Below are 218525 nucleotides of genomic sequence, written 5' to 3' on the forward strand. Positions count from 1 at the left end.
TCTTCGTGACCCTGCACGAAGATGTTGCCGACGGAATCGGAAGTGAAGGCACCAGCGGTGATATTGCCCTGGGTTTTACCTTCGATGCTGATATAACATGGAGTTGGCATGGGTATGCTCCTGATTGGTTGAACGGTAATGACACTCGACCGAACCAGTTAGCAGCGACCATGCCACTCTTTTTTACATTTATTTTTCAACAACTTAAGCAACAAGCAAGTAATCCCACCGGATACATGGCGCAAAAAGTTGCAACAAGCAGACTATTACACCATTAGTTATTGCACTTGCAGTTAAACATCCCGCCAACTACGCAACGAGTTGCTTGAAAAAAACATAATCACTGCTTTTCATCCACATTGGCGACCAGCGCCATCTCCACATTCAACCTGACCATCCCCTGCTTCAATACCCATGAAATGGCCTGGCTCTTGCTGCTGGCCCCCAGCTTGCTGACCACATTGTTCAGATGAAACGTCACGGTACGGGGGGTGATCCCCAGGATCTGGGCAATATCGCTCACCTGCTTGCCCTCCGCCGCCCAGCGACACACCTCCAGCTCCCGCAAACTCAACGCATCGTGCGGTGACAGACCAGCCAGACAGACCCGGGCCACCGCCTCGAAAATATGCATGGAGAGCCAGCTGATAAAAGGCACTGCAGAGAGCCATTGCTGGCGGCTACGAGGCGTACTGGTAATAAAAGAGAGCAGGCCGACATGACCGTTGGCACCGTGCCAGGGCAGGGTGATGCCGTCGCGAATACCGTACTCGCTGGCCAGCTGCATCACCTCCCGGCCCAGCTCATCACAACGCTCCTGATCGTTCACCACATCGGCCCATAGAATAGGAGTGCTCCTGGTCATGGCGCATTTGACGATGGGATCGATGGCAAAGAAGCCGCTGCTGGTATAGGTATCCACCCAGGCCTGCGGACAGCCGTTGAAGATGATGACGTCCGGACGCTGGATGGTACTGGGAAAGATCAGGGCCAGGCGAAAATAGTCGAATCCCATGCGACCGCTCAGCTCGCGCAGCAGAGTCACTATGGTGCGCTCGTCAGCGGCCGTCTCGAACTGGCCGATGAGATCCAGCGCGTGCAGGGTATTCATCTCTGGGGTATGAGGATTGTGCACAAGGTAGGCTAACCAAACATGGAAACATGCTAAATGTTAACAAGCGTCAACAGATGACACACCCCGGCAGGTCTAAAAATCAGAACTCTCCCACACTTTATGCTATCGAACCGTAATTTTTGTAATGAAATGCTACAGAAAACCTTAAGCGTTCCGCCAGCGACCAGTTGTGCCTCCTACGGATGTTAAGCATTGCAACATTTGCCATGGCTCTCCCCCTCATGGGCGGCCAACAACCCTCCGCTCCTTCCTGCATCACGCAACAGAAGGTCTCTAAGTCGTGGCTGAGGAGCCAGCGAGACGAGATCCCCACCGACCAGTGCGAAGATCGGGGCCGACGGAGATGATCGATACACTTGGTTGTCCGGTGATGGTCTGACAATGAACACTGAGCAAAACAGGCGGGAAGACAGCAAGCCTTAGCCAACCGCCGGAAAATACGTGGATAAAGATGGCTTGCCCGACCACAGGCAGAATGAACGCGAGGATTTGAATAGCAAAAAGGCCACCCTTTCGGATGGCCTTTTTGGCTGAATAAATGGCGGAGGAGGTGGGATTTGAACCCACGGATGGTCGCCCATCGCCGGTTTTCAAGACCGGTGCATTCAGCCGCTCTGCCACCCCTCCGCGACAGTGCGGCGAATATTACCCATGGCGATCGCCCTTGTAAATCCCCTCGCCGCTCGTTTGCCGATTTATTGGGCTAAATGACGCACAAAGCCGCCAATTTGAGCATAACCAGCGCTTTTTCAACCAGATAACTTGACTTGAAAACAGACTCACCCACTATAGTCAGCATCACGAAATCCCCAGCAAGATGGACTTATGAAAATCAAACATGCCCTGCTTTGCGCCCTGACGGGTGCCACCCTGCTTGCGGCGCCGGTTCAGGCGAGCGAACTGACCAAGAGCGACGTGGAACAGATAGTGCGCGACTATCTGGTCAAGAACCCGGAGATCCTGGTCGAGATGTCCAACGCCCTGCGCGCCAAGCAGGAGAGCCAGCAGGCCGAGAGCGACAAGACCTTGATCAAGGCACACGCCAAGCAGCTCTATAGCAACCAGGATCCGGAGAGCGGCAATCCCAAGGGCAGCCTGACCGTGGTCGAATTCTTCGACTACAACTGCGGCTACTGCAAACGCGCCCACCCGCTGATCAAGCAGCTGCTGGCAGAAGACAAGGACATTCGCTACATCTACAAGCAGTTCCCGATCCTGAGCGAGACCTCCTACTTCGCCGCCCGTGCCGCTCTGGCGGTACAGCTGGGTCAGCCCGACAAGTACCAGGCCTTCCACGAGAAGCTGTACGCCCATCAGGGCCCGCTGGCCGACGAGGCACAGGTGAAGCAGCTGGCGGAAGCAGCCGGCGTCAACTGGAGCAAGGTTGAAGCCAAGATCAAGGATGGCAGCATCGATCAGAATCTCGGCACCAACCGGGCGCTGGCCGAAGCCATGAGCATCTCTGGCACACCGGCCTTCATCATCGGCGATCAGATCCTGCGCGGCGCCCCCCGTGATCTGGCCAGCCTGAAAGGCTTCATCAAGGATGTGCGCGCCGGCAAGAGCATTCAGTAATCCCGTTCTGGCACATAAAAAACGCCCCGGCATGCCGGGGCGTTTTGCTATTCATGCTGCAAACCATCAGGCCTGATGGGCCGTCGCGAGAAGCTGTCAGCAAGGCGAAGAGCTGCGCAGGGACCCGAGTTTATATGAATAAATGAGGTTCCCGAGCAGCGCATGACCCTTGATCACGGCTTCGCAGCAGGGCCATAACCGTTCGGGTTCTGGCTTTGCCAGCGCCAGGTATCCACCATCATCCGCTCCAGACCACGCTCGGCCTGCCAGCCCAGCTCGGCACGGGCCTTGTGCGGTTCGGCCCAGCACTCGGCGATGTCGCCAGGGCGACGGGGCTTGATCTGGTAGGGAATGGTGCGACCGCTGGCCGCTTCAAATGCCTTGATCATCTCCAGCACCGAATAGCCCTGACCGGTGCCCAGGTTGTAGGTAAAGACCCCGGTATCCGACGCGATGCGCGCCAGCGCTTTGAGGTGACCGATGGCGAGATCCACCACATGGATGTAGTCACGCACCCCGGTACCGTCCGGCGTCGGGTAGTCGTTGCCAAACACCCCCAGCTCCTTGAGCTTGCCCACGCCGACCTGACTGATATAGGGCAGCAGGTTGTTGGGAATGCCGTTGGGATCTTCCCCGATGAGGCCGCTCTCGTGGGCACCGACCGGGTTGAAGTAGCGCAGCAGCACGATGGCCCAGCGCGGATCGGATTTGGCGAGATCGCGCAGGATCTCTTCGACCATCAGCTTGGAGCGGCCATAAGGGTTGGTGGCGCTGGTGGGGAAATCTTCCCGCAGCGGTACCGAGGCCGGATCGCCGTAAACGGTGGCCGAGGAGCTGAATACCAGCCGGAACACGCCGGCCCTGGCCATCTCTTCACACAGCACAAGGGTGCCGGTGATGTTGTTCTGGTAGTAGGTGAGCGGGATCTGGCTCGACTCGCCGACGGCCTTGAGCCCGGCGAAATGGATCACCGACTCGATCTGGTGGGCGGCAAACAGCTGTTGCAGGCAGGCCCGGTCCAGCACATCCCCTTCGACGAAGATGACCGGCTTGCCGGTGATCCGCTCGACCCGTTTGAGCGATTCGGGGGAGGAGTTGGAGAGGTTGTCCAGCACCACGACCTGCTGCCCGGCGTTCAAGAGTTCAACCAGGGTATGGGAGCCGATATAGCCGGCGCCCCCTGTGACCAGAATTGTCATTTTGTATCCCGTGTTCGACTGAAACTGGAGCTGAGTCTACCCGCCCGGCCCCGCTGCGAAAAGAGCGGGATGCTCATGGCCCCCTCAATAGTCGACGCTGACATCCCCGCTGGCGGTGCAGGAACAGGCCAGTGCCACCCCGCTCTCGAGCTCCTGTGCACTCAGGGTCATCACGCTCTGGCGCTCGATTTCACCTTCCGTGGTACAGCGACAGGCCCCGCACACCCCGGCACGGCAGGCTGCCATCATGGTTTCCCCCGCCCCCTCCAGCGCCGCCAGCAGGGTTTGACCCGGCAGGATCTTCACCTTCTTGCCGCTCTTTTTCAGGGTCAGCCAGAAGTGGTCGCTACCGGCCGCAACTGGCACCGCACTCGATGTAGCAGCAGGCAGACCGAATGACTCCTGGTGCAACTGCGCTGCCGGCAGTCCCAGCTCCGCCAGCATGGTGCAGACGGCGGTCATGTAGGGGGCAGGCCCGCACAGATAGACGTGGCGTGCGAGCAAATCTGGCGCAAATTCCCTCAGCATGTCCGGTGTGAGCCGGCCAACCCAGGGATAAGCCGTCGGCGCCTCTTCCCGTACTTGCTCCAGCACTAAAGCGTGGCGGACGCCGGAATGAGCAGCGGCCAGCGCAGCCAGGTCGTCTGCGAAGATCACATCCTCCGGCGAGCGGGCGCTGTGAATGAAACGGATGTCGGCATCCGGCCGTTTGGCCAGCTCGTCGCGCAGCATGGCCCACATGGGGGTGATGCCGGAGCCGGCGCTCAAGAGCAGCGGCCGCTCGCAGGGCAAGGCAGTCAGGTTGAAGTCGCCAAAAGGGCCGTCCACCCGGATCTCGTCCCCCACTTGCAGTGTCTGGTGCAGATGGTGGGAGACCAGTCCGACATCCTTGATGGTGACCTGCCAGCAGGTATCCTGCGGGCTGGAGGAGAGGGTATAGGCACGGCAGTGGGGCTTGCCGTCAATCTCGGTGTGCAGCGTCACACACTGACCGGCCAGCACGGCGGGCAGGCTGCCCGTCTGCGGCACTAACTGCCAGCTCGCCACGTCGTGGGTATCCGCCCGGCGGCCGATGCACCTGAGGGTGAGAGAGGTGGAGGTCATCGCAAGGCTCCTCTTGCTGAAAAATGTTGGAAAGGGGTCGTTAAAAAAAGGCGAGCCATCAGGCTCGCCAAAGGCTTACAACATGCTGAGCGTGTAAGGCGGATGTGGCGCCGCTCAGGCCGCCAGGATCTCGGCCAGATCGGCTTCGGCCGTGGTGGTTCCTTTCAGACCGAACTGCTCCTCCAGCACCTTGAGCAGAGCCGGGGTGAGGAAGGCCGGAGCAGTCGGGCCGGTACGGATGTCCTTCACACCCAGCGCCAGCAGGGTGAGCAGGATGACAATGGCTTTTTGCTCGAACCAGGAGAGCACCAGAGTCAGCGGCAGATCGTTGACGCCGCACTCGAACGCCTCGGAGAGCGCCAGCGCCAGCTGGATGGCGGAGTAGGCATCGTTGCACTGACCCACGTCCAGCAGACGGGGAATGCCGCCGATGTCGCCGAAGTCGAGCTTGTTGAACTTGTACTTGCCGCAGCCCAGGGTCAGCAGCAGGCTGTCCTGCGGGATCGCCTTGGCAAACTCGGTGTAGTAGGCGCGCTCGGCACGGTCGCCATCACAGCCACCGACCAGGAAGAAGTGGCTTATTTCGCCGGCCTTGACCTTGTCGATCACCGCCGGGGCAGCCTGCATCAAGGCGTTGCGGGCAAAGCCGATGGTGATGAAGTGTTCCAGCTCAACGTGCTTGAAGCCTTCCAGCGCTTGCGCCTTGGCAATCACGGTGGAGAAATCTTCCCCTTCCAGGTGGGTCACGCCCGGCCAGCCGACGATGGAGCGGGTGAAGATGCGATCCGAGTAGTTGCCCACGTTCGGGTCGATGATGCAGTTGGAAGTCATCACCACCGCGCCCGGGAAATTGGCAAACTCTTTCTGCTGGTTCTGCCAGGCGGAGCCGTAGTTGCCCATCAGGTGTGGGTACTGCTTGAAGAAGGGGTAGGCCAGCGCCGGCAGCATCTCGCCATGGGTGTAGACCTTGATGCCGGTGCCCTTGGTCTGCTCCAGGATGAGCTTGAGATCCACCATGTCGTGACCGGAGACCAGGATGCACTTGCCCGGTACCGGCGTGACGCGAACCTGGGTCGGCTCGGGGTGGCCGAAGGCGGTGGTTTCACCGAGGTCCAGCATCTCCATGATCTTGAAGTTGAGCAGGCCAATGTCCATGGCGCACTTGAACAGCGGATCCAGATCGCTCGGATCCGTGCCGAGCCAGCTCATGATGCGATGGAATTCGGCGGCTACTCCGGCATCCTGCTGATCCAGCACCCGGGCGTGTTCCATGTAGGCGGCGGCGCCCTTGAGGCCGTAGAGGCAGAGCAGGCGCAGCCCCATGATGTCTTCGTTGACTTCGTTCTTGCCACGGTTGACTGCGGTCTGCGGCGCCTGGGCCAGTTGGGCCAGCAGATCGGCACCCGGCTCGAAACGGGCGGCAGCGGGCAGTGCATCGGCCTGCACCGCCAGCGGAGCCAGCTTGGCAGCCAGTTGCTGACGATAGCTCAGCGCCTGATTGACATAGGCCACGATGCGGGCGGAGTCGAAGTTGACGTTGGTGAGGGTGGCGAAGAAGGCCTTGGGCACGAAGGCGTCGATCTCGCTGTCGACGATGCCGTGCTCGCGGGCGGCCAGCGCCCAGGCGCTGAGCCCCTGCAGGGTATAGATCAGCACATCCTGCAGATCCGAGGTTTCAGCCGTCTTGCCGCACATACCTTGTGCATAGGCGCAGCCGTTGCCTGCCGGGGTACGAATTGTCTGTTCACATTGCACACAAAACATCATGCCTCTCCTAATTGGACATTTCAGTTGTTTGTTTTGTGGCGATTCTATTCCTACGGCTCAGAACTTAATAGGCATTCAATTTGCCAATTCAATTTTCATTGATGCAGATCAAAAACAAAAAAGCCGCCCAAACAGGGCGGCAAGCGGGTGGATAAAAGGAGAGACAACTCAGGTTTGCAACAGAACACGATAATGGAACGGGTCGGGCTGGCCTCTGGTCTGGCAGATCCAGCCCTTCACTTCATCAAGCCGGCATACCTAGCAGCATCCGGCTTGGTTGGCTATCAGGCTAAATAAGCGCGCAACATCCAGACCAGTTTCTCCTGCTGCTGCACATAGTCGGAGAGAATGGACGCAGTCCCTTCATCACCGGCATCGGCTGCCTGCCCCAGGATGCGGCGCTGGGCCACCAGCAGTTCGCGGAAACTCTCCAACAGGGATTCGACGCAGGCACGACCGTCATGCAACCCCTTCTGCTCGGGAATGGCGGAAACTTTCAGGTAGTCGCTGAAGCTGTGCAGCGGCACGCCATCCAGGGTCAGGATGCGCTCGGCCAGCGCATCGACCTTCAGCAGCAGGTCGTTGTAAATCTCTTCGAACTTCAGGTGCAGCTCGAAAAACTGGTTGCCGCGGATGTTCCAGTGGAAGCCGCGAACGTTCATGTAAAGGATCTGGTAGCTGGCCAGCAATTTGTTCAGCTCGGCGGCCAGCGCTTGTGATTGAACGGTATCAAGACCAATCGGACTCTTCATGTTTCACCTCCAGATTTAACGACCTGGTCATCTTAGAACCCATCAGACTCAAAAGGTAATAGTTAAGATCTAACTGATTGATAGAGTGCGGCTATCATCCCTGCAGTCGCCGGGCTAGGCGGCTCATTCAGGCTGCCGCTCGATGTAGAGAAGCACCTCCCCCAGCTGGATGCCGAACTTGCTGATGGCAGCCCGGTTGAGCAGGCGATTTTCATCCAGCAGATACATCCAGTCATCGAAACTCACCCGCACCACGCTGCCGTCAGGCAGCGCCAGATCGAGCTGATAGCGCCAGTTGAGGGCAAAGCCTGCCGTCTTGCCTACCGCCTCCCCCACCACGTCGGCCGCCGTGCCGCGCCATTGACCATCCGCCCCCTTGCTCAAAAACCAGGTGCGGGTCTGCTGGCGCCCGTCATCAAAGTAGAACTGCTCGAACAGCTCCCCCTTGTCCCCCTGCCAGTGCCCGCGCATCTCCACCCTAAAACGGCTGGTCACCTCACCGCTGCGATCGGTCACCAGACCGTGCGCCGTCAGCTTGCCATTGAAGAAGTGAGCGAGATCCCACTCGGGGCCCTGACCGCGATAATCCTCCAGACTGCTGCCGCAACCAGCCAGCAGCATCAGTGGCAACAACAGCAGGTAGCACCAGACGTGGATGTATTGCATGAATCCCTTTTGCATCAACGCACTCCCCGCAGGCGGCGGGTAAGCGCCGGATCGCGGCTCCCTTCTGCCAGCCAGATGGCAAGAAAGGCCGCCGAAAATTGCGGATCGGCGAGGGTGCCGAGCGGCTTGTCCCGCCACCAGAAATGGCCCGCGCCGCCCCTGTCGACATAGAAGGTAAGCCGGTCACCCGCCTGGACATCGGGCCAGAGCGCGGCGAGCTGGCCAAGCCAGCCCTGGCGTTGCTGCTCGCTGCCCAGCCCCAGTCGCTGCCACTCGGCGGCGGTGGCGCTCAACAGATCGTCCCGCTCGATGGCTCTGGCGTAGGTGAGGCTGAGTGCCTGAGGATAGTGACCCGGCCGATAGTGGCCGTTCTCGCTGTAAAGGGTGGCGTCATAGAGCTTGAACCAGAGCCAGCTCATCTCGCCGCGCCCGACCGGCTGCAGCTGCTGCCAGGGAGTGACCAGAGCTTGCCCGGTCTGGGCGAAAGGGGTCAGCGGTAGGCTCAAGCCTACCAGCAGCAGGCTAATTCCACCCCATGTGCCAATGGGCGGGATCTTCGAGTTCATGCCAGTCCATCTCCTGTTCCAGCAGCGTGTTGATATCCTGCATCACCACCTGCTGCAGCTGCCCCTGCGCATCGCGCTGACAGGCCACCACCAGATAGAAACGCTCGGTCAGCTCGTGCCGGCTCTCTTTGGTCCATTTGGAAAACAACAAGGTGTCGGTCGAAAAGGTGTTCATCTCGCTTCACCCTCCAGCTTGACCGTTACCCACAGGAGTACGGGTAACCACCACATCCAGATCACCGCCAGCAGTGCCGCACTGATCCCGATGCCCCAAGGTAAGTGTACTGCCCCCATGGCGGCTCCCGCCACATAGGATGAGGCCCCCCCAACCATGCCGAACAGCCCCTGCTGCCAACGCGGCAAGGGCCGCAGCCAGCGCAGACCGTGGGAGAGGGTCAGGGCAAAACCGCACCAGAGCAGCACCAACCAGAGTGGAAAACCGGTGTTGAAATAAAACAGCCCAAGTTGCCAGAGCAAGGCATCGAGCAGGCTGCCGGCAAGGGCGACCGGGATGAGCCGCCAGTCGTGCCAGCGGCGCGGAGAGAAAAGAAAATGAAGCAGCAGCAGTGCCAGCAGTGGGCCCGGCAGCTGCCACTTCACCGCCAGCAACCAGTAGAGGTTGAACCCCAGCAGATGGGCCCACTGCCACATGATCAGTGCCCGCCGACGGACAGATCTCCACTCCAGCCGAGTGGGCCCGGTTTGGCCGCTTCCAGCTGCACCAAGCTGATGGTGCGCTCCCAGAAGCCCCCTTCACAGTAGGCGAAATAGAAGTGCCACAAGCGGATGAAGTCCTGGCTGTAGCCGAAGGCTGGCAGCTCGGGCGCCAGCGCCAGGAAGCGCTCGCACCAATCAGCCAGCGTGCGGGCATAGTGGTGACCGTGATCGTGCAGCCGCACCAGCTGCATGTCGGTCTCGCGCGCCAGCAGCCCCGCCATCTGGGAGACGCTCGGCAGGCAGCCGCCGGGGAAGATGTAACGCTGGATGAAATCAACCCCGCGCAGATACTGGGCATGGCGCTGGTCGGCAATGGTGATGGCCTGAATGAGCAGGCGACCACCGGGTTTGAGCAGCCGCGACAGCTGGCGGAAATAATCGGGCAGAAAGGCGTGGCCCACCGCTTCGATCATCTCGATGGAGACCAGCTTGTCGTAACTGCCCTCCAGCTTGCGATAATCCTCCAGCAGCAAGGTGATGCGATCTCCCAGCCCCTCCCGCGCAATCCACTCCTTGGCGTAATCGTGCTGGGCCCGGGAGATGGTGGTGGTGGTCACCCGGCAGCCGTAGTGACGGGCCGCATAGACGGCGAGGCCGCCCCAGCCGGTACCGATCTCCAGCAGATGATCGTCAGGCCCGAGTGCCAGCCGCTCGCAGATGGTGCGCAGCTTGGCCTGCTGCCCCTCTTCCAGGCTGGCCTCGGCATGGGGATAGATGGCGCTCGAGTACTGCATATGGCTGTCGAGAAAGCCCTGATAGAGGGTGTTGCCGAGATCGTAGTGGGCGGCGATGTTGGATCGCGACCCGGTCAGGGTATTGCGGTTAAGCCAGTGACGCACCTTGTTGAACGGGAAGCTGAGCCAGCCGAGGCGCCGCTCAAGTGAATCGAGCAGCGGCAGGTTGCGGGCCAGCAGCCGCACCAGCGCCACCGGATCCGGGCTGGTCCAGAGCCCCTCCACCCAGGTTTCCCCGGCGGCGATGCTGCCCCCCAGCAGCAGGCGGCGATAGAAGGCCGGATCCTGCACCACCAGCTCGGCATGCAGATCGGTGCCCGCCACGCCAAAGCAGTGGCGCTCAGCGCCATCCCGCAGCAGCAGCTGGCCATGTTCGAGGCGCCCCAGCAGATTGAGCAGCAGTTGCCTGGCCCCCTTGTCGATGAAAGAGGCAGAGAGGGTTGATTGAGCAAGTTCCATTAGCGGCTCTCCGGATGGCTAAAAATGGGTGTTCGTTTGATAAAAAGACGCAGGGCCTGCCAGTAGATCCCGAGCAGCACCTTCATGGTCATCCAGGGCCAGCGGGCCAGCAGGGCCACCAGCCCCTTGCGCGACAGCGGCGCCCGGCGCAGCGCCAGGGTGGCGTCAAACAGCTTGGCCTCCCCGGATACGGGATGACTCTCGATGTGGATCAGTGTCTCCTGCGCGGGCGGACGAATGCGCCAGTGGTAGCGCATCGCCAGCCCCATAAAGGGGGAGACGTGAAAATCCTTGTCGTGGGGGGCCAGTGCCGCCAGATCCAGCAGGTAGTAGTGGCGCTCGTTCCAGGGGGTGTTCGACACCTCCACCAGCAGATAGCGCGCCTCTCCCTGCCGGTAACAGAAGTAGAAGTTGACCGGGCTGAAGTAGAAGCCCAGACAGCGCACGTTGCCAAGCAGCAGCACCCGCCCCTCGGGCTCGGCATCGCCACCCAGTTCGCTCACCTTCTGCCACACCGCCTGCTTGAGCGGCCCCTCGCTGCCGCGCAGGTAGTCGTCACGGTGAAACGAGAGCAGCCCTGCTCGCTCCACCCCGAACCAGCGCCCGCGATCGAGTTGTGACAACTCGTCGAGATCCAGCCCCAGCATAAAGAGGTTGTAGGAGAAGGCGTGGGCACGCGGTGCGAAGCGGCGATGGCGCACCGACCCCTGCCAGATGGCGCTGAGGGTGCCGGTCATGGCCTCGGCACTCGCCTCCTGGCCTACCAGGACTGTACCCTTCATAGCTCGGCCCCGAAGCGCCTGGCGACGTCCAGCGCACTGCGCACCCCGTCTTCGTGAAAGCCGTTGTACCAGTAAGCACCGCAGAAGTGGGTGCGCTGCTGGCCGCAGATCTCGGCCCGCCGCTGCTGGGCGGCGATGGAGGCCTGATTGAACACCGGATGGTGATAGACGAAGCGGCGCAGTACCTTGCTCTCGTCTACTTTGCCCTCGGGATTGAGGCTGACGCAGAAGGGCTGCGGCGAGCTCACCCCCTGCAGTATGTTCATGTTGTAGCTCACCAGCGGCCGCGCCCCGTCATCCTCGCCCAGCTGATAGTTCCAGCTGGCCCACGCCTTGCGGCGCACCGGCAGGCAACGCACATCGGTGTGCAGCCAGACGTCGTTGGCTTGATAGGGCATGGCACCGAGAATGGCCTGCTCCCGCTCGCCCGGATCCGCCAGCAACGCCAGCGCCTGATCGCTGTGACAGGCGAGGATCACCTCGTCAAACCGCTCCTCGCCGTAACTGCTCTGGATCAGCACCCCGTCCGCCTGGCGCCGGATCCCCTGCACCGGACAGGCCAGACGAATGTGAGCCTGCCAGCCGGCCGTCAGCGGGCCGATATATTCCCGCGAGCCGCCAGGGATCACATACCACTGGGGGCGGTTGGCCACCTCGAGCAGGCCGTGGTTGGCAAAAAAGCGCAGGAAGAAGCCAAGGGGGAAGGCACGCATATCGGCCAGCGTCGATGACCAGATGGCGGCCCCCATCGGCAAGATGTAGTGGCGGGCAAAGTAGTCGCTAAACTCCCCCACCTGCAGAAAATCCCCCAGAGTCAGCTCGGGGCCGCCCCCCTGATGCTGCCCATCGGCCAGCCAGGCCCACGCCTCCCGGTTGAAGCGCAGGATCTCGGCGACGAAGCCGTAGAAACGGGGACTCAGCAGGTTGCTGCGCTGGGCAAACAGGGTATCCAGGTTGTGGCCGTTGTACTCCAGCCCCTGCGGGCTTTTCACCGAGAAGCTCATCTCGGCCGGTTGTCGCGCCACCCCGATCCGCTCGAGCAGCCTCAGGAAGTTGGGGTAGGTGCGGTCATTGAAAACGATGAAGCCGGTGTCGATGGCATAGCTGCGCCCCGCCTGGTGGACGTCGACGGTGGCGGTGTGGCCGCCCAGGGTCGGCATCGCCTCGAACAGGGTGATGTCGTGCAGCTTGTGGAGCAGAAAACCGGCGGTCAGACCTGAAATACCGGAGCCGACGATGGCGATCCTTTTCTTCATGAAGGGCGTCCTTTCGAAACGAGTGTGCGGCCAAGACGCAGCCAGAGCCCCGTCGGCAGCGCGCCAAGCAGGCGCAGCAGCCAGATGAAACGGCGGGGAAAGTGGATCTGGTGACGACCGGCGGTGAGCCCCGCCATGATGGCGCGGGAAGCCTCTTCCACCGTCACCAGACAGGGCATGGGAAAATCATTTTTGGCGGTGAGCGGGGTCGCCACGAAACCAGGGCGGATCAGGGTCACCCCGATCCCTTTGCTGGCCAAATCCAGACGCAGGGTATCCGCCAGATAGTCGAGGGCAGCCTTGGAGGCGCCATAGGCTTCGGCTCTGGGCAGCGGCAGCCAGCTTACCGACGAGCTGACGATGGCAAGGCGTCCGCCTGCCCCGAGCAGCGGCAAAAAGGCGGCCAGGGCATGACCGGTGGCGATGAGGTTGGTCTCGATGACCCGGGCAAACAGGGCGCCATCAAACCCCTCGGCTACATCCATGTACTCACAGTGGCCGGCATTGAGGATCACCAGATCGACTCGCGGCAAGCCGGCGGCCGCTTCGCTCACGGCGCTTGCATCGCGCCCGTCAAACTGCAGCGGCGTGATGTCGTGACGACCCAGTGCCAGCAGCCGCTCGCCATCGCGCCCGCAACCCCACACCTGCCAGCCTGCACGCCGATAATCGAGCGCCAGCTGAAAGCCGATACCCGAGGTGGCTCCGGTGATCAGCACCCGGCCGCCGCTCATACGCCCAGCCTCCCCTTGATGGTGCGCACCAGGGGGCCTATCAGCGGCAACTGCTCGTAGAGCATGGCGCCCAGATCGAAGTAGTCGCGATGCAGGCACACCTTGCCCGCCTCGTCGAACTCGAGGCGGGTGGCCCCCTCCACCGTCACCGGCGCACCACCACGCAATCTGGGATGGGAGAAGGTCATGGTCCAGCCGAGCCAGGCCTGGCGCCCCTGTAGCAGCTGGCTGGTGATGACGAAACGGCAGTAGGCCAGGCGCTGATAGAGGACGGCAAAATAGTCGGTGAGCGCCGCCAGCCCCTCGATGCGGTGAGCAGGATCGATAAAGACCACCTCGTTTGCGTAGACCTCGGGCAAACGGTGCAGCTCGTCTCTGCTTAGCTGCTGATAGAAGGCCACAAAGCGGGCCAGCGACTCATCCATGCTATTTCTCCAGGGTGCGAAACATCTCGATGGCTCTCACCCGGGCAACGGCGTGATCCACCATGGGGGCCGGATAATCCTGTCGCCCCTTGAGCCGCAACCAGTCGTGGGGCTGGTGCAGATAGGCGGCGGGCAGATCAGCCAGCTCAGAGACCCAGGTACGAATGAACTCTCCTTGCGGATCAAATCGTTGCCCCTGGGTGGTGGGGTTGAACACCCGGAAATAGGGCGCCGCATCGGCGCCGGTCCCCGCCGCCCACTGCCAGCCGCCGTTGTTGGCCGCCAGGTCGCCGTCGATCAGCCGACTCATGAAGTAATCCTCCCCGAGCCGCCAGTGGATGTGCAGATCCTTGGTGAGGAAGCTCGCCACTATCATCCGCAGCCGATTGTGCATCCAGCCGGTGGCGTTGAGGCAGCGCATCGCCGCATCGACGATGGGGTAGCCGGTGCGTCCCTCGCACCAGGCAGCGAAGGCATCCGGATCCCAGCTCCACGGCAGTGCCACCGTCTCCGGCTTGAAGGGCCGATTCATGGAGAGAGTCGGGATCAACAGCAGCAGGTGGCGATAGAACTCGCGCCAGATCAGCTCATTGAGCCAGACAAAGCCGGGCTGAGCCTTCGACTGTGGGCGGTAGCCAAGGCGCTGCTGGAGCGCCGCCACGCACTGGCGCGGGCTGAGGATGCCGGCCGCCAGATAGGGGGAGAGCACGGAGGTACCTGCGATGGCAGGGAAATCCCGGGTCTCGCCATAATCGAGCACCGCCTGATCCAGAAAATCATTCAGACGACGGCTGGCCTCGGCCTCCCCCACCGGCCAACGGGGGTCTGCTGTCAGCTCGCCAAGGGCGGCATCGACGAGATCCCGCTCTGCCAGCGGCTGCCACGGCAGCGGCTCACCCCGGGCAGTGGGCGCGCGATGAATGACGAAACCATCCTCATCGAGCGCTTTGAGCCAGGCGCGGCTGAAGGGCGTGAAAACCTTGAACATCTCGCCAGAGCCGGTCAGCACCCGCCCTGGCGGCAGCACGCAGCAGCCGTTGAGCCAATGACAACCCACTGCCTGCTCCGCCAGCGCGGCGCTGACGGCCCGGTCTCGACGCAGCTCATCGATCTCGATGGCCTGATTGGCGTAGAGCTGGGTTACGCCCAGCTCGCGGCAAAGCTCTGCCAGCGCCGCCGGCACCTCGGCAAAGGCCTCCACTCGCAGCAGATGCAGCGGAATGCCAAGCGCCGCCAGCTCGCGGCCCAGCACATCCACCTGGGCCAGCAGAAAGCGCTGACGAATCGGGGCCAGCTTGTGCTGTTGCCACTGGGTGGGGGAGAGGATAAAGAGCGCGGCCACCGGCTCATCACCGGCGCAGGCATGCCGCAGCGCCGGGTTGTCGGCCAGGCGCAGATCATTGCGAAACCAGACCAGCTTCATGATTTTTTCCTCCCGCGCCCGCCGGCACCACCCGCTGCGGGCCTGCCCGCCATCGCCTCGGCAAGGCTCACCTGCCAGCCGTGGGCTTGCAGCCACTCGCCATCGTAGAGGCGCCCCAGTTCGCCAAAAAAGCGGGTACCGGCGGGCCAGTCGGCAGCCAGATCCGGCTTGCCAAGGCCGGCCCCCAGCAGTACCAGCCAGGGAGTAACCGCACGCCCCTCCAGCAGGCTTGCATGGCGCGGCTCCACCGCCCCCAGCAGCTGCACCTCATGGCCCTGACCGATCAGCTCGTAAGCCGCCCAGACCAGATCGAGCGGGCCCACCTGTCCCCAGCTCGCCAAGGTGACCGGTACCCCCTTCTCCTGCTCAATCAGGTGACGGGCAAAGCGGGTATGGAACCAGCCCAGCCACACCTGTTGCAGCAGCTCGCCATCGGGCCGCTCGCGCCACAGCCCCAGCAGCCGCTCCACCAGCGGTTGCAACACCCGGCTGCGTACCAGCTCGAACGGGTAGCTTGCCAGCAGGTCGTTGAGCTCGGCTTCCGCCTTGCGCTGGTTGAAGGCGAGCAGCGCCTGACTGAACTGCTCCAGAGTTTGCTGCCAGTGATCGCTCACCGGCTGGGCCTGGGGTTCGCTCAGGAGCCCCTTCACCTGTCCGATGCTCACTCCCCGCTCCAGCCAGCTCAGGATCTCGCCGATCTGGCGGATATCCTGCTCGCTGTAGAGGCGGTGGCCCTTCTCGGTGCGGGCCGGCTGCACCAGCCCGTAGCGGCGCTGCCAGGCGCGCAGGGTCACGGCGTTGACGCCGGTGAGGCGGGAGACCTCGCGAATGGGGTAGATCCCCTCCTCCGGCGAAAGAGAAGCGGCGTGCGGTAAATCAGACATAACGGCATCCAACAAAGGTTGAGGGAGAGGCCCCGGCCATCCGCCGGGGCCTGCACAAGATATTCAGAGCCCGTAGCGCAGTTTCAGCGTGTCGGGATGGGGATTGAGGTACACCTGCTCGGCGAGATAGGGATTGGGGTACTCGCGCAGGTAGTGGCGGATCAGGGTGAGCGGCACCAGCAGCGGAAAGACGCCGGTACGGTACTTGTCGATGGTGTCGCACAGTTCCTGCTTCTGGGCCGGGGTCAGCACCCGCTTGAAGTAGCCCTGCAGGTGCATCAGCACATTGGTGTGGCTGCGCCGGTTGGCCCGCAAAGTCAGCGCCGCCATCAACCCCTTGATGTAGCTGTCGGCCACCTGCGGCAGGTCGGCCTTGGCCAGGTTGCCGAGCAGCTTGCCGAGCGCCTGGTAGTGGGTGGTGGCGTGGGAGAGCACCAGATACTTGTAGCGGGAGTGGAAACGGATCAGCGCAGAGGCGGTGATGCCGCGCGCACAGAGCTGCTGCCAGTCGTGGTAGGCAAAGACCCGCAGTACGAAGTTTTCCCGCAGGATGGGATCGCACAGGCGACCATCTTCCTCCACCGGCAGCAGGGGATTGGCCTCCATCAGCGCCTTGGCAAACAGGCCGACCCCCTCCTTGGCACTCCCCTCGTTGTTGGCGCCATAGATCCGCACCCGCTCCATGCCGCAGCTGGGGGATTTGGCGCAGAGGATGTAGCCGGAGATGAAGTCGAGCTGGCGTGCCTTCTGCTCGCTGAAGGCAATCAGCTTCTCGGTGACGTCGAAGCTGCCGTTGCTCGCCTCGGCGCGGATCTCGCCGTGGCGCTTCACCAGACGGATGGCGGCGCGGGGCGCCCCCAGGCCAATGGCCATCTCGGGACAGACGGGGTGATAGTCAAAGTGGGCACCGAGATCCCGCTCGCAGAAGCTGGAACGCTTGTGGCCCCCGTCGAACCGTACCTCCTGCCCCAGCAGGCAGGCGCTGATACCAACCTTTATCTTGTACATACTATCACTCCTTGTATAAGTCTGAATCAGTTATAGCAGTTATACAAAAAAATGGAAGTTGTATAACTATTGCGGACTGATACGACACAAGGGTGAAGGATGGATCAACCGGAAATGAAAAAACCCATGACCGAAGTCATGGGTAAAAATGAAGACACTACAGGAAGGATGATTAGAAGCTGTACTTCACACCCAGGCTGGTGATGGAGCCCTGTTGCAGGTCCCACTTGCGATAGGTGTAGTCGGCGGTGAGGGCCAGGTTCTGGCTCACCTTGTAGGCGGCGCCCACTTTGAAATCGTGCATGTCGTCGGTCATGTTGGCGTAGCGGTAAGCAGTGGAGAGCTCGACCGCGCCGATGTCGTAGCGCAGGCCGGCCTCACCGTACATGCTGCCGCTGCTCTTGCGGGTGATCTCATCCCAGCCATTATTCTTGGCGCTGGACTTGAGCTCACGCTCCATGGTGTAACCCATCAGACCCGCTTCCCCATACAGGTTCAGACCTGTGCTGAGCGGGGTGTAGACACCCAGACCCAGGCTGGAGATGCCCATGCTGTCGTTGCCATCGTTGCGGGAGGTGTACTCGCTGCCCAGACGACCGTAAAAGTTGGAACCGAAGCTCTTGGAGAGGTCCAGGTTCAGACCGCCGAAGTCGCGGTTGTTGCTATCCTTGCCGCCGATGTAATCGGACTTGGTGTGCGCCCAGGTCAGGCCGCCTTTGGCGTAGCTGAAGGCATCCTCAGCCAGAGCGGAAGTTGAAGCGAAACCGGCCAGAACCAGAACTGAAAGTGCAACTTTTTTCATTTTGATGACTCCACAGGTTGAGCTAGTTGGGACCTAGCTGGAATGGGGTCATTGTGCAGAGGGCAGGGAGAAATGCCGAGCGGCAAGCTGTTGCCAAACCATGTCAGATGTAAGCAACTGTTGCAGGTGGTTACCGGGTTAACAATCAAGACAGGCTCCACGAAGGAGCCTGTTGCATGAGGGATCAGCGGAACTCCACTTCCTCAATCTCGACCCGCACCAGGGGCTTGCCAGTGAGGCCGGCCGGGCGCGGCACCTCCAGCACCATGGAGGGACGCTGCTGTCCCTTGCGCAGATAGGACTCCGGCAGGCGGTTCTCGCCGACCCAGAAGCGGGCCTCCTGCTTGACCAGCTGGGCCCCCTGCTCGCTGAACAGGGTGACGCTGCCACGCACCCGTACCACGTTGCGGGTGCCGGTGTTGCTCACCATGAATTGCAGTTGCAGAGGATCCGAGCCCTCCACCTTGGCCAGCTTGACGCCGATCCCGTCCTTGACGGCCTGAGCCAGCAGCTCGGGGTTGCTCATCGCCTGCTCGGTCAGCACCGGCACGGCCACCGTACCCTGCACCGCGCTGCCGTCGGCGGCGGGCTTGAGCAGCAGGTATTCCCAGGTGAAGTCATCGTTGAGCTGCACCTGACGGCCATCCGGCAGGGTCACCTGGGTGAGCGGAGCGGCCTGCACCAGCAGGGGTGAGAGGCAGAGGGCAACCAGCAGACGGGACAAGGGTTTCATAGGGTGATGACTCGGCGTCGATGGAAAAGGGCGTCAGTATAAAGAGTCCGTCCCGGCTTGCCTATGACCGCACTCACGTTCCTGCCCTCGGTTGCCTAGACCACCAGCTCCTGCCGCTCTTCTTCCGCCGCCATGTCCAGCGTCACCAGATCGAAGGCCGTGCTCTTGAGGGCGGTGAGGATATCCGGCTGCAGATCGAAGGCCTGCGCCCGCAGCCGGGCTGGCACCCGCACCCGGGCCAGGGTGGTGGCCCGATCGGCGAGGGTATGAAAGAACACCTGGGCCTCCTCCAGCCCCATGTCGGCCAGCATCTGTTCCGCCATGTCCACCATCCGCAGATGACGGCGCTCCACCAGCTCGGGGTCGGAGAAACGGTAACTCAGGCAGCCGTGGGCACTCTTGCCCCAGCGCCCAAGCTGGCGCTTGTTGAAGCCGTAGCGAAAGTCCCTGTGGGTCATGCCCTGCTTGGCAAACAGCCAGAGGGTATTGGTCGGCAGGCTGCCGAAACGGCGCAGATACTCCTGCAGCTCCTCCACCGGCGCCGGCAGCAGCATGGGCAGGTGGCTCCAGTCGGTTTCCAGCGCGGTGAGGTGGCAGATGTAGCGCACCGGGTCGATCACCTCGTTGAGGTGGCGCAGGTGATCGCAGAAGATCATCTCATCGGTCTTGATCACCCGCTGCTCGATGCCGTAACGCTGGCAGTAGCGCTTGGCGCGCGCCACCTCCTTGCGACTGCGGGTCGGGCTGTCCAAGGTGATGGCCCGGATCCGGATACCGCTGGCGCGGCACAGATCCATGCTGTAGCAGGATTCCAGTCGACCGGAGAAAGAGACCGCCAGTTCGCCGTAGCCAGCCAGGGTCTCGATAAGTGACTGTTCCCTGGTCTGAAAGGTCTGATCGTATCCCCGATTCAGCACAACGATATTGGCATCCATAACGACGGCACCGGATGATGAATTGGGCGCCATTGTGCTGCAACAATCCTGAATAAACCCTTAAAGGGCAGGGATAAATCAGAATTTAATGATAATTTCATGCCAATTAGTTTCATTTTCATCCAGCTGAGCATCGTAAATCCGAAGTTTCGCCTGATGAACCTGATGCATGCGCAGAAATCCCTCCGCCTGTTCGAGAGAGGCAAAGGTCAGCCGACCCCCTCCGCTGTCGGTGAGACACTGCATCTCGCCGTCGGCCTCGACACAGAGCTGATAACCGCTGCCATCCAGACAGGCGATCAGCAGCCCCGCATCCGGATAGTGACTGAGCCAATTACGAAACCGGCCATGCTCCATACCCTCTCCCTCTACATCCTGCCATTCAGGCGGGCAGGTAACCCTGCGCCACCAGCTGCTGGCGACAACTGTATGCATCGGTAAACACCAGGCCGCCGATCCCCAATGCCTGTGCGGCAGTCACGTTGGCCGGGCTGTCATCGATGAACAGGCACTGCTCGGCCTGCAAGTCGAACGATACCAGCAGATAGCGGTAGATATCCGGCTCCGGCTTCATCATCCGTACCCTTGCCGACACTACCTTGCCACTGAAGAAACGCCAGAATGGCTGATGCTGCTCCAGCCAGTCGATGCTGGCATGACCCATGTTGGAGAGTGCGTAGAGGGTATGACCCGCCCCATGCAGGCTCTCTATCAGGCTCAGCATAGCGGGATCCGGCACCAGCGAGGCGGGCACCGCCTGCAAAATCGCCAGGTTTTCGGCGGCGCTCAGCCCGGTGCGATGCTCGGCCTGGCGGGCCATGGTGTGCAGTGACAGGGTGCCGCGGTCCACTTCCAGCCAGTCAGGGTGGTTGAACAGCCGCTCCGCCAGCTGCTCAGCTCCGTGCTCCCCGCGCACCGAGCGCACGATACCGACCGGATCCCAGCTCACCACCACCCGTCCCAGGTCGAAAATAATCGCCATCTTCACCTCCAGCTATCTGCATCATTACGACAGCAAGCGGGTCCGTTTTACCCGGTTTTTCCCCCGCAGGCTCACGCCCCTACCCTGCCCCGTTCTCCTCCCCCGGGCAAGTTTTACTTGCATCGCACGGTCAAATCCCTTAATGGTTATGGCGTTACCTCAAGGACACACTCATGCACGCACCATTCTTTTTTGCTTTCTCGTTTATCCGGCCCTCATGAGGGAAGGCCCGTCGTCACGTGAAGCACTCGCGTAAACAGAAAGCAAAGACGAATCGAGCCTCCCCTAGCGGAGGTTTTTTTTTGCAGCCACCACAATCGATTACTTGGATAGGGAACCATCATGGCAACGCTCGACGAGATCAGACAAGACATCACCCAGTTGGATCAGGAGCTGCTCGCCCTGCTGGCCAAACGCAAGACCCTCAGCATCGAGGTCGCCCGCGCCAAGCAGGCCAACCCGCGCCCGATCCGCGATCCCCAGCGCGAGCAGGATCTGCTGGTCGCCCTGATCCAGAAAGGGCGTGTGCTGGGGCTGGACGCCCAGTACATCACCCGCATCTACCACACCATCATCGAAGATTCCGTGCTCTCCCAGCAGGCCTATCTGCAGAGCCTGCTCAACCCGGAGCAGCAGGAGCCGATGACCAGCGTCGCCTACCTGGGACCACGCGGTTCCTACTCCAGTCTCGCCGCCCGCAAGTACCTGGCCCGCTACAAGGATCAGGTGATCGAGGTGAACTGCCAGAATTTCCGCGAGGTGCTGGATGCGGTAGAGTCGGGCCGTGCCGCCTTCGGCGTGCTGCCCATCGAGAACACCAGCTCGGGCTCCATCAACGAGGTGTACGACGTGATGCAGCACACCAGCCTTTCCATCGTCGGTGAGCTGACCTACCCCATCGAGCACTGCATCCTCACCGCCGTGCCGACCGAGCTGGGCCGCATCAAGACCTTCTATGCCCACCCGCAGGTATTCCAGCAGTGCTCCCATTACCTCAGCAAGCTGGAAGGAGCGCGCCACGAGATCTGCGACTCCTCCTCCAGCGCCATGATGAAGGTGAAGGAACTGGCGAGCCCGGAGGCGGCAGCCATCGGCAGCGCCGCCGGCGGCGAGCTGTACGGACTGGACGTGCTGGCCGAGCAGCTGGCCAACCAGAAGGAGAACTACAGCCGCTTCATCGTGGTGGCGCGCAAGCCCATCGACGTGGCACCGCAGATCCCGGCCAAGACCACCCTCATCATGTCCACCTCCCAGAAACCGGGCTCCCTGGTGGAGGCGCTGCTGGTGCTGCGCAGCAACGAGATCAACATGACCAAGCTCGAGTCCCGCCCGGTGCAGGGCAACCCCTGGGAGGAGATGTTCTACCTGGATGTCTCCGCCAACCTGCAGACCCCGGCCATGCAGGCCGCGCTGATGGAGCTGACCAAGATCACCCGCTACATCAAGGTGCTGGGCTGCTATCCGAGCGAAGACGTCAAGCCGACCGCCGTGCCGCCGGTGCTGCTGGGCAACTAGCCAGCGCTGCAATCAGCCAGGCTGGGCGGCCGACACCGCCAATGAAAAAGGCGACCCACCGGGGTCGCCTTTTTGTCGTCCATTCGCCACGGGCACGCCGTCAGAACTGGCCCGCCATCAACTGGTTGATGTTGTAGAGGGCGCGGGTATCGAGCTCCATCTCGGTGGCATAGGTGTTGCCGCGGGGATAAGAGGCCACCACCCTGGCGCCACGCACCATGCCGGCTACCGACACGTCCAGCGAGTTGGAGGTCTGGGTCAAGTCCTTGTAGCTGCTCTGGCCACGCACCTGCTGGCCGTTGAACTGTTCCGCCAGCTCCCGATAGGCATCCATCTTGGAAGCGCGGATGGCCTGCAGCATCTTCTCGGACTGGGACGGACCAGGCTGGATGTCGATCACCGCGTAACCGACCGCCTTGAGCACCGGGAAGTCATCCGGCTTGTTGTTGCCGCCGCCATAGTTGACCACCCGATTGCCGCCGCTGCACGCCGTCAGCAGCAGGGCCAGCAGGCATCCGAACAGGATTTTCATTACGTCTACTCCTTGTCAGGGCGTCAGATTGACCAGATGGCCGCCGGGACGCGCCTGGCTGTCACGCATCAGGTAACCGCGGTTGATCGAGGCCCGGCCAAACGAATTGTTGGCACCGAACAGGTATTTTTGCGGGATCAGGCTCTGGGCCGTGGTCTCCACCATCTTGGTACGCAGGTCGATGATGCGGGCATTGACCAGGATCCCCTGCTTGTTGCGGCTGAAGGTGCCGGTCAGGATGCGGGAGATGGGCAACCGGGGGGAGAGATCCCGATAGTTGCGGCTCATCACGAAGTCCCCCTGCGGGGTGACCTTGATGCTGCCGGTCAGCTTGAAATCCACCACCACTTCCCCGCGCCGGTTCAGCTCGTAAATAAAGCTCTCCTCGATCTGCTGCCCCATCCAGTTGGTGTCCTGCAGGGTATCGAGATCGACGAAAGAGGAGACCGCGATGGGTTCGGTCAGGGTGGAGAGCGACTTGCGCTCCATCAGCTGATCGGTCATGCGCGCCACCAACCAGTTGAGTTCCATCCCCTGCGCCGCCTGACGAGGATCACCCTGCTCCCGGTTGATGGGGTCGGAGCCGCAGCCGGCCAATGCCAGGGCGAGCGCCAACGCCGTGATGAGTTTGTTCATGGATACCTTTCCTGTATCTGCACCTGATTTGTTATCGGTTCGACCAGCCAAAGCTTGAGCCGGGAATGAGGCATGGATCTTGCTAAATATTCGCGTGTACTGTGCAACCGGCACGGTTCTGTAATCTGTATCGGCCGGCGACCTCGCTTCGACAGGGGTGAATCGCGCCGACCCGCATATTCAAGGTGCTTGTCATGAAATTACCGCTGCTGTTAACCCTGCTGCTGGCCAGTCTGTCGGCCCGGGCCGAGATCATCGAGGCGCAGGGCAGTGCCGCCATCCTGGGCGGAGACGAGGTCTACGCCCGCGAGCAGGCGACCCGCGATGCCCTGCGGCAGGCTCTGCTGGCCAGCGGCGCCGCCGTCTCCAGCATCCAGCGCCTGGAAAACGGCAGCCTGCGCTCCGAGCAGATCCAGATCCGCTCCGGCGGTGACATTCGCCAGTATCGGCTCAAGCGGGAAGAGGTACGCAACGGCCGCATGTATATAACGGTACAGGCCGACATCCAGGCCGAGCGCCAGATCTGCCAGACCCAGCACTACGCCAAGGATTTGACGCTGGTGCGGCTGCGGCTGCGCTACCCCGAGCAGGCGAGCTACGGCGCCCTCGACGACATGCCCGCCAACCTGTCACGCCGCATGTTCGAGGCCCTGGCCAACGCGCCGCAAGGGGTGGCCGTGCGCCAGTGGCTGGACGAGAACCTGCGTATCGACCCGCTCCACCTGCAACAGGGGGATCGCAGCGCCCTCGAGGAGATCAAGGCGCTCAGCCTGCGCACCGACAGCCAGTATCTGGTGCTCGGCAGCATCGACGATCTCTCCCTCGAGCCACAGGGCAACCAGCTGACCAGCTGGTATGAAGATCCCATCCGCAACTTTCGCATGCAGCTCTATCTGTTCGACGGCATCAACGGCAGCCTGCTCGGCCGCAAGGAGTACCAGGGCCGGGCCAACTGGGCCTTCGCCAAGCGGGATCAGGTGGGCAGCAGCAGCGGCCAGTTCTGGCAGTCGAGCTATGGCCAGGAGGTCAACTACCAGTTGCAGGAAGCGGTGCAGGATCTGGTGGCCCAGCTTAGCTGCGCCCCGGTCACCGCCCGGGTGGTCGGCCAGAACGAGCGCGGCCCCCACATCAATCTGGGCCGCCGCAACGGCGTCCGGCTCGGGGATCAGTTCCGTATCCAGCACGATGCCGACTTCATCGACCCCTACGGCAAGTCGCGCATGATGCGCAACCCCGCCGACGGCCTGTTCGAAGTGGTGCAGGTATTCGAGGATGGCGCCATCATCAGCAGCCAGAACAAATATTCACCGTTTAACATCCAGATCGGGGATCTGGCAGTATTGGAATAAGAATCAAGGGTTTAAAAGGGAGCGGCTTCTTGTATAATGCCCGCCACAAAGCTCCCGTAGCTCAGTAGGATAGAGCGGTCCCCTCCTAAGGGACAGGCCACTGGTTCGACTCCAGTCGGGAGCGCCATACAAAACAAGGGGTTGGCATCATCACGATGCCAACCCCTTGCTCGTTTCAGGCCAAGGCCGCCGTTCAGCCGATTGCGGACGTGTCAGCCGCCCCGCATCCAGCCACAACCATGCCTGCCCAAACTAACCTGCCCGCCCCGTGGCGTGGCACTGCTCAACCTGCCGTTTGGTTCTGGCGGCACCTGGTTTGATCCCTTGCTGCTGGTGCTGGTGCTGGTGCTCATCATCTGGGGCGTGCGTCGCCAACAGCTGCCTGCCATCAGCAACGCGGTGGCCGACAGCAAATAATCCCGTAGCCACACCACCGAGGTATGGCCATCAGGGAGGGCCGGTCTGCTAGACTGGCCCTCTTTTTGTTCATTCATCTGCAAAGGAGTGTCGGATGTCTGCTGCTTCGTGGTGGGACAAGTCCACCGGGCTGGCGCTGCTGACCATAGTGCTGTGGGCCTCGCTGGCGGCGCTCACCTCCCGGGTTACCAGCGTGTCGCCGCTGGTGCTGGTGGGGCTGGTGCTGTTTTTCTGCGGGATGGGAGCCCTGCCGTTCTGGCGTCAGTGGCGGGCTCGCCCGGTCAACTGGCTGGTGACCATCAGCGCCCTGCTGCTCTACCACCTGCTGCTGTTCATGAGCTTTCGCCACGCCCCCGTGCTGGAGGCGAACCTCATCAACTACCTGTGGCCACTGTGCATCATCCTGTTCACCCCACTGCTGCTGCCGGGCCACCCGCTGCACAGCCGTCACCTGCTGGCCGGCGCCCTGGGCCTGGCCGGCTCGGTACTGGTGATGGTGAACGGCGAGCTGCAGCTGCAACAGGCCTATCTGCCGGGCTATCTGCTGGCGCTGGGGGCCGCCATCATCTGGGGCGCCTACTCGGTGCTGTCGCGCCGGCTGCCACCGGCCCCGGCGGTGATGACGGCGGCGGCCTGTTTGCCCGCCGGGCTGCTGGCGCTGCTGCTGGCCTGGCTGCTGGAGGGACCGCTGCCGGTGGCCAGCATCCCGGCCGGTGACTGGGGCCTCATCATCGGGCTGGCGCTCGGCCCCATGGGGGCGGCTTTCGTCACCTGGTATCTGGCGCTGCGGGACGGGGATCCGCGCCGGATCGGGGCACTGGCCTATCTGACGCCGCTGCTGAGCACGCTGCTGCTGGTGCTGCTCAATGGCGAGCAGCTCACCCCCCGTCACCTGCTGGCTGGTGCTCTCATCATGGGGGGCGCACTGCTCGGCATGCTGGGCAAGCCCCCTGCCCGCCAGCAGCAGGAAGCCCCGCCCCGCAGCCGTAAGACAGTCCCCCCTCGACAGTCAGTCCGGGCCGCCGGGCTGACTGTCATAAAAGCGCCATCTCTGCTGCTTAAGCTCACGCCGACGCCCATCGCCGTGGTTCAACAAGCAGGAATGCTGCCGTGAAAATTGCCCATTACGCCTCCCTCTCTTCTCTCGCTCTGCTGCTGGTCGCCGCCGTGCAGGTCGGTGCCCTCTGGCACGGCTGGCAACAGCTGAACCAGGCCGAACAGGCCCAGTACCAGCACGAACGGCTGCAGCAGCGGCTCACCGGTACCCTGCAGGGCACCCTGCGCGACTACCTCACCAGCGGCGATCCGCTGCGGCTGACCGAGGCCGAAGCAGTGCGCAAGCAGGCGCTTGCCCAGCTCGCCCAGCAGGATGTGGCGCTCACGGCGCCGCTGCGCACCCTGCTCGAACAGATGGGAGCGCGCATCGACAGCGGCTATCTGGCGGCCGGCAAGCTCTCCGGCAACAGCCAGTGGCTGCTGCAAAATGCCGAGAACGAGCTGACCGATCAGGCCAGGGCACTGCTGCGTTACGGCCAGCAAGGGGCAACGGGGAGCGACCCGGCCAGCGCCGAGCGTTATCGCCAGCTGGCCGGCGACCTGCTGGCGGCCCTGCCGGGGCTCGCTCACCTGCGCCAGAACTACATGGAGCAGGCCAGCCCCAAGCTGCTGGAAGGGTTGCAGTTCGAGCTGGCGGCCCTGCAAAAACAGGCCGAACAGCTGGCGGCCCTGCCGCCGCTCGGTCTGTTCGAGGCGCCCCCCGCCGACGAATTCACCCTGGGGGAACCGGAACGCAAGGAGCTCGGGGAGCTGCCCAAAGCCGAACTGCTCTCGCTGCTCAAGCGCTACCCACAGGAGCTGGAGAACAGCCGCAAGGCGCTGCAACAGCAGCAGGCGGGCCGTCTCGCGGTGCAACAAGACATAGGCCAGATGCTGCAGGCCACCGGCCATATCGGCAGCGAACTGGCCGCCGTCCGCCAGGCGGTCAACCAGCGGCTGGCCGCCATTCTCGGCAGCTTGGCGCTCTGTCTGGTGCTGGTCGCCCTGCTGTTTGCGCTGGTGCAGCGCCGCTGGCTGGTCAGGCCGCTGCTGCGCCTGCGCGCGGCCTTCCTGCAGCTCGACGAGACCGGGCAGGCCGAAACCCTGCCAGAGGGGCGCGAGCGCAACGAGCTGGCCGACATCGTCGCCAGCTACAACCGCCTCATCCTGCGGCTGCAGCAGGATCAGCAGCAGAAAGAGGGCCAGCTGTCGGCGGTGTCGCAAAGCCTGCAGGGGATGGTCAACCAGGTGCAGGAGATCCATCACAGCACCCGCACCACGGAGCAGGCGGTGGACGAGAGCGATCTGATGATGAGCGAGCTGAACCAGCTGGCCGGCGAGGTGCATCAGGTGGCCGCCGAGATAGCGCAGCACGCCCAGCACAACGAGCACTCCATGAGCCAGAGCGAGCAGCTGGTGGGCGGCATGTTGCAGGCCACCGCCCAGACCGGACTCGCCATCGACGAGAGCGGCGGCGCCCTGGCCCAGCTCAAGCGCTCGGTGGAAGATGTGACCGCCATCGTCGACGTGATTGGCCATATCTCCCAGCAGACCAACCTGCTGGCGCTCAATGCGGCCATCGAGGCGGCGCGGGCGGGCGAGCAGGGGCGTGGCTTTGCGGTGGTGGCCGACGAGGTGCGCCACCTCTCCGCCGATACCCAGCGCTCCCTCGGCCAGATCACCGAGATTCTGAGCAGGCTGACCCTGGCGGGGGAGCAGCTCGGCACCGTGCTGGCGCGGATCACCGCAGAAGCCGCCGCCCAGCGCCAGCAGGCGGAGCAGCTGCGCCAGACCACCCAGGCGGTGCGGGAGATGGCGCGCAGCACGGCGGTCATCGCCCTGCAGGGGGCCGACAACGCCAAGAGCCAGGAGTACAAGCTGGCCAGTTTTGCCGATCTCATCGGCCGCATCAGCCAGCACGCCCGCCAGGGCAGCCGCCTCTCGGTGCAGGTGTCGGAGCACATCCACCACCAGGCCAGCCAGATCCCGCGCATCCTCGGTCACCAGGCCTGAGCCGCGCCGGTTTAGCCGGCGCCCCCTACCCGGCCCCTGCCATCGCGCAGGGGTTTATCTTTTTTTGTGGCACAAAATTATCTGTTATCCGCTGGTTAACGAAGAAAGATCCCTCTGCAGCGTGCGATCCGTCCGGATCGGCCGGCAATTTCATCCGAAAACGTTGTCATCACCGATATCAGCGGGCTGGGAGTGTCCACAGCAAGCGTCATGATTATTTGCACTCGGTCATATTTTTGAAACTTGGTGGGAACTTTCCATTGATATTTCGCACCGCGAACGTACTCTTGGATTGTCCGATAGCCAAGGATCGGAACACAAAAAAACAAAATATGTGATGAACAGAACTGCACCACCGCAGATGTGCCAAGACGTCGCGGCCGCAGCCGACATACTCGAACTTTTTGCCCTTCGGGGTCTTGATTGCAATGCCAATACCGAGCGGCGGGCGCTTGCCTGACTGCCGGACAAAAAAAGCTAAGTCCATAAAATCAGGAGCAATACAAAATGGAAAAAGTGATATTCAAACGTGCCGCATTGAGCGCAGCCATCGTTGCTGCCATGCTCGCCCCCGGTATGGTGTTGGCTGCCGACGAAGCCGGCCCCACCTATGCAGCCGCCGCCAGCAAATTCTATGAAGAAGGCAAACTCAACGGTGGCCTCTTCTACTTCCAGCGTGACCGTCAGCGTATCGATGGCGACCCCACTGCCAAGAACAAAGAAGGCAAGTACCAGTCCAACCTGAGCCACGCCACCACCCAGGCCTCCCTGAACTTCAACTCCGGCTACGCCTGGGACGTGGTGGGTATCGATGTGGGCGGTTTCGGTGCCTATGACCTGGCCGTGACCGAGAACCACCCGGTCAACCAGGAGAACGAATTCTCCTTCGCCGGCAACAAATGGGGCGAAAACTACAAGGACGGCTCCCCGGAAGGCGGCTTCAGCCTGGCCAACGCCTCGCTGAAATTCAAGGCGCTGGACGGTGCCCTCACCGCCAAGGGTGGTCTGACCCAGCTCTACGTACCGGGCGTGATCGGTGTGAACTGGTCCTATCAACCGGGTACCTACCGTGGTGGCCAGATCGAGGGTAACTTCGGTGGCCTCTACCTGACCTACGCCATCGCGGACGAGTACAAATCTCCCTGGTACAAGGAGACCCAAAAGTTCTCCCGTGCCAAGGCATGGATGGATCCGTTCGCCGATGAAAACGTCATCGACTACATCCAGGGTGTCGCCGCCCGTTACACCTTCGAGAACGGCACCGCCATCACCGGTTCCTACGGTAACTCCGAAAACTACATGGACAGCTACCACTTCAAGCTGGCCCATAAATTCGACGTGCTGAACGGCCTCTCCACCAGCTACCAGTTCTACGGTTCCGACACCAAGACCTATCAGAAGGGTGGTGCCGACATCGAGACTTACGATGGTCTGGCATGGCAGCAAGCGCTGACCGCCGCTTGGGGCATGGGCCCGTACGGCTTCCGTCTGGAAGGTCTGTGGACCAAGGCCGAGGGTAACGAAGGCAACTACCTGCCCCGTCTGACCCGTGGCTACGGCAACTCCCAGGGCGCGAACGAAATCTGGTGGGACTCCCGCTCCGACTGGAACGCCAACAACGAGAAAGCGCTGTACTTCGGCGTGACCCGTTCCCTGGATGACCTGGTGGGTGCACCTGGCTGGTCCGTCGGTGTCTCCGGTGCCTACGGCTGGGATATCCAGAAAGGCGACGGCACCAAGGCCACCAACGGTGAAGATACCGAATGGGCAGCCAACTTCGACGTCATGTACACAGTGCAGGATGGCAAGCTGAAGGGCACCCTGTTCAAGCTGCACTACACCGATTACAACAACGACATCAGCCAGGGCGGCGGTTGGACCGAATACCCCAACATCTTCGCCTCCGAGAAAGACGTCAAGTTCCACATCATCATGCCGTTCACCATCCTGTAAGCAGGTGGTTGAAGTTAGCAAACCGGGCCGATTGGCCCGGTTTTCTTTTTTCTGATCAGCGGGTTAACATGCAAAACCGCAGGCGCTTCTGCCTGCCTCGTCACACAAGGATGCGCCCATGTCCCGCTTCGTTCTGATCACCGGCTGCTCCAGCGGCATCGGCCTGGCCGCCGCCAAGGCGCTCGGCCAGCACGGCTACACCGTCATCGCCTCCGCCCGCAAGGCCGAGGACGTGGCGCAGCTGCGCCAGCTGGGTTTGCTGGCGGTCGAGCTGGATCTGGCCAACGAGGCCAGCATAGAGCGGGGCGCGGCCGAGGCGCAGGCACTGGCCGGCGGCCGCCTCTATGGCCTGTTCAACAACGGCGCCTACGGCCAGCCCGGCGCGCTGGAGGATTTGCCCACCCAGGCGCTGCGCGAGCAGTTCGACACCAACCTGTTTGGCTGGCACCACCTGATTCGCCAGCTGCTGCCGGCCATGCTGGCGGCCGGCGAGGGGCGCATCGTGCAGAACAGCTCGGTGCTGGGGCTGGTGGCCATGAAATATCGCGGCGCCTACAACGCCAGCAAGTTCGCGCTGGAAGGATATACCGATACCCTGCGCCTGGAGCTGGCCGGCAGCGGCGTGCAGATCAGCCTGATCGAGCCGGGTCCCATCGACACCCGCTTTCGGGCCAATGCCCGCGCCGCCTTCCTGCGCCACATAGAGCCCGCCGCCAGCCGCCATCAGGCCGCCTACCAGCAGACCCTGAGCCGGCTGGAGCGTGAAGGGGGTGCCCGCGGTTTTACCCTGCCAAGCGAGGCCTGCATCGCGCCGCTGCTGCACGCACTCGGCAGCCCGCGCCCCAAGCACCGCTACCCGGTCACCTTCCCGACCCGGCTGTTCGGGGTGCTGCGCCGCCTGTTGCCCAGTCGCCTGCTCGACCGGATCCTGGCCAAGTCGGCCTGACGGCGACCGCTTCGCTGCCCGGCACGCCCGCAAGCAGCCTGCAGCCAGGGGTGACGACGAGCGTCGTCGCCTTTCGTCTCATCCCCACCAACCGGCACCAGAATGCGGCACCAGAGTGGCTTGAATCAGCCAAGCCGCCATCCCTGGCAGCCCCCGCTCAGTAGTGCTGGCCGTTGCTGTAATAGCAGCTCTTGACGATGGGCAGTACCTGCACCACCACATAGGTTTGCTCCCCCAGCACCGCTTTCAGATGGCGGGTGATCAGCGCCGCGGCCGCGTCCTGCAGCTCCTGCGGGCGTTCGAACCAGACCAGCTCGACGAACGGAAAGCCGGCCTCGACCTCCCCCTCGCGCACCCAGTGGCTGTCGATGCTCTCCAGGGTGACGAACTCCGGTTTGCCCCCGGTGAGGGCACAGAGATCCGCCAGCAGGGGAGCGCTTATCTGCTTGAGGGTGTCGACGGAGACGGCCCGAAAACGAAGGTGGGGCATGGGAAAACCTCTTGGCTGTGACAAATGAGGACTTATCATAGGGGTTATTGTGACGAAGAGAAGCCATCCGCTGACATAAGGTGCCCCATGAGACTCCATCGCCTGCTGCTCCCCTTCCTGCTCTGCCTGCTGCTGCCGCTGAGCGTCTTTGCCGACCCCGCCTTCTATAAGGTCAGCAAGGGCGATCAGCAGCACTGGCTGCTGGGCTCCATCCACGCGGGCAAGCCCTCGCTCTATCCGCTGCCCGACCCCATCGAGCGGGCCTGGCTGCAGAGTCGCGCCCTGGTGCTGGAGGTCGACCTGACCCACATCAGCCAGCAGCAGTGGCAGGAGATGGGGGCCATCACCCGGCTGGTGGACGGCAAGACCCTCAAGGAGCACGTGCCGCTCGATCTCTACCGGCGCACCATCATCGCCGCCGGCCAGAACGGCCTGACCGAGAACATGCTGGCCCCGCTGCGCCCCTGGTTCGCCGCCATCACCCTCACCCAGGCGGCGCTGGAGCGCACCGATTTTCGCAGCGCGCTCGGGGTGGATCAGCACTTCGCCAAGCAGGCCGGCGACAGCGGCAAGCCCATCATCGGCTTCGAGACCCTGCTCGAGCAGCTCGGCTACCTCGCCAGCGTCGGTGACAACCAGACCCTGATGCTGGAGAGCACCCTGGACGAGCTGCCCGAACTCGAGCGCGGCTTTCGCGAGGTGATGAAGGCGTGGGAAGAGGGGGACGAGACGACCCTCATCAACCTGCTCAAATCGGAGATGGCGCCGCCCAAGCTGCAGGCCTGGCTGGAGCAGACCCTGCTGGCGGAGCGCAACCACAACTGGCTGAAGAAATGGTCCACCCTGCCGAACGAGAGCTTCATCGTGGTAGGGGCGCTGCATCTTTACGGCGACCAGGGCTTGCTCGCGTTGCTGGAGCAGCAGGGCTGGCGCATCACCCCGCTCACCGAGCCGGGTCCACGCAAGCCGGCCCGCCAATAAGGCGCAGGCGGGGCCACATCGGCCCCGTCAGGGTCTTTATATGGGAGGGCGCTCACAGATCCGGCTGCCGATTTAATAACCACAGAAGGACTTGATCGAGATCATCTCTTTGCTCCCAAAGAGGTATCTATCATGCCTGTCATCAATGGGATGACTGGAGTGCATGAGATGGAATTTTGGATGAACCTGATGTTCGGCAACAGCGTGGGACTGATGTCCATGTTGGTGATTATCGGTACCTTCCTGCTGATCAGTTCCTACGCGGCCTATTTCATCTACAAGGTGATGAACGCCAAGCCGCCGAAAGAGGGCCAATAAGCCTGCGTCAGGCGATCCCCGATCGCCTGATCCCACCCTCGCCTCCCCTTTGCTCACGGGCTGAGCAACCCGGCGCCACCAGCGCGCCCGCCACTTTCAGATCCGCCCCCGCCCGCTATAATGGCCGCTCATTCCACCTGCGGGGAGCCTGCCGTGTCTCATAACGACGAACTCTCACTGTTTCGCAATGAAGTGGCCGATGTGCGCCCCATTCGCAACGACCATATCCGCCTCCAGACGGCGGGTAGCAGCCCGACCGACGCCCAGTTGGCGCGGCGCCAGGCCGCCACCGCCGAGCAACTCGCCCTGGATCACCTCAGCATGGAGGCGGTCGAGATGCTCGACCCTCACGCCATTGTCGGCTTCAAGCGCGACGGGGTGCAGGAGGGGGTCTACAAGAAGCTGCGACTCGGCAAATACGAGCTGCAGGCGAGCCTGGACCTGCACCAGAAGACCCTGAACGAAGCGCGCCAGAGCCTGGTGCAGTTCATTGCGGATTGCGAACTGCGCGACATCCGCTGCATGCTGATCCTGCACGGCAAGGGGGAGCGCAGCACGCCGCGCGCCCTGCTCAAAAGCTATGTAAGCGCCTGGCTGCCGCAACTGACGGCGGTGATGGCCATCCACAGCGCCGAGCGTCGCCACGGCGGCGGCGGGGCCCTCTACGTGCTGCTGCGCAAGAGCGAGCGCAAGAAGTCAGAGAACCGCGAACGCCATCAGAAACGGCTCGGCTAGCCAGCGCCCGTCATCTGGTCAGTCATCCTAAGCCAGGGTGGTAAAACGCACGAGGGCAGTGCTAGCATCGATCGGCCCCGAGCATGCCAGGTACGGGGTGTACGCCATCAGGGACGATAACAAGGACAATCCCATGTCATATCAGAAACTTGAACAACATCAGCAACAGCTGCACCGGCTCTCCCACCTCTCTGCCATCTGTGGCTGGGATCAGGCCGCCATGATGCCGGAGGGGGGCAACGAAGCCCGCGCCGAGGCCATGGCCGAACTGGGGCTGCTGATCCACCACAAGCGCACCGCCCCCGAGCTGGGCGACTGGATTGCCAAGGCCGAGAGCGAGCCGCTGGACGAGATCCAGCGCGCCAACCTGCGCGAGATCAAGCGCCACTGGCAGGATGCGAGCCTGCTGCCCGGGGATCTCGTGGAGGCGTTGTCGCTCGCCGGCAGCAAGTGCGAGCACGCCTGGCGCCGCCAGCGCAAGGAGAACGACTGGGCGGGCTTTGCCCCCAACCTCACCGAGGTGGTGACGCTGTCGCGCGAGGTGGCTCGCCTGCGTGCCGACGCGCTGGGGGTACGCCCCTACGACGCCATGCTGGCGCTCTATGAGCCGGGCATGACCAGCGCCCGGCTCGACGAGATCTTCGGCGATCTGACCGGCTGGCTGCCAAACCTGATCCAGACCGTGAGCGAGCAGCAAAAGCGCGAGTCGGTGCTGATCCCGCAAGGCCCCTTTCCCATCGCCGCCCAGCAGGCGCTCGGCCAGCAGGTGATGGGGCTGCTCGGCTTCGATTTTGCCCACGGCCGGCTCGATGTGAGCAGCCACCCGTTCTGCGGCGGGGTGCCGACCGACGTGCGCATCACCACCCGCTACAACGAGCAGGAGTTCGTCTCCAGCCTGATGGGCATAGTCCACGAAACCGGTCACGCCCGTTACGAGCAGGGCCTGCCACGCCAGTTGCTGGGCCAGCCGGTGGCCGAGGCGCGCTCCATGGGCATTCACGAGAGCCAGAGCCTGTTCTGCGAGATGCAGCTCGGCCATGATCCCGCCTTCCTCACGCTGCTGGCGCCGCACATTCGCGCCCACTTCGGCGAGCAGGCGGCGTTGGCGCCGGCGAACCTGGTCAAGCTTTACAATCGGGTCGAGCCCGGCTTTATCCGGGTCGATGCGGACGAGGTGACCTACCCGGCCCACGTCATCCTGCGCTACGAGCTGGAGCGCGACCTTATCGAGGGGCGCATCGAGGTGGCGGACATCCCTGCGCTGTGGGACGCCAAGATGCAGCAGTGGCTGGGGCTCTCCACCCAGGGCAACTACCAGAATGGCTGCATGCAGGACATTCACTGGACCGACGGCTCGTTCGGCTACTTCCCGAGCTACACCCTCGGCGCCATGTACGCGGCGCAGCTGCGCTTCGCGCTCGAGCGGGAGCTCGGCAACATGGGCGAGCTGATCGCGGCGGGCCGCCTGCCGGAGATCTTCGCCTGGCTGGGCCGTCACATCTGGTCCCAGGGCAGCCGCTACGGCACCGACGAGCTGGTCAGCCGCGCCACCGGCGAGGCGCTGAACCCGCACTGGCTGCGCCGCCATCTGGAGCAGCGCTATCTGAAATAAGGTGCCAGCGCACCCGCCAGCAGATAACAAACGGGGCCTCACGGCCCCGTTTTTCATGGTAACGCAGCGTGTCAGCGCCCGTCCGGCACGCCGACAAACTCGCGCAGCTGCAGGATGTTGCCCTCGGGGTCGAACGCATTGCGCACCACGAAACCGGGGCCAGACCACTGCTGCGGCAGCAAGCCGCCACCGAGATCGGCCGCCTTCGCTTCCGCCCAGGCGAGGCTCGGCACGGTAAAGAACAGCTTGATGGCGCCCTGCTCGCGCAGCTGCGGCGGCGTGGTGATGACCAGCTGCTCGACATAGGGAGCGGGGATTGCGTGCAGCAACAGCTGGATGTCGGCGTTTTCCTGCACGATCAGCTCGTCACTCTGGCTGCGGATCTCCATCTGCAGCAGGGTGCGATAAAAGTGGCTCAGCAGGCCGGGATCCCTGGCATAGATCAGGGCGCCGGCACGTGCGGGTCCTGGCATGGCTCTCTCCTCCTTGGATGTTGTTATCCCAGATTCGCACACTTGCCCCGCCAAACCGATCTGTTTTTCATACCCTGCAGTCGCGGGCGCGGCCTCGGTTTTATTTCAATTGCTGTCCGTTTCTGGCTAGTCATCGTCTTCGTTCCTGCTTAGTCTCTCACTCATCCGGGCCGCCGCGCCCACCCCGTTTTCGGCGCAAGGAGCCACCGATGCCAACAGATCACGCCATGACGATGTCGCCGACCACAGGGGATGAGGCAGGCCTGCCGCTCAGCGCCGAGCAGTGCCATGCCGCCCGCCTGACCCGCGATGCGCGCTTCGACGGCCGCTTCTTTACCGGCGTGCTCTCCACCGGCATCTACTGCCGGCCTGTTTGTCCGGCGCGGCCGCCACACGAGCACAACGTGCGCTACTTCCAAAGCGCCGCCGCAGCGGAGCAGCACGGCCTACGTCCCTGCCTGCGCTGCCGGCCGGAGCTCGCGCCCGCCGCCCCCGGCGATCTGCCGCCGACGCTGGCGCGCCTGCTGGCCCGGATCGATCGCGGCGAGCTGGCGGAAGGCTCGCTCACCACGCTGGCGGAACAGGCCGGCATCAGTGAACGCACGCTGCGTCGCCAGTTCGAGCAGCACCTCGGCGCCTCGCCGAAACAGGTGGAGCAGACGCGCCGGCTGCTGCTCGCCAAGCGACTGTTGACCGAAACCCGGCTGCCCATCACCGACATCGCGTTTGCGGCGGGCTTTGCCAGCATTCGCCGCTTCAACGATGCCTGGCAGCAGGCATACGGGCTGGCGCCGCGGGCCCTGCGCCGTCAGAGCGAGCCAACCGGCGCCGACGCTGCCCTGACGCAGGCTGCACCGCAGCCCGAGGAGGGGGCGATGCTCACGCTGCAACTGCCCTACCGCCCCCCGTACGACGTGGCGGCCATGCTGGCGTTCTACCGGCTGCGCGCCATTCCGGGGCTGGAGCGGGTAGATGGCGAGGGGTATGAACGCTGGCACCGGGTCGGCGATCAGCTCGCGCGGGTGCGCATCAGCCAGGGCAAGGGGCACAGCCTGCAGCTCAGCGTCCATGATCTGCCGCCCACCGCGCTGCCGGATCTGCTGTATCGGGTGCGCCGGATGTGGGATCTCGATGCCGACATGCAGCGCATCGGTACGCGGGTCGGGCAGGATCCGCTGCTGGCACGCCTGCAGGCGCGCTGGCCGGGGGTTCGGCTGCCCGCCGGCTGGGATGAGTACGAGGTGATGCTGCGCGCCATCGTCGGCCAGCAGGTGTCGGTCAAGGGGGCCATCACCATACTGGGGCGGCTGGTGGCCCGCACCGAGGCGCAATTCGGGGTGGCGCAGTTGCCCACCCCTGCCCAGCTGTGCGAGCTCAATCTGGACGGTATCGGCATGCCCGGCAGCCGGATCAGAACGCTGCAGAGACTGGCGCAGGCGCTGGCCAGCGGCGAGTTGAACTTGATCAGCGCCAGCGATGAACAGCTGCTGGCGCTGCCCGGTATCGGCCCCTGGACGGTCGCCTACTGGCGGCTGCGCTGCGGGCTGGATCCGGATGCCTTTCCCGCCTCGGATCTGGTGCTACTGAAGGCGCTGGGGGGCGGCACCAAGTTGCCGGTGAAGGCGGTATTGGCCCACAGCGAAAGGTGGCGGCCCTGGCGCGGCTACGCGGCGAGCTGGCTGTGGCATGCCATGAGCGAGGAGCCGGCCCTGCTGACCGAGCCAGTACCAGGCCACGCAGCAAGCGACAACCAAGCAGAGGAGACAACCCCATGATCCGCTACGATATCTTGCCCAGTCGCTGCGGCGATCTGCTGGTGGCCATCGACGAGCGCGGCCTGCTGCACGTGGACTTCGTGGCGGGGCTGCGCGCGCTGCCCGACATGAGTGGCTGGCGACAGGACAAGGTGGTGCTGGCCCCTTTTCTCGCGCAATTTGAGGCCTATTTTGCCGGCCGCCTGCAACGCTTCACCCTGCCGCTCGCACCAAGAGGCACGGCGTTTCAGCAAGCGGTCTGGCAGGCGCTGTGCGACATTCCCTACGGCGAGACCCGCAGCTACAGCGACATCGCCCGCGCCATCGGCAAGCCCAATGCGGTGCGGGCGGTGGGTGCCGCCAACGGCCGCAACCCGCTCTCGATCATCATCCCCTGCCACCGGGTGATCGGCCAGAACGGCAGCCTGACCGGCTATGCGGGGGGCTTGCCCATCAAGCAGGCGCTGCTCACTCTGGAGGGTATCTCTGGTTGACGACACGGCGCCCACTCACAGGCGCTCGGCCAGCCAGCCATGGAACCCGAGCGCCTGAAAATAGCGCCGACCAACGCCAAAGCCCGCCGCCTGCAACAGGTGTCGGGTCTGTTTCTCATCGAGGGGAAAGAAGTCCTGAGCCAGGCGCAGCACCATCTGTTCACTGGCGCTCCGAGGCAGACCGGCACGGTGTGCGTGCAGCCCCATCACGGCGCGCTCGTCATCGTCTTGCGCAGCCATCAGGTCGGCCAGCAACAGAGGGCCACCGCGCCTGAGCTGGCGGGCGATGTCGGCGAGCAGTGCCGCCTTGTGTTCCTGCGGCAGAAAGTGCAGCACCAGCAGACAGAGTGCACCGTCACACGCCATGCTGTCGGCCGGCAACGGCCCCTCCCACCATGTGATCCGCGCCGCCATCCCCGCCTGCTCGGCTTGCCTTCTGGCCTGCGCCAGCATGTCGGCGGATATGTCCTGGGCAATGAACTGCCAGCAGGGACACTGGCTCCCCAGCAACAGCAGTTCGCTGCCCGTGCCGACCCCCACCAGCAGAACGCGTGCCTCCGGCCCAAGCCGTCCCATCAATTGGGACGCGCTGAGCTGGTGCAGCAGCTCATAACCGGGCACCAGCCGGGTAATGCGCTGGTCATAATCCAGCGCCCCCTCTCCATTGAATCGCGTCATCCTCGCCTCTCCTCCCCGAGAAAACTCCTTGATAGGGCCTGCCGCCGGGAGAAGGTAAAGCATCAGATGTCGGGAGAGGTGAGCTTCATCAACGCTTCAAACTCCCCATCACATGCATTTCGCAGCGGGGGCAGTCAAACCGCAGGCGGAAGATGTCCTTGCCCATCTTGAGTTCCAGCGGCTCGGCCTTGAGGCCCGGTACCTCGTTCGGGCAGAGGTTCTGGCTGTAGCGGATGCAGTGTTTGGTGATCATCAGCACCACTTCCCGCTCCTCCTTGTTCGCCTCATAAGCGGGCGCTATGCGCTCCACCCCGTGCTCGCGGAAGAACTGTTCGGCCGCGCTGTTCAGCACGTTGCCAAGATAGGAGAGACGGTGCTGGGTATAGTGGATATCCCGCAGCGCGATGCGCCGTTCGGGGCGCTGGTAGCTGGCCAGACGGGCAGCCTCCAGTGCGGCGATACCCTCCCGGCGCAAACCGTTGAGCATGGATGCGGCAATGAATAGCGGGTGAGTAAACGCCAACTCAACCTTGCGCGCTACAAACAGGGTATTGCCGAGTTTGCCGAGTTGGTCGCGCGCCTGTTGCAGCGCCCGCTCCGGATTGTCGGCCGGCTGCTTGTCGCAGGGGAGCGCGACGGCGGCGCTGATGCCCTGCTCGTCGGTAAGCGTGAGGCGCAAGCCCTCATCGCACTCTGCAAGCACCATATCGACCCGGATGCGGCGATCCGCACTGGCCTTCTCCAGCACCTTGCTGAATGCCTGATCGTGGTTGCGGTAGATTTCTGTGCCTACCTTCAAGCCCGGCATGCGCTCTGACAGGAGTAACTGCTTACCTTCCACCTTGTTCAGACGCATCCCCACCAGCTCGTTGTTCGGCTTGAAGAAGCCAAGGCCATCGCCGTTGTTGAGGCTCACGGGCTTGCCATCGATCTCGATGCCATCCTTGGTGACTCTGGTGACCCGACCCAACGGCTCACCCACGTATTTCGGGCTCTTGGTGGAGTCGATCCCGGGCTGGCGGCCATGAAGGAAATAATCGGTGCTGCCGCGGTTGAAGCTCTTTTTGGGATCAGGCGTGAAGCTGTAGCTGCAACGGCCGGCCGAGGAGGCCACCAGATCGCTGCGGCTATCCAGAATGGCATCGAGCTTCTGCCGATACCAGGCAGTGACGTTCTTGACGTAATCGAGCCCCTTGAGACGCCCCTCAATCTTGAAGGAGCGGATCCCCGCCTCGATCAGCGCCTCCAGGTTGTCGGTCTGATCCATATCCTTGAGGGACAACAGGTGGCTGTCAGCCACCAATACCTCGCCATCCGGTTTTTGCAGCGAGCAGGGCAGGCGACAGAGCTGGGCACATTCGCCACGGTTGGCACTGCGGCCGGTCCGGGCATGGCTGATGTTGCACTGACCGCTGTAGGAGACGCAGAGCGCGCCGTGGATAAAGAACTCCAGCTGCACGTTGGTCGATAAACTTATCTCGCGGATCTGCGCAAGGGACAGCTCACGCGCCAGCACCACCTGGGAGAAGCCCACATCCTGCAGAAATTTCACCTTCTCCGGGGTACGGTTGTCGGTTTGGGTACTGGCATGCAGCGCAATGGGGGGCAAGTCGAGCGCCAGCAACCCCATGTCCTGCACGATCAGCGCATCGGCACCGGCTTCGTAGATCTGGTGAGTCAGCCGCCGGGCCAGCTCCAGTTCGTGATCGTGCAGCAGGGTGTTGAAGGCGACGAAGACCTGGGCACCGAAGCGATGGGCATGGCGCGCCAGCGCTTCGATATCCTCGAGGGAGTTGCCCGCCGCGCTGCGGGCGCCAAAGGCAGGGCCGCCCATGTAGACGGCATCGGCGCCGTGGTTGATGGCTTCGATGCCGTAGGCGAGGTTCTTGGCCGGAGCCAGCAGCTCCAACCGGTTGGTGTGGCTTAACGGGTGCTTGTTCTGGTGCATGGTCTCGGGATCAGGGCGGACAGCAAATGGGCGCCACTCTAGGGCATTGCCACCCTCCCCGCCTTGATCCCGCTTAAGATCACCGCAAAATACAGGATTGGATCAGAGCACCACCTTCAGGGCCAGCCCTAGCAGCACCAGACCGCTCACCTTGTCGATGACGAAGGACTTGGCCTTGAGCCAGGCAAGCACGGGGCCACGAGAGAGCACCAGCGCCACCAGCACGTACCAGACAGCGTCGATCCCGCCGGCGGTCAGCATCATGATGCCACCTTCGCGCCAGCCGGTGTCGGCATGCACAAACTGGCTGAACAGAGCGATGAAGAAGACCGCGAGCTGGGGGTTGAGAAAGGCCACCATAAAGCCTTCGAAGGCGCCTTGCCGACCGCGCAGCTGGTGCACCTCTTCGCTCGCCTCCCCCTTGGCAGGCTTGGCCAGCAACGCCTTGACCCCGAGCCAGGCGAGAAATGCGGCGCCGCCGTAGCGGATAACGTCAAACAGCAGCGGGGTCTGGGTGATCAGGATGGCGAGGCCAAGCGCCGTGATCAGCGCATAGATGCCAACCCCGAAGCCGTGGCCAAGCGCGGTGGCCACACCGTGCCCCTGCCCTCCCTGTACCGTGTTGCGGATGATCAGCGCCAGACTCGGCCCCGGGCTGATGGCGCCCATCACGCAGATTGCGGCCAGTGCCAGCCAACTCGTCAGTTCCATGGTGTTCCTTGTCTCAAGCGGAAGATGAATGTCTGCGCTCAGGGTAAAGGGCCCCTGGTTATGCCAGAAGTGAAAGTTGGGAATAGAACCCATAGCCAACGGCTATAGGCCAACACAAGCGTCTGTTGCTAGCGGGGCGAATTCAACACCTTGCGGCTCGCCGCCACCGTGCGCTGCAGGTGTTCGCGCAGGAAGGGATAGGCCAGTTCGCGAAACCACTTGTGGGCCGGATCCTGATGGTGGCGCTGGTGCCACAGCAGATGATACTGCTGGGTACGGCTGACAAACGGCAGATCACAAAAGTGCAGGGCGTGCTCGCAAGAGAGCTGCCAGGCAATGTGAGCCGGGGTGGTCAGCAGGCAGTCGGTGCGCAACAACACCTCCACCGCCGCCTGAAAGAAGGGCACTCGGGCAAACCAGCGCCGGGACAGCCCCTGCGGTGCCAGTACCTGTTCCACCGGGCTGTCCTTGTCGCCACCACCGCTCACCTGCAGGTGAGGCCAGGCAAGGTAGTCACCAAGACTGAGCGCCCGCCCCGTCAACGGGTGGTGGCTACCCATCAACACCACCAGCCGATCTTCCCCCTGATGCAGGCCGCGGATCTGATCCGGCACCAGTTCGGTGATGGTGGAGACCATGTCCAGCTCGGATTGCCACAGCTGCGGCAGCAGGCGCTTGTCCCACAGGCTGTACTCCAGCGCCGCCAGCGGCGCCTCCCTGGCCAGCGCCGCGCAGATATCCGGCAGGATGTGCTGGGCCACGTAATCGGAGGAGGCGAGCCGGAACACCCGCTCGCAGCGGCTCGGGTCAAAACCGGGGGCCTCGTAGAGCCGCTCCAGCGCACCGAGGGAATCCGCCAGCTGGGCAGCCAGCGCCTCGGCCCGTGGCGTCAGCAGCCAGCGCTGCCCCTCCCGCACCAGCAACTCGTCGCCAAACTCGCTGCGCAGCTGGCCGAGCTGCTTGCTGATCGAGGGCTGGCTCAGGTGCAGCAGCTCCGCCGCCCGGCTGATGTTGCGAGTCTCCAGCAGCACCTTGAGGGTGGGCAGCAGATTGAGATTGGCTTTGTGCAAGGGGGGAGTTCCATCCAGTGGCGAAAGCCCTATCTTAGGGCAGCCAAGCCCTGTGGTTTAAGCGAAATTTCCCGTCAGCCCCCGCAACCTGGCGTGACCCTATTGCCAGATAACCATGACCACAAGATGACAGTGGTTGCCCCGTGCGGCATAATTGCGCGATTTTCCGCCCGCGGGCGATCCACTTGAGAAGCGGTAACAAGATGAAATACGCCAATATCACAGGCTGGGGCAAATGCCTGCCTCCCTCCGTACTGACCAACGACGACCTCAGCACCATCATGGATACGTCGGATGAGTGGATCTACCCGCGCACCGGTATCAAGGCTCGCCGCATCTCCCACGTCAGCACCTCCGATCTGGCCACCCTGGCCGGACGTCGTGCGCTGGCCTGCGCCGGGCTGGAAGCCAGTGACCTCGACGGCATCATCCTGGCCACCGCCACGCCGGACAACCTGCTGCCAAGCGCCGCCTCCGCGGTGCAGAAGAAGCTGGGTGCCGTCAATGCCGCCGTGTTCGACCTCAACGCCGCCTGCACCGGTTTCGTCTACTCCCTCTCGGTCGCCACCTCGCTGGTACAGACCGGCATGATGAAGAAGGTGCTGGTGATCGGCGCCGAGCGACTCACCTATCTGCTGGACTGGGCCCGTCGCGATACCGCCGTGCTGTTTGGCGACGGCGCCGGCGCCGTGGTGATCGAGGCGAGCGAGCAGGAGAGCGGTCTCATCGCCAACAAGCTGGGCTGTGACAGCGAGGCGCGCGAGATCCTGCACGTACCGAACTTCGGCACCGATCGGGTGCGCTTTGCCGACATCGACGGCCTGTTTACCTTCAACTTTGAAGGCCAGGAGATCTTCAAGCGGGCCGTACGCGGCATGGGCGAAGCCACCAACACGGTACTGGCACAGGCTGGCATCGCTCCGGAGCAGATCGATCTTATCGTGCCGCACCAGGCCAACATCCGCATCATCGAGACCCTCGCCAAGCGCATGAACGCGCCGATGGAGAAGGTGATGGTCAACATCGAGCATTACGGCAACACCTCCGCCGCCACCGTGCCCATCGCCCTGTGCGAGGCACTGGAGCAGGGCCGCGTCCAGCCGAACAGCTATCTGCTGACCGCCGCCTTCGGTGCTGGCCTGACCTGGGGCGCCGCCATCATCAAGTGGGGCGATCGCGTGACGCCCATCAAGGCGTGCGAGGCTGAACTGCCGCCGTGCGACAAGAGCGCGCTCGAGCTTATCGCCCATGCCGTGGAAGGGTGCCAGAAGGCCCACGCCGACGAAGCGTAAATCCACACATACAGCACCAAGAGCCTGCCAATGCAGGCTCTTTTTATTGCCGCACCCAGCACTTCTCCCCTCCTCCCAGGCTCCGGCCCTCTCACCGCTGTCACTCCCGCCAATGGCCCTGTGACAGTCGCCATATTCCAATTTTCTCAGTAGCGCCCCCCGAATAGGACCAATTTGTAACCAGCCCATTTTTTTGCGCTAACCTTACTGAGCTATTGATAACTAGCAAGTTGGCGCTTGGGTCCCTACCTGAAGGGACGGCGGTTCACCTTCTTCCATCCATATGCAGGGGCAAGTTCGCGTATGACAGACAACACAAGGGCACACTCCTCCCCTTTCTGGGAGCCTGTCAGCTGGGCCTGCGGCCTTGGCCTGGGCCTGTTCAGCACCCTGCTGCTGGTACTTGCAGGCAGCCCCTTGCCGTATCTGCTGGCCAACCTGGTGCTGGCCGTGGCTGCCACCCTCTGGAGTGCCCGCCACTACCACGCCAAACCTGCCGGCCAGCCCGATGAACAAGAACAGACTCCGTCATGGTCCGCTGCCGGGCTCAACCACTCCATCATCGGGCTCGAGCAGGTGTGCGAAAAGGCCGTGCCCATCTGGTCGCAACAGATTGAAAACTCTCGCCAGCAAACCGAAGGGGCCATGATTGACCTCACCCAGCGTTTTGCCGGGCTGACCACCAAGCTGGAAGAGGCGGTCGCCGCCTCCCACAACGCCGCCGGTGATCTGGGCGGCGAGAAATCGGCCGGGATGGCCGCCGTGCTGGCCGAGAGCCAGGCCCAGCTCAATCAGGTCGTCGCCATCATGCACTCCACCCAGGCCAACCGTGACGCCATGCTGGCAGAGATAAAAACCCTCACCGCCTACACCATCGAACTCAACACCATGGCGCTCGACGTGGCCAAGATAGCCTCCCAGACCAACCTGCTGGCCCTCAATGCCGCCATCGAAGCGGCCAGAGCCGGTGAAGCGGGTCGTGGCTTCGCCGTGGTAGCGGACGAGGTGCGCACCCTGTCGCGCCTCTCCAGCGAGACCGCCCAGAAGATGACCGACAAGGTCGATACCATCAATACCGGCATCGGCCGGGCCTTCCAGATTGCCGAGAGTGCGGCGGGGCGGGATCAGGCCGCCGTCAGCGACGCCGAACACGCCATCGAACAGGTACTGGAGCGCTTTCGGATGGCCACCACCAGCCTGGCCGAGTCGGCAGCCCTGCTGCAGAGCGAGAGTACCGGGATCCACCGTGAGATTTCCGATGTCATCGTGTCGTTACAGTTCCAGGATAGGGTCAGTCAAATCCTTGGCCATGTTCGTCAGAACATGGACAGCCTCAACGATCACCTGATCTCGTCGCGCACCAGAACGCACCAGTCCGGCCCCATACAGATCGATGCGGAAAGCTGGCTGGCAGACATGGAACTCTCATATGCCACCGATGAGCAGCGCAATATCCATCACGGTCGCAAAACCCCGACGGCAACCCCATCCAGCAACGCTGATGTCACTTTTTTCTAGGAGAGAGATATGGCCAAAACAGTCCTGATCGTGGATGACTCGGCAACCATACGCCAGGTCGTCGGCATGACGCTCAAGGGCGCCGGTTATGAGGTGATGGAGGCTTGTGACGGCAAGGACGCCCTCAAGAAACTCGACGGCAAGAAGATCAACCTCATCATCAGCGACGTCAACATGCCGAACATGGACGGCATCAGCTTCGTCAAGGAGGCCAAGAAACTGGCCAGCTACAAATTCACCCCGGTGATCATGCTGACCACCGAATCCCAGGACAGCAAGAAGCAGGAAGGACAGGCTGCGGGAGCCAAGGCCTGGGTGGTCAAGCCGTTCCAGCCGGACCAGATGCTGGCTGCCGTCGCCAAGCTCATCATGCCCTGAGTCGGGAGGCATTCATGCCGCTGCATATCGAAACGGGCGAAGAGAAGACGGTTGTGGCCATTGCGGGTGAGATGACCATCTATACCGCAGCCGAACTCAAACAGGCGCTCACACCCCTGCTCTATCGCCAGCAAGAGCTAGAGCTGGATCTCTCCCAGGTCAGCGAAATGGACAGTGCCGGCCTGCAACTGCTGCTGGCCGCCAAGAAGACGGCGCTGCAGGGCGGCTATCCGCTGCATCTGGTCATGCACAGCCATGCGGTACTCGATGCCCTTGAGCTGTGCCAGCTGGCAACCTTCTTCGGCGATCCCACACTCATCCCCCACCCCGATCACGCCTAGCCGGTTCTGCGGACAAGGAGTCATTCGTGAGCATCAATCTTGATCAAGCACTGCAAACCTACATCGCCGAGGCGCGTGAGCTGCTCGAGGAGATGGAGTCCGCACTGCTGACGCTGGAAAACGAGCCGGACAATAGCGAGCTCATCGGCGCCATCTTCCGGGCGGCCCACACCATCAAGGGCTCCGCCGGCCTGTTTGGCCTGCAACCCATCGTCAGCTTTACCCACATCGTCGAAGATCTGCTCGATCAGGTGCGCAACCAGCAGCTGGCGATCAGTGAAGCACTCATCAAGGATCTGCTGGAGAGCCGGGATCACATCGAACGCCTGGTCAGCCTGGTGGCCGAGCAAGGGGAAGCACTCGGTGCGGATGAGCAGGCTCAGGATGAGCAGCTGAGAAGCAACCTGGCACGCCATCAAAACACCAGCCAAGCCGGCCTGCCGGAACATAACCCACCGGCCGAGACCAGCCCGGTCAGCAAGGAGGAAGGTCATGTCAGCGCCACGTCTCTGTGGCACATCTCCCTGCGCTTTGGCCCGGATGTGCTGCGCAACGGCATGGATCCCACCTCTTTTCTGCGTTACCTCGGCACCATGGGTACCCTCTGCGCCATCGAGACCATTCACCATGCTCTGCCCGACTGGGAACATTTCGATCCGGAGAGCTGCTACTTGGGCTATGAACTCGATCTGGATACCCAGGCCGACAAGAATGCCCTGAGCGATGTGTTCGAATTCGTGCGCGATGACTGTCGCATCACCATTATCCCTCCCCACAGCAAGCTGGCCGAGTACATCGACCTCATCAATGCCCTGCCGGAAGACAACGAGATGCTGGGGCAGCTGCTGGTCAAGACCGGCGCCCTGACGGCCAGCGAGCTGGTACTCGGGCTGCAAGCCCAGCATGAACAGCCGCAGACCGACGCCGGTAGACTGGGAGAGATCCTGATTGCCCAGGGTGCCGTCAGCGAGGTGGTGGTGGATGCCGCGCTCAAGAAGCAAAGCCAGAGCAAGGAGAGCAAAAACAAGGAGGGGCGCTATGTCCGGGTCCATGCCGACAAGCTGGATGACCTGATCAATCTGGTGGGCGAACTGGTGGTCGCCAGCTCGGGAGCCAACCTGCTGGCTCAGCGTTCACGGGACAGCCAGCTGCAGGAGGCCAACTCCACCATTGCCATGCTGGTCGAAGAGATCCGGGATGGGGCGCTGCGCCTGCGCATGGTGCCCATTGGCGATACCTTCAACCGCTTCCAGCGGGTAGTGCGGGATGTCAGCCATGAACTGGACAAAGACATCGCCTTGGTCATCACCGGCGGCGATACCGAACTGGACAAATCGGTGGTGGAGAAGATCGGCGACCCCTTGATGCACCTGGTACGCAACGCCATGGACCACGGCATCGAATCGGCTGACAGAAGAGTGGCCGCCGGCAAGCCGGCACGGGGCACCCTGACTCTCAACGCCTATCACGACTCAGGCAGCATCGTCATCGAAATCCAGGACGATGGCGCCGGCCTCAACAAGGCCAAGATCCTGCAAAAGGCGCAAGAACGCGGCCTGGTGACCACCAATGCCACTCTGACGGACCAGGAGATCTACCAGCTCATCTTCGAACCCGGCTTCTCCACGGCGGAGGCCATTACCAATCTCTCCGGCCGCGGGGTGGGCATGGATGTGGTCAAACGCAACATCCAGGCCCTGCGCGGCAGTGTCGAACTCGACAGTAGACCCGGCCTCGGCACCCGGGTCCAGATCCGGCTGCCGCTCACTCTGGCCATCATCGATGGTTTTCTGGTACGCGTCAGCACGACCCACTACGTCATCCCCCTCGACATGGTGATCGAATGTGTGGAGCTGACCCAGAGCGCGCTGGCTGATACCCAGGGGCGCAACTACATCAATCTGCGCGGCGAAGTGCTGCCTTTTGTCCGGCTGCAACACTATTTCGATGTCGAGGGTACCAGAGGACGCCGGGAAAACATCGTGGTCGTCAGCCACGGCGGCAAGAAATCCGGCCTGGTGGTCGACGAGCTGCTGGGTGAATTCCAGACCGTCATCAAGCCGCTCGGCAAGCTGTTCCAGCGCCTGCAGGGGATCAGCGGCTCCACCATTCTGGGAGGCGGTGAAGTTGCCCTCATTCTGGATATCCCCTCTCTCATTCAGCACGCCATCGAACAGGAGCTGGGCCAGCTGAGCCAGTACGCCATTCCACGTCTGCAAACCCAACCTAGAGTCAATTAACGCCAGGAGCCTGTCATGTTCAAAAACTCCACCATCAAGCTGCGACTCACCATTCTACTCTGCCTGCTCTGCGCACTGCTGCTGGGAGTGGGTGCATTAGGGCTCTACAACATGCAGAGCAGCAACAAGGGTCTGCAGCGGGTCTACAACGATCGGGTGGTGCCGCTCAAACAGCTCAAGACCATCTCAGACAATTATGCCGTCGCCATCATCGACAACGTCAACAAGGCCAATGCGGGCCTCATCAGTGCCGAAGAGGCGCGGCAGCAGATCCAGCATGCCCAGCAGCAGATCAAGCTGGAGTGGCAGCATTACCAGGCCACCAAGCTGACCGAAGCCGAGCAGAAGCTGTCAGCCGAGGCCAACAGCCTGTTCAGCGCAGCGGATCGGGATATTACCCGGCTGGAAGCATTTCTCTCGACCCAGCGCGGTGTCGTCACCGGCATGCTCAACGAATTTGACGGCAAGCTTTACAGCTCCATCGATCCCATCGGCGGCAAGATAACCGAGCTGGTCAGCCTGCAGCTCGACGTCGCCAAATCCGAGTACGAGCAGGCGCAGGCCTGGTACGACGTCATGCTGCTCACCATGCTGGCGGTCGTTGCCGCGGGCATGGTGGCTGCCGCCTGGTTTGGCATCGTCCTTATCCGCAGCATCATCTCCCCCATCAACCAGGCACTGCAGGTAGCCAACCACCTGGCCGAAGGCAACCTCGATGTGACCATCGACATCGGAGCCCACGACGAAGCCGGACAACTGCTGCTGGCCATGCAGAACATGGTCAACAAGCTGACCGCACTCATCAACGACATCGAGACCCTGGTGACTGCCGCCGTCGAGCAGGGAAACTTCAGTTACAAGATCGAACTGGATGGACGCCAGGGCTACATCAAACGGCTGTCCGAACTACTCAACCGTCTATCCAACGTCACCGATACCAGCCTCAACGATGTGATGCGCATCGCCACCGCCCTGTCGCGGGGTGATCTGACCCAGAAGATAGAACAACCCTATCCGGGTATTTTTGGCCAGACCAAGGATGGCCTCAACAGCACCATAGAGGCGCTGACCGCCATCATCGAAGAAGTGCGCAACGCCGCCGACAACCTGACCAATGCCTCCAATCAGGTCAGTACCACGGCCCAGTCCCTGAGCCAGGCCACCAGCGAACAGGCTGCCAGCGTGGAAGAGACCAGCGCTTCCATCGAGCAGATGAGCGCCAGCATCAACCAGAACACCGACAACGCCAAGGTCACCGACAACATGGCCAGCAGTGCCGTGCTTGAAGCCACCGAAGGTGGCCGCTCGGTCCAGCAGACGGTGGCCGCGATGCAGCAGATCGCCCGCAAGGTCAGCATCATCGACGACATTGCCTACCAGACCAATCTGCTGGCACTCAACGCCGCTATCGAGGCAGCAAGGGCCGGTGAACACGGCAAGGGGTTCGCGGTGGTGGCCGCCGAGGTCCGCAAGCTGGCCGAACGCAGCCAGATAGCGGCGCAGGAGATAGGCGAGCTCTCATCGAGCAGCGTCGATACTGCCGAGAAGGCCGGCAGCCTGCTCGACAAGATAGTGCCCTCCATTCGCAAGACTTCCGATCTGGTGCAGGAGATCAATGCCGCCTCCGGTGAGCAGGCCAGCGCCGCCAACCAGATAAGCCTCGCCATGAGCCAGCTCAACCAGGTAACCCAGCAAAACGCCGCCAGCAGCGAGGAGCTGGCAGCCACGGCCGAAGAGATGAGCTCTCAGGCCAACGAGCTGCAGCAAACCATGGATTTTTTCTCGCTGGAGAACCTGAGCAAACCGGCAAGGACTCACGAAAGCGGACATAAAGGATTGCCCCCCAGAGGCAAATTTGTCATGCCGACCCAGCACCCACTGCACGGCAATACGGCAGCGCAACCTCAGGTTGACGAGGCCGATTTTGTCCGTTTTTAACCGGAGAGCCCCATGAGCATGTCTACCGAAGTGGCCGTCCAACCCGGCACGCTGGCCCCTGATAACCAGGGCGATGCCCAGTACCTGACCTTTCTCATCAACGGCGAGATGTTTGCCATCAATATTCTCGGGGTCAAGGAGATCATCGAATACGGCAACATCACCCCCATTCCCATGATGCCGAGCTTCATCCGCGGCGTGATCAACCTCAGGGGAGCCGTGGTCTCGGTGGTGGATCTCAATGCCCGCTTTGGCAATGCCCCTTCCAGCATCACCCGCCGCAGTTGCATCGTCATTATCGAGGGAGTGCATCCGGACGACCCTGAACACGGCAATCAGGACATCGGCGTGGTGGTCGACTCCGTCTCCGAGGTGCTGACCATTCCCTGCAATGAGATAGAGCCGCCACCGAGCTTCGGGGCTCGCATCCGGGCGGACTTTATCAGCGGCATGGGCAAGGTAAATGGCAAATTCGTCATCCTCATCAATACCGAGAAGGTGCTCTCCATCGACGAAATGGCACAGCTCAGCGAACTGACCCAGCAGCAGGAACGGTTGCTGGAACAGAAGCCACAAACACCGTGATTCAGGCGTAGCAAGCAACAAGAGTGTCGCTCACCACACCACACAGCAATGACATGTCGCACAAGGATAAGGCTCATGACTCAATCATTTTTTGGCAATCTGTTCGGCAACGGCAGCGCTCATGCCTTGCTGCAGGAACAACTGCTCCAGCTCATTGGTGCAACCCGATCGCTCCAGCAGAGGATCAGACAAGGCGACCAATCAGCCCAGCTTGAGCTGGGTTCGCTCAGCGGCCCGCTGCGGGAACTCTGTCAGGAGTTCAATACCGTGCTGGCGCTGCTGGGGGAGCGCCTTAGCAACACCCTCGCCACCATCAGTGCCAACCAGACCCTGTATGATGAAAACCTGCGAGTGCGCAAGGCGCTGGATGGGGCCTCGACCAATGTGATGATCGCCGATACCAATCTCGACATCGTCTATATGAATGAAGCCGTACTCGCCATGCTGGGCCAGGCCGAATCGGACATTCGCAAGGATCTGCCCAATTTTGATGTCAGACAGCTGATGGGCAAGAACATTGATACCTTCCACAAAGACCCCTCCCATCAGCGCAGCATGCTGGCCAAACTGAACAGCACCTATCGCGCCCAGATAACCGTCGGGGGGCGTATCTTCTCGCTGATCGCCAATCCGGTCTTCAACGATGGCGGCGAACGGCTTGGCTCCGTTGTCGAGTGGGCCGATCGGACCAAGGAGATCGCTATCGAGAATGAGATGAAGGCAGCCAGCGCTGCGGCCAAGATCGCCGCAGCAGAGAGTTTGCGCGTCAAGAAGGCGCTCGATGGTGCCAGCACCAACGTGATGATCGCCGACACCGATCTCAACATCATCTACATGAATGAATCCGTCAAAGAGATGCTGAGCCTGGCTGAATCCGATATTCGCAAAGAACTCTACAACTTCAATTCAGCCACCCTGATGGGGGCCAACATCGACAGCTTCCACAAAAATCCGGGCCATCAGCGCAGCATGCTGGCCAAGCTGAACAACACCTATCGCACCCAGATCCTGCTCGGCGGGCGCACCTTCTCGCTCATCGCCAACCCAGTATTTAGCGACGATGGCGAACGGCTCGGCTCCGTGGTCGAGTGGTCGGATCGCACCAAGGAAGTCGCCATCGAACGGGAGATGTCGGAGATCGTACAGGCGGTGATCAACGGCGAACTGCACCGCCGCATGGATCTGACCGGCAAGAATGGCTTTTTCCAGACCCTGGGAGAGGGCATCAATCGCATCGCTGAGGTGATCGACACCAGCCTCAACGACGTGATCCGGGTGGTGCAATCCCTGGCCAGAGGCGACTTGACCCAACAGGTCGAGGCCGACTACCCCGGTGTGTTTGGTACCACCAAGGACTCCCTCAACCAGACCATCGTCTCGCTGACCAATATCGTCACCGAAGTACGGGGCGCATCCGACAATCTCTCCAGCGCGGCCGAGCAGGTCAGCGCCACCGCCCAGTCCATCAGCCAGTCAAGCAGCGAACAGGCTTCCAGCATGGAAGAGACCAGCGCCTCCATCGAGCAGATGAGCGCCAGCATCAACCAGAACACCGACAATGCCCAGGTCACCGATGGTATGGCCAGCAAGGCCGCCAAGGAGGCCGTGGAAGGCGGTGAGGCCGTCAAGCTCACGGTCGATGCCATGAAACAGATCGCCAAGCGGATCGGCATCATCGACGACATCGCCTACCAGACCAATCTGCTGGCCCTCAATGCCGCCATTGAGGCCGCCCGGGCCGGGGATCACGGCAAGGGCTTCGCCGTGGTGGCCGCCGAAGTGCGCAAACTGGCGGAGCGCAGCCAGGTAGCGGCCCAGGAGATTGGCGAGCTGGCCTCTAGCAGTGTCGACATGGCGGAGAAGGCGGGCCGTCTGCTCGATCAGATGGTGCCCTCCATCAACAAGACCTCGGATCTGGTGCAGGAGATCAGCGCTGCCTCCGCCGAGCAGTCCACCGGCGTCAGCCAGATCAACATCGCCATGAATCAGCTGAGCCAGGTCACTCAACAAAATGCCTCCTGCAGTGAGGAGCTGGCCGCCACCGCCGAGGAGATGAGCAGCCAGGCAGAGCAGCTGCAACTGGCAATGGAGTTCTTCACGCTGGAACAGCACAAGCACGGCGCCAGCCAGAAGGCTCCGGCCCGTGGTGGCCCACGGGGGCGCTTCATGCACGAGGGCAACGGCCAGGAAGGTGTAGGCACCACACCCCGCCCTCACAATGACGCCGACTTTATCCGCTTCTAGCCTGATGCGGGTGGGCCAAGCTCACCCGCATCCCGCTCACCGCAGGGAGTTTGCGCGTGTATCAGACCCAGTTGCATGATGATGAATTTGCGCAGTTTCAACGCTGGATCCACCAGACGGCGGGTATCGACTTGTCACCGGCCAAGAAGGCCCTGGTAGCCAGCCGCCTGTCAAAACGGCTCTGCCACTACGAGCTGGAGAGCTACGGCGACTATTTCAGCCTGATCATGAATAACCGGGGGGCAGAGCTGCAGGTCGCACTCGATCTGCTCACTACCAACGAGACCTATTTTTTCCGCGAACCCAAGCACTTTGAATTTCTCGGCAACAAGGTATTGGCACAACTGCCAAAGGAGAGGGCCGTGCGGATCTGGAGCGCGGCCAGCTCTTCCGGTGAAGAGCCCTACAGCCTGGCCATGACCCTGGCCGACAATCTGAACCATGGCGGTTGGGAGGTGATCGCCTCGGATATCTCGACCCGGGTGCTGGAGCAGGCCAGAGCGGGACAATATCCCATCGAGCGGGCCCACAACATCCCGCTGCCATTTTTGATGAAGTACTGCCTGAAAGGGGTCGGTTTTCAGGAAGGCACCTTCATCATCGATCGCAAGCTGCGTGAGAAGGTGCAGTTTCATCACATCAATCTGAATCAGGAGCTGCCCGACATCGGGCTGTTCGACGTCATCCTGATCCGCAACGTGATGATCTATTTCAACCGGGAGACCAAAGCGCAGGTACTGCAACGGTTGGTACCGCGCCTGCGCAAAGGGGGCTATCTCATCGTCAGCCATGCCGAGAGCCTGAACGGTCTGCCCCACGGCCTGCAACTAGTATCGCCTTCCATTTATCTGAAACCATAAGGGTTTCAATATGAGAGAGGTCTCGCTGCAACCCGGTGAATTCTATTTTGGGCAGGATGACACCATCATCCGCACCCATCTTGGTTCCTGTGTGGCCATTACCATGTGGCACCCGGAACAGAAGCGAGGCGGCATGTGCCACTACATGCTGCCCAGCCGCGGCCACAGCACCATGAGTCTGGACGGCCGCTATGCCGATGAGGCAATCCAATTATTTATCAATGAGATAAGCAAGTACCCCGCCCCCATCCACGAATACGAGGTCAAGTTGTTTGGCGGCGGCAACATGTTTATCGAACAACAAACGCTCAACACCATGAATGTGGCCATCAGAAACATCAAGGCCGCCTGGCAACTGACCCAGCACCTGGGCCTCACCATCAAGGCCCACCATCTTGGCCATGCGGGACACAGAAGCCTGATTTTTGAGCTGGCCAACGGCAATGTCTGGGTGCGTCATCACCGCTTGCCACATCGCTAAGGGGACGGGAATGAAACAGATCAAGGTCATGCTGGTGGATGATTCCGCCGTGGTCAGGCAGGTATTGCAGGCCATTCTCGAGCAGGAGCCGGATATCAAGGTCATCGCCACCGCGTCTGATCCGCTGTTTGCACTGGAGAAGCTGAAGAAGGAATGGCCGGACGTGATCGTGTTGGACGTGGAGATGCCGCGCATGGACGGCATTACCTTCCTCACCAAGATCATGGCCGAACACCCCACCCCTGTGGTCATCTGCTCCTCCCTGACCGAGAAGGGGGCGGAGACCACGCTGCAGGCCATGGCCGCCGGCGCCGTGGACATCATCACCAAGCCCACCGTCGGCCTGAAAAGCTTTCTGCAGGAGTCGGCGCAAGAGCTGGCCATGGCGGTACGCGCCGCCGCCCAGGCCAATGTCAGACGACTGGCCAAAGTGCCCGCCCCCAGCGTCGCCCCCAAGCTCAACGCCGACGCCATCATGCCCGCCGCCAGCCAGCATGCCATGGCCCAGACCACCGAGCGGATCGTGGCGATCGGTACCTCCACCGGCGGCACCCAGGCGCTGGAGGCCGTGTTGACCACCCTGCCCCGGGTCTGCCCCGGCATTGTCATCGTGCAGCACATGCCGGAGAAGTTCACCGCTTCGTTTGCCGAGCGGCTCAACAGCCTGTGCCAGATAGAAGTGCGGGAGGCCAAGAGCAATGACAGGGTGATCCCCGGGCTGGCGCTGATCGCCCCCGGCGGCAAGCACATGCTGCTCAAACGCAGCGGCGCCTACTATCATGTCGACGTAATGGACGGCCCCCTCATCAACCGCCACCGCCCCTCGGTGGACGTGCTGTTTCGCTCGGTGGCCAAGTTTGCCGGCGGCAATGCCACCGGCATCATCATGACCGGGATGGGGGATGACGGCGCCCGCGGCTTGCGGGAAATGCTGGAGGCGGGCGCCAACACCTTCGCCCAGGATGAGGCCTCCTGCGTGGTCTTCGGCATGCCCAAGGAGGCCATCAAGCTTGGCGCCGCCCGCCATGTCTTGCCGCTGCAGGATATCCATCACGCCATCGTGGGCCGCTAGCAGGCAGCAGAGAGCAGCAGAGAGCAGCAGAGAGATGAGACGACACAGCCCGGCATGACCGGGCTGTTTTATATCAATGCGGCATATCGTCAAGCAGGGCAAACAGGCGGTCAATCTCGGCCGAGGTGTTGTAGTGCATGCAGCCTATGCGCAGCACCCCATCGCTCACACCCAGTTGCTCAACCAGTGCCAAGGCATAGAAATGGCCCGCCCAGCTGCATACCTGATGCTGCCCCAAAAACTCGGCCATTTCGGCCGGGGTATGGCGATTTGACGTCAGAGCGAAGGTCGGGGTGCGCCCCTGGCTGCCGTGAATGCCGTGCAGGGTGAACCAGGGCCTCTCAGCCAGCTTGGCCAGCAGGTGCTCGCTGAGCTGGCGTTCATGGGCCTGGCTGCGGGCAAACGCCAGATCGAGGCGAGCTTCCAGCTCATGCTCTGCGCCATCCAACCCGGACAGGGAGGCCAGATATGCGACGGTGGCCTCCACCCCGGCCAGCGCTTCCCAGCTCTGAGTACCGGTCTCCCACTTGTAGGGCGCCACGTTCTTGGCCGGTGCAACCTTGTAGGGAGTGAAATGCGCCAGGTGGCGATGCTTGCCATAGAGGATACCGAGGTGCGGGCCGAAGAATTTGTAGGCGGAACACCCCAGAAAATCGCAATCCCAGGCCTGCACATCGATACGCTCGTGGGGAGCAAAGTGAACCGCATCCACATAGAGCAGCGCCCCTACCCCGTGCACCACATCGGCGATGCGAGGGATATCGACCAGAGTGCCGGTAGTATTGGAGGCCGCCGTCACCGCCACCAGCCGGGTCTTGGGCCCCAGCAGGCTGAACAGATGCTCATAGTCCAGCCCGCCGCTGGCCACGTCCACTCTTGCCTGATGCACCACCACGCCGCGATCCACCGCCGCTTGCTGCCAGCTGGAGACATTGGAGTAGTGATCGAGCGCGCTGACGATGATCTCGTCACCGGCCTGCCACTCCCGCGCCAGCGCTCGGCTGAGCGCAAAGGTCAGGGTGGTGAAGTTGGCGCCAAACACTATCTCCTCTGCCCGCTCAGCCCCCAGCAACGTGGCCACCGCCAGCCTGGCCCGCAGTGCCTGCTGCTCGGTCACCCTGGCCGAGAAAAAGGGGCCGCCCAGATTGGCATTGAAGTGACCGAGGTAGTCGGTCATGGCGGTGAGTACGGCATGTGGCACCTGAGCGCCACCGGGGCCGTCGAAGAAGATGGGGGCTTTACCCTCAACCAGCTGATTGAGAGCGGGAAACTGGCCGCGCAACACGGCGATATCGAGAGCCTGCATAGGGAGAGTCCACAATCCATGTTAACAGCTGAATAACATAGCGAGAGTAAAATGCGGCAGCAGCAATGTCCATCAAGGAAGCGGTCGGCCATCACACTTAGAAGAGAAGGTGATTTTTTCAGTACAAAACGCTACTCGACGCATGTTGTCTGATGGTGCTTCACACCCGCGATGAGTCCTGGATCCGCTCTGACAGCGACAGGGAAGTCGTTGATAAGCGTGAAAAATGAGCGACAAATATCAAAAAATGACCGAATGGCACTTTTTTATCGCCAGATAGGCCCACCAGGGGTTCACAAAGAGCGAAGATCTGATAGTATGCGCCTCGCACTTGGGGAGGGGTTCCCGAGCGGCCAAAGGGATCAGACTGTAAATCTGACGGCTCTGCCTTCGAAGGTTCGAATCCTTCTCCCTCCACCATTCAAGTGCAACAATCAGGAAAATACCCCGTGGAGGGGTTCCCGAGCGGCCAAAGGGATCAGACTGTAAATCTGACGGCTCTGCCTTCGAAGGTTCGAATCCTTCTCCCTCCACCATCTTCCTGAACACAATATGCAAGGCCCCTGTGGAGGGGTTCCCGAGCGGCCAAAGGGATCAGACTGTAAATCTGACGGCTCTGCCTTCGAAGGTTCGAATCCTTCTCCCTCCACCATCATTCAAGAAAACCCGGCCCAGTGCCGGGTTTTCGCTTTTCATGCCTTTCTCCATTTGACACTGTCAGATCTGACAATTGCCTGCCGGTCCGCTTTTGGAAACAGTATTGCCATCGCATCAAGAGACATGACCATGTTCGAGATCTGGGATGAAAAGGGACAGGCAAACGGGCTGAGTCTGCCGCAGCTGCAGCAACGACTGAGCTCCTATCGCGGCGAGGTGATGGTGCGCTACACCAACCGCATCGGCCTGCCCACCACCCTGTTTCTGACCGTCGACCAGGGCCTTGCCTATCAGCGCTTCAAAGCCGATACCCCCCTGCTCGACTGGGCCTGGCTGGCACAGGCCGTACAGCCGGAGCAACACAAACAGTCATTGCTTCCACTTGAAGCAGTTGCTCCCTGAATAGTTGTATGTATCAATAGATAAGTAAATGGGAAAAACTATTTAAGAGAACAGATTAAATATTTAAAATTTTACTTTATATACTCCATCCAATAAGAACATGCATTAATAATAGCTTACTATTTAAAATCATCTAGGTAGCAATGAAATTTATAACATCATACATGATGTGATCTGTTATCTATCCCAGATTATTAATATTTATAAATAATCAGAGCGCTTACGCCCTATTCTCCGAAACAATTAGTCTGAACGAACTCGCCACCTGACCCCCGTTCTATAAAAAGCTCGAATGTCCCATGGCTGGCGTCATCATAAGTCACGTCATGAATGGCAATCTTTACAAACACCGTCGACCCCCTGATGGCGAAGCAATTTCAAATGTGTTCTTTGCTGGCTAAGCATGTGATCATATAAAGTCTCGATACTGATTTCTGCTGAACAGCAAAAAAAAGATCAAATATACTTTCCTCATTACCATTCCAAGCGTCTATCTATACAAGAGGGATGAGTGGAATCATCAACACGGCGAGGCGTTGCGGCTCTTTAATAATCATCCCACCGTATATTTACCGGGCCAGTCTATGACGCAAACGAGTCAGCGTTAATCGGAATAGTCCTATATTGCAGGCATTAATTAACGTTAACTATCAGACGATTCCTACAGGCTTTTCCGATCTCTTCTGCTGTATTATCCGCAGCCCTATCGGTCAACAGGTGAGTGCCGTGTTTGCATTTCAAGAAGAGTACCCAATAAGTGACATGGCAAGCATCGCGGTGGCCGATCTTGCCGTGCCCTTCTATCAGCCGATCATCGGTCGGGATCATCAGGTCAAGGGTTATGAGGTGCTGGCCAGACGCTGGGAGCCGGCCCAGCAGAGCTATCAGGGCATCGACTTTGCCTCCCTCAGTGAGGAGCAATCCCTCCATCTGGACATCGTCATGCTCAGGGCCATCATGCGGGATCTGCCGACCCTGGCGCAGGCCGGACCCTATTTTCTTTCCATCAATCTCAACCCTACCCTGAACAGCCCCACCTATCAAAACCTGTTGCTGCTGGTGCTGATGCAGGCGCGCAAGCTGGGGATCGAGGTCTGGTTCGAGGTGCTGGAACAGGCCCCGCTACAGCGGCAGCACAGGGCGCTGATCGAGGTACTGCGCAGCCACGGTGCCCATATCGCCTGCGATGACTTCGGCACCCTGGAGTGCAATTTCCAGCGCATGCTGGCGCTGCCCTACGAGGTCATCAAGCTGGATCGCTCCCTGCTGCTGCAAGCCAGCAAGACACCCCATGCCCTGCGCATGCTGACCGGTCTGGTGGAATACCTGCAGCGGCTCGGCATGAAGGTGGTGTGCGAAGGGGTCGAGACCCTGCAACACATCGAAATCGCCAACCGGCTCGGTTGTGACTATCAGCAAGGCTACGCCTACGCCATGCCCTCCCCCCTCTCTCGCTGGGCCTGAACCGCCCCTTTTTTGGCCGCCGACTCGCGCCGGGGACGTTCCCCTGCCAAATTGCATGATGCGGTGAGGGCGAGTACAATCTCGCACCCCGTTTATCCGGTGCCTGCTGCTGCAGCCCGGATATGCCGTTATCGGGTCGCGCCGAGCGAGTACCCACTCCCGGCGCAGCTCAACCCATACGGCGCCATCAGGTGGCGCCGTCCTGATTTGCAATCAGATACGAAGAGTCCGCCATGTTTAAACCAGAATTGCTATCCCCCGCAGGTTCCCTCAAGAACATGCGTTACGCCTACGCCTATGGCGCCGATGCCGTCTATGCCGGCCAACCCCGTTACAGCCTGCGGGTGCGCAATAACGAATTCGATCACGAGAACCTGCAGCTCGGCATCAACGAAGCTCATGCCCTCGGCAAACAGTTTTACGTGGTGGCCAACATCCAGCCCCATAACTCCAAGCTCAAGACCTTCATCCGCGACATGCGTCCGGTGGTGGAGATGAAGCCGGATGCGCTGATCATGTCCGACCCTGGTCTCATCATGATGATGCGCGAAGCCTTCCCCGACATGCCTATTCACCTGTCGGTGCAGGCCAACGCGGTCAACTGGGCCACGGTGAAGTTCTGGCATCAGATGGGCCTGACCCGGGTCATCCTCTCCCGCGAACTGTCGCTGGACGAGATCGAGGAGATCCGCATGCAGGTGCCGGAGATGGAGCTGGAGGTGTTCGTTCACGGGGCGCTGTGCATGGCCTACTCCGGCCGCTGCCTGCTCTCCGGCTACATCAACAAGCGTGACCCCAACCAGGGCACCTGCACCAACTCCTGCCGCTGGGAGTACAAGGTGCACGAAGGCAAGGAAGATGACGTGGGCCAGATCGTCCACCGTCAGGAGCCCATTGCCATCCGCCCGGACAACACCCTGGGCCTGGGCAAACCGACCGATGCGCTGGTGCTGCTGGAAGAGTCCAACCGTCCGGGCGAGTACATGAGCGCATTCGAAGACGAGCACGGCACCTACATCATGAACTCCAAGGATCTGCGCGCGGTCGAGCACGTCGAACGACTGACCAAGATGGGCGTGCACTCGCTGAAAATCGAAGGCCGCACCAAGTCCTTCTACTACTGCGCCCGCACCGCCCAGGTCTATCGCAAGGCCATCGACGATGCGGTCGCCGGCCGGCCGTTTGACCGCAGCCTAATGGGCACCCTCGAAAATCTGGCCCACCGCGGCTATACCGAGGGCTTCCTGCGCCGTCACAACCACAGCGAATACCAGAACTACGACTACGGCTACTCGGTCTCCGACACCCAGCAGTTCGTTGGCGAGATCACCGGTCGCAACGGTGACATGGTGGAAGTCGAGGTGAAGAACAAGTTCCTGGTGGGCAACAGCCTGGAACTGATGACCCCGCAGGGCAACCTCAGCTTCAATCTGGAGCAGATGCAAAACCGCAAGGGCGAGCTCATCGACACCGCGCCGGGCAACGGCCACGTGGTCTATGTGCCGGTGCCGAAGGAAGTGGACGTTGACTACGGCATCCTGCTGCGCAACCTCGGTGAGCGCCAGGATACCCGTCAGCCGCACTCGGCCGCCTGAGATGGCACTGCTCATCACCGACAAGTGCATCAACTGTGACATGTGCGATCCCGAGTGTCCGAACCAGGCCATTAGCCTGGGCGAGGAGATCTACGAGATCGACCCCAGTCGCTGCACCGAGTGCGTCGGTCACTACGAGAAGCCGACCTGCATCAGTGTCTGCCCCATCGACTGCATCATCTGGGATCCCGCCCACGTGGAGACCGAAGATCAGCTGATGGAAAAGTTCGTGCGGATGCATCGGCAGTAACTTCGGCATCTACTCTACATGGACTGCATCCTCCGGGATCCCCTCCATACGGTGGAAACCGAAGATCAACTGATGGAGAAGTTCGTACGGATGCACCGGCAGTAACATCGGCATCAGCGTCTGCTCTACATGGACGGCATCCTCCGGGATCCCGCCCACGTGGAGACCGACGATCAGCTGATGGAAAAGTTCGTGCGGATGCACAGGCAGTAACTTCGGTAACCCGCAGGTCGCTGACGACACATAAAAAAGCCCCGCATGCGGGGCTTTTTGACGTTTGGCGCTCACGGTACCTAGATGTATTCCATAAAGACCCGGGAGGTAAGCTTGGTAATGAGCTCGTAGGGGATGGTGCCGATCTGGTCCGCCACCCGCTCTACCGGCAGCCCTTCACCCCACAGCACCGCCTCGTCACCGGCCTTGTCGGTGGCGCCGGGGCCGAGATCCACCGTAGTCATGTCCATGGAGACCCGACCCACCAGCGGCACGATGCGGCCGTTGACCAGCACCGGCGTGCCGTTGGGGGCCATGCGCGGATAACCGTCGCCATAGCCGATGGCAATCACCCCGAGCCGGGTATCGCGATCCGACACCCAGTTGGCACCATAGCCCACCGGCTCGCCCGCCTTGTGATCCCGCACTGCAATCAGTTGTGTCTTGAGGGTCATCACCGGCTGCAGGTCGTAATCGGCCGCCACCGTATTGGGGAAAGGGGAGACGCCGTAGAGAATGACGCCGGGGCGGATCCAGTCGCAGTGGGAATCCGGCCAGGCCAGGATGCCCGCCGAGTTGGCCATGGCCCGCTCGCCCAGAAGCGGCGCGGTCAACTTGCTGAACAAGTCGATTTGCTCGCGGGTAGTGGGCTGCTCCAGCTCATCGGAGCGGCTGAAGTGAGTCATGATGTTGAACGGTTGAACCACGTTCTTGCACTTGGCGAGCCGCTCGATAAAGGCAGGCATCTCGTCGGCCCGCACGCCGAGGCGGTGCATGCCGGTGTCGAGTTTGAGCCAGGCCACCACGGGGGCAGGCAGATCCGCCTGCTCCAGCGCTTCGAGCTGCTCCCAGGTGTGCACCGCGGTCTGCAGGTTGTTGGCCGCCAGCACCGGCAGGTCGGCCGCGCTGAAGAAGCCTTCCAGCAGTACGATGGGCTTGACCACGGCGCAGGAGCGCAGCATCAGCGCCTCTTCGATGCGGGCCACTGCGTAGGCATCCGCATCCACCAGGGTGCGGGCGACCGGCAGCAGCCCATGGCCATAGGCGTTGGCCTTGACCACGGCAATGATCTTGCATTGGGGGGCGTGGCGTTTCACCACGGCGAGGTTGTGGCGCAGGGCCGCGGTATTGATTTGGGCGATAGCCGCTTTCATCTGTTTTCCCTTACGAGGGCATGATAACGCGCGAACGCGCCAGGCACCGGAGGGTGTCAGCCCTTAATTGTCATCGTCTAAGGCCGGACCGGCAGAATTGTCGAACCGGGAAAACTGTTTCTGAATACCGGGAGCAGGCTCCCGGCTTACTTAGTAGTCATCATCAAACGCCGGGCCCGCGTAGTTGTCAAAACGCGAGAACTGACCATGGAAGGTGAGACGTACCCGGCCGCATATTGGCACCGTTACGCAGCTTTGCAGCGATGACTCTCACCACTTTCTTTCTCTTCAGGATCGCGCTGACGATGATCAGTAGTCATCATCAAACGCCGGGCCCGCGTAGTTGTCAAAACGCGAGAACTGACCCTGGAAGGTGAGCCGCACTCGCCCTATGGGACCGTTACGCTGCTTGCCGATGATGATCTCGGCGATCCCTTTGTCGGGGCTGTCGTCGTGGTAGACCTCGTCGCGGTAGATGAACATGATCAAGTCCGCATCCTGCTCGATGGAGCCCGATTCCCGCAGATCCGAGTTGACCGGGCGCTTGTCGGCACGCTGTTCCAGGCTTCGGTTGAGCTGGGAGAGCGCCACCACCGGGCACTGCAGCTCTTTCGCCAGCGCCTTGAGGGAGCGGGAGATTTCACCGATTTCCAGAGTACGGTTGTCAGACAGCGCCGGCACCCGCATCAGCTGCAGGTAATCCACCATGATCATGCTGATGCCGCCGTTGTCCCGCGCCACCCGACGGGCACGGGAGCGCACTTCGGTCGGGGTGAGGCCGGAGGAGTCATCGATATACATCTTGCCCTTCTCGAGCAGCAATCCCATGGTGGAGGAGAGACGGGCCCAATCCTCGTCGTCGAGCTGACCGGTCCGCACCTTGGTCTGGTCGATGCGCCCCACCGAGGCGAGCATACGCATGATGATCTGCTCGGAGGGCATCTCGAGGGAGAAGATCAGCACCGGCTTGTCGGCGGTGAGGGCCGCGTGCTCGCACAGGTTCATGGCAAACGTCGTCTTACCCATGGAGGGACGGGCCGCGACGATCACCAGATCCGAGCGCTGCAGGCCGGCGGTCATCTTGTCGAGATCACCGTAACCACTCGCCACCCCGGTCACCCCGTTGTGGGGCGTCTTGAACAGCTCTTCAATCTTGTCGACGGTCTGCTCGAGGATCAGCTTGAGCGGCTGAGGGCCCTCGTTGGCACTGGTGCGCTGCTCGGCGATCTGGAACACCTTGCTCTCGGCCAGGTCCAGCAGATCATTGGAAGTGCGCCCCTGCGGCTCGTAGCCCGCTTCGACTATCTCGTTGGCGACCGAGATCATCTCTCGCACGACCGCCCGCTCACGCACGATCTCGGCGTAGGCACTGATGTTGGCGGCACTCGGGGTGTTCTTGGCGATCTCCACCAGATAGGCGAAGCCACCGGCCTCTTCCAGCTGTTCGGAGCGCTCCAGCTCCTCCTGCAAGGTGATGAGATCGATGGGGTTGCCCGCATTGGAGAGGCGGGTCATGGCCTGGAAGATCAGGCGGTGCGGGCGGCTGTAGAAATCCTTGTCGATCACCCGCTCGGCGACCCGATCCCAGGCCTCGTTGTCCAGCATCAGGCCGCCCAGTACGGACTGTTCGGCCTCAAAAGAGTGGGGAGGTACTTTCAGCTGTTGTGTCTTGGCGTCTTTTTTCGCCGTCACTTGCTCTGCCATACACATAAAAACCGCAGCGGGAAGGGGACGGGAATTTTACAAAAGAAACCCCGTCATCGCGAGTGCAAATGCACGCTATTCACTTCTGTCAGCCACAACCGCCCTCCTGATGGTTGCTGGCGCCGCCTGTCGATGAAATCCGTCTCGCATTCATACAATCATGAAGGGCCAGACCAGGGTCTGATCCTGCGGTTTGGCTCTCGCCTTGTTGCGCAGCTTGCGCTCCTTGCGGCTCGGTCGTCGACTTTTCATGGCCTGTCTCCTCGCAACGCCCCCGATCGGGGCAATCTGTTCATGAATAATTCATGCCAACCATGTTAATCATAGTCGCAAGCTGCAATACAACGAGGGACAGGCAGCCTGCCATGCGCCTCGCTGAGCTTGCCAAAGCAGAGCATGCCCCACCCACTGATGAGAGTGAAAAGAGTCAAAATGAAAAAGATGCTGACCCTGTTTGCCGTGATCCTGGCCATTGGCCTGGGGGCACCCATTGCCGAGGCCAAGAAATTTGGCGGCGGCAAATCCTTTGGCAAGAGCTATAAAACCGCTCCGGCCCAACCGGCCGCCAAACCCGTCGACACCAAGAATCCCACCGTGGGCGCCCAGGCACCCAAGAAGGGCGGCATGATGGGCGGCCTGCTCGGCGGCCTGCTGGCCGGTGGTCTGTTCGCCTACCTGCTGGGCAGCGGCGCCTTCGAAGGTCTGCAAGGGATGGACTTCCTGCTGATCGCCCTGCTGGCACTGGGGGCCGTGTTCCTGATCCGCACCCTGCGCAAGGGCAAGATGGCGGCGCCACAGCAGCAGACAGCCTATGCCGGCTATCAGCCGCCCCAGAGCGCGGCGCCCCAGCAGTTCGAGCAGAACCACAGCGCCCCGCAGGCCACCGGTTTTGCCGACAGCGACGTGCCGTTCCGCCTGCCGCCAGGTTTTGACATGAACGGTTTCCTGGCCGGGGCTCGCGATCACTACCGCACCCTGCAGGAAGCCTGGAACAAAAACGATCTGGAAAAGGTACGCGAGTACGTGAGCCCGGAGCTGTTTGAACAGCTCAAGGCCGAGCGGGCCGAACTCAGCGGTGAACAGCATACCGAAGTGATGTATGTGGACACCCAGCTGGTGCGCGCCGACTACGGCAGCGACTGGGCCCAGGTCAGCGTGCGCTTCAGCGGCCGCTACATGGATCGCCAGGAGCAGGTCGAGGAGGACATCAAGGAGGTGTGGCACCTCGAGCGCAACCTCGCCAAGGACAATGCCCCCTGGCATATCGTCGGCATCGAGCAGCTGTAAACGCGCTTTTCCTGCGATGACAAACAAAGGCGGCCTGCGGGCCGTCTTTGCTTTTTGGCATTTCCAACCCCCTGCGCCCGCCCATGCCGCCCCTTGTACCGGCTATGAGATTGAGGTGTGATTGTGTAGTATGACCGACCTTTTTTTGTTCAATTGACTCTTCATCGAGGCGTGGCCCATGGCTCTTCCTTTTCTGCGTCGCAGCAACATGCCTCGTCTCCTGGCCAGCCTGCTGTGCTGCGCCACCCTGATCCTCATCTCCCTCGTCACCCTCTACTGGCAGACCTGGTCGATGACGCGCCAGCAGGCCCAGACCGCCGCCGAACGCGCCATGACCCAGATCGACAGCGCACTGCACCACTCGACCCTGGCGGCCAAGGCGGCGCTGCCGCTGGCCAGCCGTCCCTGCCGCGAGGTGGCCCGCGAGCTGCGGGTGCTGGTCGCCACCTCCCCCTATGTGCGCTCGGTCAACCTCTCCCGCAACGGTCGCCTCTACTGCTCCTCCATCTTCGACGAGATCGATCTCAAAGACCGGCTGCAGAACAGCCAGCACGAGCTGCTCAGACTGGAGGCGGTCACCCGGCTCGGACGTAAACCGTCGCTGCTGTTCTACCACCTGAGCGAAGGGGATCATGCGGTGGTGGTCGCCATCAACCCCTATCATCTGAGCAAGCCGTTGCAGTGGCACCTCGCCGGGCCCCACAGCTGGGTGCAGATAGGCCAGCAGTGGCTCGACCTGCAGGGCAAGGTGCACGATGGCCAACCGCCCAGGCTGCGAGGCTTCAACTACCGGCTCGACTCGACTACGTTCGGCTACAGCCTGAACCAGGGGTTCCCGCTGAGTGCCGTGCTGGCCATGACCCTGCAAAAGCAGGGCAGCATGGTGCTGCTGATCCTGGCCCTCGGGGGGCTGGCCGGCCTCGCCACCTACCGCTGGTGGAGCCATATCTCGACCCCGACCCAGGAGCTCAGGCGCGCCATCATCAAGCAGGAGTTCGTGCCCTATCTGCAGCCCATCGTCGTCAGCCAGAACGGCCAACTGCATGGCTGCGAGGTATTGATGCGCTGGCAGCATCACCGCCAGGGGCTGATCCGGCCGGATCTCTTCATTCCGCTGGCGGAGGAGAGCGGACTCATCATCCTGATGACCCAGACCCTGATGCAGCAGGTGCGGCTGCAGTTTGCCCCCCATGCGGCGGCGCTGCCGCCCCGCTTCCACTTCAGCTTCAACATCTGTGCCCGCCACTGCCAGCAGCTGAGCCTGCTGGATGACTGCCGCAGCTTTCTCGCCGCCTTCACCGCCAACCCGATCACCCTGGTGCTGGAGCTGACCGAGCGCGAGCTCATCACTCCCAACCACCTCACCGAGCGGCTGTTTGAGGAGTTGCGGCAGATGGGGGTCAGGATCGGGCTGGACGACTTTGGCACCGGCCATTCCAGCCTCACCTATCTGCAGCAGTTTCACGTGGACTATCTCAAGATCGATCAGAGCTTCGTCGCCATGATCGGCACCAACGCCCTCTCCCGTCATATTCTTGACAGCACCATCAGCCTGGCGACCCGGCTTGGGCTGCAAACCATCGCCGAAGGGGTCGAGACCCAGGAGCAGGCCGACTTTCTGGTCGAGCGGCAGGTCGATTACCTGCAGGGCTACCTGTATGGCCGCCCGCTCACCCCACAGCAATTTCTGCAGCAGCTGAGCCCCACTCCCGCACCTTGAAGCGTCCCTGACACCAATGGGGTTGCATTGACACCCATGCTGGCGGAAAATCCCCGCCGCGCCTTCCCCTGCTCTGCCAAATAGAGCAAACGTTTACTTGCTTTATTAATGTGCAGTAGCTCAAAGGAATCAGCTCTGTTTATTTCCAATTATTACTTTTTGCCTAGAATCGCCACACTCCTGTCATGCAGGAACGATATACAGGACTATAACAACAAGAGGAATATTACCGATGAAGAAGACGCTACTGGCCGTCACCGTCTCTATTACCCTGTTCGGGCTGACCGCCTGCAATTCAGAAAACAGCAGCAAGGAACATATTCCGCTGGATCTGACCATTGCCCACATCAATGATACCCACGCCCACCTCGACCCGACCGAAAATGCGCTGGCGATCCAGCCCACCGGCCAGGAGCTGTTCAAGTTCAACGCCAAGCTGGGCGGCTATCCGCGCCTGAAGTTCAAGCTGGACGAGCTGCGCAGCCAGGCCGCCAACGAGGGCCGCAACTTCATGGTGCTCAACGGTGGCGACGCCTTCCAGGGCACCCTCTATTTCACCCAGTTCAAGGGTGAAGAGGAGTCCCGGCTGCTCTCCGACATGGGTATCGATGCCATGGTGCTCGGCAACCACGAATTCGATCTGGGCAACCAGGCTATTAAAGACTTTGTCTCACGGGTGAATTTCCCGGTATTGGCTTCCAATATGGTGAAATCCAGTAGCGCCACCCTGAAGGACAGTGAAAATATTCACGAATATGTCATTAAGGAAGTCAATGGCGAGAGCGTGGGTATTTTCGGGCTGGTGCTGGAAAATATGCATGACATCTCCTCGCCGGATACCGACACCAAATTCCTGCCGATGATTGAGACCGCCCAGAAAATGGTCGATACCCTCAAATCCAAGGGTGCCAACAAGATCATCATGGTCACCCATATCGGCCTGCAAAATGACCAGGCGGTCGCCAAGGCCGTCAACGGCATCGACCTGATCGTCGGCGGTCACTCCCAGACCTTCCTCGGCGACATCACCGAGCTCAACAGCATCGGCTACACCGCCCACAACCAGAACCCGGCCGACGACAATACCTATGCACAGATCGTCAGCAACCCGGACGGCGGCAAGACCTGTATCGTGCAGGCCGGTGAATGGGCCAAGGGCTACGGCCTGGTCAACGTCTCCCTCAGCAAGGAAGGCCAGCTCACCAAGTGTGAGGGCCGCAACACCCTGATGACCGGCGATGACTTCACCAAGGAAGTCGCCAAGAAGAAAGTGCCGCTCAGCGGCACCGAGCAGACCAACGTGGTCGACTTCATCAACAAGTCCCCGGTCATCGAGATCGTGCCGGAAGACACCGCCATGCGCGATGTGATCGACACCGAGTACAAGCCGGCCGTGGCCGAGCTCGAAGCCAAGATCATCGCCGACGTGCCGACCAAGCTGACCCACGTGCGCGTGCCGACCACCCCGGACGGCGCCGGCCTCATCGATCCCCTGGTGGCCGAGTCGCTCTACTGGAAGCTCAACAAGCTCAACACCAAGGTCGACTTCACCATCCAGAACGCCGGTGGCGTGCGCGCCGACGTGAACGCAGGCCCGCTCTCGGTCGGTTACGTGATGGGTACCCTGCTGCCGTTTGGCAACAAGATCGCCGCCTTCAACCTCAAGGGCAAGGACGTTCGGGCCACCCTGGAGTACGCCGTTGACTACTCCATCGGTCTGGAGACCGGGATCGCCGCCTCCAGCGGTGCCTTCCCCTACGTCGGCCACCTGAGCTACACCTACGACGGCAAGCTGGCCAAGGGCTCCCGCATCACCAAGCTGGAACTGCTGGACGCCAACGGCCAGTGGCAGCCGCTGGATGACGAGAAGGTGTACCGCGTCGGTGCCAACACCTACATCGCTTCCGGCAAGGATGGCTACAACGGCCTGCTCAAGCGTGAAGAGCTGCCCAACAAGGGTGACTACGTCGACTCCGGCGTCGGTGAGAACGAGATGTTCATGGAGTATGCCGAGTCCCAGGGCACCCTCAACCCGCTGCCCTACGCGACCGTGACCTACTACAAGCCCTGATCCGGCTCATAAGCTGTTGCAACGGCGCCTGAGGGCGCCGTTTTTATGGCATACTCCCCGCCAATCGATGCCGAGGAGACCCTTTGATGGCGAAGTACGACAAGATTTCCCCCGAGACCCAGCAGGAGGCAATGAAAATTGCCCGTGCCAACCAGAAGCCGGGGCAGACCAAGGAGCAGACCCAGCTGATCGCGCAGGGGATCCAGAAAGGCATAGACGAATACAAGAAACAGATGAAGGTGCGGGCCCGCGAGGCCAGCCGTCAGAAAAAACTGCAGGCCAAGGCCAAACAGTCCCACACAGCGCCACAGGATGAGGAACCAGACGACATCGTCGAGCTGGTCGAAGTTTCCCGCCAGCATCCCCTTCCCTGGCTGTTGCTGGCAATCAGCTGGCTGGGCTTTGCCGCCTGGTTCTGGCTGCGCTGAAGCCCAGGCCAACAAACCTTTGCCCGGGATCTGCTTCACAGCCCGGGCCCTTGTGGCTGGTCATCCCCGCCTCGGGCTGATTAAATCCCGCCACTGCTGCTCACGCCTTTTTTCAGGATACCCGTTATGAACCCGGCTCCACTCTACCTGCTGGCACCCCTGGTGCTGTTTATCGTGACCCTGCTGCTCTATCGCATCTCGCCGCTGCGCGCCGTTGCGGCCGGCAGCGCCCGCTGGTTTATTCTGCCGGCCTTCACCCTCTTCATCCTGCTCATCATCATCAATGGTGCGGCAGACCCCAGCCTGCGCAACCCGGCCTTTCACTGGCTGATGCCGGGGCTGGGCTTCGCCCTCAGCCTGTTCCCGGCCCTGCCCAAGGCGCTGGTGCCGCGCCTCGCCATCAAGGAGGGAGCCTTCGCCGCCCTCGGCCTGATGCTGATGAGCCTGGCCATGGTCTACTGACCGGCTCACCACTGATGCAAACATGACTCAAGGGGCACTCTGTGACGGGGGCCCCTTGTACAAACAATGGCCTGCAGGCATCTTGGGGGGAGGATAGCCAGCAAGGAGGCCAAATGGACAATCCGCCCGATTTCATGACGCAGTGGGATTATCGGGATCCCGCCGCCAGCGCCCTGCGTTTTCATGCCCTGTTGCCCAAGGCGCGCGCCGCCGCCGATCTGCAGTACGAACTGGAACTGCTCACCCAGATAGCCCGCACCCATTCGCTGCAACGCCAGTTTGCACAGGCGCACCAGCTGCTCGACGAGATAGAACCCCGCCTCACCGACGCCACCCCGCGAGCCCGCCTGCGCGCCCTGCTGGAGCGTGGCCGCACCTTCAACTCCGCCGGCGACAAGGCCAGCGCCAAGACGCTGTTTGAGCAGGCCTGGCAGCTGGGGCTCAAGCACAAGGAGCTCTCTCTCGCCATCGACGCCGCCCACATGATCGCCATCGCCGCCCCGCTGGAAGAGCAGAGCCGCTGGCATCAGCTGGCGATGGAGCTGGCCGAGCGCAGTACCGATCAAAAGGTGCGCGGCTGGCTCGCCACCCTCTACAACAACCAGGGCTGGACCCTGTTCGAGCTGGGTCGTTTCGATGAGGCCAGAGGCTTCCAGCAAAAATGTCTGGCCTGGCACGAGCAGCACAACAACCAGGCCAAGGCGTTTATCGCCCGCTGGAGTCTGGCCCGTCTGCTGCGGGCCCAGGGGCAGCACGAACAGGCGCTGGCCGACCTGATGCAGCTGAAGGGTGATATGGCGGCCGCCGGAGTGGCGGAAGATGGCTATCTGTTCGAGGAGCTGGGGGAGAATGCGCTGGTACTGGATGATCCGACTGCGGCCGAATACTTCTCCCGCGCCTGGTTCCTGCTCTCGCAGGATCGCTGGCTCAAGGCCAACGAGGCAGAGCGGCTGGCCCGCCTCAAGCTCTTGGCCAAGCTCTAGCAAGCGACCGCCACAAACGCAGCGGGGCGACCAATCGGCCGCCCCGCACATTTTATTCCCCGGGAGGGGTTCACCCTCCCGACGCCGACCTCACGCCAGACTCGCCTCTTCCCAGCCCTGTTTCTTGCGATAGATGGTGGAAGGGCTTATCTCCAGCAGCGCCGCCGCCTTGGGGATGTTGCCGTCACAGCTGGCGATGGCCTGCTCTATGGTCTCTTTTTCCACCAGCCAGAGCGGGCGGATCGGGGCGTTGGTCGCCACCACGGCACCGCTGCCGGTCGCGGCCGCCGCGGGGATCGCCGCCAGCAGGCTGGCACGGCTGCCGTTGAGCGGGGGCGGCAAGATGTCGGGGCTCACCAGCTCGCGATCGTTGAGCACCACTATGTTGCGCACCACGTTCTGCAGCTCGCGCACGTTGCCGGGCCAGGGGTAATCGAGCAGCACCCGCGCCGCCTCGGCATCGAAATCCTTGAAGCGCTTGTTCTCTTCCTTGGCATAGCTCTGCAGCAGGGTTCGCGCCAGCAGCAGTATGTCCTCGCCCCGCTCGCGCAGCGGCGGCAGGCTGAGGGGGATGACGTGCAACCGGTAGTAGAGATCCTCGCGAAAACGCCCCGCCTTCACCTCCAGCAGGGGATCGCGGTTGGTGGCGCAGACGAAGCGCACATCGACCGTCTCCAGCTTGCCGCTGCCGACCCGCTGCAGGGTACCGGTCTGGATGAAGCGCAGCAGCTTGCTCTGCAGGTCGAGATCCATCTCGCAGATCTCGTCCAGAAACAGGGTGCCGCCATCCGCCAGGCTGGCCGCCCCCTTGCGATCCCCCTGCGCACCGGTGAACGACCCCTTCACGTGACCGAAGATCTCGCTCTCCATCAGATCGTGGGGAATGGCGGCGCAGTTGAGGGCGATGAAGGGCTGCTCGCGACGGGGGCTGCACTGGTGGATGGCCTCGGCGCACACCTCCTTGCCGGTGCCGCTCTCGCCGGTGATAAACACGGTCGCCTTGCTCGGCGCCGCGCTCTCGATGATGCGATAGACCGCCTGCATCGGCATGGAGGCGCCGATGAAGCCGGCAAACGAGCTGCGCTCGAAGTTCTCCCGATACTGGGCCACCAGCGAGCTGAGCTGCTGGTGCTTGAGGGCATTGCGCGCGGTGGCGCACAGCCGCTTGCCGTCGAACGGCTTGGTCAGGAAGTCGAAAGCGCCGAGCCGCATCGCCTCCACCGCCACGTCCACCGAGCCGTGGGCGGTGATCACCACCACCGAGCAGGGCAGCTGCTGTTCGGTGATCTGCTGCAGGATGTCCATGCCGGACATGTCGGGCAGCTCGAGATCCAGCAGCACCACCGGTGGCGGGCTGCTCAGCAGCTGCGCCAATGCCTGCTGGCCGCAATCGGCCCGCAGCACCTCGTAGCCATCCTGGGCCAGATACTGTTCATAGACCACCGCCAGACTGCGGGTATCTTCCACCAACAGGACTCGAGGTTTGCTTTCAGCCACGGGAGCCATCCTTGCAATTGATTTTGTTGTCTATTTCGGGTGTCGTTCGCCATGTTAGCACAGTTGGCGATACTCTCTTTTATCCCGCCATTCGGGCGGAGTTACAAGTAAAAACGGCTCCCTAAGGAGCCGTTTTTTCAACGTTTTCCGCTTACTTCTTGGCGTTGTCGCCATCGGCAGCCGGCTTCTCGATAGCCAGCAGCTCAACGTCGAATACCAGCACAGCATTGGCCGGGATGGAGCCCGCACCGTGCTCGCCGTAGGCCAGCTTGGACGGCAGGAAGAACTTGAACTTGGAACCGACCGGCATCAGCTGCACGCCTTCGGTCCAGCCCGGGATCACCTGGTTGAGCGGGAAGGTGGCCGGCTCGCCGCGATCGACGGAGCTGTCGAACTTGGTGCCATCGGTCAGGGTACCGGTGTAGTGGACCTTGACGATGTCGGTGGCCTTCGGCTTGGCGCCGGTACCCATCTTCTCGACCTGGTATTGCAGGCCGGATTCGGTGCTCTTCACGCCCTCTTTCTTGGCGTTGGCAGCCAGGTACTCTTCACCCTTCTTCTGGTTTTCCACGGCATCCTTGTCAGCCTTGGCCTTGGTCAACTCGTTGATCTTGGCGTCGTACTGCTGCAGAACCTTCTGGATCTCCTCGTCGGTCATCTTGGCTTCTTTGCCCAGACCGTCGGTCACACCCTTGAGGATGACGCTGTTGTCCAGCTTGATGCCGAGTTCCTGCTGACGTTCCAGGGTATTGGCGATATAACGACCCATGGAGAGGCCAATTGCATAGCCGGATTGCTCTTCAAAGCTCTTGGCTTCAGCCTTGGGGGCCTCTGCCGGCTTGCTGGCTTCTGCCTTGACCTCTGCGGTATTCGCAGCAGTCTTCTCGTCTTTTTGGCAAGCAGTCAGACTCACGGCAACTGCCGCGGCCAACAGGGACACCTTCAGAAAATTGTTCATCAGTTTCTCCAAAACTCTAAATACCGCTCTCGGTTCCTTCGTGAAATGAGAGGTTTATCGTGATAAGCGCCTTATACTAACGCCGTGATCGCAGGTAACGAAAGCATGAGACAGGAAAAATGATAAAAAGTGCCATTTATCTCGTCGCGATTTGCCTGATACTGACAGGCTGCGAACAGAGCTCATCGCCGGACCGACAACTGACCCTCGCCAACCAGGGGCTGCTGAGCGCCGATCTGGCCAGCGACGGCAAGCAGGCCATCGTCTCCAGCCTGAGCCAGGGCACTGTGGTGTGGGATCTGGAACAGGGCAAGGAGCGCTGGCGCTGGCGCCAGTCCGACAATCCGGACAACTTCATCATCATCACCCGTTTCTCGGCGGACGACAGCCACGCCGTGACGGCCACCCCCGACAGCTTCGGGATCTGGCGCCTGCAGGATGGCCAGTCGCAAGGCTACTATTCGCTTCCTGAATCCAGGCTGAGAGACATCGCCCTGTCGGCCGACGGTCGCCAGGTGCTGATCGGCCGGGAAGACGGCAAGGCGGAAGTGGTGGATACCCGCACCGGCCGCCGGCTGCAGTTTCTCGGCCACACCGAGCAGGTCAACACGGTGGATCTCTCCCCCAATGGCCGTTACGCCCTCACCGGCGGCAACGACTACAGCGCCTACCTGTGGGATACCCGCTCAGGCCAGGTAGTGTGGCGCTTCAACCACGCCGGTCGGGTGGTGCTGGCCCGGCTCGACCCGAGCGGACGGCTCGCCTTCACCGCCGACAGCCGCCAGGCCAGCATCTGGGATCTGACAACCGGCAAGGAGCTGAGCCGGTTGCAGTTCGATCACCGCTTCGAGGTCTACACCGCGGCGCGTTTTGCCAACGACGGCAAGTGGCTCATCACCGGCGCCCCCTCCCGCCAGCTCTCCCTGTGGCAGGTGAGCGACGGCAGCCTGCTGCAGAGCTGGCGCGTCTCGCCCCATCCCAGGGTGAAACCGCCGAGCGCAGTGGTCTACGGCGTGGCTTTGCGCGACAATAGCCACCTTGTCAGCGCCAGCTCCAGCGGCCTGGCCGAAATCTGGACTATCAAGTAAGGACCAAAAGGCCCATGAGTCAGCAATTAAACGATCGCCTCGAAACCCTGGAAAGCCGCCTCGCCTTCGCCGAATACACGGTGGAGCAGCTCAACGACGAGGTCACCACCCAGGGCCGCGAGCTGGATCGACTCAAGCATCAGATCCAGCTGCTGGTGGACAAGCTGCAGAGCGTGCAGCCGAGCCAGATCGCCAGCATGGCCGAAGAGACCCCGCCACCGCACTACTGATGAGTGCCAGCCATAAAAAAACCCGCGCCAGGCGCGGGTTTTTTTATCATCGGCAATGCCGTGATCAGTGCTGATGGCCCTTGCCACCGCAACCGCCGCCACCGCAGCAGCCGCCGTGACCGTGGTCGTCGCCGTGGTCATGACCGTGATCGTGGCCGTGATGACCACCACCGCAGCAACCGCCGTGCTCGTGACCGTGGTCGTGATCATGGTCGTGGCCATGATCGTGACCGCAACCACCGGCACCATGAACGTGGCCGTGGGCCAGCTCTTCGGCAGTGGCGGCGCGCACGTCCTTGATCTCGACCTTGAAGCCCAGGGTCACGCCAGCCAGCGGATGGTTGCCATCCACCTTGACGAACTCTTCGGACACTTCGATCACGGTCACCGGGCGGTGGCCGTCGTCAGTCTCGGCCACAAAAGTATCCCCTTCAGACACTTCCATGCCGTCGAACAGCTCGCCGGGCACTTCCTGCACCAGGTTCTCGTCGTACTGGCCATAGGCCTGCTCCGGCGTCAGGGTGACGTCGAACGCCTCGCCCACGCTGCGACCTTCCAGCTCGGCTTCGAGGCCGGAGACCAGATAACGGGTACCGTGCAGATACACCAGAGGCTCTTTACCGACAGTGGTGTCGATGACTTCACCGTGTTCGTCGGTGACCGTGTATTCCAGCGTAACCACGCTCAGGGGAGCTACTTTCATGTCAGGGATCCTGCGGATAGAAAAAAACGGGCCCAGAATACCTCAAAAAGGCAGACAAGCATATGGTCGGCCCGGTTTCAGCATGATGAAAAAGTCATCAACAGCCACCAGCCTGACCGGCGCGCCATCACCTTGAGGCCGGCACTCACTCGGGACGAAACACGCCGATTACCTGTTCCGTCTCCCGGGTCACCTTGTCCACCTCGACCTGGGTCTGTACCTGGGTATCCCCGCACTCGACACAGGTCACCTTCTCGACTCCATGCTCCATATACAGCATCATGGTGTCCATTTTGCCGCACGCCGGGCAGACAGCACCGGCAATGAAGCGTTTTTTACGTCTGGTTTCCATTTTCGTTACCTCCAGGCAGCATCATATCAGGGTTTTTACATGCATCACGCCATCGAATATCAGCATTTTTCCACTTCGCATCTGCAAGTCGGTGCCCGCAAGCGCGTGCCGGTGGGCCAGCTGCTGCGGATCACCCGGGGCGCGGCGCTGCTGCGACTCGGCGCCCATGAGTGGCTGATGCCGACGGGAAGCCACTTCTGGCTCTGTGCCGATGCCCTGGCCGCATTCACTCCGCTGGCGGGCTGCCAGCATGATCTGCTGACCTGCTCGGTACGCGTGGAGCAGCCAGAGCGGGCGGGTTGGCTGCAGCCCACCCCGCTGCTGGCGGCGCTGCTCGACGGCCTGGCCCAGTGGCAGCGCCCCCGCGACTGGCAAGGTGCCTACGGTCACCGCTTGCAGGTAATTCTCGACGAGCTGCCGGCCTGTCCCATTGCCTCCCAGCCAGACCATGCCCTGCAGGCCGCCTGGCAGGCGCTGGCAAACGGTCAGGAGGGCAGCGATGCGGCATGGCAGCAATGTCTGGCGCAGCATGGCCTCAGCGACCCGGCACTGGCGGGCGACGCACTGCGCGCTCAGTGGCAGCTGCTGCAGGCGGTACGGCTGCTCAAGAGCGGCAGCCAACGCGCCCAGGTGGTGAACAAGCTGGGTTATGGGGATGAAGCCGCGCTCACCCACGCCTGCCAGCAGTGGCTCGGCACCCCGCTGGAGGCGTTGCAGGCGCGCTGAATGCCCCGCCCATGAGGGCCCCAGGCAGTGCGCACAGATGCGGATTGCGGCAATAAATGGATGAAATGAGTCCAGTTTTGCGGCCAATGGTCGTTAATAACCACAAGGCCATTTCTTCTATAATCCTTTATGCTAGGGGCCTGAATTGACTGATACCGTTTTGACTCACAGGACATCTGCCATGAAAAGCAAGGCCAACCAATCCCAGGGCATGTTGCTGTTTCATCTCTCGGCCAAGCAATCCTTCGCCATCGGCACCCTCAAGGTGAAAGAGATAGTGCCTTACACCCAGCTGACGGCCATGCCGCACTCGCACCCGACCGTGCTCGGCGCCGCCAGCATGCGTGGCACCACCATCCCGGTGATCGACATGGCCATGGCGGTGGGTTATCGCCCGATCAGCAAGGAAGAGATGCCGCACTGCTTCATCATCATCACCGACTGCCGCCGCACCCTGGTGGGCTTTCTAGTGCGCGGCATCGACAAGATCACCGAGTGCAACTGGCGCGACATCGAGCCGCCGCCCGCCACCCTCGGCCACAACGTGTTCGTCACCGGCGTGACCCGGGTCAATGACCAGCTGATCCAGCTGCTGGACGTGGAGCTGATCCTCTCTCGCGTCTATCCGGACGATCCCAGCCATCTCTACCCGGTGCTGACCGACGTGCAGCGGGAGCGGATCAAGCCGATGCGGATCCTGCTGGTGGATGACTCCTCGGTCGCCCGTCGTCAGCTGATGGCGGCGCTGGACTACATCAACATTCCCTACGAGGTGTGCACCAACGGCAAGGATGCGCTGACCCTGATGCAGACCCGCGCCGGCCAGAAGACCCCCATCGACATCCTGGTGAGCGACATCGAGATGCCGGGGCTCGACGGCTATGAGCTGGCCTTCGAGGTGCAGAGCGACGCCAAACTAGCGGGCGCCTACATCATCCTGCACACCTCGCTCTCCAGCGAGATCAGCGTGGAGCGGGCCCATCAGGTGGGCGCTCACGAGGCGCTGACCAAGTTTGAAGCCAACGAACTGATCCAGGCCATGCTGCGCGGTGCCGAGCACCACGACAGCCTGCCGGCCTGATCCCGACAGCGAGAAGCCCGGCTTCTCGCCGTTGCCTTTTCTGTCCCTGTCACCCCGCGGACCCAGCATGCTGATCGAAAGCCACTTCCACGCCCCCTGGTGGGCGCGCAATCCCCATCTGCAAACCATTTTGCCCAAGTGGCTGCGCCGGCAACCGGCCCGCTTCGTGGCGGAGCGCTTCGAGCTGGCGGACGGCGACTTCGTCGATCTCGCCTGGAGCGGCGAGATCAGCCGGGATGAGCGGCCGCTCATCGTGCTGTTTCACGGGCTGGAGGGGAGCATTCACTCCCACTACGCCAAGGGACTGTTCGCTCACCTGCAACGCCAAGGCAACGAGGCGGTACTGATGCACTTTCGCGGCTGCAGCGGCGAACCGAACCGGCTGCTGCAGGCCTATCACTCCGGCGCCATCGAGGATGCCCAGGCGTTGATCGCCGAGCTGGGCCGCCGCTTTCCCGGCAAACCGCTCATCGCCATCGGCTATTCGCTGGGGGGCAACATGCTGGTCAATCTGCTGGCACGCGCCTGCCCGAGCGAGCTGACGGCGGCGGTGGTGATCTCGGCACCGCTGCGGCTGGACAGCTGCGCCGATCGGGTTAATCAGGGCTTCTCGCGGGTTTATCAGAGCTATCTGCTGCGCACCATGCGCCACAACCTGCAGCAGAAGATCCAGCGGCAGGCGGCGGCCGGCACCCGCTGGCAGCCACAGCAGGTGCGCGCCATCGCCACCCTGCGCGACTTCGATGAGCAGGTCACGGCGCCGCTGCACGGTTTTGACAGTGCCGATCACTACTATCAGCGCTGCTCGGGCCTGGGCATGCTGGCACGGATCCCCATCCCCACTCTGGTGATCCACGCCGCCGACGATCCCTTCATGACTGAGGCGGTGATCCCGCAGGCGGAGCAGCTCTCACCCATGGTGCGCTACGAGCTGAGCCGCCAGGGCGGCCACGTGGGCTTCCTGCACGGTACGCCCTGGCGACCGCGGTTCTGGCTGGAAGAGCGGATCAGCCAGTGGCTGCGGGAGCAGACTCAGGGGGCGAGCCGGTAGCCGTTGCGGCCAGCCTCCTTGACCTGATAGAGCGCCTCGTCGGCGCGCACCAGCATGTCGGCGATGCCATCCTGCCCCCCGTGCCACAGGGCGATGCCCTGGCTCACGGTGACCCGATCCGACACCTCCGACTGCGCATGAAGGATGCCTCGCCCGGCCAGCGCGGCGGCAATGCGTTTGGCGATGGCGCTGGCGGCCAGCGCATCGGCACCGGGCAGCAACAGCACGAACTCCTCCCCACCATAGCGGGCCACCACGTCGGCCGGCTGGCGAATGGCCTCGCGCAGGCAGTCGGCCACCGCGATCAGGCAGTTGTCCCCCTGCAGATGGCCGTAGTGATCGTTGAAGCGTTTGAAGAAGTCCACGTCCAGCAGCAGGATGGCAAACTCGCCGTGCTGCTCTCTCGCCTCCTGCAGGATCTGCTCGCCGACGTTGTCGAAGTGGCGCCGGTTGGCCAGCCCGGTCAGCGGATCCCGCTTGGCCATGGCATCGAGCTGGCGGGCTAGGGTCAGGTTCTCGTGCTCACGGGACACCGCCAGTTCGAACCAGCCGTTGAGCATGCGCCTGCCCGTCTCCAGCATGATGATGAGGCAGCCCACCGCCATCCAGTGCACCGCCGGAAACGGCACCTTGACCAGCAGCGCCTCCAGCAGCAGAAACAGCAGCGGCGGTGTGCTGAAGCAGTAGAACAGCCGCACCTCGCAATAGAGCGCCACCAGCGCCGTCATCAGCAACATGCTGATGAGATCGAACGCCAGGCTGAAACCGCCTCTCAGCTCCACCAGGGCGATGGCGTAGCCGAGCAGCGCCCAGCCAATCCCCCACAGCAGGGCGCCGGCACGCAGGCAGGGCTGCCAGATGGCGGGGGGCTGGCGGGAGAGCCAGTGCCAGAACAGCGGAAACGACAGGCAGGCCAGCGTCATCAGCACCAGCTGCCCCTCATAGCTCCAGGGCAATACCCGGGCCACCACCAGATGGGCGTCCTGATAGACATAGAAGCGCGCCAGCAGGAACAGGATCGCCAGCTGGTTGACGGCCCAGAACCAGCGCAACCCCTTGCTCAGGGCGTGGCGGCGAGACTCGTACAGATGATGATCGAGGTGGCTGGAGAGACGACGTTGTTCATCAGAGAGCATGTTCATACCTGCTTGCTGCCATATAAATCCCTTGCGCTTGCTGCCGACAGATAGACAATACCCGCTCTCTGGTAACGGAAGATGAAACCATGATTATCCCCTGGCAAGAGCTGGATGCAGACACCCTCAACAACCTGCTCGAGCACTTCGTGCTGCAAGAGGGCACCGAGTACGGCGAACATGATGTCAGTCTGGCCGACAAGGTCGCCGATGTCAGGACACAGCTGCAGCAGGGGCTGGCCGTGATCGTTTACAGCGAGCTGCACGAAAGCGTGAACATAGTGCCCAAGGCGACCCTCGACCGGGCTCAGGTGGACGATATACCGGAATAGCCGGCCCATTGCCATCCCGATCTGGGTCTTGCCAGCCGGGCCGACACGATGGCGGCACGAACCCGACAGTTCCCGCCGGGCTGGCGCGTCCCTTTCAGAAAATAAAAATGGCCCTCCGCACTGGCGGAGGGCCATTTTTATTGTGAGCAGAGTGAGCTCTGCCGGATGTTGTGCATTGATTGGTGCCCCGCGGCAATATGCTGCGGGGAAATAGGCCATATCAATACCGGTTTAATTAATAGTGGCGAGCCATGCAGAGAACCTGGCCATAGCGGCAATATAAAATTAATAAAGTGAATCAGCTCACAATATTAAATAAATATGACAACGACGCTCACCGACAATAGTGACGAAAATAGTCTTGTTCAGCGTGAAGAGATGCCGCACTGCCATGGCACTGAAACATGGCGGCAGCGTGGCATGGTCTTTTTATTTCATTACCGATTCGCCCCGCCCAATGGCGTAGTAATGAAAACCATGATCTTTCATCCGGCCCGGATCAAACAGGTTGCGGCCATCGACGATCAGCGGATGACGCAACGCCTGCTTGATGGCGGCAAAATTGGGGGCCTTGAAGTGGTTCCACTCAGTGCAGATCACCAGGGCATCCGCACCAAACAGCGCCGCCTCCTTGGTGCCCATCAACCGCAGCTTGTCGCAGTTGCCATAGATTTGCTGGGCCTCCTGCATCGCCTCGGGATCGTAGGCCTGCACAGTCGCCCCGGCCTGCCACAACGCCTCCATCAAGGCCCGGCTCGGCGCCTCGCGCATGTCGTCGGTGTTGGGCTTGAACGCCAGCCCCCACAGGGCGATGGTCTTGCCGGCCAGGCTCTCCCCTTCGGCGCAGAAGAACGCTGACAACAGCTGAAACAGCCGCGATTTTTGCAATTCATTGACTCGCTCCACCGCCCGGATCAGCGGCGTGTCGTACTCCAGCTCCTGGGCCGTGGCCAGCAAGGCTTTGACATCCTTGGGAAAACAGGAGCCGCCATAGCCGCAACCCGGGTAGATGAACTGATAGCCGATGCGCTGATCCGAGCCTATCCCCTGGCGCACCATCTCGATATCGGCGCCGACCCGCTCGGCCAGCCCGGCCATCTCGTTGATGAAGCTTATCTTGGTGGCCAGCATGCAGTTGGCGGCGTACTTGGTCAGCTCGGCGCTGCGCACATCCATGAACAGGATGCGATCGTGGTTGCGGTTGAACGGCTCGTAGAGCTCGCGCATCAGCTGGCGTGAGGCCTCGTTGGCGGTGCCCACCACGATGCGATCCGGCCGCAGGCAATCCTGGATGGCGGAGCCCTCTTTCAGAAATTCGGGATTGGAGACCACGTCGAAGGAAAACGACTGATCCCGCTGCTGCAGGATGGCGTTGACCCTGGCGGTCACCTTGTCGGCGGTGCCCACCGGCACGGTCGACTTGTTGACGATGATGACGGGCCGATCGCGATACTGGGCGATGGTCTCGGCCACCGTCAGCACGTGGCTCAGATCGGCGGAACCATCTTCCCCCGGTGGCGTGCCTACTGCCAGAAACTGCACATCGCCGTGCTTGACGGCCAGTACGGCGTCCGTGGTGAACACCAGGGAGCCGCTCTTGATGTTGCGCTGCAGCAGGGATTCGAGACCGGGTTCATAGATGGGCACCTGGCCATCCATCAGGGCTGCCACCTTCTGTTCATCGACATCGACACAGATCACCTGATGACCGACGTCGGCCAGTACGGTGGCCTGAACCAGGCCCACGTAGCCACTTCCAAATACAGTAATGTTCATATTGATACAACCAAAATGTCAGAGAAAATGTAATTTGGAAAAACAAGAGTTGGGGGGGTTATAAATATTTATCACATTACCTAAGATGACCGCACCAGTTAATTGTTACCAGCTGTTTCTGGACCATTGCAGGCCCGCTTTTATATCCGTATGTTGAGTAAAACAGTTTAGGGGAGCCCAATTTAATGGGCGCTGATTAATATTCTTCGTTGGATCTCTTATGCAAGATTTTCTGCCATTTTCGAGGCCCGCCATCGGTGATGCCGAGATAAGTGCTGTCTGTGACGTATTGAAATCGGGCTGGATCACCACGGGCCCGAAGAATCATGAACTGGAACAGCAATTCTGCGACACATTCGGCTGCCAGCACGCGGTCGCACTCTGCTCCGCCACCGCCGGCATGCACGTCACTCTGCTGGCGCTGGGCATAGGCCCGGGAGATGAGGTGATCACCCCCTCCCAGACCTGGGTCTCCACCATCAACATCATCACCCTGCTGGGGGCCGAGCCGGTCTTCGTCGACGTGGACCCGGATACCCTGATGACCAGCGCCGAGCTGATCGCGCCGCTCATCACCGCCAGGACCAAAGCCATCATCCCGGTCCACTACGCCGGCGCCCCGGTCGACCTGGATCCGATCCTGGCGCTGGCCGGCCAGCACGGCATACCGGTCATCGAGGATGCCGCCCACGCGGTCGGCACCCGCTACCGGGAGCGCTGGATCGGCGCCAGCGGCACTGCCATCTTCTCCTTCCACGCCATCAAGAACCTGACCTGCGCCGAAGGGGGCATGCTGGTGACCGACGACAAGGCGCTGGCGGACAAGGTACGGATGCTCAAATTCCACGGCCTGGGGGTGGATGCGTTTGATCGCATGAGCCTGGGCCGCAAGCCGCAGGCGGAGGTGATCACCCCAGGCTTCAAATACAACCTGGCCGACATCAACGCCGCCATCGCCCTGGTGCAGCTGGCGCGCCTGCCCGAGCTCAACGCCAAGCGGGCCGAACTGGTGGCCCGCTACCAGGAGCGACTGGCCGGCCTGCCGCTGGCGCCGCTCGCCGTCCCCGACTACCCCCATCTGCACGCCTGGCACCTGTTCATGGTCCGAGTCGACCCGGATCGCTGCGGGCTCGACCGGGATCAGCTGATGCAGGCACTGCAGGAGCGCGGCATCGGGACCGGTCTGCACTTTCGGGCAGCCCATACCCAGAAGTACTACCGCGAACGCTACCCGACCCTCAGCCTGCCTCATACCGAGTGGAACTCGTCACGCCTGTGCACCCTGCCACTCTTCCCGGACATGACGCTGGCCGACGTCGACCGCGTGGTCGCGGCCCTTATCGACATATTGGAGTAATGCAACGTGAACAACACTGACATCAAGCTGGTTTCGGTGGTCATCCCCGTCTACAACGAGGAGGCCAGCCTGCCCGCGCTGCTGAGCCGGGTCACCGCCGCCTGCGATCAGCTGTCACAGGATTACGAGGTGATCCTGATCGATGACGGCAGCCACGACGGCTCCACCGAGCTCATCAGAGACGCAGCCGCCGGTGAGGGCAGCAAGCTGGTCGGGGTGCTGCTCAACCGCAACTACGGTCAGCATGCCGCCATCATGGCCGGCTTCGAGACCGCCAAGGGGGATCTGGTGATCACCCTGGATGCGGATCTGCAGAACCCGCCGGAGGAGATCCCTCGCCTGGTGGAAGCCGCCATGCAGGGCTACGACGTGGTGGGCACCATGCGCCGCAACCGCCAGGACTCCTGGTTTCGCAAAACCGCCTCCAAGCTCATCAACAAGTCGGTGCAAAAGGCCACTGGCGTGCACATGAGCGACTACGGCTGCATGCTGCGCGCCTATCGCCGTCACATCATCGACGCCATGCTCTGCTGCCAGGAGCGCAGCACCTTCATCCCCATCCTGGCCAACAGCTTCGCCCGCCGCACCATCGAGCTGGAAGTGGGCCACGCCGAGCGGGCCCACGGCGAGTCCAAATACGGGCTGATGCACCTCATCAACCTGATGTATGACCTGGTCACCTGCATGACCACCACCCCGCTGCGTCTGCTCAGCATCGTCGGCAGCGTGGTGGCGGGCATCGGCTTTACCTTCTCCATCCTGCTGATCCTGATGCGCCTCATTCTGGGCGCCGACTGGGCCGCCGATGGCGTCTTCACCCTCTTTGCCATTCTCTTCACCTTTGTCGGCGTGCAGCTGCTGGGCATGGGGCTGCTGGGAGAATACATAGGCCGCATGTACACCGACGTGCGCGCCCGTCCCCGCTACTTCATCCACCAGATCGTGCGCAGCGCCACCACCCCTTCGCAACAGGAAGCTGAACAATGAAAGTCGTCGTCTTTGCTTATCACGATATCGGTTGCACCGGTATCGAGGCCCTGCTCGAAGCAGGCTACGAGATCCAGGCCGTCTTCACCCACGCCGACGATCCGGGCGAGAACCGCTTCTTCGGCTCGGTCGCCCAGCTCTGCGCCGAGCACAACCTGCCGGTCTACTCCCCCGAGGACGTGAACCACCCGCTCTGGATTGAGCGCATTCGCGAGCTGGCGCCCCAGGCCCTCTTCTCCTTCTACTACCGCAACATGCTCAAGCAGGCGATCCTCGACATCCCGACCGTCGGCGCCTTCAACCTGCACGGCTCCCTGCTGCCCGCCTACCGCGGCCGCGCGCCCATCAACTGGTGTCTGGTCAACGGCGAGACCGAGACCGGCATCACCCTGCATCAGATGACCGCCAAGCCCGACGCCGGCGCCATTGTCGCCCAGCAGGCGGTGACCATTGCCGATGACGACACCGCGCTGACCCTGCACGGCAAGGTGCGCCTCGCCGCCCGGACACTGCTGGAGCAGGAGCTGCCCAAACTGCGCGCCGGCGACATCCGCCTCACCCCGCAGGATGAGAGCAAGGCCAGCTACTATGGCCGCCGCACCCCGGCCGATGGCGAACTGCACTGGCACCGCCCGGCCCGCGAACTGCACAACCTGGTGCGCGCCGTCACCCAGCCCTACCCGGGCGCCTTCAGCTTCGCCGGTGACCGCAAGCTGACGGTGTGGAAGAGCCACTGGCTGACCCAGCAGAGCGACAAGCAGCCGGGTACCATCCTCAGCCAGGAGCCGCTGCGCATCGCCTGCGGTGAAGGGGTGCTGGAGATCGTGGCCGGTCAGGCCGAAGGCGGGCTCTATGTACGCGGCGCCCAGCTGGCCCGCGAACTGGGGCTGGTCGAAGGGATGAAGATCGGCGCCAAGGCGAGCAATGCCCTGCGCAAGGCGCGGCTGACCCGGGTGCTGATCCTCGGCGTCAACGGCTTCATCGGCAACCACCTGACCGAGCGCCTGCTCCAGGATGGCGGCTACGAGGTGTATGGCCTCGACATCGGCTCCAGCGCGGTGGACCGCTTCATCGGTCACCCCAACTTCCACTTCGTGGAGGGAGACATCAGCATCCACACCGAGTGGATCGAGTATCACATCAAGAAGTGCGACGTGATCCTGCCGCTGGTGGCCATCGCCACCCCCATCGAGTACACCCGCAACCCGCTGCGCGTGTTCGAGCTCGACTTCGAGGAGAACCTCAAGATCGTCCGCTACTGCGTGAAGTACCACAAGCGCATCATCTTCCCCTCCACCTCCGAGGTGTACGGGATGTGCGACGATCACAGCTTCGATGAAGACAGCTCCCGCCTCATCGTTGGCCCCATCAACAAGCAGCGCTGGATCTACTCGGTCTCCAAGCAGTTGCTGGATCGGGTCATCTGGGCCTACGGCAAGAAAGAGGGGCTCAACTTCACACTGTTCCGTCCCTTCAACTGGATGGGGCCGCGTCTGGACAGCCTGGACTCCGCCCGCATCGGCAGCTCCCGCGCCATCACCCAGCTGATCCTCAACCTGGTGGACGGTACCCCGATCCAGCTGGTGGACGGCGGCGCCCAGAAGCGCTGCTTCACCGACATCGAGGACGGCATCGAGGCCCTGTTCCGCATCATCGAGAACAAGGAGAACCGCTGCGACGGCCAGATCATCAACATCGGCAACCCGGACAACGAGGCCAGCATCCAGCAGATGGCCGAGATCCTGCTCGCCAAGTTCGAGGCTCACCCGCTGCGCGACCAGTTCCCGCCGTTTGCCGGCTTCAAACTGGTGGAGAGCAAGTCCTTCTACGGTGACGGCTATCAGGACGTCTCCCACCGCCGGCCGAGCATTGCCAATGCCCGCCGCCTGCTGGACTGGGAACCGACCATCGAGATGGAAGAGACCATCGGCAACACCCTGGACTTCTTCCTGCAAGGGGCGGTCACCACGGGAGTCGAGCATGACTGAGGTAGGTCTGCGGATCGACGTCGATACCTTCAGGGGGACCCGTGACGGGGTGCCCCGCCTGCTGCAACTGCTCGACAAGCATCAGGTCAAGGGGAGCTTCTTCTTCTCGGTCGGACCGGACAACATGGGGCGCCACTTGTGGCGCCTGCTAAAACCCCGCTTTCTGCTCAAGATGCTGCGCTCCAACGCAGCATCCCTCTATGGGCTGGACATATTGCTGGCCGGCACCGCCTGGCCCGGCAAGTCCATCGGCAAGCAGCTCGGCTCCCTGATGCGCGACACCGACAGCGCCCGTCACGAGGTGGGGCTGCACGCCTGGGATCACCACGGCTGGCAAGCCAACACCGGCCGCTGGGACGAAGCCGAGCTGACTCGTCAGACCCGGCTCGGGGTGGATGCGCTCAACCAGATCCTGGGGCGCGAAGTGGATTGCTCCGCCGCCGCCGGCTGGCGAGCCGACCCCCTCACCACCCAGGCCAAGGAGCCGTTCGGCTTTCGCTACAACAGCGACTGTCGCGGCAGCGGCCTGTTCCGGCCCCTGTTGCTAGATGGCCGCCCCGGCACCCCGCAGATCCCGGTCAATCTGCCCACCTTCGACGAGGTGGTGGGTCATCAGGTGACGGTCGACGGTTTCAACCGTTTCCTGCTGGATCAGCTGGCGACCCCGCCGGCGCAGGGCCCTCACGTCTACACCATCCACGCCGAAGTGGAAGGGATCGTGATGGCGGATCAGTTCGATGCCCTGCTCGGCGAAGCCAGGGCGCGCGGCATCCGCTTCGTGCCGCTCGGGGATCTGTTACCATCCGACCCGACCACGCTGCCGACCGGCCGGCTGGTCCGCGGCACCCTGCCCGGACGGGAGGGCTGGCTCGGCTGCAAGGCCGACGCCTGAGATGAATGACGCCACCTCGGGTGGCAGGACTAACCATCGCGCTAATCACACCATGCAACAGAGGATGTCATGACGTTGACCAAGTGGGCCCTGCCCCTGTTCTTTCTCTTCTTTTACCTGCTGCCGCTCGACCAGCGGCCGCTCTGGAGCCCGGACGAAAACCGCTACGCCGAGATCAGCCGGGAGATGGTGAGCACCGGAGACTGGGTGGTCCCCCACTTCCTGGGCTTGCGCTACTTCGAGAAACCCATCGCCGGCTACTGGTTCAACAGCATCAGCCAGCAGCTGTTCGGTGACACCAACTTCGCCGTGCGCTTCGCCTCGGCAGCCGCCACCGGTCTGAGCGCCCTGCTGATCTGCTGGTTTGCCCTGCAGCTGTGGCAGTGCCGGCGCAAGGCCTTCCTGACCGGACTCATCTATCTGTCGCTGTTGATCGTCTACGGCATCGGCACCTACAGCGTGCTGGACGCCATGGTGACCCTCTGGCTCAACGCCGCCATGGTGAGCTTCTACATCATCCGCAAGGAGGGCTCCCTTGGCAGCCGGGTCGGTGGTTATCTGCTGTTCGGCCTCGCCTGCGGCATGGGCTTTCTCACCAAGGGCTTCATCGCCCTGGCGGTGCCCGTGGTGGTCATCGTGCCCTACGTCATCTATCAGCGCCGCCTGCTCGAGCTGGTGCGCTTCGGGCCGCTGGCCATCCTGAGCGCGGTCCTGCTGGCCGCCCCCTGGGCCATCGCCGTGCACCTGCGCGAACCGGACTACTGGCACTACTTCTTCTGGGTTGAACACATCCAGCGCTTCGCCGCTGACAACGCCCAGCACAAGGCACCGTTCTGGTACTACCTGCCCATGGGGCTGCTCGGCACCCTGCCCTGGCTCGGCCTGTTGCCAGGCGCCCTGCGCAAGGGCTGGCAGGAGCGCAAGATAAACCCGGAAACCCTCTACCTGCTGGCCTGGGTGATCCTGCCCCTGCTGTTCTTCAGCATTGCCAAGGGCAAGCTGCTCACCTACATCCTGCCCTGCTTCGCCCCGCTGGCCATGCTGATGGCCGCCAGCGCCGTCGACCTGCTCAAGGAGGGGAAAGAGCGGGCCTTGCGGGTCAATGCCTGGCTGAACGGCCTGTTCGGCCTCATCTGCCTGGTGGTGCTGGCCGTGCTGGCGTTCGCCCCCAGCCACGCCGTCTATGGCGAGGAGGATCACGGTGCGCTGGCGGTGGCCATGGTCATCTTCGCCGGCTGGAGTCTGCTCGGCTTCATCCAGTTGAAGGAGGTCAGCCGCCGCTGGACCCTGAGCGCGCTCTGCCCCATGGTGCTGGCCATCGGCCTGCCCTGGGCGCTGCCGCAATCGCTGATCGACTCCAAGCTGCCGGAGCGCTTCATCGAGGCCAATCAGGCCGTGCTGATGAAGTCAGGCACCCTGCTGGCCAACGACGTCGGACTGGCCTCCTCCCTCGCCTGGGGCACCCAGCGCAGCGAGATCAACCTGTTCGACAGCAAGGGCGAGGTGCATTACGGCCTCGGCTACCCGGATGCGGCGGGGCGCTACGTAGCCCGCGCCGACTTCCCGGCCTGGCTGGCACAAGCGCGCAAGAATGGGCAGGTGGCCCTGCTGATGAAGACCGATCGCGACGGCAACACCGGGCCCGTGCCCCCCGCCGACGAGACCATCGTCAGCCACCGGCTGACCCTGCTCATCTACCACGGGGCCCAGTGATGGACATCCTGCTGCTGTTGCTGGTGTGCCTGCTGACCTGCAGCGGCCAGATGCTGCAAAAGCAGGCGGTCGTCAGCTGGCAGCGCCGGCCCTGCAACCACTGGCAGAAGCTGTGCTCACCCTGGCTCATCGCCAGCGTGGCGGCACTCGGCTGCGGCATGCTGCTCTGGATCTACCTGCTGCAGCGGCTGCCGCTCAGCATGGCCTACCCCATGCTCAGCATCAATCTGGTGCTGGTGCTGGTGGGTTCCAGGCTGTTCTTTCACGAGCAGATCAGCTACCACAACTGGCTGGGAGTGGGGGCCATCATAGTGGGCGCCCTGCTGCTGGGAGGCTTGCTATGAGCGATGACCATCCGCAGGCGGGCCAACTACCGGCCAGCCCTGCAAGATCGGCGCTGAAGGGGTATCTCTACGTGCTCGGCAGCATCTTGCTGGTAACAGCCGCCCAGCTCGGCATGAAGTGGGGGGTGATCCAGCTGCCGACCTGGCAGATGGATCTCGCCGTGATGCTGGCCCATCCGCTGCCGCTGCTGGTGATCCTGGCCGGGGTGGGCTGCTACGCCCTGTCGCTGCTCTGCTGGCTGGCGGCGCTGCACTCCACCCCGCTCAACATCGCCTACCCCCTGCTCAGCACCAGCTATGCGCTGGTCTACCTGCTGGCGGTCAACATCCCGCTCTTCGCCGAGCCACTGGAACCCGGCAAGGCGCTCGGGGTGCTGTTCATCCTGCTGGGAGCCGTGCTGGTGGGGATCAAACCTGCGGCCGGCACCAAGCAGGCCGGCTAGTTTTTCTCTCTTGTTTGTCACAAGGGCTGCCACGGCAGCCCTTTTTTGCGTCTGCCGCTGATGGAGGCACGCTGGCACGCCCGCGAAGCAGTTGCGCGGTGGTACTGTCAGGTCGCACACTTGACCGCACTCGGAACATGCCTTTATAACGGAACTCCCAAGGAAGAGAGAATTCTATGTCGGCAAAGCATCCCATCATTGCGGTTACCGGTTCGTCCGGAGCCGGCACCTCCACCTCCACCAACGCCTTTCGCTCCATGTTTCATCAGCTCGGTTATCAAGCGGCCGTGGTGGAAGGGGACAGTTTTCATCGCTACACCCGCCCGGAAATGGACGTGGCGATCCGCAAGGCGCGCGAACAGGGGCGCCACATCAGCTATTTCGGCCCCGAGGCCAACGACTTCGGCCTGCTGGAGAGCTTCTTTCAGGAGTACGGCCAGAACGGCAGCGGTCAGTATCGTCGCTACCTGCACAGCTTCGACGAGGCGGTCCCCTTCAACCAGATGCCGGGCACCTTCACCCCCTGGCAGAACCTGCCGAGCGACACCGACCTGCTGTTCTACGAAGGGCTGCACGGCGGCGTGGTCACCGATGATCACAACGTGGCCCGCCACGTGGACTTCCTCATCGGGGTGGTGCCCATCGTCAACCTGGAGTGGATCCAGAAGCTCATTCGCGATACCTCGGAGCGCGGCCATTCCCGCGAGGCGGTCACCGACTCCATCGTCCGCTCCATGGACGACTACATCAACTTCATCACCCCCCAGTTCTCCCGCACCCACATCAACTTCCAGCGGGTGCCGACGGTGGATACCTCCAACCCCTTCAGCGCCAAGGTGATCCCGAGTCTGGACGAGAGTATGCTGGTGATACGGTTTCGCGGCATCAAGCAGGTGGATTTCCCCTACCTGCTGTCGATGATCGACGGATCCTTCATGTCACGGATGAACACCATCGTAGTGCCGGGCGGCAAGATGGGCTTCGCGATGGAGCTGATCCTGCGCCCGTTGATCCAGCAACTGATTGAAACCGGCAAGATCACCTGAGCCAAGGAGCTGATGATGCGGTTAGCGTTTATCTCTGTGGGATTGGCCGCCCTGCTGGGTGGCTGCAGCAGCGGCCCGGCCGCGCCGACCCTGGAAGCGGGCACCATGGTGGTGCGCCCGGCGGCCAGCTGGCCATTCGGAGCGACGCCGCGCTATGCGCTGGCCGAGCAGTTCCAGTATGCCGGTGACAGCGCCGAGGGCTGGCTGGAGCCGGTGCAACAGGCGGTCAATCAGGAGCTGGGGCGCAAGGGGTGGCAGAGCGTGCCCCTCGACGAGGCCGATGTGTGGGTCGCCATCGGGGTGGCCGGCAGCAAGGATCTGAGCGATGGCGAGATCTTCGCCCGCCTCGGCATGACGCCGGGACTGCAAGCCAAGGCCGATGCCCGCAAGGGCACCCTGGCCATCGTGCTGCTCGACCGGCGCACCCAGCAGGCGGTGTGGAGCAGCGCCATCTCCCTGGCCAGCGACGTGGCCATCGCCGAAGGGGAGCGTCAGCAACTGAGCCAGCAACTGGCCGCCAAGATGCTCAACGCCCTGCCGCACTGACCCCAATATGCAAAACGGCCTGCATTGAGCAGGCCGTTGTCATCACACCATGACGATCACTTGCGCTGGCAAGTCAGCAGGGTTACCCCTTTCTGGCTGAGGATGGCCTGCTTCTCCTGATTCCAGAAGGTGGTCACCCCGTCGGAATACTTGGCACCGGACTCCGCCTCGACCCGGCCCAGCTTGTGATAGACCCCGGCATAGGGGAACTGCACCATGTCGGCCTGGGCATCATAGGTCACGGCCAGCAACTCCTCACCGCACTGATACTGGCTGTACTGGTACTGGGTCGGTTGCGGCATGCTGCAGGCCGCCAGCCCCAGCAGGGGGAGTAACACTATCATCTTTTTCATTGCACTTTCCTTATGTCATGGTGTTATTCGATCGGAAGAGCCACTGCTATCAGGCTTCAAGAATTTGATAACTATGGGTAATTTCTACCGCTTTTTCCAACATCAGGGAAACTGAACAATATTTTTCCATCGACAGATCCACCGCTCGGGCCACCTGCTTTTCGGCCAGCCCCTTGCCGGTCACCACGAAGTGGAGGTGGATCTTCTCGAATACCCGCGGCACCGAGTCAGCCCGCTCTCCGGCCAGCTCCACATGGCAGGCGGTCACGGATTGACGCGCCTTCTCCAGGATGGAGACCACGTCGATCGAGCTGCAACCGCCCACCGCCAGCAGGATCATCTCCATCGGGCTGGCACCTTCGCCGGGGTTGGCACCGTCCAGGATCACCTTGTGACCGGACTCACTCTCGCCCACAAACTGCATGCCTTCCACCCAGCTGACCTTGGCTTTCATTTCACATTTCCTCTTGATGACGACAGATCTGACTGACATAGCATACCGCAGACGACGCGACAGCGGCACATATCCGCCATTTTCACGAACTTCCTGACTAACTAGATCAAAATCAACATCTGATGCCCCCATCTTCCCTACAATGGCGAACGGAACGCAGCAGGGGTTGCAAGGGGAGCTGGCAAAAGCCCTCAAAGCCTTGTCAGCACAGACAAAGGCTCTTATCCTACTGCGACTAATACAAGGAATGGCAAGGTTGGCAGCTTGCCCGGACGCACGAGTCCATAAAAAGACACTACAGAGGAATTCTCATGGTCATTGGCAAACCGCAAAGCGATCCCACCCTGGAATGGTTCTTGTCGCACTGCCACATTCATAAGTATCCCGCCAAGAGCACCCTGATCCACGCGGGTGAGAAAGCGGAAACCCTCTACTACATCGTCAAGGGCACTGTGGCCGTCTTGATCAAGGACGATGAAGGCAAGGAGATGATCCTCTCCTATCTGAACCAGGGCGACTTCCTGGGCGAGATGGGGATGTTCGAGGAGAGCGAAAACCCGGAGCGTTCCGCCTGGGTGCGTGCCAAAGGTTCCTGTGAAGTGGCCGAGATCTCCTACAAGAAGTTCCGCCAGCTGATCCAGGTCAACCCGGAAATCCTGATGCGCCTCTCCGGCCAGATGGCGGCCCGCCTGCAGCACACCAGCCAGAAAGTCGGCAACCTCGCCTTCTTGGACGTGACCGGCCGGATCGCCCAGACCCTGCTGAACCTGGCCAAGCAGCCGGATGCCATGACCCACCCGGATGGCATGCAGATCAAGATCACCCGTCAGGAGATAGGCCAGATCGTCGGCTGCTCCCGTGAAACCGTCGGCCGGATCCTCAAGATGCTCGAAGAGCAGGAGCTGATCTCCGCCCACGGCAAGACCATAGTGGTGTTCGGCACTCGCTGATCCCCGCGACTGGCGGCCCCGCACTGGGTCGCCGGATAAAAAAGGCTGCCACGGCAGCCTTTTCTGATCGTCTCCCCTATAATCCCGAACGCCCCTGCCGTCATGGCCTTCGCCAAGAGAAATTCTATGCACCTGCAATGCCCTATCTGTCGCAGCCCGCTGCAACTTCATGAAGCCTCCCGCGGGGTCTACTGCGCCAACAAGCACCACTTCGATCCCGCGCCGGAAGGCTACCTGGATCTCATCCCCGGCAAGAAGAATCCCAAGGACAGCGACAGCCGCGCCCTGATGCGCGCCAAACGCCACTTCCTCGAGCAGGGCCACCAGTTGCCGCTGGTCGAGGCGATGGCCAGCCTGCTTGCCCCCCTCGAGCCGCGCGAGCTGATCCACCTGGGCTGTGGCGAGGGTTACTACTGCCGGACCCTGGCCGAGCGCCTGCCGGGCTGGCAATTTGCCGGCGTCGACATCGCCAAGAACACCATCTTTGCCGCCAACAAGGCGCAGCCGGACGCTCAGTTCGTCATCGCCGATCCGGCCCGCGCGCCGATCCTGCCGGGCACGGCCCAGCTGCTGCTGGTCAACGATCTCAAGGTCAAGACCGAGCAGCTGGTCAGCTGGCTGGCACCGGGCGGCTACCTGCTCTACCTGCAGCCGGGCCCCCGCCACCAGTGGCAGCTGAGGGTCAGCCTCAACCCGGTCAGCATGGAACACCCGCTGAGCTGGCCGAGCCTGGCTGACCTCAACCCCATGGGTCAGCTGCGCTGCCAGTTCAGCATGCAGATGGACCAGGGGCTGCGCAGCTTCATCCTGGAGACCAGCCGCCTCGGCTGGCGCGCCAGCGGCGAGCAGCGCCACGCCTTCAGCCACCAGGGACCGGACGAGCTGGAGCAGGATCTGCTGCTGAGCCTGTGGCAAAAGCCGCTGTGAGCGCATTCACCCCATGAAAAAAGGCCCTGACGGGCCTTTTTTATTGCGCGGATATGCCGTTACAGCTTGATCCAGGCATCGCTCCAGGCCGTGCCCTTGCCGGGCTCATAGGCCCAGGCCGCGCCGGCACACCAGCCGGTGTAGGGATGGGGCTTGCACTGGTAGTTGCCGCCCAGGTTGCTCACCTTGTCACCGGCCTTGTAGGTGGTGCCCTCCTTGTAGGGCGGGTTGCCATCCGGAGGCGTGGTACCGCCACTGCCCTTGATCAGGATCTCGTGGGTGGCGCTGCGGCTCAGCCCCTTGTCGTCGGTCACCTTGAGCACGAAGCCGTAGCGGGTGTCGCTGGTCGGGGTCGGCGGCAGGATGGCGCTCAGGGTGGACTGCGTCAGATCCGAGGCGCTGGCCCCGGCAGGCAGGGTCCAGGCGTAGCTGAGGGGCTTGCCTTCCGGATCGCTCGAGCCCTGGCCGGAGAGCAGCACGGTGGCGCCGCCCAGCGCCTCGCTCGGGCCGCTGATGCTGGCCACCGGCGGCAGGTTGGTGCCACCGCCGTTGTCCTCGATCACCACCTCGGGGAAGAAGTGCTGCACGCAGCGGCTGTAGTCACGCTCCTTGAAGGCGCTGAAGCGGGTCTGGTAGCCCACCAGCTTGCAGGCGTAGCTCTTGCCACCGTTGGGGTTGCCCGGCACATAGCTCCAGTCGTTCTCCCAATAGATGGGCAGGGCGCCGGCGCCCGCCTCGTCAAAGACCTTCATGTTCTTGCAACCGAGCACCTCGTCTGCCGGCACGGGTACCCCCAGATACTGGGCCTGGGCCTGGTAGTAATTGATGCGGTTCTGGGACTGGGCATGCTCGGCCGCGCCGCCGCACTCCACCCCGCCGTTGATGATCTGGGTGGTGACCCCGAAGCCCGGCACCAGGCCGTTCTGCCGGTCGTGGTCATTGGGCTGCCAGGTGCCGTCGATCACGTGCAGCATGGAGGGCTTGGGCGGCTGCGGATAGACGAAGAAGAACACGGCGCTGGCCAGGTTGAGCCAGGTGTCTGCCACTTTCTCCGGGTTGTCCAGCAGGGTACGCACAGTGCCGAACATGGCCTCGGAGAAGGGGCCGTAGTTGTAGTTGTACGACAGCTGCTTGGCGCCACGACCGAAGTAGCTCTTGAACTCGCCGTTGCCGAACTTGCCGCACGGCCACTGCTGACCCTGCCACACATCCGGTCGGCACTCGGCGTTGTAACCGCCGCGCATCTGCTCGGTCCAGCCCATCTCCCGCACCCACACCAGGCCCTGGCGCCACTCGGGCTCGGGGCGCCAGCTCTCGTGACCGCCGGTCTCCTGGGCGAAGTGGGCAAACATGGTAGCCAGCGACTTGCGGCAGATGGCCTCGGCGTTGCGCCCGTCGCTGTAGTCGCCGCAGAAGGCCGGGAACTTGGCCACCGCCTGCAGGAACCCGCGATAGGTGTACTCCGGCGCCCGCAGCGGGAACAGGAAGTTGAACTGCGATTCGCTGAGCAGCCCTTCTACCCGTTTGACGTTGGCGGGGTTGAGCGGCAAACCGGGGGCCACCGCCTCGACCACGGCATTGTCGCGGGTGGCGATGGAGTCCTTGACCGCCGTCATGGCCGGGAAGTCGGTGAGCGCATGCTCCTTGGCATCCAGCTCGCTCTGGCTCAGGTAGACGATGCTGCCGTCAGCGGCGCCGCTGCCTCCCTGCGCGGGCGGGGCTATGCCCTCCCCGTCACCCGGTGGCGTCGCTTCACCCGCCCCCAGCAGGGCCCACGGAGAATCCCACTCGTTGGCGACCTGCACGCCCGGGCTCTGGCCCGGATTGGCATACCATTTGGCCTCGTAGATCTGGCCGTTGAAACTGACCTGGCTGCCGCCGCCATAGCCCTGATTGATGTCATAGGCGCTGGCGGCCCACAGCTGACCGCTCAGACAGAACCCGGCCAGCAGGGTGGCCACAGAGGACTTTCTTGTCATCATATTTACCTCTTACTTGATGAAAGGCGGGGCTTGGCCCCCGCCAGTGGCACCTCGCATTGCGCGAGGAGAAAGGAGAAAAACACTCAGCGTGCCGCCAGCGGCATGCCGTTCACCGTGTAACCGAGCCCGGCCGGGGCCGGAGCAAGCTGGGCCTCTGCCTGTGACTGGTTGCGGCACAGCACGCTGGCGCTGCGCGGTTCACTCGCACTCGGCACGTTGACGTGGAACTTGTTCATCACGCTGGCGCTCAGCCGGTGATTGGCCAGCTTGAAGCGCAGCAGGCCGTCGCGGGTCTCCACCTGCAGCTGGCAGTCACTGTTGCCGAGCCGCTCGCCGTCATCGCCATAGGCAAAGCCGTAGGCGCCGTGCAGGGCCGGATAGAGGTAGCTCGGCAGCTGCCCCTGCGGGTCGTAGTAGCCGACCAGGGTGGTCACCGGCACGCCGAAGGCGGCGGGCTTGCGATCAGCCGCCAGATCCGTCGGCGCCCCCTCGTTCCAGCGGCTGCCGTCGGAGCGGTAGCTCTTCTTGAAGCCGCGCGAGACGGTGATCTGCTGGCCGTTGATGAAGAGGGTGCTGTTGTAGCCGGCGTTGTGGTCGATGCTGACGATGCGGCCGCGATTGGCCGCCGAGGCGGCCGGCAGCTGGATGTTGCGGGTCCAGTTGCCATCCCACATGGCCACCTTGACCAGATCGTACTCGGCCAGCAAGGCGGCCAGTTTCACCTCTCCCAGATCGCTCACCGGCGCGGTGATCTGCTCGGCGAGATCGATCCGGTGGCGGTAGGGCTCCATTCTGGCCTGGCTTTCGTTCCACTTGCTGAAACCGGTGGGGGACGCTGCGTCGAACACCGCCTTGCTCTCGAGGAAACGCTGGATGATGGCGGCCGAGTTGGGGGTGTAGAGGGTGAAGCGGTTGAAGCCGGAGAGCGGCTCGCCGCCGGCCATGGCGTCGAAACCGAACTTGCGGCCATCAAACGGCGCCTGGCACTGGCCGTCGAGGCAGGCGCTCTGGCCGCTGCGGCTCGCAAAGAAGTTGGGGATGAAGCGGTTCTTGTCGCCATCCCAGCCCCAGGTGGCATTGATCTGATCGGCGCTGCGGTGCACCGAGCCGGCAAAGCCGCCCACGTAGTGGCCGAGACCGTAGTTGTGGCCCACCTCGTGGCTGAACTCGTTGCCAAGGGAAGCGTCGAGCGTGACGATGCCGCCCCCGCCGGAGCCGCCGTGCACCTGCACCCCGTTGGCGTACTTACCACGGCTGTTGTGGGCCGCCAGCTGGGCCACCACGTAGGGATGGCTGTTCTCCCCCTCCCCGGCGGTGCTGTTGATGCCGTAGTTGGCATTGTCGATGCCAAGGGAGATGAGCTCCTTGCCGATGCGCTGGCGCATGGTGCCGCTGTGCCAGCCCCCCTCGCTCGGATCAAAGTCGGTGAGCAGGGTGCCATCCGGCAGCATCACCTCCGGCAACGACAGCGGCGCATACTGGCTGACGATGAGGCGGCTGGCGGGAATGGTCTGGAAGTACTCCCGCTGGGCTTCTTTATCTTTGGCAAAGGCGAACTGGTCGCGCGGGCTGGTCAGCATGCCGATGTCGATAGTGTGAATGAGCAGCTCCCCCGGCGCCCCCACCTTGAGGTCGTTCAGCTCGCCGCTCAGATCCCCCTGGCTCAGGCGCAGGGTGAGACCGGGCATGATCCACTCGGCCGGCAGCACGGCGCTCCAGGCATCGCTGGCATAGGTGATGCCGTTGTTTTCCAGCTCGCCATCGCGGATCCACTGACCGCGCACGAATTTGAACTGCTGGCTCTGGCCGCGGGAGAGAGTCACCTGACGGCCACTGAAATAGACGGTGGAGTTGTAGCCGGCATTGGAGGCGAGGCGCACCATCTTGCCCTCCAGGCTCGCGTCGCGCGGCAGGTGGATGTCGCGCACCCAGCGGCCGTCGGCGGTCTGGATGGTGACCAGGGCATGGGGCTGCAGCTTGCCGAGCAGGAAGGCGCCGCTCGGATCGCTCAGCCTGGCCAGCTCGCTGCTGCTGTTGATGACGGTGCTGGTGCCGGGGCCCGGGGTGAAGTCGACCCCCTCCTCCGGCGTTCCTTCCAGGTAGTAGGCGGTCTTGGGCAGGCGGGAGGGGGGATCCAGCGTGAGGCTGCCGAGCAGCTTGCCGGCGCCGTCGCGGGCCTCGAGTGCCAGCGGCGCCTGGTTGCCGGCCTGCAGCGGGCGCACCAGCAGCAGACTCTTGCGCAGGGCGGTGAGGTGGGGCTGGTTGTCCCCCTCCCGCGGGTGGGCGGGCAGGATCTGGCTCTGGGCAAACTGGACGCCGGCCAGCAGCGACCCCTGCAGATCGTTCTGCGGACGGGTGGCGTCAAAGACCAGCGGGGTGGGTGGCTGAACGGCGGCCAGCAGCGGGCCGCTTGCCAGGGCTGCGCCGATCAGGCAGGCAAGACGTGTGGTGCATGTGGTCATGGTGGTGCTCTTTGTTGTTATGGGGAAAAAAGGGGGCATGCCTGGCATGCCCCGATGGGTTTAACGGTGAGGTTATTTGCAGCTGGCGGCGCCGATGTCCTGCCAGACGTCGTGCTTGCCCGGCTCATTGCCGCGGGTCCAGTACTGGGCCTTCCACTGGCGACCGTTGTGGGTGGTCACGTCACCGGCGTTGTAGGCAACACTGGCATCCCAGCCCAGCTGCACCTGGCTTATCAGCTTCCACTGATCGGCGGTGCGGCTCGGTTCATTGCCCTGGGTCCAGTACTTGGCCTGCCACACCAGCTGGTTGTGGCTCACCTTCTCGCCACCGTTGTAGGTGGTCGAGGCCTTCCAGGCCGGCCAGTTGGCGGCATCCGGATCGGTGGCGTTGCAGTCGCCGCCACCGCTGGCCGGGGTCACGGTGAGGCGGGTCTTGCCCTGGGCATCCAGGGCGCCGTCGGTCACGGTGACGGTGAGGTCATAACCGGTCTCCACGGTGACGCTGGGGCCCGTCACCACCAGGGTCTTGCTGTTCTGACCGCTGGCGGTGAGCCCGGCCGGCACGCTCCACTGATAGCTCAGGGTGTCGCCGTTGGGGTCGGTGGCGCTGGCGGTGATGCTCACCTGCTTGCCGGCCTGCACCGAGACCTTGTCCTGCACCGTGACGACCGGCGGTAGGTTGGGTTGCGGCGCCTTGTTGGTCACCACCACCTGATCCTTGGCGCTGAGGTTGTGGTCATCGGTCACGGTCAGCTCGAACACCAGATTGACGTCCTGGCTCACCGCATCGACGCTCACCTTGGCCTTGGCCTGGGTGGCATCGCTCAGGGTCGCCTTGGGACCGGAGATCTGGGCCCAGCTGTAGCTCAGCACCGCCCCTTCCGGATCGCGGGAGGAAGAACCGTCCAGCACCAGCTGGGCCGGCCCGGTCACCGCGAGATCGGTGCCGGCGTTGGCCACCGGCGGCTTGTTGACCGGCGGTGTGCTATCGCCGTGGCCCAGCCCCTCGTGCATGGCGTTGAGAATGTCGCCGTTGTCGGCGTCGATTTCCCAGGCGAACATGCCGCCGAGCTGGTTGGCCAGCACGTACTGCCCCTTGGCCTTGACCGAGCGCTCGTCATCGAAGGTGATGAGCTCGCCGGTGGCAGCCTTGAACACGGACGGTGCCTCGGCCACTTCGTCATAGCTGTACTGCCAGTCGCCGGCCATCTTGCCCTTGGCGATGCCACGGTAGTCGATGACCCCCTTCTCCCAGATCCCTTCCGCTTCGGTCCCCGCAATCGGGCCGGTGGCGGTGCCGGTGAAGGGGTTGTTGCCCTGGTACCCGCTGACGCCGGTCCAGCCGCGACCATACATGGCGGCCCCCACCACCACCTTGCCCGGCTCGACGCCCTGACCCAGCAGCGCCTTGACCCCCTTGTCGGTGGTGTACTTGGTGTTGGGATCCCAGCTCGACTCGTAGAGCGCGGTCTGGTGGCCCAACCCGGTGTTGGTCCAGGCGCCGTTGAAGTCGTAGCTCATCAGGAAGATGTGATTCATGTATTGCTGGGCGGCGCGATAGTCCACCTTGGCAATCTTGTCACCGCCGGCACTGATGGCGGAGGTGAGCTCATAGGTACGGCCGGTCTCTGCGCTCAGCTCGTCGAGCATGGCGCGCAGCTCCTTCATGAGCAGCACGTAGGTCTCGCCGTCGGAGGGGCTGCCGAGGTTGGGGTTGGCCCCCAGGCCCCCCGGGAATTCCCAGTCGATGTCCACCCCATCGAAGAATTTCCAGGTCTGCAGATACTCCTTCACCGAAGCGACGAAGGTGTCGCGCTTGGTTTTGTCACCGAAGAAGAAAAAGGGGTCGGAGAGGGTCCAGCCACCGATGGAGGGGAGGATCTTCAGGTCCGGATAGGCCTTCTTGAGCGCCATCAGATTGCCGAAGTTGCCCTTGTAGGGTTCGTCATAGGCGGTGAGATTGCCCTGCCCCATCTGGATGGCAGCCCAGGGATCGTGGATGGAGACCTTGAAGTCCTCGCGGCCGGCACAGGAGCGCTGCAGCGCCTCGAAGCTGCCGGAGATCTCTTTCAGGCTGTCGTTGATGCCGTTGCCACCGCAGATCGGGGTGAAGCCGTAGAGGATGTGGGTCAGGTTCTGGGCCGGGATCTTGTCCACGGTGAACTTGCGACCATAGACCCCCCACTCCACGTAGTAGGCCCCCATCACCTTGCCGGTCTTGTTGACGTAGGGCTTGTTGTTCTCCTTGAGCGGCGCCTTGAGCGGCAGCAGATGGCTGCCGTCGGTGTCGGCCACCAGGATCTCTTTCTTGTCGGAGAGGGTGCAGCCGTCGGCGTTGCACAGCGCCACCTGCATCTGGTAGCGGCCCCCCTTGGTGACCTTGAAGTTGGCGGTGCCGGAGGCGGACGCGGCACCGGACCACACCTCCTTGCCGTCGAGCAGTACCTTGGCGGTCTGGCCGACATCACCGGACCAGAGGTTCCAGCTCACGCTGACCGGCGCGCCATCGGCGTGCACCTTGACCAGCTTGTTGTAGGAGGTGGCGGCTTGATCCACTTCGACGATGGCGAACTTGGTTTCGCCCCAGCCGATGGTGGGCTTGCCGGGGGCGGCAGCGAAGGCGGAGGAGGCACACAGACCCCCGACCAACAACGCCAGTACGGAGGGTTTTGGACTTAACATAGTTGAATATCCTTATTTCGTTCTTGGAATAGATAACGAAAAAGGCAACGCAACCTGACAGGTAACGCAGACAACATCGCACCATGGCTTGGCCCATGGACGAAACAACCTGTGGTGGCCCCGCTATCTTAGGTACTGCTGACCCTTAGACCGGAAGCTTTGCGTCCCGGACTTTCATCCGGTTTGCCTTTTGCACAACTTGATTTGCGACAAAAATAATCGCGACCTGACTATAAGGGAGTCAAAGGAGGGAGGGCAAACCCCCGAGCGGTTATTAATAAACCACTTTTTATCGAAAGTGAGCCTCAAACGAGAAGAAAAGGCGCTTTTTTGTGTCAGAAAGTGCCGATCTTGCCGGCTGGGAGCCGTCGATTAAAATTCGGACGAATTCCCGGTTTCGTGATCATCATCAAGTTTGGCCGGCCGCAAGATGCTGTTCATCAGCGCCCGCAGCTTGAGCGGCTTGACCGGTTTGCTGATGTAGCCGTAGCCGTGTTCGCGGATCTGCGCCTGCAGCTCGCTCTTGCGATCCGCACTGATGATGATGCCGCCGATGTCGTTGCCGTGGGCGAGACGCAGCATGTGCAGCGCCTGCAGCCCGGTCTTGCCGTCGTCCAGATGGTAATCGGAGAGCACCAGCTGCGGCAGGAAGCCCCCGGCGATGAGATCCTCCGCCTGGGCCAGGCTCTGGGCACACACCACCTCGCAGCCCCAGCGTCCCAGCAGGGAGTGCATGGCGATCAGGATGTCGCTCTCGTTGTCGATGCAGAGCACCCGGATCCCCTCCAGCTGGCTGTCGCGCTGGGTGGGGGCCGCCACCTGCGTCGTTGCGACAGGACGGGTCGCCAGATTGAGGGTGATGGCAAACACCGAGCCCGCCCCCGGCCAGCTGCGCAGGGTCAGGTTGTGGCCGAGCACCAGGGCAATGCCGCGGGCGATGGCAAGGCCGAGCCCCAGCCCCTGCTCCCGCGCGGTGCGGGAGTGATCGAGGCGGGAGAACTCGTCGAAGATCGCCTCCTGCTTGTCGGCCGGAATGCCGGGGCCGTTGTCCCACACCTCGATGCGCACCTTGTCGCCGAGCCGGCGGCAGCCGAGCAGCACCCGCCCGCCCGGGTTGTAGCGAAAGGCGTTGGTGAGGAAGTTTTGCAGCACCCGCCGCAGCAGGCGCACGTCGCTGTAGACCGCCACACCGCTCTCCACCACCGAGAACTGGATCCCCCCCGCCTGCGCCAGCACGCCAAACTCCGCCTTGAGGTTGTCGAACACGTCGCGCAGGGCAAAATCCAGTTTCTTGGCTTTGAACTTGCCCGCTTCGAGCCGCGAGATGTCGAGCAGATCGGTGATGAGATCCTCGGTCGCCCCCAGCGCATCGTCGATGTGGCGGGCGATGCGGGCCGGCTCGTCCGCCGGCGGCAGCATCTCCAGCAGGGAGGAGGTAAACAGCTTGGCCGCGTTGAGCGGCTGGGTCAGATCGTGGCTCACCGCCGCCAGGAAGCGGCTCTTGGAGTGGTTGGCCCGCTCCACCTGCTGGTTCACCAGCAGCAGCTGGCGGTTGAGCTCGGAGAGCTCGTGGGTGCGCTCGGCCACCCGCGCCTCCAGGTGTTCGTTGGCCTCCCGCAGTACCCGCTCGGCGTCGCGAAACGGGGTGATGTCGGTAAAGGTCATCACGAAGCCGCCCGCCGGCATGGGGTTGCCCTGCATCTCGATTACCCGGCCATCGGGGCGCTCACGCGCCGAGATATGCTGGCTGCCGCGCTGCATGAAGGCGACCCGCCGCGCTACGTGGGCCTCGACATCGCCGGGGCCGCACAGCCCCTGTTCGGCGTTGTAGCGGATGATCTCCTCGATGGGGCGGCCCACCTGAATGAGGCCGGGCGGATAGTGGAACAGCTCGATGTAGCGCCGGTTCCAGGCCACCAGTTTCAGCTCCCTATCCACCACCGAGATCCCCTGCCCCATGTGTTCGATGGCTCCCTGCAGCAGGCCGCGGTTGAAGCGAAACACGTCAGAGGCCTCGTCCACTATGGTGGCGATCTCCTCGAGCTGCATGTTGCGCCCCTGCAGGGCCGAGGCCAGCACCAGGCGGGCGGACGAGGTGCCGAACACCCCGGCCAGCAGCCGCTCGGTGTGGGCAATCAGCTCGGCGGAGGCCTGCATCTGGGGTGCCAGGGTGCCGCCCCGCTCGCCGGCGAAGCGACCGAAGGCCCGCTTGACCCGGCTCGAGCCGACGAAGCGGGCCGCCAGCATCTCCAGCTCCTTGACCGAGACCCGCGCCTGATAGAGCGCCGTGGTGTCGCGGCTCGGCTTGCCGACGAAGTTGGCCGCCTGCAGCCGCTCGCTCACCGCCGCCTGCGACAGCAGGGAGCCAGCCACATAGCCGATGAGATTGAGCAACAGGCTCAGGAAGATGCACCAGGCCCCCAGGCTGAGATCGCGAAACGCGGGCCAGTCCGGCGGCGCCAGCAGGGCCGCCAGCGGCGAGCCGGCCAGCAGGCCGCTCTCCGCCAGCAGGGTGGCGAACCAGAGGCTGACCCCGAGGGCGAGACCGAGGTAGACCCCCTTGCGGTTGCCGTGCCGCCAGTAGAGACCGAGCAGCAGCGCCGGCGCAAACTGGGCCACCGCGCCGAACGACAGGTAGCCGATGCGCGACAGGCTGGTGAGATCCCCGAGCCAAAGGTAGAGCCCCCAGGCCGCCAGCAGGATCAGCAGGATGGCGCCGCGGCGCACCTGCAGCAGCAGGCGCACCAGCCGCTCGTCCCGCCCCTGCTGCCAGAAGCGGCGCAGCAGCACCGGCAGCACCAGATCGTTGCTGACCATGATGGCCAGCGCGATGGTGCAGACGATCACCATGCCGGTGGCCGCCGAGGTGCCGCCAAGAAACGCCAGCAGCGCCATGCCGTCGAAACCGAGCGACATGGGCAGGCTGATCACATAGGTATCCGAGGCCATGCCGGCCCCCACCCACTGCTTGCCCGCCAGCGCCAGCGGCCAAATGAACAGCCCCATCACGAACAGGTAGAGCGGAAACAGCCAGCGCGCCCAGTGCAGATCCTGGCCCTGGTTGTTCTCCACCACGGTCACGTGAAACTGGCGCGGCAGGCAGATGACGGCGCACATGGCGACCAGGGTGTAGATGGCGAGCTCCAGCAGGCTGCCCGGCGTCACCGCCACCACCGCATCGAGAAAGTCGCTGGCCACCAGGGTGCGGGCCTGGCTCGGCTTGCTGAGGATAAGCCAGAGCGCAAAGCATCCCACCGCCATGAAGGCGAGCAGCTTGACCACGGATTCGAAGGCGATGGCCACCACCATGCCGCGGTGGTGCTCGGTGGCGTCCAGATGGCGGGTGCCGAACAGAATGCTGAACAGGGCCAGCAGCAGGGCCACGCCGAGGGCCAGCCCGGCGGTATTGCCGGTGGGGCCGGTAGGCACAGAGTTGGCCATCAGCAGATCCAGCCCGGTGACGATGGCTTTCAGTTGCAACACCAGGTACGGCAGTATGCCCATGATGGCGATCAGCGCGATCACCATGGCGAGGCGCTGGGACTTGCCGTAACGGGCGGCGATGAAGTCGGCGATGGAGGTGATGTGCTCGCGCTTGGCCACCAGGATGAGGCGGGCCAGCAAGCGCCAGCCGAACAGGAACACCAGCATGGGCCCCAGATAGATGGGTACCGGTGACCAGGGCGACTCGCTGGCCTGGCCCACCGTGCCAAAGAAGGTCCAGGAGGTGCAGTAGACCGCCAGCGACAAGCTGTAGAGCAGGGGCTGCCCCTTTAAACGGCGACGTTTGTTCTTGTCCGCCACGTAGGCGATCAGAAACAGCAGCCCCAGATAGGAGAGCGACAATCCGATCAGCAACCATCCCTGGTGCATCTGTAACCTCTTGTCCGTGTTGAAGATTCAAGCGCAGCAGCAGCCAGTCTAGAGAGCCGCCCGAAAAATGTCATCCTCTTATTGCAGCAAGAATTTATCGTTTTTCAATAAAAAACGGCTGAATAAATATCGAAAAACGATAAACATCTAGCTGTGTTTATTGATAAACAATAATTCGGTGCTGCGCGTGGCCCACCCTTTCACTCCAAGAGGTAAGCGATGAAACACAACAAGCTCGAACGCATGAGCAACCTGATCGAATGGATCCTGCTGTTCGCCCTGCTGGCCACCCCGCTCATGACGGTCATGGGGGTCTGGTCCCAGCTGCTCGGCGGCAGCGACTACCTGCAGCAGGAGCTGATCGACGCACTGGCGGTGCAAGACAGTTCGGTGCTCAACCATGTCCCCCTGACCATGGCACAGCCGGCGCTGGCCAGCACGGCTCCCTCGATTGCCGACTACCCCCTCAACCTGGGCACTCGTCTGCTGGGCACCCTGGTGATGCTGCTGCCGGATCTGGTGTTCATGCTGATGCTGTGGCAACTGCTCCAGCTGTTTCGCGGCTATCGGCAGGCCATGCTGTTCACCTTCAGCCAGATCCGCCGCTACCAGTTGATCGGCCTGCTGCTCTGTGTCAGTTTCGTCACCAAAATCATCACGACCCCGCTGCTGGACATGGTGCTCACCCTGCCGGGGCCCGAGCTGCACGGCCAGATCAACATAGGTTCATCGGACTTCCAGTTGCTGCTGGCCGGGCTGATCGTATCGGCGCTGGCGCTGGTGATGCGCGAGGCCAAGCGGCTGGCCGATGAACAACAACTGACGGTGTGAGGAACCCATGCCCATCATCATCCGACTCGATGCCCTGCTGGCCGAACGCAAAATGACTGCTCGCGAGCTGGCCCTGCGGGTCAACATCACCGAGGCCAACCTCTCCATCCTGAAAAACGGCCATGCCAAGGCGGTGCGCTTCTCTACCCTGGAGGCGATCTGCCGCGAACTGGGCTGCCAACCCGGGGATCTGCTGGCCTTTGAGCAGGAGTCCTGAGCCAGCCGTCACCATGCAACAAGGGGAGCCGAGGCTCCCCTTTTTCGTTGCTGATCAATGTGGTTGTTGACCGGATAGGGCGACTCAGGCGGCCTTCACTTCGCCCTCCCGCAGGCGCAGCACGAACACCGGCAGCACCACCAGCACCATCAGGAAGAAGATGCCGCCCCCCAGCGGTTCGAACAGCAGGCCGCACAGGGTCATCAGGGCGGCCACCGTCATGCCGAGCCCCAGCGCCGCATAGAGCGCCTGGGTCGGGATCAGCTGCTCGGCCGGCAGCTGGCGGGTCATGAAGCGCACGGCGCCGAGGTGGCTGACGCAGAAGGTGACCGCATGCAGCAGCTGACCCGCCACCAGCACCAACAGCTCGGTGGAGGCACCGAGCAGGATCCAGCGCACCACGCAGCCCAGCGCCCCCACCAGAAACAGGGTCTGGGCGCCGAAGCGGTTGAGAAAGCGCTTGTCGGCGGCAAACATGCCGATCTCCGCCACCACCCCCAGCGCCCACAGATAACCGATGGTGGTGCCGCTGTAGCCCGCAGCCTTCCAGTGCATGGCACTGAAGCCGTAGTAGGCGGCGTGGCTGCCCTGCAGCAGAGCCGAGATCAGCAGAAAACGGCGCACCGAGGGGGACTTGAGGGTATCGAGCAGGGAAGCCTTGGCCCGTTCGCCCTGAATGTCCTGCGGCGCCGGATGCAGCGGCAGCCAGCTCAGCAGCAGCATCAGCAGCAGCCCGGCCACCATGGTGTGCAGTATCCAGTCGCTGCCAAAATTCCCCACCAGCGCCCCCACCAGGGTCGAGGCGACGATGAAGGCGAACGAGCCGCACAGGCGCACCTTGCCGTAGTCGAGGTGTGCCTGCACCACCATGCGGGTGGCCAGCGCCTCCCCCACCGGCATCAGGGTCGGGTAGATGAAGTTCGCCACCAGGGTCAGCCCCACCAGCCACCAGAGGTTGTGGCTGAGGTAAAAGCCGAGGAAGGTCAGCAGGCTGAGCAGGCTGAGCAGACGGGTAACCGGCAGCAGGTGCCCCGCCCCCTTGATCTGCCCCATCACCATCAGATTGCCGGCAAAGCGGATCGCCATGCCCGCGCCGAGCAGCAGGCCGATCATCTCGGCGCTGACCCCGATCCCCTCCAGCCAGAGCGACCAGAACGGCAGATAGGCACCGTAGACGAAGTAGAAAGCACCAAAAAACAGGGCTAACCAGGAGAAGGCGGGCATAGATCCTCGACACTGAGAAACGGGGGCACAAATGATAACCGATTTGTCGGTGGGGATCCTGCGATCCCGGGTGGGACGCCACGCAGATAATAATGAAAAACATCAATAAAATTGAACTATTGACGCAAGGCTGGTGTCTATTGAGTAACACCTCCTCCTGGTTAGTGTTGCAATCCTTCCACCCGCCTTCGGCGGGTTTCTTTTTGGCCGCCTTTTTGTCCGCCATCGGGGGCCCGGTTCCCGCCATGAAAAAGGGGCCCGCAGGCCCCTTGTCGTGGTGTGTATTCATCAGAACACGTACTTGACCCGTGCACTCAGGTTGCGCCCCGGCTCGGTCTGGCGGCTGGTGCTGGCACTGGCGCTCTGACCGGTGATGCTCTCGTAGTTGACGTACTCCTTGTCGAACAAGTTGAAGACGCCCACGTTGAACTGCAGATCCTGCACCGGCTTGAACTGGGCATAGATGTCCACCACGCCCCAGCCCGCGCTCTTGATGTTGTCGTTGCCCTTGGCATCCTTGCCCACCTTGCTCATGTCGTCGGCAAAGCGCAGGGCGGTGTTGATGTTCCAGTTGGGCTGCTCCAGTCGAACACCCAGGGTCCCCTTGAGCGGGCTCAGGCTGTTGATGTAGTTGCCGTCGCCATCCTTGCCCTCGATGTAGGAGAGGTTGCCCCAGACGTTGACCAGATCGTTCAGCCAGTAGTCCGCCTTGGCCTCGGCCCCCTTGGTGGTCGCCTTGTCCAGGTTCTGATACTGATACAGCGCGGTGCGGCCCTCGGTGCCGACTCCGGCCAACTCGATGAAGTCTTCAAACTTGTTGTAGAAGGTGGCCACTTCATAGCTGAAGCCGCCGGCGCTGCCGCGCACACCCAGATCGATGCCATCACTGCTCTCGGGCTTGAGGTTCGGGTTGGGCTCGATGCGATAGCCGTATGCCTGGTGGTTCAGGGTGGAGAACGCGTTGTCATACATGGGGGTCTTGTAGCCGTGGCTGTACTGGGCGAACAGGTTGGCCGCCTCGTGCGCCTTGAACACCAACCCCAGCTTGGGCGAGAACTCCCCTTCGGAGAAGCGCTTGAGGTTCTCGCCGGTGTAGGCGGGATCCTGATCCGGGTTCATCCGGTAGTAGTCGTAGCGGGCACCCGGCGTCAGTACCCAGCGCTCGCCGAACTTCAGCTCGTCGAACGCCCACAGGGCGCCGTGCTCGGTGGTGGTGGAGGGGAAGCTCAGCTCGTTGTAGCCGACGAAATCCCCCGGCACGGTCGGTGCCTTGAAGCGGGTCCGCTCGTTGTCGGTGTGCTCATACTCCAGGCCCCAGGCCAGCCGCTGGCTCGCCAGCGCCTTGCTGAACTTCAGCTGGGCGCCCAGGCTCTTCTGTTCGAAACCGTTGTTGTCCAGCGAGTTCTTGGTCACGTAGGGGTTGGTCGGCCGCACCGGGTATTTGGAAGAGGCGTACTGATCCATGGTCTGCTTGGTGCGGGCGTAGTAGAGCTTGCTGTCGATGCGATCGACCCAGGGCGCGTTCAGGGCGATGCCATGATCCAGCACCAGCGACAGGTTGTCGGTCTCCTTGTCGGTGATCGGCTGGTTGAAGACCGAGTCCGCCTTGGTGAGGTCGACGGCATCGGGGTCCTGCCCCTCGTTGAAGTAGTCGACGGTCAGCTTGAGGAACTGGGCATCGCTCAGGTTCCACTGGCTCTTGAACAGCACGGCCTGGCTGACGATGTCGAACTCGTTCTTGTCGCCGTCGTAGTTCTGGGTCACCCCGCCGTCACGCCAGGTGTAACGCAGCAGGTTCTCGAACGCGCCGGCGCGCAGGGCCCCGGTAACGCCGGCCATCTTCTGGTGGCTGCTGGAGGCATAACCGGTGGTGGCATCCAGGTAGCTGTCGCGCCCCTTGAGGAAATCGGCCGCATCCTTGGTGGTGATGGCGATGACGCCGCCCAGTGCATCGGAGCCGTAGGCTGCCGAGGCCGGTCCCTTGACCACCTCGACCTGCTTGATCATGTCGGTGTCAAAATAGCTCTGACCCACGCCGCCGTTCTTGTAGGCATCGTTCTGGCGCACGCCGTCGCGCACTATCTTGACCCGGTTCTCGCCCATGCCGCGAATGATGAAGGTCTGGGCATCGCCGGCGCCGCCGAGGGCGGTGACGCCCGGTTCGTAACGGAACAGGTCGGCGACGTTGCTCACCACCTGCTCTTCAATCTGTTCGGCGGTGATGACCGAGATGGGGCCGGAGACATCCTCCAGTTTCTGCTCCATCCGAGAGCCACTGACCACCATGACTTCATCTGCTTTCTTGTCCGCCGCAAAAACCGGGGAAGCGAGGCCGGCCGCCACGGCAAGGGCGACCAGCGATAGGGTGTTGTTATGGGCCACTGCAAATCCTTATTGAGAACTGTTATCAAACAGCTGGCATCTTACCCACCTCTCGACAAAGATCAACAATAAACGGAATCATTCTCATTTTCTTTTGTCATAATTCGGTTCTACACTACGCCCCTCTGTTTTCCCGCCCGCCATGCTGCCATTGTATGGTGCAGGCACCTCATCGCTGCGAGACATCCATGACCCGACTACTGCCCCTGTTCACCCTGCCCCTGCTGCTGGCCGCCTGTGCCACGACGGCCCCCGTCAACGATGCCGGCACCCTCTATCACTATCAGCTCAAGGCTACCCAGGGGGAGGCGCTGACCCTCGAGCAGGCCCTGGCCCGGGTGGCAGATGCCGACATTGTGCTGGTGGGCGAGCTGCACACCCACCCGGCGGTGCACCTGCTGCAGGCCAGAATGCTGGCGGGCCTGGCCGCAGACGGTCACCCTCTGGTGCTCTCCATGGAGCAGTTCAGCCGCGCCGATCAGCCGGTGCTGGATGCCTACCTGGCCGGTCGCATCGGCGAGGCGGCCCTCATTCGTGACGGCAACGCCTGGCCCAACTACCAGAGCGACTATCGCCCGCTAGTGGAGTTCGCCAAGGCGCACCACCTGCCGGTCATCGCCGCCAATGCGCCCAAACCGCTGGTGAGCTGTGTCGGCCAGGAGGGGCCGGCCTGGCTGGATCAGCTACCCGCCAACCGTCGCAGCCAGCTGGCCCGCACCCTCACCCTCGGCGATGATCCCTATCGCCAGAAGTTCATGGCCTCGCTCCATCATGGGGATGCCGACAGCAACGCCCGCCGCTTTGCCGCCCAGACCAGCTGGGACGACACCATGGCAGAGAGCATGGTGGATTACCTGCGCAGCCACCCCGGCCGGCGCATCATGCACATCGCCGGCAACTTCCACGTAGAGGGCGGGCTGGGGCTGGCCAGCCGTATCGCCAGCCGCAACCCGGATCTCAAGGTGGCGCTGGTCGTGCCGGAGCTGACGACGCCGCAAGCGGGTGAGGGTCAAGCTGCGACCGGCCGGGTTGCCGACGTGCGGGTCGGCATCGCCCCCCTGCCGGAACGCTGGCTAAATGCCGATGAAATGAAGCAAGATATGGGCGCACTGCATCAATCCCGCAGTCGTGACTGCAGCCAGTGGCTGCAACCCTGACCTTGCGTCTGAGGAGCCCAGTGGCTGCCCCCCTGACAAACATTTGCCCAAGGATTTCATATGGATGTGTTACTGGTCATCGACATGCAACAGGGGCTGTTCACCCAGCCTCGCCATCAGGACAGCCAGGTCATCGCCAATATCAATCGATTGGCCGAACGCGTGCGGGCAGAACAGGGTCGTGTCATCTATGTGCAGCACGACGAACCCGGCACCGAGCTGGATCCCGCCAGTCCGGGCTGGCAGCTGCACGCCGATCTCGCCCCGCAGGGGCATGACAGCCGGGTACGCAAGACCGCCTGCGACAGCTTCCTCGACACCGAGCTCGGTTTCCTGCTGGCGGAGCAGCCGGTGGACAGGCTGCTCGTCTGCGGCTGTGCCACCGATTTTTGCGTCGACACCACGCTGCGCAGTGCCGCCGCCCGCGGCTTCGAGGTGGTGGCGGTGACCGACGCCCATACCACAGCGGACAGGCCCCACCTGAGCGCGGAGCAGATCATCGAGCACCATCACTGGATGTGGCGTCACCTCAGCCTGCCAAAAGGCAGAAGCGTGACCCTGCTCACGACGGATGAGCTGCTCGGCGCCACCCAACCCGAGCGGACATGTTAATCTGCCCGCTCTGAAGCGATCACCCGATTGGAGTCTTGTGTGCGTCTACTCTCTGCCGTTGCCTTCACGCTGCTGTTACCGGCAATCACCGCCTGCTCAGGCCTGCCGGGGCGCCAGCCGGATGGCCCGGCCCCCCTGTTCAGGACCCACATCAACGAGGAGGGGAGCAAGCGCTTCACCTTCGAAGCCGCCCCGCTCGATACCCTGCCCACCCGCCTGCAGGACGATGACGGCAGCCGCCTGAGTCGCAGCAAGAGCCTGCTGGAGCGGCGTGAAGCGCTGCAGGATGCCCAGCTCACCCAGGCGCTGGCCGAGCGCAAATACTGCCGCGAAGGCTACATAGTGCTCAGCCAGACCTCCTGGAAGATCCGGGGCGAGTGCAACGAGACCGCCACCCGGGCCGACCGCGACGCCTTCCCCAACAAGGCCTCCTGGCAGGATTAAGGGAAAACCGTCCATAAAAAACGGGCAGCCCCAGGTCTGCCCGTTTTGTCATGTTCGTGATCGCGTGGATCAGACCGGCGCATCGGCCGGGCTGGTCAGCTCGGCGCCGTTGTCGACGCGCTTGTGCCCTTCCACCAGGTGGACGAAGTCCACCAGCTCGTCGCCGGAGACCCGGAACGCCTGGCCGAAGCCCTTGACGAACAGCCCCTGCTCGGGCTTGAGGCGAAACAGCACGAAATCCTTGAGGTTGGAGAGCCCTTTGACTATCTCGCCGAAGCGCCCTTCCAGCGCCGCAATGGCCTGCTCCCAGCGCACGTCGTCGCGGGCCACCACTTCGGCCACCGCATCGAAGGTCAGGCGCTTGCGGGCAAACAGTTCGCGGGCCCCGTTCTCGTCCTCGATCAGCATCAGCGACACCTTGGGCACCTGTTGCAGGTTGCGGGCGTGGCGGGCGATCTCGGAAATCAGCACATAGTAGCCATCCTCTTGCAGCACGAAGGGGGCATAGCTGGCATTGGGGTTGCCTTCACTGTCCACCGTCGCCAGCTGCAGGGTGCGGCAACCGTCGCGAAACTCGCGGATCTCCGGTTGCAGGCGGTTCTGCAGACGCTCCTGACGTTCACTCATGCTTTGACTTCCTCTTGATACTGGTGGCGCAGGGCCATGAAGCGTTCCACCTGGGCTGGCAGCAGCTGACGCTGCTCGTCACGCCCCAGATAGACCTTGAAAATGCAGCGACCGCTGTGGCCGAAGAACTGGAAGGAGTGCCCCTCCTTGCCCATGAACAGCTTGCTGACCAGGGCGATGCCGGCCACGTTGTCGAGCTTGAGGTGGCCGTGCATCTCGCCGTCGCGCCCCATCAGGTTGTAGTAGCCACGGGCGCTCTTGCCACGGGGGAAGGGGGCCTTCACCTCGAAGATGGAGCCGTCGGACTCGACGATGGTGGTCACCTGGCCCCAGTCGGCCAGATCCGCCAGCAGGGCTTCGGCCTGCTCGGCGGGCACCAGGGTGACCAGCTCGGCCGGCAGGTGGCGTACCACCTCCCATTCGCTGACGGCCAGCTCGGCGGCGATGGTGGATGGGTGAGCGCTGGGATCTTGTTCCAGCAGCCCATGAATGCGTTGTGCAATGCTCATCGGTTCTCCCTTGGGGTGCCTGCGGCATCCCTGTTCTGTCATGGCGGATACTGTAATGAAGGCCCCAAACCAATGCAATTGATAATCGCTTTCATTCTCAGTGCATTTTTTTCGACGGCTTGATATTCTCGGCGGCAACCCAACTTCATTCACCCTTCGGAGGTTAGCATGGGCCGTCGTTTTGCCCTCGCACTCAGCCTGCTCGGCTGCTCAGCTCTGTCCCTGCCCGTTCTGGCGCAGGAACGTATCGTCAGCATAGGCCCGGCCACCACGGAACTCATTCTGGCGCTGGGCGGTGAGCAGAGCCTCATCGCCACCGACATCAGCAGCCCAGAGCCGAAAAACCTGCCACGGGTCGGCTATCACCGCGCCCTCGCCGCCGAAGGGATCCTGAGCCTGGCGCCGACCCGGCTGGTCGGCAGCGACGAGATGGGGCCACCGCCGGCCCTGGAGCAGTTACGCCGGGCCGGGGTCGAGGTGGACGTGCTGCCCACCGCCCCTACCCTCGCCAACCTCAACCAGCGCATCGATACCCTGGCCGCCCTGCTCAAGGATCCGGCCGCCGGCACCCGCCTGAAAGCCGAGATCCAGGCCCAGAGCGAGCAGCTGGCCGCCCAGGCGAAGCAGAACAAGCCGCTCAAGGTGGTCTTCCTGCTGCTGCACAAGGGCCAGCCCACCAGCATCGCCGGCGGCAACACCACCGCCAGTGCCCTGCTCACCCTGGCCGGCGGCATCAACCCGGTGGCCCAGTTGCAAGACTACAAGCCAGTCTCCACCGAATCCCTGATCGAGCTGCAGCCCGATCTGGTGCTGGTGAGCGGCCGCGACTGGCAGCAGTATCAGGATCCTGAAACCGTGCTGAGCCAGGTGCCCGCCCTTTCCGCCACCCCGGCCGGCAAGAACAGGGCCATCCACGCCATCGACGGTCACGCCCTGCAAGGGGGGCTCAGCCTCACCTCGCTGCAGCAGGCCAGCCAGATCGCCAAGTGGCTCAAGCTGGGTTCATGATGCGTCTGCCACTGCCCTGGCTGCTGTGCCTCACCGGCGGCGCACTGGCGCTGCTACTGGTCGGATCCTTGGCCACCGGCCCCATGGCCCTCTCTTTTGGCGAGAGCCTGCGCGCCCTGTTCGCCGGCCAAGGGAGCGGGATTGAGGCCCACAAGCTGCTGATCGTGCAGGAGATCCGCCTGCCACGTACCCTGCTCTGCATCGCGGTGGGGGGGATTCTCGGCCTCTGCGGCGCCGTAATGCAGGGGCTGTTTCGCAACCCCCTGGCCGACCCCGGCATCATCGGGGTCTCCGGCGGCGCAGCGCTCGGCGCGGCGCTGGCTATCGTGCTATTGGCCCCCCTCGGCCAGCAGTGGCAGAGCCTGCTCGGCATCGGCCTGCTGCCCCTGCTCGCCTTTCTCGGCGGGGCGCTGACCACCACCCTCGTCTATCTGCTCGGCACCCGGGAAGGCGGCACCTCGGTCACCGTCATGCTGCTGGCCGGGGTGGCCGTCACCGCGCTGTCCGGCGCCGTGATCGGCCTGCTCACCTATCTCGCCGACGATCAGATGCTGCGCAACCTGAGCCTGTGGCAGATGGGGTCGCTGGCCGCGGGCAAGCCGGTGGACGTGGCGCTCGCGCTGCTGACCCTGGTTGCCCTGCTCATTCTGTTCTTGCGCGATGCCAACCCCCTCAACGCTCTGCTGCTGGGTGAAGGGGAGGCGCGCCACCTCGGCATCCAGGTGCAGTCCCTCAAGCGGCGGCTGATCCTGCTCACTGCTGCCGGGGTCGGCGTAGCGGTGGCGGTGGCCGGCATGATAGGTTTCGTCGGCCTGGTGGTACCCCACCTGGTGCGGCTGCTGGCCGGCCCCAACCACGTCCGGCTGCTGCCGCTCTCCGCCCTGCTCGGGGCCGCCCTGCTGCTGGGCGCCGACATGCTGGCCCGCACCCTGCTGGCGCCGGCCGAGATGCCGGTCGGCATCATCACCGCCCTGCTGGGCGCCCCCTTCTTCATCTGGCTGCTGGTCAAGGGCCGCCGGACGCTTTAACCGGAGGACTCCTCTTGTCTGCTTCATCGACCCTGCTGCACTGTCGCCAGCTCAGCCTCAGCCGGGGCGGCCGCCTCATCCTGGACCGGCTCGACCTCAGTCTGCAGGCGGGTAGCCTCACCGCCCTGCTCGGCCCCAACGGCGCCGGCAAGAGCTCGCTGCTCAAATGCCTCACCGGCGAGCTGGAACATCAGGGAGAGATCCGCCTGTTTGGCCGGGAACGGCAAGAGTGGGCCGGCACCGAGCTGGCCCATCGGGTCGGGGTGCTGCCGCAGAGCTCGTCCCTGAACTTCCCCTTCCTGTGCGAGGAGGTGGTGGCCATGGGCCGGCTGCCCCACAGCGAACCGGCCAGCCGGCGCGACCAGATAGTCCGGGCCGCCATGACCCATGCCGGGGTCGATCACCTGGCCGGCCGCCTCTATCCCGGCCTCTCCGGCGGGGAGCGCCAGCGGGTGCAGTTCGCCCGGGTGCTGGCCCAGATCTGGCAGGCACCTGACGAACCGCAGCAAGCGCGCCTGCTGCTGCTCGACGAACCCACCTCGGCGCTTGATCTCAAGTACCAGCACCAGCTGCTCACCATGGCGCGCGCCCTCGCCGCTCGCCATACCGCCGTGCTGGTGGTGCTGCACGACCTCAATCTGGCGGCCCGTTACGCCGACCGGCTGGTGATGCTGGAACAGGGCAGAGTGATGGCCGACGGCACCCCGCGCAAGGTTCTAACGCCTGATCTCATCCACCGGCTCTACGACTACCCGGCCCAGGTGATCCTCCATCCCGAAAGCGGGCTGCCCATGGTGGTGTGATGCGGTGATGGCCGTGCGGCAGATAGCAACAGAGCGCCATCAGGCGCTCTGTTTGCTTGCAAGGCGGGCGGGCTAATCGCCTGCCAAACAGCCTCATATGATTCTTTACTCGTCAAGCGATCTGATAGCGGCCCGGCTTGTGGTTGAGTGTCAACACCAGGTTACAGATGATGGCCGCCACCACCGAGAGCGCCAGGATCCAGGGCTGCACCACGAAGAAGGAGGCGATGACGATGGTGCAATCCAGCCCCATTTGCAGCTTGCCGGCGCGGATGCCGAACCGATCCTGGATAAACAGCGCCAGGATATTGAAGCCGCCCAGGCTCGATTTGTGGCGGAACATGATGAGCAGCCCCATGCCAATCAGGGTGCCGCCGATCAGCGCCGCGTAGACCGGCTCAATCTTGCCGATTTGCAGCACGGCGTTGAGGTGATCCGTCATGAAGGAGACCGCCGCCACCGAGACGAAAGTATTGAGGGTGAAGCGCGGCCCCATCCTGAGCCACGCCAGGGCATAGAAGGGCAGGTTCATGCCGAAGAACAGCAGGCCGAAGCTCAGCCCCGTCACCTGCTGCAGCAACAGCGCCAGCCCGGCGGTGCCGCCGGTGAGCAGACCGACCTGATGAAACAGAAAGATGCCGAGGGAGACGAAGCCGGCCGCGGTCAGCAGGGCGATGACGTCTTCATAGAGGGGGTGCGCAGTCCGAACGGAGTGCGCCGAGCCAGGGGTGCTGTCCATAACCGGTATCCAATAGCGAAGTGAAAGAGTGTCTGTTGCCCGTCTGGCGGGCGCGAGCCCTGTCCGCAGGGCTTCGTTATGGGGTTCAGTCTATTTTTTGCGACCATGATCACAATAGTTGCCGCCCACGCCCCGTTTTGGTGCCTGTCATTCTCCATTGACAGCCGCTGCACCAAGATGCAGCATGCCGCGCCTGAGCCGCCGCCCGTCGCGCCGACACCGGCGGTTTGCCATGGCACAGACGCGCCGGCTCTGCTACAAAGCGCGCAGCCCCTTTTCCCATCACCGTCAGGAGCCCCATGATCTGCACAGGACCCCAACCATGAAGTATCTGGTCACCGGCGTCGCCGGCTTTATCGGTTTTCACGTGGCCAGACGGCTGTGCGAGGCGGGTCATCAGGTGGTGGGGCTGGACAACCTCAACGACTACTACGAGGTGAGCCTCAAGGAGGCTCGTCTGGCGATGCTGACCCCCTTCCCCCATTTTCGCTTCGTGCAGGGCGAGCTGGCGGACCAGGCCGGCATGGCCGCCCTGTTTGCCGAGGGGCAGTTCGAGCGGGTGATCCACCTGGGCGCCCAGGCGGGGGTGCGCCACTCGCTGGAAAACCCGTTTGCCTACAGCGAGAGCAACCTCACCGGCATGCTGACGGTGCTGGAGGGGTGCCGCCAGCACGACATTCGGCATCTGATCTACGCCTCCTCCAGCTCGGTCTACGGCATGGGCGAGCAGTTACCGTTCAGTGCCGATCAGCAGGTGGACCACCCGGTCTCCCTCTATGCCGCCACCAAGAAGAGCGGCGAGCTGATGGCCCACGCCTACTCGGCGCTCTACGGTCTGCCCACCACGGGGCTGCGCTTTTTCACCGTCTACGGCCCCTGGGGCCGGCCCGACATGGCCATCGCCAAGTTCACCCGCGCCATCCTGGCGGGCGAGCCCATCGACGTCTACAACCAGGGCGATCTCAGCCGCGACTTCACCTTCATCGACGACATCGTCGAGGGGATCCTCGCCGTCGCCGAGCTGCCGCCCCGCCCCAACCCTCACTGGCACGCCGGCGAGCAGAGTCCGGCCGAGAGCGCCGCGCCTTACCGCATCCTCAACATCGGCCATGGCCAGCCGGTGCGGCTGCTCGACTTCATCGAGGCGCTGGAACAGGTGCTGGACAAGCCCGCCATCAAGCGGATGCTGCCGATGCAGGCGGGCGACATGCACGCCACCTGGGCCGACAGCCAGCCCCTCCACACCCTCACTGGCCTGCGCCCCGCCACCTCCATCAAGGAAGGGGTCGCCGCGTTCGTGCGCTGGTATCTCGACTACTACCAGCCCGCCCGCTGACCCATTCAGGCACGGCGTGCCTGCCGAGCGGGCACCAGCACCATGACCGCCATGGTCAGCAGCACGCCGAGCACGCCCCAGCCCACCTGCCGCCAGATCACCTCCTCCCCGCTCAGCATGCCAATCAACAGCACCAGCACCGGGATCAGGTAGGTGTAGGCCGAGACCTGCTCCGGCTGCAGCACCACGCTCCCCTGCTGGAACAGAAAGAAGCTGAGCGCCGTGGCAAACAGCGCCAGATAGGCAAGGCCGAGCCAGAGTGGCAGCGACACCTGCTGCCAGTCGGTTGTCAGCAGCCGCGGCGCAGCCACCAGGGTGAGCAGCAGCGTGGCGCAGATCAGGGTCCAGCAGGTGAGGTGGGCAAACGACTCGCCCCGGTAGTAGCGCTTCACCAGTATGGGGTTGAGCGCCATCCCCACGCAGCCGAGCAGATAGATGCGGTTGCTGGGGGTGAGGCTCAGGCTCGCCAGCTGACTCAGCTCACCGCGAAAGATGATGAGAGCGGCCGCCACCATGCCCCCCAGCAAGGCGAACGCCATCGACCAGCCGATGCGACGCTGCAGCACAAGCATGCTGGCCAGCGCGCTGATGAGGGGTACCGTGGTGTAGAGCGCGCTGGCATCGAGGGCGCTGGTCTCCTGCAGTGCCACGAACATGGCGACGAAGTAGCAGAGGGCCGGCAGCGAGATGAGGGTATAACGCCCCAGATCCCGCAGCGCAGGCAGCACCAGACGGCGCTGACACGCCAGCAGTATCACGAAGGTGAGCGCCGCCAGCAGGTAGCGCGCCCAGGTGACCACCAGCGGGTCCAGCACCGCGGTGAGGGCACTGCCGATGGGGAAAGAGAGGCTGATGAGCAGGGTGAACAGCAGCACCTTGCCGTGGGCCTGCACGAAATGAAAACGGGGATGGGACATGGCATGCACCTGTGCAAAGGGGCGCCCCGCCGGGCGCCGGACTGGATGGGAATGATTCAATAACTGCCGTCGGCAGCAACCGGCTTCTTGCCCTCGATAGTGGCCAGCAACTGGCCGAGCAGGCTGGAGGCACCGAAGCGAAAGCGATCGGCAACCAGCCACTCATCGCCAAAGAGTGCGGCCGCCATGGCCAGATACTCTCCCGCCTCCTGCGCACCTTTCACCCCGCCAGCCGCCTTGAAGCCCACCCGGTTCTGCGCACCACACTCGGCGATGGCCGCCAGCATGGTGCGGCACGCCTCGGGGGTGGCATTGACCGGCACCTTGCCGGTGGAGGTCTTGATGAAATCGGCCCCCTCCTCGATGGCAAGCAGGGAGGCGGCGCGGATAAGCGCGGGCTCCTGCAGCTCACCGGATTCGATGATCACCTTGAGCAGCCGCGTCCCGCACAACGCCTTGCAGCCGCGCACCAGCGCCCGGGCGGGTGCCCTGCGCCGCCAGGGTGAGCCTGGCCAGCCCCACGAAGCGCGGATAGATACAGACCGCAGCGGTGTTGCCGACCGGGGTCTGCGCCTGATGGCAGAGGGCGATGATGCGCGCGTCGTGGTCATCGTCGTTGAGGCTGGTGAGATCCATCAAGTGGATGGCTCGGCTGGCGGCCTCGGTAGCAGCGCAGGCAGGTGCAAAAGCAGTAGCAGGAATCATGGAAGGCTCCTTTCGGGATAAGAAAGGGGCGCCGCAGCGCCCCGAGATAAAGGATGGGACGCTCAGGCCAGGGAGAAGAAGATCCCGGCGATGGCGGCGCTCATCAGGTTGGAACAGGTGGCAGCCAGCACGGTACGCAGGCCGTAGCGGGCGATGAAGTCGGTGCGGGAGGGGCAGAGGGTGCCGAGGCCACCGATCAGGATCCCCATGGAGGCCAGGTTGGCAAAGCCGCACAGGGCGAAGCTGATGATCACCTTGGACTTCTCCTCCAGCACCTGCAGGCCGGCGGCGGTCACAGTGCTGGCGTCTTTCAGGTAGGGGGAGAGGTCGCTGTAGGCGACAAACTCGTTCACTACCAGCTTTTTGCCGATCATGGCGCCGGCGATGCCGATGTCCGCCAGCGGCACGCCGAGCAGGAAGGCGAGCGGCGAGAAGATCCAGCCCAGGATGAGTTCGAGGGAGAGCGGCATGCCCACCATCTCCCCCACCCCGCCCAGCAGGGTGTTGACCAGGGTCACCAGCCCGATCATGGCGATCAGCATGGCGCCGATGGCCGCCGCCAGCTTGAGGCCGCTGCTGGCCCCCTCGCCTGCCGCCGCCAGCACGTTCTCCGGCTTCTTGCCATCAAACTGGATGCTGTTGTCGAACACATAGTCCGGCTGGCTGGTTTCGGGGATGATCAGCTTGGCAAACAGGATCCCGCCCGGCGCCGCCATGAAGGAGGCGGCCAGCAGGTACTGCATGTCCACACCCATCATGGCGTAGCCCGCCAGCACGGTGCCGGAAACCGAGGCCATGCCGCCGCACATGACGGCGAAGAACTCCGAATCGCTCATCTTGGGCATGTAGGGTTTGACCACCAGCGGTGCCTCGCTCTGGCCGACGAAGACGTTGGCCACCGCCGACATGGATTCGGTCTGGGAGGTGCCGAGCAGCCGCGCCATGGCGCCGCCGATGAAGCGGATCACCAGCTGCATGATGCCGAGGTAGTAGAGCACGGCGATCAGCGCCGAGAAGAACACCACCAGCGGCAGCACGTTGAGGGCAAACACGAAGCCGATGCCGTCCACCGAGAAGTTGACCAGGTTGCCAAACAGGAAGTGGATACCCGCCTTGCCGCTTGCCAGCACGGCGTCGACCCCGTGAGCCATCCCCTCCAGCGCCCGGCGCCCCAACGGTACATAGAGCACCAGGGCACCGATGGCGACCTGCAAGGCCAGCGCCAGCCCCACGGTGCGCAGGCGAATGGCCCTGCGGTTGGTCGATGCCAGAATGGCGATGAGGATCAGCGCCGCCATACCGAGAAATCCTGCTGCAAACATAACTGACCTCCTGGTCGTTCCCTGCTTACTGGAAGTGGTGCTTGATAAAAGCGTTGATGAGGCGGATGAAGTCCGTTTCCGCCAGCTTGGCGCACTTGAGGGTCTGCTCGTGGGAGAGCTGTACGTCGCCAAGCCCCTCCGCCATGTTGGTGATGGCGCAGATGGCCAGCACCGGCAGGCCGCAGTGGGCGGCGCTGACTACCTCGGGCACCACCGACATCCCCACCACGTCGCCACCGATGATCTGCATCATGCGGATCTCGGCCGCGGTCTCGAAGCAGGGGCCGCTGTAGGAGACAAACACCCCCTGATTGACGGCGATCCCCTCCCGCTCGGCCAGCGCCAGCGCCTCGCCGCGCAACCCCTTGTCATAGGCATTGGCCAGGCTGAAGAAGCGCGGGCCGTAGGCCTCGTCATTGGCGCCCGTCATGGGGGTGCCCGGCATGGTGTTGATGTGATCGTTGAAGATGACCAGGGAGCCGACCCCGATCCGCTCCGGGCGCAGCGAGCCGGCCGCATTGGTCACCAGCAGCAGCTCGCAGCCCAACCGCTTGAAGGTGCGCACCGGGGTGGTCATCACCTTCATGGTTTCGTGTTCGTAGTAGTGGCCGCGCCCCTTCATGCAGACCACATCCACCCCGTGCAGCTTGCCGAGCACCAGCTCGCCGCTGTGGCCGGCCACCGTGCTGACCGGGAAGCCGTCCAGCTCCTCGTAGGGAATGGTGACCTTCTCCTCCAGCGCATCGGCCAGCACACCGAGGCCGGAGCCCAGGATCATGGCGGCGCGGGGGGCGAAACCCGGCTTGCGGGCGAGAATGGTGGCGACGGCGTTGAGTACCGGATCTTGTTGCATGAGCTGCACCTCTTGAGGCTGTAAATGGGACATGGCGCTCACTCTAGGGGAGGTATTGGGCGATAAAAATCGCTAAAATCGGCCTGACTATCCTGATTTTCAGCACAATTTCCTGCCGGGAGATGGCTGAAAACCAAAGGAAGCGGCATGAATGGCGCTGATTGGCCCCGTTTTGCCGCCAACCAGCCCCGGTACGGTCAAAACGGACCGGCAAAGGTGTGAGCCGGATCGACCATCCGCCGCGCAGCGGCCCTGCTGCCGCCCGCACCGGTCGCGCAAACTTTGACGGGGATCGCACCCGGTCCTCAATCAGCCACCGAAGGAGGTCGCTTGGCCCTCGACAGTCACTGGCGCGATCGCGTCACCCTCAAGATGCTGCGCTACTTCCATGCGGTGGCCAGCCAGGGACACTTCAGCCGGGCCGCCCTGCAGCTCAATGTCTCCAAGTCGCCGCTCAGCGCCCAGATCAAGGAACTCGAGTCCCTGCTGGGGCTGGCGCTGTTCGAGCGCCACACCCGCCAGGTGAGCCTCACCGCCACCGGCCGGCTGCTGCAGGCCGAGTGCGCCCTGCTGTTCGACGTGCTGGAAAGCGGCCTCAACCGGGTGGTGCAGGCGGGGCGCATGGAGCGCAACCAGATCCGCATCGGGCTGGTCAGCTCCATCTTCTGGGCCGGCTTTGGCGAAGTGATCCGCCAGTGTCACCAACGCCACCCCGAGTTCGAGATCACCTTCACCGAGCTCTCCCCCGAGCGGCAGAAACAGGCGCTCACGCGCAAGGAGATAGACCTCGGCCTCGCCCGCTTCGCCGACACCGTCAACATCCATCCGCTGCTGGCCGAGACCATCTATCGCGAGTCCATGGTGCTGGTGGTGTCGGACGAGCATCCGCTGCGGGATCGCAAGCTGGTCTCCCTGCCCGAGCTGGCGGGGGAGCCGTTCGTGCTGATGAGCCGCGCCAACTCCTCCTCTACCGATCTCATCATCAACGCCTGTCTGGTGGAGGGCTTCTACCCCCATCTCAACCAGGAGGTGGTTGAACCCAACACCCTGATGGCGGTGGTGGCCACCAGCCTGCAGGTGGCGCTGGTGCCGGCCAGCTACGCCCGCCAGAAGTGGCCCCACGTGCGCTTCATCCGGCTCGAGCAGGCGATCCCCGCCGATCTCTGCGTGCTTTATGCCCCGCCCGGCGACGGCCAGCCGGCCGCGGTGGCGATCCGCCACTTCATCGACACCATGAGCGCGCAGATGAACCGGCCGACCGCAGATTGATGAGTTAATCGGATGGCGCTTAACTACCTCCGCCCTTAGGATGGGGATGTGAAGCGGATGGCGCTTCACTGCCTCCACCTCCGCCCTTAGGATGAAAATCTGAAGTGGATGGCGCTTCACTACCTCCACCTCAGCCCTTAGGATGTGAAGCGGATGGCGGTTTGCCGGGCACCGGCTGGGGTATACTGGCCACACTTGGTGCCACACGGGCACGCATCCGCGCCCTCACCATGATGAGAAGGAGTCACCTCATGATCCGTATTCTGCTGTTGCTGGGCGCCGCCCTGTCTGCCTACGGACTGCAACAGAGCCACACCCTGGCGCCGCTGCTGAGCCTGCTCGGCCTGCTCTCGCTCTGGGTAGTGAGCGAAATTCGCCTGATGTATCGCCAGCTGCCCGCCACCGAACCGGACGAGCAGCCCTATCACCTCGACGTCTGAGGAGCCAGCAAGGCCCTCTCTTCCTCTCTCTTTGTTCATACCTGGTCAATTCCATGAAACCGACTCGTACCCTCTACTCTCTGCTGTTGCTGCTTGGCTGCCTGCACGGCGCCCCGCTGCAGGCCCGCACGCCCTGCCCGGCCGGTGATGACTGTCCGCCGGCGAACAATGGCCAGTGGCTCCCTGAACCGGGCAGTGATGGCAGTGCCGGTACCGACGGCATGGAGGGTGCTGATGGTATTGATGGCGCTGACGGTATCGATGGTGCCGATGGTGCCGATGGTGCCGATGGTGCCGATGGTGCCGATGGTGCCGATGGTGCCGATGGTGCCGATGGTGCCGATGGTGCCGATGGTGCCGATGGTGCCGATGGTGGCGAGCCTGGCCAGGGGCAGCTTATCTAGCAACCCCTTTGTTGGCGGCGACCCTTATGAGCCGTCGCCAACCCCTGCCGTATCAGCCTCGGTCATTGGTTCCATACCGTTTTGATCTCTGGATGCTCTGAACCATAACAACAGGATCCACTGGATTAATGGCGGAACAGGCCATGTTCCCCTATATCTTCTGTACCCCAACAGGAGAGAATCCATGTCGAGTTCCAGCGAAAACAGGCTGTTTTTGCTGCTTTTTTTATCGCTGTTGCTGGCCGGCACCGGGCAGGCAGCGGCGCAAAGCAGGGATTTCAGACAGGCGCCCAAGGCGCTCAGCGCACTGAAGAAAGGTCAACAGGCACAGAGTCAGGGCAACCTGACCCAGGCCATCCACTTCTACTGTGCCGCTGCCACCACGGGTAACCCGGAAGGGTATTTTCGCATCGGCCGCCTGCTCGCCACCGGCCCAGGCTCGGTTCGCAACCCCCGCATGGCCAACGCCTACCTGGCCATGGCGATCCGCCTTGGCAACCAGCAGGCAGCCCGTTACTACAACAGCCGGGTCGGCAATGCCGTGATGGGGGATCAGTGCGGCAGCGGCGTCGGCGGATCCGGCGGTTACTTCGCCGCCATCCCCACCACCCCCTTCAATCTGGAGGCCTATCTGGCCCGCCAGTCGCCCGCCAAGCAGAAGCTGGCCACCATGCTGCGCCACGCCGCCAAGCGCCACCGCATCGACGAGCGGCTGGTGCTGGCCATCGCCATCGCCGAATCCAACCTCGACAGCCGCGCCGTCTCCCCCAAGAATGCCCAGGGGCTGATGCAGCTCATTCCCGAGACCCAGCAGCGCTTCGGGGTGACCCGTCCCTTCGATCCGGAGCAGAACATCAAGGGAGGCGTGGCCTACCTCAAGTGGCTGCACACCCACTTCGACGGCAACTGGACCCTGATGTCGGCAGCCTACAACGCCGGCGAAAAATCGGTGGAGCAGTATGGCGGCATCCCCCCCTATCAGGAGACCCAGCAATATGTGCGGCGGGTGCTCTACTTCGCCGGCCACAAGCAGCCCTGAACCCGGATCCCTGCAGGCCCGCTATTGACAAAAATCACACCCGCATTTGCGCAACCGTTTTCCTTTCGGTAGGATCCGGCGCTTTCTCGCACGTTCTACAGGTAATCCATGAATTTCATTAAACGCTGCTCGCGCCTGCTCACCCTGTTTGCCCTCTTCTCCTCCGCCGTCGTGGCGGCCAATCCGGCCCCCGCCCCCATCCTGATCCAGGGGGCGATGGATGTCGAAGTCGAGACCCTGGTGGCCGTCCTCAAGGACAAGCAGGAGCTGACCGTGGGGGCGTGGACCTACTGGCAGGGCACCCTCTCGGGTTATCCGGTGGTCGTCTCCCGCACCGAGGTGGGACTGGCCAATGCCGCCGCGGCCACCACCCTCGCCATGGAGCGCTTCCAGCCGCGCCTCGTCATCAATCAGGGCACGGCGGGCGGCCACGATCCGGCGCTGCACCGGGGTGACATCGTCATCGGCACCAAGAGCTTCAACATGGGGGCCTACCGCAGTGACCTGACGCCAGCCGAGCAGGGCGTTGACCCGAGCAAATGGCACAACTTCGAGGTCACCATGCGCCTGCGTGACAACGGCAAGCTGGTGGAACACAACGCCTTTGCCGGCGACCCAGAGCTGGTAGGCCGCGCCCTCGGCATGGCCGACCGTTATCGTCACGGTCGGGTGGTCCCCGGCATCATTGGCACCGCCGACGAGTGGAACCGCCAGGTCGCCCGCATCAACTGGCTGCACCAGACCTACCAGACCGCCGCAGAAGAGATGGAAACCTCCTCCGCCGCCCTGGTGGCAGAGGCCTACAAGGTGCCCTTCGTCGGGATCCGGGTGCTCTCCAACACCGATCTGCACGGCGAGGAGTTCGATCCGCAGACCGCCATCCACTGCCAGCAGTTCGTCATCGATTACGCAAAAGCGCTCATCAACGGCTTCAACAAAGCCTGATGAGCCAGAGAGGCCGCCACTATGGCGGCTTCTTTTCTTGGTCATCCCTATCAGGCGGGACTTGGCCCACGGTTTCTCCCGCCTCCGATATCAACTCCCCGGACATGCCCTGCGCCCATAGTGGCGGTAGTAGCCCACCAGATTGCTGACCAGAAACAGCCCCTCCATCAGCGCCGCCACCGGCGACCCCACCAGCAGGTTGTTGGCCAGCCAACAGAGGGTACCCAGCAGCATCCAGCGCCGCAGCAGGCGATCATCCGGGCAAAACGCAGCCCGGGTCTGCAGCAGACTGGCCAGCAATCCCAGCAGGGCGAGCGGTCCCTGGTAGGTGGCAAGCACGGCGAGGCAGGACAACCCCATAAAGAGCCACATCAAGAGGCGGTGCGTGGCCAGCATGCTGACCACGAAGCGCAGGCTCGCCAGCCAGAGCAGCAGGGCGGCCGACGCTTGCTCCAGCAGCGCGAAATGGGCGCCATTGAGGGCGCAGGAGAGCGCCAGGCAGGCCAGAATGGCCCGGCGCGTCCGCAGCTGAAACGACAGCAGATCCAGCAGCAGCGCCAGGCTCACCACCAGTTGTGACCACAAAAACAGCGACATCATCCCCACTCCAGGCTTGTTCGAGGGGCCCAGCATGGCGGGAATGGGCAAGGCGCGGCATTAACCCGTGTTAATGCGCCGGCGGATCCGCGACAGGGTGACCGGGCTGATGCCGATGTAGTTGGCAAGCTGCACCTGAGTGAGCCGCGCCGGCCAGTGGGGGAAGGTGCGGCAGAGCTCCCGGTAGCGCTCTTCGGGGGAGTGGAGCAGCAAGAAGGCCTCCTTGCGCTCCTTGTAGCACAACTGCTGGCGCAGCAGGGCCATGCAGACCGGTTGCCAGGCGGGCTCATCCAGCAGGGCGAGCGGTACCCGCACCAACTGCAGCGCCGTGACGGCCTCCAGCTGATAGCGGGCAGGCGACCCGGTGAGCCAGCTGTCGTAGAGCAGACAGAGCTCCCCTTCGAAGTAGAACTCCTTGCAGCGCTCCTGCCCGTCCCGATTGTAGTGGCAGGCACGGGCGATGCCCCGCTCGATATAGAAAGCCGACTCCTGCATTGCCCCCTGGGCCAGCAGCGGCTGACCCGGCACCAAGGTCAAACGGGGCAGGCGGGCGGCAAGCGGCTCACCGATGGCGGGTGCCAACCCCATGGCGGCGAGGGTGGCCGACAGAGGCGGGGCTGAGGGCAGGCTGGTCATGCAAACTCCGGGGCAAACTGGGCCTTCATCATGCCAAGTTTGGCGGCCCGTTGCAGCAGGCTGTGATGGCCCCGGCAAAGGGGATGGCCGGCCGGGTGCCACCTTTGCCCCCCCTCGCCCATTGGTTTACAATCGACGGGTTTTTTGGAACCCGGTTGACCCGCGTCGACCTGGCCCCACCACGACATCAGTCTGTTAGTGCTAAGACATTAACCTGCTGAAAAGGAAGAGAATTAGCCAATGGCTCAATTTATTTACACCATGAACAGGGTCGGCAAGGTAGTGCCGCCCAAGCGTCATATTCTCAAGAACATCTCCCTCTCCTTCTTCCCGGGCGCCAAGATCGGCGTGTTGGGTCTGAACGGCGCCGGTAAATCGACCCTGCTGCGCATCATGGCAGGCATCGATACCGAGATCGAAGGGGAAGCCCGTCCGCAGCCCGGCATCAAGATCGGCTACCTGCCGCAGGAGCCGAAGCTGGATCCGGAGCAGACCGTGCGTGAAGCAGTCGAAGAGGCGGTCGGCGAGGTGAAACGCGCCATGGCCCGGCTGGACGAGGTCTATGCGGCCTACGCCGACCCGGATGCGGATTTCGACAAGCTGGCCCGCGAACAGGGCGAGCTGGAAGCCATCATCCAGGCCCAGGGCGGCCACAACATGGAAAACCAGCTGGAGCGCGCGGCCGACGCCCTGCGCCTGCCGGCCTGGGATGCCCAGATCAAGCACCTCTCCGGTGGTGAGCGCCGCCGGGTGGCGCTGTGCCGCCTGCTGCTGGAAAAACCGGACATGCTGCTGCTGGACGAACCGACCAACCACCTGGATGCGGAATCCGTGGCCTGGCTGGAGCGCTTCCTGCACGACTACGAGGGCACCGTCGTGGCCATCACCCACGACCGTTACTTCCTCGACAACGTGGCCGGCTGGATCCTGGAGCTGGACCGCGGCGAAGGCATCCCGTGGGAGGGTAACTACTCCTCCTGGCTGGAGCAAAAAGATGCCCGTCTGGCACAGGAAGCCAGCACGGAAGCGGCTCGTCGCAAGTCCATCGAGAAAGAGCTGGAGTGGGTTCGCCAGAACCCGAAAGGCCGTCAGGCCAAGTCCAAGGCCCGTATGGCTCGCTTCGAAGAGCTCAACACCAACGACTACCAGAAGCGCAACGAGACCAACGAGCTGTTCATTCCGCCCGGACCGCGCCTCGGCGACAAGGTGGTGGAGGTGGCCAACCTCTGCAAGTCCTACGGCGACCGCCAGCTGATAGACGACCTCTCCTTCTCCATTCCGAAGGGGGCCATCGTCGGCATCATCGGTCCGAACGGGGCCGGTAAATCGACCCTGTTCCGCATGATGTCGGGTCAGGAGCAGCCGGACTCCGGTTCCATCACCCTGGGTGAGACCGTGGTGCTGGCCTCGGTGGATCAGTTCCGCGACAGCATGAACGACAAGAAGACGGTCTTCGAGGAAGTGGCCGACGGCCAGGACATCCTGCGCATCGGCAACTACGAGTTCCCGAGCCGCGCCTACATCGGCCGCTTCAACTTCAAGGGCGCCGATCAGCAGAAGCGGGTCGGCGAGCTGTCCGGTGGTGAACGCGGCCGTCTGCACCTGGCCAAGCTGCTGCAGACCGGCGGCAACGTGCTGCTGCTGGATGAACCGACCAACGATCTGGACATCGAAACCCTGCGCGCCCTCGAGAACGCCCTGCTGGAGTTCCCGGGTTGCGCCATGGTCATCTCCCACGACCGCTGGTTCCTCGACCGCATCGCCACCCACATCCTGGACTACCAGGACGAGGGCAAGATCGCCTTCTTCGAGGGCAACTTCACCGAATACGAAGAGTGGAAGAAGAAGACCTACGGCGCCGAGGCCATCCAGCCGCATCGCGCCAAATACAAGCGCATCGCCAAGTAACAGGGTAAACAAGTGCGGCTGCTGCATCAGCCCCACCGTTCCCACCACGACAAGCACATCGCCAAGTACACCGGCACATGCCACAAGGGGAGCCCAGGCTCCCCTTTCTTGTGCCCGATCGCTTACAATCCAAGACGGATACCTTATGCATGGATGTAGCAAGATGACGACCCAGCCCACAGAGAAGAAACTGACCATCCAGATCCGGGTCGAGCCCGGCTGCCTCGGGCCGGACGGCAAGGCGCACATCGAGACCTTCTGCACCGCCGCCGCCAAGATCTTCGCCGCCGTGGAGCCCGAGCTGGTGAACTGGACCCTGCTGCCCCGCTATGACAAACAGCTGCCGGAGCAGGAATTTTTCATCGACGGCCGCAAGCTGACCGAGGAGCAGGCCAGCCTGTTTCTGCGCCGCCTGGGGCGGGAGCTGGGGGAAGTGCAGGAGACCCTCGACTCCGTGCTGGCCCAACTGGTGGAGCGCTACTTCAAGACCCTCTGATGGGTCGCTGCCCACGCAAAAGGTTCTCCAGCGAGAACCTTTTTTATTTTCGGCAAGGCAAACGTTTGAATTTTTGCTCTATTCATTGATCCGCCTCGCAGATCCGGGGTTTGTAAACGGCGCCGCCTGTGTAAAAATGTGCGCGCTGTCACGGTATCAGGACGAGTCTGGTTGTTTAACCACCAGAAACAGGGCGTCACGCCCGCATGGATGGGACCGGCTCCTCGCCTGCTGCTTATTTCACGTCACCTATTGGAATCCAACATGAATCAACCACACCAGGCCCCCGCACAGGCCGCCGGGCAAGGATTGCTTGAGCGTCTGTTTGCCCTCAAGGGCCATGGCACCAACGCCCGCACCGAAGTGATCGCCGGCATCACCACCTTCCTGACCATGGTCTACATCGTCTTCGTCAACCCGCAGATCCTCTCTGCGGCCGGCATGGACACCCAGGCCGTGTTCGTCACCACCTGCCTCATCGCCGGCATCGGCAGCATCCTGATGGGTCTGCTCGCCAACCTGCCCATCGCGTTGGCCCCGGCCATGGGCCTCAACGCCTTCTTCGCCTTCGTAGTAGTTGCGGGCATGGGCTACTCCTGGCAAGTGGGCATGGGCACCATCTTCTGGGGGGCCATGGGCCTGCTGATCCTCACCCTGCTGCGGGTGCGCTACTGGCTCATCGCCAACATTCCGCTCACCCTGCGGGTCGGCATCACCGCCGGCATCGGTCTGCTGATCGCCCTGCTCGGCCTGCACAACGCCGGCATCGTGGTCGCCAGCCCCGCGACCATGGTGACGGTGGGCAACCTCACCTCCCTGCCCTGCCTGCTGGGGCTGCTCGGTTTCTTCCTGATCTGCATCTTCTCCGCCCGCGGCGTCCACTCCGCCGTGCTGATCGCCATCGTGGTGACCACCACCCTGGGCTGGCTGTTTGGCGACGTCACCTTCAAGGGCTTCGTCTCCATGCCCCCCAGCATTGAGCCGGTGTTCGGTCAGCTGGACCTGATGGGTTCGCTCGACATCAGCCTGGCCGGGATCATCTTCTCCTTCATGCTGGTCAACCTGTTCGACTCCTCCGGCACCCTGATCGGCGTTACCAACCGCGCCAAGCTGGCCGATGACAAGGGTCACTTCCCACGCATGAAGCAGGCCCTGCTGGTGGATAGCGCCAGCTCGGTCGGCGGCGCCTTCATGGGCACCTCCTCGGTCACCGCCTTCATCGAGAGCAGCTCCGGCGTCGCCGTCGGCGGCCGTACCGGCCTCACCGCCATCGTGGTCGGCCTGCTGTTCCTGCTGGCGATCTTCTTCTCTCCGGTGGCTGCCATGGTGCCGGCCTACGCCGCAGCCGGCGCCCTCATCTACGTGGGCGTGCTGATGTGCTCCGAACTGACCCGGGTGAAGTGGGAAGACCTGACCGAAGCGGTGCCGGCCTTCATGACCGCCGTCATGATGCCGTTCAGCTTCTCCATCACCGAGGGGATCGCCGTCGGCTTCATCTCCTACTGCGTGATGAAGGCGGGCACCGGCCGCTGGCGCGAGATCAGCCCCTGCGTGCTGGTGGTGGCCCTGCTGTTCGTGCTCAAGTTCGTCTGGGTCGACAGCCACTAAGCCGCGACGCACAAATACTGTGCAAACAAAAATGCCCGTCAGCGACGGGCATTTTTTTATGGCTGATGAAGGGGCGCTCAGCGAATGCCACGCGCCTCGCGGATCCACTCCCAGGCCTGCTGGATCTCCTGGGTCTTCTCCTTGGCCATCTCCATCATCTCCGGCGGCAAGCCCTTGGCGGCCAGCTTGTCCGGGTGATGCTTGCTCATCTCCTTGCGGTAGGCGCGCTTGATCTCCTGATCGCTGTCGCTCTCGCTCACCCCCAGCAGCTGGTAGGCATCCTTGAGCCGATCACGGGAGGGGGCCTCCTGCCGATACTGCTGCCCGCCGTGCCCGCCATCCTGATACTGGCCACCGTGCGCCCGGTTGAAGAAGTTCATCTGCGCCTCGGCCATCGCCAGAATACGGGCCAGCTCGATGCGGCTGAAACCCAGCTCGTCGGCGATGGTGTGCAGGATGGCGCGCTCGTTGGCCTCGACCTTGCCATCGGCGAAGGCGGCCTGCAGCTGCACCTCGAGGAAGAAGCGCAGAATATCGCGCTGGCCCTGGCTGGCACGGCGAAACTCGGCCAGGGTCTCCCGCAGTGGGAAGTCCGCCTCCTTGCCCTGGCGGAACGACTCCTGGGCGCGAGCACGCTGTTCACCTGCCAGCCGCATCCGATCCATCAGGTTGGAGGCAACCCGGATCTCCTGCTCGGTGACCTGGCCGCTCGCCTTGGCGATGTGACCCATGACGGCGAAGGTGGCGTGGAAGAAGACCGCCTGTTGCTGCTGGGTGGGCGCACGGCGAAAATTCAAGCCCATGCCACGGTCGAAACGGTGGCCGATCCAGAGGCCCAGCAAGGCACCGAAGATATTGCCGAGCAGAAAACCGAAGAAGGCGCCAAGCACCTTACCCCAAATACGCATGGTTCAAGACCTCGTGAAATTAATGAGTGCGTCCTTGCAACTGTTCGTCCAGCGCCTGCAGCCGTGCCACCGTGCCGATGTCGCGCCACTCGCCGGCCAGCAGGCTGCCGCCCACCCGGCCTTGTGCCATCCACTCCCGCAGCAGGGGCGCCAGCTTGCGCGCCCCCGGCGTGAGTCCGGCAAAGGCGGCGGGATCATAGAGTCCGACTCCGCTGAAGGTCAGCGCCGGGCTATCGACCACCTTGCCCGCCTGCAGCGCAAAGTCCCCCGCCGGATGTTGCGGCGGGTTGGGCACCAGCCAGAGGTGGGCCAGATCCGTGCCCAGCGGCTGGGTCACCAGAGTGCGATAGTCCAGATCGAGCCAGGTATCGCCGTTGATCACCAGAAACGGCTCATCCCCCAGCAGCGGCAGCGCCTGCACGATGCCGCCGGCGGTCTCCAGCGCGCTCTCCTCCGCCGACCATTGAATGTCGACTCCGAACTGACGGCCATCGCCGAGGGCCTCTACCAGCTTGTGGCCGAGCCAGGCGTGGTTGATGACCAGGTCGGTCACACCGGCATCCCTGAGCTTGTCGATATGGTGCACGATGAGCGGCTTGCCCCCCACCGCCAGCAGCGGCTTGGGCAGGCTATCGGTCAGCGGGCGCATCCGCTCGCCGCGACCGGCGGCCAGGATCATCGCCTTCATGACGCAACTCCGCTGCGGGCCAGCCCGGGCAGCACCACCTGCGCCAGCCATTGGCCGAAGCGGGCCAGCACCGGGTAGCTCGCGCCATGGCTGTGGCAGACATCCACCACGTAGCCGAGGGTGCGGGGAATGTCCTTGAGGTAGCCGGACTTGCCATCGCGGTGGTAGAGACGGGTGAAGATACCCGCCGCCTTGAGGTGGCGCTGCATGCCGGTGAGATCAGCTGCGCGACGAAACGCGGCGTAATCGAGCTCGCCCAACAGCTTGGCCTGCTGCAGGGTGTCAAACCCGAGCCGCATACCCTGCTCGATCACCGCGTCCGGCCAGCGCACGTAACAGTCTTTCAGCAGCGAGACCAGGTCATAACTGAGCGGGCCTATGACCATGTCCTGGAAGTCGATGACCGCCAGCCGGCTGTCGGCCGGGGTCTCGCCACCGCAGACCATCAGGTTGCGGCTGTGAAAATCCCGGTGCATCACCCCCTGCGGCTGGGCCAGGTTGTTCTCGGTGAGGCAGGCGAAGGTCTCGGCCAGCAACTGCTGCTCTTCATCGCTCAGGGCCAGTTGCAGATGGTGACCCAACAGCCACTCGGGGAAAATGCTGTTCTCCCGCGCCATAAAGGCGGAATCAAAAGGCTCAAGGTCCAGTTCAACTGCGCCGAGACGGGGCAACAGCGCGATGGCCTTGCCGTACCAGGCCAGCACGTTGTCTGCGTTCAGGCAGCCGATAAGCTGGGTGTCCCCCAGATCGGCCACCGCCAGCAGCCCTTGCTCGTAGTCCACCGCCCGCACCTCGGGGGCCAGCAGACCACCGGCATGCAGTGCCGAGGCATTGCGGACAAACTCATGATTTTTTTCGGTTTTAGGATTGGCATCCACCCAGATCAGGCCACCGCCACGGTGGTAGCGGCGAAAACTGGCGTCACCGGAAATGAGGGTCAACTGCAGGCTGGCATCACCGGAAATCCGGCGCGCCCAGTGCAACAAGAGGGAATCGCGATCGTGCATAAGTCGGGGACCAAATTGGAAAGCAGCACTTGGCTGTTAGCCCTGGCCGCAATAATGCTTTATCATTGCCGGCTAACATAAAGCAATGACATGCAATGTCAACTCGATGAATCCTGTCGTAAAATGCATGTCTTGAATCAGCCGTAGCTACCACGGATTGCGCGAGTCTTTCACATGACAAAACGGACACTGGGATACTCCTATCCCATCGCCCTGACCATCAGCCTTGTTCCAGCCCTGACCCCGGCCATCGTGCAGGCGGCACCGCTGACGCCGCCGCCCGCCACCGGGATCCTGGACGGGCTCTGCTATGACTATGTCCCCAAGATTGAGAAGCTGGCGCCCGGCAAGGACGCCAACGCCCAACCCGTGGAAGTGGATGCCGATCGGCTCGAAGCCAAGCAGGGCGGCACCGCCGTCTACCAGGGTGACGTCAAGGTGCGCCAGGGCGTACGCAAGTTCGATTCCGACTACGCCGAGCTCGATCAGAAGAGCCGGGACGTCATCGCCATCGGCAACATCTACTACAACGATGGCCAGATCACGGTCACCAGCGACAAGACCCTGAAATCCAACCTGGATACCAAGAACTCCGAGCTGGAAGAGGGCAAGTATCAGGTGCATGGCTCGCCAGTGCGCGGCTCAGCCGACCGGGTCACCATGACCAACAACAACCAGAACATCACCCTGGAAGGGGCCCAGTACACCACCTGCCCACCGGGTCAGGAAGTGTGGACCCTGAAGGCGGGCAGCATCGACATCGATCAGACCGAGGTGTTCGGGGAGGCCTGGAACGCCAGTCTCTGGCTCTACGACTACCCGGTGTTCTACTTCCCGTACATCAACTTCCCCATCAAGGATGAACGCAAGACGGGCCTGCTCTACCCGGGTTATACCCAGAGCTCCAAGAACGGCATGGACATCACCCAGCCGTTCTACTGGAACATAGCCCCCAACTACGATGCCACCATCACCTCCCGCTTCATGGACAGACGGGGCCTGATGGAGCAGGTCGAGTTCCGCTACATGCCGGATCCGGCCCATGTCGGCAGCCTCTATTTCGAGAACCTGGCCAACGACAAGCAGTACGACGAGACGCCGAGTCTCAACGATTACCTCTCCGATGGTCATCGCTACCTGTTGAACGCCCGTCATACCTCCATGTTCATGGACAATGCGATGCGGGTCTCGGTGGACTACACCAAGGTGCGGGATCGGGATTACAACTACTTCAACGACTTCTCCCCCAAGGTGGGCACCCAGGTCGACAACCAGTTGCAGCAGTCCCTGATGGCCGGTTACTTCCAGCCCAACTGGAACATCAACACCGAGGTGCGCACATACCAGATCCTGCTGGCCAGCGCCCAGCAGCCCCACGAGCTGATGCCGCGCATCGACCACAACTATTACCAGCAAGGCAGCTGGTACGATCTCGCCTGGAACACCGAGATCACCAAGTTCGGTTACAACAATGCCCAGGCAATCGAGCAGAACAAGGGCGGCGCCTACACCGGCACCCGGGTCTACACGGCCCCGACCCTGACCATGCCGCTCATTGACGAGGCCGGTTACTACCTCGACAGCCAGTACAAGCTGATGTACACCCGTTACGATCAGGAAGTGCCGGACAACATGAGCCAAGCCTTCCGTGACAAATTTGATCCCAGCTCCAAAGGTGTTAACACAGGAACAGGCAAACAAGAAAACGTCACTCTGGACGAAGGGATCATCACCCGCACCCTGCCCTCCTTCCGTCTCAAGGGCGGCATGACCTTCGAGCGCAACCAGAACTGGTTCGGCGGCGATGCCAACCAGACCCTAGAGCCGGAGTTCCAGTACCTCTATGTGCCCTACAAGGATCAGGACAACATAGGTGTCTATGACTCCACCAACATGCGCCAGGACTACTACAGCCTGTTCAGCGATCGCCGCTACGCCGGTCTGGATCGCATCAGCGACTCCAACCGCCTGTCAGTCGGTGTCACCAGCCGGGTATATGATGACGCTGGTGATGAACGAATTCGGCTGGCCGTTGCCCAAGCTTTCGATTTTGTTGCGCCCAGGGTCAAGCTCTACCCCAGCGATGCTCTGACAACCAATACCCGTTCTCCGCTCTCCTTCGAGGGGGATGCCAAGATCAACGAGCAGTGGTTTGCCCATGCCGGCGCGCAATATGATGTGGACCAGAGCCGCTTCAGCTCTGCCAACAGCGCCGTCGAATATCGCCGTGAGAAGCTGATCAGCCAGCTGAACCATCGTTTCGTGCGCGATGCCAACCTTGTGCCGAACACCAATAACGAGGTCACCGACCTCAACCAGATCGGCCTGCTGTTGACTACCCCGCTCAACGATCAGTGGCACCTGTACGGGGGTTACTATCAGGAGCTGAATCAGAGCGTGAAGTCTGACCGCAAGGTAGGTCTGAAGTACGACTCCTGCTGCTGGAGCATCAACTTCAACCTGGAGTGGGTCAATACGCCCAACAACGTGAACAATACGTCCACAGCCGAGCGCAGTTTCGGTATTCAGTTTGAAATGAAAGGATTGGGTAGCGTGGGTACCGGCACCAAGGGCACCTCCCTGGACACCGAAGCACTGCCTTACATTCGTCCGTTTAACCTGCGAGACCAATAAGCGGTCTGGCAAACGCCTTGAGAGATGGATATGAAGAAGACGTTGATTTCCCTGCTGACTGCAGGCCTGTTCGGAGCCATGAGCCAGGGTGCCTTCGCCGCCCCCGAACTGATGGACAAGGTGCTTGCCGTGGTCAACAAGGACGTGGTGCTGGCCAGCCAGCAGGAAGCCCTGGTGCAGAAGGTGAAGGCCTCTGCCCAGGAGAGCGGCCAGTCCCTGCCCGATGACGCCACCCTGCGCAAACAGGCACTGGATCGGCTGATCCAGGAGAGCCTGCAACTGCAACTGGCGGATCGTCAGGGCCTCAAGATCAGCGATACCCAGCTGGAGCAGGCTATCCAGAGCATCGCCGCCGACAACAAGATGACCCTGGATCAGCTGCGAGCTCAGCTGGCCCGTGAAGGGCTGACCTATGCCCAGTATCGGGAAGAGGTGCGCCGCGAGATCCTGATGAACGAGGTGCGCCGCAATCAGGTGCGCCGCCGCATCAACATCTCCGAGCAGGAGGTGAAGCAGGTGGTCGACATCCTCGCCAAGCAGGGTCAGCAACAGCAGCAATACCATGTCGGCCACATCCAGGTTGCCCTGCCGGACAACCCGAGCGCCGAGCAGCTCAACGCCGCCAAGAGCAAGATTGAACGTATCCTGGCCGCCCTCAAGCAAGGTGCCGACTTCCGCAAGATGGCCATTGCCGAGAGCAGCGGACCCAAGGCGCTGGAAGGGGGTGACTGGGGCTGGATGAGCCCGCAAGAGATGCCGACCCTGATGGCCGAGGCCGTGCAAGGTACCAAGAAGGGCGACATCGTCGGCCCGCTGCGTTCCGGTGCCGGCCTGCACATCATCAAGGTGTTCGACACCAAGGGCCAGCAGCAGGTCGTGCAGACCGAAGTGCGCGCCCGCCACATCCTGATCAAGCCCTCCATCATCCTGAGCGAAGAAAAAGCCAAGGGCATGCTGGATGGCATCCTGCACGACATCAAGAGCGGCAAGGCCAGCTTCGCCAGCCTGGCGGAGAAGTACTCCGAAGATCCGGGCTCTGCGGTGCAAGGTGGCGAACTGGGCTGGTCCGATCCCAACGTCTATGTGCCGGAGTTCCGCGACATGGTCAACCGCCTGCAACCGGGCCAGATCAGCGAACCCTTCCGCACCACCCACGGCTGGCACATCGTCCAGCTGGAAGAGCGCCGCAGCCAGGATGCCACCAACAAGGCCCAGGAGCAGCGCGCTTATCAGCTGATTTACAACCGTCGCTTCACCGAAGAGTCCCAGGCCTGGCTGGACGAGCTGCGTGACGAGGCCTACATCCAGATCGAAGGCGCCGGCAGCTGATGAGTTGTCGTCGTCTCGCCATCACCCCGGGTGAACCGGCCGGGATCGGCCCGGATCTGGTGCTGCAGATTGCCCAGCAGGATTGGCCGCACCAGCTGGTGGTGATCGCCGATCCGGCGCTGCTGCGCGAGCGGGCCGCCCTGCTGGGGCTGCCCGTCGAGTTGCAGCCCTATGATGCCGACCAGCCTGCCCACCCGCAGCGGGCGGGTACCCTCACCGTCTGTCCGGTTCCCCTCGGCGCCGCCGTGGTGCCGGGCATGCTCGACGAGGGCAACGGCGCCTACGTGCTGGCTACCCTGCAGCGCGCCTGCGACGGCAACATGAGCGGCGAGTTTGCCGCCGTGGTGACCGGGCCGGTGCACAAGGGGATCATCAACCAGGCTGGCGTCTCGTTCAGCGGCCATACCGAGTTCTTCGCCCAGCAGTCGGGCACCGCCGACGTGGTGATGCTGCTGGCGACCGAGGGACTGCGGGTCGCGCTGGCGACCACCCACATTCCGCTGGCCTATGTGGCGATGGCCATCACCGAGGATCGCCTCGGCAAGGTGATCCGCATCCTGGATGCGGATCTCAAGAGCAAATTCGGCATCGCCACACCCCGCATTTACGTCTGCGGCCTCAATCCCCACGCCGGGGAAGGCGGTCATCTCGGCCGTGAAGAGATTGACGTGATCGAACCCGCCCTGGCAGGCCTTCGCCAGGAGGGGATCGATCTGGTCGGCCCGTTGCCGGCCGATACCCTGTTCCAGGACAAATACCTCAAGGATGCGGATGCGGTACTCGCCATGTACCACGACCAGGGGCTGCCCGTGCTCAAATACAAGGGCTTCGGCAGTTCGGTCAATATCACCCTTGGACTTCCTTTCATCCGCACTTCGGTGGATCACGGCACCGCACTGGATCTGGCAGGCAAGGGCCTCGCCGACTCGGGCAGCCTGATCACCGCGATCAACCACGCCATCAAGATGGTAGAGAAAAAAAGATATGAGCAGTAAGGTGCAGAGCAACAAGGTGCACATGGGCCACACCGCCCGTAAGCGTTTCGGTCAGAACTTCTTGCACGATCGCTACGTGATCGATCAGATCGTGGCCGCCATCAATCCGCAGCCGGGTCAGAACCTGGTGGAGATCGGCCCGGGTCTGGCCGCGCTGACCGAGCCGGTCGCCTCCCAGATGGACAAGATGACCGTGGTCGAGCTGGACCGGGATCTGGCGGCGCGCCTGCGCGAACACCCGACCCTCAAGGAGAAGCTGACCGTCATCGAAGCCGATGCCATGCGCTTCGACTTCGGCACCCTGATGGGGGAAGGCAAGGGGCCGCTGCGCATCTTCGGCAACCTGCCCTACAACATCTCCACCCCGCTCATCTTCCACCTGTGCGAGTTCGCCGACCGGGTAGAGGACATGCACTTCATGCTGCAAAAGGAAGTGGTCCTGCGTCTGGCCGCCGGTCCCGGCAGCAAGGCCTATGGCCGGCTGAGCGTGATGACCCAGTACTACTGCCAGGTAGTGCCTGTGCTGGAAGTGGGCCCTGGCGCCTTCAAGCCGGCACCGAAGGTGGATTCCGCCGTGGTGCGCCTGATCCCGCACAAGAACCCGACCATCGTCGCGAAAGACATTCGTTGCCTGAACCGGGTCTGCACCGAGGGCTTCGGCCAGCGCCGCAAGACCATTCGCAACAGCTTCTCCAACTTCATCACGGACGCCCAGCTGACCGAACTTGGTATCGATGGCAACCTGCGCCCGGAGAATCTCTCCCTCGAGCAGTTCGTCATGATCGCCAACTGGCTGGCGGATCAGCAACAGGCCTGATCCCGTGGCCACTCCGCACATCGTGATCCGCCCATATCCCCGTTATGTGGCGGATTCCAAAGACCCTTACCAGTTCCACTATCTCATCGAGATCGAGAACCTGGGGCCGGGCCCGGCGCAGCTGCTGCATCGGCGCTGGCTCATCACCGATGCCAATGGCAAGATGCTGGAAGTCGAAGGCCCCGGCGTGGTCGGCGAGCAGCCGGTGATCGCAGAGGGAGAGACCTTCCGCTATCAAAGCGGCGTACCGCTGGCCACTCCGCTTGGGGTGATGGAAGGGAGTTATACCCTGCAAGACGAGTCGGGGCAGCAATTCGAGGCGCCCATCGCGCCCTTTACGCTGGCCGTCCCCCACATTATCAACTGAGGTTTCATGGCGAACTGTTTTGTTGGCGATATCCAGGGCTGTTACGACGACTTGCGCCGTCTGCTGGATCTGGCCGAGTTCGATCCCGCTAACGACGTGCTCTGGCTGTGCGGCGATCTGGTCGCCCGCGGCCCGGACTCTCTCAATACCCTGCGCTTCGTCAAGGGGCTGGGCAACCGGGCCGTCACCGTGCTCGGCAACCACGATCTGCACCTGCTGGCGGTCGCCGATGGCGTCGCCCCGCTCAAGAAGAAAGACAAGCTGCAGGCGCTGATGGAGGCACCGGACCGGGACGAACTGCTGGAGTGGCTGCGCCACCGTCCGCTGCTGGCGGAGCACCCGGATCTGCCCATCATGATGGTGCATGCCGGCATCTCCCCGGCGTGGGACGCCCGCACCGCCCGCAACTGCGCCCGCGAGGTGGAGAGCCTGCTGCGCGGCGATCTGTACCAGTGGCTGCTGCACAACATGTATGGCGATCAGCCGGATGGCTGGCAGGACGATCTGGTCGGGATCGAGCGCTACCGCTACATCATCAACACCTTTACCCGGATGCGCTTCTGCTATTTCGACGGCCGGCTCGACTTCAAATGCAAGAAGGGCCCCAAGGAATCGACCCCTGGCCTGCGCCCCTGGTTCGAGCAGCGCGAGCACCATGTGGATGACCCCATCCTGGTGTTCGGCCACTGGGCAGCCCTGATGGGCAACACCGGCAAGCAGGACATCAAGGCGCTGGACACCGGCTGTGTCTGGGGCAACAGCCTCACCCTGTGGCGCTATGAAGATGACGCCCTGATCGCCACCCCCTGTCCCACTTACGCCAAGTGACGATAAGGGGACTGCGTCTGAGCAATCAGGGACTCACCCAGTGGTGCCATGAAGACGAGGCGCTGCTCGCCACTCACAGTCCCGCCTACGCCAGATAGGCTGCAAAACAAAACGGGCCCGGCATTGCCGGGCCCGTTTTTTATGGTGCATCGCTCACCCTAGAGCTTGCGCCCCAACCGCTTCTCGATCTGCTGCCGCTCCCACTCGGGGCCGAACAGCTTGAACGGCTGGAACAGGTTGATGGCATGGGAGATCAGTCCCAACCCCCAGCCCAGCGCCGGCCACCAGGCCCAGATATAGCCCGGGTTGCTCAGGTAGTTGATGACAAACAGCCCGCAAATCACCAGCAGGTAGCTGGCGATGTGGTAATAGAAGCCCTTGAGCCCCTCCACATAACGCATAGCGGCCCGCTCCTCTACCGATACCCGTATCTCATCCCGTTCCATCGTGTCACTCCCTCTCATCTCGTGCTCCTGTTGGCTTGTACCGTCAAGTTGCGCCACCTCGAGCTCAAAGACGGCGGCCAGGGCCTTGAGGGATTCCAGTCCGGGCTGCTGGCCCTGCTCGATCCGCTGAATGGTGCGAACGCTCAGGCCGGTAAAGGCGGCCAACTGCTCCTGTGACCAGCCCCGCTGCAATCTCAACTTCCTGACGATCATCTCGAACTCCTTGTGGTTGATTGACGGGGCCAGCATAGGAGCCGGCGGGTGCCATGGGCCACGACAGCGCCCTGACACCAACCTGACTTTCCTTTGGACTCAGTGCATTAGATAAAAGAGCGTGCTCAAAAAAAACTGCCTTCCCTCCCCACGACGCCCCCTTTCGATCACCTGACAGCAGGGCGACAGAGGTGGCGCTTTGTGCAAGATAGCGCCTTGGTATCGGGCAGGCGAGCTTATAGCGCCTGCATCAACTCGGCGGCAATCTCGAAAGAGCGCAGACGAGCCTGATGATCGACGATGGGACCGTTGAACATCAGCTCGTCGGCCCGGGTTTCCGCCAGCAGCGCCTTGAGGCCGTGACGTATCTGGTCCGGGTTGCCCACCAGCGAACGGGCCAGGGTCTGCTCCATGGCCACCAGCTCGCGCTCCGACCACTCCTCCCCCAGCTCGATGACGGGGGCCGGCAGCTTGCCTGCGTTGCCGCGATGCAGGCGCAGGAACTGCTGCTGCAGGGTGGTGAACTGGAAGCGTGCCTCCCGCTCGCTGTCGGCGGCGATCATGTTGATGCAGACCACCGCATGGGGCTTGGGCCAGCGGGCGGAGGGGCGATACTGGGCGCGGTAGATCTCCAGCGCCTGCAGCAGCATGGCGGGGGCGAAGTGGGAGGCAAAGCCGAACGGCAGCCCCATGGCCGCCGCCAGCTGGGCACTGTAGAGGCTGGAACCCAGTAGCCAGATGGGCAGATGCAGCCCCTGCCCCGGTACCGCCTGCACCGCCCCTACTTCATCGCCAAAGTAATCCATCAGCTCGCGCACATCGGCCGGGAAGTCATCCACCTCGCCGCTGCGCTGGCGTCTGAGCGCCCGCATGGTGCGCTGATCGGTGCCCGGTGCACGGCCAAGCCCGAGATCAATGCGATCCGGATAGAGCGACGCCAGGGTACCGAACTGCTCGGCGATGACCAGCGGCGAGTGGTTCGGCAGCATGATGCCACCGGCCCCGATCCGCAGGGTATTGGTGCCACCGGCCAGATGGCCGATCAGCACCGAGGTGGCGGCGCTGGCGATGCCCGGCATGTTGTGGTGCTCGGCCAGCCAGTAGCGGCAATAGCCCAGGCGTTCAGCATGACGGGCCAGGTCCAGCGAGCGGCGAAACGACTCGGCCGGCTGGGAGCCTTCGGCCACGGGCACCAGATCGAGTACGGAATAGGGGATGGCAGACATGGGTCACTCCATTGATTCACAGACCAGTAACAAGTGGGGCAATGTAGCACGGGATACCTGAATGAATCACGTGATCAGCCGGCAAAATTGGCCAGAGCGAGCGCCGAGAGCCCCGGCAGGGGCCGTTTCCGTCAGCCACATCCCGATATCCATGAATGGGTTATTGTGTTTTCTGTCATCCTGTTGGCACACTGCAAGCTGATCGTCTCTGCAATCGCCCGTGTGACAAGGATGTGTCCATGACAACTGCCAGGCCAGGTCGTAAACCCTTCTACGTGCATATCGCCACCCTCTTCATCCTGCTGTTCACCCTGCTCGGCTGCGCCCTCATCGCCTTGCAGTTCCAGCAAGGGGCGCGCCAGGGACTGGAACACGAGCGACAGAACTTCCTGCAGTACCGCCAGCAGCTGGCCCTCGCCCTGCAGCTGAACGAGCGACCGGCCCGCATGTCCCTCAGCCTGTTGCGCAGCGGCCAGCTGGCCGCCATGACCACGCTGACCGAACGCCTGGCCTATCTGCCGCAACTGGCGGAGGTGCTGGCCAACAGCCCCAGCTATGGGGCCGTCTATGCCGGCTACGAAGATGGCGACTTCTTTCTGGTGCGCAAGCTGACCGAGCGGGCCAGAGCCCAGCTCGGGGGCGTACCGACCGCCAGTACCCTGCTGGTGCAGAGCCTCAGCCAGGGCAAGGGGGAATTTCTCTATTTCGATCAACGGCTGACCCTGCTCGAGCGCCGTGCCATGCCGAACTACCGCTACGATCCCCGCAGCCGCGACTGGTACAAGCAGGCCCGCTGGCGCGCGGGGATCGCCACCACCAGTCCCTATCTGTTCTTCACCACCAAGGAGCCGGGCATGACGCTGGCGGTAGAGAGCGACGACCGGCGCGCCGTGATCGGGCTCGACACCAGCGTCGAGGGGCTGTCGGCCCTGATCGGCAAGCTGCTGCTGCCCGCCCAGAGCCAGGTGATCCTGTTCGATGAGTACGCCACCCTGCTGGCCGCCGATCCCAGACACCTGCCCAGCTTCGAGCAGCTGAGCCAGCTGCCCATGCTGGCGACCCTGCCCCACCCGGCCCTGCCGGATCTGCAGCAGCGGATCATCAGCCAGCCCACCCTGCTGAGCGAGCCGGCAGAGCTCAACCTGACCGCCGCCGATGGCAGCGACTGGCTGGTCAACCTCGCTCCCCTCGGGACCGACTCCCCCTTCCACATCGCCCTGCTGGTCTCGGCCGACCTGCTCTATCAGCAGGCCCGGGACGAAGCCCTGGTCAACCTGGGTTGGGCTCTGGCGGGCCTGCTGCTGCTGCTGCTGCCGGTGATCTGGCTGGTCTCGCGGCGCACCGCCACCCCGCTGCTGGCGCTCACCCAGGAGGCTGAACGGATCCAGCACTTCGATTTTGGCGAGAGCCGGGTCCCCGAGTCGGCCATCCGCGAGATCGATGATCTGGCCCGCACCATGTCCGGCATGCGGCTGACCCTCGGCAACTTCATGAACATGGGGCGGGCGCTGGCGGCCGAACACCGCTTCGACTCCCTGCTCAGCCGCATCCTGCACGAGACCATCGCCGCGGTGCAGGCCGAAGGGGGATGCCTCTATCTCTCCCAGGAGCGGGGCATGGTGGCGGTACAGGCGCTGTGGCGCCAAGCGCCGCTGCCGGCCGGACAGATCCGCTGGCAGCAGGCCCTGTTTGGCGAGCTGGCCCGGGGCGAGCGGCTCAGCCTCGCCATCGACCAGAGTGGCTGGCAGCAGTATCTGGCCGACTGGGGCCCCTTCCCCGGCCCCTGCCAGCTGGTGGCCGAGCCGCTGCGCAACCATCGCCAGGAGCTGAGCGGCTGCCTGCTGCTGATCCTGCCTGACTGCCCGGCCCGCGAGCTGGCCTCGCGCATCAGCCTGATCGAGGCGCTGGCAGGCACCTCGGCCTCCGCCATCGAGAACCAGCGCCTGCTGGAGGAGCAGAAACAGCTGCTGGAATCCTTCATCGAGCTGATGGCTGGCGCCATCGACGCCAAGAGCCCCTACACCGGCGGCCACTGCCAGCGGGTGCCGGAGCTGACCCGGATGTTGACCGAAGCCGCCTGCGCCCAGCAGCAGGGGCCGTTCGCCGAGTTTCGGCTCAACGAGGAGGAGTGGGAGGCCATCCATATCGCCAGCTGGCTGCACGACTGTGGCAAGGTGACCACCCCCGAGTTCGTGGTGGACAAGGCCACCAAGCTGGAGACCCTCTACGACCGGATCCACGAGATCCGCACCCGCTTCGAGGTGCTCAAACGCGACGGCTATATCGAAGCGCTGGCGGCCCGCCTGCCGGCATCTGAGCGGGAAGCGGCCAGGAGCGAGGTGGCCCCGCTCTGGAGCACCCTGGATCAGGAGTTCGCCTTCGTCGCCGAGTGCAACCTGGGCGGTGAGTGGATGGCGCCGGAGAAGCTGGCCAGGCTGGATGCCATCGCCAGCCGCACCTGGCTGCGCACCCTGGACGATCGACTCGGCATCAGTCGGGAGGAGCTCAAGCTGCGCCAGAACGAGCCGGCCGCGCCGCTGCCCTGCGTCGAACCCCTGCTGGCGGACAAGGCCGCCCACCTCATCCCCCGCCCCGTTCACGATCAGCTGGACGAGCGCAACCCCTGGGGCTTCAAGGTGCGAGTGCCCACTCACCTCTACAACCGCGGCGAGCGCTACAACCTCGCCATCGGCCGCGGCACCCTCACCGAGGAGGAGCGCTACAAGATCAACGAGCACATCATCCAGACCATCCGCATGCTCGAGCGCCTCCCCTTCCCCCGCCATCTGCGCAGCGTGCCCGAGATTGCCGGCGGCCACCACGAGCGGATGGACGGCAAGGGCTATCCGCGCCAGCTGCTGGGCAGCCAGATGAGCATCCCCGCCCGCATCATGGCCATCGCCGACATCTTCGAGGCACTGACCGCCAGCGATCGCCCCTACAAATCGGGCAAAACGGTCTCCCAGTCGCTGGCCATCATGCAGAGCATGGTGCGCGAGCAGCACATCGATCCCGCCCTGTTTGCCCTGTTTGTCAGCAGCGGCATCTGGCGCGACTATGCCGAGCGCTTCCTCTCCCCCGAGCAGCTGGATCAGGTGGATGAAACCGCCCTGCTGGCCTAGGGCGGGTCATATTTTCTTACATTTGCGGACTGGCCTGAGCGTCCCCGGCTGGTTATAACGGTGCCCCTATAGCGAAGGGGGAGCAATAGACTCCCCCTCACTCTTTGTCACACCACACTGTTCAGGTTATCTATGTCAAAACATCTCATTGTGCTGGGCGCGTTGACGCTGTCCGGCTGCTCCCTGCTGTCTCCCCCCGCCCCCACCGTCACCCCGGTGCTCCTGGCCGATGCCAGCCAGCGCGGCTTCTACATCGAGTGCAGCAGCATGACCGCCTGCTTCCAGCAGGCCAACCAGACCTGCCCGCAGGGCTACCAGGAGACCGATCGTCGCCAGCAGACGCTCTACAGCACCCAGTATCTGGGAGGCAGCTACGACGAAGACAAGAAGGTCTACAAGGCGGCCAAGCCCTATCGCGTCGCCAACACGGTCCACTCCCTGACCATCCAGTGTCCGATCGATATGGGCATCACACCGCGCTGATCCGCGCCTCGCGGCCGGCGCGGGAGTCCCAGCCGGCCCTTCTCTTGTCTCACCGAGAACGAGCCTCTTATGTCACCCAGAATATGCCTGCTGGGCAGCATCTTGCTGTCCGGCTGCACCCTGCTGCCGGCGCCCACCACCGTCAGCGAACTCCCCTCCGCCAATCCCGCCCAGCAACGCTTCCAGATCGAGTGCGGCGCGCCAGAGGAGTGCCAGCAACAGGCGATCTTGAGCTGCCCCCACGGCTATCAGCAAGTCGATCGAAGCAAGCGCACCATCACCACTCACCAGATGAGCATGGGGGTCGCCGATCCGGTGACGGGGTTTAGCCCAAGCTTCCCCCAGACCAGCACCTTCACCACCCACATGCTGCTGGTGCAGTGCTCCCGCACACCGGCACAACCACATCCGCTTGGACGCTGACGAAAAAGGGCCCGCAGGCCCTTTTTCCGTTGTCACCGTTACTCAGCCCGTCGCCTCAGCGTGCTGGCGGGCCAACTCGTCACTCATCAGCTCCCGCATCCTGAATTTTTGCAGCTTGCCAGTCACCGTCATGGGGTACTCCTCCACGAACCGGATATATCTGGGCACCTTGAAATAGGCGATGCGGGCCGCCAGGAACTGTTTCAGCTCCTCCTCGCTGGCCTCCTGGCGGGGTCTGAGCTTGATCCAGGCGCACACCTCTTCACCATAGCGCTCGCTGTCGACCCCGAACACCGCCGCATCCTGCACCGCCGGATGATCGTAAAGACGCTCTTCGATCTCGCGCGGATAGATGTTCTCGCCACCGCGGATGATCAGCTCCTTGCTGCGCCCGACAATCCGCACATAGCCCTCTTCATCCATGATGCCGATGTCCCCCGAGTGCAGCCACCCCTCCTGGTCGATGGTCTCCGCCGTCTTGACCGGATCCTGCCAGTACCCCTGCATCACCCCGTTGCTGCGACAGCAGATCTCGCCCCGCTCACCGATGGCGACTATCTCTCCGCTGGGGTCGACCAGCTTGATCTCGGTGTGGCCGATGGCGCGGCCCACCGTGGTGACCCGCTTGTCCAGCGGCGCATCGATGGCGGTCATGTGATTGATGGGGCTGCACTCGGTCTGGCCGTAGGCGATGGTCACCTCGGTCATGTGCATCAGGGTCTGCACCTTGCGCATCAAGGGCTCGGGGCAGATGGCGCCGGCCATGATGCCGGTGCGCAGGGAGGAGAGATCGAACTGGTCAAACTCCGCCAGCTCCAGCTCGGCGATGAACATGGTCGGCACCCCGTGCAGGGCGGTACAGCGCTCCTCGCTCACCATCCGCAAGGTGGCCGCCGGATCGAAGGCTTCGGCCGGAAACAGGGCGCAGGCCCCCACGCTGATGCTGGCCAGGTTGCCGAGCACCATGCCGAAACAGTGGTAGAGCGGCACCGGGATGCAGAGCCGGTCCTGCTCGCTGAACGCCATGCCTTGCGCCACCTGGCGACCGTTGTTGAGGATGTTGCTGTGGCTGAGGGTAGCCCCCTTGGGGTTGCCAGTAGTGCCCGAGGTGAACTGGATGTTGATGGCGTCATCGGGTTTGAGGGTGGCCGCCACCCGGGCCAGCCAGGCCGGGTCCTGCCGGTCGCCCAGTGCCAGTACCTCGGGGAAGTTGAGCATACCGGCGCTTTGTTCCTCCCCGAGCCGGATCACCATCTCCAGACTCGGCAGCCGGGATGATGCAAGGTGGCCAGGTGGGCAGTGCGCCAGCTCGGGGGCCAGCTCCCCCAGCATGGCGAGATAGTCGCAGCCCTTGAACGCACTGGCACAGATGAGGGCCCGACAGCCCACGTTGTTGATGGCAAAGGCCAGCTCGTAACTGCGGTAGGCGGGATTGATGCAGACCATGATGGCCCCGATGCGGGCCGTGGCAAATTGCACCAGGCACCACTCGATGTTGTTCGGCGACCAGATGCCGACCCGATCCCCCGGCCGGATCCCGAGCGCCAGCAGACCCAGCGCCAACCTGTCTATCTGGGTCAGGTATTCACGGTAGTTCCAGCGGATCTGCTGGTGGCGCACCACCACTGCGGGCCGGTCGGGGAAACGCTCCGCCACCTGTTGCAGGTAGGCGCCTATGGTCTGGTGAAGCAACGGCTGATCGCAGGGACCGGCCCGGTAGCTGAGCAGTGAGGTCATGGGGTGACTCCTGGCCACATAGGTTGGAAGTGCCTACTGCTCGGCTGGCGTGTTTTTGCAGTCTGTTACATTAATGTAAAAACAAGGCCTATAAAAGACTCACTTTGGTCTAATGCCGGCCATAAAAAACGGCCAACCGAAGTTGACCGTGTGACAAGGCGCGAACCGGATCAGAACAGCAGATGGGCCACCCCGGCGATGACCGGCAGGGTGATCAGAGTACGCAGCAGGAAGATCACGAACAGCTCCCACAACTTGACCGGGATCTTGCTGCCCAGCAGCAGGGCGCCCACTTCCGACATGTAGATAAGCTGGGTGACCGACATGGCGGCGATCACGAAGCGGGTGATGTCGCTCTCGATGGTGGACGCCAGCACCGCCGGGATGAACATGTCGGCGAAGCCCACCATGATGGTTTTGGAGGCCGCTTCTGCCTCCGGCAGTTGCAGCAGCTCCAGCAAGGGCACGAAGGGGGCCCCCAGCCAGTTGAAGATGGAGGTGTGCTCGGCCAGCATCAGGGCGCAGGTGCCGATGGCCATCACCACCGGCAGCACGCCGAAGATCATGTCCAGCGCGTTCTTCACCCCTTCCCGTGCCACTGCCCCCATGTCGGTCATGCCCTCGGCCTTGGTCAGGGCCCGCTCATAACCGTAGCTCAGCACGCTGTGCTGGTGCGGCACCGACTCCTGCTTGCGACACAGGGGAGTACCGTCGCTGTAGACATCCTTCTTCCAGCAGAGCGGCGGCAGGCGCGGCACCACGATGGCGGCCACCACCCCGGCCAGACAGACGGTCAGGTAGAAGGGCACGAACATGTGCTCCAGTCGAACCTGGGAGATCACCACCAGGCAGAAGGTAATGGAGACGGCAGAGAAGGTGGTGCCGATGACGGCCGCTTCCCGCTGGGTGTAGAACTTGCCTTCGTACTGTTTGCTGGTCAGCAGGATGCCGACACTGCCATCCCCCAGCCAGGAGGCGAAACAGTCCACCGCGGAGCGACCGGGCAGACGGAACACCGGGCGCATGATGCGGGTCATCATGGTGCCGACAAACTCCAGCAGACCGAAATCGAGCAGCAAGGGCAGCAGCAGGCCGGCGAAGATGAAGACGGAGAACAGCACCGGCAGCAGATCATGCAGCACCAGGCCGCCGGTCGCATCGGAGCGCAGGGCCGCCGGGCCCGCCTCGAAGAAGGTCAGCAACACGAAGATGCCGCCCAGTACCCGAACGCAGGCCCAGAAGGGAGAGACGTTGAACAGGCTGTTGAGGAAGGGGCGCCTGACCAGGATCGCCGGCTTGAACAGCCAGGCTACCAGCGTCATCAGCATGGTGGTGGTGATGATGGCGCTGACCATGGCCACCAGATAATCGGCAAACACCGTTTGTACCAGCTTCGCCAGCACAGCCACGGGGATGGTGACGTTTCCGTCATAGATGACGGGGGTCATGAACAGCAGGATCCCGATGAGTGACGGGACCAGGAACATCAGCACGTTGCGGCGGGTATTGAGAGCAGGTGCTTGCAGAGTCTTTTCCAGCATGGTCTACAGCCTTAATGTTACTTTTCCTTAGCCAGGCAAACCTGCATATCCATGCTCTCGCCCGGCAAAACGGGCGCAAGAATACCCCAATAAAATGCACAAACAAGCTTTTAATGGATCATTTCAAGCATAAATATTTATACAGGCAAACCTTCCATAAGAATGCACGCAAGCAGATACGCATATCAATTCATTGCAATTGGTTAGCATATTGTTTCAGCAAGGTTACATTCAGGTGCGCAGTATAATCAGTTGCGGTTGGCAGGCAATAAGTGACATAAGAAATATATCTATATGGTGATCCGGTCGATCCCCATAAAAAAAACCGGAGCCTGGGAAGGCTCCGGTTTCTCAGCACCGGGTGGCGGTATCACGACCGCTCACGGGATACGGGTCAGTCACGCACGTAGATGACTTCCACGCCATCATCGTCTTCGTCGTCCCACTCGTCGTCGTCCAGCGATTCATCAAACGCCTTGGAGGCGGCCAGCGCATCGGCTTCAGCCTTGGCCAGCTGGTTCTTGTGGTAGTCGTCCCACTTGAACTCCACCTTCTCGATGGCGTCTTTGGCATCTTCCGCCAGCTGACGGGGCATGGTATCCAGCAGGTCCAGGATGTCGTAGCAGACCTTCTTGGTCCCTTCCTTGCTGATGGCGGTGATGGCGTAGACAGGGCCTTCATGATTGAGGGCGGTCTTGACGCGATCCATCACTTCCTGCGCCTCTTCTTCCAGGATCAGGTCCATCTTGTTGAACACCAGCCAGCGCGGCTTGCTCGCCAGTTCCGGGCTGTATTTTTCCAACTCCCGGACGATGGTCACCGCATTCTCGGCCGGATCGGAACCATCGACCGGGCAGATGTCCACCAGATGGATCAGCACGCGGCAGCGCTCGAGGTGCTTGAGGAAGCGGATACCGAGGCCAGCGCCTTCGGCAGCCCCTTCGATCAGACCGGGAATGTCGGCGATGACGAAGGAGCGGGAGTTCTCACCACGCACCACGCCCAGGTTAGGTACCAGGGTGGTGAAGGGGTAGTCGGCCACTTTCGGACGGGCTGCGGAGACGGCGCGGATGAAGGTGGACTTGCCGGCGTTGGGCAGACCCAGCATGCCGACGTCGGCCAGCAGCAACAGCTCCAGCTTCAGGGTGCGCACTTCACCCGGGGTACCGTTGCTCTTCTGGCGCGGTGCCCGGTTGACGGAGCTCTTGAAACGGGTGTTGCCCAGACCGTGGAAGCCGCCCTTGGCGACCAGCAGCTTCTGCTCGTGGTGGGTCAGGTCACCCAGCAGTTCGCCGGTGTCTTCATCGCTGGCGCGGGTGCCGACCGGTACACGCAGGATCCTGTCCTTGCCGCGACGGCCGGTACAGTTGGCGCTCTGGCCATTCTCGCCACGTTCGGCTGCGTGAAAACGCTCGAAACGGTAGTCGATCAGGGTGTTCAGGTTTTCATCGGCAACCAGATATACATCGCCACCGTCACCGCCGTCACCGCCGTCCGGGCCGCCGTTCGGAATGTACTTCTCACGGCGAAAGCTCACACAACCGTTACCACCGTCACCGGCATCGACTCGAATCTGGACTTCATCAACAAACTTCATAGGTAACCGTCACCTTAATTCGAAAAACCGATACGCAATTATAGTGGTACAGACCCCTGCGGGCGATACGCATCTTGCCAAGCATGCCCTTTCAGAGCCAGGGTCAGCTGCGTGCCGTTTTTTCGTAAACTGCTGCAGAAAAACAAAAGCCCCGCCTGTTGGCGGGGCTTCGGATCCTTGCGGTCCGTAATTACTCAGCAACGATGCTAACGTACTTACGGTTCAGCGGACCTTTAACTTCGAACAGGATTTTACCAGTCGCAGTAGCGAACAGGGTGTGATCCTTGCCCAGACCAACGTTGGTACCGGCGTGGAACTTAGTACCACGCTGACGAACGATGATGCTGCCAGCCAGAACTGTTTCGCCGCCGAAACGCTTCACGCCCAGGCGTTTAGCTTCTGAATCGCGGCCGTTGCGGGATGAACCGCCAGCTTTTTTGTGTGCCATCTATCGTACTCCTCTAATTAAGCGCTGATGCCAGTGATTTTGACTTCAGTGAACCACTGACGGTGGCCCGCTTGCTTACGGTGGTGCTTACGACGACGGAACTTGACGATAGTCACTTTCTCGCCACGGCCGTGAGCCACAACTTCAGCTACAACCTTGCCACCTTCAACGAAAGGAGCACCTACTTTAAAAGTGTCGCCTGCAGCAACCATCAGCACTTCGTTGAAGTCGATGGTAGCGCCAGTCTCAACGTTCAGCTTTTCCAGACGAACGATTTGACCTTCGGCCACACGGTGTTGTTTTCCGCCGCTTTGGAATACCGCGTACATTTGATTAACTCCGTAAAGGCGTGTCTTTTGCTCAAGGCCAGACACGCGCAAAAACCTATAACAATGGGCCGGCATTCTACGCAAATCGATTTGCTCAGGCAAGGCCAATTTAGCAAAAAGTTTATTTTGTGCGCATATCTGCCGCCGTGAACAAACGCTTAACTGTAACCCATTGTGAAATCGTGTAGAATCCCCGCCATTGCTAAAATCGCAGTCATCACTGCCGTCACGTTACGAGACTTATGGACCAACAGACTATCCGTGCGCTCTGTGCCGCCGACATGACGGCGGTCAATGAATTGATCCTGGCGAGACTCCAGTCCGATGTCAGCCTGATCAACCAGCTGGGTTTCTATATTGTCAGTGCAGGCGGGAAACGGATGCGCCCCATGCTGACCGTCATGGCCGCCCGCGCACTGGGATACGAAGGTGAAGATCACCTGAAACTGGCTGCCATCATCGAATTCATTCATACTTCCACCCTGCTGCACGACGACGTGGTCGACGAATCCGACCTGCGCCGCGGCCGGGAAACCGCCAACGCCCTGTTTGGCAATGCCGCCAGCGTGCTGGTGGGCGACTACCTCTACAGCCGCTCCTTCCAGATGATGAGCGAGCTCTCCAACCTGCGGGTGATGGAGATCCTCTCCGATGCCACCAATACCATCGCCGAAGGGGAAGTGTTGCAGCTGATGAACTGCAACGATCCGGATACCACCGAAGAGAGCTACATGACGGTCATCTACTGCAAGACCGCCAAGCTGTTCGAGGCGGCCACCCGCCTCGCCGCCGTGCTGACCCATCAGCCCGCGCCCGTCGAGCAGGCAATGACTGACTATGGCAAGTATCTGGGCACCGCCTTCCAGATCATCGACGATGTGATGGACTACTGCTCCCAGAGCGACGAGATGGGCAAGAACGTCGGCGATGACCTGGCCGAAGGCAAACCCACCCTGCCGCTGCTGCGGGCCATGGAAGTGGGTAGCCCGGAAGAGCGCCAGCTGGTGCGCGATGCCATCGAGCACCGTAACGGCATGGAGCACCTCGACCGGATCCTGGCCATCCTCGACCGTACCGGCGCCCTGGAATACTCCCGCATGCGGGCTCGGGAAGAGGCCGACAAGGCCATCGCGGCCCTCGCCATCCTGCCGGATTCCCAGCACAAACAGGCGTTGGCAACACTGGCCCACATGGCGGTGCAGCGCAGCGCCTGATGCCAGTCGGTGCACAATAAAAAAGAGGCCCTTTGGCCTCTTTTTTATTGTCCGGCAAACACAGTCTGGCTCACTCAGCACCATCTCTAGCGTGCCAGCGCCCACAGAATCACGGTCCCAGCCACCACCAAACAGCCGCCGATGCGGTGCAGCTGCTCGGTGGGCTGCTCGCTCAGCAGCCGCAGCATCTGTTGCCAGGCGCGCGGCATCAGCAGCGGTCCCAGCCCCTCGAACAGCAACAGCAAGCACAGCCCCATCAAGATGGATGTCAGCATCAACTCTCCTCTCAACCACAATGTCCACAAGCTGCCAGAGCACCGGCAAACCCCTGACCGCCAAACAAAAGGGCCTGAATCATCAGGCCCTTGGGTATCATTGCGACTCGCTTACTGCTTGCTGCCATGCGGCGACTTGAGGTAGCGGAAGAACTCGCTGTCCGGCTTGAGGACCATCAGGTCATTGCCACCGGCGAAGCTCTTGCGATAGGCCTCCATGCTGCGCACGAAGCTGAAAAACTCGGGGTCTTTCTTGTAGCTGTCGGCATAGATCTTGGCGGCCTCGGCATCCCCTTCACCACGCAGCTGACGGGCGTTACTCTCGGCGTCGGCGATCATCACGGTCACCTTGCGGTCGATGTCGGCGCGCAGGATCTCGGCCTGCTCGCGGCCCTGGGAGCGATGCTCACGGGCTACCGCAGTCCGCTCGGCACGCATCCGCTGATATATGGAACTGGAAACTTCCACCGGCAGGTTGATCTGCTTGATGCGCACATCCACCACCTTGATGCCAAGCTCGGAGGAGCGCGCCATCTTCATCAAGGCATCTTCCATCACGGTACTGCGCTCACCGGAGACGATGTCCTTGATGGTGCGGTTACCGATCTCGGAACGCAGACCGTTATTGATCTTGCGCTTGAGCAGGTCTTCGGCCTGGATCTTGTTGCCACCACCGGTCGCCAGGTAGTACTTGGAGAAGTCCTCGATCTTCCACTTCACGTAGGAGTCGATGATGAGGTCTTTCTTCTCGGACGTAACGAAGCGATCCGCCTGGCCTTCCAGGGTCTGGATGCGGGCATCCATCTTGCGTACCTGGTCGATGAGCGGCACCTTGAAGTGCAGGCCCGGCTCGTACAGGCGCGGCTCACCGGAGTCGACCCGCTTCACCTTGCCGAACTGCACGACGATGCCCTTCTGGCCTTCATCGACGATGAAAACCGACGAGAAGCAGACCATGGCGGCCACAGCGATGACACCAATAGCTATCTTTTTCATCTATTAGTTTCTCCCTGAGCTGAAACGGTCGCCGCTACGCAGCGGAGTCGGAGTGGAGTTGGCCCCTTCGTTGGACGGCGGGGTCTGTTCCACCACCGGCGCACCTGCCGGACGCGCCGGTTGCACTGCGGTCGCCTTGCCGGAAAGCTTGTCGAGCGGCAGATAGATCATGCTGTTGTTGCCAGCCGGCATGTCGACCACCACCTTGTTGGCCTGCTGATACAACTCTTCCATGGTCTCCAGGTAGATACGATCACGGGTCAGCTCGGGCGCAGCCTGATACTGGGGCAGCAACTCGTTGAAGCGAGCGACTTCACCCTTGGCCTTCAGCACGATCTGGGACTTGTAGGCTTCGGCCTCCTGCTCCAGACGCTTGACCTGGCCACGGGCCTTCGGCTCCACTTCACGGGCATAGGCTTCGGCTTCACGAATGAAGCGCTGTTCATCTTCCTGGGCGGAGATGGCGTCATCGAAGGCATCTTTCACCTCTTCCGGCGGACGTGCCGGCAGGAAGTTGACGTCGACGATCTGCAGACCCATGTGATACGGCTCGATGATGCTGTCGATCACCTGCCAGGTCTCCTGGCGCACCTTCTCACGACCGGTGGTCAGCACGTCGTCCATCCGGGTGTGGCCCACCACGTAACGCAGGGCGCTGTCGGTGGCCTGGCTCAGACTCTCGTCGGCATTGGTCACGCTGAACAGATACTGCTCCGGGTCGACCACGCGATACTGCACGTCCATCTCGACCCGCACCACGTTCTCGTCCTGGGTCAGCATGAAGCCGGAGGCGGGCAGGGAACGCACGGACTCCACGTCCACCGGGATCACCCGGTCGATGAAGGTCGGCTTCCAGCGCAGGCCAGGATCCACGTTGTGGGAGTATTCGCCAAAGCGCAGCACCACGCCCCGCTCGGCTTCACGAATGGTATAGAAGCCGCTGACGACCCACACCACTACCGCCACCACCAGAGCGATGGAGAGGCCAAACTTGCCTACATCGCCACCACCAGACTTGCCGCCACCGAGCAGACCACCAAACCGGCGGCTCACCTTGCGCAGCATCTCGTCCAAATCAGGGGGTCCCTGATTCTTGCCGTTGTTCCCCCAGGGGTCACGGTCTTTGCCGTTGTTACCAGGCTCATTCCAAGCCATCAGCGTCTCCATTAATACATGCGGATGGATATCATCTCTATCGGGCCATCAACCGTTGATGAAGCCAGCAAACATTCATCTCATCGACGAATCAATGCCTGATAAAGCGTTGTAAACTCTCACCTTCTTGTTTCATGAGGCGGTTCCAGTCAGCCAGTTGCAGGCGGACTTCCAACACAAAATCCCCCTCCTCGCTGAAACCTTCCTGCTCGATGCCCTTGAGGCGATAGAGCGCACTGCGCAATCTGGCGGCCGAAGGCGGCAACTGCAGGGTATGGTGCACCATGGATCCGGCCAGCAATTCAGTCAGGGCCGTAAACAGGTCTGCACACCCTTCCCCGGTCTGGGCTGACAGCCAGACCCGCACCGGGCGCCCCTCTTCGTCACGCTCCAGCCCGACCGGATGTTCACCCAGCTTGTCGATCTTGTTGCAGATCATCAGCTGGGGTCGGTCATCGGCTTCGATCTCGGCCAGCACCTGCTGCACCGACTCGATATTTTCCTGCATCTGATCATCGGCACAGTCCACCACGTGCAGCAGCAGGTCCGCTTCGCGGGTCTCCTGCAGCGTCGCCTTGAAGGCCGCGACCAGATCATGGGGCAAGTGTCGAATAAATCCAACTGTATCCGCCAGAATCACATCACCCACATCCTGGATCACCAATTTGCGCAGGGTCGGATCCAGGGTTGCGAACAATTGGTCGGCAGCATACACGCTGGCAGCTGTAAGTTGGTTGAACAAAGTGGACTTTCCGGCGTTGGTGTAACCCACCAGGGAAACGGTCGGCACCTCGTTGCGGTTGCGGGCACGACGCCCCTGCTCCCGCTGCTTGGCCACCTTGTCGAGCCGACGCAAAATCGCCTTGATGCGCTCACGCAACAGGCGACGGTCGGTTTCCAGCTGAGTTTCACCCGGGCCGCGCAGGCCTATCCCGCCCTTCTGACGTTCAAGGTGGGTCCAGCCTCGCACCAGGCGAGTAGAAAGATGGCGTAACTGGGCCAGTTCGACCTGCAACTTGCCTTCGTGGGTACGGGCGCGCTGGGCAAAGATATCGAGGATCAGGCCGGTCCTGTCCACTACCCGGCACTGGAACAGACGCTCCAGGTTGCGCTCCTGGGCAGGGGTCAGGGCATGGTTGAAGATGACGACGTCGGCATCCAGCATCTGGACCTGGGACGCTATCTCTTCAGCCTTGCCGCTGCCGACAAAAAATTTGGCGCTGGGCGCACTGCGGCTGGTGGTGATCACCCCCAGCGCATTGACCCCGGCCGAGCTCACCAGCATCTTGAGCTCTTCCAGATCCTCCCGCTCACCCTCATCACTGAAGTTGACATGTACCAGAACGGCCTGTTCGCCGGCTTCATAACGGTCAAACAAGCGCTTGCTCCTTGACAGGAATCATGATGAATCTGGGTTGACGAGTCGCCTCGTCCCGGGATATCACGCCTCGGCTTCACCCTGCTCTTCGCCAGCCGCGCCCGGCGCATGCTGGTGGTGGTTGACGGCACGGGCCGGCACCACGGTAGAGATGGCGTGCTTGTAGACCATCTGGCTCACGGTGTTCTTCAGCAAAATGACAAACTGGTCAAACGATTCGATCTGACCCTGCAGTTTGATGCCGTTCACCAAATAGATAGAAACAGGAATCCGCTCACGGCGCAGCGCATTCAAAAACGGGTCTTGGAGAGATTGCCCCTTAGCCATCTTCTTTTCCTTATAGTTTGTTGTTTTTAAACACCGGATATCAATATAACAACCTGATTATACAGGAGTGTCAAGCCACTCCGGCACGGGCGACGACCCTTGCCAGATTGCCAGACTCACCAGATTCCAACCAGGTCACATCAGACCAACCGCGCAACCAGGTCATTTGACGCTTGGCCAACTGGCGGGTGGCAACAATTCCGCGATAGCGCATCTCATCATACTCCACTTCCCCCGCCAGGTAGTCCCACATTTGGCGGTATCCCACGCAGCGGATGGAGGGAAGATCCGGGGTGAGATCGCCCCGTTGGTAGAGCGCCCTGACTTCCTGTTCAAAGCCGCCCTGCAGCATCTTGTCAAAGCGCAGCTCGATGCGCTGGTGCAGCACGGCGCGATCGCTCGGTGCGATGGCAAACTGCAACACGCGATAGGGCAACCCCTCCCCCTGCACCTGGGTCAGCTCGGTGAGCGTCTTGCCGCTGATGCGGTAGACTTCGAGCGCCCGGCTGAGCCGCTGCGGGTCATTGGGATGGATGCGGGCACCGGCCACCGGGTCGATGCGCACCAGTTCATCGTGCAGTGCCTGCCAGCCAAGGCGAGCGGCCTCCTCCTCGATGCCGGCCCGAATGACGGGGTCGGCGGAGGGCAGCGGAGAGAGCCCCTCCAGCAGCGCCTTGAAATAGAGCATGGTGCCGCCCACCAGCAGCGGAATCCGGTCGCGGTCGGCAATCTCTTTCATCTCCCGCAGCGCATCCTTGCAAAAATCGGCCGCCGAATAGCTCACGGCGGGATCCAGGATGTCGATCAGCCGGTGCGGCGCCAGCGCCAGCTCGGCGGCACTCGGTTTGGCGGTGCCGATATCCATGCCGCGATAGATGAGCGCGGAATCCACGCTGATGATGTCGCAGGGCAACGCCTGGCACAGTTCGATGGCGAGATCCGTCTTGCCGGAGGCCGTCGGCCCCATCAGAAAAATTGCAGTCGGCAAGTCAGCCACGTAAAAAACTCCCCTTGCATGGTCGCCGCCTGTGCGGCGCACCTGCAAAAAACTGGTTTATGGGTTCAAGAGGGGCATTCCCCCTCAATGGCCATCGGCGAACTCGGTCAGCACACTCGCCAGCGCCAGCGGGCGCACCATGCGAACGTCTGCCAGTTGGTCACTGAAATCGGCAACAAGTTCCGTCAGCAGGCGGTTGGCCGTGGCAAAATCGTATACTTTTTCGCGACTTATCCCCTGCTCCACCAGCCATTGGCATAGTACTTCAGCCTGCTGGCCGGCATCACTGTCAGATCCGCTCTCGATCAGTTGCAACAATTCGGGTAATAAGCGCACCAGATCTGTCTGGCGCAGCAACGCCGGCACCCGAGTCAGGATCATGGTGTCGCGCCCGCCGCTTTTCAACTCCAGCCCCATCCGTTTGAGCAAACGATCCTGCTGCTCGACCAGCGCGACCAGATTTTTCGGCAGCTTGAAGGAGACCGGCAACAGCAGCGGCTGGGCAGCCAGCCCCTGACCCCAGGTTTCCAGCAGCCAGTGGCGCAGCAGCAGGCGCTCGGCCCGCACCAGCGACAGCAGGGCCAGCCGGTTGTCTCGCTCCAGCAGCAGATAAGCCTGTTCCACCAGGGTCAAAGCCCGCCACGTCCCCGCTTTGGCGGGCACGGCAGCGGCAACAGGCGCGGTTTCAGCCACTGCCAGCGGCGTGCCCTGCACCGCCGGCAGGGTGGTGAGCAGCGATCCCATGCCGCGCATCGCCTCCCGGCTGAGGGGCTCGGGCGGCTGGTAGTTGCCCGCTCTCCCTGCACCACTCCCTTCCCGCACTTCCCGGGCCGGCGCCCGGTAGTTGTGCTCGGCGCCATACCACTCGGCTCTGGGGGCCTGACCCGGATACTCGATGGGGGCACTGACCGGCAGCTCGACCAGGGTCTCGGCCAGGGGCTCATCGCTGGCTGCTCCTTGCTGGCGCAGGGCAGTAAACAGCGCCTGGAAGATGAAGTCGTGAATGAGGCGGGCCTGATGAAAGCGCACCTCATGCTTGGCCGGATGGACGTTGACATCCACCTGACGGGGATCCAGCTCGATGTAGAGCACGTAGGCCGCGAACCGGTCGGCCGGCAGCAGCTCGTCATAAGCCTGGCGGATGGCGTGGTTGATGAGCTTGTCGCGCATCATGCGGCCATTGACATAGGTGTATTGCAGATCGTTCTGCGGCCTGGCGCCCTCCGGGGTCGCCAGCCAGCCCCACAGCCGCACGTCGCTGTGCTCGCTCTCCACCGCCAGCGCGTGATGCATAAAGGGAGAGCCGCACACAGCGGCGAGCCGGCGCTCCTGCTCCGCCACCGTATTGGCGGCCTTGTACTGGCGCACCACCTTGCCGTTGTGGCGCAGGATCAGGGTAACGTCGAAGCGGGAGAGCGCGATGCGGCGCACCAGCTCGTCGATGTGGGCGAACTCGGTCTTTTCGCTGCGCATGAACTTGCGCCGCGCCGGGGTGTTGAAGAATAGGTCTACCACCTCTACCGTGGTACCCACCGGGTGGGCCGCCGGCTTGACGGTGACGCTCATCTCCCGCCCTTCGGCCTGCGCCTGCCAGGCCTCGCTCTGCTCCGCCGTGCGGGAGGTGAAGGTGAGCCGGGAGACCGAACTGATGGAGGCGAGCGCCTCGCCGCGAAAGCCCAGGCTGTTGATCCCTTCCAGATCGTCGAGGGTCGCGACCTTGGAGGTGGCGTGGCGCGACAGTGCCAGCACCAGCTCATCCTTGGCGACACCACCGCCATTGTCACGAATGCGAATGAGCTTGGCTCCGCCCTTGTCGATGTCGATTTCGACCCGGTCGGCACCCGCATCCAGGCTGTTTTCCACCAGCTCCTTGACCACGGAGGAGGGCCGCTCCACCACCTCACCGGCAGCAATCTGGTTGGCCAGAATCGGCGGCAATATACGAATTGGCATCGCTTACTCCTGCTGGTTGAACGGGGTGGCTGTGGCAATCGCCCCGGATGAGAGCCACGCTGCCGTACCACAGCCCACGCTCGTCTGGCTGGCCAGAACAGGGGACAAGGTACGGATCGGCATCACTGACTCCTGATGGTTGAAGGCGCGGGTAATCGGCGGGATTCAATAACGGCTCACCGGACCCGTCCCTGCCAGTGGCAGGGACGGGTCCTGCGGCTCATCCAGCGCTATTTTTGCGGAATATAGAGCACCTGCCCTATCTGGATGTCCCGCGACTTGAGCTTGTTGATCTCCACCAGCCGCGCCTGGCTGACCCCGTATTTCTCGGCAAGCCGGGAAAGGCTCTGCCCGCGGGTGACCACATGACGGAGCATGTTGGCCTTGTCGTTGGTCTGCACGCTGGCGACCGGGGCACTCGGCTCCTTGGCCGCCACCACGTAGGGCTTGATCACCCCGGCGCCGGACGAGGATCCGCCAACGCTGCTGACCGGTGCCCCGCCATCGCTGCTGCGATTCGGCTCGGTGGCCGGCATCCGGTTGGTCACTACCTGCTGCACCGGTTGCGCCGCCGGCTTGCTGACGGCGACCGGCTTGCTGGTGGGGACGGGTCGGCTGACCGCCGCCTGCTTGTTGTTGCCCTGCCCCTTGCCGGTGAGCATGGCTCCCTTGGTCGGATGGGCCCGGTAATAGTTGCGGATCCCCTCGAAGATGGCGCGGGCCAGCTGATCCTGATAGCTGGCGGTGGCCAGCAACTGCTCTTCGGCATGGTTGGAGATAAAGCCCGTCTCCACCAGCACGGAGGGGATATCCGGCGCCTTCAGCACCGCCAGACTGGCGTGCTCCGGTGCCTTCTTGTGCAACCTGGCCACCCGGCCCAGCGAGCGCAGGATCTGGCGGCTGACGTCATAACCCTCGGCGCGGGACTTGTCCATGGAGAGGTCGAGGAAGGTCTGCGCCAGATAGGGGTTCGGGTCCGATTCGGCCAACACCTTGCCGACGCCCCCCAGCAGCTCGCCCTGCTTCTCCTGTTTCTCCAGCCAGCTGCCCATCTCGCGGTTGGCGCGATTGGTCGACAGTACCCAGACAGAGGCGCCGCGCGGGGTCGAATTGTGGAAGCTGTCGGCGTGCACCGACACCAGCAGGTCGGCCTTGGCCTTGCGGGCAATCTCGGAGCGCTTGTTCAGATCGACGAAATAGTCGCCGCGCCGGGTCAGCACGGCACGCATGCCGGGCTCGCGGTCGATGAGGGCGGCCAGCTTCTGGGAGACCGCCAGGGTCACCCGCTTCTCGTAGGTGCGACGCGGGCCGATGGAGCCCGGGTCTTCGCCGCCGTGGCCCGGGTCAATGGCAATCACCACTCCCTTGCCCTTGCCACCCACCGGCGTGGCTTGCACCGCGGCGGAGGCCTTCTCTTCGTACGGCAGGTCGATCACCAGACGGTGGCCGTAGGGCCCCGCCGGTGCCAGCGGGAACACCACCGGCTTGATGGTGGAGCTGAGATCCAGCACCAGCCGCAGACCGCCCTTCTCCAGCGGTGAGCTCTCGCGGATCTTGCGCACCAGCTCGCTCTTGTTCTCGATGCGGGCCAGATTGGTGACGTTGCTCGCCCCTTTCAGGTCGATCACCAGCCGGTCGGGGCCGGTCAGGGTAAAGTAGTTGTAATTGGGGGCGCTGCTCATGTCGAGCACCACCCGGGTGTTGTCCGGCGACGGCCACACCCGCACGCTCTTGAGCTGATTCGCCCAGGAGGGTAAGGCCAGCAGGGAGAGGGCAATAACAAGGATCAAGCGCACGTAGATGACAACCGTTCCAGAATGGCTTCGCCAATAGCGGTGCGAGCCTCTATCAGGACCTCGCGCTGCTCGTTTGCATAACTCAGGGTAATGTCGAGATCGGGGGCGGGCAGCCAGCCTTCCCCTTTCTCCGGCCACTCCACCAGACAGAGGGTGTTGGCGCCGAAGTAGTCACGGATCCCCATGAACTCCAGCTCCTCCGGGTCGGCCAATCGATAGAGATCGAAGTGGTAGAGCTGCCAGTCGGCCAGCTCATAGGGCTCGACCAGGGTATAGGTCGGGCTCTTGACCTTGCCCTCATGCCCCAGCCCCTGTACCCAGCCCCGGGTCAGGGTGGTTTTGCCGGCCCCGAGAGAGCCGTGCAAGAACACCGTGGTTGCCTGCTGGCAGGCGTGGGCCAGTCGGCCACCCAGTGCCACTGTTGCTGCCTCGTCCGGCAGTGTCATCATCAACTGTTTTGCCATGTTCTTCTTTAGCTTGTTATGGTGTCGGGATTTACCAGTCGACGGATAAAAGGCAGCAGGTCTGATGCCAGCATGCCCCGCTCTCCGTCTGCAGCGGCCAGATCGGCCGCTTCCCCGTGGATCACGGCGCCCAGTCGGGTTGCCTCGGCGGCAGACCAGCCCTGGGCCAAAAGGGCGGCGATTATACCAGATAACAGGTCGCCCATGCCGCCACTGGCCATGCCGGGATTGCCCTCGTCGCAGAGCGCCATCCCCTTGCCATCGTGGATCAGCGTCCCCGCCCCCTTGAGCAGCACCACACCGCCGAAACGCTGCTGCAGACGCTGCACCGCGGCAAAACGATCCGCGGCAATCTCGGCAATGGTGCAGCCCAGCAGGCGGGCAGCCTCGCCCGGATGGGGCGTGAGCACCCAATTATCCTGATGACGGGGACATTGCGCCAGCCAATTCAATCCATCGGCATCCAATACCAGCAGCACCTGCTCGTTAACAAATGACTCAAAATGGCGCCGACCCCACTCATCCTGACCCAGGCCGGGTCCCACCACCCGCACCGAGGCCCAGCGCTCCTCGTCCCCGCCCTGACTGCCCATCAATTCGGCCTGGTAGAGGCTGGCGGGCAGCTGGTCAGGATGCTGGCACACCCGCACCAGACCGGCACCGGCCCGCAGGCAGGCACGAGCGGCCAGCACGATGGCCCCCTGCATCCCCGCATTGCCCCCCACCAGCAGCACCTTGCCGTGGGAGCCCTTGTGGGACGAGCGCTGGCGCGGTGTCAGCCGGGCGTGCAGGGAGGGATAATCGATGCGCTCGGCCGCCGCCTGCCACCCGGGCGGGACGCTGACGCCGAGGGGGTCGCAGTCGAGCCGACCGACGCAATCCACCCCGTCGGCGGTGAGCAGGCCCTGCTTGATACCGATGAAAGTGAGGGTGCGGCTGGCGCGCACCACGGCCCCCATGGCGCAGCCGGTGTCGGCATTGAGGCCGGAGGGGAGATCCACCGATAGCACGGGCACCTGCAAGCCATTGATTGTTGCGACGATCTTTGTCATAAGCGGTGACAGCCGGGTATGGACACCGGTGCCGAGCAGTGCGTCGATTACCAAGTCCGGGGCCGGCAGCCGGTCGAGTTCGCCCGCCTCGGCCGACACCACTGTGCCCCCCGTCGCCAGCCACTCGTCGGCGGCCCGCCTGGCGTCTCCCGTCAGCTCGGCGGGATCCCTCAGCGCAATCACCTGGGGCTCCAGCCCCAACTGCCTCGCAAGGCGGGCCAATACATAGCCGTCGCCACCGTTGTTGCCGGGGCCGGTGAAGATCCACCAGCATCGGCTGTGCGGCCAGTGGTGGGTGGCGTAGGTGCGCAGTGCCGCCCCGGCCCGCTCCATCAGGGTATAGAGTACCAGCCCTTCGCGCTCGGCCCACTCCCGCTCCAGGGCACGGATCTGTTCAGCCCGCCACAGTGATTGTGGTAAACTGCGCACCTCTTTCCCGCTGATAGCATCCCCGATGATCTGTACCATGACGGCTCCTGACTCTCATCCATTCATCCGGGCCAGCTGGCACCGGGCACATGATGCAGTATGACGGCAACCGCCATGCCCGTCGGTCAACCTTGGCAACAAGACCCCAGAGATGCGATACAGCATGACAGTACACCTCCATCCCGGTCAGCACCCGGGCAGGCAGACGGCCCCATGACTACCACCGAACTCCATCAACTGGCCCAAGATATCAAGCTCTGGGCGAGCGAGCTAGGATTCGACCAGGCCGGTATCACCGACACGGATCTCACCCTCGAGGAGCCCAGACTGCAGGCCTGGCTCGATGCAGGCCATCACGGCAGCATGGACTACATGGCGCGCCACGGCATGATGCGGGCCCGCCCCCACGAGCTGCTGCCGGGCACCTTGCGGGTGCTGTCGGTGCGGATGAACTATCTGCCGTTCGAGGCGGGCTTTGCCGCCACCCTGCGCGACCCCACCCTCGGCTACATCAGCCGCTATGCCCTCGGTCGCGACTACCACAAGCTGCTGCGCAACCGGCTCAAGCAGCTGGGAGAGCGCATCGAGCAGCGCTGCGAGGCGCTGGGCTGGCGCCCCTTCGTCGACTCGGCCCCCATTCTGGAGCGGCCGCTGGCGGCCAAGGCAGGCCTCGGCTGGGTGGGCAAGCACTCGCTGCTGCTCAACGAGTCGGCGGGCTCCTTCTTCTTTCTGGGGGAGCTGCTGCTCAGCCTGCCGCTGCCGCTGGATGCCCCGGTGGAGAAAGAGCAGTGCGGCAAGTGCGTGGCCTGCATCAATATCTGCCCCACCGGCGCCATCATCGCCCCCTACGTAGTGGACGGCCGTCGCTGCATCTCCTATCTCACCATCGAGAACGACGGCCCCATCCCTGAAGAGTTCCGGCCGCTGATGGGCAACCGCATCTATGGCTGTGACGACTGCCAGCTCATCTGCCCCTGGAACCGCTATGCCAACGCCAGCCCGGAGCCCGACTTCAGCCCGCGCCCCAATCTGCATCGCCCGCCGCTGTTGACCTTGTGGGGCTGGAGCGAGAGCGAGTTCCTCAAGCACACCGAAGGCAGCCCCATCCGCCGCATCGGCTATCAGCGCTGGCGCCGCAACCTGGCGGTGGCCCTTGGCAACGGTCCGGCCAGCCCGCAGGTCATGACGGCCCTGCAGCAGGCGCTGGCAGCAGCCGAGCCCATGGTGGCCGAACATATCGAATGGGCGCTGGCAACGCTGGCCAAACGCCAGCAGGATGACAACAAAAAGACGCGCTTGCTGATCCGCTGCATCGAAAAAGGTCTGCCGGATCACGCATAGACGATCTGCCCCTTGCCGGATCGAAGCCATTTTTTCATGCTCTGCCGACGGTCGATCGTCGGCACTATAAAAGGAACAAGCTGATGCAGATGTTGGGAGTGGATATCGGTGGCTCGGGGATCAAGGGATGCCTGGTCGACACCGCAACGGGCGAGCTGATTGGTGAACGTCACCGACTGGTGACGCCGCAGCCAGCCACCCCGGCCGCCGTGGCTCATACCCTCAAGGCGCTGGTGGAACACTTCGACTGGAAGGGCCCGGTGGGCTGCGGTTTTCCCGCCACCATCCACAACGGCATCGCCAAGAGCGCGGCCAACATCGACAAGAGCTGGATTGAGACCGACGTCGCTCACCTGTTCGCCGACGTCACTGGCCAACCCTGCCACGTGCTGAACGACGCCGATGCGGCTGGCCTGGCTGAGATGCGCTTCGGGACCGGCAAGGATCGCAGCAAGGGGGTCATCATCCTCGTCACGGTCGGCACCGGCATCGGCACCGCCGTGTTCGTCAACGGTCAGCTGCTGCCCAACACCGAGCTGGGTCATCTGATGCTGGAAGGCATGGTGGCAGAGCACTACTGCTCGGACGCGGTGCGCAAGCGCGAGGATCTCTCCTGGGGCCGCTGGGGCAAGCGCTTCAACAAGTACCTGGCTCGCCTCGAGTTTCTGTTCTCCCCCGACCTCTTCATCCTGGGCGGCGGCAGCGCCGCCAAGCTCGACAAGTTCATCGACAAGATTGAGACCCGGGCCCCGCTGGTGGCGGCCGCCAACCTCAATCAGGCCGGCATCATAGGCGCCGCCCTGCACGCTGCCGAGCTCACCGCCGCCCGCCAGTCGGCATGACACCGTCGTGAACAAACAGCAGAGGCCCGGCATTGCCGGGCCTCTGCTGTTTTCAGCGCCCATTTTTCACCCTACTTATCGCCCGGGGACATGTCGCCCGGCCGGCTATTTCCTATAAGTCGTCGAGCCGATGGGCGCCGTGCACCAAGCGGGTCAGGCGGGTCTGCTCCTGCTCGGCCAGGCCGCCGAGCAGCCGCACCGTCTCTTCGGTCGGACACTCCCGGGCCAGATGGCTGAGCTCACCGATGAGCTTCTCCTCCTGACGGCACACCAGCTGCACTATGTCCTGGGTCTGGGCCGTGGCGGGCAGGCTCAGGCGCCGGATCCCGGGCAGCAGATCCTCGCTGAAGCCTCGCTCCAGCCAGGTCTCCTTCACCCCTTCGCCAAGTTCATTCAGGTAGTCATCCAGCTGGCTCTTTGCCGCCGCCTCCCGCTGCTGCAGATAGGCCAGCAGCAGCCGGCTGCGCTCGCCATCCACCTGTGCCATGAGGCGCCCGTAACCGAGCCCAAGCTGGTGATGCACCTGCTCCAGATAGAGCAGCAAGTCTTTGATTTGTTGAAATCGCATCAGGTTGCCCTCCTGTATATCGTGCCCTTTAAGTATAAAAAACAGGCAATTGCAATCCAAGCCAAAGCACGGCCCTTGTTGTGCTGCATCAAGCCAGTGGCCAAGAAAGCAGCGATCGACACAAAGTGGAATGATTTGTGCCAACCCGGAGGCAATAAAAGGATGAGCAGGTGAATCCGGTTGGCGGCTAATAAAGGAGGTTGTAAGCGGATATTTACCATGTGATATTCGGCAATTATGCCATAGCACCAAATACAATATTGATGTGAGCGAGATCACCGTCGGCGTTAGTCGGCAGGCGGGAATCCTTAGCACTTTTTTAGACGTCTAGATGTATAAACACGCGTTGACACGGCCATCCAGACATCTTAGCATCATCCTCCATGATGGCAGAGCAACCCAGTGAAACCTCTGCCCAATTCACCCGCCTGTAGCGCCCTGTGCTTTAAGGCTGTTAGCACGGAAGAATCCATGATTAAGTTGATCGGTCTCAACAAAGTCTACGGTAAAGGCAGTGATGCCGTGCACGCCCTGCGTGACGTGAGCCTGCATGTGCCGCAAGGCAAAATTTTCGGGGTGATCGGCGCCTCCGGTGCCGGCAAGAGTACCCTCATCCGCTGCGTCAACCTGCTGGAGCGCCCGACGGAAGGTCAGGTGATTGTCGACGGCCAGGATCTGGTCGCCCTGAGCGAACGGGATCTGACCCAGGCTCGCCGCCAGATCGGGATGATTTTCCAGCACTTCAACCTGCTCGCCTCCCGCACCGTCTCCGCCAACATCGCCTTCCCGCTGGAGCTGGCGGGCTGGAGCAGAGAGAAGATCCAGCAACGGGTCGAAGAGCTGCTGGCACTGGTCGGGCTGGAAGCCCGTGCCCACGCCTATCCGTCCGAGCTCTCCGGTGGCCAGAAACAGCGGGTCGCCATCGCCCGGGCGCTGGCGCCGGCCCCCAAGGTACTGCTGTGCGACGAGGCCACCTCGGCCCTCGACCCGCAGACCACCCGCTCGATCCTGACCCTGCTCAAGGAGATCAACGTCAAGCTGGGGCTCACCATCCTGCTCATCACCCACGAGATGGACGTGGTGAAGGGGATCTGTGACGAAGTGGCCATCATCAGCGACGGCCGGCTGATCGAACAGGGCGAAGTGGCCTGGTTCTTCAGCAATGCCAAGACCCAGCTGGCGCGGGATTTCATCCACTCCACCATCCACCTGGAAGTGCCCCAGGAGTATCAGGATCGGATGAGTGCGGAGCGGGTCCCCGGCAGCTATCCGCTGGTGAAGCTCGGCTTTACCGGCAGCACGGTCGACACGCCGCTCATCTCCGAGGCGAGCCGCCGTTTCAACATCGACATCAGCATCCTGAGCGCCGACATCGAATACGCCGGGGGCGTCAAATTCGGCTTCCTGCTGGCAGAACTGTTCGGGGATGAAGCCCAGTGCGAGGCGACCCAGCAGTTCCTCATCGACAACCATATTCAGCTGGAGGTAATGGGTTATGTCCGAAGCCATGATTAATCTGCTGTTCACGGCCCTGGGCGACACCCTCATCATGGTGTTTGCCTCCGCCCTGTTCGGCTGCCTGCTCGGTCTGCCGCTCGGTGTGGCGCTGCACGTGACCAAGGCCGGCCAGATCCTGGCCAACCCGCTGCTCAACCGTACCTTGGGCATGGTGGTCAACGTGGGTCGTTCGGTACCCTTCATCATCCTGCTGGTCGCCATCATCCCGCTGACCCGGCTGATCGTCGGCACCAGCATCGGCACCATCGCCGCCATCGTGCCGCTGACCGTCGGCTGCATTCCCTTCATCGCCCGCCTGGTGGAAGGGGCCCTGATGGAGGTGCCGGACGGCTTGCTGGAAGCGGCCAAGGCCATGGGCGCCAAGCCCCTGCAAATCATCACCAAGGTGCTGCTGCCCGAGGCCCTGCCCGGCATCCTCAACAGCGTCACCATCACCCTCGTCACGCTGGTGAACTACTCCGCCATGGCCGGTGCCATCGGGGGCGGTGGTCTGGGCGATGTGGGTATTCGTTACGGCTATCAGCGCTTCGACCCGACCGTCATGCTGGTGACCGTGGTTATTCTGGTCGTACTGGTTCAACTCATCCAGAGCGCGGGTGAGCGCCTGGTCAACAAATGTGATCATCGTTAATCGTCGATTTCTGACAGGAGGTTTTATGAAATTTGGCATCAAATCCGTTGCGGCAGCCCTGCTGGCCACTCTGGTACTGGCCGGTTGCGGTCAAAAAGAAGAGAACAAGACCCTGAAAGTAGGCGCCATCGCCGGCCCCGAAACCGAACTGGTTGAAGTGGCCGCCAAAGTGGCCAAGGAGAAATACGGCCTGACCGTCGAAGTGGTCAACTTCTCCGACTACGTCACCCCGAACGTGGCGCTGAACGATGGCAGCATCGACGTCAACGCCTTCCAGCACAAGCCCTATCTGGATGCCCAGAACCGTGATCGCGGCTTCAAGCTGGTGCCGGTCGGCAACACCTTCGTCTACCCGATCGCCGGTTACTCCAAGAAGATCAAGGCGCTGAGCGAGCTGAAAGATGGCGCCCAGATCGCGGTGCCGAACGATCCGACCAACCTGGGCCGTTCCCTGATCCTGCTGGAGAAGCAAGGCCTGCTGAAGCTGAAGGAAGGCGCCGGTCTGGAAGCGACCGTACTGGACATCGCCAGCAACCCGCGCAACTTCAAGATCGTCGAGCTGGAAGCTGCCCAGTTGCCGCGCTCGCTGGAAGACGTGGACTTGGCCATCATCAACAACACCTTCGCCGGCCAGATCGGGCTGACCCCGACCGAGAACGGTCTGTTTGTTGAGGATAAAGAGTCCCCCTACGTCAACCTGATCGTTGCCCGTGACAACAACAAGGACGACGAGAAGGTCAAACAGTTCGTACAGGCTTTCCAGACCGACGACGTCTACAAGAAAGGGCTGGAACTGTTCAAGGGCGGCCTGGTGAAAGGTTGGTAATCACTCACTCGGCAAAAAAGGCCACGCAATGCGTGGCCTTTTTTTTTGCTGCCGTTATCATATCGGCGAGCACGGCAACACGAACATATTCAGCACATGAAAAAATGGTATCTGGCCTACTGCAAGCCAAAAGAAGAGGCCCGCGCCCGCGCCCATCTCGAAGCCCAGGGGATCGAGTCCTATTACCCCATGGTGGAAATTGAAAAACTGCGGCGGGGCAAGCGTGTCCCGGTGCGGGAGCCCATGTTCCCCAACTATCTGTTCATCTATGTGGATCTGGAAGAGGTCACCCCGGTCACCCTGAAGTCGACCCGCGGCATCAGCCGCATCATCCACTTCGGTCGGGAGTGGACCTCCATCAGCAGCCAGCTGGTCTATCAGCTGATGAGTCGGGACGACAGCGACGAGGCCCGCGCCAGCTACGCCAGCCTGCCGACCCAGGGCGACAAGGTGCTGATAGAATCCGGTCCGCTGGCCGGCTTCGAAGCCATCTATCTGGAGCCGGACGGCGATAAGCGGGCGATCCTGCTGGTGAGCCTGCTCAATCAGGAGACCAGCAGCAGCTTCGACAACCAGTCCTTCCGCCGGCTGGACTGACCCGGCAATCAACACCGAACTCCCGCTGGCTGGCCCGAGCAATCCTCTCTTGCGCCAGCGAGGCTAAAAAACGGGGCAGGCCCAGCGGCCTGCCCCGTTTTCATACGCCTTGTCCGCCTCAGGCATCCAGTTCGAAGCGGCAGATCACCGCCGTCAAGCGACCGGTATCCTGCGCCAGCCGGGCCACTATCTCCTCCCCCTGCTGGCTGCGCTGGCTCGACTGCCGGCTCAGGCCGGCGATCTCCTCCACCGTTCCCGCCACCTCCTGAGCCACCCGTGACTGCTGCTCGGTCGCGGTGGCGATGGCCCCCAGCTGGCCCGACAGATCCTGCACCAGCTGCAGCATGGCATTCAGGGTACCGGTCACCGAGTCGACGGCGCCGCGCCCCTCCTCCACCAAGCGGGTACCGCTGCCGACCGTGTTGACGGTCTGGCGGGTCTGCTGCTGGATGCTGGCGATGGTCTGGCTGATCTCCTCGGTGGACTGGCTGGTGCGGCTCGCCAGCAGCCGCACCTCGTCGGCCACCACGGCAAACCCGCGCCCCTGCTCGCCGGCTCGCGCCGCCTCGATGGCGGCATTGAGCGCCAGCAGATTGGTCTGCTCGGCGATGGTGGCGATCACCTCGGTGACGCGTCCCACCTGCTCGCTCTGGCTGCTGAGCTGGCCCATCGCCTCGTTCGCCTCGGCAATCATGGCGGCAATCTGCTGCATGGTGGCGGTCATGCGGGCCAGCTCGTGGCCGCCCTGGCGAGTCTGCTGCTCCGCCTGCTGAGCGGCCCGCGCCGCTTCGGCAATATTGCCCGCCACATCCCGGGTACTGACCGACATCTGCTCGATGGCCGCCGCCACCGTATCGACCCGCTGATTCTGGCTCGCCAGATCGGTGACGATGGCGCGGGTGGTGCTGCCCACCTCGCCGCAGGCCCCGTCCACCTGCCCCACCGCCCCCTGGATCTCCCCCACCAGCTGGCGCAGCTGGCCGGACATCTGGTTGATGGAGCCCGTCAGCCCGCCCAGCTCATCCTGGCTCTGCACCGGCAGAGGGCGGGCCGGCAGCCGGCCGTTGGCCACCAGATCGGCCCGCAGCACCAGGCTGGCGATGTCCCGGGTCAGGCGGCGACTGAACAACAGCGCCACCAGGGTGCCCAGCACGATCACGGTCAGGGTGGCCAGCAGCAGGGTACGATTGATGGTCTGACCGGCGCTGGTCATCTTCTGGCCCATGCTTTCCACCTCGGCGCGGGTCTGGGTCACCTGGCCGGCCAGCTGGGTCGCCAGCTGACCGAGAGCCGGTTCAATCTCGGTCGCCATCAGATGGTTGGCCTGATCCCAGTCGGGTGCCTGCCGCTTGCTGATCACCTGCCCTACCAGCTCGGCGAAGGGGGCCGACATCTCCTCGAACAGCGACCAGATCCCCTTCTGCGCCTCGGTAAAGTTGGCCTCCTGTTGCTTCAGCTCGGCCACCCGCTGCTGGTGGAACTGGTAATAATCCTGGTATTTGGTGCGATAGTCCGGATCCCCGGAGATGAGGAAGTCGCGCAGGGCGGAGAGCGCATTGGAGAGACCGTTGTAGGCATCCCCCACCTGCTTGAGCAGCAGACGGCGATCGCCGGGCAGCTGATCCTGCGGGGTGGCCACCTCTTCGTTGGCAAAGGACTGCAGCTGATCGAGGGCCGACTCCGCCAGCGGCCCCGCCTCCTGCAGCATCAGGGTATGGGCGGGCAGGTTCTCGTCGGTATGGGCGATGTCCCACACCTTCTGCTGGCTGGTCTTAAAGGCCTTGAGCGAGCGGGCCAGCTCGGTGGTGAACTGCTGATGCTCGATCACCTGCCAGGCTCCCTCCCACTCCTGTTTGAGGCGGGCGGCCTGCGCCGGATCCTTGCCCAGGATGAGATAGGCCCGCAGGGAGGAGATGGTCGCCACCAGCGCTTTCTGGCTGGCTTCATCCCGTTGCAGGGCGGGCAGAGCCTGCTCCAGCAGGGCGTTGCCGGCCTGTCCGATGCGACCGAGCTGGTGGTAGACGAGGCTGGAAGAGAGGATCACCAGCAGATTGATAAAACAGAAGCTGAGCAGCAACTTGCTTGAAATTTTCATGAACATCCTTGTTTCGTTGTGGGCATCCTGCCCGACATTCACTCCCCGAGCAGCGCCGGTAGCCGTTCACGCCAGGAGTCATGCCATCCCATCAACTCCTCACGCGGCATGGGCCGGGCCGAGAAGAAGCCCTGGCACACGTCGCACCCCAGCCGCGCCAGCAGCCGCCAGGTGAGTTCATCCTCCACCCCTTCGGCGACGGACTTGAGCCCCAGTTTGCGGGCCAGCTCGATGCTTGACTCTATTATGGCCAAGCGGGAGGGGTCCTCAAAGCAGCGATCGACGAAAGAGCGATCCAGCTTGAGCTCGGTGAAGGGCAGCAGGGCCAGCTGCTGCATGGAGGAGTAGCCGGTACCGAAATCGTCGATGGAGAGGCCGAAGCCGTGCATGCGCAGGCGGGTCAGCACCTCCAGCGACTTGCCCAGATCCTTCACGAACGAGCTCTCGGTCACCTCCAGGGTGATGAGCTCGGGGTTGATGCTCCAGCGCTGGCACTGGTTGATCAGTGTATTGCACAGATCCCCCTCGATGAGGGAGGTGGTGGAGAGGTTCATCGACAGGTTGAGGGAGAGCCCGGTCTGCTCCCACAGATGGCCATCGCGCAGCGACTTGCTGATGATCACCTCGGTCAGCTGATCGATGAGACCGTTGTGTTCCGCCAGCGGAATGAAGCGGGCCGGCGAGATGAGGCCGTACTCCGGGTGCTGCCAGCGCGCCAGCGCCTCCATGCCGACCCACTGGCCGGAGCCGAAGCTCACCTTGGGCTGATACCAGGGCAGCAGCTGATCCTGCTCCAGCGCCAGGCTCAGCTCATCCAGGGTCAGGCGGTGGCCGTCCTCCTCCTGGGCTCGCTCCTGCTGCGGGCGCCAGGCGCCGATGAGCTGGCTGATCTGCTGCTGGCTAGAGGGCTTCTCGATGCGCCCCAGCACCTGCAGACCATAGGCGGCACTCATGCGCAGCACGGCCTCGACCACGTCATCCTCCAGCGCGCTGGAGAGGATGATGCCACCGCGAAAACCGCCCAGCGAGAGGCGACGCAGCAGCGCCATGCCGTCCATGCCCGGCATGCGCAGATCGCAAAACAGGATGTCGACCTGATGACGCTGACACATGGCCAGTGCCTCCACCCCGTCCTGCGCCTCCAGCAGGGAGCCGTAACCGAGCCCGCGGATCTGGTGCATCAACGCCTTGCGCTGGAACGCGTGGTCTTCCACCACCATGATCACCAACTCATGCTGTGTCTTGTTCATCGAGCCATAATCCAATTTCGCATGTAATAGAGTTCATCAGCGCCAGTACCGTCTGACTCAACTCGGTAAGTTCGTCCAGCTGCTTTAGGCGGGCCGCCGCTTCGAGCCGGGCCGCCTCCTCCGCCAGAGCCTGCTGCCCCACCATGCGGGCAGCCCCCTTGATGCGGTGTGCCGTCTCCACCAGGGCATAGGTGTCCTGCCTGGCCAGTGCCTGCATCATGTCATCGCCGTCCTGGCGATTGGAATCCAGATACTCCCGCGCCATGCTGCGCGCCACCGCCTCATCGCCAAACAGCGAGATCCAGCACTCCCCCTGCTCGCTGGCCGACGGAGCGGGCTGGTCCGGCTCCTGGGTCTGAGGGCTCACCGGCAACCAGCGCATCAGCATCTGATGCAGCGTCTCCAGGGTATAGGGTTTGAACAGCATGTCGTTCATGCCGGCTTCCTGCATCTGCAGGCTGGCCTCTTCGGATGTATCGGCGGTCACCCCGATGACGGGAGCCAACTCCCCCTGTGCCCGCAGGGCCCGGGTCAGACTGTAGCCATCCATCACCGGCATGTGGCAGTCGGTCAGCAGCAGGGCGAATGCCTGCCCCTGCCAGGTGCGCAGGGCCTTGTCACCGTCGTCCACCACCTCGGCATCCACCCCGAGGATCGCCAGCTGGCGAGCCAGCAGCGCACGGTTGATGGGGTGATCGTCGGCCACCAGCACCCGTCCCTGCAATTTGGGGGCATTGGCTTCGACCGGGCTGATCGCCGCCTCTCCCAGCAGCTGGTGACAGGTCTCCAGCAGCAGATCGGGATAGAGCGGAGACTGCCCCAGCCGCCACCAGGCACCCGACCCCATGCGGCCGCGCAGGGCCTCCTGCGGGGAGAGCACTATGCCCTTGAGGGCCGAGCGCTGCAAATGTGTCAGCCACTCGCAGCCAAGGGCCTGCTCGAGCCAGCTCTCCTCTGCTAATAACAAACCACTCACCGGCTGCTGCCACTGCTGTGGATCCAGACGATGCAGCCTGGCTCCCAGCCGCTGCATCGCGCTCTGCAGGGCCGCATCCTCGCCAAACAGCCACCAATCGTGGCCTGCCAGCGGCGGGGCATCCCACTGACACGCCGCCAGCGGGAAGTCGAAGGTGAGCCGGGTACCGTGCCCCGGCTTGCTCTCGAGCACCAGCGTGCCCCCCATTTTCTGGGCCAGCTGGTGGCAGATGGCAAGGCCGAGCCCGGTACCACCGAAGCGTCGGGTTATGTCGGATTCCACCTGCTCGAACGGGGTGAACAGGCGATCCTGCTTGTCTTCGGCAATGCCGATGCCGGTGTCGCTGACCGCGATGGCGAGCCGCTCCTTTTCAAAGCTGACCTGGATACGGATCTCGCCCCGCTCGGTAAACTTGACCGCATTGTTGAGCAGATTGGAGAGCACCTGCCCCACCCGCACCGCATCGATGCGGGCCTGATCCGGCACCTCCGGCGCCCACTCCAGCGTCACCTTGAGCCCCTTGCCATGGGCCAGAGTCGCGTGACCGCGGATCACGTCGCAGATGACGGAGGCGAGGCGGCAATCCTGATAGTGCAACTGCAACTGACCCGCCTCTATCTTGGAGAAATCGAGCACGTCGTTGACCAGATAGAGCAGGTTGTTGGTGGAGGTCACCACGTTGCGCAGCAAATAGCGCTGGTCGTCGTTCAGTTCGCTCATCTGCAGCAGCTCCAGCATGCCGTGCATGCCGGAGATGGGGGTCCTCAGCTCGTGGCTCATGGTGGCCAGGAAACGGCTGCGCACCTGCATCGCCTGCTCGGCATAGGCGCGCGCCTCCCTCAGGTCGTGCTCCTGGTGCTTGAGGGCCGTGATATCCTGGATCACCCCGTTGAGGATCAGGTGCCCCTCCTCCTGCGGCACGAAACTGCCGCGCACCTGCAGATAGCGGGCCCCCTCCGGCCGCTCCACCCGCACTTCCAGATCGAGCGGGGCCAGGGTTTCGGCATGATTGGCCACCTTGCTGACGAAATCCTGCAGTGCCTCCTCGGTAAAGCCGAACACCTCGCCGCCCGACTCGGCCGACAATATCTCCTGCCGGCTGGCGCCCAGGATCTCGCTCGCCCCCTGCGAGGCATAGAGGAAACGCCCCTTGCCAGGGCCGAGCCAGAGGTACTGATAGACGATGCCCGGCATGCTGTCGGTGATCTGGGTGAGCCGGGTCTCCGCCTTGCGGGCCCGCGCCTCGGCCTCCTTGATGCGGGTCACGTCGGTCAGCACCGTCAGCACCCCCAGCATGTCGCCCTTTGGCGAGCGATAGGGACGCTTGGTGTAGATGACGTGGAACATGGCGCCATCCTGACGGCGGCTGTTGCCCGCCCCTTCCAGCTGTTCGCCGCTCTGCCATACCCCCAACTCTTCGCGCAGCACCCGCTCCCGCTCTCTGGCCGGCATGCGGTCCAGATCGTCGCCATCATCCTGGGTCAGCTCACCGATGAAGGCATCCCGATAGGCCTGGTTGCAGAGGGTAATGCGCTGCTCGCGATCCCGCAGCACCACCATGTTGGGCAGGGAGTTGAGCAGGGTCTGCACGAAAGTCAGCTGCTCGTTCAATTTATGCTCAGCCAGCTTGCGCTGCACTATCTGGCGGCGCAGGGTCCGGTTCCAGCCCATGAACAGCAGCACGCAGAGCAGGAAAGCGCCCACGCCGACCGCGGACCAGAGCGCCACAGTGGCAGGGTTGATGCCGGTCTGGATGGTCAGAGCCAGCCACTTGTGCTCCAGCTTGGTCATCTCCTCCGGGCGGATGGAGAGCAGCACCTTGGTGAGGATCTGCTGCAGCATGGGGTCCTGCTGGTGCACCGCCATGGCGACCGGCACCCGCAGCTCGTTGCCGGAGAACACCACCTGATAGCGGTTGTTGAACCCCTTTTGCAGCGCCTGCTCCAGGGTGGTCATGCTCATCAGCACGTAGTCGACCTGATGCCCGTCCAGCAGCGGCAACAGCTTGGTATCGCTGCTCACCGTCACCGGGTGGGCTCCCACCTCGTTGAGCACCAGCTCCTCCACCGAGCCGCCGACAATCCCCACCCGTCGCCCCTTGAGCTCGTTGAGGTTGTCCAGCTCCTCGCTCCCCTGTCTGGCGGCGATCACCCGGTGGATGAAGGCGTAGTCGGGAGTAAACAGGGAGTATTGACGCCGCTCCGCAGTCGGGGTGATGGCCGGGATGAAGTCCAGCTTGCGCGCCTGAAACAGCGCCTGGGTCTCGGCCCAGCTGCTGGTGGGCACCAGGGTAAACTGCAGGCCGGAGCGCAGGCTCACCAGCTTGAGCATGTCGGCGATGAACCCCTTGAGCTGACCATTACCATCGATCTCGCTCACCGCCGGCCAGTCCGGCGCCACCCCGAAGCGCAGGGCCGGATGGCGGGTCAGCCAGTCGAGCTCGCTCTGGTTGAACACGATCTGGCGGGGACCGTTGGCCAGCTCATAGTCAACTATTCCGCCGGTCTCCAGAATGCGGCGCCGCTCATCCAGCGGAATGTCGTTGAGGGCCAGCTCCAGCAGACCGAGCAGTCCCTGGTTGTCAGGCCCTACCGCCATGGCCAGCGAGGTGTCCGTCACCCATTCCGGGGTGATCACCTTGAGTCCGGCCTGCTGCTGCAGGCGCTGCAGGCGAACCAGAGAGGGCAGATCGGAGAGATAGGCATCCGCCAGCCCCTTCTTCACCATGAAAACCGCTTCGTCACTGCTGTCCGCCTCGGTGAGCTGGGTCATGCCAAGCTCCGCCAGCTCCTCGCAGGAACTGAAGCCATGTTCACACACCCAGCGCAGCTGGCGCGCCGTCGCCAGAGTCGGCTCCCCTTCCTCTCGCGCCAGCAGCACGCCGCGCGGCAGGGTCATCAGATCCGAGGTAAAGCGCATCTTCTGCTGACGCGACTGGCTCGGTGTCACCCCGATCAGCATGTCCACCTCGCCATCGAGCAAAGCCTGCTGGGCGCCGGCATAGTAGGGGTAAGTCTTGTAGCGCACGGTCAGCCCCAGCCGGCCGGCAATCAGGGTGGCAAAATCGTCGAGCGGGCCGCTGAAGCCACCCCGGCTATTGGCATAGATGTAGGGGGGCCAGGCCACCGACGGCATGCCGACCACCAGGTCGCTGCGCGAGGCGAGCCAGAGCCGCTCCGCCAGCCCCAGCTGATCCTTGTCCAGGGAGGTTTCTGCCGCAGCCACCAGGCTCCAGCAGGTAAACCAGCACAACAAAATGGCGCGATAACAGAGGCGCAGCATGGGTAACTCCTGAACGGCTTGGAGAGCGATCATAGGGATTTTGGCAAAATGTGCGAATAGAAATTCGTAACAGAACTCGTCCGGATACGAAAAACGGCAGGCTCACGCCTGCCGTTTTCTAGCAAGAAGGGGGCCAAGACCCCCTCTTGTCAGGTTATTCGGTTCCCGAGTCGGAAGCCGGTTTGATATTCCCGCTCACGGATGTGGGCGATCTGCACATTTTGCCCTTCCAGACCGATGTCCTTGAGCAGAGCAGGCGACAGATGCAGGTAGCTGACACGACGCTCCAGCCGGGTAATCCGTTTCTGGACCAGGGTTTCGACGGTGCGCAGCAGGTTCAGTTCGATAGACATAATATTCTCCAGTTGAACGTGCGGTTCCCCCGGAGAGAAGAGATCACCCTGCGGGACAACCGCGGGTGATGAAAAAGCAGGTGTTACCTGTTTCCTCCACGCGGCAGAAAAAGAGCACGAGTCTTCGCGCTGCTGATGCAGCGGTCGAACGCAACGTTTAGCATTGAATGTTGCATATCCGTCTCCTTACCGAGTGAAAGTTGAACAAGTTGCCACAGTCTAAAAAAAGACCGAATTTTATACAAGAACCTCACCCCCATATGGGGAGGTGAGTCATCTATCAATACTCATCCGGCACAGGCACAGGCAAACCCATGCCGCTCCGGCTCAGATCCCGGACAACAGCCGGAACTCCTCCAGCGCATAGGTATCCGTCATACCGCTCACGTAGTCGAGCAGCAGCCGCACCCGGAAGTACCACTCCTGCTCCGCCCCGTCGCTGAAGCGCGGATCCCGGCTGGCCACCGCCAGCCGGTATGCCTTGAGATGACGGGCCGACAGCCGATGAAACAGCCGACGGGCGAAGAACAGCTCGCTGCCCCCCTGCCCGGCCAGCAGCCGCTCGAACTGTGCGGCCGGCAGCGCCAGCAGGCAGGCATAGGTGGAGAGCACACCGCGCAGGGCGGCATAACCCTCCAGCTCCAGCGCCTCTACCTCGGGCCGCATGAACACCAGATCGCGAGCGACCTGCTTGAGGGTATCGAGCACCCGCGCCGCCGGTGCCTGACCGTGCAGCAGGGCCTGGGGATAGGCGCCGCTCAGGATCTGCGGGTGTTCGCTCACATAGGTGTGAGCGGCCAGCTCCACCAGATCCCGGGTCAGCTGCTGGCGAAAGTGGGGGAAGAAGCCCCTGCCCGAGGCGGTCGCCTCCGCCAGCAAGCCAGCCATGTAGACACCGTCATCGGCCAGTCGCAGCGCCTGTTGCAGCTCGCTCAGGCTGAGGATGCGCCGGTCCACCGCATCTTCGAGGTCGGCGATGCAGTAGGAGATATCGTCGGCCGCCTCCATGATGTAGACCAGTGGATGACGGCAACCGGGGGCCAACCCCAGGCTCTGGCCGAGGGCACGGTAGAGGGGTTGTTCGCTGAAGAAGATGCCGCGCTTGCTGGCCCAGCCGTGATGTTGACCGCCATGCAGGGGTTGCTGCGGGTATTTGCACAGTGCCGCCAGCTGCCCCAGGGTCAGGTTCAGCTCGTGCAGGCTGTGCACCAGCCGCAGACTCTGGGCATTGCCGTCAAACACCAGCAGATCCTGGCGCAGCATTGCCCACTGCGAACTGGGTGCGCTGCCAAGGGCCTCGGCAAACAACCCATCCAGCGCCTGCGCCAGCCATTGACTCATCACCTGCTCGCCAAAGTGGCCAAACGGCGGGTTGCCGACGTCGTGCAACAGGCAGGACATCTCCACCAGATTGATGAAGGCCCCCTCGCACACCGACCCCGCCGGCAGGGCCGCCAGAACGCGGCGGCTGATCTGGCGGCCGGTCTCCTGCACCTCCAGCGAATGGGTGAGACGGCTGCGCACCGATGCCTTCACGTCGAGCGGAAAGACCTGGGTCTTCTGCTGCAACCGACGCACCGGCGCCGCCTGCACGATGCGGCCGCGGTCCTGTTCGGTCGCCTCCAGCAGATCTTCGTCACCCCAGCGATGGATGCGCTCGGGAGTAATCAAACGGCTATACATGTTGCGGCTCCTTGCCTGCGGCTCGCATCTACGAGAGCAGCCAGCGCTTCAAGCGGGCGATGTCACCCGGACATTCGCGGCGCAGCGACTCGATCCAGTCTTCCACGTTCTCCCACCAGGCGGGGTGATCCGGGCTCTGGATAAGCTGGGCCAGCTGCTGCAGCCGGCGCAGACCGATGGAACCTGCGGCCCCTTTTATCTTGTGCGCCTCCTCCACCACGCCGGCCTGATCCCTAGCAATCATGTTGGAGTCGAGCACCGCCATGTAGTCGGGCATCATCTTCTCGAACAGCTCGACGCTGGAGATCAGCACCTGCTTGCCCACTGTATCGGCATAATCGGTGAGGAAAGGCAAGTCCAGCAGCGTATCCTGACTGTCCGCATCCGCCTGTGCGTCCGCCTCATCTTCGGCCAGATCGGCAAACAGGTGGCCAATCACCTCCCGTACCGCCTTCGAACCGAGCGGCTTGTTGATCACATCCTGCATGCCGTGATCCCGGTAGTACTGGCGATCGCCGGTGGCGTTGGCGGTGAGTGCCACCATGGGCGGCAGGCTGTCGCCGTAGCGGGCGAGCAGTTGCTCCGCCACATCGAAGCCGGTCATGTCCGGCAGCTGGATATCCAGCAGGATCAGATCAAAATCGTCGGGATTGGCCATGGCCAGCGCCTGGGCGCCGTCCCGCGCCACCTTGACCTCATGACCCAGCTTGTTGAGCAGGGCGCAGGCCACGGTCACGTTGAGCTCGACGTCCTCCACCAGCAGGATATCGAGGCAGGGCATCTCGGGCTCGGCCGCGGGCGTCTGGGCGGCGACGCAGTCCACCTCCAGCTCGGCGGTGAAGCAGGCGCCCTCGCCCGGATCACTGTCCACGTAGAGCTGGCCGCCCATCGCCTGCACCAGCTGGCGGGAGACCGCCAACCCGATGCCGGTGCCGGTGGCGTGCTTCTTGCCCTGCACCTGATAGTACATGGCGAAGATCTTCTCCTGCTGGGCACGGGGAATGCCGACCCCGGTGTCTTCCACCTCGAAGTGCAGCGCCAGCTTGCCCGGCGTGTCGGCCGGGTGGGTGAGGCAGCGCACCGTCACCCCCCCCTCGTCGGTGAACTTGACCGCATTGCCCACCAGATTCCATAACACCTGGCGCAACCGGGTCCCGTCCGCCATCACGAACTGCGGCACGTCGCCATCCCGGTCGAAATGCAGATAGAGTCCCTTCTGCTCCGCCTGGATGCGCGACAGCGTCTCCAGCTCGTCGAGGAAGGCAGGCAGATCGATGGGGGTCGGGGCGATTTCCAGCCGGCGCCGGTCCAGCTTGTCGAGATCGATGATGTCATTGAAGATGTTGCCGAGCGTCACCGCGCTCAGGTGAATGGTCTTGAGCTGCTGGTGCTGCTTGGGATCGAGCGGCGTATCCATCAGCATCCGGCTCAAGCCGACGATGCCGTTGAGCGGGGTGCGCAGCTCATGGCTGATGGTGGAGATGAAGGTGGTCTTGTCGCGGCTCGCCTTCTCCAGTTTGTCCTGATACTGCTTGCGCTCGGTGATGTCGCGACCAAAACCGAGCAGGCCGAGCCGCTTGCCGAAGCGATCGAAGAAAGGCACCTTGCGCAGCTCGAAGTAGGCCTTGCGACCGTCTGGGTACTCCAGCCACTGCTCATAGGTGAGCGGCTCGTTCTGGGCAAAGACCTGCTTGTCGGTCTCCACCACCTTGCTGGCGATGTCGTGCTTGTAGACATCGAACGGGGTCAAGCCGATGAGCTCCGCCTCCACCTTGCCGGTCAGCTCCTCCATGGCGCGATTGCAGCCGGAGAACTGCTCGTCTTCGTTGCGGTAGTAAACCAAGTCCGGCGAACAGTCGATAAAGGAGCGCAACAGGGCGGTGCGCTCCCCCAGGTGCAGCTGGGCCTTCTCTCGCTGGAACACCTCGTTCTCCAGATCCTCGATGGCCTGCTGACGCAGGGTCTCGGCCCGGTTGGTCTCGGCGATCTGGGCGTTGAGGCGGCTGATGTTCTCCTGCAGCTGGCTGTTGAGCTCGAGATCCCGCTCACGCATGTCCTGCAGCTTGCGCACCATGCGGGTCAGTCGCTGGCGGGAGTCCTCCAGCTGATCCACCACGATGGAGAGAAAATAGACGGCCCAGGGAGTGACCAGCAGGCCGAAGAAGACCGAGCGCACCAGGTCGACGATGTCCACGGTGCCGCGCAGGAACAGGGTGACCCCCATCTGGATCGAAACGGCCAGCACTATGATGCCGGTGGCCAGGAACATGCTGAAGCGCACCAGTCCCAGCTTGGTCATCAGGTCGACGTAATATTGCGCCCAGGATTTGATTTGTTTCATCTTATTGTTTTCTCCCCGATATTCGCCGAACAGAATACCAGCACGGCGCGCCGAACTCTTGTGCCGTCGCACGATAAATTATCGGTTAACCTCCTCCTTCCGCTGGGGTAGCATGCCGGAGTCAATTCGGTCAGCCCGGGTTAAGCCTTGCTGGCTATAATGTTCGCCCGTTCAATTCAACCAACTGATATTTCAGGAGTCTCATCGATGCGTAATCTCACCCTGCTGAGTCTTGGCCTGCTGGCAGCCAATGCCGCCCACGCCGATCTGGGCGAGATCCCCAAGCAGTCCGGCTGGTCCGGCTTCCTGCTGGGCGGGGTCAACGCCGTCAGCTACAAGTCCAACTTCTATGCCGGCGATGACAACCACAGTCGCATCAATGACCTCGGTTCACCCGACAGCGAGAGCGGCCTGACGCCGCTGCTCAACGCAGATATCCGCTACACCTTTGCCGATACCCGTACCCAGATCTTCCTCGGCAACCTGATCCAGGACGCGGTGCGCTTCGACTTCACCCAGCAGCTCGGCCTGCGCCAGGAGATGGGTGACAAGGGCATAGTCGCCACCTCGCTGGTGTTCAACGTCATGCCGGTCGAGCTGTGGAGCGATCCCTTCGCCACCGGGGTGGATCGCAGCTCCACCGATGTGAAATCAAAAGGGGCGCGTTTTGCCTGGGACAAGATCTGGGGCAGCAACTTCTACGGCAACCTGACCACCCGGGAGGTGGACATGGATGAGGAGCGCAGCGGCCAGCAGTATGACCAGAGCCACGGCACCCACTACGCCGACATGCTGGATCGCAACGGCAAGATGCACGACATGGAGCTCTCCTACCAGTGGCACTTTGGCGGCAACCAGCTGCTGGAGCCGGCCATCGTCTACAAGCAGGCCCGCCTTGACGGCAGTGCCGAGAGTTTCAAGAACACCGGGCTGAAGCTGACCTATGCCAAGCGCGGCCCCCAGTGGTCCTTCGTCAGCAACCTCTATACCGGCAAGCGCAAGTATGACGAGGCGAACCCCATCTTCGGCCAGCGTGCCGATGCCGACGAATTCGCCATCAACGGCACCTTCTTCTGGCACAACCTGTTTGGCGTCAACGCCCTCGCCGCCACCTTCACCGCCGCCTATGCCAGCGCCGACTCGGACATCAACTTCTACGACAGCCAGTCCACCCGCTTCAGCACGGGTCTGCTCTACAACTTCTAAACCTGACCCGCATCAACAAACGAGGCCACCCCATGGGTGGCCTCGTCATTTGCAACTTCCTGTGCAGTCATCAGATCCCGAGCGAGTCGAGCAGATCGTCGTGATCGTTGGCCACCGGGGCGGCGGCCGGAGCCGGCTGGGCAGCCTCGCGCTTGGTTTGGGCGATCAGGGCATCCGGATCCAGCTCCTCCTGATCCATGCCGTCATTGTGGATGCGGATGAACTCGGTCTTGTCCATCGCCAGCTCCAGATAGAAGATGTTGTTGCGGGCGGTGAAGAAGGTGACCCGGCGCGACTCCGGGCTGTCGAGGTTGGTATCGACGCTCAGCATCACCTGCTTGTTGAGGGCCAGCATCTTCGGCTGGTTCTGGGTGATGTGGGTCTGCAGATCCCGGCCGACCTTGACGGTGAAGCTGCCGACGATCTGGTTCATCAGCTCGCCCATGACGTTGCTCACCTCGTCCGAGGTGTGGGAGATGGCGAGATCTTCCTTGGAGAGCCCCATGCTGAGCATGTAGCTCTCGTACAGCTCCATGGCGGCGGAGGCGGAGAAGTTGATCACCACCAGGCCGGAGAAGCCGCCGTCAAACAACACGAAGCAGCCGATATCCGGCTTGAGGCAGGTCTTGCTGATCCGCTGCACCATGCCGGAGAAACGCACCTGACTCTGGGTTGCCGCACTCAATACATCCGTGACCGAATGGCACAGGCTCAGCAGCACGTCCTCTGTGGTCAATACGGTATCGTTGTCGGCTCTTGTCACTATCATGGGACCTTCCTGAACATCGAAAATGGGCTTATCTATACCATAACTCTAACAGATAGCGCGGCTTGGGCTTCGAAATAGCGAGCCGCCTCTCAGTTGATTCAATTGTCAGTGCCAAGCGGGCTGAATCCGGCCAGATTGGCCAGCTTGAGACGCCAGCTGGCCGCCTCTGCCAGCAATGCAGCTTCCTCATAGGGCACGGAGGGATGAGCCCCCCAGATAGGACCGGGCCAGGCCTTGTCGGTACTGAAACGGGCGACATGATGCAGATGCAGCTGGGGTACCAGATTGCCGAGCGCCGCCACGTTGATCTTGTCCGGCCGCAGCGCCTGCTCCATCAGGGTGGCGACCGCGCAGGACTCCTCCATCAGCTGCTGTTGCTGCGCCGGTGCCAGGTGGTGAATTTCCCGCAGATTGGCCACTCTCGGCACCAGGATGAGCCAGGGATACTGGCTGTCCTTGGCCAGCAGGACGCGGCAAAGGGGCAGATCGCCGAGCAGGCGGGTATCTGCCTGCAGGCGGCTGTGCAGTTCAAACATTAAGACCTCGTTGACGTAAGGTGGGCGCGATGCACGATGAGAGCACCCACGTTACTGCAACGGGCCGCAAACTTAAAGTCGCGGCACAGCCCAGCTGACAAAGCGCTTGCGAAGCGCAGGGTCGGCCTTGAGGAAGAGTTGCTGCAGCTGCCCCTCCAGCGCGCTGGCCGCCACCGGTTCAACCGCAGCGGCGGTTGCGGTGACAGGCACGACCGTGCTCAATGCCGCCTTGCCACCGCTCTGGTTGTATTCGGCGAGTTTGGCCCGCCAGTCCATGCCAATCAGCATGCCGCTGGTAACCAGCGCATCCTGCTGGCTGGCAATGCTCTGGCCACCAACCTGCAGACCCATGACGGGAGACTCGGCATACTGCGCCATGCCCCGCTCATCGCTCGGCAAGTTGGCGACCAGCCGCACCTGCTGCTGACTGGCTTGATAACGCAGCACCTGCGGCGCGGAGCGCAACTGGCGGTCATTCTCGCTGCTGCTGCGACTCGGGATCACCCCTTCATAACGCACCAGCAACTGCTGCTCCCCATCCGGCAGAGTGGCATGCAGCTCGTCGTGCAGCGTGCCCGCACTCACCGCCAGGATCTGGAAATCCGCCGGCACCGTCACTTCGACGGCCGCCCACGCCGCACTGCCCAGTACCATCTTCATGCCCAGCGCTGCCCACAGCAGCGATACCCCACGCCCGTACCGATAACTCTTCATGTTCGCTCATCTTCCTGTTCGCGTTGATGGGCGCAGGCTAGCAGCCGAAGATGACAGAAAAATAACGGCGGCTCAGAGCAGGTAGTGGGGTCGCTCGGCAAACCACTGGGCCAACACCTGCTTGAACAGCCGGATCTTGCGCGGCACCCGCCGCTGCTGGGCGTGCAGGACGTGCAGCGGGTGCAACCCGGTCTGCCACTCCGCCAGCACCGTGACCAGCTCTCCCTGCGCCAGCCAGGGTTCCACCAGCATCAGCGGACACTTGGCGTACCCCATGCCGGCCCGAGCCAGCTGCAGCACGGTACTGTAGTGGTTGGCCCGCACCTTGCCCTGCACCAGGATGTGCGCCTCCTCCTCTCCCTTGCGAAAGTGCCACTGCTCCCAGGCCGGGTTGTGGCCCTGCAGCAGACAGGGCCGTCCGCCCAGCTCATAAGGGGTAACGGGGATCCCCTCCCGCGCCAGCAGAGCCGGGCTTGCCACCACCACATCCTTGAGCCTGCCGAGCGGCAGCGCCACCAGGTTGACGGGAATGCTGCTCATGGCGCGCAGGGCGATGTCGTGTTCCCCCTGGCTCATGTCGATCATGGCGTTGGTGAAGTTCAGTTCGACCTGAACGCCGGGGCAGAGCTCGGCAAACCGGGCCAGCAGATCGTTCACCATGCGATCGCCGGTACTGACCGGGCAGGTGAAGCGCAGCCGGCCGCCATCCTCCTCGGTCAGCGCCTGGATATCCTGCTCCGCCTGGCGCGCCAGCGCGAAGATCTCGCCGGCCTGCTGATAGAGGGTCCGGCCCGCCTCGGTGAGGCTGAGTCGGCGAGTGGTACGCTGCAGCAGCTGGGCATTGAGGGTCGATTCCAGCGCGCTGACGTGACGGCTCAGCATCCCCTTGCTCACCCCCAGGCTGTCGGCCGCGGCCGAGAAACTGCCCTTTTGCACCACCTCGTAAAAACTGGCTAGGTGGGAGATATCCATTCATTAGCTCCAATATGGAAACAATGCGTTTATTTTACGCGCTTTTTCTCTCTTTTCATCGCGCTAGAATCAACACATCCCAACCAGGAGTGAAACAGATGAAGATTGTGATTGTGGGTGCCTCCGGCACCGTCGGCTCCGCCGTCAGCGAGTTGCTTGCCAAAGACCACCAGGTGATCCGGGTCGGTCACCGCCAGGGGGACGCCACGGTCGACATGCGCGATCCCGCCTCCATCAAGGCGCTGTTCGCCAAGCTGGGCCAGTTCGATGCGCTGGTGGTGGCAAGCGGCAGCGTGGCCTTCAACGCCCTCACCGAGATGACCGACGAGCAGTGGCAGGTGGGACTGGAGAGCAAGCTGATGGGCCAGATCAACCTGACCCGGGCCGCCATCCCCCACCTGAACGACAAAGGCTCCATCACCCTGATCAGCGGCATCCTGAGCGAGGAACCCATCAACTGGGGGGCGAGCGCGACCACCATCAACGGCGCCATCGATCACTTCGTCAAGGCGGCGGCCTGCGAGCTGCCACGGGGTCTGCGCATCAACGTGGTGAGCCCGACCGTGCTGACGGAGTCGATGGATAAATACGCCAGCTTCTTCCCGGGCTTCCTCCCAGTGCCCGCCGCCAGGGTGGCGCAGGCCTACCAGAAGTCGGTACTGGGGGTGCAGACCGGCCAGGTATTCAGGGTCAACGGCTGATCGCCGCCCAGCCGGCACGGCAACAAAAACGGGCCCCGTGATGGGGCCCGTTCCATTGCTGCCAGCATGCCGACTTGCAGTTGGCTGGTGGCAAACGTTTGTTTTTGCGGCAACAAAAAAGGCGGTGTGCCTCAGTCGATCAGCCCGTACTGCGCGCGCAGCACTTCGATGATCTCCTGCTTCGGATTGGCGCTGCGTACCAGCGGCTGACCGATGATCTTCTCGGCAATCCCCACATAGGTGTTGGAGATGTCCATCATCACCTCGGTCGGCAACTTGTTGTCGCGGGCCAGGGCGAAGCGCTCGGGCATGCGGTGCTTGTTGAGCAGGATGTCCGGATCCGGGAAGTGATTGAGCAGCCACTGGCGGAAGCCCTCTTTCGACTTCTCGACAATCTGACCATCGCGCAGAGCGGCGCCGTCCCAGATGCGGGAGCTGTCGGGGGTGCCCACTTCATCCATGTAGATCAGCTTCTCGTTGCCGGCAGCGTCATTGACGTAGCCAAACTCGAACTTGGTGTCGACGAAGATCTGATCCAGCTCGGCCAGCGCGTCACTGATGACGTTGAAGCCTTCCTTGAGCAGCACTTCGTAGCGGTCGATGTCGGCCGGCTTGCTGAAGTTGAAGCCCCGATAGTGGCGTTCGATGTCGGCACGGGAGACGTTGACGTCGTCGGCTTCCGGCACGCCATCCAGCCCGGTCAGCACGCCCTTGGTGGAGGGGGTGATGAGGATCTCGGGCAGCTTCTGATCCTTCTTCAGTCCTTCCGGCAGGGTGATGCCGCAGAACTCGCGCTCGCCATCCTTGTAGGCACGCCACATGGAGCCGGTGATGTACTGGCGGGCAATCGCCTCAATCATCACGGGGCGGGCTTTTTGCACGATCCAGACAAAGGGATGGGGGATGTCCAGGATATGGCTGTCGGCCAGCCCCTTCTCCTTGAACAGCTTGAACCAGTGGCTGGAGATGGCGTTGAGCGCAGCCCCTTTGCCCGGCACGCCGTTGAGCCCGTCCACGCCCTGCCAGATGCAGTCGAAGGCCGAGATCCGGTCGCTTATCACCATGATGGCGAGCGGCGCATCTGCCGGCACGTCGTAACCCTTCTCGCGGATGAGGCGGGCACTGTCTGCGGCGGTCAGCCAGTAGACACTGCGCACCTTGCCGGAATGGACGGGTTTATCGGTACGGATCGGCAAATCGTCGTTCACCGCCAATACTTGATCTGCAAGACTCATGGTAAGTAACACTTCCTGTTTGTGGGGGGTTTACATAACAAAACAGGGGCACAAGGCCCCTGTTTCTATTCTGTTTTTGCAGCTTGGTCAGCCAGACCCTTGGCGAATGCCTCGGACAGACTGATGTACATCTGGGAGATGACACCGGACGACACGGGCTTCTTGTCCTTGTCGAACAGAGTGATGGAGGTCTTGCCCCCCGCCATCTCGCCAAGCTGGAAGCGATACTTGTCTTCGTCCAGCTTGAACGGCTCGCTGCCCTTGGCCTTCCAGAATTCGCTGCCCGGCTCGTCGTACTCCACGTCGATCCAGCCCAGCGACTGCTGGGTATCCTTGATGGTGAAACCGTAGGCCGGCAGCACCTGATTGAGACGACGCCACACCTGATCAAACGAACCATCGACGATCCAGGCGCTCAGCTCGTTGTTGTCCAGACCCAGTTCCAGCCCCATGCCGTCGTTGGCCTTGTGCTGTTCGCGGGACTTGAGCTGCTTGTCGTAGTAGAGCGAGAACTGGTTGAGGGCCCGGGTCGCGTAGCGCTGGGCATCCGCCGGGGTCAGCTCCTTGCTGGTCTCGCCATCGACGGTCTCTTCATGATCCAGTACCCGTACCGACATGTTGACGGCGTGGCGCTGAGGATCGTTGCGCAGGGTGAACTGGTAGCGCTGGCGAATGACGAAGTCATCATCCTCTTCACTCCAGCCGTCGAGCGCCTTGGTGTTGTCAAACCAGCCGGTCTGCAGCACGCCGGCCTGCTGGTCCAGCTTCTCGGTGGTGACCTTGTACTGGGCGAGGAAGTTCATCAGGAAGGCCCAGGTATCGCGCTCCACACTCTGGGAGGTGCTGAGGGCGTAGAAGGCCATGGTGGGTTCGCCAGCATTGGCCACCACCTGGCTGCCCGGTACCACGGTCAGCAGCTGGGCGGGTGGACGCACGTCAACCTTGGCACCCAGCGCACCGTCACGGCTGCTTTCGGGCAGGGCCGGAATGTCGAAACTGCTGTTAAAGGCGGGGGTATTCAACCCGGCCGGCACCAGAAACGCACGGCCTTCAAGGCGGGCATCCTCGTACTCGAAACCACGGTTGGCCATCTTGCGTTCCTGGGGTGAGCTACAGGCTGCCAGCACGGCAACGGTCGCCACACTCAGCACCAGGCGCACTGCATTTCCCTTTCCATTTGCTTTAAACACTCGCCATCAACTCCGCAGTCATCAGTGCTCGCGCCATCGCCTGTTCGCCCTCGGGGGTGAGGTCGGTGAGCGGCAGACGCAAGGTGGCCGTCGCAATCAATCCCAGCTGGGCACAGGCCCATTTCACCGGGATAGGACTCGGTTCGCAGAACAGAGTCTGATGCAACGGCATCAATCGATTGTTGATGTCGTGCGCTCGTCCGGCATCACCGGCCAGCGCAGCACGACACATGTCGGCCATCTGGGCCGCTGCAATATTGGTGGTGACCGAAATGACTCCGTCCCCGCCTTGCAGCATGAAATCACATCCACTGGCATCATCGCCACTATAAAGCGCGAATTGTGCGCCGCACAGCTCGCGCAGCAGCGGCGTACGGCTCAGATCCCCGGTCGCCTCTTTCAGGCCTATGATGCCGGGCACCTTGGCCAGTCGGGCTACCGTCTCCGGTTTGAGATCGCAACCGGTACGACCGGGCACATTATAAAGAATTTGGGGCAGACCACTAGCCTCGGCGATCGCACAATAGTGACGATAGAGGCCTTCCTGGGTGGGTTTGTTGTAATAGGGGGTAACCGAGAGACCCGCTACCACGCCGGTTTCGGCGAAGCGCTTGGCCAGGTCGATGGCATGGGCGGTATTGTTGGAGCCGCAGCCGGCAATGACCGGAATGCGTCCGGCGGCCAGCGCCACGGTTTTCTCCACGACGGCGATGTGCTCCTGCTCGCTCAGGGTCACCGACTCCCCCGTGGTCCCGACCGCCACGATGGCGCTGGTCCCGGCGCTGACATGATAGTCGACCAGAGTGGCCAGACTGGCCCAATCGACTTCGCCTGAAGCCAGCATGGGGGTAACGAGGGCAACAATACTACCGCGCAACATGGATATTTCTCCCGATTTTCAGGGGCGTTATGGTAAAGCTGCCCCCTTGGAAAAACAAGGGAGGCCAGGGGCAAGCCGTGTTACCATCCGGCAAAAACCGCACTGCGCGAGCCGCGGTGGAACACGCCGGACTTTGGTCGTGACACCCCGATACCGTGCTCGTTGCAACGAGATTCTCAACAAGGTTGCCATGCAGGATCGCTGGCAGTGGCCCATGGCCAGCCCCTTCGGGCTATGCCACTGCATCCACATTCGCAACCCGCTAATGGACGAGAGAAGATTTATGACTCATTACCTGGTCGTAACGGCCATCGGCACGGACAGGCCTGGCATCGTCAATGAGGTCACCCGCCACGTCAGTGGGTGTGGCTGCAACATCGTCGACAGCCGTCTTGGCATCTTCGGCAATGAATTCACCTTCATCATGCTGCTGTCCGGTGACTGGAACAGCCTGATGCAACTCGAGATAAGCCTGCCCCTGCGCAGCCAGGAGTGGGACCTCATCACCATGATGAAGCGCACCGAACGCCACCAGTCGCTGCAATACGACATCAGCGCCAACGCCGAGATCCTGATCCGGGACCAGCCGGGCATCGTAAGCCAGTGCACCCAGTTCTTCAGCGATCACGGCTGGGACATCCAGGCCATGCAGACCATCACCCTGGAACAGCAGCCGTTCAACCTGCTCAAGGCCAGCTTTCAGCTCAATCTGGCCAAGCAAGGTGAGGCGGCCGGCTCGCAGACGGCCTTCGCCGGATTCTGTCGTGCACTGGGCGCAGAATCGTTCGAATTCATCGTCAATCACAAACACGCCTGACGGCTCATCCAAGGAGATCCCATGCAACCTTTATCCGCTGGCAGCCTGGCCCCCGATTTTTCCCTGTCCGACCAGGACGGCAACCTGGTACGCCTTGCCGACCTGCGCGGCAAGAAAGTGCTCGTCTACTTCTATCCCAAGGCGATGACCCCGGGCTGCACCACCCAGGCTTGCGGCCTGCGCGACGTCAACGCCGAACTGGCCGCCCTCAATGTGGTGGTGCTCGGCATCAGCCCGGATCCGGCCAAACGGCTGAAAAAATTCGAGGAGCGCGACAACCTGAACTTCCGCCTGCTGGCCGATGAAGATCATGCGGTGGCCGATGCGTTTGGCGTCTGGGGCCCGAAGAAGTTCATGGGCAAGGAGTATGACGGTATCCACCGGCTGAGCTTCCTCATCGACGAAGAGGGCAAGATTAGCCATCGCTTCGACAAGTTCAAGACCAGCGATCACCATCAGGTGGTGCTCGACCTGCTCAAGGGCTGAACCCCAGATACCGGTACTGCCTACATGGAAAGGACCTGCAAGTGCAGGCCCTTTTTTTATTCGCATGTCGTTGCCTGCCTCGCGTTGCGGGTGGCACGATGCCCGGTCCTTCGGCTCGCCTGCCAGGCAAGTGACTGGCGGCGACGTTCTCGTTTGTCATGAAGGCGCCGGCTTGCATCCACGATGGGATGCCTTGGTGACGGGTCTTTCGGCACAGGCCAAATGACGCCCTTATTGTTGCGCCAGTGGGCCAGAAAGCAAGCCGCCAGCCGTTACATTTAATTAACCAGCCGGGGCCGACGTTGATTTCCCGCCCCGCTATCTCGCCAACCTCCCCTGCCAGATCAAAAAATTCATCTTATATATGGGTTAACGTGGCCCCAGTTTCATTTTCCAGTGAGAAAAGCCCATGAACATGAGCCACACCGAACGTCTGATCCTGAGCAACCAGTACGAGATTCTGGCCAAACTCAATCCGGAGAAGGCGGCGTTTTACCAACGGGCCAGCACCATCATCGAGCGCGGCTACTGCCTGCAAATCCTCGAACTGGAGAAGAGCTTCGGCCATCTGGATCTGGCTACCTGCCAGGAGGTGATCGACACCCTGGAACTGCACCACGCGCTGGCCATCTCCTGGGGCAACCTGGAAGCGGCCGATCAGGGCGAAATCAATGCCAGCCGACTGGAGTTCAACGGCTACAGCCGCAGCCAGGAGCGGGAGCTGGCCGACTACGTCTGCTTCCTGCTGGAGGTGGACAAGCGCTTCCCCGAGCTCAAATGCCCGTGCGACGAGCTCTCCAGCGACATCGCCATGCGCGACAAGTACCAGCGCATGCTGACGGTCTGGCGCCAGTGCCCCCGTCAGTACAAGCTCTCCATCCAGGAGATCCGCAAGGTCCTGGCAGCCTGATAGACATGAAAAAGGCGCCGCGAGGCGCCTTGGTCCGAGTCATGGGCCACAGGCCTCACTCGTAGAGGAAGGATTTGTCCAGCTGCTTGAAGGCGGCGTTGAGGGTATCGGCCAGCTCTTCATATCTGGGCTGGGCCACCAGTTGGCGACGACCGCCTTGCTCGTTCATCTTGCCGTTGATCTCGCGATACCAGCTGGCAAGGGAGGGCGGCAGCCGGGTATCGGCGCGCTGACCGAGCCAGTAGTAGCCCTGCAGCGGCAGGCTGAGCAGAAACAGCACCGAGGTCATGACGGAAGGCCAGTAGTGCAGCTCGCCGAACTGGAACTGCAGCATGACGCTGAGCACCGCCAGCGCCGGAATGACCTTGAGGGCGAACTCGGTGGCCTTGATCACCCGATTCTCCGGGAACATGGAATTAAGCTCGGGACGGCGGGGCCAAAGGGTCATATAATGACGGCCTTGCTGTAACTTAGTTCCAAAAATGTTCATGCTCATGCTACCTCCGAGCTCTTTTTGAACGTATTAACGGCAAAACCACGACAATATTTGATGTGCAATAACAAAGGTTGAGGATGACTTTGTTATTTTTCAACAATCGGGTTATCCTTTGTACGCCCAATTTTTGCGCCAACGGCCTGCCGTTGCGCTGTCAGGGACGTCTGGATTTCGGGTCTTGTATCACTATACAAGGGGCAAGCAACAGATTGCCAACCCTCATAAGGATAAGTTGAAAGTTTTTGGGCACGGCTCGTCCAACGCATCCTCCTACACAACCCAATCTGCGATAGGATTTATTCATGAGTAAGCTGGTTCTTGTTCTTAACTGTGGCAGCTCGTCCCTGAAGTTTGCTGTCATTGACGCAACCACCGGTGATGACCTGCTGTCCGGCCTGGCCGAGTGCTTCAACCTCGACGACGCCCGCATCAAGTGGAAACTGAACGGTGAGAAAGGCAGTGCCGATCTGGGCGCCGGTGCCGCTCACCAGGAAGCGCTGGACTACATCGTCAACAAGATCCTGCCGCTCAACCCGGAGCTGTCCAAGAACCTGATCGCCATCGGCCATCGTGTGGTACACGGCGGTGAGCGCTTCACCTCCTCCGTGCGCATCTGCGACGACGTCATCGCCGGCATCGAAGCCGCCGTACCGTACGCGCCGCTGCACAACCCGGCTCACCTGATCGGTATCCGTGAAGCCCGTCGCGTGTTCCCGGCGCTGGCCGAGAAGAACGTTGCCGTGTTCGACACCGCCTTCCACCAGAGCATGCCGGAAGAAGCCTTCCTGTACGCCCTGCCGTACAAGCTCTACAAAGAGAACGGCATCCGTCGCTACGGCGCCCACGGCACCAGCCACTACTACATCAGCCTGGAAGCCGCCAAGCAGCTGAACAAGCCGGTGGAAGAGCTGAATATCATCAACTGCCACCTTGGCAACGGCGGTTCCGTCTGCGCCATCAAGAACGGCAAATCCGTCGATACCTCCATGGGCCTGACCCCGCTGGAAGGCCTGGTGATGGGTACCCGTTCCGGTGACATCGATCCGGCCATCATCTTCTTCCTGCACGACAAACTGGGCATGAGCGTGGCCGACATCAACACCATGCTGACCAAAGAGTCCGGCCTGCAGGGTCTGACCGAAGTGACTTCCGACTGCCGTTTCGTTGAAGACAACTACGACAGCAAAGAAGAAGCCAAGCGTGCCATGGACGTTTACTGCTATCGCCTGGCCAAGTACATCGGCGCCTACGCCGCCGCCATGGACGGTCGTCTGGACGCCGTGGTCTTCACCGGTGGTATCGGTGAAAACTCCGCCCCGATCCGTGAAATCACCCTGAACAAGCTGGGTCTGCTGGGCTTCGACGTCGATCACGACGCCAACCTGAAGGCTCGTTTCGGCAAGGGTGGCGAGATCACCAAGGCTGGTTCCACCAAAGCCCTGGTTATCCCGACCAACGAAGAGTGGGTTATTGCCCACGACGCGCTGGAACTGGTTGGCGCATAATTTCGCTGTAGAGCAAGGCCGCCCAAGGGCGGCCTTTTCCTGATCCCAAAAATGAACAAGGGGTATAAAGTGGCACGCACTATTATGCTTATCCCGGTCGGCACTGGTGTCGGCGTAACTTCCGTGAGCCTTGGCGTTGTTCGCGCCATGGAGCGTCACGGTGTCAATGTCAGCTTCTTCAAACCGGTCGCTCAGCCGCGTCCGGGTGAAACCGGTACCGAGCGCTCCACCGCCGTGATCCGCGCCGCTGCCAACATCAACCCGCCCGAGCCGTTCGCCCTCTCCTACGCCGAGAACATGATCACCTCCAGCAACACCGACATCCTGCTGGAAGAGATCGTGGCCCGTTTCGAAGAGCACGTGAAGGCCAGCGGTGCCGAAGTGCTGGTCATCGAAGGCATGGTGCCGACCGACAAGCAGCCGTTTGCCAACAAGCTGAACTACGACGTCGCCAAGGCGCTGGATGCAGACATGGTGTTCGTGACCCATCCGGGCAACGACTCCAGCCAGAAGCTGAAAGAGCGCATCGAGCTGGCCTGCTCCAACTTCGGTGGCGTCAACAACCCCCGTATCGTTGGCTGCGTCATCAACAAGGTGGGTGCACCGGTTGACGAGCATGGCGTGACCCGCCCCGACCTGACCGAGATGTTCGAGGCCCACCACCACACTTCCGACGCCGCCCATAACCTGGAAGTGCTGCAGGTATTCGGCAAGAGCCCGCTGCGCATCCTCGGCTGCATCCCCTGGAATACCCAGCTGATCGCCCCGCGCGCCAAGGATCTCGCCAAGCATCTGGCCGCCAAGATCCTGCACAAGGGTGAGCTGGACAGCCGTCGCCTGCAGACCGTGACCTTCTGCGCCCGCTCCATCCACAACATGATCGAGCACTTCCGTCCGGGCAGCCTGCTGGTCACTTCCGGCGACCGCTCCGACGTCATCGTCTCCGCCTGCCTGTCCGCCATGAACGGCGTCAAGCTGGGTGCCCTGCTGCTGACCGGCAACTACCACCCGGAACCGCAGGTGATGGCGCTGTGCCAACAGGCCATGGCCACCGGCCTGCCGATCATGATCACCGGCACCAACACCTGGCAGACTGCGGTCAGCCTGCAGAACTTCAACGTCGACATTCCGGAAGACGACCGCGAGCGGATCGAGCTGGTGCAGGACTATGTAGCCGGCCACATCGACAAGCACTGGATCGAGTCTCTCTCCGCCAAGTCCACCCGCTCCCGTCGCCTGAGCCCGCCGGCTTTCCGCTACCAGCTGACCGAACTGGCCCGTCAGGCCAACAAGCGTGTCGTGCTGCCGGAAGGGGAAGAGCCGCGGACCATCAAGGCCGCCGCCATCTGTGCCGAGCGCGGCATCGCCCGTCCGGTGCTGCTGGGCAACCCGGAAGAGATCCGTCGCGTTGCCGAACAGCAGGGCGTGGTACTGACCGACCGCGTCGAGATCATCGATCCGGTTGCCGTGCGCGAGCGCTATGTGGCCCGTCTGGTCGAGCTGCGCAAGAACAAGGGCATGACCGAAGTGGTTGCCCGCGAACAGCTGGAAGACAACGTGGTACTGGGTACCATGATGCTGGAGCGCAATGAAGTTGACGGCCTGGTATCCGGCGCGGTGCACACCACTGCCAACACCATCCGTCCGCCGATGCAGATCATCAAGACCGCTCCGGGCTCTTCCCTGATCTCCTCCATCTTCTTCATGCTGCTGCCGGACCAGGTACTGGTCTACGGTGACTGCGCGATCAACCCGGATCCCACTGCCGAGCAGCTGGCCGAGATCGCCATCCAGTCCGCCGACTCCGCTGCCGCCTTCGGCATCGAGCCACGCGTCGCCATGATCTCCTACTCCACCGGCACCTCCGGCGCCGGCGCCGATGTAGAGAAAGTGCGTGAAGCCACCGAGCTGGCCAAGGCCAAGCGCCCCGACCTCATCATCGATGGCCCGCTGCAGTACGATGCGGCCATCATGGAGAACGTGGCCAAGTCCAAGGCACCGAACTCTCCGGTTGCAGGTAAAGCCACCGTGTTCGTGTTCCCGGACCTGAACACCGGCAACACCACCTACAAGGCGGTACAGCGCTCCGCGGATCTGGTTTCCATCGGCCCGATGCTGCAAGGCATGCGCAAGCCGGTCAACGACCTGTCCCGTGGCGCCCTGGTGGACGACATCGTCTACACCATCGCCCTGACCGGTATCCAGGCAGCCCAGGCCGAGTAATCGACCTCAGCCATGAGACCTCAAAAACCCGCCAATTGGCGGGTTTTTTTATGGCTGACAGGCAGATGTTGATCCGCGAGATCAAATCAGGATCCAGTTCGGATCCCGCATTCTCGTTCAGAGGCCAGCCCGGCAAGGGCGGCGGGATAAGCAAACGCTCACACCCGCCAGAGTCGATTGCACAATTGCGCCCCAGCCGAGATCAGATCCAAATACTTCTTTAAGATCAGCACACTAACGTCAGACCCACCGCTAATCTACAGACTTTTCCACAGCTTTTGTGGATAGTTTACCGATCATTTGAAAGAAAATGACAGACTCGGCCACGCCTTGCGCCCATGAAAAAGGGGCTCGGAAGAGCCCCTTTGGACAACAAACCCGCCAGCCACCTACTCAGGGGCGCAGCGCCTTGTCGGCACGGGAGATACCGCAGACACCGGAGCGCACCACTTCGATGATCTCGTTGGTCTGGGCGGCCGTCTTGATGAAGGCGTCCAGCTTGTCGCTGGTACCCACCAGCTGCACCGTGTAGAGCTCGGGGGTGACGTCGACGATCTGACCGCGGAAGATATCCGCCAGCCGTTTCAGCTCGTCACGACCACCACCGGCGGCGCGCGCCTTGACCAGCGCTATCTCCCGCTCGATGTGCTCACCCTCGCTCAAGTCGCATACCTTGAGCACGTCCACCAGCTTGTGCAACTGCTTCTGGATCTGCTCCAGCACCCGCTCGTCACCCATGGTGACGATGGTCATGCGCGACAGGGTGGGATCCTCGGTGGGCGCCACCGTCAGGGTCTCGATGTTGTAGCCACGCTGGGAGAAGAGGCCAACCACCCGGCTCAGGGCGCCGGATTCGTTCTCCAGCAGAACGGAAATTATATGTCTCATGATGTTTCCCCCGCCTTGCTCAGCCACATCTCGTCCTTGATGGAACCAAACTTGAGTTCCTTGAGCACGACCGAAATAATATGTTCCATCGTCAGGTTCTCTCCGTCTTGCTCAGCCACATCTCGTCCATGGCGCCGAACTTTATCTGCATCGGATAAACGTGCTCATCCGGGTCAACCGAGATGTCCATGAACACCAGCCGATCCTTCATGGCGAAGGCCTTCTCCATGGCGCTCTCCAGCTCGGCCGGATCGCTCACCGCGATGCCGACGTGGCCATAGGCTTCCGCCAGCTTGACGAAGTCCGGCAGCGACTCCATGTAGGAGTGGCTGTGGCGACCACCGTAGAACATCTTCTGCCACTGCTTGACCATGCCCAGCGCCCGGTTGTTGATGGAGATGATCTTGATGGGCACCCCGTACTGCATGCAGGTAGAGAGCTCCTGAATGTTCATCTGCACCGAACCGTCGCCGGTGACGCAGCAGACCACCGCATCCGGGTTGGCAAACTGGGCGCCCATGGCGGCCGGAATACCGAACCCCATGGTGCCGAGGCCGCCGGAGTTGATCCACTGGCGCGGCTTGGCAAACGGGTAGTAGAGGGCGGCAAACATCTGATGCTGGCCCACGTCGGAGGCCACGAACGCCTCCCCCTTGGTCACCTTGTAGAGGGTCTCGATCACCTGCTGCGGCTTGATCAGGGTGGGGTGGGTCTCATAGGCCAGGCAGTTGCGCGAGCGCCACTGGCCGATCTGGCTCCACCAGTCCGCCAGTACCTGCTTGTCGTTGTCGAAACCACACTCGCGGATCACCTCCAGCATCTGCTCCAGCACGGTTTCCACCGAGCCGACGATGGGCACATGGGCCTGCACCGTCTTGGAGATGGAGGTGGGATCGATGTCGATGTGAACTATGGTGGCGTTGGGACAGAACTTGGCCACGTTGTTGGTGACGCGGTCATCGAAGCGGGCCCCCACGGCGAAGATCAGATCCGCGTTATGCATGGTCTTGTTCGCTTCGAAGGTGCCGTGCATGCCCAGCATGCCGATGAATTGCGGATGGGTGCCAGAGAAGGCCCCCAACCCCATCAGGGTAGTGGTCACCGGCAGGTTCAACAGCTCCGCCAGCTTGGTCACCAAGTGATCCGCATTGGCATTGATGGCACCGCCGCCGACGTACATCACCGGGCGCTCGGCCTCCACCAGCAGCTTGGCGGCCCGCTTGATCTGCCCCTTGTGGCCCGACTTGGTCGGATTGTAGGAGCGCAGGGAAACCGTCTCGGGATACTGATAGGGAAACTTCTCTTTCGGGTTCTGCACGTCTTTGGGCAGATCCACCACCACCGGCCCCGGGCGGCCGCTGGCAGCAATGTAGTAGGCCTTCTTGATGGCGTCGGGAATGTCGCTGGCCTTCTTGCACAGGAAGCTGTGCTTCACCACCGGACGGGAGATGCCGATCATGTCGGTCTCCTGGAATGCATCCTCCCCGATCATGCTGGTCGGCACCTGGCCGGACAGGATCACCAGGGGGATGGAGTCCATGTAGGCGGTCGCGATCCCCGTAATGCAGTTGGTGGCGCCGGGACCCGAGGTCACCAGCACAGTACCCACCTTGCCGGTGGAGCGGGCGTAACCGTCCGCCATGTGCACCGCGGCCTGTTCGTGCCGCACCAGGACATGCTCCATCTTGCCGTTTTCAAAGAGAGCGTCATAGATGTCGAGCACTGAGCCACCAGGGTAGCCGAAAACATGCTCAACTCCCTGATCTTCCAGCGCTCTAACCACCATCTGGGCGCCTGATAACATCTCCATGATAAAGCCCTCCAGGCTTTGCTCCGTTAAGCGAAAGCTATCGGCAGTCCGCTGCTTCCCGGCACCGCCAGTCCGTGCATTGTTGTTGTCTGAATACGGACCCGGCGAGTTCGGCGCTGTCGATAGTAGAAAAATAGGTTTTTTCCATCATTCACCCGAAAAGCGGGTGAAAAACCAACTTAACCCGCTTGTGAACGCTTGTCCACGGCTTTGTCTGACCAGAACAGTCATAAATTTCAAACAGCTATTAACATTCAGTGACTTGAGAAAAAGGGCGGGGACAATACGAGGAAGTTGGGGGAATGACCAGCGGATCATGCTGCCACTGCCGCCCTGAATGGAAAAAAATAAGCCCACCGCCTGGGTGGGCCCGCAAGCCTGGCAGGGGATCAATGATCCTCTTCCGGCTCCGCCAGCCAGATCTGCTGATCCGGATCCGTCTCCTCGCAGACCGAGATACTGACCCCCATGTCCAGCAGTTCGTGCAGGGTGAGATTGTCCGCCAGATTCATGGTGTCGCCGTTTTCATTGGTAAAGCGCATGGTGTCCGTCCTCTCCTTGGTGGGATCCCTCTCAGTCTAGTCAAAGGCGCTCACTTGCGATAACCAACTGCTGTTTAGCGGACTGCCCCCCTCCAGTTCGCTCAGCCGATCGCACACCTCTTCCGGGAACAAGGTGCGAGCCCACAGCCGGCGGGAGAGCGCTGGCACGCTCTCCTGCGCTCCGTCCGCCAGCCAGCCCGCCAGCTCACTGGCCACATCGGGGTAGATAATCTGGCCAGGGGCGGCAGCATCCAGCCAGGCCCGCACCGCGTTGGCATCGAGTGCATCCATCAGACGGGCCAGCCCCATCAGCTCCAGGGTCTTGCTGTTGGTCAGCTGCTCGAACTGGCCCCCCAGCGGCTTGACCAGCAGTTTCTTGCCAAGGGATAGCGCCTCCGAGGCGAGCTCGAAGCCACCGTTGGTGATGACCCCGCGACAGCCGGCCAGCATCTGCTTGAACCCCTCCCTGGCCTGCGGTTCGAACGCTATGTTGCGCCACTGGTTGGCGTTGCGAATGGCTGGATGAAAGCAGACGAAGCGCTGCTGGTTGAAGCGCGACAGCAGGGCTGCGATCGCCTCGGTCTGCTCAAACGGCAGATAAACCAGGATCTGCTGATTGTCGTGGGCAGGCGGGATGGCGTCTATGATGGGCGGCAGCAAGGGTTGACCGAAGTGAAACCAGTGCAACCCGAGCGCCTGGCGCACCGGTGCGAAATGGCGCATCAGCTGACGGTTGAAGCCGCTCTCCCCCCAGCGCGGAATGGGCCAGTCGAAGCTCGCCTGGTGGCTGATGGTAAGACTCGGCTTGCCCCAGCGGCGGGCGGCGTGGGCACTGATCGGCTCGAAATCGCTGATGACGAGGTCGTAGTCGCGACAGTCGAGCGCCCGCATGTCGCGCCAGAAGCGCAGCGGCGAGAGCCCCTTGAGGGTTCGCCAACCCGAGATGGCCCCCTCATGGCTGACGAAGGTGATGCCGGGAAAGGCACGATAATCGCCGAATTCGGCCATCTCGAAATAGCCGTCGGCGGGGCGACCGCTGAACAGGTAGTCCACTTCCAGGCCACGGGCTCTCAGCGCCCGCGCCAGGGTACGGCTGCGGCTGATGTGACCGTTGCCGGTGCCCTGTACCCCGAACAGGATCCTCATCATTGGCCCCAGCCGAGCGCCAGCAGGGCGCAGCCGCCGCCGAGCAGGGCGCCGGCCACCAGATCGCTCAGATAGTGCACCCCGAGCAGCAGACGGGACGCCCCCACCAACGCGGCCCAGACAAACAGCAAGGGGGCCCAGAGCGGGAAGCTGGCGGCCAGCACGGTTGCCATCAGGAAGGCGGCGGCGGTGTGACCGGAGGGCAGGCTGTAGCGATCGGAAGGGGTGATGAAGACCGGCAACCCCGCCGGACGCTGGCGCTTGAGCAGGTTTTTCAGCAGCAGGTAGAGCGGCAGCTCGAAGGCGAAGGCGAGCAGCGCCAGCTTCACCAGCTCGCGTTCGGCCTCCCCCTGCCACCAGAGCAGGGCCGCCAGCACGGCGTAAAGGGGGCCATCACCGGTACGGGAAATGAGACGACTCACCCTCGCCTGCTGCCGGTTGTAGGCGTGCAGCAGGCAGATACGACACACCTGCAGGTCCCATTGCTGGATCTTGTTCATAACCCCTCCTTCCCTGAAGTCTTGGAGCAGACTAGGGCGACGGGGTGACACTTGGTTGAACGTGGGATAACAGATTTATGAAAAAAGGGCCGAATGGCCCTTTTTGCTGTCCAGGTGGCAAATGATCAGTTCAGAGTGCCGCGCAAACCGTTTTCCATCAGACGGCAGTTGTGATCCGCCAGGCGGGCCATGAAATGTTCATCCACGGTCAGGCCGAATACCTGCTCGTAGAGATCCTTCATCACGAACGGCTGCCACATCATGCTGAGGAAGGAGATCTTCAGCATCTCGGGATCCAGGTTGTCACCCAGTTCGCCGTTGTTCTTCATGGACTCCAGCAAGGCATCGAACTGGGGCAGCTGGCGTTCCAGCAGACGGTTCAGCACAAAATCCCGACCTGGGCTTTTCTCGGTCGATAATGCGCTGGAGATGGCGGAGGTCAGTTCGCTGTTTGGCGCCATCACCTGATAGTAGGTGTTGAGCAGGTCGTTGAGGCTGCGGTTGCCGGCCTCATCGTGCCAGGCTTGATCCAGCGGCTCGGCCACATCGCCCAGCACCGCCTTGTAGAGACCCTCTTTGCTGCCGAAGTAGTAGTGGATCATCGCCAGATTGGAGCCAGCCAGCTCGGCGATCTCACGGGTCGTCACCTTGCTGTAGGGGGTGTTGAGAAAACGCTCACGGGCGGCAGAGAGCAACTTGTCACGAATGTCAGAACGTCCGACCGGACGACCAGGTCTACGTTTTTCCATTTAATACCTCGGATAATTCAGCAAAAACTGACAAGTCGATCTGATTGCACAGATGATCGAGTACAGCAGGAATGACCAGATAATCGTGCAAGGGCCGAATATGGGACAAGTAAATTTGCACTCCTTTACAATCCGATTAAATAAACCAGCGAAATGAACCGGGTCTGCGCGGTTGACACAGCATAAAAATCTCGATATTGGTAAAAGCGTTATCGACTGGAAGGATTGATTCATCATGCGTATTGCCGCTCCGCTACTACTAATCTCCCTAATCGCGACCAGTCGCGCGGGATCCTTGTAGCCGGGCTCAGGCATAGCCGGAATTTACAAAAACCCGTGCACCCTGCACGGGTTTTTTTATGCCAACGCAGGATGCACGTCACCGAACTTAGGAAGAGGGAAGTCACATGTCAGATCGGGTCATCATATTCGACACCACCCTGCGCGATGGTGAGCAGGCTCTGGCGGCCAGCTTGACGGTCAAGGAGAAGCTGCAGATCGCCCAGGCGCTGGAGCGGCTCGGTGTTGACGTCATGGAGGTGGGGTTCCCGGTCTCCTCCCCCGGCGACTTTCAATCGGTGCAGACCATCGCCCGCCATATCAAACAGAGCCGGGTCTGTGCCCTCGCCCGAGCCCTGCCCAAGGACATCGACGCCGCCGGCGAAGCCCTGCGGGTCGCCGAAGCCTTTCGCATCCACACCTTCATCTCCACCTCCTCCATCCACGTCGAGAGCAAGCTGAAGAAGAGCTTCGAAGACGTGCTGGAGATGGGGGTCAACGCCATCAAGCATGCCCGCCGCTACACCGACGACGTGGAGTTCTCCTGCGAGGACGCGGGCCGCACCCCGATAGACAACCTGTGCCGCATGGTGGAAGCCGCCATCAAGGCCGGCGCTCGCACCATCAATATTCCGGATACCGTCGGCTACACGGTACCGACCGAGTTCTCCGGCATCATCCAGACCCTGTTCAACCGGGTACCCAACATCGATCAGGCCATCATCTCGGTGCACTGCCACGACGATCTGGGCCTCTCGGTGGCCAACTCCATCGGCGCCGTGCAGATGGGGGCCCGCCAGATCGAGTGCACCATCAACGGCATCGGCGAGCGGGCCGGCAACTGCTCGCTGGAAGAGGTGGCGATGATCCTGAAGACCCGCGCCGACCTGCTCGGGGTGCACACCAACATCCGCCACAGCGAAATTCATCGCACCAGCGCCCTGGTCAGCCAGCTCTGCAACATGCCGGTGCAGCCCAACAAGGCCATCGTCGGGACCAACGCCTTCTCCCACAGCTCCGGCATCCATCAGGACGGTGTGCTCAAGGCGAAAAACACTTACGAAATCATCACCCCGGAGAGCATCGGCCTCACCCAGAACAACCTCAACATGACTTCCCGCTCCGGCCGCCACGTCATCAAGCACCGGATGGAGTCCATGGGCTACGCCGAGAGCAGTTACGACCTCGACGATCTCTACGGCAAGTTCCTCACCCTGGCCGACAAGAAGGGGCAGGTGTTCGATTACGATCTGGAGGCGCTCGCCTTCTTCAGCCAGATCCACGAAGAGCCGGAGCACTTCAAGCTGGAGTACCTCGGCGTGCAGAGCGGCAGCTCGGTGATGGCCACCGCCTCGGTGAAATTGAAGGTGGGCCAGGAGATCGTCAGCGAAGCCGCCACCGGCAACGGCCCGGTGGACGCGGTCTACCAGTGCATCAACCGCATCACCGGCTACGAAATCAGCATCGACAAGTACGAACTCAAGGGCAAGGGGGAAGGCAAGAACGCCCTCGGCCAGGTTGACATAGTCGCACAGTACAAGGGCCGCAAATTCCATGGCATGGGCCTGGCCACCGACATCATAGAGTCTTCCGCCCAGGCGTTGATCCACGTGATCAACAGCATCTGGCGCGCCGATCAGGTGGCCGAACAGATGGAACGCAACGTCGCAAAAACAGACAAGATCAATACGGAGAGCGTGTGAGTATGAGCAGTTATCGGATCGCAGTATTGCCGGGTGACGGCATTGGCCCGGAAGTGATGGCCGAGGCCGTCAAGGTGCTGGAAAAGGTGCAGGCCAGATTTGGCTTCGCCCTCGACTACGAGCGCCACGACGTGGGAGGCATCGCCATCGACAACCACGGCACCCCGCTGCCCCAGAGCACCATTGCAGGCTGCGAGGCGGCCGATGCCGTGCTGTTCGGCTCGGTGGGCGGCCCCAAGTGGGAGCACCTGCCCCCCAACGATCAGCCAGAACGCGGCGCCCTGCTGCCCCTGCGCGCCCACTTCAAGCTGTTCTGCAACCTGCGTCCGGCCCGCATCTACACCGGCCTCGAGCAGTTCTCGCCGCTGCGTGCCGACATCTCGGATCGCGGTTTTGACATCGCCTGCGTGCGCGAGCTGACCGGCGGCATCTACTTCGGCCAGCCCAAGGGGCGTGAAGGGGAAGGCCCCACCGAGAAGGCATTCGACACCGAGGTGTACCATCGCTTCGAGATCGAGCGCATTGCCAAGATAGCGTTCGAGTCGGCTCGTGTTCGCCGTGGCAAGGTCACCTCCATCGACAAGGCCAACGTGCTCGCCTCCTCCATTCTGTGGCGCGAGGTGGTGACCGAAGTCGCCAAGTCCTATCCGGACGTGGCGCTGAATCACATGTACATCGACAACGCCACCATGCAGCTCATCAAGGATCCGTCCCAGTTCGACGTGCTGCTCTGCTCCAACCTGTTCGGTGACATCCTCTCCGACGAGTGCGCCATGATCACCGGCTCCATGGGGCTGCTCCCCTCCGCCAGCCTCAACGAATCGGGCTTCGGTCTGTTCGAGCCGGCCGGTGGCTCGGCGCCGGATATCGCCGGCAAGGGCATCGCCAACCCCATCGCCCAGATCCTCTCTGCCGCCCTGATGCTGCGCTACAGCCTGGGCCAGGAAGCCGCCGCCCAGGCCATCGAGCAGGCCGTGGCCCAGGCCCTGGCCGAGGGTTACTTCACCGCCGACCTGCATCAGGCCAGCGCCCGTCACCCGGTGCAGAGCACGGCCGAGATGGGCAGCCAGATCGCCGCGCGCATCTGACCCCACGGCATCGATAACAAGGAAACCGAGCAATGGCCAAGACCCTCTATCAGAAAGTATTCGACGCCCACGTGGTCCGGGAAGTGGAAGGAGAAACGCCCCTCATCTACATCGACCGCCATCTGGTGCATGAAGTGACCAGCCCGCAGGCATTCGACGGCCTGCGCGCCATGAACCGCCAGCTGCGCCGCCCGGACCTGACCTGGGCCACCATGGATCACAACGTCTCCACCACCACCAAGGACATCGCCGCCTCCGGCGAGATGGCCCGCATCCAGATGGAAACGCTGGCCGTCAACTGCAAGGAGTTCGGGGTCCGTCTGTATGACCTGAACCACAAATACCAGGGTATCGTCCACGTGATGGGCCCCGAGCTCGGCATCACCCTGCCCGGCACCACCATCGTCTGCGGCGACTCCCACACCGCCACCCACGGCGCCTTCGGCTCGCTGGCGTTCGGCATCGGCACCTCCGAGGTGGAGCATGTGATGGCGACCCAGACCCTGAAACAGGGCCGCGCCAAGACCATGCGCATTTCGGTCAACGGCAAACTGGCCGCAGGCATCAGCGCCAAAGACGTGGTGCTGGCCATCATAGGCCGGGTCGGCCATGCCGGCGGTACCGGCTATGTGGTGGAGTTCGCTGGCGAGGCCATCGAAGGGCTCACCATGGAAGGGCGCATGACGGTGTGCAACATGGCCATCGAGCTCGGCGCCAAGGCGGGGATGATCGCCCCCGACCAGATCACCATCGACTACATCCGTGGCAAGGAGTTCGCTCCCAAGGGCGAGGCGCTGGAACAGGCCATCGCCTACTGGCAGAGCCTCAAGAGCGACGAAGGTGCCCACTTCGATGCCGAAGTGGTGCTCGACGCCGCCGATATCGCCCCGCAGGTCACCTGGGGCACCAATCCGGGTCAGGTGATCGCCGTCAATGAACCCATTCCTGCACCGGAATCCTTCAGCGATCTGATGGAGCAGCAGTCCGCCCGCAAGGCGCTCGCCTACATGGACCTGCAGCCGGGTCAGAAGCTCTCCGACGTTGCCATCGACAAGGTGTTTATCGGGTCGTGCACCAACAGCCGCATCGAGGATCTGCGCGCCGCCGCCGCCATCGCCCGCGGTCGCAAGGTCGCCGCTGGCGTGCAAGCGCTGGTGGTGCCGGGCTCCGAACAGGTGAAGGCCCAGGCCGAAGCCGAGGGTCTGGACAAGATCTTCATCGAGGCAGGCTTTGAGTGGCGCCTGCCCGGCTGCTCCATGTGTCTGGCCATGAACAACGATCGGCTGCAACCGGGGGAGCGCTGCGCCTCCACCAGCAACCGCAACTTCGAAGGGCGCCAGGGCCGCGCCGGCCGCACCCATCTGGTGAGCCCGGCCATGGCCGCCGCCGCCGCCGTCACCGGCCGCTTCGCCGACATTCGTGCACTGTAAGAGGGAACGTACATGACAGGTTTCAAACAGCACAAAGGGATCGTCGTCCCCCTCGACAGCGCCAACGTCGACACCGACGCCATCATTCCCAAGCAGTTTCTGCAGAAGGTCAACCGCATCGGTTTTGGCAAGCACCTGTTCCACGACTGGCGCTTCCTGGACGATGCAGGGGAGCAGCCCAACCCCGAGTTCGTGCTCAACCAACCGCAGTTCGCCGGTGCCAGCATCCTGCTGGCCCGCGAGAACTTCGGCTGCGGCTCGAGCCGCGAGCACGCCCCCTGGGCGCTAGCGGACTACGGCTTCAAGACCATCATTGCCCCGAGCTTCGCCGACATCTTCTATGGCAACGCCATCAACAACGGCATGGTGCCGGTGCGCCTGAAGGAGGAAGAGGTAGACGCCCTGTTCCAGCTGGTTGCCGCCCAGCCGGGCATCCAGATCGAAGTTGACCTGGAGGCCAATCAGGTGCGCGCAGGTAGCCTCAGCTTCGGCTTCGAGATCGACGAGTTCCGCCGCTACTGCCTGCTCAACGGGCTGGACGCCATCGGCCTGACCCTGCAACACGAGGCCGCCATCAGCGCCTTCGAGGCGAAGCAGCCGAGCTGGATTTGACCCATCAGGTGCCATAAAACGAGTAGAATCAACAGGGAGCCGCGGCTCCCTGTTTTATTGTCAGGCCAAGCTACACGCATGGCCGGCCACTTCTGCATGCCCGACGGGACACTCGAATGAAGATGACGATCGCCCTCCCCCTGCTCTGCGGCCTCTGGCTGGCGCTGCCGGTCTGTGCCGGGCAGACCTATTTCAACAGCAGCGGCGGTCAGCTCAACGTCGGTTGGCAGGACAAGGACGGCAAGGCGCAGCAGCTCACCTATCGGCTGGAAGCGGGCAAGTTGCCACCACTCATCGCCTATCGGCCGGCCCGCATGCAGGAGGACGTGCTGCAGAGCCTGTTGCAACAGGGGATGGCCGAGTTCCCTACCGTGCAGTTTGCCCTCTCTCGCCCCCAGATGGAGCTCAAGATCAAGGGACGCCAGCCCGAGCAGGTCAACAAGGCCATGAGCTGGCTCACCCAGCAACGGGACAAGCTGGAAGCCGAGTGGCTCAAGCAGCACTATTTCCAGCCCTTCACCGCCCCCGACGGCGCCGCCGCCATCAAGCAGGACCATGTGCGCATCGCGCTGGAGAGCCGCAACGAACTGGCGCCGCTGGCCGAGCAGCTCAAGCAGCAGGGCAGCACCGAGACCGAAGCCCGCCAGAAGACGGTGGCCCATATGCTCGACTTCGTGCAGTCCATCCCCTATCAGCTGCTCGACAGCCAGTCAGGGCGCCAGGGGAAGGGCTTTTTAACCCCGGGCCAGGTGCTGGAGCAGAATCAGGGCGACTGTGACAGCAAGGTGACCCTGATGGCCGCCATGCTGGCCCAGCTCTTTCCCGAATTGAAACAGGCCATGGTGTTCGTGCCGGGTCATGCTCTGCTGGGAGTTGCGCTGCCAGCCAAGCCGGGTGAGGCCACCCTGAACCGGGAAGGGGAAACCTATCTGCTGATGGAGCCCACCGGCCCGGCCCAGCTGGCGATGGGCCAGCTGTCACCGACCAGCAAGACCCTCATCGACAGCCAGCAGCTGAGCGTGCAGCCGGTTCGCGCGGATAAATAACGCCGCCCGTCGGGGCCGTCGTGAAAACAAGGGGAAAAACGCCAGAATGAAATCGACCAGCGCGGGGCTGGTCGATGCATGACGAAGGGTGTGACGGCCGGTCAGGCGAGGGCCTGGAACTCGATGGCCAGCAGCAGTCCATCCTCTTCTTCCAGCACCCGAATGATGCGGGCCTGCGCCTCGAAGGGGGGCAGCAGGTTGTTGTTGGTGGCCAGGCTCACCCGGATGGGTTGGCTCACATCGAGCTGATGCTCGGCGACGGCGATCCCCATGCCGTTGGCGCTGAGATCCCGGCAGACCCCTTCCAGTACCTGCTGTTGCTGAAAGATGGTGACGGGGGCATTGATTATCATGCGCTGGAAGGCGCGTCTTTCCTTGGTGCTGGTGATCACGCGAACATCCTCTGTTGTCTGACGCCGTCTCGCTGGCCCGCAGGAACAATTGTGCTGGCCTCCCCCCAAGAACGTTAATACAATGCGGTTCGTTTCTCAAACGGGGTGCGGTTTACCGCTGAGATTATACCCGTGAACCTGATCCAGATAATGCTGGCGGAGGAATTTGAGGCATGGCGCTCATTTTTTGCGCCCTCATCCGCTGGCACCTCATTGCTAAGGGAGTGCCGCTCATGAAAACCCTGCTGCTGGTCGCCACCAGCCTGCTCAGTGCCCAGGCCTTCGCGGCCGACACTCTCACCGTCTACACCTACAACTCCTTCACCGCTGAGTGGGGACCCGGTCCCAAGATCAAGCAGGCCTTCGAGAAGGAGTGCGGCTGCACCCTCAAACTGGTGCCGCTTGAAGATGGCGTGGCCATCCTCAACCGGCTGCGACTGGAGGGCAAGCACAGCAAGGCCGATCTGGTGCTGGGGCTGGACGATGCGCTCGTCAGCGAAGCCAAACAGAGCGGCCTGTTTGCCCCCCACGGCAGCAAGCTGGACGGGGTCAAAGTGCCGGGCGGCTGGCAGGACGATACTTTCGTCCCCTACGACTACGGCTACTTCGCCTTCGTCTACGACCAGAGCAAGCTCAAGAACCCGCCCAAAAGCCTGAAAGAGCTGGTAGAGCGCCCGGATCTCAAGGTGATCTATCAGGATCCGCGCACCTCTACGCCGGGTCAGGGGTTGATGCTGTGGATGAAGTCGGTCTACGGAGATGAGGCACCTGCCGCCTGGGCGCAATTGGCCAAGAAGACGGTCACCGTCACCAAGGGCTGGTCCGAGGCCTACGGCATGTTCCTCGACGGCGAGGCGGATATGGTGCTCTCCTACACGACCTCCCCCGCTTACCACCTGATTGCCGAGAACAAACCGCAGTATCAGGCTGCGGCGTTTGAGGAGGGTCACTACCGCCAGGTGGAAGTGGCCGCCAAGCTCAGCAGCGCCACCCAGGGCAAGCTGGCGGACCAGTTCCTGCAGTTCATGACAAGCCCCGCGTTCCAGAACGAGATGGCCACCGGCAACTGGATGTATCCGGTGATCGACACGCCGCTGCCCAAGGGCTTCGAGCAGATGATCACCGTAGCTAAGCCGCTCGCCTTCAGCAGCGATGAGGTGGCCGCCAACCGCAAGAACTGGATCCGCGAGTGGCTGCAAGCCGTCACCCAGTGAGCCGTATCTTCGCCAGAGCGCAGGCTCGCCCCCTCTGGTGGCTGCCGGGCAGTGCCGCCACCCTGATCATCCTGCTGCTCTCCCTGGGGCCGCTGGTGGCCCTGTTGTGGCAGGCCGGGTCGCTGGCGCCCCGTACCCTGCTGGCCGACCCCTACCTGCGCCACGTGCTGGGCTTCAGCCTCTGGCAGGCACTGCTCTCCACCCTGCTGAGCCTGGGGCTGGCCATTCCGGTGGCCCGCGCGCTGGCGCGGCGCCGTTTCATCGGCCGCCGTCTGCTGCTCAAGCTGTTCGGCCTCTCGCTGGTATTGCCGGTCATCATCGCCATCTTCGGCATCGTCGCGGTACACGGCAAGCAGGGCTGGTTGCCACAGTTGCTGCACGGGCTGGGGCTCGCTCCCGGCAATTACCTTTATGGCCTGCTCGGCATCCTGCTGGCCCACGTCTTCTTCAACATGCCGCTGGCGGCACGCCTGTTGCTGCAAAGCATAGAGAGCATTCCCGAGTCCTCCTGGCGCCTCGCCAGCCAGCTCGGCATGCGCTCTTCCCATATTTTCCGGCTGCTGGAGTGGCCGCTGATCCGGGCCCAGTTGCCAGGCCTGGCCAGCCTCATCTTCATGCTCTGCTTTACCAGCTTCACCACAGTGCTGGCGCTCGGGGGCGGCCCCAAATCAACCACCCTGGAGGTGGCCGTCTATCAGGCACTGCGCTTTGACTTCGATCTCGCCACCGCCGGCGGGCTGGCGCTGGTGCAGTTGCTCCTGACCGCGGGTCTGCTGATGCTTCAACACAAGCTGCAGAGCAGCCCGGCCAGCCGGATCAGCGCCCGGCGTCCCTGTCTGCGCCCGGACCGCCATCAGCCGGGAACCGGTCTGGTGGACGCCCTCGCCCTCGCTATCGGGCTGGCAGTGTTCCTGCCCCCCTTGCTGGCCATCGTGGTAGCCGGCCTCAACCCCGGCCTGCCGGGTGCACTGACCTCAAGCAAGTTGTGGCTGGCCAGCGCCCAGTCGCTGCTGATCGCGCTGGCGGCAGGCAGCCTGGCCACCCTGCTCGGCAGCGCGCTGCTGCTCACCAGCCGTCACCTGCGCGTGCGGGATCGCAAGCGGCGGGCCGCCGCCCTGTGGGAGGCCAGCGGCTCGGTGATCCTGATGATCCCGGCGGTAGTGCTCTCCACCGGCCTGTTCATCCTGTTCATGCCGTTCGCCGACGTGTTCGCCCTCGGCCCCTGGCTGGTGGTGCTGGTCAATGCCCTGATGGCGCTGCCCTATGTGCTGCGAACCCTCTCCGCCCCCATGCAACTGGTGGTGCGCCAGTACGACCGGCTGGCCGACAGCCTGGGGGTACGCGGACTGCATCGCCTGCGGCTGGTGGAGTGGCCCCTGCTGCGCCGCCCGCTGGCCCAGGCGGCAGCGCTTTCGATGATCCTGTCACTGGGAGATCTCGGCGCCATCGCCATGTTCGGCAGCCAGGAGCTCACCACCCTGCCCTGGCTGCTCTATCAGCAGCTCGGCAGCTATCGGTTGACCGAGGCGGCCGCCACCGCCCTGCTGCTGCTGATCCTCTGTTTCTCCCTGTTCTGGCTGATTGAACGTGGCCTGGGAGGCAAGCATGCCGAACATTGAAGCACACGCCCCAACCGCTTATTCGGCCGCTCCGGTTGGTCGAGCTGCCCCTTGGAGAAGAGAACATGCTGAATATTGATCAGCTGGTCACCAGCTACCCGGACTGGCGCGTCAGCTTCAGTGCCACCCTGCCCAAGGGGGAGATCACTGCGCTCATCGGCCCGAGCGGCGCTGGCAAGTCGACCCTGCTCGGCATGATCGCCGGTTTCGTGCCGGTAGAGTCCGGTACCCTCGACTTCGATGGCGAGGATCTGCTGCCGCTGGGCCCGGCCGCACGGCCGGTCACCACCCTGTTTCAGGATCACAACCTGTTCCTGCATCTGTCGGTGTTCGACAATATCGCCATCGGCCTGCACCCCGGCCTGCGCCTGAACGCGGCCCAGCGGGCCCAGGTGAAGGATGCCGCGAGCCGGGTTGGCCTCGGCGAGATGCTCACCCGGCTGCCGGAACAGCTCTCCGGCGGCCAGCAACAGCGAGTCGGGCTGGCCCGGGCGCTGGTGCGGGGCAAGCCACTGCTGCTGCTGGATGAACCCTTCTCGGCGCTCGATCCGGCCCTGCGCCGGGAGATGCTGGCGGAGGTGGCGAGGCTCGCCTGCGAGCAGGGCATTACCGTGCTGATGGTCTCTCATAACCCGGAGGATGCCCAACTCATTGCCGATCAGGTGTTGTTCGTGGACGAGGGGCGCATCGCCCTGCAGGGTACGCCGGACATCCTGCACAACAGCGATCACCCCGGGTTGCTGCGCTATCTTGGCCGCGCGCTAGCGCCATAGTGAAGCTGATGGAATCCCCCCTGTCATTGCCGGAGGATGCCCAGCTCATCGCTGATCAGGTGTTGTTCGTCGACGAGGGGCGCATCGCTCTGCAGGGTACGCCGGACATCCTGCGCAACAGCGACCACCCCGGGTTGTTGCGCTATCTTGGCCGCACGCAGGAGCAATAACCGATGACGGGATCAAAAAAGGGAAGCCGCCTGGCTTCCCTTTTTCATACGAAGATAGTCAATCAAATCAGAGGTTTTCCTCGGCGAAGGAGGCGAGCTTACTGCGCACCACCCCGTTCAGGAAGATGTTGGCACTGCCGTCGAAGTCTTTGAAACGCTCGACGATGTAGGTCAGACCTGAGGTCACCGGGCTCAGGTAGTTGGAGTCGATCTGGGCCAGGTTGCCGGAGCAGACGATCTTGGTGCCCTCGCCGCAACGGGTGATGATGGTCTTGATCTGGGACGCGGTCAGGTTCTGGCACTCGTCCAGCAGCACGAAGGTGTTCTGGATGCTGCGCCCGCGCATGAAGTTGACCGATTTGAACTGGATGTTGGCCTTCTCCATGATGTAACTGAGGGACCCACTCATGTTCTCATCCTGCTTGTGCAGCACCTCCAGGGTGTCGGTCACCGCCGCCAGCCAGGGCATCATTTTCTCTTCTTCGGTGCCAGGCAGGAAGCCGATGCTCTCGGCGATTTCCGGGGTATTTCGGGTGACGATCACCTTCTCGTAGATCCCCTTCTCGATCACCAGCTCCAGTGCGGCAGCCATGGCCAGCAGGGTCTTGCCGCAGCCCGCCGGGCCGGTCAGGATCACCAGATCAATGTGCGGATCGAGCAGCGCATCGAGCGCCATCCCCTGATAGACGTTCTTGGGATGTACCCCCCACGCCTTGCGGGACATCAGCCGCTCGCGCCCCAGATCCTTGATGCGGATCTTCTGGCTGTCGTGGCTGAGCACCCGGGCCGCGAAGAAGTTCTCTTCATCGATCAGGTACTGGTTGACGTGAATGCCCTCAAGCAGGTTGGCATCGATGACGTGAACGGTATCGCGGCCATGGGTCTCGCTGTCGCACTCGCCGACCCGCTCCCAGAAGCTGCCAGGCACCACCTGGAAGCCCTTGGCCAGCAGGCGGATGTCGTCGATCAGCTGATCGCTGCGGTAATCCTCGACGTGGGCAAGCCCGGCACCCTTGGCCTTGAGCCGCATGTTGATGTCTTTGGTGACCAGCACCACCTGACGTTTCAACTCGTGCTTTTGCAGGTAGAGGGCCGCGTTGATGATGCGGTTGTCGGCCTCCTTGTCGGTGAACACTTCGGCATCCTGCGGCAGATGGTGGTCACTGAAGATGGAGATGTGACCGCTCGCCTCACCGGCAAGCGCTACCCCTTGTGCAATCTGTTCCGGCGTTGCATCGCGAAATACATCCTCCAGCGCCCGAATGGCCACCCGCGCATCGCGGCTGACGTCCTTGTGACGATCCTTGATGTTGTCGAGCTCTTCCAGCACCGTCATGGGGATGAGCACGTCGTGCTCTTTGAAGGAGTAGATGGCGAGGGGTTCGTGAAGCAGAACATTGGTATCCAGGATAAACAGCTTTCGGTCCGTGTTGTCCATAAGCATCCTCCTTGGCACTGAAGGTGCCACGTGTGTGAATCTCAGATGTCATTGAAACCACACGGCCGTGACAGTTTTATTACCCCCAACGCTACGCCCGATTTTACTATCGCGCAACAAATCGCGTGTACCGTCGATGCGTTCGAACAGAAAAGCAGCAATGCAAAAGGCCGGCACCAAGGCCGGCCTGTTGTCTGCGATCAATCGCTCAACCGCACTTGGAATCGCCGCAATTGAGGCAGGTCATGCAGCCATCCTTCTGTACCATCGCCTTGCTGTGGCACTTGTAGCAAAGCGCTGCACCGGGTGGAAAACCGCTCCCGGCCTGCTGCTCGTCGCCCTGTTGCCGGGTTTGCAGCTCGGCCTGCTTGTCGGCCAGGAACGCCTGCTGGTGTTCATCCAGCCCGGCCACCTTGAGCATGCCGATCTCGGTGAGATGGGTTTCGATCACGTTGCCAATTTCGGCGATAAGCGAGGGTACGTACTTGCCCTTGTTCCAGTAGCCGCCCTTGGGATCGAACACCGAGCGCAGCTCCTCCACCAGGAAGGTGACGTCCCCCCCCTTGCGAAACACCGCCGAGATGATGCGGGTCAGCGCCACGATCCACTGATAGTGCTCCAGGCTTTTCGAATTGATGAAGATCTCGAACGGGCGGCGAGTCTCGTGCACCGTCCCCTCGTTGAGAATGATGTCGTTGATGGTGATGAACAACGAGTGCTCGGACACATGCTCCGGCGTCTTCAGCTTGTAGGTGGTGCCCATCAACCGCTCCGGCCGCAACACCGTCTCGTGCATGTGAACCACGTCATCCTGCACAGGGGGTTGCTGCGGTTCATCCCGGGTTTTCACCTGGTAGGCGACGATTTTCCTGTCGATTTTCTTGACCATGCGCTCGTCCTCAGAATTTACCGTAATAGCCTTCTTTCAAGGCATCGTAGAGGTTGGCAGCGGTATGCAGCTCGCCATCGTATTCAATCTCCTCGTTCCCTTTCGCCGTGACAACCGAGCCATCCTCCAGGGTGAACTCGTACAGGGTGTTCTCCAGGTCCTGCTCCTTCACCAGTACCCCCTGGAAGGCTGCCGGGTTGAACCGGAAGGTGGTGCAGCCCTTGAGCCCCGAATCCGACGCATAGAGATAAATGTCCTTGAACTGCTCGAACGGAAAGTCGGTCGGCACGTTGGCCGTCTTGGAGATGGAGGAGTCGATCCAGCGCTGGGCCGCAGCCTGAATGTCTACGTGCTGGGCCGGGCTGATGTCGTCAGCGGTGATGAAGTAATCCGGCAACCGGGTCGACTCATCCTCGGCATAAGGCATGGCAGCCGGATTGACCAGCTCGCGGTAGGCCAGCAGCTCATAGGAGTAGACGTCCACGCTCTCCTTGCTCTTCTTGCCCGGCTTGATGACGTTGCGACTGTAGTGATGGGCAAAGCTCGGCTCGATGCCGTTGCTGGCGTTGTTGGCCAGCGACAGCGAGATGGTGCCGGTCGGCGCAATGCTGCTGTGGTGGGTGAAACGCCCCCCCACCTCGACCAGCTCGGCAACCAGGGCGGGATCCACCTCGGCCACCTGCTGCATGTAGCGGCTGTAACGGGCGTGCAGCACCTTGCCCTTCACCTTGTCACCAAGCTTGATGCCGTCTGCCGCCATCTCGGGGCGCAGCCGCAGCAGCTTGCCGGTCACCTCGAACTCCTGCTCCATGATGGGGGCCGGGCCCTTCTCCTTCGCCAAGGCCAGGGACTCGCGCCAGCCGGTCATGGCCAGCTCCTGAGATACCTGCTCGGTAAAGGCGACGGCGGCGACAGAGCCGTATCTTATCCGCAGCATGGTGAGCGCCGAGCCGAGGCCGAGGAAGCCCATGCCATGACGGCGCTTGCTGATGATCTCTTCACGCTGCCTGGCAAGCGGCAGCTGGTTGATCTCCACCACGTTGTCCAACATGCGGGTGAAGATGGCCACAACCTTGCGAAAGGCAGACCAGTCGAAGGCGGCCTGTTCGGTGAAGGGGTCGCGCACGAACCGGGTCAGGTTGACCGAGCCCAGCAGGCAGGCCCCATAGGGGGGCAGAGGCTGCTCACCGCAAGGGTTGGTGGCGCGGATCTCCTCGCAGAACCAGTTGTTGTTCATCTGGTTAACCTTGTCGATCAGGATGAAACCGGGCTCCGCATAGTCATAAGTGGAAGTCATGATGATATTCCACAGCTTGCGTGCCGGCAGGGTCTTGTAGACCTTGCAGGCGACCTGCCCCAGCTCGTTGAACACCACCCCTTCCCTGTTCGGCCAGTCGGCCCAGAACACCTGAGCGGGATCGTCCAGCGCTATGCCGTCCTGCTCCACCTCCCTGGCGGTGTAGGGGAAGATAAGCTGCCAGGGGGCATCCTCTTTTACCGCCTTGACGAACTCTTCGGTGATGAGCAGGGAGAGGTTGAACTGGCGCAGACGGCCATCCTCCCGCTTGGCCTGAATAAACTCGATCACATCGGGGTGACGGATATCCATGGTGCCCATCTGGGCGCCGCGACGACCACCGGCGGACGAGACGGTGAAACACATCTTGTCGTAGATATCCATGAAGGAGAGCGGGCCCGAGGTATAGGCCCCGGCACCGGAGACAAAAGCCCCGCGCGGGCGCAAGGTTGAAAAGTCATAGCCAATGCCGCAACCGGCTTTCAGGGTCAGTCCCGCTTCGTGCACCTTGCCGAGGATGTCGTCCATCGAATCCTCGATGGTACCGGAGACGGTGCAGTTGATGGTCGAGGTCGCCGGCTTGTGCTCGAAGGCTCCCGCATTGGACGTGATGCGTCCAGCCGGGATGGCACCGTTGCGCAGCGCCCACAGGAAGGGCTCATACCAGACGTCTGGCTGCGACTCCTGGCCAGCCAGGGCACGAGCGACCCGCTGGTAGGTTTCATCGATCGTGCCATCAATGGGGACGCCATCCTTGCTCTTGAGACGATACTTGCTATCCCAGATCTCGAAGGATGTGTCCTGCAGGGGGATCAGGCGAGAGGCGCTCTCACTCTCCTGCACCGGGTTGGATTTAGCCATGTTCAATCAACCTCATGTGAATGGAACAATGTCACGACAGTAGCAATAAACACAACCAATAGCGAACAAACAAAATAAAAACACTATATGTAGTGTTTTTAATAACGAGAGAGCCTGTCTCATCCTAAAAAAACGCCCCGGCCAGCAGTGGGCTGGGCCGGGGCATTCACCGATTCATCGCCCGGGAAACGTGCTTCCCGGTCCAGATCAGGGTTTCTTGACGTACACGGTCGGGGTATCGCCCGCCATGTTCAGATAGAACTCATAGACGCCATCCGCATCCGGCGAGAACTTCATGTCTTCATACTTGGAGCAGGGGTTGACCGGCACGGCTTCACCACCCAGCACGGCAACGCCGTCACTCGGGCTCTTGTAGCCGAAGTTGGTGCCACAGCTCCAGCCTGAGTCGGCGAACTTGAACTTGTAGGGAGCCCACTCTTTCTTGAGCGTTCCCTTGGCCATGTAGAGCTTGTCGGCTACCTTGACCACCTTGCTCGCGTCGGTTGCCATCCAGTCGTTCATCTCCCCACGCAGGTAGATGGACTTGCCACCGAAATCGCTGTTGTCCGCAGCCGCTTGCTCAGCGCCACCGTGAGATGCGCAACCGCCTAATACCAGGGTTCCCGCCGCCAGCATCATCGTTACTGTTCTTTTGAACATGTGTCCATTCCTCAGATTATTGTGATTCCTTGGCCCATCAAACGTGGGCAGACGAATTAAAGCAGAGCGGGCATCACAAGAAAGGTAGAGGCATCACATTCTGTGCTTTTTCTGTTCAGCAATTGAATTGATGGACAAATATCAGCCAGACAAAAGGTGGACCATATAAGAAACGAGGTCAGGAAAGATGATCTTGAGCGATCAGATAAACGGGGTTCAGAGAGGAAAGGGCCGAATTTCAGACAATAAAAAACCCCGCTCAGATGAGCGGGGTTTCTCGTGTTGGGTGCCTGGCAGTGTCCTACTCTCGCATGGCGAATGCCACACTACCATCGGCGCTACCGCGTTTCACTTCTGAGTTCGGCATGGGTTCA

At 62.5% G+C, this 218525-nt stretch carries 201 protein-coding genes, 5 tRNA genes, 4 pseudogenes, 2 riboswitches and 1 other annotated feature; of the genes and pseudogenes, 104 read left to right on the forward strand and 106 right to left on the reverse strand.

Features of this window, described 5'->3' with window-relative positions:
- From ACB032_RS16450 to ACB032_RS16460, 3 genes and pseudogenes are all read right to left on the reverse strand, one after another.
- Positions 1 to 110 (reverse strand): annotated as a pseudogene (locus ACB032_RS16450) (type VI secretion system tube protein Hcp); the annotation flags it as partial.
- A 230-nt stretch (positions 111 to 340) separates the two neighbouring features.
- Positions 341 to 1111, reverse strand: a complete 771-nt coding sequence (locus ACB032_RS16455) for a LuxR family transcriptional regulator (protein WP_371138341.1) — start codon at positions 1109 to 1111, stop codon at positions 341 to 343.
- A 563-nt stretch (positions 1112 to 1674) separates the two neighbouring features.
- Positions 1675 to 1762: transfer RNA gene (locus ACB032_RS16460), tRNA-Ser, on the reverse strand.
- A 198-nt stretch (positions 1763 to 1960) separates the two neighbouring features.
- Between ACB032_RS16460 and ACB032_RS16465 the strand changes: the two genes are divergently transcribed.
- On the forward strand, positions 1961 to 2710 hold the full coding sequence (locus ACB032_RS16465; protein WP_011705041.1) for a DsbA family protein: 750 nt from the start codon (positions 1961 to 1963) through the stop codon (positions 2708 to 2710).
- Between the two features lie 173 nt (positions 2711 to 2883).
- Here the strand turns inward: ACB032_RS16465 and galE are convergent, their stop codons facing one another.
- The 21 genes from galE to ACB032_RS16570 all read right to left on the reverse strand — a co-directional run bounded on the left by galE (position 2884) and on the right by ACB032_RS16570 (position 20638).
- Positions 2884 to 3909, reverse strand: coding sequence for a UDP-glucose 4-epimerase GalE (gene galE, locus ACB032_RS16470; protein WP_346814794.1), 1026 nt, complete (start codon positions 3907 to 3909; stop codon positions 2884 to 2886).
- A gap of 84 nt (positions 3910 to 3993) precedes the next feature.
- Entirely contained in the window at positions 3994 to 5013 is a 1020-nt protein-coding gene (locus ACB032_RS16475) for an FAD-binding oxidoreductase (protein ID WP_371138342.1), read from the reverse strand.
- A gap of 114 nt (positions 5014 to 5127) precedes the next feature.
- On the reverse strand, positions 5128 to 6777 hold the full coding sequence (gene hcp, locus ACB032_RS16480) for a hydroxylamine reductase (protein ID WP_371138343.1): 1650 nt from the start codon (positions 6775 to 6777) through the stop codon (positions 5128 to 5130).
- A gap of 287 nt (positions 6778 to 7064) precedes the next feature.
- A complete protein-coding gene (locus ACB032_RS16485) occupies positions 7065 to 7532 on the reverse strand; it encodes a Dps family protein (RefSeq protein ID WP_011705037.1) in 468 nt (155 codons plus the stop codon).
- A gap of 123 nt (positions 7533 to 7655) precedes the next feature.
- Complete coding sequence (locus ACB032_RS16490; RefSeq protein ID WP_371138344.1) at positions 7656 to 8213, reverse strand: DUF3833 domain-containing protein; 558 nt, start codon at positions 8211 to 8213, stop codon at positions 7656 to 7658.
- Positions 8213 to 8764 (reverse strand): chalcone isomerase family protein, encoded by a 552-nt coding sequence (locus tag ACB032_RS16495; protein ID WP_371138345.1) that lies wholly within the window; start codon positions 8762 to 8764, stop codon positions 8213 to 8215. Before ACB032_RS16495 ends, ACB032_RS16490 begins: the two co-directional genes overlap by 1 nt.
- Positions 8721 to 8939 (reverse strand): TIGR02450 family Trp-rich protein, encoded by a 219-nt coding sequence (locus tag ACB032_RS16500; RefSeq protein ID WP_011705034.1) that lies wholly within the window; start codon positions 8937 to 8939, stop codon positions 8721 to 8723. The genes ACB032_RS16495 and ACB032_RS16500 overlap by 44 nt, the downstream gene beginning before the upstream one ends.
- Positions 8936 to 9415 (reverse strand): DUF2878 domain-containing protein, encoded by a 480-nt coding sequence (locus ACB032_RS16505; protein WP_371138346.1) that lies wholly within the window; start codon positions 9413 to 9415, stop codon positions 8936 to 8938. Before ACB032_RS16505 ends, ACB032_RS16500 begins: the two co-directional genes overlap by 4 nt.
- A 2-nt stretch (positions 9416 to 9417) precedes the next feature.
- Entirely contained in the window at positions 9418 to 10674 is a 1257-nt protein-coding gene (locus ACB032_RS16510) for a class I SAM-dependent methyltransferase (RefSeq protein ID WP_371138347.1), read from the reverse strand.
- A complete protein-coding gene (locus ACB032_RS16515) occupies positions 10674 to 11456 on the reverse strand; it encodes a DUF1365 domain-containing protein (protein ID WP_371138348.1) in 783 nt (260 codons plus the stop codon). The genes ACB032_RS16510 and ACB032_RS16515 overlap by 1 nt, the downstream gene beginning before the upstream one ends.
- Complete coding sequence (locus tag ACB032_RS16520; protein WP_371138349.1) at positions 11453 to 12712, reverse strand: NAD(P)/FAD-dependent oxidoreductase; 1260 nt, start codon at positions 12710 to 12712, stop codon at positions 11453 to 11455. Before ACB032_RS16520 ends, ACB032_RS16515 begins: the two co-directional genes overlap by 4 nt.
- A complete protein-coding gene (locus ACB032_RS16525) occupies positions 12709 to 13446 on the reverse strand; it encodes an SDR family NAD(P)-dependent oxidoreductase (RefSeq protein WP_371138350.1) in 738 nt (245 codons plus the stop codon). Before ACB032_RS16525 ends, ACB032_RS16520 begins: the two co-directional genes overlap by 4 nt.
- Positions 13443 to 13871, reverse strand: a complete 429-nt coding sequence (locus ACB032_RS16530; protein ID WP_371138351.1) for a nuclear transport factor 2 family protein — start codon at positions 13869 to 13871, stop codon at positions 13443 to 13445. Before ACB032_RS16530 ends, ACB032_RS16525 begins: the two co-directional genes overlap by 4 nt.
- 1 nt (position 13872) lies before the next feature.
- The gene (gene phrB, locus ACB032_RS16535; protein ID WP_371138352.1) at positions 13873 to 15294 is read right to left on the reverse strand and encodes a deoxyribodipyrimidine photo-lyase; all 1422 of its coding nucleotides are present in this window, start codon (positions 15292 to 15294) and stop codon (positions 13873 to 13875) included.
- Positions 15291 to 16178: a MerR family transcriptional regulator gene (locus ACB032_RS16540; RefSeq protein ID WP_371138353.1), complete on the reverse strand. Its 888-nt coding sequence runs from the start codon at positions 16176 to 16178 to the stop codon at positions 15291 to 15293. The genes phrB and ACB032_RS16540 overlap by 4 nt, the downstream gene beginning before the upstream one ends.
- Before the next feature lie 63 nt (positions 16179 to 16241).
- On the reverse strand, positions 16242 to 17186 hold the full coding sequence (locus tag ACB032_RS16545) for a YbgA family protein (RefSeq protein WP_371138354.1): 945 nt from the start codon (positions 17184 to 17186) through the stop codon (positions 16242 to 16244).
- 172 nt (positions 17187 to 17358) lie between these two features.
- On the reverse strand, positions 17359 to 17988 hold the full coding sequence (locus ACB032_RS16550; protein ID WP_371138355.1) for an outer membrane beta-barrel protein: 630 nt from the start codon (positions 17986 to 17988) through the stop codon (positions 17359 to 17361).
- 184 nt (positions 17989 to 18172) lie between these two features.
- Positions 18173 to 18721 carry a DUF3157 family protein gene (locus tag ACB032_RS16555; RefSeq protein ID WP_016349812.1) on the reverse strand — a complete coding sequence of 183 codons (549 nt, stop codon included), beginning with the start codon at positions 18719 to 18721 and terminating at the stop codon, positions 18173 to 18175.
- A 95-nt stretch (positions 18722 to 18816) separates the two neighbouring features.
- Entirely contained in the window at positions 18817 to 19689 is an 873-nt protein-coding gene (locus tag ACB032_RS16560; RefSeq protein ID WP_011705023.1) for a hypothetical protein, read from the reverse strand.
- 45 nt (positions 19690 to 19734) lie between these two features.
- On the reverse strand, positions 19735 to 20013 hold the full coding sequence (locus tag ACB032_RS16565; protein ID WP_011705022.1) for a DUF6482 family protein: 279 nt from the start codon (positions 20011 to 20013) through the stop codon (positions 19735 to 19737).
- A 25-nt stretch (positions 20014 to 20038) separates the two neighbouring features.
- Entirely contained in the window at positions 20039 to 20638 is a 600-nt protein-coding gene (locus ACB032_RS16570; RefSeq protein ID WP_011705021.1) for an HAD family phosphatase, read from the reverse strand.
- Positions 20639 to 20807: 169 nt separating this feature from the next.
- Positions 20808 to 20942: a sequence feature (Phe leader region), on the forward strand.
- A 38-nt stretch (positions 20943 to 20980) separates the two neighbouring features.
- Here ACB032_RS16570 and pheA point away from each other — a divergent pair.
- Positions 20981 to 22153, forward strand: a complete 1173-nt coding sequence (gene pheA / locus ACB032_RS16575) for a prephenate dehydratase (protein WP_011705019.1) — start codon at positions 20981 to 20983, stop codon at positions 22151 to 22153.
- Between the two features lie 100 nt (positions 22154 to 22253).
- On the opposite strand, the gene ACB032_RS16580 is transcribed toward pheA, so the two are convergent.
- Positions 22254 to 22685, reverse strand: a complete 432-nt coding sequence (locus ACB032_RS16580; protein WP_371138356.1) for an LPP20 family lipoprotein — start codon at positions 22683 to 22685, stop codon at positions 22254 to 22256.
- Between the two features lie 15 nt (positions 22686 to 22700).
- On the reverse strand, positions 22701 to 23321 hold the full coding sequence (locus ACB032_RS16585) for a FlgO family outer membrane protein (RefSeq protein ID WP_016349807.1): 621 nt from the start codon (positions 23319 to 23321) through the stop codon (positions 22701 to 22703).
- Between the two features lie 194 nt (positions 23322 to 23515).
- Here ACB032_RS16585 and ACB032_RS16590 point away from each other — a divergent pair, with 194 nt between their 5' ends.
- The 7 genes and pseudogenes from ACB032_RS16590 to ACB032_RS16620 all read left to right on the forward strand — a co-directional run bounded on the left by ACB032_RS16590 (position 23516) and on the right by ACB032_RS16620 (position 31034).
- Complete coding sequence (locus ACB032_RS16590; RefSeq protein WP_371138357.1) at positions 23516 to 24670, forward strand: flagellar assembly protein FlgT; 1155 nt, start codon at positions 23516 to 23518, stop codon at positions 24668 to 24670.
- Between the two features lie 50 nt (positions 24671 to 24720).
- Positions 24721 to 24797: transfer RNA gene (locus tag ACB032_RS16595), tRNA-Arg, on the forward strand.
- A gap of 146 nt (positions 24798 to 24943) precedes the next feature.
- Positions 24944 to 25087 (forward strand): hypothetical protein, encoded by a 144-nt coding sequence (locus tag ACB032_RS16600; RefSeq protein ID WP_252376623.1) that lies wholly within the window; start codon positions 24944 to 24946, stop codon positions 25085 to 25087.
- Positions 25088 to 25181: 94 nt separating this feature from the next.
- Positions 25182 to 26063: pseudogene (locus ACB032_RS16605) on the forward strand (DMT family transporter); the annotation flags it as partial.
- A 134-nt stretch (positions 26064 to 26197) separates the two neighbouring features.
- A complete protein-coding gene (locus ACB032_RS16610) occupies positions 26198 to 28135 on the forward strand; it encodes a methyl-accepting chemotaxis protein (protein WP_371138358.1) in 1938 nt (645 codons plus the stop codon).
- 507 nt (positions 28136 to 28642) lie between these two features.
- Positions 28643 to 30088: an OprD family outer membrane porin gene (locus ACB032_RS16615; RefSeq protein ID WP_113995764.1), complete on the forward strand. Its 1446-nt coding sequence runs from the start codon at positions 28643 to 28645 to the stop codon at positions 30086 to 30088.
- A gap of 118 nt (positions 30089 to 30206) precedes the next feature.
- Positions 30207 to 31034 carry an SDR family oxidoreductase gene (locus ACB032_RS16620; RefSeq protein ID WP_043159901.1) on the forward strand — a complete coding sequence of 276 codons (828 nt, stop codon included), beginning with the start codon at positions 30207 to 30209 and terminating at the stop codon, positions 31032 to 31034.
- A 157-nt stretch (positions 31035 to 31191) separates the two neighbouring features.
- On the opposite strand, the gene ACB032_RS16625 is transcribed toward ACB032_RS16620, so the two are convergent.
- Complete coding sequence (locus tag ACB032_RS16625) at positions 31192 to 31524, reverse strand: DUF1904 family protein (protein WP_039215483.1); 333 nt, start codon at positions 31522 to 31524, stop codon at positions 31192 to 31194.
- Positions 31525 to 31611: 87 nt separating this feature from the next.
- Between ACB032_RS16625 and ACB032_RS16630 the strand changes: the two genes are divergently transcribed.
- From ACB032_RS16630 to ACB032_RS16645, 4 genes are all read left to right on the forward strand, one after another.
- On the forward strand, positions 31612 to 32505 hold the full coding sequence (locus tag ACB032_RS16630) for a TraB/GumN family protein (protein WP_371138359.1): 894 nt from the start codon (positions 31612 to 31614) through the stop codon (positions 32503 to 32505).
- A gap of 132 nt (positions 32506 to 32637) precedes the next feature.
- The gene (locus ACB032_RS16635) at positions 32638 to 32823 is read left to right on the forward strand and encodes a DUF3149 domain-containing protein (RefSeq protein ID WP_011704978.1); all 186 of its coding nucleotides are present in this window, start codon (positions 32638 to 32640) and stop codon (positions 32821 to 32823) included.
- Between the two features lie 153 nt (positions 32824 to 32976).
- Positions 32977 to 33558 (forward strand): DNA endonuclease SmrA, encoded by a 582-nt coding sequence (smrA, locus tag ACB032_RS16640; RefSeq protein WP_371138360.1) that lies wholly within the window; start codon positions 32977 to 32979, stop codon positions 33556 to 33558.
- Between the two features lie 133 nt (positions 33559 to 33691).
- Positions 33692 to 35170, forward strand: a complete 1479-nt coding sequence (locus tag ACB032_RS16645; protein WP_242795930.1) for a carboxypeptidase M32 — start codon at positions 33692 to 33694, stop codon at positions 35168 to 35170.
- Positions 35171 to 35241: 71 nt separating this feature from the next.
- Here ACB032_RS16645 and ACB032_RS16650 read toward each other — a convergent pair whose 3' ends face one another.
- The gene (locus ACB032_RS16650) at positions 35242 to 35643 is read right to left on the reverse strand and encodes a VOC family protein (RefSeq protein WP_371138361.1); all 402 of its coding nucleotides are present in this window, start codon (positions 35641 to 35643) and stop codon (positions 35242 to 35244) included.
- Positions 35644 to 35852: 209 nt separating this feature from the next.
- On the opposite strand from ACB032_RS16650, the gene ACB032_RS16655 reads away from it, so the two are divergent.
- Both ACB032_RS16655 and ACB032_RS16660 read left to right on the forward strand, forming a co-directional pair.
- Positions 35853 to 37418: an AlkA N-terminal domain-containing protein gene (locus ACB032_RS16655; protein ID WP_371138362.1), complete on the forward strand. Its 1566-nt coding sequence runs from the start codon at positions 35853 to 35855 to the stop codon at positions 37416 to 37418.
- Positions 37415 to 37891 carry a methylated-DNA--[protein]-cysteine S-methyltransferase gene (locus ACB032_RS16660; protein WP_077095319.1) on the forward strand — a complete coding sequence of 159 codons (477 nt, stop codon included), beginning with the start codon at positions 37415 to 37417 and terminating at the stop codon, positions 37889 to 37891. Before ACB032_RS16655 ends, ACB032_RS16660 begins: the two co-directional genes overlap by 4 nt.
- Before the next feature lie 15 nt (positions 37892 to 37906).
- On the opposite strand, the gene ACB032_RS16665 is transcribed toward ACB032_RS16660, so the two are convergent.
- The 4 genes from ACB032_RS16665 to ACB032_RS16680 form a co-directional block, all read right to left on the reverse strand.
- Positions 37907 to 38569, reverse strand: a complete 663-nt coding sequence (locus ACB032_RS16665) for a class I SAM-dependent methyltransferase (protein WP_371138363.1) — start codon at positions 38567 to 38569, stop codon at positions 37907 to 37909.
- 88 nt (positions 38570 to 38657) lie between these two features.
- Positions 38658 to 40517, reverse strand: a complete 1860-nt coding sequence (locus tag ACB032_RS16670) for a U32 family peptidase (RefSeq protein WP_371138364.1) — start codon at positions 40515 to 40517, stop codon at positions 38658 to 38660.
- Positions 40518 to 40619: 102 nt separating this feature from the next.
- Positions 40620 to 41228, reverse strand: coding sequence for a LysE family translocator (locus ACB032_RS16675; protein ID WP_016349742.1), 609 nt, complete (start codon positions 41226 to 41228; stop codon positions 40620 to 40622).
- 128 nt (positions 41229 to 41356) lie between these two features.
- Positions 41357 to 42298: a LysR family transcriptional regulator gene (locus ACB032_RS16680; protein WP_371138365.1), complete on the reverse strand. Its 942-nt coding sequence runs from the start codon at positions 42296 to 42298 to the stop codon at positions 41357 to 41359.
- A gap of 203 nt (positions 42299 to 42501) precedes the next feature.
- Here ACB032_RS16680 and ACB032_RS16685 point away from each other — a divergent pair, with 203 nt between their 5' ends.
- The 11 genes from ACB032_RS16685 (at position 42502) to ACB032_RS16735 (ending at position 55247) form a co-directional block, all read left to right on the forward strand.
- On the forward strand, positions 42502 to 43590 hold the full coding sequence (locus ACB032_RS16685) for a ketoacyl-ACP synthase III (protein ID WP_016349740.1): 1089 nt from the start codon (positions 42502 to 42504) through the stop codon (positions 43588 to 43590).
- Positions 43591 to 43893: 303 nt separating this feature from the next.
- Complete coding sequence (locus ACB032_RS16690; RefSeq protein WP_371138366.1) at positions 43894 to 45108, forward strand: methyl-accepting chemotaxis protein; 1215 nt, start codon at positions 43894 to 43896, stop codon at positions 45106 to 45108.
- A gap of 9 nt (positions 45109 to 45117) precedes the next feature.
- Positions 45118 to 45486 carry a response regulator gene (locus tag ACB032_RS16695; RefSeq protein WP_011704967.1) on the forward strand — a complete coding sequence of 123 codons (369 nt, stop codon included), beginning with the start codon at positions 45118 to 45120 and terminating at the stop codon, positions 45484 to 45486.
- A 14-nt stretch (positions 45487 to 45500) separates the two neighbouring features.
- Positions 45501 to 45827 (forward strand): STAS domain-containing protein, encoded by a 327-nt coding sequence (locus ACB032_RS16700; protein ID WP_017408761.1) that lies wholly within the window; start codon positions 45501 to 45503, stop codon positions 45825 to 45827.
- Between the two features lie 26 nt (positions 45828 to 45853).
- Positions 45854 to 48067: a chemotaxis protein CheA gene (locus tag ACB032_RS16705; RefSeq protein ID WP_371138367.1), complete on the forward strand. Its 2214-nt coding sequence runs from the start codon at positions 45854 to 45856 to the stop codon at positions 48065 to 48067.
- Between the two features lie 15 nt (positions 48068 to 48082).
- A complete protein-coding gene (locus tag ACB032_RS16710; protein ID WP_011704964.1) occupies positions 48083 to 50005 on the forward strand; it encodes a methyl-accepting chemotaxis protein in 1923 nt (640 codons plus the stop codon).
- Positions 50006 to 50017: 12 nt separating this feature from the next.
- A complete protein-coding gene (locus ACB032_RS16715) occupies positions 50018 to 50590 on the forward strand; it encodes a chemotaxis protein CheW (RefSeq protein WP_016349735.1) in 573 nt (190 codons plus the stop codon).
- Positions 50591 to 50665: 75 nt separating this feature from the next.
- Positions 50666 to 52834 carry a methyl-accepting chemotaxis protein gene (locus tag ACB032_RS16720; protein ID WP_371138368.1) on the forward strand — a complete coding sequence of 723 codons (2169 nt, stop codon included), beginning with the start codon at positions 50666 to 50668 and terminating at the stop codon, positions 52832 to 52834.
- 56 nt (positions 52835 to 52890) lie between these two features.
- Positions 52891 to 53694, forward strand: a complete 804-nt coding sequence (locus tag ACB032_RS16725) for a protein-glutamate O-methyltransferase CheR (protein WP_065476052.1) — start codon at positions 52891 to 52893, stop codon at positions 53692 to 53694.
- Positions 53695 to 53704: 10 nt separating this feature from the next.
- The gene (cheD, locus tag ACB032_RS16730; RefSeq protein ID WP_011704960.1) at positions 53705 to 54175 is read left to right on the forward strand and encodes a chemoreceptor glutamine deamidase CheD; all 471 of its coding nucleotides are present in this window, start codon (positions 53705 to 53707) and stop codon (positions 54173 to 54175) included.
- A gap of 10 nt (positions 54176 to 54185) precedes the next feature.
- Positions 54186 to 55247 carry a chemotaxis response regulator protein-glutamate methylesterase gene (locus tag ACB032_RS16735; protein ID WP_011704959.1) on the forward strand — a complete coding sequence of 354 codons (1062 nt, stop codon included), beginning with the start codon at positions 54186 to 54188 and terminating at the stop codon, positions 55245 to 55247.
- Between the two features lie 73 nt (positions 55248 to 55320).
- Here the strand turns inward: ACB032_RS16735 and ACB032_RS16740 are convergent, their stop codons facing one another.
- On the reverse strand, positions 55321 to 56553 hold the full coding sequence (locus tag ACB032_RS16740) for a cysteine desulfurase-like protein (RefSeq protein ID WP_371138369.1): 1233 nt from the start codon (positions 56551 to 56553) through the stop codon (positions 55321 to 55323).
- A gap of 335 nt (positions 56554 to 56888) precedes the next feature.
- Here ACB032_RS16740 and ACB032_RS16745 point away from each other — a divergent pair.
- The 7 genes from ACB032_RS16745 (at position 56889) to ACB032_RS16775 (ending at position 60921) form a co-directional block, all read left to right on the forward strand.
- Positions 56889 to 56973, forward strand: a tRNA-Tyr gene (locus ACB032_RS16745).
- Between the two features lie 31 nt (positions 56974 to 57004).
- A tRNA-Tyr gene (locus tag ACB032_RS16750) sits at positions 57005 to 57089 on the forward strand.
- 31 nt (positions 57090 to 57120) lie between these two features.
- Positions 57121 to 57205, forward strand: a tRNA-Tyr gene (locus ACB032_RS16755).
- A gap of 134 nt (positions 57206 to 57339) precedes the next feature.
- A complete protein-coding gene (locus ACB032_RS16760) occupies positions 57340 to 57612 on the forward strand; it encodes a hypothetical protein (protein ID WP_371138370.1) in 273 nt (90 codons plus the stop codon).
- 726 nt (positions 57613 to 58338) lie between these two features.
- On the forward strand, positions 58339 to 59076 hold the full coding sequence (locus tag ACB032_RS16765) for an EAL domain-containing protein (protein ID WP_065476044.1): 738 nt from the start codon (positions 58339 to 58341) through the stop codon (positions 59074 to 59076).
- 233 nt (positions 59077 to 59309) lie between these two features.
- Positions 59310 to 60671 carry a tRNA 5-hydroxyuridine modification protein YegQ gene (yegQ, locus tag ACB032_RS16770; protein WP_017408769.1) on the forward strand — a complete coding sequence of 454 codons (1362 nt, stop codon included), beginning with the start codon at positions 59310 to 59312 and terminating at the stop codon, positions 60669 to 60671.
- Position 60672: 1 nt separating this feature from the next.
- Positions 60673 to 60921: a YfhL family 4Fe-4S dicluster ferredoxin gene (locus tag ACB032_RS16775; RefSeq protein WP_005334896.1), complete on the forward strand. Its 249-nt coding sequence runs from the start codon at positions 60673 to 60675 to the stop codon at positions 60919 to 60921.
- 9 nt (positions 60922 to 60930) lie between these two features.
- Here ACB032_RS16775 and ACB032_RS16780 read toward each other — a convergent pair whose 3' ends face one another.
- The 3 genes from ACB032_RS16780 to dnaB all read right to left on the reverse strand — a co-directional run bounded on the left by ACB032_RS16780 (position 60931) and on the right by dnaB (position 63992).
- Positions 60931 to 61209, reverse strand: coding sequence for a hypothetical protein (locus ACB032_RS16780; protein ID WP_371138371.1), 279 nt, complete (start codon positions 61207 to 61209; stop codon positions 60931 to 60933).
- Positions 61210 to 61214: 5 nt separating this feature from the next.
- Positions 61215 to 62288, reverse strand: coding sequence for an alanine racemase (gene alr / locus ACB032_RS16785; protein ID WP_371138372.1), 1074 nt, complete (start codon positions 62286 to 62288; stop codon positions 61215 to 61217).
- 309 nt (positions 62289 to 62597) lie between these two features.
- Entirely contained in the window at positions 62598 to 63992 is a 1395-nt protein-coding gene (gene dnaB, locus ACB032_RS16790) for a replicative DNA helicase (protein ID WP_049047755.1), read from the reverse strand.
- A 432-nt stretch (positions 63993 to 64424) separates the two neighbouring features.
- Between dnaB and ACB032_RS16795 the strand changes: the two genes are divergently transcribed.
- The 6 genes from ACB032_RS16795 to ACB032_RS16820 all read left to right on the forward strand — a co-directional run bounded on the left by ACB032_RS16795 (position 64425) and on the right by ACB032_RS16820 (position 70943).
- A complete protein-coding gene (locus ACB032_RS16795; RefSeq protein WP_029301667.1) occupies positions 64425 to 65279 on the forward strand; it encodes a Tim44 domain-containing protein in 855 nt (284 codons plus the stop codon).
- Positions 65280 to 65457: 178 nt separating this feature from the next.
- Positions 65458 to 66999, forward strand: a complete 1542-nt coding sequence (locus ACB032_RS16800; protein WP_371138373.1) for an EAL domain-containing protein — start codon at positions 65458 to 65460, stop codon at positions 66997 to 66999.
- Between the two features lie 232 nt (positions 67000 to 67231).
- Entirely contained in the window at positions 67232 to 69070 is a 1839-nt protein-coding gene (locus tag ACB032_RS16805; RefSeq protein WP_042065251.1) for a bifunctional UDP-sugar hydrolase/5'-nucleotidase, read from the forward strand.
- A gap of 86 nt (positions 69071 to 69156) precedes the next feature.
- The gene (locus ACB032_RS16810; protein ID WP_041216416.1) at positions 69157 to 69498 is read left to right on the forward strand and encodes a DUF2956 domain-containing protein; all 342 of its coding nucleotides are present in this window, start codon (positions 69157 to 69159) and stop codon (positions 69496 to 69498) included.
- Between the two features lie 126 nt (positions 69499 to 69624).
- Complete coding sequence (locus tag ACB032_RS16815) at positions 69625 to 69960, forward strand: hypothetical protein (RefSeq protein WP_005303968.1); 336 nt, start codon at positions 69625 to 69627, stop codon at positions 69958 to 69960.
- Positions 69961 to 70073: 113 nt separating this feature from the next.
- Complete coding sequence (locus ACB032_RS16820; protein WP_371138374.1) at positions 70074 to 70943, forward strand: tetratricopeptide repeat protein; 870 nt, start codon at positions 70074 to 70076, stop codon at positions 70941 to 70943.
- A gap of 90 nt (positions 70944 to 71033) precedes the next feature.
- Here the strand turns inward: ACB032_RS16820 and ACB032_RS16825 are convergent, their stop codons facing one another.
- Both ACB032_RS16825 and fkpA read right to left on the reverse strand, forming a co-directional pair.
- Positions 71034 to 72440 carry a sigma-54 dependent transcriptional regulator gene (locus ACB032_RS16825; RefSeq protein WP_029303793.1) on the reverse strand — a complete coding sequence of 469 codons (1407 nt, stop codon included), beginning with the start codon at positions 72438 to 72440 and terminating at the stop codon, positions 71034 to 71036.
- 151 nt (positions 72441 to 72591) lie between these two features.
- Positions 72592 to 73398 carry an FKBP-type peptidyl-prolyl cis-trans isomerase gene (gene fkpA, locus ACB032_RS16830; protein WP_011704938.1) on the reverse strand — a complete coding sequence of 269 codons (807 nt, stop codon included), beginning with the start codon at positions 73396 to 73398 and terminating at the stop codon, positions 72592 to 72594.
- Between the two features lie 119 nt (positions 73399 to 73517).
- Here fkpA and ACB032_RS16835 point away from each other — a divergent pair, with 119 nt between their 5' ends.
- Positions 73518 to 74486 carry a WD40 repeat domain-containing protein gene (locus tag ACB032_RS16835; RefSeq protein WP_024944382.1) on the forward strand — a complete coding sequence of 323 codons (969 nt, stop codon included), beginning with the start codon at positions 73518 to 73520 and terminating at the stop codon, positions 74484 to 74486.
- Between the two features lie 14 nt (positions 74487 to 74500).
- A complete protein-coding gene (locus tag ACB032_RS16840) occupies positions 74501 to 74716 on the forward strand; it encodes a SlyX family protein (RefSeq protein WP_011704936.1) in 216 nt (71 codons plus the stop codon).
- 64 nt (positions 74717 to 74780) lie between these two features.
- Here the strand turns inward: ACB032_RS16840 and ACB032_RS16845 are convergent, their stop codons facing one another.
- Both ACB032_RS16845 and ACB032_RS16850 read right to left on the reverse strand, forming a co-directional pair.
- Complete coding sequence (locus ACB032_RS16845; RefSeq protein ID WP_011704935.1) at positions 74781 to 75419, reverse strand: peptidylprolyl isomerase; 639 nt, start codon at positions 75417 to 75419, stop codon at positions 74781 to 74783.
- 145 nt (positions 75420 to 75564) lie between these two features.
- Positions 75565 to 75771 carry a YheV family putative zinc ribbon protein gene (locus ACB032_RS16850; protein ID WP_166463306.1) on the reverse strand — a complete coding sequence of 69 codons (207 nt, stop codon included), beginning with the start codon at positions 75769 to 75771 and terminating at the stop codon, positions 75565 to 75567.
- A 39-nt stretch (positions 75772 to 75810) separates the two neighbouring features.
- Between ACB032_RS16850 and ACB032_RS16855 the strand changes: the two genes are divergently transcribed.
- The 3 genes from ACB032_RS16855 (at position 75811) to ACB032_RS16865 (ending at position 78629) form a co-directional block, all read left to right on the forward strand.
- Positions 75811 to 76497 carry a hypothetical protein gene (locus ACB032_RS16855; RefSeq protein WP_168966332.1) on the forward strand — a complete coding sequence of 229 codons (687 nt, stop codon included), beginning with the start codon at positions 75811 to 75813 and terminating at the stop codon, positions 76495 to 76497.
- A gap of 181 nt (positions 76498 to 76678) precedes the next feature.
- Complete coding sequence (locus ACB032_RS16860) at positions 76679 to 77578, forward strand: chemotaxis protein (RefSeq protein WP_045528148.1); 900 nt, start codon at positions 76679 to 76681, stop codon at positions 77576 to 77578.
- Positions 77579 to 77645: 67 nt separating this feature from the next.
- Entirely contained in the window at positions 77646 to 78629 is a 984-nt protein-coding gene (locus ACB032_RS16865; RefSeq protein WP_282466621.1) for a hydrolase, read from the forward strand.
- Here ACB032_RS16865 and ACB032_RS16870 read toward each other — a convergent pair.
- Positions 78611 to 79771, reverse strand: a complete 1161-nt coding sequence (locus ACB032_RS16870; protein WP_052359619.1) for a membrane-associated sensor domain-containing protein — start codon at positions 79769 to 79771, stop codon at positions 78611 to 78613. The genes ACB032_RS16865 and ACB032_RS16870 overlap by 19 nt on opposite strands.
- Positions 79772 to 79854: 83 nt before the next feature.
- Here ACB032_RS16870 and ACB032_RS16875 point away from each other — a divergent pair, with 83 nt between their 5' ends.
- On the forward strand, positions 79855 to 80097 hold the full coding sequence (locus tag ACB032_RS16875) for a YheU family protein (protein ID WP_011704929.1): 243 nt from the start codon (positions 79855 to 79857) through the stop codon (positions 80095 to 80097).
- A 429-nt stretch (positions 80098 to 80526) separates the two neighbouring features.
- Here the strand turns inward: ACB032_RS16875 and ACB032_RS16880 are convergent, their stop codons facing one another.
- Positions 80527 to 81873, reverse strand: a complete 1347-nt coding sequence (locus ACB032_RS16880; protein ID WP_252452460.1) for a UDP-glucose/GDP-mannose dehydrogenase family protein — start codon at positions 81871 to 81873, stop codon at positions 80527 to 80529.
- A gap of 220 nt (positions 81874 to 82093) precedes the next feature.
- Between ACB032_RS16880 and arnB the strand changes: the two genes are divergently transcribed.
- From arnB to ACB032_RS16925, 9 genes are all read left to right on the forward strand, one after another.
- Entirely contained in the window at positions 82094 to 83230 is a 1137-nt protein-coding gene (gene arnB / locus ACB032_RS16885) for a UDP-4-amino-4-deoxy-L-arabinose aminotransferase (RefSeq protein WP_263675441.1), read from the forward strand.
- Between the two features lie 6 nt (positions 83231 to 83236).
- On the forward strand, positions 83237 to 84217 hold the full coding sequence (arnC, locus tag ACB032_RS16890) for an undecaprenyl-phosphate 4-deoxy-4-formamido-L-arabinose transferase (protein ID WP_042065239.1): 981 nt from the start codon (positions 83237 to 83239) through the stop codon (positions 84215 to 84217).
- On the forward strand, positions 84214 to 86205 hold the full coding sequence (gene arnA / locus ACB032_RS16895) for a bifunctional UDP-4-amino-4-deoxy-L-arabinose formyltransferase/UDP-glucuronic acid oxidase ArnA (RefSeq protein WP_371138375.1): 1992 nt from the start codon (positions 84214 to 84216) through the stop codon (positions 86203 to 86205). The genes arnC and arnA overlap by 4 nt, the downstream gene beginning before the upstream one ends.
- Positions 86198 to 87097 carry a 4-deoxy-4-formamido-L-arabinose-phosphoundecaprenol deformylase gene (gene arnD, locus ACB032_RS16900; protein ID WP_371138376.1) on the forward strand — a complete coding sequence of 300 codons (900 nt, stop codon included), beginning with the start codon at positions 86198 to 86200 and terminating at the stop codon, positions 87095 to 87097. Before arnA ends, arnD begins: the two co-directional genes overlap by 8 nt.
- 69 nt (positions 87098 to 87166) lie before the next feature.
- Positions 87167 to 88810, forward strand: coding sequence for a lipid IV(A) 4-amino-4-deoxy-L-arabinosyltransferase (gene arnT, locus ACB032_RS16905; RefSeq protein ID WP_346814826.1), 1644 nt, complete (start codon positions 87167 to 87169; stop codon positions 88808 to 88810).
- Positions 88810 to 89154: an EamA family transporter gene (locus ACB032_RS16910; RefSeq protein ID WP_041218461.1), complete on the forward strand. Its 345-nt coding sequence runs from the start codon at positions 88810 to 88812 to the stop codon at positions 89152 to 89154. Before arnT ends, ACB032_RS16910 begins: the two co-directional genes overlap by 1 nt.
- Positions 89151 to 89597 (forward strand): 4-amino-4-deoxy-L-arabinose-phosphoundecaprenol flippase subunit ArnF, encoded by a 447-nt coding sequence (gene arnF, locus ACB032_RS16915; RefSeq protein ID WP_323965495.1) that lies wholly within the window; start codon positions 89151 to 89153, stop codon positions 89595 to 89597. Before ACB032_RS16910 ends, arnF begins: the two co-directional genes overlap by 4 nt.
- A gap of 176 nt (positions 89598 to 89773) precedes the next feature.
- Entirely contained in the window at positions 89774 to 90643 is an 870-nt protein-coding gene (locus ACB032_RS16920; RefSeq protein WP_045528133.1) for a phosphoribulokinase, read from the forward strand.
- Positions 90644 to 90658: 15 nt separating this feature from the next.
- Complete coding sequence (locus tag ACB032_RS16925) at positions 90659 to 91189, forward strand: DUF4136 domain-containing protein (protein ID WP_011704919.1); 531 nt, start codon at positions 90659 to 90661, stop codon at positions 91187 to 91189.
- A gap of 56 nt (positions 91190 to 91245) precedes the next feature.
- Here ACB032_RS16925 and ACB032_RS16930 read toward each other — a convergent pair whose 3' ends face one another.
- Positions 91246 to 91542, reverse strand: a complete 297-nt coding sequence (locus ACB032_RS16930) for an MliC family protein (RefSeq protein WP_101149396.1) — start codon at positions 91540 to 91542, stop codon at positions 91246 to 91248.
- Between the two features lie 49 nt (positions 91543 to 91591).
- Positions 91592 to 91996: an OsmC family protein gene (locus tag ACB032_RS16935; RefSeq protein WP_016349708.1), complete on the reverse strand. Its 405-nt coding sequence runs from the start codon at positions 91994 to 91996 to the stop codon at positions 91592 to 91594.
- Between the two features lie 311 nt (positions 91997 to 92307).
- Here ACB032_RS16935 and crp point away from each other — a divergent pair, with 311 nt between their 5' ends.
- A complete protein-coding gene (gene crp, locus ACB032_RS16940; RefSeq protein ID WP_011704916.1) occupies positions 92308 to 92946 on the forward strand; it encodes a cAMP-activated global transcriptional regulator CRP in 639 nt (212 codons plus the stop codon).
- Positions 92947 to 93072: 126 nt separating this feature from the next.
- The gene (locus tag ACB032_RS16945) at positions 93073 to 93873 is read left to right on the forward strand and encodes a putative RNA methyltransferase (protein WP_371138377.1); all 801 of its coding nucleotides are present in this window, start codon (positions 93073 to 93075) and stop codon (positions 93871 to 93873) included.
- Between the two features lie 59 nt (positions 93874 to 93932).
- Here the strand turns inward: ACB032_RS16945 and ACB032_RS16950 are convergent, their stop codons facing one another.
- From ACB032_RS16950 to ACB032_RS16965, 4 genes are all read right to left on the reverse strand, one after another.
- Entirely contained in the window at positions 93933 to 95855 is a 1923-nt protein-coding gene (locus ACB032_RS16950; RefSeq protein WP_371138378.1) for a glycoside hydrolase family 19 protein, read from the reverse strand.
- A gap of 83 nt (positions 95856 to 95938) precedes the next feature.
- On the reverse strand, positions 95939 to 98317 hold the full coding sequence (locus ACB032_RS16955) for a M66 family metalloprotease (protein WP_371138379.1): 2379 nt from the start codon (positions 98315 to 98317) through the stop codon (positions 95939 to 95941).
- Positions 98318 to 98389: 72 nt separating this feature from the next.
- The gene (locus tag ACB032_RS16960) at positions 98390 to 100999 is read right to left on the reverse strand and encodes a glycosyl hydrolase family 18 protein (RefSeq protein ID WP_371138380.1); all 2610 of its coding nucleotides are present in this window, start codon (positions 100997 to 100999) and stop codon (positions 98390 to 98392) included.
- 110 nt (positions 101000 to 101109) lie between these two features.
- Positions 101110 to 101197: riboswitch (cyclic di-GMP riboswitch) on the reverse strand.
- A gap of 174 nt (positions 101198 to 101371) precedes the next feature.
- Positions 101372 to 104872 (reverse strand): NahK/ErcS family hybrid sensor histidine kinase/response regulator, encoded by a 3501-nt coding sequence (locus tag ACB032_RS16965; protein WP_371138381.1) that lies wholly within the window; start codon positions 104870 to 104872, stop codon positions 101372 to 101374.
- Positions 104873 to 105091: 219 nt separating this feature from the next.
- Between ACB032_RS16965 and ACB032_RS16970 the strand changes: the two genes are divergently transcribed.
- Both ACB032_RS16970 and ACB032_RS16975 read left to right on the forward strand, forming a co-directional pair.
- Positions 105092 to 105703: a DUF2975 domain-containing protein gene (locus ACB032_RS16970; protein ID WP_371138382.1), complete on the forward strand. Its 612-nt coding sequence runs from the start codon at positions 105092 to 105094 to the stop codon at positions 105701 to 105703.
- A 7-nt stretch (positions 105704 to 105710) separates the two neighbouring features.
- Complete coding sequence (locus tag ACB032_RS16975) at positions 105711 to 105920, forward strand: helix-turn-helix transcriptional regulator (protein ID WP_011704909.1); 210 nt, start codon at positions 105711 to 105713, stop codon at positions 105918 to 105920.
- An 84-nt stretch (positions 105921 to 106004) separates the two neighbouring features.
- Here ACB032_RS16975 and ACB032_RS16980 read toward each other — a convergent pair whose 3' ends face one another.
- Together ACB032_RS16980 and ACB032_RS16985 are read right to left on the reverse strand one after the other, a co-directional pair.
- On the reverse strand, positions 106005 to 107144 hold the full coding sequence (locus ACB032_RS16980) for a 3-phenylpropionate MFS transporter (RefSeq protein ID WP_371138383.1): 1140 nt from the start codon (positions 107142 to 107144) through the stop codon (positions 106005 to 106007).
- Between the two features lie 288 nt (positions 107145 to 107432).
- Positions 107433 to 109526 carry a TonB-dependent hemoglobin/transferrin/lactoferrin family receptor gene (locus ACB032_RS16985; RefSeq protein ID WP_371138384.1) on the reverse strand — a complete coding sequence of 698 codons (2094 nt, stop codon included), beginning with the start codon at positions 109524 to 109526 and terminating at the stop codon, positions 107433 to 107435.
- Between the two features lie 188 nt (positions 109527 to 109714).
- On the opposite strand from ACB032_RS16985, the gene ACB032_RS16990 reads away from it, so the two are divergent.
- Genes ACB032_RS16990 through ACB032_RS17000 form a run of 3 tightly spaced genes read left to right on the forward strand, consistent with a single transcriptional unit; the run spans position 109715 to position 111739 of the window.
- On the forward strand, positions 109715 to 110683 hold the full coding sequence (locus ACB032_RS16990) for a ChaN family lipoprotein (RefSeq protein ID WP_371138385.1): 969 nt from the start codon (positions 109715 to 109717) through the stop codon (positions 110681 to 110683).
- A 60-nt stretch (positions 110684 to 110743) separates the two neighbouring features.
- Positions 110744 to 111295, forward strand: a complete 552-nt coding sequence (locus ACB032_RS16995) for a cysteine hydrolase family protein (protein ID WP_371138386.1) — start codon at positions 110744 to 110746, stop codon at positions 111293 to 111295.
- A 39-nt stretch (positions 111296 to 111334) separates the two neighbouring features.
- A complete protein-coding gene (locus ACB032_RS17000; protein ID WP_010634919.1) occupies positions 111335 to 111739 on the forward strand; it encodes a lipoprotein in 405 nt (134 codons plus the stop codon).
- Between the two features lie 69 nt (positions 111740 to 111808).
- On the opposite strand, the gene hutZ is transcribed toward ACB032_RS17000, so the two are convergent.
- Together hutZ and hutX are read right to left on the reverse strand one after the other, a co-directional pair.
- Positions 111809 to 112366: a heme utilization protein HutZ gene (hutZ, locus tag ACB032_RS17005; RefSeq protein ID WP_011704904.1), complete on the reverse strand. Its 558-nt coding sequence runs from the start codon at positions 112364 to 112366 to the stop codon at positions 111809 to 111811.
- Positions 112363 to 112875 carry a heme utilization cystosolic carrier protein HutX gene (hutX, locus tag ACB032_RS17010; protein WP_219311747.1) on the reverse strand — a complete coding sequence of 171 codons (513 nt, stop codon included), beginning with the start codon at positions 112873 to 112875 and terminating at the stop codon, positions 112363 to 112365. The genes hutZ and hutX overlap by 4 nt, the downstream gene beginning before the upstream one ends.
- A gap of 168 nt (positions 112876 to 113043) precedes the next feature.
- Between hutX and ACB032_RS17015 the strand changes: the two genes are divergently transcribed.
- The 3 genes from ACB032_RS17015 to ACB032_RS17025 are packed head-to-tail and all read left to right on the forward strand — an operon-like array spanning position 113044 to position 115714.
- On the forward strand, positions 113044 to 113883 hold the full coding sequence (locus ACB032_RS17015; RefSeq protein WP_371138387.1) for a hemin ABC transporter substrate-binding protein: 840 nt from the start codon (positions 113044 to 113046) through the stop codon (positions 113881 to 113883).
- Positions 113880 to 114911 carry an iron ABC transporter permease gene (locus ACB032_RS17020; protein ID WP_010634923.1) on the forward strand — a complete coding sequence of 344 codons (1032 nt, stop codon included), beginning with the start codon at positions 113880 to 113882 and terminating at the stop codon, positions 114909 to 114911. The genes ACB032_RS17015 and ACB032_RS17020 overlap by 4 nt, the downstream gene beginning before the upstream one ends.
- Positions 114912 to 114925: 14 nt before the next feature.
- Positions 114926 to 115714, forward strand: coding sequence for a heme ABC transporter ATP-binding protein (locus ACB032_RS17025; protein ID WP_371138388.1), 789 nt, complete (start codon positions 114926 to 114928; stop codon positions 115712 to 115714).
- Between the two features lie 112 nt (positions 115715 to 115826).
- On the opposite strand, the gene ACB032_RS17030 is transcribed toward ACB032_RS17025, so the two are convergent.
- Positions 115827 to 116453, reverse strand: coding sequence for a YitT family protein (locus ACB032_RS17030; RefSeq protein WP_371138389.1), 627 nt, complete (start codon positions 116451 to 116453; stop codon positions 115827 to 115829).
- A 322-nt stretch (positions 116454 to 116775) separates the two neighbouring features.
- Here ACB032_RS17030 and ACB032_RS17035 point away from each other — a divergent pair, with 322 nt between their 5' ends.
- Entirely contained in the window at positions 116776 to 117789 is a 1014-nt protein-coding gene (locus ACB032_RS17035; RefSeq protein WP_371138390.1) for an NAD-dependent epimerase, read from the forward strand.
- 5 nt (positions 117790 to 117794) lie between these two features.
- On the opposite strand, the gene ACB032_RS17040 is transcribed toward ACB032_RS17035, so the two are convergent.
- The 4 genes and pseudogenes from ACB032_RS17040 to xapA form a co-directional block, all read right to left on the reverse strand.
- Positions 117795 to 118706, reverse strand: coding sequence for a DMT family transporter (locus ACB032_RS17040; protein ID WP_224479999.1), 912 nt, complete (start codon positions 118704 to 118706; stop codon positions 117795 to 117797).
- 56 nt (positions 118707 to 118762) lie between these two features.
- Positions 118763 to 119411 (reverse strand): annotated as a pseudogene (locus tag ACB032_RS17045) (deoxyribose-phosphate aldolase).
- Positions 119412 to 119473: 62 nt separating this feature from the next.
- Complete coding sequence (locus ACB032_RS17050; protein ID WP_060388665.1) at positions 119474 to 120733, reverse strand: NupC/NupG family nucleoside CNT transporter; 1260 nt, start codon at positions 120731 to 120733, stop codon at positions 119474 to 119476.
- Between the two features lie 25 nt (positions 120734 to 120758).
- Positions 120759 to 121586 (reverse strand): xanthosine phosphorylase, encoded by an 828-nt coding sequence (gene xapA, locus ACB032_RS17055; protein ID WP_049047680.1) that lies wholly within the window; start codon positions 121584 to 121586, stop codon positions 120759 to 120761.
- Positions 121587 to 121916: 330 nt separating this feature from the next.
- On the opposite strand from xapA, the gene ACB032_RS17060 reads away from it, so the two are divergent.
- Together ACB032_RS17060 and ACB032_RS17065 are read left to right on the forward strand one after the other, a co-directional pair.
- Complete coding sequence (locus ACB032_RS17060) at positions 121917 to 122855, forward strand: LysR family transcriptional regulator (RefSeq protein ID WP_371138391.1); 939 nt, start codon at positions 121917 to 121919, stop codon at positions 122853 to 122855.
- 251 nt (positions 122856 to 123106) lie between these two features.
- Entirely contained in the window at positions 123107 to 123295 is a 189-nt protein-coding gene (locus tag ACB032_RS17065; protein ID WP_202002196.1) for a hypothetical protein, read from the forward strand.
- A 35-nt stretch (positions 123296 to 123330) separates the two neighbouring features.
- On the opposite strand, the gene ACB032_RS17070 is transcribed toward ACB032_RS17065, so the two are convergent.
- Positions 123331 to 123702, reverse strand: a complete 372-nt coding sequence (locus ACB032_RS17070) for a hypothetical protein (protein ID WP_371138392.1) — start codon at positions 123700 to 123702, stop codon at positions 123331 to 123333.
- 181 nt (positions 123703 to 123883) lie between these two features.
- On the opposite strand from ACB032_RS17070, the gene ACB032_RS17075 reads away from it, so the two are divergent.
- Both ACB032_RS17075 and ACB032_RS17080 read left to right on the forward strand, forming a co-directional pair.
- Positions 123884 to 124738, forward strand: a complete 855-nt coding sequence (locus ACB032_RS17075; protein ID WP_029303826.1) for a lytic transglycosylase domain-containing protein — start codon at positions 123884 to 123886, stop codon at positions 124736 to 124738.
- 108 nt (positions 124739 to 124846) lie between these two features.
- Positions 124847 to 125683: a 5'-methylthioadenosine nucleosidase gene (locus ACB032_RS17080; protein ID WP_371138393.1), complete on the forward strand. Its 837-nt coding sequence runs from the start codon at positions 124847 to 124849 to the stop codon at positions 125681 to 125683.
- Between the two features lie 90 nt (positions 125684 to 125773).
- Here ACB032_RS17080 and ACB032_RS17085 read toward each other — a convergent pair whose 3' ends face one another.
- Together ACB032_RS17085 and ACB032_RS17090 are read right to left on the reverse strand one after the other, a co-directional pair.
- On the reverse strand, positions 125774 to 126283 hold the full coding sequence (locus tag ACB032_RS17085) for a YgjV family protein (RefSeq protein ID WP_371138394.1): 510 nt from the start codon (positions 126281 to 126283) through the stop codon (positions 125774 to 125776).
- 57 nt (positions 126284 to 126340) lie between these two features.
- Entirely contained in the window at positions 126341 to 126916 is a 576-nt protein-coding gene (locus ACB032_RS17090) for a Crp/Fnr family transcriptional regulator (protein WP_371138395.1), read from the reverse strand.
- Positions 126917 to 127156: 240 nt separating this feature from the next.
- On the opposite strand from ACB032_RS17090, the gene ettA reads away from it, so the two are divergent.
- The 3 genes from ettA (at position 127157) to ACB032_RS17105 (ending at position 130928) form a co-directional block, all read left to right on the forward strand.
- Positions 127157 to 128824 carry an energy-dependent translational throttle protein EttA gene (ettA, locus tag ACB032_RS17095; protein WP_016349627.1) on the forward strand — a complete coding sequence of 556 codons (1668 nt, stop codon included), beginning with the start codon at positions 127157 to 127159 and terminating at the stop codon, positions 128822 to 128824.
- A 163-nt stretch (positions 128825 to 128987) separates the two neighbouring features.
- Positions 128988 to 129320, forward strand: coding sequence for a hypothetical protein (locus ACB032_RS17100; RefSeq protein WP_017410319.1), 333 nt, complete (start codon positions 128988 to 128990; stop codon positions 129318 to 129320).
- 264 nt (positions 129321 to 129584) lie between these two features.
- Complete coding sequence (locus tag ACB032_RS17105; RefSeq protein ID WP_371138396.1) at positions 129585 to 130928, forward strand: NCS2 family permease; 1344 nt, start codon at positions 129585 to 129587, stop codon at positions 130926 to 130928.
- A gap of 77 nt (positions 130929 to 131005) precedes the next feature.
- Here ACB032_RS17105 and djlA read toward each other — a convergent pair whose 3' ends face one another.
- Genes djlA through ACB032_RS17120 form a run of 3 tightly spaced genes read right to left on the reverse strand, consistent with a single transcriptional unit; the run spans position 131006 to position 133531 of the window.
- A complete protein-coding gene (gene djlA, locus ACB032_RS17110; RefSeq protein WP_011704885.1) occupies positions 131006 to 131836 on the reverse strand; it encodes a co-chaperone DjlA in 831 nt (276 codons plus the stop codon).
- Between the two features lie 19 nt (positions 131837 to 131855).
- Positions 131856 to 132524 carry an N-acetylmuramate alpha-1-phosphate uridylyltransferase MurU gene (murU, locus tag ACB032_RS17115; protein ID WP_371138397.1) on the reverse strand — a complete coding sequence of 223 codons (669 nt, stop codon included), beginning with the start codon at positions 132522 to 132524 and terminating at the stop codon, positions 131856 to 131858.
- On the reverse strand, positions 132521 to 133531 hold the full coding sequence (locus tag ACB032_RS17120) for an aminoglycoside phosphotransferase family protein (protein ID WP_371138398.1): 1011 nt from the start codon (positions 133529 to 133531) through the stop codon (positions 132521 to 132523). The genes murU and ACB032_RS17120 overlap by 4 nt, the downstream gene beginning before the upstream one ends.
- A gap of 174 nt (positions 133532 to 133705) precedes the next feature.
- Here ACB032_RS17120 and lptD point away from each other — a divergent pair, with 174 nt between their 5' ends.
- From lptD to ACB032_RS17150, 6 genes are read left to right on the forward strand one after another with little or no spacing between them, the layout of a single operon-like run.
- Entirely contained in the window at positions 133706 to 136165 is a 2460-nt protein-coding gene (lptD, locus tag ACB032_RS17125; RefSeq protein ID WP_371138399.1) for an LPS assembly protein LptD, read from the forward strand.
- Positions 136166 to 136195: 30 nt separating this feature from the next.
- Complete coding sequence (gene surA, locus ACB032_RS17130) at positions 136196 to 137494, forward strand: peptidylprolyl isomerase SurA (protein ID WP_011704881.1); 1299 nt, start codon at positions 136196 to 136198, stop codon at positions 137492 to 137494.
- Positions 137494 to 138489, forward strand: a complete 996-nt coding sequence (gene pdxA, locus ACB032_RS17135; RefSeq protein ID WP_113994695.1) for a 4-hydroxythreonine-4-phosphate dehydrogenase PdxA — start codon at positions 137494 to 137496, stop codon at positions 138487 to 138489. Before surA ends, pdxA begins: the two co-directional genes overlap by 1 nt.
- Complete coding sequence (rsmA, locus tag ACB032_RS17140) at positions 138479 to 139306, forward strand: 16S rRNA (adenine(1518)-N(6)/adenine(1519)-N(6))-dimethyltransferase RsmA (protein WP_016349619.1); 828 nt, start codon at positions 138479 to 138481, stop codon at positions 139304 to 139306. The genes pdxA and rsmA overlap by 11 nt, the downstream gene beginning before the upstream one ends.
- A gap of 4 nt (positions 139307 to 139310) precedes the next feature.
- Positions 139311 to 139673 carry a Co2+/Mg2+ efflux protein ApaG gene (gene apaG, locus ACB032_RS17145; protein WP_016349618.1) on the forward strand — a complete coding sequence of 121 codons (363 nt, stop codon included), beginning with the start codon at positions 139311 to 139313 and terminating at the stop codon, positions 139671 to 139673.
- A gap of 6 nt (positions 139674 to 139679) precedes the next feature.
- Positions 139680 to 140501: a symmetrical bis(5'-nucleosyl)-tetraphosphatase gene (locus ACB032_RS17150; protein WP_371138400.1), complete on the forward strand. Its 822-nt coding sequence runs from the start codon at positions 139680 to 139682 to the stop codon at positions 140499 to 140501.
- 158 nt (positions 140502 to 140659) lie between these two features.
- Here the strand turns inward: ACB032_RS17150 and ACB032_RS17155 are convergent, their stop codons facing one another.
- Together ACB032_RS17155 and ACB032_RS17160 are read right to left on the reverse strand one after the other, a co-directional pair.
- On the reverse strand, positions 140660 to 141160 hold the full coding sequence (locus tag ACB032_RS17155) for a 2TM domain-containing protein (RefSeq protein ID WP_017410311.1): 501 nt from the start codon (positions 141158 to 141160) through the stop codon (positions 140660 to 140662).
- Between the two features lie 236 nt (positions 141161 to 141396).
- The gene (locus ACB032_RS17160) at positions 141397 to 142386 is read right to left on the reverse strand and encodes a luciferase-like monooxygenase (RefSeq protein ID WP_024944336.1); all 990 of its coding nucleotides are present in this window, start codon (positions 142384 to 142386) and stop codon (positions 141397 to 141399) included.
- Between the two features lie 155 nt (positions 142387 to 142541).
- Here ACB032_RS17160 and ACB032_RS17165 point away from each other — a divergent pair, with 155 nt between their 5' ends.
- From ACB032_RS17165 to ACB032_RS17175, 3 genes are all read left to right on the forward strand, one after another.
- Positions 142542 to 145508, forward strand: coding sequence for an HD domain-containing phosphohydrolase (locus tag ACB032_RS17165; RefSeq protein ID WP_371138401.1), 2967 nt, complete (start codon positions 142542 to 142544; stop codon positions 145506 to 145508).
- 132 nt (positions 145509 to 145640) lie between these two features.
- Positions 145641 to 145991: a hypothetical protein gene (locus ACB032_RS17170; RefSeq protein WP_371138402.1), complete on the forward strand. Its 351-nt coding sequence runs from the start codon at positions 145641 to 145643 to the stop codon at positions 145989 to 145991.
- Between the two features lie 69 nt (positions 145992 to 146060).
- A complete protein-coding gene (locus tag ACB032_RS17175; protein WP_371138403.1) occupies positions 146061 to 146414 on the forward strand; it encodes a hypothetical protein in 354 nt (117 codons plus the stop codon).
- A gap of 42 nt (positions 146415 to 146456) precedes the next feature.
- On the opposite strand, the gene ACB032_RS17180 is transcribed toward ACB032_RS17175, so the two are convergent.
- The 5 genes from ACB032_RS17180 to rplU all read right to left on the reverse strand — a co-directional run bounded on the left by ACB032_RS17180 (position 146457) and on the right by rplU (position 152066).
- A complete protein-coding gene (locus ACB032_RS17180) occupies positions 146457 to 148151 on the reverse strand; it encodes an AMP-binding protein (protein ID WP_371138404.1) in 1695 nt (564 codons plus the stop codon).
- 170 nt (positions 148152 to 148321) lie between these two features.
- Positions 148322 to 149692 carry a YjiH family protein gene (locus ACB032_RS17185; RefSeq protein WP_016349611.1) on the reverse strand — a complete coding sequence of 457 codons (1371 nt, stop codon included), beginning with the start codon at positions 149690 to 149692 and terminating at the stop codon, positions 148322 to 148324.
- A 394-nt stretch (positions 149693 to 150086) separates the two neighbouring features.
- Positions 150087 to 151289 carry an Obg family GTPase CgtA gene (gene cgtA, locus ACB032_RS17190; protein WP_011704870.1) on the reverse strand — a complete coding sequence of 401 codons (1203 nt, stop codon included), beginning with the start codon at positions 151287 to 151289 and terminating at the stop codon, positions 150087 to 150089.
- A 190-nt stretch (positions 151290 to 151479) separates the two neighbouring features.
- Positions 151480 to 151737, reverse strand: coding sequence for a 50S ribosomal protein L27 (rpmA, locus tag ACB032_RS17195; protein WP_005339028.1), 258 nt, complete (start codon positions 151735 to 151737; stop codon positions 151480 to 151482).
- Between the two features lie 17 nt (positions 151738 to 151754).
- Positions 151755 to 152066, reverse strand: a complete 312-nt coding sequence (rplU, locus tag ACB032_RS17200) for a 50S ribosomal protein L21 (protein WP_005304210.1) — start codon at positions 152064 to 152066, stop codon at positions 151755 to 151757.
- Between the two features lie 242 nt (positions 152067 to 152308).
- Between rplU and ispB the strand changes: the two genes are divergently transcribed.
- Positions 152309 to 153280 carry an octaprenyl diphosphate synthase gene (gene ispB / locus ACB032_RS17205; protein ID WP_024944331.1) on the forward strand — a complete coding sequence of 324 codons (972 nt, stop codon included), beginning with the start codon at positions 152309 to 152311 and terminating at the stop codon, positions 153278 to 153280.
- Positions 153281 to 153366: 86 nt separating this feature from the next.
- Here ispB and ACB032_RS17210 read toward each other — a convergent pair whose 3' ends face one another.
- The 10 genes from ACB032_RS17210 to ACB032_RS17255 form a co-directional block, all read right to left on the reverse strand.
- On the reverse strand, positions 153367 to 153555 hold the full coding sequence (locus ACB032_RS17210; protein WP_371138405.1) for a DUF2065 domain-containing protein: 189 nt from the start codon (positions 153553 to 153555) through the stop codon (positions 153367 to 153369).
- Between the two features lie 111 nt (positions 153556 to 153666).
- Positions 153667 to 154551 carry a protease modulator HflC gene (hflC, locus tag ACB032_RS17215; protein WP_011704867.1) on the reverse strand — a complete coding sequence of 295 codons (885 nt, stop codon included), beginning with the start codon at positions 154549 to 154551 and terminating at the stop codon, positions 153667 to 153669.
- Positions 154552 to 154554: 3 nt separating this feature from the next.
- A complete protein-coding gene (gene hflK / locus ACB032_RS17220; RefSeq protein WP_016349609.1) occupies positions 154555 to 155706 on the reverse strand; it encodes an FtsH protease activity modulator HflK in 1152 nt (383 codons plus the stop codon).
- Between the two features lie 91 nt (positions 155707 to 155797).
- The gene (hflX, locus tag ACB032_RS17225; RefSeq protein WP_039213909.1) at positions 155798 to 157084 is read right to left on the reverse strand and encodes a ribosome rescue GTPase HflX; all 1287 of its coding nucleotides are present in this window, start codon (positions 157082 to 157084) and stop codon (positions 155798 to 155800) included.
- A 63-nt stretch (positions 157085 to 157147) separates the two neighbouring features.
- Positions 157148 to 157411, reverse strand: a complete 264-nt coding sequence (gene hfq / locus ACB032_RS17230; protein ID WP_011704864.1) for an RNA chaperone Hfq — start codon at positions 157409 to 157411, stop codon at positions 157148 to 157150.
- Between the two features lie 70 nt (positions 157412 to 157481).
- Positions 157482 to 158399: a tRNA (adenosine(37)-N6)-dimethylallyltransferase MiaA gene (gene miaA / locus ACB032_RS17235; RefSeq protein WP_323878018.1), complete on the reverse strand. Its 918-nt coding sequence runs from the start codon at positions 158397 to 158399 to the stop codon at positions 157482 to 157484.
- A 93-nt stretch (positions 158400 to 158492) separates the two neighbouring features.
- Positions 158493 to 160361, reverse strand: coding sequence for a DNA mismatch repair endonuclease MutL (gene mutL / locus ACB032_RS17240; protein WP_371138406.1), 1869 nt, complete (start codon positions 160359 to 160361; stop codon positions 158493 to 158495).
- Between the two features lie 230 nt (positions 160362 to 160591).
- The gene (locus ACB032_RS17245; protein WP_371138407.1) at positions 160592 to 162157 is read right to left on the reverse strand and encodes an N-acetylmuramoyl-L-alanine amidase; all 1566 of its coding nucleotides are present in this window, start codon (positions 162155 to 162157) and stop codon (positions 160592 to 160594) included.
- Complete coding sequence (gene tsaE, locus ACB032_RS17250) at positions 162148 to 162621, reverse strand: tRNA (adenosine(37)-N6)-threonylcarbamoyltransferase complex ATPase subunit type 1 TsaE (protein WP_011704860.1); 474 nt, start codon at positions 162619 to 162621, stop codon at positions 162148 to 162150. The genes ACB032_RS17245 and tsaE overlap by 10 nt, the downstream gene beginning before the upstream one ends.
- Positions 162622 to 162629: 8 nt before the next feature.
- Positions 162630 to 164141, reverse strand: coding sequence for an NAD(P)H-hydrate dehydratase (locus tag ACB032_RS17255; RefSeq protein ID WP_371138408.1), 1512 nt, complete (start codon positions 164139 to 164141; stop codon positions 162630 to 162632).
- Positions 164142 to 164315: 174 nt separating this feature from the next.
- On the opposite strand from ACB032_RS17255, the gene queG reads away from it, so the two are divergent.
- Both queG and ppgK read left to right on the forward strand, forming a co-directional pair.
- Entirely contained in the window at positions 164316 to 165443 is a 1128-nt protein-coding gene (gene queG, locus ACB032_RS17260) for a tRNA epoxyqueuosine(34) reductase QueG (RefSeq protein ID WP_024944326.1), read from the forward strand.
- Between the two features lie 83 nt (positions 165444 to 165526).
- Positions 165527 to 166285 carry a polyphosphate--glucose phosphotransferase gene (gene ppgK / locus ACB032_RS17265; protein WP_011704857.1) on the forward strand — a complete coding sequence of 253 codons (759 nt, stop codon included), beginning with the start codon at positions 165527 to 165529 and terminating at the stop codon, positions 166283 to 166285.
- Positions 166286 to 166397: 112 nt separating this feature from the next.
- Here ppgK and ACB032_RS17270 read toward each other — a convergent pair whose 3' ends face one another.
- Complete coding sequence (locus ACB032_RS17270; protein ID WP_049047628.1) at positions 166398 to 166853, reverse strand: hypothetical protein; 456 nt, start codon at positions 166851 to 166853, stop codon at positions 166398 to 166400.
- Positions 166854 to 167324: 471 nt separating this feature from the next.
- Between ACB032_RS17270 and metN the strand changes: the two genes are divergently transcribed.
- From metN to rfaH, 4 genes are all read left to right on the forward strand, one after another.
- Complete coding sequence (gene metN, locus ACB032_RS17275; RefSeq protein WP_371138409.1) at positions 167325 to 168368, forward strand: methionine ABC transporter ATP-binding protein MetN; 1044 nt, start codon at positions 167325 to 167327, stop codon at positions 168366 to 168368.
- Positions 168349 to 169002, forward strand: a complete 654-nt coding sequence (locus ACB032_RS17280) for a methionine ABC transporter permease (RefSeq protein ID WP_011704854.1) — start codon at positions 168349 to 168351, stop codon at positions 169000 to 169002. The genes metN and ACB032_RS17280 overlap by 20 nt, the downstream gene beginning before the upstream one ends.
- A gap of 25 nt (positions 169003 to 169027) precedes the next feature.
- Positions 169028 to 169828, forward strand: a complete 801-nt coding sequence (metQ, locus tag ACB032_RS17285) for a methionine ABC transporter substrate-binding lipoprotein MetQ (RefSeq protein ID WP_371138410.1) — start codon at positions 169028 to 169030, stop codon at positions 169826 to 169828.
- A 96-nt stretch (positions 169829 to 169924) separates the two neighbouring features.
- The gene (gene rfaH, locus ACB032_RS17290; RefSeq protein WP_016349600.1) at positions 169925 to 170425 is read left to right on the forward strand and encodes a transcription/translation regulatory transformer protein RfaH; all 501 of its coding nucleotides are present in this window, start codon (positions 169925 to 169927) and stop codon (positions 170423 to 170425) included.
- A gap of 118 nt (positions 170426 to 170543) precedes the next feature.
- On the opposite strand, the gene ACB032_RS17295 is transcribed toward rfaH, so the two are convergent.
- The 6 genes from ACB032_RS17295 to arcB all read right to left on the reverse strand — a co-directional run bounded on the left by ACB032_RS17295 (position 170544) and on the right by arcB (position 182405).
- Positions 170544 to 172520, reverse strand: coding sequence for a methyl-accepting chemotaxis protein (locus ACB032_RS17295; RefSeq protein ID WP_371138411.1), 1977 nt, complete (start codon positions 172518 to 172520; stop codon positions 170544 to 170546).
- Positions 172521 to 172558: 38 nt separating this feature from the next.
- Complete coding sequence (locus tag ACB032_RS17300) at positions 172559 to 173770, reverse strand: EAL domain-containing protein (protein ID WP_029301722.1); 1212 nt, start codon at positions 173768 to 173770, stop codon at positions 172559 to 172561.
- Entirely contained in the window at positions 173751 to 178028 is a 4278-nt protein-coding gene (locus tag ACB032_RS17305) for an ATP-binding protein (RefSeq protein ID WP_371138412.1), read from the reverse strand. The genes ACB032_RS17300 and ACB032_RS17305 overlap by 20 nt, the downstream gene beginning before the upstream one ends.
- Positions 178029 to 178177: 149 nt before the next feature.
- Entirely contained in the window at positions 178178 to 178381 is a 204-nt protein-coding gene (locus ACB032_RS17310; RefSeq protein WP_219281731.1) for a hypothetical protein, read from the reverse strand.
- Positions 178382 to 178708: 327 nt separating this feature from the next.
- Positions 178709 to 180064: a dGTPase gene (gene dgt, locus ACB032_RS17315; protein WP_371138413.1), complete on the reverse strand. Its 1356-nt coding sequence runs from the start codon at positions 180062 to 180064 to the stop codon at positions 178709 to 178711.
- A gap of 28 nt (positions 180065 to 180092) precedes the next feature.
- A complete protein-coding gene (gene arcB / locus ACB032_RS17320; RefSeq protein ID WP_371138414.1) occupies positions 180093 to 182405 on the reverse strand; it encodes an aerobic respiration two-component sensor histidine kinase ArcB in 2313 nt (770 codons plus the stop codon).
- 207 nt (positions 182406 to 182612) lie between these two features.
- Here arcB and ACB032_RS17325 point away from each other — a divergent pair, with 207 nt between their 5' ends.
- Positions 182613 to 183611 (forward strand): DUF2860 family protein, encoded by a 999-nt coding sequence (locus ACB032_RS17325; RefSeq protein ID WP_024944318.1) that lies wholly within the window; start codon positions 182613 to 182615, stop codon positions 183609 to 183611.
- A 70-nt stretch (positions 183612 to 183681) separates the two neighbouring features.
- Here ACB032_RS17325 and ACB032_RS17330 read toward each other — a convergent pair whose 3' ends face one another.
- From ACB032_RS17330 to ACB032_RS17345, 4 genes are all read right to left on the reverse strand, one after another.
- Positions 183682 to 184380, reverse strand: a complete 699-nt coding sequence (locus ACB032_RS17330; RefSeq protein WP_016349593.1) for a DUF3334 family protein — start codon at positions 184378 to 184380, stop codon at positions 183682 to 183684.
- A gap of 98 nt (positions 184381 to 184478) precedes the next feature.
- A complete protein-coding gene (locus ACB032_RS17335) occupies positions 184479 to 184916 on the reverse strand; it encodes an HIT domain-containing protein (protein WP_011704842.1) in 438 nt (145 codons plus the stop codon).
- Between the two features lie 72 nt (positions 184917 to 184988).
- Positions 184989 to 185630, reverse strand: a complete 642-nt coding sequence (locus ACB032_RS17340) for a DUF2057 domain-containing protein (RefSeq protein ID WP_371138415.1) — start codon at positions 185628 to 185630, stop codon at positions 184989 to 184991.
- Between the two features lie 72 nt (positions 185631 to 185702).
- Complete coding sequence (locus tag ACB032_RS17345; RefSeq protein ID WP_371138416.1) at positions 185703 to 186602, reverse strand: LysR family transcriptional regulator; 900 nt, start codon at positions 186600 to 186602, stop codon at positions 185703 to 185705.
- Between the two features lie 98 nt (positions 186603 to 186700).
- Between ACB032_RS17345 and ACB032_RS17350 the strand changes: the two genes are divergently transcribed.
- The gene (locus tag ACB032_RS17350; protein WP_371138417.1) at positions 186701 to 187303 is read left to right on the forward strand and encodes a short chain dehydrogenase; all 603 of its coding nucleotides are present in this window, start codon (positions 186701 to 186703) and stop codon (positions 187301 to 187303) included.
- Between the two features lie 131 nt (positions 187304 to 187434).
- Here ACB032_RS17350 and ACB032_RS17355 read toward each other — a convergent pair whose 3' ends face one another.
- From ACB032_RS17355 to dapA, 3 genes are all read right to left on the reverse strand, one after another.
- Entirely contained in the window at positions 187435 to 188538 is a 1104-nt protein-coding gene (locus tag ACB032_RS17355; RefSeq protein WP_024944314.1) for a phosphoribosylaminoimidazolesuccinocarboxamide synthase, read from the reverse strand.
- Between the two features lie 65 nt (positions 188539 to 188603).
- Positions 188604 to 189728, reverse strand: a complete 1125-nt coding sequence (bamC, locus tag ACB032_RS17360) for an outer membrane protein assembly factor BamC (protein ID WP_011704837.1) — start codon at positions 189726 to 189728, stop codon at positions 188604 to 188606.
- On the reverse strand, positions 189721 to 190608 hold the full coding sequence (gene dapA, locus ACB032_RS17365; RefSeq protein ID WP_371138418.1) for a 4-hydroxy-tetrahydrodipicolinate synthase: 888 nt from the start codon (positions 190606 to 190608) through the stop codon (positions 189721 to 189723). Before dapA ends, bamC begins: the two co-directional genes overlap by 8 nt.
- Positions 190609 to 190891: 283 nt before the next feature.
- Here dapA and ACB032_RS17370 point away from each other — a divergent pair, with 283 nt between their 5' ends.
- The 3 genes from ACB032_RS17370 (at position 190892) to ACB032_RS17380 (ending at position 192821) form a co-directional block, all read left to right on the forward strand.
- Positions 190892 to 191425, forward strand: a complete 534-nt coding sequence (locus tag ACB032_RS17370) for a glycine cleavage system protein R (protein ID WP_371138426.1) — start codon at positions 190892 to 190894, stop codon at positions 191423 to 191425.
- Positions 191426 to 191446: 21 nt separating this feature from the next.
- Complete coding sequence (gene bcp / locus ACB032_RS17375; protein ID WP_045790563.1) at positions 191447 to 191911, forward strand: thioredoxin-dependent thiol peroxidase; 465 nt, start codon at positions 191447 to 191449, stop codon at positions 191909 to 191911.
- A 409-nt stretch (positions 191912 to 192320) separates the two neighbouring features.
- The gene (locus ACB032_RS17380) at positions 192321 to 192821 is read left to right on the forward strand and encodes a YfbU family protein (RefSeq protein WP_011704833.1); all 501 of its coding nucleotides are present in this window, start codon (positions 192321 to 192323) and stop codon (positions 192819 to 192821) included.
- A gap of 55 nt (positions 192822 to 192876) precedes the next feature.
- Here ACB032_RS17380 and yfbV read toward each other — a convergent pair whose 3' ends face one another.
- A complete protein-coding gene (yfbV, locus tag ACB032_RS17385) occupies positions 192877 to 193317 on the reverse strand; it encodes a terminus macrodomain insulation protein YfbV (RefSeq protein WP_011704832.1) in 441 nt (146 codons plus the stop codon).
- Between the two features lie 302 nt (positions 193318 to 193619).
- On the opposite strand from yfbV, the gene ACB032_RS17390 reads away from it, so the two are divergent.
- Both ACB032_RS17390 and pta read left to right on the forward strand, forming a co-directional pair.
- Positions 193620 to 194822, forward strand: a complete 1203-nt coding sequence (locus ACB032_RS17390) for an acetate kinase (RefSeq protein WP_011704831.1) — start codon at positions 193620 to 193622, stop codon at positions 194820 to 194822.
- 51 nt (positions 194823 to 194873) lie between these two features.
- Positions 194874 to 197045: a phosphate acetyltransferase gene (pta, locus tag ACB032_RS17395; protein ID WP_017410280.1), complete on the forward strand. Its 2172-nt coding sequence runs from the start codon at positions 194874 to 194876 to the stop codon at positions 197043 to 197045.
- Positions 197046 to 197438: 393 nt separating this feature from the next.
- On the opposite strand, the gene ilvN is transcribed toward pta, so the two are convergent.
- The 6 genes from ilvN to ACB032_RS17425 form a co-directional block, all read right to left on the reverse strand.
- Positions 197439 to 197933: an acetolactate synthase small subunit gene (gene ilvN / locus ACB032_RS17400; RefSeq protein WP_011704829.1), complete on the reverse strand. Its 495-nt coding sequence runs from the start codon at positions 197931 to 197933 to the stop codon at positions 197439 to 197441.
- A gap of 91 nt (positions 197934 to 198024) precedes the next feature.
- Positions 198025 to 199743, reverse strand: coding sequence for an acetolactate synthase 3 large subunit (locus ACB032_RS17405; protein WP_011704827.1), 1719 nt, complete (start codon positions 199741 to 199743; stop codon positions 198025 to 198027).
- Between the two features lie 389 nt (positions 199744 to 200132).
- Positions 200133 to 200285 (reverse strand): hypothetical protein, encoded by a 153-nt coding sequence (locus ACB032_RS17410; RefSeq protein WP_011704826.1) that lies wholly within the window; start codon positions 200283 to 200285, stop codon positions 200133 to 200135.
- A gap of 36 nt (positions 200286 to 200321) precedes the next feature.
- Complete coding sequence (locus ACB032_RS17415; protein ID WP_371138419.1) at positions 200322 to 201431, reverse strand: MJ1255/VC2487 family glycosyltransferase; 1110 nt, start codon at positions 201429 to 201431, stop codon at positions 200322 to 200324.
- On the reverse strand, positions 201431 to 201931 hold the full coding sequence (locus ACB032_RS17420) for a phosphatase PAP2 family protein (RefSeq protein ID WP_044799268.1): 501 nt from the start codon (positions 201929 to 201931) through the stop codon (positions 201431 to 201433). The genes ACB032_RS17415 and ACB032_RS17420 overlap by 1 nt, the downstream gene beginning before the upstream one ends.
- 125 nt (positions 201932 to 202056) lie before the next feature.
- Positions 202057 to 202680 (reverse strand): TetR/AcrR family transcriptional regulator, encoded by a 624-nt coding sequence (locus ACB032_RS17425; RefSeq protein WP_011704823.1) that lies wholly within the window; start codon positions 202678 to 202680, stop codon positions 202057 to 202059.
- Between the two features lie 407 nt (positions 202681 to 203087).
- Here ACB032_RS17425 and leuA point away from each other — a divergent pair, with 407 nt between their 5' ends.
- From leuA to ACB032_RS17450, 5 genes are all read left to right on the forward strand, one after another.
- On the forward strand, positions 203088 to 204662 hold the full coding sequence (leuA, locus tag ACB032_RS17430) for a 2-isopropylmalate synthase (protein ID WP_371138420.1): 1575 nt from the start codon (positions 203088 to 203090) through the stop codon (positions 204660 to 204662).
- 2 nt (positions 204663 to 204664) lie between these two features.
- Positions 204665 to 205750, forward strand: coding sequence for a 3-isopropylmalate dehydrogenase (gene leuB / locus ACB032_RS17435; RefSeq protein WP_371138421.1), 1086 nt, complete (start codon positions 204665 to 204667; stop codon positions 205748 to 205750).
- Positions 205751 to 205782: 32 nt separating this feature from the next.
- Positions 205783 to 207180: a 3-isopropylmalate dehydratase large subunit gene (gene leuC / locus ACB032_RS17440; RefSeq protein WP_371138422.1), complete on the forward strand. Its 1398-nt coding sequence runs from the start codon at positions 205783 to 205785 to the stop codon at positions 207178 to 207180.
- Between the two features lie 12 nt (positions 207181 to 207192).
- Complete coding sequence (gene leuD / locus ACB032_RS17445) at positions 207193 to 207792, forward strand: 3-isopropylmalate dehydratase small subunit (protein ID WP_024944306.1); 600 nt, start codon at positions 207193 to 207195, stop codon at positions 207790 to 207792.
- Positions 207793 to 207908: 116 nt separating this feature from the next.
- Positions 207909 to 208838: a transglutaminase domain-containing protein gene (locus ACB032_RS17450; RefSeq protein ID WP_371138423.1), complete on the forward strand. Its 930-nt coding sequence runs from the start codon at positions 207909 to 207911 to the stop codon at positions 208836 to 208838.
- A gap of 101 nt (positions 208839 to 208939) precedes the next feature.
- Here the strand turns inward: ACB032_RS17450 and ACB032_RS17455 are convergent, their stop codons facing one another.
- Complete coding sequence (locus ACB032_RS17455) at positions 208940 to 209230, reverse strand: PilZ domain-containing protein (protein WP_017410271.1); 291 nt, start codon at positions 209228 to 209230, stop codon at positions 208940 to 208942.
- Positions 209231 to 209321: 91 nt separating this feature from the next.
- Positions 209322 to 209412, forward strand: a riboswitch (TPP riboswitch).
- A gap of 51 nt (positions 209413 to 209463) precedes the next feature.
- On the opposite strand from ACB032_RS17455, the gene thiB reads away from it, so the two are divergent.
- The 4 genes and pseudogenes from thiB to ACB032_RS17475 all read left to right on the forward strand — a co-directional run.
- The gene (gene thiB, locus ACB032_RS17460; protein ID WP_024944304.1) at positions 209464 to 210444 is read left to right on the forward strand and encodes a thiamine ABC transporter substrate binding subunit; all 981 of its coding nucleotides are present in this window, start codon (positions 209464 to 209466) and stop codon (positions 210442 to 210444) included.
- Entirely contained in the window at positions 210441 to 212063 is a 1623-nt protein-coding gene (gene thiP, locus ACB032_RS17465; protein ID WP_371138427.1) for a thiamine/thiamine pyrophosphate ABC transporter permease, read from the forward strand. Before thiB ends, thiP begins: the two co-directional genes overlap by 4 nt.
- Positions 212064 to 212128: 65 nt before the next feature.
- Complete coding sequence (thiQ, locus tag ACB032_RS17470) at positions 212129 to 212836, forward strand: thiamine ABC transporter ATP-binding protein (RefSeq protein WP_045527994.1); 708 nt, start codon at positions 212129 to 212131, stop codon at positions 212834 to 212836.
- Positions 212837 to 212865: 29 nt separating this feature from the next.
- A pseudogene (locus tag ACB032_RS17475) lies at positions 212866 to 213006 on the forward strand (thiamine ABC transporter ATP-binding protein); the annotation flags it as partial.
- 67 nt (positions 213007 to 213073) lie between these two features.
- On the opposite strand, the gene ACB032_RS17480 reads toward ACB032_RS17475, so the two are convergent.
- The 4 genes from ACB032_RS17480 to ACB032_RS17495 all read right to left on the reverse strand — a co-directional run bounded on the left by ACB032_RS17480 (position 213074) and on the right by ACB032_RS17495 (position 218151).
- Positions 213074 to 214444 carry a PhoH family protein gene (locus ACB032_RS17480; protein ID WP_011704812.1) on the reverse strand — a complete coding sequence of 457 codons (1371 nt, stop codon included), beginning with the start codon at positions 214442 to 214444 and terminating at the stop codon, positions 213074 to 213076.
- A 208-nt stretch (positions 214445 to 214652) separates the two neighbouring features.
- Entirely contained in the window at positions 214653 to 215333 is a 681-nt protein-coding gene (locus ACB032_RS17485; RefSeq protein WP_371138424.1) for an NrdJb, read from the reverse strand.
- Between the two features lie 10 nt (positions 215334 to 215343).
- The gene (locus tag ACB032_RS17490; protein ID WP_371138425.1) at positions 215344 to 217491 is read right to left on the reverse strand and encodes an adenosylcobalamin-dependent ribonucleoside-diphosphate reductase; all 2148 of its coding nucleotides are present in this window, start codon (positions 217489 to 217491) and stop codon (positions 215344 to 215346) included.
- 207 nt (positions 217492 to 217698) lie between these two features.
- Positions 217699 to 218151 (reverse strand): pullulanase, encoded by a 453-nt coding sequence (locus ACB032_RS17495; RefSeq protein WP_011704809.1) that lies wholly within the window; start codon positions 218149 to 218151, stop codon positions 217699 to 217701.
- Positions 218152 to 218525 lie beyond the last annotated feature (374 nt).

The organism is Aeromonas sp. S5(2024) (assembly GCF_041403025.1).
Taxonomy (GTDB): domain Bacteria; phylum Pseudomonadota; class Gammaproteobacteria; order Enterobacterales; family Aeromonadaceae; genus Aeromonas; species Aeromonas hydrophila.

What these genes read in the sequence shown, in the direction of transcription:
- ACB032_RS16455 (WP_371138341.1), bottom strand. Translation starts at nt 1,111, where the DNA reads ATGAATACCCTGCACGCGCTGGATCTCATCGGCCAGTTCGAGACGGCC.
- ACB032_RS16465 (WP_011705041.1), top strand. Translation starts at nt 1,961, where the DNA reads ATGAAAATCAAACATGCCCTGCTTTGCGCCCTGACGGGTGCCACCCTG.
- galE (WP_346814794.1), bottom strand. Translation starts at nt 3,909, where the DNA reads ATGACAATTCTGGTCACAGGGGGCGCCGGCTATATCGGCTCCCATACC.
- ACB032_RS16475 (WP_371138342.1), bottom strand. Translation starts at nt 5,013, where the DNA reads ATGACCTCCACCTCTCTCACCCTCAGGTGCATCGGCCGCCGGGCGGAT.
- hcp (WP_371138343.1), bottom strand. Translation starts at nt 6,777, where the DNA reads ATGTTTTGTGTGCAATGTGAACAGACAATTCGTACCCCGGCAGGCAAC.
- ACB032_RS16485 (WP_011705037.1), bottom strand. Translation starts at nt 7,532, where the DNA reads ATGAAGAGTCCGATTGGTCTTGATACCGTTCAATCACAAGCGCTGGCC.
- ACB032_RS16490 (WP_371138344.1), bottom strand. Translation starts at nt 8,213, where the DNA reads ATGCAAAAGGGATTCATGCAATACATCCACGTCTGGTGCTACCTGCTG.
- ACB032_RS16495 (WP_371138345.1), bottom strand. Translation starts at nt 8,764, where the DNA reads ATGAACTCGAAGATCCCGCCCATTGGCACATGGGGTGGAATTAGCCTG.
- ACB032_RS16500 (WP_011705034.1), bottom strand. Translation starts at nt 8,939, where the DNA reads ATGAACACCTTTTCGACCGACACCTTGTTGTTTTCCAAATGGACCAAA.
- ACB032_RS16505 (WP_371138346.1), bottom strand. Translation starts at nt 9,415, where the DNA reads ATGTGGCAGTGGGCCCATCTGCTGGGGTTCAACCTCTACTGGTTGCTG.
- ACB032_RS16510 (WP_371138347.1), bottom strand. Translation starts at nt 10,674, where the DNA reads ATGGAACTTGCTCAATCAACCCTCTCTGCCTCTTTCATCGACAAGGGG.
- ACB032_RS16515 (WP_371138348.1), bottom strand. Translation starts at nt 11,456, where the DNA reads ATGAAGGGTACAGTCCTGGTAGGCCAGGAGGCGAGTGCCGAGGCCATG.
- ACB032_RS16520 (WP_371138349.1), bottom strand. Translation starts at nt 12,712, where the DNA reads ATGAAGAAAAGGATCGCCATCGTCGGCTCCGGTATTTCAGGTCTGACC.
- ACB032_RS16525 (WP_371138350.1), bottom strand. Translation starts at nt 13,446, where the DNA reads ATGAGCGGCGGCCGGGTGCTGATCACCGGAGCCACCTCGGGTATCGGC.
- ACB032_RS16530 (WP_371138351.1), bottom strand. Translation starts at nt 13,871, where the DNA reads ATGGATGAGTCGCTGGCCCGCTTTGTGGCCTTCTATCAGCAGCTAAGC.
- phrB (WP_371138352.1), bottom strand. Translation starts at nt 15,294, where the DNA reads ATGAAGCTGGTCTGGTTTCGCAATGATCTGCGCCTGGCCGACAACCCG.
- ACB032_RS16540 (WP_371138353.1), bottom strand. Translation starts at nt 16,178, where the DNA reads ATGTCTGATTTACCGCACGCCGCTTCTCTTTCGCCGGAGGAGGGGATC.
- ACB032_RS16545 (WP_371138354.1), bottom strand. Translation starts at nt 17,186, where the DNA reads ATGTACAAGATAAAGGTTGGTATCAGCGCCTGCCTGCTGGGGCAGGAG.
- ACB032_RS16550 (WP_371138355.1), bottom strand. Translation starts at nt 17,988, where the DNA reads ATGAAAAAAGTTGCACTTTCAGTTCTGGTTCTGGCCGGTTTCGCTTCA.
- ACB032_RS16555 (WP_016349812.1), bottom strand. Translation starts at nt 18,721, where the DNA reads ATGAAACCCTTGTCCCGTCTGCTGGTTGCCCTCTGCCTCTCACCCCTG.
- ACB032_RS16560 (WP_011705023.1), bottom strand. Translation starts at nt 19,689, where the DNA reads ATGGCGCCCAATTCATCATCCGGTGCCGTCGTTATGGATGCCAATATC.
- ACB032_RS16565 (WP_011705022.1), bottom strand. Translation starts at nt 20,013, where the DNA reads ATGGAGCATGGCCGGTTTCGTAATTGGCTCAGTCACTATCCGGATGCG.
- ACB032_RS16570 (WP_011705021.1), bottom strand. Translation starts at nt 20,638, where the DNA reads ATGGCGATTATTTTCGACCTGGGACGGGTGGTGGTGAGCTGGGATCCG.
- pheA (WP_011705019.1), top strand. Translation starts at nt 20,981, where the DNA reads ATGGCAACGCTCGACGAGATCAGACAAGACATCACCCAGTTGGATCAG.
- ACB032_RS16580 (WP_371138356.1), bottom strand. Translation starts at nt 22,685, where the DNA reads ATGAAAATCCTGTTCGGATGCCTGCTGGCCCTGCTGCTGACGGCGTGC.
- ACB032_RS16585 (WP_016349807.1), bottom strand. Translation starts at nt 23,321, where the DNA reads ATGAACAAACTCATCACGGCGTTGGCGCTCGCCCTGGCATTGGCCGGC.
- ACB032_RS16590 (WP_371138357.1), top strand. Translation starts at nt 23,516, where the DNA reads ATGAAATTACCGCTGCTGTTAACCCTGCTGCTGGCCAGTCTGTCGGCC.
- ACB032_RS16615 (WP_113995764.1), top strand. Translation starts at nt 28,643, where the DNA reads ATGGAAAAAGTGATATTCAAACGTGCCGCATTGAGCGCAGCCATCGTT.
- ACB032_RS16620 (WP_043159901.1), top strand. Translation starts at nt 30,207, where the DNA reads ATGTCCCGCTTCGTTCTGATCACCGGCTGCTCCAGCGGCATCGGCCTG.
- ACB032_RS16625 (WP_039215483.1), bottom strand. Translation starts at nt 31,524, where the DNA reads ATGCCCCACCTTCGTTTTCGGGCCGTCTCCGTCGACACCCTCAAGCAG.
- ACB032_RS16630 (WP_371138359.1), top strand. Translation starts at nt 31,612, where the DNA reads ATGAGACTCCATCGCCTGCTGCTCCCCTTCCTGCTCTGCCTGCTGCTG.
- ACB032_RS16635 (WP_011704978.1), top strand. Translation starts at nt 32,638, where the DNA reads ATGCCTGTCATCAATGGGATGACTGGAGTGCATGAGATGGAATTTTGG.
- ACB032_RS16645 (WP_242795930.1), top strand. Translation starts at nt 33,692, where the DNA reads ATGTCATATCAGAAACTTGAACAACATCAGCAACAGCTGCACCGGCTC.
- ACB032_RS16650 (WP_371138361.1), bottom strand. Translation starts at nt 35,643, where the DNA reads ATGCCAGGACCCGCACGTGCCGGCGCCCTGATCTATGCCAGGGATCCC.
- ACB032_RS16655 (WP_371138362.1), top strand. Translation starts at nt 35,853, where the DNA reads ATGCCAACAGATCACGCCATGACGATGTCGCCGACCACAGGGGATGAG.
- ACB032_RS16660 (WP_077095319.1), top strand. Translation starts at nt 37,415, where the DNA reads ATGATCCGCTACGATATCTTGCCCAGTCGCTGCGGCGATCTGCTGGTG.
- ACB032_RS16665 (WP_371138363.1), bottom strand. Translation starts at nt 38,569, where the DNA reads ATGACGCGATTCAATGGAGAGGGGGCGCTGGATTATGACCAGCGCATT.
- ACB032_RS16670 (WP_371138364.1), bottom strand. Translation starts at nt 40,517, where the DNA reads ATGCACCAGAACAAGCACCCGTTAAGCCACACCAACCGGTTGGAGCTG.
- ACB032_RS16675 (WP_016349742.1), bottom strand. Translation starts at nt 41,228, where the DNA reads ATGGAACTGACGAGTTGGCTGGCACTGGCCGCAATCTGCGTGATGGGC.
- ACB032_RS16685 (WP_016349740.1), top strand. Translation starts at nt 42,502, where the DNA reads ATGAAATACGCCAATATCACAGGCTGGGGCAAATGCCTGCCTCCCTCC.
- ACB032_RS16690 (WP_371138366.1), top strand. Translation starts at nt 43,894, where the DNA reads ATGACAGACAACACAAGGGCACACTCCTCCCCTTTCTGGGAGCCTGTC.
- ACB032_RS16695 (WP_011704967.1), top strand. Translation starts at nt 45,118, where the DNA reads ATGGCCAAAACAGTCCTGATCGTGGATGACTCGGCAACCATACGCCAG.
- ACB032_RS16700 (WP_017408761.1), top strand. Translation starts at nt 45,501, where the DNA reads ATGCCGCTGCATATCGAAACGGGCGAAGAGAAGACGGTTGTGGCCATT.
- ACB032_RS16710 (WP_011704964.1), top strand. Translation starts at nt 48,083, where the DNA reads ATGTTCAAAAACTCCACCATCAAGCTGCGACTCACCATTCTACTCTGC.
- ACB032_RS16715 (WP_016349735.1), top strand. Translation starts at nt 50,018, where the DNA reads ATGAGCATGTCTACCGAAGTGGCCGTCCAACCCGGCACGCTGGCCCCT.
- ACB032_RS16720 (WP_371138368.1), top strand. Translation starts at nt 50,666, where the DNA reads ATGACTCAATCATTTTTTGGCAATCTGTTCGGCAACGGCAGCGCTCAT.
- cheD (WP_011704960.1), top strand. Translation starts at nt 53,705, where the DNA reads ATGAGAGAGGTCTCGCTGCAACCCGGTGAATTCTATTTTGGGCAGGAT.
- ACB032_RS16735 (WP_011704959.1), top strand. Translation starts at nt 54,186, where the DNA reads ATGAAACAGATCAAGGTCATGCTGGTGGATGATTCCGCCGTGGTCAGG.
- ACB032_RS16740 (WP_371138369.1), bottom strand. Translation starts at nt 56,553, where the DNA reads ATGCAGGCTCTCGATATCGCCGTGTTGCGCGGCCAGTTTCCCGCTCTC.
- ACB032_RS16760 (WP_371138370.1), top strand. Translation starts at nt 57,340, where the DNA reads ATGTTCGAGATCTGGGATGAAAAGGGACAGGCAAACGGGCTGAGTCTG.
- yegQ (WP_017408769.1), top strand. Translation starts at nt 59,310, where the DNA reads ATGTTTAAACCAGAATTGCTATCCCCCGCAGGTTCCCTCAAGAACATG.
- ACB032_RS16775 (WP_005334896.1), top strand. Translation starts at nt 60,673, where the DNA reads ATGGCACTGCTCATCACCGACAAGTGCATCAACTGTGACATGTGCGAT.
- alr (WP_371138372.1), bottom strand. Translation starts at nt 62,288, where the DNA reads ATGAAAGCGGCTATCGCCCAAATCAATACCGCGGCCCTGCGCCACAAC.
- dnaB (WP_049047755.1), bottom strand. Translation starts at nt 63,992, where the DNA reads ATGGCAGAGCAAGTGACGGCGAAAAAAGACGCCAAGACACAACAGCTG.
- ACB032_RS16795 (WP_029301667.1), top strand. Translation starts at nt 64,425, where the DNA reads ATGAAAAAGATGCTGACCCTGTTTGCCGTGATCCTGGCCATTGGCCTG.
- ACB032_RS16800 (WP_371138373.1), top strand. Translation starts at nt 65,458, where the DNA reads ATGGCTCTTCCTTTTCTGCGTCGCAGCAACATGCCTCGTCTCCTGGCC.
- ACB032_RS16805 (WP_042065251.1), top strand. Translation starts at nt 67,232, where the DNA reads ATGAAGAAGACGCTACTGGCCGTCACCGTCTCTATTACCCTGTTCGGG.
- ACB032_RS16810 (WP_041216416.1), top strand. Translation starts at nt 69,157, where the DNA reads ATGGCGAAGTACGACAAGATTTCCCCCGAGACCCAGCAGGAGGCAATG.
- ACB032_RS16815 (WP_005303968.1), top strand. Translation starts at nt 69,625, where the DNA reads ATGAACCCGGCTCCACTCTACCTGCTGGCACCCCTGGTGCTGTTTATC.
- ACB032_RS16820 (WP_371138374.1), top strand. Translation starts at nt 70,074, where the DNA reads ATGGACAATCCGCCCGATTTCATGACGCAGTGGGATTATCGGGATCCC.
- fkpA (WP_011704938.1), bottom strand. Translation starts at nt 73,398, where the DNA reads ATGAACAATTTTCTGAAGGTGTCCCTGTTGGCCGCGGCAGTTGCCGTG.
- ACB032_RS16835 (WP_024944382.1), top strand. Translation starts at nt 73,518, where the DNA reads ATGATAAAAAGTGCCATTTATCTCGTCGCGATTTGCCTGATACTGACA.
- ACB032_RS16840 (WP_011704936.1), top strand. Translation starts at nt 74,501, where the DNA reads ATGAGTCAGCAATTAAACGATCGCCTCGAAACCCTGGAAAGCCGCCTC.
- ACB032_RS16845 (WP_011704935.1), bottom strand. Translation starts at nt 75,419, where the DNA reads ATGAAAGTAGCTCCCCTGAGCGTGGTTACGCTGGAATACACGGTCACC.
- ACB032_RS16850 (WP_166463306.1), bottom strand. Translation starts at nt 75,771, where the DNA reads ATGGAAACCAGACGTAAAAAACGCTTCATTGCCGGTGCTGTCTGCCCG.
- ACB032_RS16855 (WP_168966332.1), top strand. Translation starts at nt 75,811, where the DNA reads ATGCATCACGCCATCGAATATCAGCATTTTTCCACTTCGCATCTGCAA.
- ACB032_RS16860 (WP_045528148.1), top strand. Translation starts at nt 76,679, where the DNA reads ATGAAAAGCAAGGCCAACCAATCCCAGGGCATGTTGCTGTTTCATCTC.
- ACB032_RS16865 (WP_282466621.1), top strand. Translation starts at nt 77,646, where the DNA reads ATGCTGATCGAAAGCCACTTCCACGCCCCCTGGTGGGCGCGCAATCCC.
- ACB032_RS16870 (WP_052359619.1), bottom strand. Translation starts at nt 79,771, where the DNA reads ATGAACATGCTCTCTGATGAACAACGTCGTCTCTCCAGCCACCTCGAT.
- ACB032_RS16875 (WP_011704929.1), top strand. Translation starts at nt 79,855, where the DNA reads ATGATTATCCCCTGGCAAGAGCTGGATGCAGACACCCTCAACAACCTG.
- ACB032_RS16880 (WP_252452460.1), bottom strand. Translation starts at nt 81,873, where the DNA reads ATGAACATTACTGTATTTGGAAGTGGCTACGTGGGCCTGGTTCAGGCC.
- arnB (WP_263675441.1), top strand. Translation starts at nt 82,094, where the DNA reads ATGCAAGATTTTCTGCCATTTTCGAGGCCCGCCATCGGTGATGCCGAG.
- arnA (WP_371138375.1), top strand. Translation starts at nt 84,214, where the DNA reads ATGAAAGTCGTCGTCTTTGCTTATCACGATATCGGTTGCACCGGTATC.
- arnD (WP_371138376.1), top strand. Translation starts at nt 86,198, where the DNA reads ATGACTGAGGTAGGTCTGCGGATCGACGTCGATACCTTCAGGGGGACC.
- arnT (WP_346814826.1), top strand. Translation starts at nt 87,167, where the DNA reads ATGACGTTGACCAAGTGGGCCCTGCCCCTGTTCTTTCTCTTCTTTTAC.
- ACB032_RS16910 (WP_041218461.1), top strand. Translation starts at nt 88,810, where the DNA reads ATGGACATCCTGCTGCTGTTGCTGGTGTGCCTGCTGACCTGCAGCGGC.
- arnF (WP_323965495.1), top strand. Translation starts at nt 89,151, where the DNA reads ATGAGCGATGACCATCCGCAGGCGGGCCAACTACCGGCCAGCCCTGCA.
- ACB032_RS16920 (WP_045528133.1), top strand. Translation starts at nt 89,774, where the DNA reads ATGTCGGCAAAGCATCCCATCATTGCGGTTACCGGTTCGTCCGGAGCC.
- ACB032_RS16925 (WP_011704919.1), top strand. Translation starts at nt 90,659, where the DNA reads ATGCGGTTAGCGTTTATCTCTGTGGGATTGGCCGCCCTGCTGGGTGGC.
- ACB032_RS16930 (WP_101149396.1), bottom strand. Translation starts at nt 91,542, where the DNA reads ATGAAAAAGATGATAGTGTTACTCCCCCTGCTGGGGCTGGCGGCCTGC.
- ACB032_RS16935 (WP_016349708.1), bottom strand. Translation starts at nt 91,996, where the DNA reads ATGAAAGCCAAGGTCAGCTGGGTGGAAGGCATGCAGTTTGTGGGCGAG.
- crp (WP_011704916.1), top strand. Translation starts at nt 92,308, where the DNA reads ATGGTCATTGGCAAACCGCAAAGCGATCCCACCCTGGAATGGTTCTTG.
- ACB032_RS16945 (WP_371138377.1), top strand. Translation starts at nt 93,073, where the DNA reads ATGCACCTGCAATGCCCTATCTGTCGCAGCCCGCTGCAACTTCATGAA.
- ACB032_RS16950 (WP_371138378.1), bottom strand. Translation starts at nt 95,855, where the DNA reads ATGATGACAAGAAAGTCCTCTGTGGCCACCCTGCTGGCCGGGTTCTGT.
- ACB032_RS16955 (WP_371138379.1), bottom strand. Translation starts at nt 98,317, where the DNA reads ATGACCACATGCACCACACGTCTTGCCTGCCTGATCGGCGCAGCCCTG.
- ACB032_RS16960 (WP_371138380.1), bottom strand. Translation starts at nt 100,999, where the DNA reads ATGTTAAGTCCAAAACCCTCCGTACTGGCGTTGTTGGTCGGGGGTCTG.
- ACB032_RS16965 (WP_371138381.1), bottom strand. Translation starts at nt 104,872, where the DNA reads ATGCACCAGGGATGGTTGCTGATCGGATTGTCGCTCTCCTATCTGGGG.
- ACB032_RS16970 (WP_371138382.1), top strand. Translation starts at nt 105,092, where the DNA reads ATGAAACACAACAAGCTCGAACGCATGAGCAACCTGATCGAATGGATC.
- ACB032_RS16975 (WP_011704909.1), top strand. Translation starts at nt 105,711, where the DNA reads ATGCCCATCATCATCCGACTCGATGCCCTGCTGGCCGAACGCAAAATG.
- ACB032_RS16980 (WP_371138383.1), bottom strand. Translation starts at nt 107,144, where the DNA reads ATGCCCGCCTTCTCCTGGTTAGCCCTGTTTTTTGGTGCTTTCTACTTC.
- ACB032_RS16990 (WP_371138385.1), top strand. Translation starts at nt 109,715, where the DNA reads ATGACCCGACTACTGCCCCTGTTCACCCTGCCCCTGCTGCTGGCCGCC.
- ACB032_RS16995 (WP_371138386.1), top strand. Translation starts at nt 110,744, where the DNA reads ATGGATGTGTTACTGGTCATCGACATGCAACAGGGGCTGTTCACCCAG.
- hutZ (WP_011704904.1), bottom strand. Translation starts at nt 112,366, where the DNA reads ATGAGTGAACGTCAGGAGCGTCTGCAGAACCGCCTGCAACCGGAGATC.
- hutX (WP_219311747.1), bottom strand. Translation starts at nt 112,875, where the DNA reads ATGAGCATTGCACAACGCATTCATGGGCTGCTGGAACAAGATCCCAGC.
- ACB032_RS17015 (WP_371138387.1), top strand. Translation starts at nt 113,044, where the DNA reads ATGGGCCGTCGTTTTGCCCTCGCACTCAGCCTGCTCGGCTGCTCAGCT.
- ACB032_RS17020 (WP_010634923.1), top strand. Translation starts at nt 113,880, where the DNA reads ATGATGCGTCTGCCACTGCCCTGGCTGCTGTGCCTCACCGGCGGCGCA.
- ACB032_RS17030 (WP_371138389.1), bottom strand. Translation starts at nt 116,453, where the DNA reads ATGGACAGCACCCCTGGCTCGGCGCACTCCGTTCGGACTGCGCACCCC.
- ACB032_RS17035 (WP_371138390.1), top strand. Translation starts at nt 116,776, where the DNA reads ATGAAGTATCTGGTCACCGGCGTCGCCGGCTTTATCGGTTTTCACGTG.
- ACB032_RS17040 (WP_224479999.1), bottom strand. Translation starts at nt 118,706, where the DNA reads ATGTCCCATCCCCGTTTTCATTTCGTGCAGGCCCACGGCAAGGTGCTG.
- ACB032_RS17050 (WP_060388665.1), bottom strand. Translation starts at nt 120,733, where the DNA reads ATGTTTGCAGCAGGATTTCTCGGTATGGCGGCGCTGATCCTCATCGCC.
- xapA (WP_049047680.1), bottom strand. Translation starts at nt 121,586, where the DNA reads ATGCAACAAGATCCGGTACTCAACGCCGTCGCCACCATTCTCGCCCGC.
- ACB032_RS17065 (WP_202002196.1), top strand. Translation starts at nt 123,107, where the DNA reads ATGATCCGTATTCTGCTGTTGCTGGGCGCCGCCCTGTCTGCCTACGGA.
- ACB032_RS17075 (WP_029303826.1), top strand. Translation starts at nt 123,884, where the DNA reads ATGTCGAGTTCCAGCGAAAACAGGCTGTTTTTGCTGCTTTTTTTATCG.
- ACB032_RS17080 (WP_371138393.1), top strand. Translation starts at nt 124,847, where the DNA reads ATGAATTTCATTAAACGCTGCTCGCGCCTGCTCACCCTGTTTGCCCTC.
- ACB032_RS17085 (WP_371138394.1), bottom strand. Translation starts at nt 126,283, where the DNA reads ATGATGTCGCTGTTTTTGTGGTCACAACTGGTGGTGAGCCTGGCGCTG.
- ACB032_RS17090 (WP_371138395.1), bottom strand. Translation starts at nt 126,916, where the DNA reads ATGACCAGCCTGCCCTCAGCCCCGCCTCTGTCGGCCACCCTCGCCGCC.
- ettA (WP_016349627.1), top strand. Translation starts at nt 127,157, where the DNA reads ATGGCTCAATTTATTTACACCATGAACAGGGTCGGCAAGGTAGTGCCG.
- ACB032_RS17100 (WP_017410319.1), top strand. Translation starts at nt 128,988, where the DNA reads ATGACGACCCAGCCCACAGAGAAGAAACTGACCATCCAGATCCGGGTC.
- ACB032_RS17105 (WP_371138396.1), top strand. Translation starts at nt 129,585, where the DNA reads ATGAATCAACCACACCAGGCCCCCGCACAGGCCGCCGGGCAAGGATTG.
- djlA (WP_011704885.1), bottom strand. Translation starts at nt 131,836, where the DNA reads ATGCGTATTTGGGGTAAGGTGCTTGGCGCCTTCTTCGGTTTTCTGCTC.
- murU (WP_371138397.1), bottom strand. Translation starts at nt 132,524, where the DNA reads ATGAAGGCGATGATCCTGGCCGCCGGTCGCGGCGAGCGGATGCGCCCG.
- ACB032_RS17120 (WP_371138398.1), bottom strand. Translation starts at nt 133,531, where the DNA reads ATGCACGATCGCGATTCCCTCTTGTTGCACTGGGCGCGCCGGATTTCC.
- lptD (WP_371138399.1), top strand. Translation starts at nt 133,706, where the DNA reads ATGACAAAACGGACACTGGGATACTCCTATCCCATCGCCCTGACCATC.
- surA (WP_011704881.1), top strand. Translation starts at nt 136,196, where the DNA reads ATGAAGAAGACGTTGATTTCCCTGCTGACTGCAGGCCTGTTCGGAGCC.
- pdxA (WP_113994695.1), top strand. Translation starts at nt 137,494, where the DNA reads ATGAGTTGTCGTCGTCTCGCCATCACCCCGGGTGAACCGGCCGGGATC.
- rsmA (WP_016349619.1), top strand. Translation starts at nt 138,479, where the DNA reads ATGAGCAGTAAGGTGCAGAGCAACAAGGTGCACATGGGCCACACCGCC.
- ACB032_RS17150 (WP_371138400.1), top strand. Translation starts at nt 139,680, where the DNA reads ATGGCGAACTGTTTTGTTGGCGATATCCAGGGCTGTTACGACGACTTG.
- ACB032_RS17155 (WP_017410311.1), bottom strand. Translation starts at nt 141,160, where the DNA reads ATGATCGTCAGGAAGTTGAGATTGCAGCGGGGCTGGTCACAGGAGCAG.
- ACB032_RS17160 (WP_024944336.1), bottom strand. Translation starts at nt 142,386, where the DNA reads ATGTCTGCCATCCCCTATTCCGTACTCGATCTGGTGCCCGTGGCCGAA.
- ACB032_RS17165 (WP_371138401.1), top strand. Translation starts at nt 142,542, where the DNA reads ATGGGTTATTGTGTTTTCTGTCATCCTGTTGGCACACTGCAAGCTGAT.
- ACB032_RS17170 (WP_371138402.1), top strand. Translation starts at nt 145,641, where the DNA reads ATGTCAAAACATCTCATTGTGCTGGGCGCGTTGACGCTGTCCGGCTGC.
- ACB032_RS17175 (WP_371138403.1), top strand. Translation starts at nt 146,061, where the DNA reads ATGTCACCCAGAATATGCCTGCTGGGCAGCATCTTGCTGTCCGGCTGC.
- ACB032_RS17180 (WP_371138404.1), bottom strand. Translation starts at nt 148,151, where the DNA reads ATGACCTCACTGCTCAGCTACCGGGCCGGTCCCTGCGATCAGCCGTTG.
- ACB032_RS17185 (WP_016349611.1), bottom strand. Translation starts at nt 149,692, where the DNA reads ATGCTGGAAAAGACTCTGCAAGCACCTGCTCTCAATACCCGCCGCAAC.
- cgtA (WP_011704870.1), bottom strand. Translation starts at nt 151,289, where the DNA reads ATGAAGTTTGTTGATGAAGTCCAGATTCGAGTCGATGCCGGTGACGGT.
- rpmA (WP_005339028.1), bottom strand. Translation starts at nt 151,737, where the DNA reads ATGGCACACAAAAAAGCTGGCGGTTCATCCCGCAACGGCCGCGATTCA.
- rplU (WP_005304210.1), bottom strand. Translation starts at nt 152,066, where the DNA reads ATGTACGCGGTATTCCAAAGCGGCGGAAAACAACACCGTGTGGCCGAA.
- ispB (WP_024944331.1), top strand. Translation starts at nt 152,309, where the DNA reads ATGGACCAACAGACTATCCGTGCGCTCTGTGCCGCCGACATGACGGCG.
- ACB032_RS17210 (WP_371138405.1), bottom strand. Translation starts at nt 153,555, where the DNA reads ATGCTGACATCCATCTTGATGGGGCTGTGCTTGCTGTTGCTGTTCGAG.
- hflC (WP_011704867.1), bottom strand. Translation starts at nt 154,551, where the DNA reads ATGAAAAAGATAGCTATTGGTGTCATCGCTGTGGCCGCCATGGTCTGC.
- hflK (WP_016349609.1), bottom strand. Translation starts at nt 155,706, where the DNA reads ATGGCTTGGAATGAGCCTGGTAACAACGGCAAAGACCGTGACCCCTGG.
- hfq (WP_011704864.1), bottom strand. Translation starts at nt 157,411, where the DNA reads ATGGCTAAGGGGCAATCTCTCCAAGACCCGTTTTTGAATGCGCTGCGC.
- mutL (WP_371138406.1), bottom strand. Translation starts at nt 160,361, where the DNA reads ATGCCAATTCGTATATTGCCGCCGATTCTGGCCAACCAGATTGCTGCC.
- tsaE (WP_011704860.1), bottom strand. Translation starts at nt 162,621, where the DNA reads ATGGCAAAACAGTTGATGATGACACTGCCGGACGAGGCAGCAACAGTG.
- ACB032_RS17255 (WP_371138408.1), bottom strand. Translation starts at nt 164,141, where the DNA reads ATGGTACAGATCATCGGGGATGCTATCAGCGGGAAAGAGGTGCGCAGT.
- queG (WP_024944326.1), top strand. Translation starts at nt 164,316, where the DNA reads ATGACTACCACCGAACTCCATCAACTGGCCCAAGATATCAAGCTCTGG.
- ppgK (WP_011704857.1), top strand. Translation starts at nt 165,527, where the DNA reads ATGCAGATGTTGGGAGTGGATATCGGTGGCTCGGGGATCAAGGGATGC.
- ACB032_RS17270 (WP_049047628.1), bottom strand. Translation starts at nt 166,853, where the DNA reads ATGCGATTTCAACAAATCAAAGACTTGCTGCTCTATCTGGAGCAGGTG.
- metN (WP_371138409.1), top strand. Translation starts at nt 167,325, where the DNA reads ATGATTAAGTTGATCGGTCTCAACAAAGTCTACGGTAAAGGCAGTGAT.
- ACB032_RS17280 (WP_011704854.1), top strand. Translation starts at nt 168,349, where the DNA reads ATGTCCGAAGCCATGATTAATCTGCTGTTCACGGCCCTGGGCGACACC.
- metQ (WP_371138410.1), top strand. Translation starts at nt 169,028, where the DNA reads ATGAAATTTGGCATCAAATCCGTTGCGGCAGCCCTGCTGGCCACTCTG.
- rfaH (WP_016349600.1), top strand. Translation starts at nt 169,925, where the DNA reads ATGAAAAAATGGTATCTGGCCTACTGCAAGCCAAAAGAAGAGGCCCGC.
- ACB032_RS17295 (WP_371138411.1), bottom strand. Translation starts at nt 172,520, where the DNA reads ATGAAAATTTCAAGCAAGTTGCTGCTCAGCTTCTGTTTTATCAATCTG.
- ACB032_RS17300 (WP_029301722.1), bottom strand. Translation starts at nt 173,770, where the DNA reads ATGAACAAGACACAGCATGAGTTGGTGATCATGGTGGTGGAAGACCAC.
- ACB032_RS17305 (WP_371138412.1), bottom strand. Translation starts at nt 178,028, where the DNA reads ATGCTGCGCCTCTGTTATCGCGCCATTTTGTTGTGCTGGTTTACCTGC.
- ACB032_RS17310 (WP_219281731.1), bottom strand. Translation starts at nt 178,381, where the DNA reads ATGTCTATCGAACTGAACCTGCTGCGCACCGTCGAAACCCTGGTCCAG.
- dgt (WP_371138413.1), bottom strand. Translation starts at nt 180,064, where the DNA reads ATGTATAGCCGTTTGATTACTCCCGAGCGCATCCATCGCTGGGGTGAC.
- arcB (WP_371138414.1), bottom strand. Translation starts at nt 182,405, where the DNA reads ATGAAACAAATCAAATCCTGGGCGCAATATTACGTCGACCTGATGACC.
- ACB032_RS17325 (WP_024944318.1), top strand. Translation starts at nt 182,613, where the DNA reads ATGCGTAATCTCACCCTGCTGAGTCTTGGCCTGCTGGCAGCCAATGCC.
- ACB032_RS17330 (WP_016349593.1), bottom strand. Translation starts at nt 184,380, where the DNA reads ATGATAGTGACAAGAGCCGACAACGATACCGTATTGACCACAGAGGAC.
- ACB032_RS17335 (WP_011704842.1), bottom strand. Translation starts at nt 184,916, where the DNA reads ATGTTTGAACTGCACAGCCGCCTGCAGGCAGATACCCGCCTGCTCGGC.
- ACB032_RS17340 (WP_371138415.1), bottom strand. Translation starts at nt 185,630, where the DNA reads ATGAAGAGTTATCGGTACGGGCGTGGGGTATCGCTGCTGTGGGCAGCG.
- ACB032_RS17345 (WP_371138416.1), bottom strand. Translation starts at nt 186,602, where the DNA reads ATGGATATCTCCCACCTAGCCAGTTTTTACGAGGTGGTGCAAAAGGGC.
- ACB032_RS17350 (WP_371138417.1), top strand. Translation starts at nt 186,701, where the DNA reads ATGAAGATTGTGATTGTGGGTGCCTCCGGCACCGTCGGCTCCGCCGTC.
- ACB032_RS17355 (WP_024944314.1), bottom strand. Translation starts at nt 188,538, where the DNA reads ATGAGTCTTGCAGATCAAGTATTGGCGGTGAACGACGATTTGCCGATC.
- dapA (WP_371138418.1), bottom strand. Translation starts at nt 190,608, where the DNA reads ATGTTGCGCGGTAGTATTGTTGCCCTCGTTACCCCCATGCTGGCTTCA.
- ACB032_RS17370 (WP_371138426.1), top strand. Translation starts at nt 190,892, where the DNA reads ATGACTCATTACCTGGTCGTAACGGCCATCGGCACGGACAGGCCTGGC.
- bcp (WP_045790563.1), top strand. Translation starts at nt 191,447, where the DNA reads ATGCAACCTTTATCCGCTGGCAGCCTGGCCCCCGATTTTTCCCTGTCC.
- ACB032_RS17380 (WP_011704833.1), top strand. Translation starts at nt 192,321, where the DNA reads ATGAACATGAGCCACACCGAACGTCTGATCCTGAGCAACCAGTACGAG.
- yfbV (WP_011704832.1), bottom strand. Translation starts at nt 193,317, where the DNA reads ATGAGCATGAACATTTTTGGAACTAAGTTACAGCAAGGCCGTCATTAT.
- ACB032_RS17390 (WP_011704831.1), top strand. Translation starts at nt 193,620, where the DNA reads ATGAGTAAGCTGGTTCTTGTTCTTAACTGTGGCAGCTCGTCCCTGAAG.
- pta (WP_017410280.1), top strand. Translation starts at nt 194,874, where the DNA reads ATGAACAAGGGGTATAAAGTGGCACGCACTATTATGCTTATCCCGGTC.
- ilvN (WP_011704829.1), bottom strand. Translation starts at nt 197,933, where the DNA reads ATGAGACATATAATTTCCGTTCTGCTGGAGAACGAATCCGGCGCCCTG.
- ACB032_RS17405 (WP_011704827.1), bottom strand. Translation starts at nt 199,743, where the DNA reads ATGGAGATGTTATCAGGCGCCCAGATGGTGGTTAGAGCGCTGGAAGAT.
- ACB032_RS17410 (WP_011704826.1), bottom strand. Translation starts at nt 200,285, where the DNA reads ATGCGCTTTACCAATGAAAACGGCGACACCATGAATCTGGCGGACAAT.
- ACB032_RS17415 (WP_371138419.1), bottom strand. Translation starts at nt 201,431, where the DNA reads ATGAGGATCCTGTTCGGGGTACAGGGCACCGGCAACGGTCACATCAGC.
- ACB032_RS17420 (WP_044799268.1), bottom strand. Translation starts at nt 201,931, where the DNA reads ATGAACAAGATCCAGCAATGGGACCTGCAGGTGTGTCGTATCTGCCTG.
- ACB032_RS17425 (WP_011704823.1), bottom strand. Translation starts at nt 202,680, where the DNA reads ATGGAAAAACGTAGACCTGGTCGTCCGGTCGGACGTTCTGACATTCGT.
- leuA (WP_371138420.1), top strand. Translation starts at nt 203,088, where the DNA reads ATGTCAGATCGGGTCATCATATTCGACACCACCCTGCGCGATGGTGAG.
- leuB (WP_371138421.1), top strand. Translation starts at nt 204,665, where the DNA reads ATGAGCAGTTATCGGATCGCAGTATTGCCGGGTGACGGCATTGGCCCG.
- leuC (WP_371138422.1), top strand. Translation starts at nt 205,783, where the DNA reads ATGGCCAAGACCCTCTATCAGAAAGTATTCGACGCCCACGTGGTCCGG.
- leuD (WP_024944306.1), top strand. Translation starts at nt 207,193, where the DNA reads ATGACAGGTTTCAAACAGCACAAAGGGATCGTCGTCCCCCTCGACAGC.
- ACB032_RS17450 (WP_371138423.1), top strand. Translation starts at nt 207,909, where the DNA reads ATGAAGATGACGATCGCCCTCCCCCTGCTCTGCGGCCTCTGGCTGGCG.
- thiB (WP_024944304.1), top strand. Translation starts at nt 209,464, where the DNA reads ATGAAAACCCTGCTGCTGGTCGCCACCAGCCTGCTCAGTGCCCAGGCC.
- thiQ (WP_045527994.1), top strand. Translation starts at nt 212,129, where the DNA reads ATGCTGAATATTGATCAGCTGGTCACCAGCTACCCGGACTGGCGCGTC.
- ACB032_RS17480 (WP_011704812.1), bottom strand. Translation starts at nt 214,444, where the DNA reads ATGGACAACACGGACCGAAAGCTGTTTATCCTGGATACCAATGTTCTG.
- ACB032_RS17485 (WP_371138424.1), bottom strand. Translation starts at nt 215,333, where the DNA reads ATGGTCAAGAAAATCGACAGGAAAATCGTCGCCTACCAGGTGAAAACC.
- ACB032_RS17490 (WP_371138425.1), bottom strand. Translation starts at nt 217,491, where the DNA reads ATGGCTAAATCCAACCCGGTGCAGGAGAGTGAGAGCGCCTCTCGCCTG.
- ACB032_RS17495 (WP_011704809.1), bottom strand. Translation starts at nt 218,151, where the DNA reads ATGTTCAAAAGAACAGTAACGATGATGCTGGCGGCGGGAACCCTGGTA.